Genomic DNA, 230,686 nt, shown 5'->3' on the forward strand with positions numbered 1-230,686 from the left:
TTTGCATCGGTATAACCATGGTCATATCCTAATTGGTAAATTTCTTCAAGAAGTGACGAATTCTGTGAAGAGCTGTTTCGTGAATTTCTGTTGTTCATAACTGAATTTTTTAAAATTAATATTGAGTGATTGTGAAAATTCGTGATTAGCATTCGGATTTCTATGTTTATTTTGCTAAAAGACATAAAGAATAACCTTGAGTCAATTCATGCTCATGGTTGAAAGTAGAATATAAAAAACCAGATAAAAACTTACTCTATTTAAATTTGAAAAAGCTTAATCGAATTTTAATTCATATAAAGAATATGGAAACTACCCTCCCGGTAAGTATATGGATGTTCTGAATTTTTTTTGAAAACCCGCTTTGTTCAGCAACGAACAAGCAGGCAGCAGAGATGCTGAAATGTTCAGTGATTTCATAATATATCTTGTCTGGTGTCTATCAAAGCTACAACTATAATTGATCGATATGTTATGACTTGAGTCATAATAACTGTTATTTCTTATACTTGGTAGCAAACATCATAGTGGACAAATCCAATATTTTGCAAAATCTTAGATCTACTGATTCTATATTTGTTTTGTGCTAGTAGGACAAACAGAGTCACTATATATCCTCCTTTTATTGATCTTTTAAAGTAACTGCATTATAAACGAGATTCTTCATCTGTTTTATTTCTGACCAACTTTAAAATACATCAGTCACATCCTCATTTGATATAGACTCGTCAGGAATTGTAAACCAAAAGGTGCTGCCTTGACCTTCGATACTTTCAACACCGATTTTTCCGCCATGACGTTTAATGATATCCGCACTAATATATAATCCTAATCCTAAACCTGAGACTTGCACTCCTTTTGGATCTACCCTATAATATCGATCAAAAAGGTATGGTAACTTGTCTTCAGGAATACCAGGACCCGTATCTCTAACTGAAACCTTGGCAGAATTGTTGAAATATTCAATATTCACGAATATTTTTCTGCTCAAAGGTGCATACTTAATAGCATTATTTATAAAATTAATCACGATTTGCTGTATCCGGTTTTCATCTGCAATAACATCCAGCTTTCTTTCACCTTCTATCACAAGCTCGTGATTTTCCAAATGTATGATATTGTTGCAACACTCTTCTACCATATGTGACAAATCAAACTTCTTTTTGTTCAATATAACTTTACCTTCATTGATCCTGGTGACATTAAGCAATTCCTCCACTAACTCAGAAATTTTTTCCATGCTTCTATTAGATTGGTCTATCAGCTTGGGAAGAAGCGTAGTAGGACTTGATTTCATTCTTTCCAAAAGTTGTAAAGAAACTTTCAAACTGGTAAGTGGCGTTTTAAGCTCATGGCTCGCAATTGAAATAAAGTCATCTTTTTGTTGCTGAATTTGTTTTAAAGCAGTAATATCCACAGCTGTCCCAAGCAATTTTTTCACATTTCCCTCAGCATCATAGTGGACATTGCCATGCAGACGAATCCACTTCACATTTCCATTGTCAGCTATAATTCGTGTTTCATAATAAAGCTTGCCTGTTTTTCGTGCTGTCCGATGTGCCTCTTCGCTTAGATGGGTATCTAATGGGTGATAAGCAGCAAGCAATTGTGCTCTCGAAACAGGTGAAGTTACTCCGAAGATCTCATCGAAACGATCGGAACCGATGACGGACTGATTTTCATAATTCAATTCATAAGTCCCAATATCTGCCGCTTCGATAGCAAGCCGGTTACGCTCCTCGATGTCTTCTATTCTTTTCCTAGCCAATACCTTGTCAGTTACATCGTTACCCACTACCATAATTGAAGTAACCTTGCCTCTTGAATCTATGACAGGCTCGTAAACAAAATCAATAAATACCGTTTCATCGATGCCTTTTCGGTTTAAAATCAGTTCGTGCTCCCTTCCATGGAAGGCAATTCCAGTTGTAATTACCTGCTGCATAATTGGTGAATATGCTTCTGTAGCTTCAGTCACCCCGTCCCAAATGACACGATTTTCCAACTGACTTCTGGACTTGCCTACCAATTCGAGATACCCGTCATTCACCTCAACAACAATGAGATCCTCAGCCCTAATTACACATATAGCAAAAGGTGCCTGTTTTATCAAATTTCTGAATCGTGCTTCACTTCTTAGCAACTCATCATTGGATTCTGCAAGTTCCTCATTAGTGGCTGCCAATTCTTCATTGAGAGCAGCAAATTCCTCATTGGAGGCAGCCAGTTCTTCATTTATATCCTGCAACTGCTGCTCACTCAGTTTAAGTTGCGTAATATCGACACAGGAGCTGATAAAGCCTGCAAAGCTACCGTCAGAAAAAAATCTTGGTGTTCCTTTTTTTAAAAGCCAATGGTAAGAGCCATCGGATCCTAGTAACCGTATCTCTGCACTATAGGAACTTTGAAGAGCAAATGCCTGCTGATGGATTTCTAAAAATCTTTTTTCGTCTAATTTGTGAATCAAATCATGCCACCCCAAGCTGATAAGCTGATCTGCGGTTCTTCCGGTTAGCTGTGACCATGCCTTATTAAAATAAATCAGACGACCTGTTTCATCACGTACACCTATGAGGACATCTGTATTATCAGCCATAGACCTAAAGCGCTCTTCACTTTCAATTAATGCCTTTACACGATCTTCAACAATACTTTCCAAATGTGCATTGGTTCGGGAAAGCTCTTCCCTGCTCGCATGGAGATCCTCATTAGTCGCTGCTAATTCTTCATTTGCTGCAGCAAGTTGTTCATTGAGTGACTGTTCACGGATCAGTAACTTTTTGTTCTGGCTAGCTTCTTCGAGTTTAAGCCTATTGAGATAACGCTCAGTTACATCAGTAGCCGTATGGAGTACAGCGATTACACGCCCGCTTGCATCCTTAATAGCACGGTATTCAAAATCGAAGTAATACGTATTCAATATTCCATCTACTAATAATTCTGCAGCTGTATCGTTTCCCGAAATAGTGATACCTTCGCGCCATACTTTAGCAAACATCTCAATAAAAGGCTGGCCATCCAGTTCAGGCATTGCTTCTCCAAGACCTTTTCCTACAACTTCCGATCCCCTCCCCCAAATATTTAACATTGCCTGATTTGCAAATTCAATTCTTGCATCTTCTCCGACATGTACGGCAGTGGCGATACTTGTAAAAGAAAGTACATTAATCAGCTGTTCGAAATTAAGTGTCTTCATTGTTCTTGTAAGTTTCGGTACACGAAAGTACGAAAATAGCAATGATGTTTTCTAACAGACTTTCTAAAAAGGATACCACAAGTTAAATTTGATGAATATGTACATAAAAACATCCATTTTTATATCAAATAGCAACTAGAATATTTTCTCTGCTGATAAACAATAGAAAGTAGTATAACCCGAACGACAATATAAAGACCTTTCATTTAATAAACGGGAGGTCTCAAGAATAATGTAAATATATACTTGAGTTGGTTCTTAAATACAAATTATTCCAAAAATAACAACAAAATTTTTGTACGCATAGTGAGATTTCAACATGGCTATAAATATTTTGATTTCATCGGTATTATATTGTAATTTCTACTTGAATAATGATCTTCATGATTTCGGATTGATGCTGATTGCAAATCCTCCGCTTCTTGCCATCTTAAACTTAACCTTAGACCTTCTTGTAACTACTTTTTGGTAAATTTTATAGCTTTGGGGATTATTTATATAATCTGCATCCGCACCATCTTCATAGATAACAGCATCATATTTTTTGTTATGATCCAAAAACGAAAAATCCAAGGTAAATTCTCGTTGGTTTTCATCTGTGATACCTCCTACAAACCAATTATCTGTCCCTTTCGCTTTTCGCGCTGTAATAATATAATCTCCAGGCTCTGCTGCTATAATCTTAGTATCATCCCAGTCCGCTGCTACATCTTTTATAAATTGAAAAGCATCCATATGTTTTCTGTAATTCTCCGGTAAATCAGCAGCCATCTGTAGCGGCATGTACATCACAACATACAATGCAAGCTGCTTGGTTAAAGTTGTTTTTACATACCGTTTATCTCCAGGAAAATAATAATCAAGCCTTGTTTGAAATATCCCTGGGGTGTAATCCATGGAGCCACCAATCCATCGGGTAAAAGGAAGAATGGTCTGCTGATCAGGATTGTTACCTTTGAAAGCTTCATGTTCAGTACCTCTAGCTGCTTCTGCAGTAATCCAGTTGGGATACGTCCTGCTTTCACCACCCGGCCTTATGGATTCATGAGAATTAACCATAATTTTATACTTATGGGCTTTTTCCGCAATTTTATAATAATGGTTGACGGTCCACTGCGAATAATGATGTTCCCCTCTCGGTATAATATCGCCAACATATCCTGTCTTAACGGTATCATACCCATAATTATTCATCAGTTGAAAAGCTTTATCCGACCATCTTTCATAATTAATTGCTGAGGCAGAAGTTTCGTGATGCATGATAAGCTTTAATCCTTTGGAATGTGCATAGTCACTTAGCATTTTGATATCGAAATCTGGATATGGTGTAATAAAATCAAAAACAAATTCTTTATCATGTCCCATCCAGTCTTCCCAACCAATATTCCATCCTTCTATCAACAATCCGTCAAATCCATTTTCTGAAGCGAAATCAATATAGTCTTTTACTTTTTTAGTGTTTGCGCCGTGATTTCCATTTGGGGTTAGTTTTGAAAAATCTGTACTTGTTAAATTGACACTTGTGTTTGTCGAATAGGCCCATTTTGATTTTCCTATAATCATTTCCCACCATACTCCCATATATTTGCTCGGATGAATATAGGACGTATCTTTATACTTGGTTGGCTCATTAAGATTAAATAACAGTTTCGAATCTAAAATCTCCTCAGCCCTATCTGACACAATTATTGTTCGCCAAGGAGTGACCGAGGGAGTCTGTACATAGGCCTTTACACCCATTTTATTAGGTGTTAAATGTGTTTTAAACTTAAACCCGTCAGCATCTACTTCAAGATTTGATGCAGGATAATTTAATACAGCGGCTTCTGCTATATTGACATACAATGGATTTTTTTCTTCTTTTTTAAGTAGCAAAGGAGATTGTACAGCATTCTTTACCAATGTTTGTGATGAATGCTTGTCATAAGCCTTCTCCCACTGTATGGGAATCTCGGAGATCAATGTCGTCTGAGGTTGATACTCCTGCGAATCGTAATCAGCTACGATCCACCAAGCTTTCATATCTGCAGGAAAATCAAATTCTGTATCTTCTTCTTTAATTCTAAAATGTTCCATTTTTTTTTGGTATGGAAATTCGTATCTGAATCCCAAACCGTCATCAAACAGCCGGAACCTGATGATAAGATTTCGATCAGATGAAGTTTGATTAAGAGTAACACTCAACTCATTATAGTAATTTGCATAGGTCTTTTTTTCACCAAGTACTGGTTGCCAAAACTCCTTTTTTGAGTCCCTTTGTTCAGATGATTTTGTAAATCCCCGGTCAAGATCAGAACTGTTGCCTAATATTCTTTCGTTTTCTGAGGCAAAATGTACATAGGTGTCATCAAAAAGACGAAGCCCAAGTTTTGAGTCTTCCACTACAACATTCCCTTTATACTTAAGATTGTAAAAAGGTATCCCTTCTTTAATGGAAAATAGCAATTCCAAATTTCCATTTGGAGAATGTAACTTTTGTGCTTTTAAAGATAGCGTAAGTAGAAATAAAATAACGCCGAAGGTGATTTTTTTCATAATAAGGTGGATTGGTGGAATAATAAGCTTTTGATATGAATACAAGTACGATACCAGGCATAGGCCTCTAAGCAAAACATTGCAACAACCTATCTAAAAAGAAACCTGAGAGCAAATAAGGAAAAGTGCCTTGAACAAAACTGTTTCTTAAGAAGAATTGCAAAGCAGTACATCATAAAAAACGGACAGCTCTCTGCAATTCACTTAAAAAAGTTCACTTCCACATCAGTATATAATTAAAAAATACGTTTATGAGATTACCGTAATTCAATTATCCTATATTCTAAAGTTTCCCCCTCAAAATAAAAAGTATTTCTTAATTCAACCCACAGAAAATATTCACAAATAACAATATCGACGACAATGTCTTCATCGAATACAAATTGAATTTCATAATTGAAAATATTGAATCCAAAATACCTGTAGGACCATACAAAATCATCTGATTTTTTCAACGGTTTCGATAATGAAGCCTCAATATAATGTTTCGTTTTATAAAGGTACTGATCAATTAACACACTGAGCTTTGCAATCGTTTTATTCATGGTTGGGAGTTTACTGTGCACAAGTAGATAAAGATACTTAGAATTTAATTAAATCAATACAAAGAATATTGTGGGAGACCTAAGATTATATCTCATTGTCATCAACTTGAGCAGACGCTTGTAATTTTTAATCGGATAGTGATGAAGGATTTAGGTTAGATTAATGCATTTTGTGATTGCACACTAAAAGAATTTGATATGCACCAGTAGCAGTTACTTCATCAGATAATGCAATAATAATTCTGTTTTTTACATATTGAGAAAGAATTATACTGGAAGATAATCTTTTCTTACCAGCGTAAACATATCCAATTGTCGGCAGTTCAGCTCTTAATCTCTGCATGTTGTCAAACGAGGAATTCACAATGCTTAAAATATTTGAGCAGCTTCCTTCTTTTTTTATAACAGTAATGACAAGAAGATTTTCTTTTTTGTCACTGTTATTTGAGTACACCCGCTGATTAAGATCCTCGATTTCCTTAACTCTGGTAAAACCAAATTTCTGAATCATGACATTATCTAGTTTTTCCATATTATGATTTGCAATTTCCTCAAGATGTACACCCTGAAGATTTTGAGATTGGCATAAAGCGAAAAACAATAAAAGATATAACATAAGAAACTTATCCATGCAATTCTGTTAAAATTATTCCCAACACAAAACTATCAATTGAAAAACTTACAATTTATAATCTTAATCATAATTTATAATATTTAAATTTTATTAAATAAATTTGTTATCAAAGAACCAAAATCATGAATCATGGAAAAATCAGATCTTCATGGAATATTCTACAATGAAGAATATTTACTCACCGTTACTAAAGGATATGTCCAACTTAACACAAACATTGAAACGGATCACAAGCCATTTTTTCCAAAAATTTTATGGCGTGAAAAATATGAATATGAGGAAAAAGATCATCTTATACAAATTTCAGAAAATCTTGCAGTTTTACCTACATCAGATTTTAATTTCGAAGTTATCTTGATTCTAGATCTTGATCAACACTTACCAATGAGAAGATTTAAGTAAAAAAGCTTAGCAATTTAAAATACATCTACGCTTCTAAATGACATATAGCAATAATCTTGGAAAGAATTAAATAAGATAGAAGATTTATAAAAATACAAATTCACTTTGGCGCTCGAGAAGAAGTTATACATGTTTAGGGCCACTACCTATATACAAAGAAAGAAACAGCGTTCTTAAGATACTAACTTTTTAATTTAGTACATTCAAATACTTTGAATGTTTAATTCAATTTCAATCTAATTTTAGGCTGTTGGTGCAAGTAAATATTGGCTAATTTTACACTGTCAGATGACGGTGTAATAAATTTTTCAGCTTCATCCCTATATTCTTTTCCAAAATGAGCATTTTCATTTTTGAGATAGAGTTTTATATCAGAAAATTTCTGATCGGTTATGTACAAACGAAGTGTATTGCTGATGCTTGTTACATAATGAAAATCCATACAATTATCTAATTCTACCACAACATGCGGCCAGTTTTTAATGATTTGTGATTGCAGCAAAATTCCGTAATAAGGCTTTGTGTAATCAAATATACTCGAAAGGCCTTTATTATTTAAGATGTATTCTTCAAAATCAATGATACTTAGTTTGGGTCCGGCACTAAAAATTCCATATAAGAAAGCTAAAATCCAGGAATTATCAATTTTAAAGTACTTTATACTTTCTTCAGTGCTTAAATCTGCATGGGGAAGTAAGTAATAAACGGGAAAATTTCGGAATTGAATCAACTCTGTAACAAAGTTTAACAATAAATCTGAAACCTGAGGAGCCTGCGTTGTCAGAATAGGCAGATGGCTATATCGGTTTTGTTCTTGTATCAAATTATGCAATTGCAATTCATTCTTCCATTTTTTCAATTCCTGAAGCATTTTATTATCATTCATGATCATTAATCTGCCTAACTGCCATGCAGCGGCATAAGTCATATCATACATCTTCGTATCGTCATTGAAGAGGTTTAAGTAATCCGGATGGTCAGGAATATCTACCCATTCTTTGTCTTTTAGTAAATCTCCCAAATTAAATGAGTAATGCCAATTCGTAAAAGGTCCCTGATACCATGAAACTATTTTGCCTCCCGCCTTTAATTGATGTTCAAGTGGGACTTTAGCGGCATCAACTAACTTGATGATCGCTTTATTCTGGACGTTAATTTCAGTTTTAAAAGGCTGAAGTTTTAGCTCACTTAAATAGCCTTTTAGGTTTTTACCATTGTATTTTAAGTATTCAAGAATGTAGTTATTTACCTCTTTAAAGCTCATTACTTCTGTACGTTCAAAATCATCAATAGATTTTGGTTCTGGTACTTTGGACCACCTTAATCGACGTCCTTCTAAATAAGTTTCATTGATAGAGATTAAGTTATCAAGTTCAGCATTTGCTTTTCTTTTTAATTCTTCTAAAGTTAAAACTTCTGAGTCAATCAAATCTTTTTGAAAGGTCTTAAATTCCGGATGGTTTTTTAGTTTATTGGTATTAATCTGATACAAGTGAGAATCAATACTTTCAAAAGACCATTCCGATAAGATTACACAAGATCTTGTTTTTTGATATTCATTTTTTTTGACGGAATTATTTAATTGATACTTGTTTCTTTCTTTAATGATTACCTCAGCAGAATAGTAGCATACAAAAGCCTTGTACTTTGTAGTAGGTTCAACCATACGGTGAGCAATTAAAATACTAGTTTCTTTTGGAAGGTTCAAATCTTTCAATTCTGCATGTTCCTGAACTCTAACATGCGCCAATTGCGATACGAAATCTATAGAAGGAAAAAGTTCTTCATTACCTTTTAATACCTTAAGAATTTTTACTACTTTCGGCTCTGCAGGATCTTCTAATGAATTCATTAAGTCATTTGTACTGGTTTCCAGTATTTCAAAATCTCCGGAAGCCAACTCATCTTCTTTGAGTAAAACCAAGAAAATATAGGGTATTTTTTTTCCATTTGATTCACAGTTAAACTCCCAAGGCAAAGTACTTCTTTTAAATTGTATATGCGGAAAAGTACCGGCAAAATCACCTGTATGTTCCATGGGAGGATACACTGCCAATACTTCATTTTGAGGAATGTTATAATGGTATCCGGCAACATAAAAGATAATCTTCTGCTCCTGAATATTACTGAGATTGTTGTTCAGATGGGCCTTAATTTCATATTTTCCTGATACAACTGGGGGTATATGTGACGCAGCGATTCCTATTTCTTCATTTTCCATTTTAAACTATTTGATATTTTCCTAAAGATTTTTTTTTGTATTTGTAGATATCAATGGAGTTTTCTAAATCGTGATAGTCTATTTCACCTTCATCTAAAATTTCGAATATCTTCATAATGCCGTTATTCGGTTTAGCCTGACCTTCTTTGTGTGCTATCTTGTTACTCATAAAGCTATCATGATAATTTTTAAGACAGATGTCATACATAGACACTGATGTCGAATTAATCTCACATTCTATTGTAGAAAACTCCAAACGAAGTCCTTTACTTACATCTTTTAATAATTTGGAGTTAGAGAATATCTCATCATTGCTCGAAATTTCATTGGTGTTATTCCATATCGATGTAGGAACAGATTTTAGAATGGGAGAACCTTTAAAAGAAGAAAAATGATTTCCAGTGCCTTTCACTGATAAAATAAGTTTATTATCTAATTGGATAGATTCTGTACATACAGGATAAATATTGTGAGTGTTTTTATTTTCGGTAATTAACTTTTCTCCATTTATTTCAGTTATTGGGATCTCTGAATATATTTCTAAAGCAAACGTTTTTGGATTAACCACTACAGATTCAACTCCATATGTGTCTTTTACTCTTTTTATTATTCCTGATGAAATGTTGTAGGTAAGTATTTTAGATTGATCCGCTAAAAAATCAGATACGAATTCTTCTTTACTTAACGATTTATTGATACGCTTATCATGATTACCAAATTTTACTTCTAATTCGTAACCAACCACCTTAAAAGTTGCTATTCCCCTAAAATCAGGTCCTTCCAATTGTAATTTAGCAGTTAAGTTAAAAGATTGATTGATGCTAAAAAGCCATACATCTAATATAACTTTTGCATAAATCTGAACATTAACCTCTGCCTGGTAATAAAATGGCTTCCATGATATAATGAAATCTGCATTGAAGAGAATTCCAATTTCAGCATACAATTTTCTTCCATCCAGTACAAGTTTTAATCCACCCGCCATACCTGCCATTATACAGCTCGGCGTTAGAGCAAAATAAGCTTTACCGTAGAACTGGACTGAACCTAAATTAAAACTATACTCTAATCGGGGTGTATTATTCGGATAATGGGCAGGTGCTTTAAAATTAGGATGATAACCGCCTAAAGTAAATACGAAATCACCCGTCATCTCTCCTTTCAGCCACATTCCCAATGCAAACCCGCCTGTTAATTTTAACTGAGGCAGCAATACATAGGTATTATCCGTCAATTGTCCACGAGCCAAGAAGGTTCCTTCCTCCAAATCTGCACGCATTGAGAATGCAAATTCAAAATTATAAACCCCTTCCAGCTTCATCGTTGATAAGCCTAAAAGATTTAAAGATGTTTTATTTCCAAAAGCAAGAGCCAATATCCCAGTAGTAAAAATCATCTTATAGGAATCAAACTTAATTCCTGCTATTATCACATAACTATTTTCACTGGCAGGTAAATAACGATTTAAATCTTGAAAGATTTTCTTAATGTTATCTCCTGGTTTTAATCCCCCCTGATGAACGATTTTGATGAGAGGGAAATCCGGAACTTCGGTGATATTTGGCATTACAAAATCTCTGTTTAATCCAAATCCTAAAGCAAATCCATGGATATAAAAAGAAGGATCTATGGGTAATGGAATACCTAGATAGCCAAATGCAAATAGTGAAGAATAGCGTGGTGTTTTTAGGTAAGATCCAATGGCTACGACCTCAATTTTAGCAAACCTGAACGTTAATAAACCGTTGTATTCCTCTATTCCGTTATTTGTTTCTCTCAAAAATGAACCTGCTATTGAAAGCGTGGGTGTATCATAAATAATCGCTAAACCATTTAAGTAAAACTGAATTTCTTTCCATAATTTTTCAAGACTAAAGTTTTGAAAAACACTAAAAGGTACCTGAATTCCAAGACCTACAAGCTGTAATCCGAAAGGTCCAATATTAAAATCTGCTGATATAGCAATATTTATTTGATGGTTTTCAATCGATGGTTTTACCTCGTTAATTTTTACCAGTGATTGTTTTTTAGCTTCTTCTTTTTGAATGATGCCTGAAGTACTTTTGTTATTTTTTTTTGTTGAATCCGAATGAACAGATAATCCAGGAAATTTTATACCATTTAAATCAAAGCCAGGAAAGGTAATCTTTTGCTCTTCCTTTCCATTTTCCAAAATCATACCTGCGTTGAAGCCTTTCGAAATAGAAAGCTTTTCTTTGTTTAACCAAATTGTACTGTCAATAAAATTTTTCTTAGCACCATTAATTAATTTCATCCGTTCATTAGTGAAAATCTTTTCTTTTTGAGAAAGATATACCAATTCTATTGTAGAAATAGAATAATCTTTGAGATACTCTCCTACCAATGGCATTTTTGCAAAACTAATTCCTTCGGCAATTGCTACCGAAAACAGTTTGAATTCTTCAGAAAAAAAACCTTTTAACTTTAGTTTTGAGTATTTGGCGTGAAGCTGTAAAGCTGACAGATTTTCTTTCTCATTTGAGATTTTATAAATACCAAAGCCTACTTCACTAGGTACAAAAGGGATAATAATTTCTTTTATATGACCTTCATCTTCCAGAAGTTTAGAGATATTCTGTGAAACATCAGGCAGATTACCAATAAGCGATGTTGCGGAAATATCATCATCTAATTTGATCATATTACCTATAATTTTAAGGTCAACTTTTTTTATAGTTACGTCGAGCTCTATTTGTATCTGGATATTTCGCATTAGTGATATATTAATACTCCTTAAAATTTTAAGGAGATGAAGAAAACTTCAAATTAATTATTGAAAATGACAATCAATGAATTTCTTAACAAAGGATAAAAATTGACAATGTTTTTTTGATCATTACGGTAGTATTTGAATCATTATTGAACCTTGATTATATAAACCATTTTTATACTTGGAGGGAGAATGTCAATCGGGGTCGGTTTAGCATGACCTATTCTTGTATATGAATCGCGTATCATCCCTTTAAAATCCTCATAATACGAAGAACCTGTGTTTCCCGAAACTGATGAAGTTAAATACGTAATACTTTCATCAGAACCTCCTCTGCCTGCTTTCCACTTATATAAGTTGTAATAGACTTGTAATTGATCTTCATGAATATTTACATTTTTAATGGTGATATTATCTGTACCAAATGCGGTAAAGTCATTTTTTTCGCTACCCATTACATACTTTTTGATTAAATTAGGTGTACTGGTCCCAATAATAGTATGCGCTTCGGTATATTTTTCTGAAATAGCCTGCCCGTTGCATAACAACCATCCATCTGGAATTTTTTTTCCGGCAAAACTTATAACAGCGCCAATGGGTAAAGAAACCAATTCATTATTAATATATAAACTGTTATTAATATCTGTTCTACCAGCGGTAATCTTAAGTAATTCTTTAGAACCCTTCAAAATTCTAAATTCTTCATTTAAAAGCTCTATTTGATTTTTAAGTTTTATAATATCTGATGATAATGTACTCATTGTAGCGCTCTCCGAAGTTAGCTTATCAATTTTCCCTTGATTAGCTTCAAATTCATTTACGTTTAGGATTTCTGACATAATTTTAAAACTTATAGTGAATAAAAAATCTTACCTGTTTTTATGTAGAATTTAGCTTTACCATTTCTATATCCTGAAATATTCTTGTACTCCAGATAAAAAGGATAAGTTCCCGATGGATTTGCAGAGGTTGGTTGTTTCGCTTTTAATTCTGATATTTCTAAAAAAAGAGATTCGCCTTTTTTTAATACATATTCTTTCTGAAAATATAAAAAATCATTTTCCGATGATTTTGGTCTGGTTGGAATATCAGTAGCGGAAATATATTGTTTAAGTTTAAGATTATTGGTTTGCTGTACATCACTTTGGAGAATCATAAGAAAATTACCTGTAATTCTGAAACCGCTCTTATCTGATAATATCAAATCTTCATCAGAAGTATTATTTACCAGTAGATTTATGGTCTGCGTATTATTTCCGACTCCGTTATTTAAGGTATCATTTCCCAAAATAAATACCTCAAACGGACACACATTACCGCCTCTTAAATCAATTACTTCAAATACTTTATCAATGATAAGAGGTTTAGACTTGGTAAACGTTGTAGAAAATTCATCTTTAGTGAGTGTAAGATTGTAAATTTCCAGCTGAACTAAAACCCTTTCCTGTTCTAAGCGATTAACGATAGATACCCCTTCTACAATTGTCTTTAAATTTGAATTATTATTTTGTAGATTCTTAAGATTAAGCGGAATCGATAGATCATCGGACTCTTCTATGTTTTTATAATATTCGAAAAAACCTTTTTTTACCTTAAGCGTTGCCACACAATTCTCATGTTTATCAAGCGCCATATCCTTATGAAAAAACTCAAAAAATAAAGGCTGCTGCTCATTTTCGATTACTACTTTATCATATTCAGTACTGTTGGTAATTTTAAAGGTTATCGTATCAAGCAGCGTAGATTTTGATAAAAGTGTCAGATGTTTTTCAATAGATTTATTGATTATATTTTCTGCTTCATCTTTAGTCACATCACTATAAACAGATAAATCTGCAATTCTGAGTTTATCACCTTCTTTATTATTCCCGATCATAATATTTTGATGATCTATAGGATTATTGACCGATATAAGGACTTTATTGTTTAATAAAAAATTTTTATCCGTCATAAAAATTTCCAGATTGTCAAACTCATCAAAGTATATAGAACAATTAAACCATGTATTTTCCTTGATTTTAAAATCTGCATCATTTACTTTAAAACTATTCTTAAAAGCTATAGCATTTCTGTTGTTCGATTTTATGACACTTAGTATTTCATTCCCAATCGCAATAATACTGATGCTGTCATTATTATTTTTTTTATCGTAATTAAAAAAGAAATTAATTAAATTTCCCGCTCTACTAATGGTTTTCTTAAATGTTAATTCTAAGGTACTTTTATCCTTGAAGTTTAGAAAAGATCCTTTATGCTGATCAAAATCAACTTCTATAATATTATTTTCTACACTCATTTGAACCTGAGTTTTGTAGTTGTTAATGATATCTTTATTTAATAAATTATCTAAAGGAAAGTAATATAATAGTTTTGCCATAATGTTTTAAAATTTGGTAGATTTTATAGATAGCCAACCTTCTTTTAAGACCAGATTAGGAATAGTGCCGGAATTGATATTAAAATCGGCGATCTTAAGAATTGCTTTAGATTTATTGTCAACCATCTTTAATAAAAGCTTCTCATCTTCATCTAAATAATCTTTCACTTTAAGCTTTTCTAATTCGCCAATATCCACAAAATAAATTTGCTCATCCGGATAAAAAGAATCTTTATTTATTATTTTTCTTCCGATAAGGTTTTGCTTAAAATTATTTTTGATTATTTCAGAAGAATTCTCTGAACTGAAAACATATATTTTTTTAAACATCTCTTTGAGATAGATGATCTTATTCGAGGTTTTCAATGATAGCAAGTGAATTAATTCTCTCTCGAATTCATTTATATCAGATTCGTTTTTTGATTGTAGTGCTTCTATTTTGTTAAAATTAATAAAATAAGCTTTGCCATTCAGAATATTTGTTTCAGGGGCTACAGCATAATTATTTCTAATAAGAAATTCTTTAAGCTCTAAATATTTTTTTGTTTTAAAATGATTAAAATCAAATGCGACTTTTTTAAATCTAATATTATCGTTTTTAAATATGAGATGGGTAAACGGATCATTTATCAATACTAGCTGTGATTGGTATCTGTAAACTTCTTTATCAAATTCTTCTTTGTTGATAAAATAAATCTTCTGATCAGGAAAAAATGCATTCAGCTCGCTTACCAAAAGACCATCCTTTTTCAGACTAGACAATAAAAACTGCAGATCGCTTTCCGTCTCAAAATTTTCAGCAAAATCTACTGCTAAATTTTGAGTTAGCCGTTTTTTGACAGGCAGGTTCGTAGGAGATAAAGGTTGTTTATTATTTTTCTTTTCTAACTCAACCCATGACCATTCATAACGGTTGTCTTTAGGTAACGACAGTTGAAGGTTTTCTTTAGGGGTTAAAACAGGACTTGTTAATAAGGTAAGTTCAATTCTTTTTAAAGAGTTTTTGATATTATTATAAACTAATTTTATAGATTTTTCAGGTAAAATTCCTGTTTTAATCTTCAGATTACCTTTAGGGTGCATTAATACATACCTCTGGCATGAATTTAAAGTATCATTCAACGCCAAATAATTTTCTCTATCCTGAACTTTGTAGTTTATAGCAGTGCTTATCACAGGACTGCTTTCAATATCGTTCCATTTTTCTTTCCCATCAATGGGGTTTTCTTTCAGAAAGTCTTTCAGGGAATAAGACTGGTTGTTTATTTTCTTAATGACATCATTATTGAAATAAATTTTACTTTCTAAAGATTTTACACCTAATTTTTCGTCATCCTTCAGATTGTAATGCCAATATCCCAGTACCCCATCATTGTATTGATTTAGATCGCCAATAGACATTGGGATCTTAACCCTGTCGTATTTTCTTTGATTATCGTAAGTATTGATACTAATATTGTCAGAATAATTGATATCGTAAAGTGACTCACCTTTAGTAAATAAATTGATACTAACCAAAGTAATGGCTATTGGTACAGAAGATATTGTTTCCAGTAAAGAGGGATTGTCATAATCTTCTGGTGATGTATGCTCCAATGCTTTTTGTAATTCATTTATAAACTGGTCTTTTTTATTTGTTTTACAAATCTTTTCAATGACCCAATGTATAATCCTCTTAAGGTGAGGATTTTTTGCTACAGACTTATACTCTGTATTCTCTTGCGCAATATGTAAATCAAAAGGGGAAGACTCCCACTGACCTTCTGTATCTACAGCTCCCAGGTGTTTTCCAAATGCATCAAAAAACTCTATCCTTTGATTAAGATAAACAGGAACCATCCACCCAAGAACAGGAGATTTTTTTTTATCAGTTATTGTGCTGATAAATCGTGTACTTATAGCTGCAGCCTGCAGATATCGTGGTGGTAATGTTACCCAGTTATCTTTATTTTCAATCTTTTGTACATGAGTTGTGATAATTTTTTGGGGCTCTATTATTTTGTTTCTTCCAAAAGAATCTACAATTCTAAGTCTGCTAATTTTAAAGGCTCCGTTTCTGAACGGATTAAAAATAGATAATCTGTTAGGCGTTAAAAGATTTAGGTCGTTCAAATATCCTTTACATAAACCCTCTATTTTTTTTGCCAATTCTTTATGATCTTCAAAACCATTGGGAATTAATGGTAAAACAGACAAACCATTACTTCTTTGCAGCATAAGATTATTGAAATCTGAAAGTGTTAATTCAAACAATGCTGTACCATCAAGTGTTTTCAAAAAATCTTGTATTTGCTTTACTAATTGGGGATTTTCTGCTTTATCGATATGATTGAGATTTTTTTCTAATCTTTCTTTTACATATTCCTGTACAGTATTGCTTACAAAAGAACTACCGTAATAGGTATTCGGATTTGGCATGTAGGCGATATCATTTAATGCATATTGTTTGATTAAATCTGCATTAAGCTCATCCAAAGTATAAGAGTCATTTAAGAAACTGTCATTAAAAACGTTGTCTGCAGACAAATAATGCCCCTCTTTTTTAGGTAAGAATAAACTTTCCCATTCTACTTTATACGTATGCCAATGATTAACATTAGTTTCATTAAAACCAGAGATTTTATCTGACACTTTTTTATAGCTATCTCTTTGCTTACAATCAAATAGCTCAATAAGATTTGCATCTTCTGGCGTTGCAGGATTGGTAAACAGATTAAATATATTATTATTTTTTGGGGATGAAATAATTATGGTGGGAGGTAATGCATTGTAATAATCTGTTCTGCTTTTTTTAGATAAGACGATCTTTGTTTTATATCTTAGATTTAGCAGAATATTAAGTTCATTCCGGGAAATATCATCTCCCGATTGCTGTGCTTTAACCAAAAATTTAATAATTGCATAATCACGATATTGACTATAATAATTAGATATTTTTTCGGAAAAGGATCGTTGTAGATCAGCTACTTTAGCCTCTGCATTCTTAAGTTTCGTTTTTATTATATTAATCTGAGAAATCAGTAGTGCTAAATCATTCTTAAATTTATTGATGTTCTTATTTTTGTTTATGAACAACGCATTTAAATAAGTAGACCAATGGAGATATAGGCTTTCAATTTTGGTTTGTAATCGGAAAGTATCTAATTCAGAATTGTTCAAAACCTTATTTAAAGATTCCAGTTCATTGTCTAAAGAGTTATTAAAGGAAATATTGTTGAGCTCCGTTAAATTTATTCCTCCCCAAACAGGAACTAGGATTTCATCTGATGAAGCAGATTCATTAAGAACGTCTAATTTTTCCCGCATGTTTTCGTATTGAGCGGAAATACTTTTGCTAAACTCAAAATTTAGTAGATTAATATCAAAGTCATATTCCTGAATCGCATCTTCATTGTCAATACTAACAATATTCAGTACAAATTTCGTCGTACCGGATGTTTTATTAAACTGTTGCTCGTGCTGTTTACTCCTTAATCTGGAAATCCAGTCTAAGTTTAAACCTTTCAATTCATCAAAATTGATCATTAATGCAATTTGCTCTTCTTGCTTTTGCAAGTCCTGTTTCGATATGGAAGGATTGTTCGTGTTAATAATCAATGCAGAAAGTGTCTCCGGTAAAGTATTTGCAATTGTTATATCAAACGGCTTATGATCTTCATTTTTTATATTTGGATTTAGCTGAAATTTACCCGCTACGATATATTCATTAGCAGAGGCTTCTACCCAGGCTATGATTGTATAAGCATCGTTTTTAGTTCCTTCTTCATCATAAAAGCCAAATACACTTCTACAGTTAGGATAATGTATATCAAATGAAAAGCTTCCCCATCCGAAAGCACTGAGATCCTTTAAATAATTCTCTTTAGAATGATCTTTATTAATCCATTCTTCCAGCTTGTATTTTCTTCCTATATATTTAAATTGAAAATTACTTCCCATTTCTTCTACATAAGTACAAGTATCGGACTTATTTAAAATGGGATCATTAATATTCCATACATAATCACTTTCAACAATCCATTCTTTACCATCTTTTTCTCTTTTTATATACCAACGATTTGGAGCTTTGGGCAGCGTACCGCTATCATCAAATTTTTTAAAGTAGGATGGCAAAAGAAAGTGAATATGTACTCCCTTATCCAAATAAATGGCATTATCATATGAAAAAGGTCTTGGGATAATAGAATTAGTTTCTAAAGGTACATTAGGATTTTCGAATACATCTGTGTGTGTATTCATCCAGGGAACATTTTCAAAACGAATATCCTGACCAATTACCTGTTCAGGCGACTCAAGATACAAAGCGTTTATTTGGAGAGGAAGTATAGTTGGCATATTTTATTTGCTGGGTTCGTCTAACTGCTTAAAGATATCTTCGGTTGATCCCAAAGTCATCATTTTCTTAACTATCTCACGGTTTGTATTCCAAATAGAAAAGCTTATCGAGTTAATAGACATTGTATTAAATTCTGAGAAAAATTTTGTGCTATCAATTGTAATTGAGAATGCGTATTCCCATTTTGCATAATTGTCAGTATCTGCGATTACTTCGCCTGCACCATTACACTCTTTTTCGTTCCCCTCTACTTTTACGCTGAAAGTTTTTTTATACAAAAAAGCATTGTTTAAGCGAAAATTGATATTATCAATATGAAAATTATCAGCGTTAGCATTTTCTTTCAACTGCTCATCTATTTTAGCTGATGCTTCCTTAGAATCTTTAGAATCAACACCAAATATTTTATCAAAATCTTTTTTTAGATCAGAGAATGTCATATAATCTTCTGATGATGGAAGCTTAGTCGGAATAAGCAGATATTCTTTAACAGCAATATCCTTGCTGTTTACAATGAGCTTATTACTTTGAATAACTAAAGCAAGATCTCTATTTAAAAATTTTAGAGACACTCCTAATTGAAATTCGGCCATATATATTTTTTTAAAAAATTTCCTACTCATATGGCTTTTCGGTAAACGCCCCGTTTGAGATGGTTTCTGGTCTCCATAATAACTTTTTTTTACAATTTTAAACAGTAGTATAAAACTATATTATATAGAATTACTTGTTCATCGTTACAATTCATTTACTCTCCGTATTCAAATTTATAAGAAGAAAATATTATTTTTCTCAGTATAAATACTTGTTTTTTCCTTAACCGCTTAGAATCTTTTGAACTTTATAAAGACAATAGCTTTTGCCGATTACACATAAAATGAACTAGATTAAAATCATCCTTGATTTTATATAGTCAGGAATAGTAAATTGATTATATGTAGGATTACTGCAGGATTTTAATTTAACAATTAACCAGCAGCAATAATTGCTGCTGGTTAATAAGTTAATTATAAAATTGATTTTGACTTAAATATTATTTTTTTATAAACTTAAATGTTTTAACATCATCTTTAGTAAATACCTGAATCAAGTAAACCCCTTCAACTAATGAATGAACATTAATGCTTCTTTCATTTTTAGATAATGTTTTCTCGGTAACTTTTCTACCGTCAGCTGCATAAATCGCTAATTTTATGATTTTCTCCTCACCACTTATGTTAAGGATATCTATTACAGGATTAGGATAAATTTGCATATCTGAGTTTGGTTTTATAGCGTTACCTACACTTAAACTCGCATTGTAAGCAAGTACTGCCAATGAAGCTGTAGACTCACAAACTCCCACTGTCTGGGTTGCATAATACGTTGTGTTATTTACAATCACCGTACTGATTGGTAAGCTTCCCGTGTGGTTTGCCGCATCCGTAGCAGAAGCATACCATTTGATATTCTGCCCGGTAACTACTAAAGCACTTAAAGTATTTCCTAAATTAAAGCTTTGTACTGCTGCTCCAGTAGGAGCTGCTACTGCACTTGATTGAGTTACTGTGGCACTTACCGTTCCTGTACATCCGTTTGCATCAGTAATCGTTACGGTGTAAGTTCCTGCAGATAAACCTGTACGGTCTTCTGTCGTGATTCCTCCTCCCCAGTTGAAAGTATATGGTGCTGTTCCTCCTGTCGGTGTTAAATTAATAGCTCCTGTTGATCCTCCGTTACATGCAATATTCGTAACCACTGTTGTTCCTGAAACTGCTGATGCAGGTTGAGTGATTGTTACTGTTCTTGTGATGGTACATGCATTAGCATCTGTTACCGTCACCGTGTAAGTTCCCGCTGCTAAACCTGAAGCTGTTGCTGCAGTTCCGCCAGAAGGTGACCATGAGTAAGTGTAAGGGGCAGTTCCTCCCGTTACAACAATTCCTGCTGTTCCGTTTGATCCTCCGTTACAAGAAATATTCGTCTGAGAAACCGTTGCACTCATTGCAGTCGGTTGGGTTACCGTTGCATTCACTGTTCCGGTACATCCGTTTGCATCAGTAATCGTTACGGTGTAAGTTCCTGCAGATAAACCTGTACGGTCTTCTGTCGTGATTCCTCCTCCCCAGTTGAAAGTATATGGTGCTGTTCCTCCTGTCGGTGTTAAATTAATAGCTCCTGTTGATCCTCCGTTACATGCAATATTCGTAACCACTGTTGTTCCTGAAACTGCTGATGCAGGTTGAGTGATTGTTACTGTTCTTGTGATTGTACATAGATTAGCATCTGTTACTGTCACGATGTAAGTTCCTGCTGACAATCCTGTGGCTGTTGCTGCAGTTCCGCCAGAAGGTGACCATGAGTAAGTGTAAGGGGCAGTTCCTCCCGTTACAACAATTCCTGCTGTTCCGTTTGATCCTCCGTTACAAGAAATATTCGTCTGAGAAACCGTTGCACTCATTGCAGTCGGTTGGGTTACCGTTGCATTCACTGTTCCGGTACATCCGTTTGCATCAGTAATCGTTACGGTGTAAGTTCCTGCAGATAAACCTGTACGGTCTTCTGTCGTGATTCCTCCTCCCCAGTTGAAAGTATATGGTGCTGTTCCTCCTGTCGGTGTTAAATTAATAGCTCCTGTTGATCCTCCGTTACATGCAATATTGGTTACTACCGTGGTTCCTGAAACCGCTGATGCAGGTTGAGTTACCGTTGCATTTACTGTTCCGGTACATCCGTTTGCATCAGTAATCGTTACGGTGTAAGTTCCTGCAGATAAACCTGTACGGTCTTCTGTCGTGATTCCTCCGCCCCAGTTGAAAGTATAAGGTGCGGTTCCGCCTGTCGGTGTTAAATTAATAGCTCCTGTTGATCCTCCGTTACATGCAATATTGGTAACCACTGTTGTTCCTGAAACTGCTGCCGCAGGTTGAGTAATTGTTGCAGTTGCAGTAGTAAAACATCCAAGGTTATCAGTAACTGTTACAGTGTAAGTTCCAACTGCTAAACCAGTGGCTGTTGCTGCAGTTCCGCCCGAAGGTGACCATGAATATGTATAAGGAGCAACCCCTCCAGATGCAATAACTGTAGCAGTTCCGTTTGCGCCTCCGTAACATGAAACGTTCGTCTTACTAGTACTTGCAGAGATAGATACAACAGTTAATGTTGCACCATTTGAGGTTGCCGATCCTGAAGAATTAGTTGCGACACAACGGTATTGATATCCGTTCATGGCCGCTGTTGCTCCTGTTATTGTTAACGTACTTGTGGTAACTCCAGAAAACGGTGCCACATTAGTTAAAGCAACAAAACCACTCCCACTATTCTGCTGCCATTGATAAGAAGTAGCTCCTGTTGCAGTAATAGAAAACGTAGTATTCCGTCCAGAACAAATTGTTCTGTTTGGTGGATTTCCTGTAATCACCGGATTATTACCTATAAATTGACATCCTGAATATGGATATCCTGTAGAACCTGCAGTAGCTAAAAGTGACCAATTGGCCATATTCATTACTGCTGTACGCACTGAAGCAGCTGTATTAGTGGGTGTTCCTGTACAATTGAATTTTCCTGTTTCTGCAGTAACCGCTCCTATAGGTCCTGTATAAAATGCATTTGTTCCTCCAGTAAGTCCAGGTGGCATTAACGATGCATTGGGGTTCGGAAAAGTAGATCCCACGTTCCATCCGGCTGTTGTAGATGTTCCACTATAAAAATAATTGATTCCCGCAATACAAGTAACTGATGCTCCTGTAATTTTTCCGCTACCTCCTTGAAATGCAATAATCTGATCTCCTACAGTGGCTAATGAAAGACCAGTTGTAGTTGAGCCATCAGTAAGGACAACAGTACCATTTGGAGTTAATATATTAGTCGCAGGGTTATAAGTAGCTGCTGAAAGACCTACTATCTGAATTTCTGTTCCACTAGGAATTGCACTACCGCTTGTCCAGGTTACAGCAGATTCTGTTGCTCCAGCAGCCTGCCATCCTGAACCATTATATCCTTGATCAGTAAAACTAATGGTTGTTCCTGCTGAAATATTTACAAGCAGTACAAAAGAAAACTTATCCGAACCCGGAGTAAGGGAAGAATCATAGCTTGTAAAGGCAATATCTCCTGGTACAAGGGTCGTTTGCGCGTCGGCAGTAAAGCCCAACAAAGAAGCTCCTGCAATAAGGACAGTTTTTGTCAGCGTTATCATTTTTGAATAAAAATTTTTCATATTTAATTCATTTTAGGTTAAAGATTGACAAACCGGCTGCCTTTTTTCATACCAAAAGCAAATAGTTTGTGACCACTCATAAATCCTTCATCAGTATAGATGATATCTAATCGAAGCTGAGTTTCATTATTACATTTCACAATGAGCCCATTATCTTTGTCCAACGACAGAATAGTTCCGGGAATCTCAGACTGATGTGAATTTTCACTAATCACTGTAGCTTCCACCACTCTTATATTCCAGCCATTCCATTGTGTATACGCTCCTTTATTCCATGGATTACAAGCTCTTGATAATGCCTCTATGGTTTTAGCATCATACTTTTGCCAGGAAATACAAACATCTTCTGCTGAAGGTTTTGCGTAATAATTAGCATAGTCTTCGTCTTGTTTTATGCCTCTAGAATCATTATTTAATAAGACTAAAAGTTCACTTAATAAATTCGCTCCTAACCATGACAAGTTGGTACAGAGTATACCATGTGTCATATTGATTGTAAGTGGTAAAATCCTTTTTAAAATAATTGCCCCCTTATCAATTTTTTTTTCTATGACGTGAACCGTAATCCCTGTTTCTTTTGCACCACTTCTAATCGATTCAAAAACAGGATCTGCACCCCTCATTTCAGGCAATAAACCGTAGTGGAAATTGTAGAATTTGCTATGGTGTTTATTTAAAACTTCTGCTGGTATCTTCCAAGGAAATGTCATGGTGAAAATAAATTGAGCATTTCTTTTAATTATCAATTCTTCTAATTGCGTAGAAAGATTTTCTTTTTTTATTATTAATAATGGTATTCCTGATTGTTTTGAAAGCATTATACAATAATCGATGACATCTGTATTTCCTTCCGGCACTCCTAAAGCACATAGTTGACCCTCGGAAGCTAAAGTCTGTATAGCCGGAATCGCCATACGATTGTTGCATAAAACTGCTATTTTGGATGTTATTATCATGATTCAAGACATGCATAAGCATTAAGCCAAGAATTAGCATCAACACTTTGAATGTATTTAATATTATTATTTAAACTTTCACGCTCCGATTCTGTAATCGGTGCAACCTCAATATCTTTTAAGAGGCACTTTCCTGTTGTTTCATCTTCTGAAACCGTTGCATAATAAACTGGTGCTTGAGTAAATCTGTTTTCAGGATTCATATAAACTTTTCCTCGTGGCGAATTGATTGTAATACCATCAAAATTTTCGTTTTCAAATGCAATAAAAAGAGCAGCTTCCCATCCTAATAAAGAGAAGAGATTCGCTTTACCATCTTTAATATTGTTCATTATATTTACAAAAGTTTCATTTTCAGGTAATTTTAAAGTTTTAGACCAAGCCACTGCAGAACTCCAGTCACTTCCCGGATAAGACATTTTCGAAAGCCAGGCTTCGTCAGAGGTAAAACACGTACCGTATACCGAATGATTGCTCACAAGATCGTTCGCTGCTCTGAAAAAATCATCTGCCATATCGCCACAAAACGTTGCTAAAACTGCAGTTTCTTTTTGATACTTAAGATATTCTGTGAGTGGGGCTAAAGTAAAATCTTCACGTCGTAAAGAGGTCACATGATTGAAACCTATTGCACCTCCTTTCTCTTCAACCGCAGTGGGATAGATATAAGAGGGACGATAGCCTGCATCATAAAACGAACACGTAAAGGCAAAGTTCTTATACCCTTCTTCAATTGCTTTATGAGTGATAACTCTCGTACACAAACCACCCTGCAGAGATATAAAATACGCATTGGAAAGACTTCCCTGAAAAGCAGGAAAATGATATCCGCTGTCTAAAACAATTAAAGTTTTGCCTGAAGATTCGAAAAGCGAGTGAACAAACTCTGCTGAAATAGGATTGATATATCCAATAATAATATCTGCACCCTCTAAAAGAAATTGCTCGCAACGGTCATAAATTTCTTCATGTTTTGCTGCAACGCCTATTCCCGCCGATACAATTTCGTGATGATTTTCTAAACCGATATTTTTTAAAGATTGCTTAAAGCCATCCACCATATCAAAAGACATTGAGGGATAAATAACAGATCGTGGTAAAAGTAAAGCTATTTTCATATTTTTAGATAAAGCCTCTAATCGAACAAACTATTAGAGGCTTTTTGTATTATTAATTATGATCTTGAAGGGAAAATTCCGTATAAACAAATAATGTAATTCATTCCTAAAAATGGCTGCTGAATACTAATTGGCTGACTTCCTCCTGTAACGCTTAAACTGAATGCCGTTGTAATTGGTCTCAATGTACTATCTGCAGCTTGGTTTGAATACAATCCAGCTAAAGAAGCAAGTGTAGCATTTGTTGGAGAGCCTGTATTTCCACCATCTGAAAATGCTTTAATTGAGACTGTTTCTGTACCTGAAGCATGATTGTGAATTGGCAGGTTGGAAGTAAGTAATGTCACCGTTGGTGTACCATCCATTTCTCCAAGTACCCAGTTATCAATTCCTGCTCCGCTTCCTGTCCCCATAGCAATTCTGCCTGCAAAATTGGGTAATGCAAATGTGGTAACTCCGTTTCCACCGTACATTGTTCCTAAAAGTGCAAAAAGTGCTTGATTTGTATTGATTGCCAATAATTGCCCCTGACAAAAAGCCCAAGATTTTGGAGCAAAATTTCCTGCAAACATTCTTATTTCTGACATTGTTCCATCCATGATGATTAGTTTTTTAGAATTAAAGATTTTCTTGATTATGGTCTGCTTGGATAAATCCCCTCACAGCATATTATGTAATTGGCTGCTAAAACAGGTTGTAAAATTTCAAAAGGAATACCGTTACCTACAGCTGATAAAGCACCTGAAGCTGTAGCGGGTGCAATATTGGTATCTCCCGCTTGAGTAGAATAAGCGCCCTGCAAACCTCCTAAAATAGCCCCGGAAGGTGAGCCCGTATTTCCACTATCAGAAAATGCAGGAAATGCAATCGTGGCCATTGCGTTGTGAGTATGCATTGGCATTTGTGCAGTAGTCATTGTCACCGTTTCGGTACCTCCTTCCTGTCCTAAGGTAATATTTTGTAAACCAGCTCCCTGTCCCGTTCCTACAGGAACACGTCCACGTAAATCTGGTACACCAAATGTAGTTTGCCCATCACCTCCATAAGTAGTCCCTAAGATTGAAAAAAGTGTAGAGTAATTTGCTATGCTATACTCTGTTCCATCACAGAAAAACCATCCTCTTGGAGCAAAATTTCCTGCAAATAATCGAATTTCTCCTATGTAACCTTCCATAGTATTTTAGTTTTAATTATTATTTAGTTTTAAAAAAATTAAAAAATGATTCTACTAGCTTCTTGAGGGGAACACTCCGTACATACAAATAATATAATTCATTCCTAAAGAAGGCTGAGTAATATTAATTGGTATACTTCCTCCTGTAGCTCCCACCTGAATATTCAGGGGAATAGCTTTTGTTGTAGAGTCGCTTTCTTGAGATGTATACATGGATGCTTTTGAAGCTAAAATATTATTTGCCGGACTTCCTGAATCACCTTCGTCAGAAAATGCCGGGATAACAATATTTCCTCCCGCAGTATGAGTATGTGGCGGAATATTTGAAATTGTTAATGTTTTAGTGTTTGTACCCGTAGTTTCACCCAATGCGTAATAAGATAGTCCAGGTCCCTGTCCTGCTCCAATCGCAGATCTTCCTGAAAGATTTGGTAAACCGAAAGTGACTTGTCCATCTCCTCCATAAGTAGTTCCTAAAATAGAGAATAAAGCGGTGTTTGCTCTTATTGCTATTAACGTACCATTGCAATACGACCAATCTTTTGGTGCAAAATTTGCGGCAAAAAGTCGGATTTCTCCTATTGTTCCTTCCATAGTTATTTGTTTTTTAAATGTGAAAATGATAGAATTTTTATGTTTAGTAAATATTTGACTTTTAATATTCAAAAGCTCACGGAGAGATGATACCGCTCGAACTTAATCGAGGGAAATATTATACACAAAGGTTTAATCTCACATTTTTCTTATATGAAACTAAATTATCTTTTAGATAATGCTGATATTAATTTTATCAATTAATAATCGAAGAAAAAAAAGGGGCTTTTTTTTAAGAATGGATTCATATTAATTTGGTTTTAGTTTGGTTTTTTGATAACAAATAAATATTACTATTTAATTATTATTACAAATATAACATTATCATTATTATAACAAAACATAAATCAACATTTTTTGAAAATTTAATAGATGATTCAAATAAATTTTCCTATAAAGACTTAATTCATTATGATTATATATAAATAACTTTTGTCAAAAATAAAAATAATAAAATACTCACAACTCCGTATTTATACTGAATTTAAGTATTTACGGATTTTTTACCGATATATGATCAACTAATTTGTGTTCCGTGAAAATATTAAAGTGGCTAGTCGGTTAATATCATTGCATATCGTAAAGATAAACTCAGTTTCTGACCTTTTAATTTCGTATATAAATTACATTACCAAAGAATAGTTCAAATAGATAGTTTGTAAATATACTTGTGGAATAATGACCCACTTAGTATCGTTTTTTGAGACTTTTTACGATAATATAAAATAAAGCAGTTATCCAAATTGTTATCAATATCATTTTCGTGATTATAGCTCAGGGTCATAAAGTTTTGATAGAATTGAATCATTGATAATTTGTAGCTCAAATCCGGAATTATTATTGGAATAATCAGATGCTGAAATTTGGCCGCAGATTTTTTCAATATCTTTAATATCAATGATTACATTCATTATATCTACATCATAAAACCATTCCATAGTAACCGGCTTGGAATTATGAAGAAAAGATTCAAAAAGGAAAATTGCTACATATTTTCTTTTTGAAAAAATATCTACATTTTTTTTGGGAACACGTCTTTTTCAGATTTACAAGGAATTAGAAAATATCTTTATGCTAATGGTGATAAAAAGAGAATGGTGTTTCAAAAATTTCATTTCGAGGAATGGAAATTGGGATTTCAAGTAGAATTAGACAGGCTGAAAGACCAGGATCAACAAACGATGCATACTGAATTTCTGCAGACTCTCACCATCAGTCATTCCATCATAAAAGGTATTGATGGTATTGCAGAAACTTATTACACCTACGATTTTAAAGCTCATCAATTTTCAAATTTTATTAATACAGCCATACAGATTGAAATTGTAAAAGATTTCAAATTAGATGCAGGCCTAAATTACGGTTTACAACATACTGCAGATAAACATTATTTTTTAGGAGCTTCTTATCGTTTGTAATTAATAATTGTAGGTTAAAGATTGGTTCTTTTCATCCTTTTTTCTTTCTAAAGCTAAAAATCTAAAAACCTACCCATAATCAATATTTTAAATAATTATTTCAGAGCTCTAAAAAATCAAAGCTTTTGTACAGCAAGATGTGTCTTTGTATATACAAGCTTTTCAAGTTTTACATCCAAAGATTCTCTTGCCTTTTTTGAAAAAAGGAAAAAAAACTGCGGAACTTGTTTTTTTGTTTCCCTTGAAATCAGGTTTAAGATTCCAGATTAATCCAATTTATTCTTTTTTAATCTCCAAAGATTCCAGACTCATCCAGATTCTTCTTATTTAGCCCAGCTACGATTAAGACTATTGTTTTCAATATTTTGATGCTCCAACTTTGCAGAAGAAATTTTAATCAAAAAACAAAAATGAAATAACAATGTTAGTAAATCTCATCACAAAAGAAGACCTTAAAGAATTTAAAACTGAGTTGCTGGAAGACATTAAGAATTTATTCAATATCAAAGTTTCTGAACAGAAATTATGGCTACGTTCATCAGAGGTTAAAGAACTTTTAAAAATCTTTTCTGGAACATTGCAAAACCTTCGTATCAATGGAACTCTATCTTATACTCGTGTGGGTGGAACCTTATACTACAATTATAAAGACATCGAAAAAATGCTAAATGGAAAAGGTTAATTTATTAGTTCAGAAACAACCGAAAATGAATTATATAAAACATCTAACTGGTTTCTATGAAAAGGTGGCTCAGGACAATACACTTAATCCAACACACATAAGTCTCTACTTAGCATTATTCCAATTCTGGAATTTCAACCGTTTCCAAAATCCGGTCAGTATTTCACGGGATGAAGTGATGCGAATCAGTAAAATCCTATCAAAAGCCACCTACCATAAATGCCTGAAGAATCTACATTCTTCGGGCTATATTGATTACCAGCCATCTTATAATCCATTTGTAGGAAGTCAGGTTTTTATGTTTGATTTTGCTGGGGAGTTGAGGCCTGTTGGACAAAAGTCAAAAACGAGAAAGTGAACTTATTTATAAGTTAATTTAGTGATTTACATAAGTGATACAGCTAAATATTATGAAATTACGACATTATCATCGGACAAATAAACATTTTTTTTTCTAATGATTGCACAAAAAATCTTATAATGCAGCAGAATTGTTATTCTTTTATCTGTATATCTATTGCCGAACTTTCGCATCTAACTTCATATTTTTTTTCAGGTTTAGAATATACGTTAACTTGTTGATGAGTTGTAGCAAATGAATTTTCTTCTAAATAATGTTTATTGTTAAAAATCATTTTTTCAATATCATTTGAATGATGTATGATAACAGAGTCATTAGAATCTGAATTAGAAATCTTTTCAATTTTCTTTAGTTTCCACAAATCATTTATTTTAATCAAAATAATTTTAACGCAAAAAATAAAAACAGAAACCAAAGATAATGAGCTTCTAAATCCACCAAAATTCTGTCAAGGTCAAGCCCTGCGGTTTTCAGAAAAAGTTTGACAGAATGCCATGCTCATTTTCAAAAGGCTTTTTTTTTTCTTTTTTTAATTTTTTTCTTCGTTTTGTTTTAGAAATATTTCAATTAAGAAATTTTAGGGCAAAGAGAAGGGGCAAATTCTTGATTTGAACTCTAAAAACCTGTTCAAATTTTGGACTTTTTATTTCCAGATTTGAGCAGAAATTTTTAGTTTTACTAAGTAAAATTTAAATTAGGATTTTACCGCTTTTTTGCAGGTGACCTATTTAGGGCCTTTCAGAAGATGCTACAGCGAAACGCTTATCAATAATGGGATGAAGGGAGGTTACAAAATCCCTCACTCTCCGCTGGTGGAGAAACTAAAATAAGCTAAAACGCTGTAAACATCAATGTTTACAGCGTTTTTTTTGATATATATCAGGTATTGTAGCACTTAATTATTTTAAAATTCATCTAAATATTCCTTTATTTTTTCTTGTGGTATTAAATTCAGAATCTGATTTGCATCAATAATTTTATGTTCATTAATAATGCTGTGAACAGCCCTTTCTGCATCAGGAGAATTGATAAGCCGTTCAAGCAGACCATAGATATTGACCATTTTTTTATGCTTATTTTCTTCATCTCCACCGAACCATGAACCGTTGAAGTGATGACTTACATAGTTTTTAGGTAAATCCTGTGAAAAATATACAGAAGGATAAAGTGTTACATCATGTTTAAGCTTCTGAATGGTATCACTGTATCGATCAGCACCATACTCTTTTTCGAGCATTTCAGAAAAAATATCGGTATTAATGCGCTCTTCAAAACCGTCTTGTTTATTGTAGTACGCAACAAAATCTTTTGAAAGCTGATGATCAGGTTCTGCCATCCAGAATGCAGAATAAGGAACACCTTTTACTTCAAAACCACAAACTGCTTTTTCATCAAGAAATTCATCCAGCGGAAGCTTAAGCTCCATGTCTGTATCCATATAAATTCCGCCATGATCGAGCATTACTTTTGAACGTACATAATCCGAAACAAATGCCCATTTTTTCTGTTCGAATGCTTCTTTTACATAACTGTTGTCTTGTAAAGGTGCATTACCTTCATTCCATTCTACAATTTCATAATCAGGATGAATTTTTTTCCAGGATGCAATGCAATGTTCTGCCAATTCATGTTTCGGATGTCCTCCAAACCAGCAGTAATGTATTTTTTTAGGAATCATATATTTGTTTTTTGGTGATAGTGAATGTAATATTGTCTCATCATTCATTACAAATATTAAACCTTAATGATATTGAATCGAAAATTTTCACCATTAAACAATACTTTTCAAATTTAATTTTAACCAAAATAATGTTCCTTAAATATAATTTTTAATGTATTTAATTTTGTTTCAAGCATTTATTATTTAAATGGTATGGTTATTTCTTACAGAAAAGGGGATTGAAATTCCTGACGCATTATTTTAGACTAAACCTATGGAACAGCAAAATACCAACCCTTACCTGCCAAAGAAATACGTAGAAATTCTGACCCCGGACTGGGTAAAAAATGCTACGCTGTATGAACTTAATGTACGACAGTTTTCTGAGGAAGGAAATTTTAAAGCGATTGAAAAGCAACTGCCAAGATTAAAAAAGTTGGGAATCGATATTATTTGGCTGATGCCAATTCATCCCATCGGTGAACTACACCGTAAAGGAACATTGGGAAGTTATTATTCTGTAAAAGATTATTATGGTATTAATCCAGAGTTTGGTGATGAAGCAGACTTTAGAAATCTTGTCAATGCCATTCATGATAAAGGAATGTATGTCATTCTCGATTGGGTCGCCAATCATACAAGTTGGGACAATGATTTGGTTGAAAAGCATCCGGACTGGTATATGAAGTCAAGGAAAGGTACATTTCAATCTACAAGATGGAGGGATTATGACGATATTATTGAATTTGATTATAGAAATCCGGATCTTAGGAAATATATGACAGATGCACTAAAATTTTGGGTTACAGAATATAATATCGATGGTTACCGATGTGATATTGCAAGCTTCGTTCCGCTTGATTTTTGGGAAAATACAAGGAAGGAACTTGATGCCATAAAGCCGATATTTATGCTCGCAGAAGCCGAAGACAAAGAGCTCCATCGAAATGCTTTCGATGCCACCTACAACTGGAATCTCTGGAATATTATGCATAAAATTGCCACGACTGAAACAAGTGTGAAATTGCTTACTGAAGCTTATATTGCGGAACATGTCTCAATATTTCCTAAAGACGGAATGAGGATGAACTTTATAGACAACCATGATAAAAATTCCTGGGAAGGTAATCAGTACAGTAATTTTGGTGATGCATTGGAAGCGGCCATTGTTTTTACAGTGCTGATGGACGGAATTCCGTTGATCTATAATGGTCAGGAAGCAGGACTTAACCGCTCTCTCGAATTTTTTGAGAAAGATCCGATCGAATGGAAAAGTCATAAAATTGCCACACTTTACTCTACTCTTTTTCATTTAAAATATCAGAACCAGGCACTTTGGAACGGAAATCACGGCGGAGAAATGGTAAGAATTATAAACGACCGTATGGATCAGGTCATCTCATTTGTTCGTGAGAAAAACGGCGATAAGGTTCTTGGTTTTATCAATTTAAGCAGAGATGTATTAGTGGTACAGTTTGATACATCATTTGATACCGGTTTTTATACGAATCTTTTTACAGGAGAAAAACAGAAAGTTTCTGAAACATTTATCCTAACCATGAATCCTTGGGATTATGTGGTGCTTTACAGCTCTTCAATTAATTAGAAAACAATTATATCTAAAAAAATACAGTCACTAAGTTCCAGAAACTTTATATTATCTTACAATCACATTGAATACTTTCATCCAGCAAAGTTCTTCACGGTTTTAGCGTTAAAACTCAGGGCAGATAAAGTTGTTCTGCAACTAAATTTTTAAAAGAATATCTTTCGTCATTCTATTCATCTGATTTTCTTGCATAAAGAAATTCACCAATGATAAGAAATTGAATTCCTATAATAAATCCGCCCAATATATCTGTAAACCAATGGGCACCAAGATAAATTCTCGATGCAGCCGACAGAAATAGTATCATAATTAAAAATACAATAAACGTTCGTTTTATTGGTATTGAAATTCTTTGTGCATGAAAACAAATAATCGATAAAAATCCAAAAAATACGGTATAGAATAAAACATGCCCACTTGGAAAACTCTGATAATTCGTTTTTTCAAAAATCTTTACTAAATCTGCCGTAGGTCTTGGGCGATCGATCATCATTTTTAAAATCCATGAAATAATTCCTGTAAGCATGGTCGAAAGCATCAGAAATGCTTCATGTTTCTTTTTGAACAAATAAAATATAAGTGAAGTGATAACAATTGCCGAAAAAGCGAAAGGTACGTTTCCAAAATAGCTCAATCCTCGCATTAAACCGTTAAATGATAAATATCTTTCAGACTGTAATTTGTCAGAAATGTAGCGATCCCAATATAAATCGGAATCGCTGATCACATAATAAGTAAGTATTGTAAATAGTAATGTTAAAATGAAAAGAATCACTGTTCTGAATACTCCAAAACTATTGTATTTGACTTCTCTTTCTGCCATATATTTTTCACTCATGAAGACATTCTTTCGTTCTCAATTTCAGTCATTTTATCAAGCTCTAGTTTAAAGCAACCAAGAATAAACTCGCTGTAATACATTTGGGCTTTCAAAGGCATTGTTCTCGAATGCAGATCCAGTCGTTCTGTTAAGAGTATTTTACCTGCATAGGAAATAGAAAAATAGGCAAATAATTTTTGATCGGATTCTTTTACAGGACTTGAATAACCGGTAACTGCAATAGACCAGTCTGTTTGATACAATTCAGCAACGTTCAGAGCCATTTGTTTTGCAATATTATGTGATATGCCATTTTCTCGAATGACTTCTTCCCTATCAATATTCAATAAATTAATTTTTTCATCGTAAGAATAAACAGTAAGCCCACCTTTGAAAAACTCTGAAGCATCTTTCATCTGCGAAAAAGAAAACTGTAAAAAACCTGCTGTAACACTTTCTGCGATAGAAACGGTCTGATGGAGAGCCTGCAGATGCTTCCCTATATAATTAAGAAGATTCTGAAGCTCAGCGATGAAATGTATAAAAGATTTCGCATGAAGCTGCTCTATGGTAAGGTCTATTTTTGAATGTTTTAATATCATACTGCGATGTTTGCACATTATTTTACGCTACACGAAGGGAATCTAATTGAAATCTTCTGCATCGTCAATATTCAGCCAATCTAAAATCACGCCATGAATCGATCAAATGTGGTATCTAAAAGTAATTCTCTATGTAAGCTTGGAATATTTATTGTTATGATCGTAAATACACCTAATCGCTTTAATTATGAAAATAAATTTCACAACCATTAATAAGAAAGACTGTACCACAGACCTTCAAAAAAAATTATGGAATGGTGCAGAAGAATTTGCAAAAACCAATGTGATGAAAAAGCTGGAATCTGCCGCAAAATATCTGGGTGATCTGCAGATCAGTATCATTATCGATATGGGAAAAGGAATTCCGTCTGTCATACAAAATGATCTTACCGAGGAGCAGTTTATCACGGCACAAAGAGCATTACGCAAAACTTTAGATTAAAATCTAATTATAGAAGATAAAGAGACTGGCTTTTGCTGAGTCTCTTTTTTTCTGCATTTAACCTTTGAATTTTTCGGTATTCCCATGGTGAAACTGCTCTTTTATCCTGCCATAAACCTCTCTTTTTCGACCTTGCTTCCATTTCCAGAGTTGCAAGATATTTGTTTTTTGAATAAGAAAAATACCACCATCCTAATCCGTTTTTAATCAGTTCTTCTGAAAGATATTTGCCGTTATTGTAATAAATTTTAGCAATATCACGTCCGTAACGATCTTTATCGGTTTTAAAAAAGATAATTTGCTTCCCGAAAATCTGATCTGAAGTAAATTGTCTGGCATTTTTGGCAAAAGCCTGACCTTTTTCAGGACAATCAACTTCAGCTAATCTTAATTTTAGCTTGCTTTTGTCGGATAATAAAACGGTAATGGTGTCACCATCAGATACGCCAATTACTTTTGCTTTAGTTTGTGAAAATGAGATTATTGATATCAGGAAAAGTAATAATGAAAAAATAAGTTTGTTCACCGGAAGTATTTGCTGCAAAAATATTAATTATTGCTAAGAATTTAAGCGGAAAATGAACTTTATTGTTTGAATTTTAAATTCTATTATTTTGAGATTTTCATTAATCGTATTATGATAATATCCTGAAAGAGAGATTACAATATCATAAAAAGTTTAAAAAAATGCAAAATTATAATTTAAAAATTCTTAACATTGCATTATAAAACAAAATGATGAAAAAAAACAGCAACACCTCACCGGAGCTAATCGCTTTAACGGGAAAAACAAAAAAAGAAATCATATCCATATTGGGAAACAAATATTCTGAAAATCCTGAAGGATCCATGATCTACGCGACAAGAATTTTTTTTACAACAAAAAAAATGTTCATAATTTTTAATGACCACGACATCGTTGAGATTGTATATACAGAATAAGCTTCTGAATCATAGCCAAGTTTTTATACTTTGAAAAATATCACAGTTAAAGATATATTTTGAATATAAAAAAAGACAACCAAATGACCGGTTGTCTTTTTTGTAATTAAAACATCTCTCGAACATTTAAATTACCTGTTGCTCCCTGAGGCAGAAAAACCACTTTTCGTTTGATGCTTTTGGCCTTTTCCAATGCTTTTAGAGCTTTTTGTCTTTCTATTTCTCTTGTCTGATGAGAAGTAATGTTTTCAGATTCAGTAGATAGTTTCATAATATGTTTGGTATTTGGTTTACGCTTAAGTGTTAAACTAATTTTGTACCAAATTATATGTGAAGGGCGTTGTGTGGTATTAAAATATTTTCAATAAGAAAAAGAGACCAATTTTAGACTCTTTAGTGCTATTATTATTTTAATAAAAACTTATAATATAATGTTTACCTCGGTGTATGTTCTTGTAATGGTTGAATTACCGTTTTTGAAGCGCCTGAACAGAATTTAAATTCAGCCACGCGCTACCATTATATTCGGGAATTCATTATCGATTTTCAGAAATTACCAGATAAAATTTATTTAATCAGTTTGTTATAATTCTTGCGATAAACTTTAGCATCAAACTTATAAAACCTTGCCGCACGGTGCGAAACATTTTTCTCCATTTCATCCAAAGGAATGATGTAAGAAAACGATGCTATTTTTTTATGGAAATTTTTGATATCAATCTTTTTCTCACTCAGTGCATTGTATAGCTGATACAATTGTCTGATGGTAAACTTTTTAGGAAGAAGCTCAAAAATAATCGAAAAATCGGTTTCAATCCATTTTCTGATCTCTTCTAAAGATTCAGTAATAATTTTATTATGATCAAAAGGCAGTGTAGGAACTTTATCGATCGTACACCAATCCACGGTATCATATTTTGCACTGTTGATCTTATGATCGATTTTACAAATTGAAAGGTAAGCCACCGTAATAATTCTTTCGATCTGCTGTTTATACTCCATTCCCATCCATTTTATATCATCTTCATTGCTTGCTCTTTTGGGATCTGCATAACATTTAAACTGCTTCAGCACCATTTTTTTGATTCCGGTAAGCTCGGTTAAAACTCTTTGAGCCGCATCATCAACATCTTCATTACTCAAAATCAAACTTCCGGGTAATCTTTTTGATCTTTCTACAGGCATTTCATCAAGATATTTCTGAACCAGTAAGATATTCAGTCGATTTTCATGATCAAAACCAAAAACCACACAGTCTACGGAAACATAAGTCTGAATAAAATTAGAATTCATGGAGTTTGTTATTAAGTACAAAGATAGTAACCAAAAAATAGGACTGAGAAAAAATGGTTGAATTTTTAGAGAATTTAAATTTTATCAGAACCTGTTTTTTCAAAGAAATCCATAAATTTATTGACATGAAAAACTATCTATTTTTAGCTTTGGCAATATTCTGTGAATCTGTGGCAACATCATTTCTAAAAGCTTCTGAAGGTTTCACAAAACCATTGCAGACCATAGTTTTTGTAGTTGCAATGTCTGCATCATTTTATCTTCTCACTCATGCTATAAAAGTTATTCCCATCGGAATCGCTTATGCCATCTGGTCTGCGGTAGGTATTGTTTTGATTTCTCTGGTGGGATATTTTGTTTACAAACAGACTTTGGATCTTCCTGCAATACTAGGAATTGCCCTGATTATTGTTGGAGTTATTATCATTAATGTTTTTTCGAAATCTGCGTCACATTAAAATATTTAAATAAAATAAGATTTAAAAAGGCATGAAAATAAAATTCATGCCTTTTCTTTATTGATATCTTGTGAAATGGTTTATTCTTCGATGACTTTTACAGTCCATAAAGAACCGTTTTTCGTCGTGAGTTTTTTCAGTTTTCCTTTTACGAAAAGGTCATCCAGTTTTTTTTCGCTTTCAATTTTATTTAAACCTGATAATTCAGCAAATTCTTTGGCTGTAAGCGACGGATATTTTTCAAACAGAGATTCCCAATTTTTCGAATACTCTTTCTTCTTGGCATTAGGAAACATTTTCAGCACTGCGGTTTCGTAAAAGGGATAAGGTTTTGTACCGTAAATCATTTCTTTATTTCCCGAATCATTCATAAAAAATATTGACGGAAATCCTCTTACTCCGTTTTCCTTTGCCAATTTTAAATCTTCATCAAAAAATATCTTTCCACTTCCTTCAAAATCAGTTTTTAACTGGGTTACATCAAGTCCTACCCTTTCTGCTGCTGTTGCAATATGTTCCCATTTTGCAATATTTTTTTTATTCAGAAACAGCATTTCACGCATTTCTCTCATCAAAAGAACTGCTTTCTCTTTGCTTTGAATCTGTGCTGCTTTAAAAGCTATTGAAGGAGGATAAGAAGAATCCAATGGATCTTCCAGCCATACATCGCCGTCAATTGGCATTTCGTAATGTAGACTTACTTCGTCCCAGTGATGCGCCACATCAGAAGGTTTACTTATTCCTCCACTGTTATAACTCCAGTCCGGAAGTAATCCTCCCATTCTGTAATCTATTTCAATATCGTTGCCGTATTCCAGTTTCAATTTTCTCAGTTGAGGCTCAATTCCCCAGCAAGACGAGCAGATAGGATCGGTAAAATAAACAATCTTCACGGGTTTATCAGATTTCTCAGATTTTATGTTTACTGTATCATTATTTTCCGGAACTCCACAAACACCTTCTGTCGGGTCACAAATAAGCGGATTATTATTAACAGAATCTGTGGTCATTTTTTTTACATCTTTTGTTTGTCCTGAGCAATACAATGTATTTATCAATAAATAAACAATTATTGAGATTTTAATTTTCATCAGCTCAAATCGAAAAATCTTTTTTCATCATTTGTGTTTTTAAGAACGATGCCTAGTCGTTAATATTTACATATCGCTGCAAATTTAATTGGCAATTCGTAAAAAAACATCCTAAGTTTCCTTTTGGAAACTACTTTCCTCTATGAAACTGATATTAAATTTTTTACATTTGCAAATATCAATTTATCATAAGACAATGAAGAAAGAACCTGAATTTAACAATAATAGAATTTGTGAAAAAAGAATTTTGGCCATCAAAGATACCATGGAAATCCTTTCTGGGAAATGGAAATTTCATATTTTGGGTACTTTAATGTTGGGAGAGAAACTACGTTTTATGGATTTGGTAAGAGAAGTTGACGGGATCGGTTCAAAAATGCTTTCTAAAGAATTGCAGGATATGGAAATGAATCATTTAATCATTCGTACTGTTCTCAATACCAAACCTGTTACTGTTGAATATCAAATCACAGAACACGGCAAAACGCTGAGCTCTGTCATTGATGAAATCGCAAAATGGGGGATTGATTACAGGGCAAAATTCCATAAAAAAACCGAGCAGATTGATTGAATCTCTTCTGCAAGCAATTCAAAAATTTACTGTTTTAAAAATAAGATTTGAATCAGATTAATATTTATTATTTTTCCAGATAAATTTATTAATCTGGCTTATTTCACATTATTTTTGCAAACATAGTTAATGAATCATATGATCAATTTATATCGCAAAACAGCTATTATCGAAGGAATTTCCTATCTAATTTTACTTTTTATAGCCATGCCTATAAAATACATTTTCGATATTCCGGAACCTGTAAAATATTTTGGCTGGATTCACGGAGTTTTATTTTTGTTTTATATGGCTGTATTGATCATCGCTGCTGTGAATTACAAATGGAGTATCAAAAGAATTGTGATCTACGTTATGGGGTCTATATTACCTTTTGTACCATTCATCTTAGATAAGAATTTAAAGAAGGAATATGCTCAAGCTAAATAAAAATGAGAGTATTTCTACTCCCATTTTTATATTTTTTTAAAAATTTTAGATTTACAATAAATTTCATTTTTTTAAAAGCATGTTAAAGAAAATTTCGCTTTAAGCTACCAAACTTTCAAATCATACGCCGCCTGCCAAAATTGAAATTCAAGACGTGAAGCGGTTACAAATGCTTCATTCATTCGGTTTCTTATTTCCAGGGTTGTATTTTCAGCAGCTTTATTACAAATTTCGATGGCGGTTTTAACAGCAATGGCAAAATCTTCTCCTCCATACGTTTCAATCCAGCTTTGGAAAGGATTTTCTGATGTTTGTTCAAGATTTAAAATATAATCTCCTACTTCCTTATAAATCCAGAAACAAGGTAACGTTGCTGCCATCGCTACTTCAACAGGTTCAAAAGCAGCCGTACTTTTCAAAAAATGAATATAGTGATGACAAACAGGCTCTAAAATTCCTTTACCTGAAATTTCAAATTCTTTAAAATAAGATTCGTGCAAAGCATTTTCAACAACAATCGCATTTTCGGCAAATCTCATATAAGTCAAGGCATCTTCAACCTGCTGAGCCTTGCTGCCGATCATTGCCAAAGCTCTTCCGAAATGCTCAAGATACAATGAATCCTGTGCAATGTAAAACTGAAACTTTTCTTTTTCTAAGCTCCCATCTGATAATTCTTTAATAAAAGGCATTTCGATGATATCGTTGTAAATATTGTCAATAGATTTCCAGGCATTTTCAGACCAATTCATTTTTGATAAGTTTTTGAGGATTAAAAAAGTGATTTAAAGGGCCGTTTCCTTTTCCGGTTTGCACATCGCTTCCTTTAAGAACTGCTTCAGAAACATAATACTGAGCAAAAGCTACCGCTTCATCCATCGATTTTCCACGGGCTATAAAAGAAGCAATCGCAGATGATAATGTACAACCCGATCCGTGAGTATTTTTGGTGTCAACTTTTTCAGATTTAAAACTCTGATAATCGTTTTGATCATTATAAAAAAAAGAAGTAATCATTTCTGTTTCCAGATGACCGCCTTTTAATAAGATATTTTTACAGCCTAATTCTTTTATTCGCTCTCCCGCAATTTTCATATCATCCAAATTTTTCACCTCCATCTTTGCTAAAATCGCTGCTTCATCCATATTCGGAGTAATGATGTCTGAAATTGGGAATAATTTTTCAATAATGGTTTCAATCGTCTTTTCCTCGATCAACCGATGTCCACTTGTTGCCACCATTACAGGATCGAATACAATCGGTACTTTTTTATATTTGGCTAAAGTTTTTACAATCGTTTCAACCAGTTCCGGAGTATGAACCATCCCGATTTTAATGGCATCAGGAAAAATATCGTCTAAAATTGCTTCAATTTGTTCCGAAACCGCTTCTACAGGTATCGGGAAAATATTTCTTACGCCTTGCGTATTTTGTACAGGCAAAGCAGTCAAAACCGAAGTTGCATAACAACCCAAAGCCGAAATAGTTTTTATATCAGCCTGAATTCCTGCTCCGCCGCTTCCGTCGAAACCCGCAATGGTAAGAACGGATGGATATTTGTATTTTTTCATTTTAAGATTTCATTTTTTAGATTAAAAGCTGCTTTTTGAGGATTTTCGGCACTGCAGATTTCTGATACAACTGCTATACAATCTGCTCCCGCCTCCATGACTGATTTTGCATTTTTAAAATGAATATTTCCGATAGCAACTAAAGGTTTTTCGGTCAATTGCCTGATTTTCATTAAACCTTCCAATCCCCATTCCGTAACGGTATCTGTCTTAGTATCTGTTCTGAAAACAGGACTGATTCCTAAATAATCTGAAATAACTGTCTCCCGATTTTCTAATTGTTCCAAATACTCAATTGAATAGCCAATCATCCTATTTTGAAAAGAATTTTCTCTTAAAACTGTTGGTTGGGTGTCATTATTTCCGACATGAATTCCGAAAGCATCAATTTCTTTGGCAACAAACACATTATCATTGATGATTAAAGGAATTTCGTGCTTGTCGGTAATTTCTTTCAGACGAATTGCTTTTTCAAGAAAATCTAGATCAGAAGCTTTTTTCTCACGTAACTGAATGAGGTCTACTCCACCTAAAATTGCCTGTTCGGCAACATCCAAAAAATTTCTTCCTTTACAGTCTGTTTCTGAAATCACAAGGTATAATTGATAAGGAAAAGATTGAATCAGACTCATTTTTTAGAAACTTTTACATTTTCGAAAAATTCCTGTTCGGAAATATTATAAAGCTTATCTAAAATATTCATCTGAAGACTTCCCGGTCCTGCCGAATTTTTTTCAGCCAATTCTCCTGCAATTCCTAAAAGTACCATCGCAGCAACTGTTGATTCTGTTTTATTCTCAGCAATTGAAGCAAAAGCTCCGACAATAGCCGAAGCCGAACAACCCAATCCTGTTACTTTCGTCATAAGCGGATGTCCGTTTTCAACGAAGTACATTTCTTTATCATCGATGATAATATCTGTAGCTCCCGAAATACAGACTACAGACTGAAAGTTTTCAACAAGATATTTTGCAGCGGTAATCGCTTCATTACTTTCCGCTGTACTGTCGACTCCTTTTGTAATGGTTTTATTGGCTTTGGCTAAAGCGATAATTTCTGAAGCATTTCCTCTGATCACAGTTGGTTTAAACTCTAAAAGCTTTGATAAAATTTCATCTCTAAAAGCTGTTGCTCCCGCTCCGACAGGATCTAAAACCCACGTTTTTTTGGTGTGATGAGCTTCTTCTGCAGCAATCAGCATAGAGTCAGACCAATATTCATCAAGTGTTCCGATATTAATGACTACAGCATTTGAAATAGAGACCATATCTTTTATTTCAGATTTTGCATGAGACATAATAGGCGATGCTCCGACTGCTAAAAGTGCATTGGCGGTGTTATTCATGACCACAAAATTGGTGATATTATGAACAAGCGGTGATTGATTTTTTACAGATTGAATGTAATTCCAAAGATTATTTTCCATTAAATTTATTTTATAAAAATGCTTTAGGAAAACAAAACAGAATAAAGAAAGAAAAACATCAAAGACCAATGTTTTCTTGCTTTTCCCTACGTCGGTGTAAGCCGTATCAGGTTCAAAGGGACTCTCTCAATTCTTTTCAGAATACCCCTAAAGCTTACAACAAAGATACAAATGTTTTAGAATTAAATCTTAAAATTATCCCTACTACATCTCAAATTTTATAATGGTTGAGCTTTTTCTCACACCCTTTTTAATATATGATTAACATCAGGAAATACCTTTTCTATTCATAGTTTTTGTATGTTAGCATTGGAAAATACAATCTATAAGTCTCAATTCAGAGATATTCACCATTATCAAATCCAATAAAATGACTGAAAAACAAAAAATTAAAGTAAGAGAACTCAATAACCAGATTATACAAAATAAAAATTACAGATTCAATTCCTGGCTTCCCGTTCTGGAAGATCCCAATACAAGAAGTTTAGAAGAAATAAAAGGCAGAATGTCTGTAATAAATGCCCTGATTAATATTTCTTTTGAAGCACCAATAAGCTACATCAGAAAATGGATTGAAAAACACAATCTCACCTCTCATCTTTCTAATTGGGAAAATGAAATTTTACTAAAAGATAATGAAGAATTAACAGATTACGAGCTCAATTCTCTACGTTGGTATCTTGAAGGACTCTGGGCTTTGATGTGGGCAACAAAAATGATTGCTGATCTTGACGAAAACCAATGGTGTGGCGAAAATATGGCTATAATGCTACCCAATCTTGAGCAGGAAGAAGACAATGAAAAAATCGATCAGTTGTCTGAACTGAGAACTGATGATGAAATTTATAATATGCTTGATCTTTACTATCGTTTTCATTGGTATTGCGTAGATGAGAGAATAAAAGGCGTAGAAGCCAAAATCAATGAAGGGCTGGTTTACGAAAGAAGAAAAGCTCTGGAATGGCTCATGAATAAAGAATCTGATTGGGATGATATTGAAATGGGAACGTAAAGAATATTTAATATTCATTAAACAATAAATCTACCACAAGCTCGTTGTTTAGGCAATTGTAAGCTTTTATTTCTCAGATTTATGATTAAAAATCAATATTCAGAATTTATTTTGTCATTTATTTAAAATAAAAGCTTTCATCACTATTAAAAAATAAACTAAAAATTGATACACAAAACATCCTTAAAAGCCGCAACCACTATCGCTGCGGTATGTTTCAGCGCAGTCGTTTTTGCACAGCAGAAATATTCGGTCAGCGGAACGGTAAAAGATCAAAAAAATGGTGAATTACTGATCGGTGTCGCCGTAAAGGTTGCGGAAGATCCTACCATTTCTGTTATTGCCAACGAATACGGATTTTACTCGCTTTCGCTTCCCAAAGGTTCATATACTTTGGTTGTTTCAAATCCCGGATTCAAAGATTTTCAGCAAATCGTGAATGTTGAAGATGATGTTAAGCTGAATCTTCAGCTCAGTCAGGAAAACGGAGAAAGGGTAAAAGAAATTGATGAAGTGGTAATTTCTGCCGTGAAAAAAGACAAAAATCTCACATCTGCACAAATGGGAACCGAGACTCTGAGCATTAAGCAGATTGATAAACTTCCCGTTCTGTTTGGTGAAAAAGATGTGATGAAAACCATTCAGCTTTTACCCGGAATTAAAAGTAACGGTGAGGGAAGCAGCGGTTTTTCTGTAAGAGGTGGTGCGACCGATCAGAATTTGATTTTACTGGATGAAGCAGCAGTTTATAATGCATCGCATTTACTTGGATTCTTCAGTACCTTCAACAGCGATGCTTTGAAAGATGTGAGTATCATCAAAGGAAACAGTCCGGCTCAGTATGGCGGTCGACTTTCATCAGTTTTAGATGTGAAAATGAAAGACGGAAACAATAAAGATTACAACGTCAACGGCGGAATCGGATTAATCAGCAGCAGATTAAGCGTTGAAGGACCGATTCAGAAAGAAAAATCGTCATTCATCGTTTCTGGAAGACGAACGTATGCGGATGTATTTTTAAAAGCAACCGATGATTTTAAGGACAGTAAATTATATTTTTATGATCTTAATTTAAAAGCCAATTATCAGATCAATGACAACAACCGTTTGTATTTATCCGGATATTTTGGAAGAGATGTTTTAGGTTTGGGCGATACATTTTCAACCGATTGGGGAAATACTACGGCAACTTTGCGTTGGAACAGCATTATCAACAGCAAATTATTCTCCAACACTTCATTCATTTACAGCAACTACAATTATAATGTTGCGTTAAGCAGCAACAACAATACTTTCGGGCTAGATTCTGAAATTGAAGACTGGAATTTGAAACAGGATTTCTCCTGGTTTGCGGGAAATAAACATTCAGTTAAATTCGGTTTACAGTCAATTTATCATACGATCACGCCAAGTAGCGCATCGGGAACAAGTGTGAGCAGTTTTCCTAGAAATCCGAGATATTCGTGGGAGAACGCCGTTTACATTAACGATGATTACAAAGCAACAGAAAAGTTAACCATTAACTACGGAGCAAGACTTTCAATGTTCTCGGTTTTGGGTGGTGATACTTTTAATACCTACCAAAATGGAGTTTTAACCGACTCTGAATTTTTAGAAAAAGGAAAATTTGGGAAAACATACGTGAATCTTGAACCGAGAATTACAGCGAATTACAGAATTAATGAAGTAAGCAGCGTGAAAGGAGGCTATTCCAGAAATACACAGAATTTACACTTGTTAAGCAACAGCGGAAGCGGAAACCCGACCGACCAATGGATTGGAAGCAGCTATACCGTAAAACCAGAAATTGCTGACCAAATCAGTGCAGGCTACAGCAGAAATTTCAACAACAATAATTATGAATTGAATGCTGAGATTTATTACAAATCAATGCAGAATCAGATCGATTACAAAAACGGGGCACAAATCTCTTTTGACACCGCTGCAGATGTTGAAAGCGAACTGTTATTCGGAAAAGGAAGAGCCTATGGCTTGGAATTAATCGCCAAAAAGAAAAGCGGAAAACTGACGGGTTGGGTTTCTTATACTTTGTCTAAAACCGAAAGAAAAATTGAAGGAATTAATGATAATCAATGGTATAATGCAAGACAGGACAAAACGCACGACCTTTCTGTTGTCGCAACTTATCAGCTGAATCCGAAATGGTCTTTTTCAGGATTATTCCTTTACAGCACCGGAAATGCGGTGACTTTCCCGACCGGAAAATATGAACTGAACGGACAAACAGTTTTCCAGTACAGCAACAGAAATGCGGACAGAATGCCGGCTTATCACAGAATGGATTTGAGCGCAACCTATGAACCAATTTCTAACAAACGCTGGAAAGGTTCCTGGTCATTCGGGATTTATAATGTTTATGGGAGAGAAAATGCATACACCATTAATTTTGAAGACAATCCTGATAAACCGGGAACGACAAGAGCAATGCAGACTTCCCTATTCCGTTGGGTTCCGAATATAACGTATAACTTCAAATTTTAATCATGAAAAACATATTTTTAATCATATTGTCATTATTCTTAGTCACGTCTTGCGAAAAAGAAATCGATCTTGACCTGGAAGATCAAAGCGGAAATATTGTGATTGAAGGAAATGTAACCGATCAGGCCGGTCCGTATTATGTGAAGATCACAAAATCTGTTGCTTTTACAAAAGCCAATCAATATCCGGCAATAGAAAACGCACAGGTTATTCTGAGCGACAATACGGGACAAACAGAAACGCTTCAATATGTAGGAAACGGAACGTATCAGACTTCAACTTTTGTAGGGCAATCCGGCAGAACTTATACTTTAAAAATTCAGGCGGAAGGCAAGGAATATCTATCACAAAGTACAATGCCTGAAGCAGTTGCTTTTGATGATTTAGAACAGGATTCTTTTGTAGTTGGCGGAGAAACGAGCTACACACTTTTACCTGTTTTTACAGATCCTCAAGCTTTAGGAAATCGCTATCTATTTGTTTATACGGTAAATAATAATCCTAAAAAGTTTTTCTCTGAATTTTCTGATAACGTGAATAACGGAACGGCTAATCAAAGACCTTTGTTGTTACCCAATGATGATGGTGACAATCCGGATGATATTAAAGTAGTAGTCGGGGATGCTATTCATGTTGAAATGCAGTGCATCGATCAGAATGTTTACACATTTTATTCCGCATTGCTTCAGCTTTCGGGAGGCGGTCCCGGAGGCGGAATTACCCCGGCCAATCCTCCAAGTAATATCAGTAACGGTGCATTGGGATATTTTTCTGCACATACAGTAAGAAAAAAGAGCATTGTTATTCAACAACAATAAAAAAATCACTTCAAGCTATTTTGTTTATACAGAATAGCTTTTTTTATGATCTGATTTAAAACAGTTTAAACCTAATAAAATAAGTATTAACACAATTTAACACAAAACCCATGTAACAAATATTCCCCCTATCGTGTCTTATGTGTACAAGGATAAACTATAAATGAAAAAACTATTAACACCAATCGCTTTAGTCATAGGAACTGCTGCGTTTTCGCAATTAAGCAAGGACACTGTAGAATCTAAGGAAAAAGAAATTGAAGCGGTAACAATTGTTGCTAAAAAACCCACAGTAGAATCTAAAGTAGACAGAACGGTTTTTAATGTAGCCAACAGTTCGATTGTAGCCGGAAATACGACCTGGGATGTTTTGCGAATGACCCCTTTGGTAAGTATAGATAATAATGATGCACTGAAAGCTGAAGGAGAATCTGTAACCGTCTATATCAACGACAGAAAATCTGTTTTTACCGGTAAAGAACTGAAAGAATATCTTCAGACCATTCCTGCAGATAATCTCATGAAAATAGAAGTTATTACAAGCCCTTCTGCAAGATACGAAGCATCCGGATCTGTCATCAATATTGTTTTGAAAAAACGTGACGATGAAGGTATGAAAGGCAGTATCACACTAAATAACAGACAAAATACTCAAAACTCACAGTACACGAATCTAAACCTAAATTATCATAAGAAAAAATTCACCCAGACCTTCGTCGGCAGTTACAGCGATAATACCTGGATACAGAGTAATTCTTTTTTATACACCATTTATAAAGACAATATTATAACTGAAGGTTCTACAAACAATGTCTGGAAAGCCAAAAATCCTTCGATCTCATCTACTTCAGAATACGAACTTAACGATAAAAATACAGTTGGGGTAATTCTTGAGCTTTATCGCGGGACATCAAATAATTCTTCAGATTCTGAATCTTCACAGACTAAAAATGGTGAATTTGATTTTTTCCGAAATCAGGCTCAAAAATCATCTGCTGTAAACAGTACTTTGGGAACAAACTTTTTCTACAAATATTACGATAAGGAAAAGAACAGAATTTTAGATATAAATCTAGGTACAAACTATAACGGAGAATCGGAGGATAGCTTTTTTCTTAGAAATACGACTTCGGCTACAAAAACAGACGTTCAGGAATTGGGCGTAATTTCTGATACTGAAATGCGTAATTATTATCTTAAAGTAGATTATACACAACCCTTAGGGAAATCCGGCGGAAATTTTGAAGTAGGTGGAAAAATAGATTTCAACAACAATATTATTCCCAATGAAATTTACGGTTCGCTTTCTAATGGACTGAGTAGTAAAGATGCTTTCCATTACGAAGATATGATTGGTTCTGTCTACGCTAATTATTCTAAAACATTTTTCGAAAAACTGGAAACCAGAGTTGGTCTTCGTTACGAATATATCGACTATAAAATGCGTCAGGATATTGCCGGAAACTCAAGAAGTGATTCTTACGGAAGGCTTTTGCCAAGTATTTTGGTTAAATATTCTTTCTCCGACAAATATGATTTAAGCCTTACCTACAACAAAAATATCTGGAGACCTTGGTATGCTGAGTTTAATCCTTTTCTGCTACCGACCAATGATGGTTTCTACACCAGAGGAAACATGGATCTCCTTCCAAACCCGAGCGACAGATTATACATGAAATTCGGATTTAAAAAGAAGTATTTTCTTTCTGCAAGATATGTATATACCAATCAGGATTACTGGTCAACCGATTTAATCGAAGGTGACAAAATCATCACCCAGGAAGCAAACTTTATCGGGAAAGTTCACAAATATTACCTATTTGCCAATACCAACCAGACGTTTCTAAAAAACAAACTGACCGTAAATTTAAGTTTCGGATGGAATTATATCGACAACAGTGACTTCAATAAAAAGAATAAAATTGAACCTGATTCAGACTACATCAGCTTTTGGTCTGGTTCTACCAATTTATCTTACACCAATCTTTTCAATAAAAACATCAATCTGAGTGCATGGGTAGAAGTTTCTAATCAGAATAACGGAAATTCTGTGGCCAACAGAACCAACATCTTCCATAATATTTCTGCAACCAAGATTTTCCCAAAAATACAGATGGAATTCAGTTTACAGCTGATGAATATTTTCGGAAGACCAAATTTCGACTCTACAAGATTCAGCGAAACCAACAGCAGAAGAACGTCAACAAGATCTGACTGGCATGGGTTTGCACTTACTTTTGTGAAACGTTTCGGAAATCAGAAAGTAAAAGAAAATACCAAAACCGATGTTGAAAAAAACAGCGGTGGTGCAAAATAAACAGTAGTTTTTTTTATAATTGGGACGGATGGTGAGCAATTCATCATCCGTTTTTTATTTATAATCATAAAAAACAAATAAATCTTTTCAAAATTCTATTTATGGCATAAAATTAATAGTATATGTAATAACTGAAAAACACCATAAGATGGAAAGTATCAAACAGACTAAAGAAGTAGTAGAATACTATTTGACTTTAAGTATAAAACAACAGTTTAATCTTGATCTGGATTTGAAAGATGAATTTATTTTAACAGAAAACCTGGTTTCTAAAAAACTAATCATTGCTCCCACATTTTCTGAAAAGATTTTGAACAATCCTGAAATAAAAGATTTTTTGCATGCACTGATAAGCGATATTAACAATGAAGATCAACCAAATATCGTTGTAAAATTAGAAAGTGAACCAATCAGAAATGTAGTTTAAAAATCACGAATCCCTTTCAAAACAGAAAGGGATTACTTATAACGATAAAATATCTTTGATTAGCCAAGATACTGAGCAACCTTATCTTCAAGATCACCCAAATTGAAAGGTTTTGCGACGTAATCATCTGCCTGAGCTTCTTTTGCGAGTGCAACAATATCATTATTTGCTGTCACGTAGATTACAGGTATATTTTTAAATTCTTCATGATTCTTTAAAAGCTGCGTAGCCTCTACCCCGCCAATTTTCGGAATCCAGTTATCCATAAGAATGACGTCCGGTTTAAAACTCGAAACTTTTTCGATGATATCGTGAGATGTTTCTGAAATTTCGACCAGATACCCGTTTTCTTCAAAAATAATGGTAATTACTTCGAGGATTGCTCTATCATCATCGAAAATCAAAATTTTCTTTTTACTCATATCAGTTTATTTAACTTTATTTTAGTTTTATTTTTATAATTGATTGATATAATTTGCCAGATCTTCAGGCTTGATGATCCGGTCATAATCGATCTCTTCAACGGCCTGTTTCGGCATAAAATTCACTTCCGCAGTTTCGGGATCCTGAATCCAGACTCTGCCCTTATTTTTTTTTATATAATACAATCCTTCCACACCGTCTGCATTGGCCCCTGAAAGCAAAATCCCTACCAGGTTTTCACCAAAAACTTCCGCAGCAGAACGGAATGTGACATCAATCGACGGTCTGGAATAATTCATCTTTTCTGAACTGTCGAGAGACATCGTTTTTTTATTTTCAAAAAGAAGATGATAATCAGCAGGAACAATGTACAGTTTACCATTTTCTATTTCACTTTTATCATCAATTTCTACTACTTCTGCTGAAATAAACTGCTGAAGCAGGGTTTGCAAAATATTCGTTGAATGTGCTTTTCTGTGCAATACCAATACAATCGGGAATTGTAAGTTTTCTTTTAAATTTTTAATCATCTCCAGAATGACCTGCAGACTTCCCGCAGATCCTCCGATCACTACCATTTCTGTATCTGTGTTCTCAGCTTGCATCATATAATTTTAGTTATGATCTAATTTCTTCCAGATTCTCTGATCATCGATCTGGTGAAAATTTTTATCTAATTTAGAAAATCTCAGTGTTTCTTTCGCACCTAAAGCCAAAAAACCTAAATTTTCTAAACTGTTATCGAATAAACGGAAAACTCTTTCCTGCAAACCACGATCAAAATAAATGAGAACATTCCGGCAAATAATCAACTGAAAACTGTTGAATGAACTGTCGGATACCAGATTATGGGTAGACAAAATAAGTTTTTCCTGAAGACTTTTGTCAAATTTGGCACTGTCATAATTGGCGGTATAATATTCCGAAAAATCTTTTTTACCACCTGACTCCATATAATTTTCGGAATAAAGTTTCATTTGCTGCAATGGGAAAACTCCGGCTCTGGCTGTTTCTAAAACGGATGGATTGAGATCTGTTCCGTAGATCAGAGATTTGTGATAAAGATTGGCTTCCTTCAGCAAAATCGCCATAGAATAAGCCTCTTCTCCGGTAGAACAGCCCGCAACCCAGATTCTGATCAACGGATAAGTTCCCAGCTGCGGCAATATTTTTTCTCTCAAAGTTTTGAAAAACTGCGGATCACGAAACATTTCTGTTACGTTCACGGTAATTTCTTCTATAAAACGCTTCAGATATTCAGGATCGTTCATTAAAGTATAACGAAGCTCGGCAAAACTTGTAAACCGGTCAATAAGACAAATACGGTTTACTCTTCGCTTAAACGAAGCACGGCTGTACTCCGAAAAATCGTAACCATACATTTCGTAAACATCTTTGATAAGATATTCTACTTCTTCGTCTTTTACAATACTTGGTTCCAGCATTTAGAGAAGTTTTTCAATAGCGTTAATCAACTGATCCACATCAATTGGTTTCGATACATAATCATGAGCTCCTGCATCAATGCATTTCTGCCGGTCTTCCGGCATTGCCTGTGCCGTTACAGCAATAACGGGGATTTTATCTATACCCGGAGTTTGTTTGATAATTTTAATGGCTTCATATCCGTCCATTTCAGGCATCATCATATCCATTAAAACCACATCGAAATGATGATCGTTTTTCAGAATTTCAATAGCTTCCTGAGCCATTGTACAGCTTTCAATCTGATAACCGCGTGATTTCAGGGTAAGTTTCAGTGCAAATATATTACGTGGATCATCGTCCACAATTAAGACTTTCTTGTTCATCAGAATTTTACTGTTAACTTTCATACAACCAAACACGAAGCAAAGACAACAGCTGATCGATGTCTACAGGCTTTGAGATATAATCTGAAGCTCCTGCATCAATACATTTCTGTCGGTCGCCAATCATCGCTTTTGCTGTAATAGCAATAATCGGAAGTCTTGCAAATTTCGGCATTTTTCTGATCTCTCTGATGGTTTCGTAGCCATCCATTTCAGGCATCATCATATCCATTAAAATAACGTCTACATCCGGATTTTCTTTTATTTGCTGTAAGGCATGTTTCCCATCCATCGCAACTACCGCTTCAACCTTATATTTTTCCAACGCTTTGGTTAAAGAGAAAATATTACGTGCATCATCATCGGTAATCAGAATTTTTTTACCGCTAAGAACTTCCGTTAATGAGCCTAAAGTTTTACTTCGTACATTTTCCAATGAACTGTTTTTTTCTTCCACCAAATGAAGGAACAAACCGACTTCATCCAAAATTCTCTGATAAGAATGAGCCGTTTTCACTACGATTGAATCTGCATACTGCTTAATTTTAAGTTCTTCAGACGTAGATAGATTTCTTTCTGTAAAAATAATAATCGGCAGATTTTCCAGGCCTTCATAGCTTTTTATAGATTCTACAATCTGATATTCGTTGCCTTTTGAAGCTCCAATGTCAAGAATAACGCAGTCAACGTGATCTGTTGTTAGTGCTTTAACACTGTCTAAAACATTATTTTCAACCGATAGAGAAATATTGAAGTTGCTCAGGAAATAAGACAATGCGCTTGCATGTTTTGCATTTTCTTCTACAATCAACACTTTTTGCGGACCTTTCTGTAAAGCTTCTTCAATCTTTCGGAAAACATCCGTCATCTGATCCAGAGCCACCGGTTTATTAATAAAATCAATCGCACCTTTCATAAGACTTTCTTTTTTCACATGCAGTACAGACATCATGTGAACCGGAATATGCTTGGTTTCTGGAGTAGATTTTAGTTCATCCATCACTTGCCAACCGTCTTTTACGGGAAGCTGAACATCGAGTAAAATTGCCTGTGGCTTGTATTGAAGCGCAGCAGAAAGACCATGATCTCCCCTTACAACTACAATTCCTTTATAATTCTGCATTCTTGCATATTTCAGCAAGGCTTTTGCAAAATTGGTATCATCTTCTATAATTAAAATAATTTTGTCACCGTCGTTGATCTGATCTCTATCGTCATCAACGTTTTCAGGGATTTCCAATGTGTTGATGGTGTTATAATATTCGGTTTCACCATCATCAAGAATATTTTTGATTTCAGAAACATCTTCACGGATGATTTCTACGAGATTTTGATCGGTTTCAATCGGCTCTATGTTCGGAATTTCTTTTACAGGAATGATGAGACTGAATTCACTGCCTTCATTCACTTTACTTGTTAAGATTAATTCTCCGCCCAAAAGTCTTGCAATTTCACGGCTTATCGACAATCCTAAACCAGTTCCGCCAAATTTTCTCCGGGTAGAACCATCGGCTTGCTGAAAAGCTTCAAAAATAATTTTCTGCTTATCTTCTGCAATACCAATTCCGGTATCTTTTACCGAAAATATGATGAAATCTTTCTTTTTCAGATCTTCTTTAATATTTAAAGTGATATTTCCTTCCGTTGTAAATTTCAGTGCGTTTGACAATAAGTTTCTCAGAACCTGATCAACTCTTAAGCGGTCTGTTTTAATTGTTTTCTGAATCTCTTCTGCAATGTCTATGTTAAACTGAAGCTTCTTTTCCTGAAATACAGGGTTGAATAAATTTTTAAGATCCTTCACAATTTCATCGATTTCAACATCGTGATATTCCAAAGTCATCTTGCCGGATTCTATTTTGGCAAGATCTAAAATTTCATCAATTAAAGTCAATAAACTGCTTCCGGAGCTTTGAATTACTTTTGCAGATTCCACCTGATCTTCGTTAAGGTTTTCCTCAGGATTTTCTGCCATCAATCTTGATAGAAGAAGAATAGAATTCAAAGGTGTTCTCAGCTCATGAGACATATTGGCAAGGAATTCAGATTTGTATTTTGTGCTTAATGCAAGTTCCTCAACTTTTTTCTGAATTTCGTTATTACGCTCAGCTATAAGGTGGTTTTTATCTTCAAGCAGTCTTGAGCGTTCTTCCAATTCAGCATTTGCCTGCATCAGTTCTTCCTGCTGAACTTTTAATTCTTCTTCAGAAGCCTGTAATTTCTGTGTCTGAGCTTCAAGTTCAGTATTTAGGTTTTCAAGTTCGGCGTGCTGTACCTGTAGTTCTTCAGACTGAGCCTGGGTTTCTTCCAATAAATGCTGCTCTTTTTCACGACCTTTTGCTGCGTTCAGTGCCATACCAATATTTCTGGTGCATTCCATGAAATAATCAACTTTATCCTGATCGAAATTCGTTGTCGAGGCCAATTCTAAAACACCAATGGTGTGACCGCCGTAAAATATAGGAATTAAAAGTAATCCGTTAATTTTAAGCTTACTGCTTGCAAAACTGACAACAAAATCCCCCTCTTTCAAGTCGTTATGAACCTGTTCTTTTTTATTCACAAACGTCTGACCGATCATTCCTTCTCCGATCTCGAACGTTTTTTTCATATTGTTTTCTAACCCGAAAGCTGCTGCCAGTTTAAGCCAGCCTTCATCAATTAGATATAATGAGCCATTGATGCAACCTCCATACTCTATTAATTGTTTTAAAGATGCTTCCGAAACTTCTTTTACGCTTTTATTTCCAACTAAAGATTCGTTTAATATTGCAAGACCTTTTTGTCTCCAGTCACTTTTATTGATCTGATCGAAAGATTTCTTAAGAGAATTTTTCATGTGATTCAGAGAATCTACAAGATCTCCAAGATCATCCTGCGCATCATCTGCCAAAGTCTGTGTATAATCGCCATTTGCGACACGGTTTGCAATTTTTTTGATCGCACTTACACGTCTGGATATTTCAATATCTTTTGTTCGTAGTGCTTTTTCTAGTTTTTCTCTGCGAACAAGATCATTTCTGAGTTTTAAATAGAAAAAAGCAGTTACTACAATTGCAGAAAGTGCAGAAAATACAATAAATACAACGGTTGTGTTTGATGATTTGTTCAGGTCTTTGCTTTTAATCTCCAGCTGACTTTCTTCGTTTTTCACAAAACTATTTACTACTTCACGACATTTATCCATGTAAGCTTTACTTTCCAGGATCTGCTGTTGAGACATTACAATGCCTTTTCGGCGGTTATCTACGTAGAATCTGAGATTGCCAATGCTTTTTTCTACATTTTGTTCTAGAATATTTAATAATTGCTGTTGTTTGGGATCTGAAACATCAAGACTTTTTGCCTGCTCTATCGCTTTTGAATATTCATTTAGACTTCGGTTATAGGGCTCAAGAAAACTTTCTCTTCCGGTAAGCTGGTATCCGCGGTTTCCGGTTTCTGCATCAAGAAGAGCAACCAAAACATCTTTTACAGCGGTTACTGCACGTCTGCTTTTGCCAACGCTTTCACGATGATTCATCTGATTCTGAATACTCAGATAGGAAGCAATTGAACTTGCAATAAGTATAACTAATGACAGACCTACGCCAAACTGCAGATTTCTTAGTATTTTTTTCGGCATAAAATTAATTTAAAGGTAAAGTGAAATAAAATGTAGAACCTTCATCTACAATACTGGAAACACCGATGCTTCCGTGATGCTGCTTAATGATTTCTGAACAGATGTACAAGCCGATCCCCATTCCCTGAAACTGCAGTGAAGATTCTTCTACACGATAAAATTTATGAAAAACCGACTCCTGTTTGTAATCCGGAATGCCAATTCCGAAATCGGTAACATTTACTTTTACTTCCTGCTCTTCTTCATCTACAAAAGTTGTGACAATCACCTGATTGTTCTGTGGTGAATATTTAATGGCATTCGTTAAAAAATTAATCAAAACCTGCTCGATACGGATTTCATCAAAAGGAATCAAAATTTCCGGAATAAATCCATGACGATCTATTTTCACGGTATTTTCGCCATGAGTCTGAAGAATGGTATCAATTGCGTTTTTAATTGTATTCTCAAGATTTGCAGGTTTTTTGTTGATCTTAAGCTTTCCGTTTTCGATTTTTGAAACATCAAGCAAATCAGTGATCAATGTATTCAGCTTTTCGATCTGATCATGTACTTTCACCATGAATCCTGCTTCAGCACTCTCCTTTTCAAGCTTCAGTTTACGGTCTAAAAGCTGAACATAAGCTTTAATACTCGTTAAGGGAGTTTTCAGCTCATGACTGGCAATACTTAGAAATTCGTCTTTTTCTTTTTCTACTTTTTTCTGATCATCAATGTCGGTAAATGTTCCCACCCAGTTTTTTATCCCAATTTCATCACGAACCGGTGTTACACGAAGAAGATGGTATCTGAAGTCACCGGATTTCCTGTTCTTTATTCTGACTTCCATTTCCAAAGCTTTACCTTTCTTTTTACAGCGGGCAAATTCTTCAGCAATATCAAAATCATCGGAATGGGTTTCCGGAAAAAGTGTATCTGAAACAGAATATTCATACCATTTCCCGTTTACAAAGTCTACAATTCCGTCCTGGTTTAGGGTAAATGCAATTTGAGGTAAAGACTCGAGCATCAGATGAAAATGATCAATCTGAGATTTCATCGTTACCTGAGATTCTCTTCTGCCTTTTACTTCAAGCTCAAGACTTTGCTGGGTTTTCTTCATAGCTATGCTCTGCTCCTGAAGATTGTAAAATGTTTTTACTTTCAGCAAAAGAATTTCGGGATCTACGGGTTTAGTCACATAATCCTTTCCTCCGGAAGCGTAGCCTTTGGTAATGAATTTTTTTTCTGTATTTACTGCAGACAAAAATATAATCGGGATTTCTTTTGTTTTGCTGTATCCTGCAAGAGTTTCTGCCACTTCGAACCCGTCCATCTCCGGCATTTGTACGTCTAAAATAATCAGTGCATAATCATTTTTTAAAGCTTTTCCTAATGCTTCCCTTCCTGACTCTGCGGTATCTACCTGAAAATCTTTAGATTCTAAAAGTTTTTTAAGTGAAAAGAGATTATTTTGGTTATCATCAACGATTAAAATCATGTCAATATAAAATCAATAATTTATAATAATTTAGGTTGTTTCAAAAATACTCACAATAATTCGATAAACAGTTATTTTTAAACCATTTTTATCATAATTGTAATTATTAATAACATATTTAAAAATTCACCTGAAAATATTTAAATAATCACAATCAGTAGAACAGTTTATTGAAGCAACAAGAATCTGAAGCCAGTTTCCTAAGCAACATCGAGATCACTTCATTGAGGAATATAGGATTACATTACCATTAAAGTAAATATTGCAACCACCCTAAAACAGTAAAAAAAACGATTATCGTTCATTTTTGTTTAAATTATTCTTCTTAACACAGAAAGCGATTTTTTGTTCTGCGATGGCAATAATAATGCCATTTGAATTTTATTGAATATGATTTATTTTGGATATTAAGTAAATTCACAAATTTTACACAAATTACAACCATATTTCTTTATTAATATTTTTTTAATATTTATTAAAATTTAATTAAATCGATTATTTACCTGTTTTACAATAATTTAAATGCTATTTAGAGTTAAAATTTATGAATTCTTACCTATAATTTGTAAAAATTTCTACTTGTGCATTGCAAGACTGATTAAACAATATTAAATTTGTAAAACAAAAATTGCCTTAAACGGTAAAAAATACTAATAAAGCTTTTATTAATATTAATACTTTACACAAAACACAATTAAATAGAGAAGAAATTTCTAAGAACTAATTATAACCAAATCAATTGTTTAAGAAATAGATTATATGAAGATTTCTAATTACAGGCTAACAAAAGGAATTGCTTACATTTTATTGGCATCCATTATAGCATCTGTCTGTATCATTGTGATATCGAAAGAAATGATTGTTGACATCACCTTTTCAGTATTATGTCTTTTTTTTGTTATTATGCTCTTTCGTCTTCAATGCGTTGTTTTTGAGAATTCCGGTAACTGTATAACTTTTAGAAAGCACCATCCTTTTACTATGAAAAAATTCATTCCGCCATTTATAGAATTGCCGGAATCAAGCATTAAAGATTATAGTTTCCGTAACGGCTTGGGAGTTTCACATTTGACACTTAAGGTTAATTCTAAAAGGAAAAAAAATATGGTTGTAAAGCTATTTTTATTAGGTTTTACCAGTTCGCAAAACAAGAAGATCGTTTCGTCACTTCAATTTATAAGACTTAATAACAGCAATTAAATAAATTTATTTTTTGCTTAAAAATATTGTCTTCGGTTATATGCCGAAGACTTTTTTGTTTTGGCCTAAACCGAAATAAAAAAATCCCCGAATAACGGGGATAAAACTAATAACCATGAAAACTCAAATTACCATGAGTAAAAATAGTTATTGAAATTTCGTACCATTTTTGCGCCCTGATGCTATTTTTAACCATTTTTAATATTTTGTAGTATCTGGAATAAAATTCTTGTGAAAAATTTAACTAAAAATACATTCTTGCAGATTATATTGCGCATAACACAAAATCATTTGCAAAATATACCACACCAATTAAATCAAAACCCTGATTATCAAATTATCTAAAATAAATTCATTTTAATATTGAATCAAAAAAATCAATAAAGGCACAGAAAATGTATATACATAGATACCAATCAAAAAATTTAATATTATGAGAAGTATACTTTGGCTTGTTGCAGTAATCTGCATCGTCGTTTGGCTGTTAGGAATGTTAGGAGTAATTCCGGGAATGGATACCGGAAGCTTAATTCACGTTCTACTCGTGATTGCAATAATTGTTGTGCTGATCAACGTTATTTCGGGACGAAAACCACTTAATTAAGATTTATAAAAAACAGCTGAGCGAATTTGTTTCAGCTGTTTTTTTTATGAAGAATTTCTGAAATCATTACTGAATATTTCAGCTAAAATTAAATACAAAAAAGAGAGTTCAAACAAACTCTCTTTTTATATAGTAACAGCTTAGTGTAATAGATCTAAGTTGCATAAACTGCTTTTTGAAAAACGTTTAATCCTTCCATCTTTCCGTTGTCTGTATTGTATATTACTTCAACACTGAAACATGACACTTCATAGAGAACATATTTTAAAGAATTGAGAACTCTTTCGTTCATTACCCTGCCTTCATTGATGGCGATGTCTTTTTGTGTCTGATCCGGCAGATTTTTAAAATCGTAGAAAGATATATTCATAGCTGTTAATTTTAGTTTGTTTATATCTTTCTATACAATTCTTTTACCATTTTTTAATTAATATACAAGATGTGGTATATTTTTTCAAAGAAGACTATTGAGAACTAGACAGGATATCGCTTCGGTAATATTTTTCACATTCAGCTTTTCAAAAAGTTTTCTTCTGTGCCATTTCACCGTAGCTCCTGTTATGAATAATTTTGCAGCAATTTCTTCTATCGTATATCCTTGAAGATAGAATCTTACAATATCTGTTTCTCTGGTTGTAAGTTTGATCTTGTCTTGAGCCTGCCATTTATTATTTTCTTTACAAAACTTCCACACAATATCAGAAAGTTTTGATGATATGATGATATTTCCAGGAGATTTAGATAATGATACCGAAGCATTACATAAAGACATTTCTATTTTACCATCCGGATTTAATGATAATGGAGTTATTTTATGATGATAAAGTATCGTCTTCCCTGATTGGTCAACAACATTAAAATCGTAGCTGACAGAATATTCCAACCGTCTGTTTACAGGTATTTGTGATAAAAAGTCGGAAAATAAGTGACAGATATTTCGCAGAATTTTATCATTTACAGCTGAGTCTTTCTGAGTTTCATTCTCTAAAAGGCAATCCTTACAAAGATCATGAGAATTAGAAGTGTTTAATATTTCATTATTGATGATAAAAATATTGCCGCTGGTTAATTGCGTGACAGCCTGAACAGTTCTTGTGATGGTATCTGAATCGAGACATTTGAATTCAACAGCTGACGACACGGGTACATCGGCAACAAACGGATAATTGTTTTTCATGTTAATTTTTATTTCAATGGTGATGGATGTAAAACTAAACAAAAGTGTAGTAAAATTCAAATTATATTGATTTATTTTTAAAAAAAAATTAATATCAAGCCGAAATACCTTTTAATAAAAGGAAAAACAAACAAAAAACTGATTTAAAATCCCTTGATTTAGAATAATAATCAATAAAAATGTTAACCTAAATATTCTGATTATGACAAAATTTCGTAATTGTATTATTTATAATTCTGTTCTCAGATTATAAAGTTTGATGAAGTATTAAAAATCATTACTAATCAAAAAAAATTTATATGACAAAAACTAATCAATCATTCTTTGTGCTACGGAAATTCCTGTATGTATGGCTCTTACTTTTGCCATTATTCATGTTTTCGCAAAGTTCTGGCACGATTATTAAATGGGATTTTCAGGTTGGATGCGCTCAAAATCAATCGGAATATGATCCTAAAGAAGATAACGGACAAATGTTTCAGAATATTGAACGTTCTGAATGCATTCGTGTCTGTGAAGACAAAACAATCACTTATACCATTGAAGGAGCAAATATTAGCAATGTTCAGTGGAATGTTGGTGGCGGCTCGATTCAATCGGTGAGCGGAGTCGGAAATACTCAGGCTCTGATTCATTGGGGTGCTGCTGGTAACGGATCGATTCAGGTTACGATTACCTATTCAAACGGTACTACAGAAAACCGTACGATATGTATTGAGAAAATTAATAAACCTATAGCCAATTTTCAGGCTGCAGGAGGTACAAAGCCAAAAGTATGCAGAAATACCCCTATTTATTTTGATAATATATCTGAGCAAAATGGGGGTAGTGATATTGTATATTATCATTGGGATTTTGGTGACGGCACTTTTTCCAGTGCTTTTGAGCCATCACATACCTTTACAGCAGCTGGAACATATCCGGTAACGCTTACCGTTACCAATCAATGTAATTGTACTGATACGTACACATTGGAAGTTACAGTACTTAAAGCTGAACCTGTAACCATATCTTGTCCTTCTGTAGTTTGTGAAGGAAGTGTTGCAACATATACATCCAGTGATGACTGCGGAGGAAAATGGAATGTAATCGGCGGAACGATTATAACAAATAACGGTAATTCGATCGATGTAAAATGGGATCAAGTAGATCCTTCAGAAGGATTCGGGTATGTAATGTATTTATCTAACTGTACATGTCCTGAATGGGTTACCGTAAAAGTTCCTGTTATTTTATCTAAAGCTAAAATCCAAGGAAAAGAAGCGATTTGTGTAGGTAAACAGGAAAAATATTATTTACCGCAATGGCCTGCAACAAGCTTCCAATGGAGCGTTACAGGACCAAGTGCACAACTTACTTATAATGAACATAGAAATGAGGTATTTTTAACGGCTAACCAAACCGGAACCTATACTTTAATGTGTAACTATACAAATACTCTATTGGGTTGTAAAGGATATGCCGAAATCACCATTAATGTAGACGCTCCGGTGACAATTACCGGTGGTTCAGATACAATCTGCTCCAATACAACACAGACATTTAATGCAAACCCTGGTGTGAATGTAATTTGGGAGGTTACAAAGGATAATACGGTTATTTATACCTCTCCTACACCTTCTCCTACTCTTTCAAATTATTTATTTGCGACTCCGGGAACCTATTTCATCACTGCTACAAAACCTGGCGGATGTACCGGAGAGCCGAGAATCATAAGAGTTGTTCCGACACCACCTGTTCCTAAAGGAGTTATCAACGGTGAAAGAAGAGTTTGTACAGGAGTACCTTATACTTATAGTCTGTCTATCGTTACTCCGGGCGTAATACCTGTTTGGGAAGTTGTAAACGGAACGATTCAGGGAAGTAATTCGGGACAATCTGTAACGGTTATCTTTAATCCTGGTGCAACCAATTTTGCAATATCGGTAAGAAATAAATCTCTCGATCCTGTTGGTTGTTTATCTGATCCTTTAACGCTTTTGATTAAAAAAATCAATCTTACAGCTAATATCGTTGCTGCTGCTCCGGGACCATATTGCCCGAGTTCCTCGATGATATTTAAAGCAGATTTCAACGGCGTTGTTCCTGATCAGATTGAATGGTCATTTGCAAGCCCTAACTTCGGAAGCTTTGTTTCCGGGCAGGGAACGGATCAGATAACAGTGAATTTCAATGAAATTTCAAGCGGAATTAATACGACAGACCTTAGATTAAAGGTTGTAAAATGTGGCGTAGAATATATCTTTAATTATCCTGTTGAGCTTTATAAGCTTCCGGTAATTAATTTCACAAATATTCAGAACATCTGTTTAGGTGAATCAGGCTTAAGCTTTACCATCGATCAGGGAGGAATTACCAATGCTACGAATGTAGTATTTACTTTCGCAAACGGATCATCTCATACAGCTACATTTGATGCTTCAGGAAACTATAGCTTTATTAACCAAGGCTATATCCAGAACAATACAGGAGCAAACATCAGTCAAACAGTGACCGTTACAATCAACGGAGCTCATAGCTGTAGCTATAAACCTACTGCAAGTGCCAGTTTTATTGTTTATCCTGAAACAGTAATTACCATCACTCCAGCGGCAAATGTTGAAATTTGTGATCCTACGAATTATACTCCTTATACACTTTACGCGAATATGTCGACAGGCATTACCCCGTCAACAGTATTTGAGTGGAGAAAAAATAATGTAGTAGTACAAACAGGAAGCTTAAATTCTTTCCTCATTCAGGGTACAAATCCTTACGGAACATATTTTGTGAGAGTAAAAGATGCTAATGGATGTTGGGTAAGATCTCAAACGATAAATGTAACACAGGAGTGTAACGATAATTCTTGTACAATTCCGGAACCTACCATTAATGTTACAGCTAATTGGACAGGATGCAACACTTTATCAGCACAAGCTTCTTACAGTGTAGTTCCTGATCAGGTGCAATGGTTATCGAACTCTGTTCTTACATTAACTGGCGGACAAGGTACTAATAATGCGCAATTTACCACAAATATTGCAGGAGTACATTTAGTAACGGTTCGTATCAGAATAGGTAACTGCTGGTTCAGCAAGACAATCGAAATGATAAAACGTTATCAGCCTAAATTTAATATCACTCAGACCTGTGGCAGTAATGGTACTTTTAATGTAACATTACACAACAGCTCGACAATTTTTGATATTAATCAGAATGATATTTCATTTACATGGGATAACGGAGGACCTTTCTCACAAATAGGCCAGACTGCAAGTTTCAGCAATTTATCTCCGGGAGTACATACCTTCAATTTAACTTTAGCAGGCGGGAACAATTTGCCGTGTACAATTACGGAAACCTATACAATTGCACCGGCTCCTAACCTGAACTTTACAGGATTACCTGCTTCGGTATGTAAAGGTGAAGTTGTGCTATTAACCATTCCGAATTATAATTCAAATAATACCTACAAATGGTTCTTTGATAACACATCTTTTGTAGCTTCCGGGCCTACCACTGAAATAACATTTAATACAGGAGGGACAAGTTCAATTTATCTTCAGGCGACAACACCTCAAAACTGTGTCTACACTAGTTTATCACATAATGTACAAGTCGTGCAAGATAATTTTGATGGCACCCTTCAGGCATTCAATACCAATGTTTGTGAAGGAAGCTCTGCTAATCCGAGCATTAATTATATGCCAAATTTCGGTTCGGTTACACCGACAAGTTATATTTGGATGAATGGTAATCAGCCGGTTGTAGGAGCACCAAATACCAATACATTTACACCAACTGTTTCTGGTAATTACTGGCCAATTCTGAAAGGTGCAACAGGATGTCAAAGTTATATCATGGCTACACAAGCCGTATCGGTAACAGTAAGACCAAAACCTTATGTAAATATCTCAGGTACAGCAAATATCTGTGCTACTCAGTCTACAACATTATTTGGTATAGTAACAGATAATACACTACAATATCAATGGCTGAAAAATGGCAATGTAGAAGTAAGCTGGACAAATACTCCATATCCGATTACACTAAATACAGGTAATCTTCCTGTCGGAACGCATACGTTCAGACTGATGGTAAGACCTGTAGGAGATCCGGGATGTGAGAATTATAAAGACTTTACAATTACCGTAAGCAATCCTCCTTCACAAATCGGAGTAAGCTATAATATTGTTGAGTGCCAACCTTACAAAGTTGAACTTACCGCAACAGGACCGTCAACCGGACAATACAACTGGAGCAACGGAATGACAGGACAGACAATTACTGTATATCATGGTGGAGTTTACAGTGTAACTTACACTGCTCCATCAGGATGTAGTGTTGAAAACAATATTATAGTTCCTCAAAGTATTGAAAGTCTGATGTGGATCTTCCCTACCGGTTGTTATGATGTATGTCCTGACGGAACTTCATACCTGATCGGACCAAGAGGAATTTATGAAGGTCACAACTGGCAACTAAATGGTGCAAATATCCAGAGCGGAAGCTATGACTTTATTAATCCTTTATACATCAATCAGGCAGGAACATATAACCTAGAAATTACTCAAGGTATATGTACCGTGAAGAGCGGCGATATGTATGTAAATCCTGATCCGAAGAAATGTAACCTTGAACCGTGTAAAATCGAAGTAAAAGTAGAAGTTGTACGTGGTAACGGCAATCCGAACTTTGCTTTGTACGGAGAAATTTACAATTATGCTTCAACACCTGTTGTATTAACAATAACAAGTGCAAACGGATACGGAACTTACAGTCCTTCCACCATTACAATCCCTGCAGGCGGAACATATAATATGTGGGCTAACCCAATTTTATTCTATCCAAATGCAAGCTTCCCTGGCGGAGTTGATGACATGATTGTTAAAGGATACGGATGTGAGGTAAAACAACCGATAGATTACTCTATATCATCAAGAGTGGCACCTTCATCTGAAGAAAAAACAGTTTCAGGAATTCAGGTAACACCAAACCCTGCAAAGGATGAGGTACAGGTAATTTTTGATACTGGTAGTTCTGAAAATAAAGCTAAAATGGTGACAATCCATGATGCTTCAGGAACACTGAAATTCCAACAGGAGCTTAAAACAAGCTCAGGAAAAGTAAGTTTAAATGTATCTCAATGGCTTCAAGGGGTTTACATCGTAAGCGTTGTGACTTCAGACAAACCATTACAGGCAAAACTGCTTAAAAAATAATTTAATTATTCTAAAGGCTGTACGGTGTACAGCCTTTAGTTTTTATCAAAAATGTGTGATAAACACTGTAAACTTCATAATATTTTTATAAATTCACAGCCAAATATTTAATATGAAACACCAAATCTATTTTAAATTATTATTCTTATCAATTCCTATTTCAATTTTTTCTCAGAATTATCAGTGGCAATGGGCAAAACAAGGTGGAGGAAACAGCGGCTCAACCGGAGTTGGATTTAATGAAACAACAGACGAGATGATCCGGAGTATTGCAGTAGATAGTCAAAACAATTATTACTATCTTTCATCTGTATTTCAGGGGTCTCCACAATTAGACGGGCAGTCTGTTACTCATTATAATTCAAGAGATTTATTATTATTTTCCACTGACTGTCAAGGCAATATAAGATGGAGTCAGACTATCGGTGGTTACGGAGATGGGGAAAGTGCGTGGAAATTAGAAACCGATAATAACGGCGGTCTTTACATCATGGCAAATGTCGTTAATCAGGCAAATATTAATGCTCCTTCCACTTATACCCCTACACACTTCGACGCCAATGTTTCACTTCCTGTAGTAAATGTAGCTTACAATAGCCCAGATCCTAATCCTGGAATCAATACCGCATTTCTTTTAAAATATAATACATCCAATGGTACTTTAGCCTGGCAAAAACCCCTTCAGGGAAATGTAAATTATGCACTCAGATCTGCAGATAACGGTTTATGGTGTATGGATTCTTCAAAAAATATTCATGCAATATTAGGTTTTTCGGCAGGAACTCATCTGGATGGATTGATAACGGTACCATCAAGCTTTACCAGCACATTTCAATATTATCTTGTGAAATTTAATTATAATAATGGAAGCATGACTCCTGTGGCAAATCCTGTTTTACTTCCCGTGACGGGAACTTTTGCATCAGCAGTAGGCGGCGGAAAAGTTCAGATGCTTTATGATGAGACACTGAACAGATATTATATTGCAGGCTCCAGAAGTTCTGGATTTGGAAGCCCGTTTCCGCTTGGGTATAACTCAAATCCTATTAATAATGATGGTTTCATGTTGGCAATTAACGGAAGCAACGGAAACGAAATATGGAGAAAAGAATTTAATACTCCTAATACAGTAGCTCAGGATGACAAGATATTCGGGCTGATAAAAGATAATGACTCCAACATTTATCTTTCCGGGTATTATTACAGAGGAGTAGATGCAGCAGCAGTAGCATCTTTTGGTGATTACAGTTTCCCTGTACCTTTCAATAGCGGAATAAATCCTTTTGTTTTAAAAATGAATTCATCGGGCGCCGTGCAATGGGCAAAAATTCATAACGAATTAACGGCAACCGCACCGATGGGATACCGGTTTATGAGAGGCCCTGTAGTTCTGAATGGCAATGAATTAGCCTTTGTAAAAGGTTCTATTGGGGACAAATGGGGAACTTTTCAAATGACAAGACCCCAAAATGATCTTTCTGATCCGCTTTTGGTACGTTTAAATAAAGATACGGGAGCAATTATAGGAACAAATGAAATTCAGAGTAATTACGGTTTCCAGGACGAGCTTTCTGCCATCGCAGTAGACAATGACGGCAATTATGTGGTGGGCGGACTTTTCCATAATCAGCTCTTTACAGACACTTCCGATGGAGTAAATACAATGACAGCGGCAGGAAACAGCGGAAAATCTCAGTTTTTCATTTCCAAACTTGCTAAATCTGCGTGCAGCCAGCTTTCTGTAGAAGAATCTTCAGCTGAAGCGGGCATTCAGTTTTATCCGAATCCTGTAAAAGATATTTTAACTATTAACAGTAAAGAATCTCTTTTATCTTATGAAATTTATTCTGCTACAGGACAAACTGTGCAACGAGGTAATTTGGAATCAAATAAATCTTCAGTTAATATCTCTTCTTTGATTACAGGAGTTTATTATGTAAAAGTAAAAACTGATAAGGCCGTCGTTACCGAGAAGATCATAAAGAAATAATTTTAAAAAAACGATTCCCTTTTTTACAGAGGGAATTTTTATTTTATTTAAAGTTTTACTTTAGCATCTGTATTTTTCTTTTTAATCGATTCCAATGTTTTTATGATTTTGATAATCTGATAATCACTGAAGAATTGTAAGGATATTTTAGTCATTCTCTTTTTAGATGAAAAACCATCTTCAATCGTAATTTTTAAAAAATAGATCATCAGAACTCTGCTTATTTCATAATCGGTAATATATAAAACCGGTATTTCTATAAATGGACGAATATAATTTGTCTTAAACAAGCCGTATTTTGCAAAAGAAATGCATTCTCCGGAATATTCAAATTCATAATAAGGAAGAAATACAGCCGCAAAGAAGGCGGTAAAAGCAAAAATTGTCATCATTATTTTCAGACTTGGCTGCGAAAATGTGAGAGCACATATAATCAGAAAGATAAAAAATACAATCAGGCTGAAACGAATAATTTTAATATTATTCTTGTTTTTGATTTTCATATTTAAAAATATTTTTGATTTAAAAAAGGTCAGCAGTTTAATAGATAATAAACTAATGACCTTCGATATAGAGAGTTTGTGTTGTAAAAATTGACGCTGCAAAAGTAAGTCTATCTATTTCGTTTCCCAAGAGGTACATCAGTCGTTTTCAGGAAAATAGAAACTTTAATGTATATTTTGCAATCAATTCTATAACGAAGCCATAGATCAAAGATCAAAATTCTGTTTAATAAATATCATCAAGCTTTATTAATTAATCTGAAAACAAAATTCAAAATCATTTATTAAACACTATCACACAATAGGTTATAACAAAATAAAGTTGTGCATTTTCAGGAATTTGATAAATGCTTTTCTTGTACAGGAAAATTCTGTCACCTATTTTTGCTCATCTTAATAAAACAAAAATTTTTATCAGAAAAGGCATATAGCTTAGAGCTATTTTTTTCATCATTTGTGTTTTTTAGCCTTCTCCTCAGAGAGGGCTTTTGTTTTAAATTACACACTGTATGTAGAAATCATTATATCATAAGCATATCTGGCTTTTTAATTGTATTTTTGCTTAAGAGTTAACATGCTCGTATTCCGATTATTAAAACTAATACCGCATTATATTTGATGCTAAGTGAAAAGTAAATTATAGCAAATGGTAAGAAAAAATCTACTGAAACTGTCATTTTTCACCCTTCTTATATTCATAGGCTGTAAACTAAAAGGACAAAATCCTGAAAGCTACAATCGGATCTACAACAAAACATATCTTGAAACCTCTCAGAAAGATTTTAGCAAAGCCCTATTCGTGGCAGATTCATTATTTCAGATTTCAAAAACCCCAAAATTTCAGGCGAAAAGTCTGATGCTTTCCGCAACTCTGCACCAACAAACCGGTGACATGAAAAAAGCCGTGGATTATGCTCTGAAAGCAGAACAAATCGCTGTCGGATCGGATGATTTCCTCTGGCAGTCAAGAATTTATGGTTTTCTATCTTCTCAGTACAGAAACTTAGGTTTGTACAGTGAATCGAAAAATTATATCGAAAAATCTGAAAGCATTGTTAAAAAAATTGACAATCCGGCGTACGTCGAGAATATGTTGGGATTCATCATGCAGGAAAAAGCGTATTATGAAATTCAGTTTAAAAATTACAAAAAAGCTCTTTTACTGATTGAAAATTCCCAAAATCACTTCAATACAGCCGGAAATAAAGAGATGTTCCTTACAGCCAACAATAAACAGCTTGAAGGATTATGCTTTCTGAAACTCAACAATTTACAAAAATCGCTTGAAAGCTATACCATTGCAGAAAATGCGCTCAAAGATATGCCCGACAACTTTCTGAAAGGGTTAATTTTTAATGGAATTGCACAAGTATGTATAGGAACTAAAGATTTCGAAAAAGCTAAAAAATATCTAGAGAAAGCAGAAAAAATTTCAAACCAGTCTAATTATCTGAACCTGAAAAACGAGATCAACAATACTTCACAGCTATATTACTTGGCTACGCAAAATATTGAAAAACTGGCTGAAGCTACAAAAAAACATGATTCAACTGCTGAAAAAATATCCAACAATAATGCTTCTTTTATTAATAAAGAATATATAGATCTTAAACACAAAAACAAGATTGAAGAAAAAAAATCTCTCGGGAAAAACTCAATTATTTTCTTTTTTGCAGGTTTATTTATCGTGATTACATTTATAACAAGTCTTTTTTACAAGAGACATCAATCTGAAGTGAAAAATTTAACAGAACACCTTAAAGAGACTAAAAAAAGTTACAGCGAGTTACAAAACAGTACATCATCGGAAGTTGTCTTAACTAAAGTTGAAAAACAAGAAGGTGAATTTGAGCAACAATCGATCATGACCGAAGCGACTGAACAGAAACTTCTCGCAAAGCTCGAAAAATTCGAAAGCTCTACCCTATTTACAAAAAATGCAATTTCTCTTCCGTATTTAGCGGCATATTGCGATACCAATACCAAGTATTTATCGTACGTAATCAATAATTTTAAACAGAAAGATTTCAACAATTACATCAATGAACTGAGAATCAACTACATTATTGAAAAGATCAAAACTGATTCAAAATACCAAAAATATAAAATCGCAAGTCTTGCCGAGGAGTCCGGATTTTCTTCACAAAGTAAGTTTGCCATTGCTTTTAAGAAAGTTACCGATATGTCTCCTTCACAATTCCTGCAGACACTTAAAAATGAAGAAATATAAAATTCAACTGCTGTTTTGTGTAGCCTTTATTGGGAATTTCTGTTACAATTTCAATTTAAGGAAAATAACTATAATTATTTAATAATCAAACATTTAAATCATATCATTAAGCAGCCTTTTTCAGGAATTCGCATTCCTATCTGTTTGTAACGACCATTTTACCATTGTAATATTGTCGATAGCTAATCAGCTACAAATCAACAGAAATGGTTAAAAATTTTTTCAGTTTTTCTTCTTTTTCATTTAAATGTAATTCTTTATTTGTTGTAATTCTCATCTTGTGCACTTCATTCGTGAAAGCGCAACAGCCTTTGTCCGATTCTATACCTCTGAAAGGCAGCAAAAAAACAACCTCATCAGATAGTATTCTTTCTGTTCCAAAGCGAAAACAGATAGTATTTGTAGCAAAAGGAACAACGATTAGCGGGTTTTCGGAGTATTCTAACATTGAAGTTAAATACATCGAAAAAACAACCTCAACGAAGACAAAAACAAATTCAAAAAAAACTAAGGATAAGAATCCCACAAAGCAGAAAATATTTATTACCACTAAAGAATTCTCTTTCAATAACTTCATCATCCAGAAGAGTGAACTCGATAAAACAGCAAGCATAAATTTAATGAAGGAATGCGCAGTTCAACTCACTCTTTCGGCAATTAAAAAAAAACCTAATCAATCTGCATTAATTTTAAAAAAAGCAGATGGTTTCTTCTGTTACACATCAGTTCTTTTAGCTTATTCTTCATACGCTACTTCACTTTATTTCAAAACCTACAGTATTGATTCTCACAGAATGCGTCCTCCCCCATTTTGCTAAAATTTTTAAATAAACAACATCAAAAATTATAAAATACTAAATCCGTACAACGGAACAATCAACTTAATCAATAGATGAAAAATTTCAACAAACTTTTAATGATCCTTCTTTTTTTAACGGGATTATTTACCAACATGAATGCACAGGATCTGGATTCTGATAATGACGGAATACCCGATTGTGCTGAAAAACGTCTTTTAGAAGCTACCATGTCGACTTTATTCCAGCTTAATGGCTCTGCAGTGAGTGGCAGTTCAGGAATTCCCACCAATACAGTACGTCTTACACAGGCTACCTCAAACCAAAGTGGTTCGGTATGGTCTTTAAATAAGATTAATTTTGCTAAATCATTTACCATAAGATATCAGGCTTTTCTTGGAGCAGCCAACGGAGCAGACGGAATTGCAACCGTTTTTCATAATGATCCTGCAGGAACTTCAGCAATTGGTCAAAATGGTTTCGGTATTGGTGCTGCAGGTATTGTAAACGGTATTGCTCTGGAGATGGATACCTATCAGAATAACAGTTCTTCAGCCGATATAAGCAATGATCACGGTATGATCTGGGACACTGATGGTTCAGCAACCAATGGAACAGATTCTTTTACTCCGGGAGTCGTTTCTCTTTCTTCCGCAACAACTCTTAATGAACTCGAAGATAATGCATGGCATAATGTAGTAGTGAACTGGAATGCTACGACAAGAACTTTATCTTATACCGTTGACGGAATCAATGCAGGAACTTACACGCATAGCGGTACGCTTGATAATTTCTGTCTGACTTATTTTAATATTCCTGCCTCGCAAACCAATAAATTGGTCTATTATGGTTACACTGCTTCAACCGGGGGTGAAAGTAATGAGCAAAGTATAAGAATACTTGATTTCTGTGCCGATTATCCGCAATTTATTGATACCGACGGTGACGGAATTGAAGATTATCTCGATCTTGATTCTGATGGCGACGGATGTCCTGATGCAATTGAAGGTGATAAAAATATAACTCAGGGAATGCTTAATGCAGACTGGAGCATTTCAGGGACGGTAGATGCAAACGGAATTCCTACAGCAGCAACAGGAGGACAAGGTATTGGTAATGCTTACAATTCTGCTATAAATGATTGTTTAAACAGCGGTCTGTGTGTTACAGGATGTAACGGGAATACTTATGTAAACAGCAATATTCCGAATACCATTGAATATGATAATATGGTCAGCGTATTTCATTCTTCAATGGTAAAAGAGGCAGACGGAAAGATCAAAGTCTGGGGTCAAGCAATTGCCTACAACGGTACAGGCCAAACAAACAATATTCTTGTTCCTCAGGAACTGAACAGCACCAATTATCCTGGTCTTACAGGAGATATTTTAAAATTTACCGGAGGAAGTGCTACAAATGACCAACAATTTGCTGTATTGACTACAACAGGTCTATTTATTTGGGGAGGTGCAACCGGTACATTGGTAAGCACGACTATCAAACCAAGCAATACATTTGGTGCAGTGGCTGTAGGAACATTTGGTGAAACCGGCACAAAAGCAGACGGTTTGCCTTTTGGAGTAACACCACAAGAGGTGAAAATGATGTTCGGTACCCAAAATACTTTAGCGATAGTTACTTGTACCGGAGCAGCATATATTTTATCAACCACAGGAAATAAGAACGGTGACGGTTCGGCACAAAATGCAGCAAACGGAGCGGTATGGCACAGGATTAAAATCAATGCAACTACGAATCTTCAAAATGTTGTTGCAGTTAGAGGATCTATCAATGCAATGATGGCACTTACATCAGATGGCGAATTGTATACATGGGGAACAGGAACCCGTTTAGGTGTTTCATCTACAGGCGCTACAGACAGACAGTATGCAACATTGATGACAATTCCAGACAATATTACCCCGAAAATGATTGGGATGACAAGATCAACTAACGGACAAACTTATTATGTCTTGGGAACAAATGGTGATCTTTACAGCTTGGGAGACAATACATCAAATCAGCTCGGAAATTTCACTTCAACGAGCAGTAATAGTTGGGTAAGAGTAAAAAAATCAGCAGCAGCAAATGATTTTCTTACCAATATAGTGTGGATCAGTCCACAGGAACACGAAGGTGGCAACTATGCTGCAATCAATATCTTGACAACAGACGGCAAATTATGGGCTTGGGGAAACAGCAACAACAGTATGCTTGGTGTAAATGCTGCAACCATTAACCCTACATATATGCCGGGAAGCATAACAGGAGCTTATGATCCGGGAAAATTAAACCTCAACGATACTTTAATTGCTGTAGAGACAGGTGGTCATACAACACTTACCATCAAACAGTGCAGTACGAAGTTTGGATATGTTGGGCACAGAATCAGAGGAAGTATGGCAGACGGAACAAGCACCAGCGGAACAGAAACCACTTATAACTTCTCCGATACTGCTGCGCTTTCTATTTGTGGAGCTTTAGCAGGTCCTGCAGTGCAGAATCTTAAAATTTGCGAAGGAACTTTGGCTAATCTTCAAAATGCACAGCCAGCTTCTTTACCACCTGGCGTTACTAATATTCAGTGGTGGACGACGATTACCAGAGATCCGGGAACACAGGTTACGAATATAACTGCCGTTGCACCAGGAACATATTACGCTTTCTATGATCCTCTTATCGTAAATTGTCCAAGTCAGGCAATAGTTTCGTATTATCAGCCGACTGATCCGGGATATAGCAGCTGTGCGTGCTACAATCCGGCATTCACTCCGGGAACCGGACCAGAAACCAAAATGGGAATTACCTTATTAAAAAGAGCTTCAGTGACCGACAATTGGCCAATGGGGAGAAAATCTGGTCATATCGCTTTAGAATCAAATAGTAAAGGCTTTGTGATAACGAGAGTTTCAACTGCCGGTTTAGCAGCCATTACAAATCCGCAGGAAGGTATGATGGTATATGATACTGATGCAAAATGTTTAAAAATATATAGTGACGCAACCTGGAGTTGTTTTAATAATCCGTCGTGTCCTTAATATTGGCTACGCAGTCAATTTAATTTAATAACAAATTAAACTCATGAAAAAAATAATATCAACAATCTGTATGATCAGCTCAGTTTATTACTCTTCACAGGTAATTATCGGAGATGCGGTTGGTACAGCTCCCACTGCTCAGAAAACCTCTGTTCTGCTGGAATTTGCAGCAGGTCAAAACAAAGGGCTCATCTTACCTTATGTAAGAACAATTCCGACAGGAGCGGCACTTGTAGAAGGTACTATCTTGCTCGACGCAACCGATTCTACAAAAGCGAAAGTAAAATATTACAATGGTGTGACAAGTGGCGGAGCATCGGGCTGGATCGATCTGAGTCAGGGACATGAAGCCAATATAACCACTCAAATGACTTTACAACCTACTTCAGCAACCGTTACCGAAGATACAGGAGCTAAAGTTATCATTGGAGCTGATACATCTTCTGCGGATGGCGTATTGGTATTGGAATCAAATACTAAAGCATTGTTGCTTCCCATTGTAAATGACACCAATAATATTCCCGATCCTGCTCCCGGAATGATGGTTTTTATTAATAAAACAGGTGCTAAAAGACTTGCCGTTTACAACGGTGCAGGATGGACGTACTGGAAAAACTAATATTTCTAAAATAAATTTCATAGAATTAAACAGCACAGGAATATACTATTCTTGTGCTGTTTTTTAAGTTTATACTGAATATGAAACCACATATTTGAATGAATCTATCGTTCTGACCTATTTAGAATAAAGACTTCTCAAATGTTTCCTCATGTCATCTCCCAATTATATAAAGCAGATCATTTTTTATTCTTCAGATCATTTGTTATGTTACTTTCCGCAGCTTTAGCTTTTTGTTCCTGAGCATTTTTTTCTTTTCGCTGCTGTCTTCTTGTTTTTTTCTCGGCGCGTCTTTCTTCACGAATCACTTTATTCGATTTCTTGTTGTACAAAGCATCAACAATTCCCTGTCCTGTTTTACTGAAAATTTTCACTTTCGGTTTTTCGTGCGTCCCTGTAACGACAATCGGGAAACCAATCAAACCTCCCGGAAGAATCCCGACTCTGATTCTCAGATCCAGTAATCCATTGAAACTTGTGGTTCCGCTAATGGTAGGTCTTAAAATAGAGACTTTAAAAGTAAATTTATCAACGTGGATCAGATTATTTTTAATGTGCGTTTCGATATTGACGCCCTTCATATCGGGATCATTAAAGGCTTTAGCTCCAATATTATCTCCGACCGCTGAAAGCATTTTCAGATTTTTCACCTCCACATCTCGAAGGTTTACCACTCCTCCACCTTCCAAAGACGGATAAATCGGGTTCATGTTCTTATCAAAATCGCCTTTCAGTTTGTAATCCAAAGAAACAATTCCCCTCACATTTTTTGCGGCAGTTGCCATCTCACGAACCATATCTATTTCGTTATAAGCTCTCTGAACATCAAAATCAAGAACTTTCAACGCAATATCATAATTTGCAGTTAAAGGAGATTCATCCTGATAACGCGCATCAATTTTCATTCTGCTTCCTACAACATCGAACGAAGTGTTTTTTAGGAAAACTTCCCCTTTATTGACTGAAGCCAAGCCAAAAAGATTATTAAGATTCAAACCTTTAAACTCCACATTTTTAGCATCTGCTTCTAAAGATACATCCAGGTTTTTCGGGATGATTACCACACCACTGCTCTTCGGGTTCTCAACTTTTGCATAATCGACTTCAATTGATTTTCTTGAGTTGTCTCCATCTTTCAGAGCCATAAATTCATCAATCAGAATGTATCTTGATTTTAATTTAAACTTACCATGTAGTGTACCTTTTCTTTCAATAAAATAATTGATGGTATTTAAAAGATAACCGTTCAAAGCGAAATCCGATTTTCCATAGTTGGCAAAAAACTTCCTGAACCACATTTTTTCATTTTCAAACTCAAAATTTCCCTCTTTGATGTAAAATGATTTCGGAAGATATTCTGTGGTAGCTTTGATATTTTTTAAAATTAAATTTCCTTTGTTATCTAATTTGCTGTATTGTCCCGTCGTTGCATAACTCTGTCGTCCGTTCAAAGATAAATCAGCCATAATCAAACCACTGATGTCTAAACCTTTTTTAGCAAAGACTTTGTAGATTCTTCCGACATTCAGCACTCCTTTTGCACGGACTTTATACAAAACATCTTCAAAATTCTGCAAATCGGCGTTTACAAAAACAGGGTTTCCTTCAAAATCAAATTTGAAAGGATCGAGCTTCACACCCAGGCTTTTAAATGTTCCGTCTGTATTTACAATATTTGCAACAATATTGATGTCTTTTATGGGATTAGGATAATATTTCGTTTTAAGCCAACCGTTCTTCAGATTGAAATAACCGTTCGTTTTCGGGAATAATTTTTTGTCTAAACTGAAAATCCCGTTTGCTTTGATATTCGTATCCATCAATCCACGGACGTCTATATCTTTTAAGCCTAAAGCCTGACTTAAAGTCTGTAAGTTGACGGCTCCTTTTACATCTGCATTAATCTGCATTTCATTTAAGCCTTTGGTTTTCACAACCGCTTTGAAATTGTTATTCGGTCCGAGATCGAAGCTAAGATTTCTTAAGTCAAGACCTAATTGTTCGGTATTCAGATCCGGCAGATCAACATTCAGATCCATATTAAAGTTGTTCATCGGAACAGGCGCTTTTCCATTCGAAACAAAACCATCTTTTACAAACAGTCTTGCTTTTAACCTTGGCTTCAAATTTTTCGGTTCGCTGAATCTGCCTTTTAAACTAAAAAACAAATCACTGCCACCTTCAATTTTGGTATCTTTTGCCCAATCAAGATATTGTGGCGGAAGAACGGAAATCATATCCCGGATCGTCGTTTTTTCTGATGCAGCATTGATGTCGAGATTATACCCGTCTTTCAATATGCTGACAAAACCTGTAAATTTTAAAGGTAAATCATTGATTTTTAATTCATTTTTCCTCAAAACGAAAGTAAGGGCATTGGTATTAATCCTGGTAATCAGATCAGCATGCAATTTTTTTTGCTTGGCGTAATAAATTCTGTTTAAGCTAAAATCAATTTTATCAATATCTAAATCTGTGGTAAGATCGAAAATGTCTTCACTCAATCCTCCTTTTCCGGTATAATTTAAACCTTTTGCATCAACCAGAACTTTTGCAGAATGATCTCTGTAGATGATATTCCAGTTTTTTAGTTTAATTAAGTCCAATTTAATGGATGCGCCGGTTCCTGTTGTATCTTTGGGTGTTTTCGATGGTTTTGAAACGTAAACATTATAATTCGCCTCTCCTTTGGTATTGACAAAAACGTTGGCATAGGCATCTGTAGCGTAAATTTCATCGATTTTTACTTCTCCGTCGAAGATCAGGTTTTTAAGATTGATTCCTACAGCAATTTCTTTTGCCGCCAGTAAAGTATCATTTTGAAATGGTTTTGAACCTTTCAGCAGAAAATCATCAACAGAAACGGTGAGAGAAGGAAAATGTCTAAAAAATGTAAGACGTGTTTTCTTATAATTGAGCTCACCTGCAAGATGTTTGTTGGCAAAAACTTTCACCTGTTCCGAAATGGTTCCCGGAAACAAAAGCGGAATGATGAACATGAGAAAAAGAACGGAGACAATAAAAATCCCTGTCCATTTCAATATTTTTAAAATTATTTTTTGAAATCCCATAGAACATTTTTACTAAAACAATAATCATAAAGTAAGCCAATTGCAAACTAAACAATAAGAAGTTGGCATTTTTATAAAGGAAAATAGATAAGGGCACAATAACTGTATAAATAAAAATAACTGATCTGAGGATCGTTACACAAATTATTCAGAAAGATGACTATGAAAATTGCAACCTATAATGTTAATGGCATCAACGGAAGATTGCCTGTGCTTCTTAAATGGCTCGATCAGTCAAAACCTGATATCGTATGTCTTCAGGAATTAAAAGCTCCACAGGAAAAATTTCCTATTGAAGAAATTAATGCAGCCGGATATCAGGCGATCTGGAAAGGACAAAAAAGCTGGAATGGTGTAGCTATTTTATCTCGAGGATATGAAATTACAGAAGTTCAGAATTCTCTCCCCGGAAATCCGGACGATGTACAGAGCAGATATATTGAAGCCATAATCAACAAGGTGGTTATTTGCTGTCTTTATCTTCCCAACGGTAATCCTTATCCAAGCGAAAAATTCGAGTATAAACTTGAATGGATCAAACGATTAAAAAAACGAGCCAAACAACTGATAAAAATGGATTTACCAGCTATTATCATAGGTGATTTCAACATTATTCCGAAGGAAATTGATGTTTACAAACCCGAAAAATGGACGAATGATGCTTTATTCAGAAAAGAAGTCAGAAAAGCTTTTTCCGATTTGCAGAAGCAAGGATGGATTGATACGATAAGATTGCTTAATCCTGATAAACAAATTTTTACTTTTTGGGATTACATGTACAAATCTTACGACAGAAATGCAGGAATAAGGCTGGATCATATTCTTCTTAGCCCTTATCTTTCTTCTTCTATTGACCACTGCGGTATTGACTCAGAAGTAAGAGGCTGGGAAAAAACCAGTGATCATGCTCCTGTATGGATCAGTTTAAAAAAATAAATAGGTTTAAACACCTGTTTTTGTTGTTAAAAATAATAAAGGATTATGAATTTAAATTGGAATGAGATTTTTGTAGGAGAACTGAACATCAGTTATATCACTGAAATTTTTATCCGGACTATCATTATGTTTATTCTGGTTTTAGTGATATTAAGGCTTTCAGGCAAAAAAGGAGTACGACAGTTATCTTTGTTTGAGGTAGCCATTATCATCGCACTGGGTTCTGCAGCAGGCGATCCGATGTTTAATCAGGAAAATCCTATTCTACCGTCTGTTATTGTTTTTGCAATAATCATTATCATCTACCGAATCATTACTTACTTTGCCAGCAAAAGCGAAAAATTCGAAGATTTGGTAGAAGGTGAACCATTATATGTTATCGAAGAAGGGCAATTTGTATTAGGAATTAAAAATGATCATACTTTTGCAAAGGATGAATTTTTTGCAGAAATGCGACAGGAATCTATCGAACATCTAGGACAGGTAAAAACCGCCATTCTTGAAACTACAGGGAATATAAGTTTTTATTATTTTTCAGACGAAGAAGTTGTCTATGGTTTGCCTGTATTACCAAAAGCCTACAATAAAAAACTTACAACGATCGTATATGAAGATATGTATTCCTGTACTTATTGCGGTAATTCAACATTATTACAAAAAGGCCCAAATGATTGTAAAAGATGTAACCATAATGAGTGGGTAAAAGCAATCAAGACTGTGAGAACAATATAATAGACAAAGTCTTACGTGAAAATCAAAATAACAAATTATGTTTGCTAAAATTATTTCGCCAACCTGATACCGGTAAACTGCCATTGCAAATTGGTCGGAAAGAAATTGCGATATGTATTTCTGCTGTGTCCTTCAGGCGTAGCTTCGGATGCTCCTCTCAAAACCATCTGATTAATCATGAACTTGCCGTTGTATTCTCCCACCGCTCCTGCAGCTCTTTTATAATCCGGATAAGGTAAATATGCAGAATTTGTCCATTCCCATCTTTTTCCCCAGTTTAATTGATCGAAAGCAACTTCCCATTCTTCTTCCGTCGGCAATCGCATCCCTTTCCAGGCCGCAAATGCAGCGGCTTCATAAAAATTAATATGACAGAGAAGGTCATCCAAATCAATATTTTTTAATCCTTCCAAAGTATAAATCATCCAGTTACCATCGATATTATGCCAATACAGTGGAGATTGAGCTTTTGTATTTTTCACCCAATCCCACCCTTCGGCATGCCAGTATTTAAAATCATCATAACCTCCAGAATTCATAAATTCCAGATATTCACCGTTAGTGACAGGACGATCTGCTATTTCAAATTCATTCAGATAAACTTTATGTCTTCCAAGCTCGTTATCAAAACAAAAACCATTTCCTTCAAAACCTATTTCATAAACGCCTTCAGGAAATTTAAGCATTTTAATATCGCTCGTAATGGCTGTCTTTTTTAATGAATTATCTCTATATACCGGAAAAAGTGGATTATGACCTAAAATATATTTAATATCTGTAACCAGCAATTCCTGATGTTGTTGTTCATGATTTAGACCCAATTCCAACAATTCAATATGTTCAGGTTTAAAATAATCACTCTGTAAAAATTCACTCATTTTTTCGTCTACATATTGTCGGTAATTGTATATTTCAGCTACAGAAGGTCGGCTTAGATTCCCTCTGTCAGTGCGAATTACACGAGCTCCTATCGTTTCATAATAACTATTGAAGACAAAATTGTATTGCGGATCAAAAACTTGATAATTCGGTTGATTAGGCATTAATATAAATGTTTCAAAAAACCAAGTTGTATGTCCCAGATGCCATTTTGGAGGACTTACATCCACTACGGGCTGTACAACGTAATCTTCGGTCTGCAAAGGCTCACAGATTTTTTCTGACTGTTTTCTTACATCATGATAACGACTTATCCAATATTGAGACTTTTCTTCTTTTTTGTATTTTGAACTCTCTATCATTTTTGCGATTTTAAATTATGAAACATACCAGATTGAATCAACAAACCATTTTTTAGAATCATAAATATTTTCTGCAACATGAAATCCTGCAGCTTCTCCCATTTGACCAATTTCTTCAACCGAATATTTTTGAGAAACTTCCATATCAATAAATTCATTTTCATCAAATAAAATTCGCTCGTCACAAACCGTTACAACCTGATTTTTTAAACTAACGAGAAAACTTCTGCACGCCCCTGAATCAGGTTCATAATTCTGATAATGTCTGAAATTTTCAATGGTGAAATCTGCATCAAGTTCACGATTAATTCTTGCAAGTAAGTTAAGATTGAATGCAGCAGTAATTCCTGCAGGATCGTTGTATGCATCAAGTATTGTCTGAGGATTTTTTTTAAGATCAAATCCTACTAAAAACACATCTCCTGCATTGAGTTTGGCTCTAATATCTTTGCAAAACTGAAAAGCTTCCTGTTTGTTCATATTGCCTATATTAGCTCCCAGAAAAAGTACGATCTTTTTTCTTGCAGAAATTCCGGACGCTTTTTCAAGCATTTCAAAGTACTCTCCTTCTAAAGGAATAACGGTAAGATCAGGCATCTCAATCTCCAGATTTCTCTGTAATTCATGGAGTATATTCCCGGATATATCAATCGGCATATAATTGAAATCGAAATTATTTTCACTTAAGAATTTCAGCAAATACTTTGATTTTGTTGCATCTCCCGAACCTAACTCAATAATATCAAATGCTTGACCTTGTAATTGTAAACTTTCAGTAATAATATTGCTTTTGTTTTGGAAAATATCAAGTTCACAGTTGGTTAAGTAATATTCAGGCATTTCCATGATCTTCTGAAATAATTTATCGCCTTGTTTATCATAGAAATATTTTGAGGATAGTTTTTTCGGATTCTGTTTCAATCCTTCCAGAACGTCTTTGCAAAAATCAGACTTCGAATGGTTATCAATCGGAAGATCTTCAGCTAATTGAATTTTCATAGTTTGTAATTTGATCTGTAATCAATTACAACTATCTTGCCACCCTTTAGAATAATATTCCGAATATATTTTTATTTAGTCAGCAATTTTTTGCAACATCATTTCTTCTCGTACCTTTTTCAGAAACTCAGCCGGGCGAATACCATTTTGCTCATAGAAAAAATTTGAAAAACTTTGGCGATTGCTAAATCCGCAGGCATTGGCAATATCTTCGACAGAATATTTCCTCCAGTCTTTGTGTCTGTATATCTGATCAGCAGCATATTTTATTCGTAATTTGTTGATGTACGTATTAAAATTGCTTTCTTTGAATTCATTCATAAACTGAGACAAATAAGTTGCATTGGTCTCAAATTCTGTTGCAAGACGACCTGCAGTGATGCCCTTTTCAAGAAAACCTTTATTTTTTTCAAATTCGGCAAACTTTCTTCTAAGATTAGTCACAACAGCAGAGTCAAGTTTAGAATTTCTTTCTTTTGAATCTGTCGCCGATGCATTTTCTTCTATTTTTGCTGAATTGATCTCATGGATCAGATAATCATATTTTCTTTGAATTTCTTTTTTTCTTCTGAACCAATAGAAAACCATGAATACAAGAATACCTAATAATACCAATGAAACCAACAATAGCATTTTGCTGGTGTTATTCGTTTCTTCAAGTTCGGCTTTAGCGGCAAGCAATGTTTTTGTTTCATAATCTTTATGAATTTTATTGCTTAGATATTTAAAATCATAGGAAAGAACGCTATCTACCTTCAAAAGCTGTTTTGTATAATAAAGCTCCTGTTTAGGATTTTTGGAGTTTCTGTAGTATTTTATTAATTCTTCATAATTATTTCTCACATCAGGAATAATGTATGTGTATTGATTGAAGATAGAATCAACTTTTTTGTAATTTTCAAGAGATTTAGCGGTTTCTCCTTTTTTTGAGTAGCTTAGGCCCAAGTAGAAATAAACAACGGATGACCATGAAAAATCATTGATTTTCTTTAAACCGGAAAGCGATTTGTTGAGGTTGATTAATGAATTATCATATCTTTTTAAATAGAATTCGTTTACTCCTAAACTTTTATAAAAATAACTTCTTTCCTGAGAAAACTCCTCTCCATCCGGAAGGCTTTTTAAAGCTTTTTTTATCAACAACTCTGAATTATTGAATTGTTTCAATCCCTGATAAGATACAATTAACTGATGTAGCGAATTGTAGTATCCTCTCCTGTTATTAAAAATAATATTAGGATGAAGATCCTTCTGCAGATTAGATTCAAAAAAACGGACACAATCATTAAAAATCTTCGAAGCTTCCTCATAATGCCCTAAATAACTCTTGATAACTCCGATATGATACAAGTTTTGATATTTCAGAAAAAAATCCTCCGAATTTTCCAGATATTTATTTGCAGTGAGGTATTCATTGAGCGCAGGCTGGAATTTTCGATACGTAAAATAATAGACTGTTCCTTTACCAAGATAGGCATTTCCGATAAGATCATTATTACCCGACATCTTTGCGGCTGCAATTGCGCTATCGGCATATTTCAGTTTATGTTTGGAAGAAAACTTAATAGCATCGTCATACGCCTGAAATAATTCTGAATAGTTTTTCTGCTTTTTTGCCGTTACAATATAGAGATTGATATAGTTGAATGCTTTGTCATCATTTTCTTCGAATTCCCAATACTTCTTTCTTAATTCAGAATAATAATCCTGTCCATAAAAAGATGATATACAAAATATGAAAATTGAGACTGCGATTAATCTTCCCATCATTAAAAAACTCTTATCAGCCGGCTAAATTAGTTATTTTTATTTTTATTGAACACAATTGAGACAAAATTTAACAAAAATGAAATACGCATAAATAACTGATAACCAATTTATTTAAAATCACATTTGTCGATATTTTAAAAATTTTTACGTAAGTGTTTTTAAAATCAGACCCACATCCCTTTGTAGGGGGATTTTATCCATTATACCTTAGCATCAACAAATTCAAACAATTCCCGGCCGGGTTTTTAGACATTCAAATCAAAATTTATGAAACTAAAAATTATCAGTTCTTTAGGTATTTTATTATGCCTGAATACGATTTCGTGCAGGGAAGTTGAAGACAACAATTTCGAAGATATCAAACTCGAAAGCATTACAGCCGAAGCAAATGCTACCCAAAGGTCAGGTCAGGACAGTATTCGTGACACCACTATAGAAGATAATGACCCACCTAAAACCGGACATCAATGGCGAACTAAGAATTAATTATATTAATTGACAATACTAGATATACTTTTTGGAAAGTTTCTAAAGCAATACCAAATAATCATGATAAAACACAACCTATACATAAACGTGCTTTCCTTTCCAAAAAGTATATCTAAAACAAACCGTCATATTTGCTTATCAAAATCAATTTAATTTATAATTAAGTTTTACCAATCACTTTATCTATAAAATCCTAAATCTAAAAAATAGATTTTACACAATTAACCTATGAACGATACTGATTTAATCGGAGTGTTTTACAATGACGAATATTTGTTGAAGATTACAAGAAGATACATCCAGCTTAATACGAATATCGGAACAGCGCACAAACCTTTTTATTCTGAAGTACTTTGGCGCGAAAAATATGATTTCAAACGGTTAGAGGAAGAATTTCAGTTATCAGAAAATTTAGTTTTAATGAATGCAGATAATGAACTACAAAATATCAGCATCAATATACTGGAAGATAATATAATGATTTCGTTAACGAGGTTTACCAACTAATTTCTCAAGGTTTTTAAATTAATTGTAATTTGATACTATAGCTAAAACAAAAAAATGCTGTAAACATTGATTTTTACAGCGTTTTACTTATTTTGGCGTGAGGGTTTTTATAAATTCTTCTCATCCTTTTGCAAGTAAAGATTGCTAAATTTTTAACATGTTTTTAGAATCAGAATCTATAATTTTTCCTCATAATAATTTTTCAATATTATCCCGTACGATTTATTATCATCGTTGACCATCAATAAATATAAATTGTGAAAATTTTTAGACAATAATTTTTCTCAGGATTTTTTAGTGGGGGACTTGTTAAATGATGAAGACTTTTGTACATTTGACTTATCACTATAAAATTAGTTTTAAAAATGATTAGAAGTTTGCTTATAATATTTAGTCTCACCACAGCAATAATGCCAATGTTTGGACAGAAACCAAATGTGGTTATTCTAGGAGTCGGACATTCTACACAGCTTATTAACTATAACCATCAGCCGGCTGCAATCAGAGCATTTATCAATAAGGTTAAACCATCTGCTATTTGTATAGAGCGATCTCCTGAAGAGTTTTCACGAAATGATTTTTATGAATTTACCTATGAACAGCAATTTGCAGTTGTTCCTTATGCCAGGGAAAACAACATCCCTCTTTATCCTGTTGACTGGGTTCCTTCTGAAACTGATTCCGAGTTGGGCTTTGGTATTAAAGATCTCAATGTGCCCAGATTTGTGAGACAAAAAGAAGGATTTCTAGGATTTACTGCCTTTACTGAAGAAAGCGATTTCGAAGATGATCTGTATTTTGCTGAAAAAGAGGACTACATAAAACGTATTGCCTCCTGGTACTCTTCACAACCAGAAAAGACAGCATTTGATCTACCCCGGCGTATGTTTCTTTACCGTACATTTCTACAGTCAAAAAGAATTCAAAAGGTTCTTGATAATTATTCTTCTCGTGACACGGTATTGGTGGTTATAGGGGCATTTCACAAAAACGATATTGAGAACAACTTAATAGGACAGGGTTATCAAATCATTCAACCTTCTACATTCGGCAATACAAATCAGCAGGAAATTAATGAACAATTCCGGAAACAGGACGGCTACTCTATCCTGTCATTCAACCTTCTTGGGATGCAGAGCCAAATTCGAAAAGTCAACGAGAAACTGGTAGATTATGCTTTAGCAAAGTTAGGAAACGATGAATCAATTGAGCTGGAATTTTTCAAAATAAGAAGAGCTTTAGTTTTTGAGAAAATTTCTTCAAAGCAGGCTTTAAATCAATATCAGGTTTTGCTCGGTAAAATTGATAATGAGAATTGGTCTTGGACCGGCGTAAAAGATGTATCCCGCATAGATTCTTATTTTGACCCATTCGGAAATCTCACTCTTAAAGAAAGGATACGCCTTGAATTGGCAAGAGAATATCGGAAACTTTTAAAACACAAGGAGTTTCACGATCAGATTGAAATAATTAATTCGGGCTTGAATTCCTATAAAAAATCAATGCTGAACTTTTACATTGAAAAATATTTAAACTAGTTTAAAGAAGATATCTTTATTCAAAAATTTAGTCGGGACAAGTTTGTTTTAAAACAGTACCTAATTAACCCCACTCGTCTGATTTTTGGGAATTATATACTTGAATGTACAGAATCTAGAAACCAAGATTTTACTTGTTTTATTTTGTAGTATTTGATTATCATTAGTCAATTGATATTTTATGTAAAAAATACAATCACGTGCATACAAGCGTTGTTACAGCTGTTATAAAAGTATTTAGTAAAAAGACCAAACGAATCAGCTGTTTAATATGATTGGCTTTTATAATGTGTAAGCGATAGTTTTTTAAGAATCTCTGCACTTTGCTCCGGGGTAATATCACGTTGCGGTTCTGCCAGCATTTCGTAGCCCACCATAAATTTTTTCACTTCGGCATTTCTCAACAACGGCGGATAAAAATGCATATGAAAATGCCATTCTGGATGTAGTTTTCCATCTGTTGGTGATTGATGAATTCCCGCTGAATACGGAAAAGAAATTTCAAAAAGATTGTCGTATTTTGTTGTTAAATCTTTTATTATTGAAGCTAAAGAAAGTTTTTCCGAATCAGAAAACTGCAGGATGTTTTCCGCTTTTCTCTTGCTGATAATCATTGTTTCGTAAGGCCAGATTGCCCAAAATGGAACTAATGCAACAAAATCCTCATTTTCAAGAATAATTCTTTCTCCGGCTTCTAATTCTTTTTTGACATAATCTTCCAGAAGTGAACTTCCGTTTTTTTCGAAATATTTTTTCAGATTTTCCTGTGTTCTCAAAACCGTTGATGGAATCGACGACTGTGCCCAGATTTGTCCGTGAGGATGCGGATTGCTGCATCCCATTACGCTTCCTTTGTTCTCAAAAATCTGAACGTGATTGATGTAATCTTCAGCTCCCAAATCTTCGTACTGCTGCTGCCAGACATCTACCACTTTTTTGATGTCATCAACTTCCATTTCTGGTAAAGTAAGGCTGTGATTTTCCGAAAAACAAATAACTCTGTTGATACCTCGCTCTGGTTTTAATGTAAAAAAATCTGACTGTTCATCAGAAAATTCAACATCATCTTTCATCAAAGAACCAAAATCGTTTTCAAAAACAAAAACACCTTGGTAATCAGGATTTTTATCACCATTCACACGTACATTTCCTGAACATAAGTAACAATTCTGGTCGTGAGCTGGAAGTTTTTCTTCGGTTACTTTTTCGGTTTGTCCTTGCCAAGGCCTATTGGCACGTTGCGGAGACACCAGAATCCACTCATCCAAAAGAGGATTATATCTTCTGTGAGGATGATTTTTTTGATTAAATGACGAATTCACTTCTTTTGTATTCTCTAATTCCATCTGATATTTTTACACGGTACACTTTCATTTCGATGTCAAAATCTGCTTTGTACTTTGTGGTGATGTTTTCTATGACTTCATCCACATTTTCATCTTTTATAAGATTGATGCTGCATCCGCCGAAACCGCCGCCCATTATTCTTGAGCCTAGAACGCCGTTTTCCTTTAAAGTTTCCTCAACCAAAAAATCGAGTTCGTCACAGCTCACTTCAAATTCAGTAGACAGTCCGGAATGCGTTTCGATAAGAAGTTCTCCTAAATATTTCACATCTCCTTCTGATAATGCTTTGGCTGCTTTTTCAACCCTTTTTATTTCTTTCAGAAGATAAAGACATCTTTTGTACGACGTCTCTCCTATTTCTGCTCTCACTTCATCCAGCATTGAAATGCTGAAATCTCGGAATTTTTCTACTTCAGGAAATTTTTCCCACAAAACTTTCTTTCCGTTATCAACATCATTTCTCCTGTCGTTGTAGCCTGAAGTAAGATGCGTATGCTTTACACAACTGTCGAAAAGTACCAGACTGTAACCTTGGATATTAGCTTCAAAATACTGATGCTCAAGAGAATTACAGTCGAGCATTATTACTTTATGCTCTTTACCAAAAACGGATGCGAACTGATCCATAATTCCGCACTTTACGCCAACAAAAGTGTGTTCGGATTTCTGACCAATGAGCGCCAATTCTTTTTTAGATAAATTTAAATCAAAAATTTGATTGAGAATATAGGCAAATCCGCATTCCAAAGCCGCAGAAGAAGATAAACCGGAACCCATCGGAATTGTACTGCTGAAGGCAATCTGCAAACCACCAATCTCTTTCCCGCTTTCCTGAATGACATTGAAAACGCCTAGTAAATAATTGACCCAGGTCTGCTCAACCGGAGTTTGCTTTTGATGAATATTAAAACTAAAAGATTCATTAAAATCTTTCGCAAAAAAAGTACAGTTTTCTGAGTCATCCACCTTTTTTACGGCAAAACAAATATGCTTGTCGATGGCGGCGGGAAGTACGAAGCCATCGCTGTAATCAACGTGTTCGCCGATAATATTAATTCTTCCGGGAGCCAGAAAAAAACTTTCGGGCTCAGATTGAAAGGCTGATTGAAACGCCTCTTTGGTATGATTGATTAATTTCTCCTGCATAGATGACTGCAATTTATGATTTTAAATCTTTTTTGCCACGAATGCACGAATGTTTTTTAGAGAAAATATAAATTTTTATTCGTACACTCGTGGCAGATTTTAAATCAAGCAATTATTTCCTTTTCATTACTTTTTTAACAGCTTCAACGATGTCATTGGCAGTCAATCCGTATTTTTCCATCAGTTGGTCTGGAGTTCCGCTTTCTCCGAAGCTGTCGTTTACTGCAACGTATTCCTGAGGTGCAAGATATTTTGTAATCAAAAGCTGAGCAACGCTGTCGCCCAAACCGCCTAATCTGTTGTGTTCTTCAGCTGTTACAACGCAACCTGTTTTCTTTACTGATTTTAAAATTGCTTCAGCATCCAAAGGTTTAATCGTGTGAATATTGATAATTTCTGCATCAACTCCTTGCTCTTCTAATATTTCTCCAGCTTTGATGGCTTCCCAGACCAAATGTCCGGTTGCAATAATTGTTACATCTTTTCCTTCGTTCACCATCCAGGCTTTTCCAATTTCAAAGGTTTGATTTTCATCGGTAAAAACAGGCATTACCGGTCTTCCGAAACGTAGGTAAACCGGACCTTCATAATCTGCAATGGCAATAGTTGCTGCTTTGGTTTGGTTGTAATCGCAGGTGTTGATAACCGTCATTCCGGGAAGCATTTTCATTAATCCGATGTCTTCCAGAATCTGGTGTGTTGCGCCGTCTTCGCCTAAAGTCAGTCCGGCGTGGGAAGCACAGATTTTCACGTTTTTATCGGAATAAGCTACCGACTGACGAATCTGGTCGTACACTCTTCCGGTAGAAAAGTTGGCGAAAGTTCCCGTAAACGGAATTTTGCCTTCTATCGCTAAACCAGCTGCGATACCAATCATATTGGCTTCTGCAATTCCGATTTGGAAAAAACGTTCCGGTGCTTTTTCGATGAATTTCTCCATTTTTAGGGAACCGATAAGGTCGGCGCAAAGTGCTACAACATCAGGGTTTTTGTCCGCCAATTCAGCGAGACCGGCTCCGAAACCGCTTCTGGTGTCTTTTTTTTCTGTGTATGTATATTTTTTCATTTTACGATTTGTTGTTGAAATGATTTTAATAGGATTTTATCCTATCCTTTGTTAAGTCGTCCCTTTGGGACTTTTGGGTTTGCGGTGAATCGCTCGCAGCCCGACTTGAGTGGAGCTCTTTTTCTGTTATTGCGATGGTCTAAAAGTTCTACAGATTGCTTCACTTCGTTCGCAATGACAGAAAAAAGCGGGAACGGAAGGCGGATTAAGCTGCCCAAACCTAACGTAGTGGTTCGACGTAGTCAAATAATTTAAAGTCTAATAATCTCCTAAAGTTTCTTCGAGTTGTGCTAATGCTTTTGCCAATTGCTCATCGTTAGGCGCTTTACCGTGCCAAGCGTGGCTCCCCATCATATAATCGACACCGTGTCCCATTCCAGTTTTAAGGAGAATACAAATTGGCTGACCTTGTCCCGTTAATGATTTTGCTTCGTCCAGAACGTTAAGAATTTCTTCCATATCGTTGCCTTTTTCTACTTCCAGAACTTTCCAGTCGAAGGCTTCGAATTTTGTTTTTAGATTTCCTAAAGAAAGCACTTTGGAAGTCGGTCCGTCAATCTGCTGACCATTAAAATCTACCGTTGCAATCAGATTATCTACCTTGTTGTGAGAGGCGTACATTATGGCTTCCCAGTTTTGTCCTTCCTGCAATTCGCCATCGCCGTGAAGAGTGAACACAAGATTTTCGTCTTTATTCAGTTTTTTTCCGATTGCGTGACCGATTGCGACCGACAAGCCTTGCCCAAGAGAACCGGAAGCAATGCGAACGCCCGGAAGATGCTCGTGTGTCGTGGGATGTCCCTGTAATCTTGAATTCAGATTTCTGAAAGTTGCCAATTCTGACTTATCAAAATAACCTGCGTGTGCCAAAACGCTGTAAAAAACAGGCGAAATATGACCATTGGAAAGATAAAATACGTCTTCGCCTTTAGCTTTCATATCGAATCCTTCTTTTCTTTTCATCGCATCAAAATAAAGAGCGACCAAAAAGTCTGTACAACCCAGCGAACCGCCGGGATGACCTGACTGACAGGCGTGAACCATTCTTACAATATCCCTTCTTACCTGCGAAGCGATATTATTGAGTTTTGAAATATCGTGTTGCATAAATTATTTCATTTTTTGTGAATCTTTGATAAACTGCTCCAGTCCTGAATCTGTCAAAGGATGTTTTAATAACGAAAGAATCGGCTGAATCGGGCAAGTCACGACATCGGCACCTATTTTTGCACAATTGATGATGTGCATACTATGTCTTACTGATGCTGCTAAAATCTCTGTTTCGTAGCCATAATTATCGAAAATAAGACGGATTTCTTCAATAAGATTCAAACTGTCTGTCGAAATATCATCCAATCTTCCCAAAAACGGAGAAACGTAACTCGCACCCGCTTTTGCGGCCAAAAGAGCTTGTCCGGCAGAGAAAATCAAGGTGCAATTGGTTTTGATTCCTTTGTTGGAAAAATATTTGAGCGCTTTTACACCATCTTTTATCATTGGGATTTTCACAACGATATTTGGATGAATCGCGGCAAGAATTTCGCCTTCCGCAATCATTTCTTCGTAAGTTGTAGAAAGGACTTCTGCTGAGATAGCACCATCTACAATGTCACATATGTCTTTATAATGTTGCAATATAGCTTCTGTTCCGCTGATTCCTTCTTTTGCCATCAAGGACGGATTGGTTGTAACTCCATCCAGAATTCCGAGGTCGTTGGCTTCTTTTATCTGCTCTAAGTTGGCAGTGTCAATAAAAAATTTCATAAAGTATTTGGTTAAATTTATTTAAGTGTTAAAATTACACTTATATATTTACTCATACAATTTTTCTCTGAAATTTTAGATGTAATTAATTTACAATCTTTATTTTAGAGAAAAAGTAGAAACAATATATAAAGTGATTTCTAAGTTGGAAAAATCTTAATTATGATGTCCCATATTGAGTTTAATTTTCTTCAAATCTTCCAGTTCGTGAACCGGTTTTTCAATATCAGACGGAATTGGTCTTCTGGAATAGGTCTGGAAATACAGCAAACAGGCATCTTTCCACCAAACTGCATCTTTTGCCTGAATTTTCAATTTAGACTGAACCTCTGCAAATCTCTCCTCATCAACGTAAGGCTGTATTTTATCCCAAACCTTTTGATAGTCACGGACATTTTTTACACCTGTGTCATATTTGTAAGAGAGTTCTTCCCACAACGTCTTCCCGTCTTTCATTTTATAATCCCAAGGAACGTGATGAAACCAGAGAATGAGGTTTTCGGGAGTCGTTTTGATATTTCCGTAGATGTCGTTGAGTGGAGGAAAATATTGTGAAACAGCATTGCTTCCCGTTTTGGTTCTGTCAAAACCAAGTCCTTTTTCATCAGCCTGATGGTAATAAACCGGCGACCAATCAGGTCTTCCGCCTTTGTAATCGCCCCAAGGTTCCGGACCATAATGATGTCCACCTGCGAAAATATGATGAAGACCAAGCGGCATCATGTAATCTACGGCAGTCTCTCTTGAAGTGAGCATCATTTCTTTTACTGGATTGAGGAATTTTTCATCATCATTAAACGTCATTTTAATCCATTCATCAGCAATCTGTTCCGAAGTCAAATCATGATTCCAGGCCAAACGTCCGAAAGCATACCAATTGGCTTGTGCAAAATGATGCCCTGTCCAGTTTTTATCCTCACCAATGTTTGCAACCGCAGAAATTGCGGTCAATTTTGCTGGCCTTAAAGTTCCGTCCGTAATTTTGGCAATCGTGGAACCTTTTCCATTAGAATACGTATCGCTGTCTAAAGTTTCTTTAAATAATGGTGCGAGAAAAACCAAATGATTTGAGAACCCCAAATACTCCTGAGTAATTTGAAATTCAACCATTTCGGGCGTTTTTTTCAATGCTCCAAATAGTGGATTAAACGCTTCACGAGGCTGAAAATCAACAGGTCCGTTTTTAATCTGAACAATAACGTTATCCCTGAATTTTCCATCAAGCGGAACAAATTCCAGATAAGCCTGTTTTGCCCTGTCTTCTTTGCTAGGACTGTAAACAAATGCTCTCCACATCACAATTCCGCCGTAAGGTTTCAGGACATCTGCCATCATATTGGCACCATCTGCATGCGTTCTTCCGTAATCCTGCGGACCAGGCTGTCCTTCAGAATTAGCTTTAACCAAAAATCCGCCGAAGTCCGGAATCAACTTATAGATTTCTGCAGCTTTATCTCTCCACCATTTCTGAACATCTTTGTTCAGCGGGTCAGAATTCTGAAGACCTCCCAAAACTTTTGGGGATGAAAAATTAACAGAAAGATATACCTTGATTCCGTAAGGTCTGAAAATATCTGCTAGAGCTTTTACTTTTTCCAAATAATCTTTTCTGAGCATATTTGGCGAAGCATTGACGTTGTTAAGAACGGTTGCGTTAATTCCGATGGATGCATTTGCTCTTGCATATTCTTCATATCTCGGCGAAATGGTATTCGGTAAATCTTCCCATTTCCAAAGTGAATGTCCGGCATAACCCCGTTCAATGGTTCCGTCCAGATTGTCCCAATGGTTGAGAATTCTGACATCATACGAAGGTTTTTCTTCTAATTTCAGATTAGAAAAATCGGCTTTCTGCTGTTGCAGATTCAACAAATGATAGCTTCCGTACAATAATCCTAAATCTGTTTTCGCCAAAACGCTGATTTTTTTCGGAGTAGAAACGATTTTATACCCGTCTTTAAAATTTTCCGGAAATCTGTCAATCTTTAAATCAACGACTTGCCCGACCCAATGTTGGTTCAGTTCCTTTTTCGCGATTTCAATGGTAGGACTTTTACTATTTGAGTTAACTATATTTCTTGGCTTTGGGTTTACAGGATATCTAAGCCATAACTGACTTCCGTCTTCAGCAAAAGCCATTAACGGAATGATTAAAAACAGCAAAATGTAATGTCGGAAATGTTGCATTCTTAAATTTTTAAAATTATTTAAGTTTTGGCTGAAGCCAAATTGTATATTATCTTTTCAAACGGGCTTCCTTCGACTCAGTTCAGGATGACACTGCCCGTTCCTATTGATGGTCTTCCAAACCTTCAATGGTTTTAATTTTACCATCGCTGTCATATTCCAGTTCGATTACCTTCATACTTCTGAGCCAGGTTTTTCCTTCACTTGGAACAGAATCGTGGAAGAACAGATACCATTTTCCTTTAAATTCAGCAATACTGTGATGGGTTGTCCAGCCAACGACAGGTGTCAGAATTTCTCCCTGAAAAGTAAATGGACCATAAGGATTATCTCCCGTCGCATAGCATATCAAATGTGTATCGCCGGTAGAATATGAGAAATAATATTTGTCGTTGTATTTATGCATCCAAGACGCTTCGAAAAAGCGGTGTTTGTCGCCGTGAAGCAAAGGATTTCCGCTTTCATCCAGAATCAGAACGTCTTTTGGTTCTTCACCGAATTCCAGCATATCATCACCCAACAAAGCAACTTTTGAAGGAATTGCAGGTTCATCATCATTTGGAATTATTGCTGATTCTAAAGCCTTGTTATTTCTGTAACGCTGTAATTGTCCGCCCCAGATTCCGCCAAAATACATATAATGTTTTCCATTTTCTTCAAAAATACAAGGGTCGATGCTATAACTTCCCAACATCGGATGTTTCTCCGGAATAAATGGTCCGTAAGGTTTGTCACTTACGGCAACACCGATTCTAAAAATGTCGTTTTTATCTTTTAACGGAAAATACATATAATATTTTCCATTTTTGAATGCCACATCACAATCCCACAATTGCCTTCCCGACCAAGGAATATCTTTTACCGAAAGGACAACACCGTGGTCTGTAATTTCACCGTTTTCCATATCATCCAGCGAGAAAACGTGATAATCGTTCATATCAAAATGGTCTCCGTTGTCATTTTCTTCGATGCCGCTTTCACGGTCGTGTGATGGATAAATATATATTTTGCCTTCAAAAACGTGAACAGATGGATCTGCCATATAATCGCTTGGGAAGAGGTATTTTGCTTTGTTCATTTTATAGTTTATATTTTTAGATGATGACTGATAGATGATAGATTTTTTAACCACAAAAGACACAAAAGAAATTATTGAATATTTTAGCTAATCAAAAGCTCAAAAAAGGATACTGCTGAAAATGCTTTGCTTTTTTGGTCTTTTGAAATTCTTAGAAGCATAAAAATCTTTTGTGACTTTTGTGGTTAAATATTATTTTTCTTTTGTTAATTGAATGATTTTTTCTACCACAGGTTTTGCCTGATAATTCCGGTCGAAAAGTAATGGGTAATCAGTTCTGCCTTTTACCGGGAAATCGTTTTTCCAGGATTGGGTATCGGTAACACCCCACATTGTCACTCTTCGGATTTTATCCTGATGTTTCAGAAATAATCTGAAGAAATCCAAATAACGGTTTTCCCATTCTGTTTTTACATTTTCGGGAAGTCCAGCTGTGTAAGGATTCATTTTTGCTTCATATTCTACTTTATCCGAAACGTTGGCAGAAGTTCCCCATGGCGACGGTAATGCACTGATTTCCATTTCAGTAACATTCACCTTTACACCAGCTGCAGCATACTCTACTATTGCTTTTTCATATTCTGCTAATTTGGGAGTATCTAATCCAACGTGGGTCTGCATTCCTACTCCATCAATACGGATTCCTCTGGATTTTAAATTTTTAACGATTTTGACAACCGTTTTTACTTTTTCCGGAAACCACTCATTATAATCATTATAATACAATTCTGCATTTGGGTCGGATTCCTGTGCATACTGAAAAGCCAACGGAATAAATTCTTCGCCCAAAATCTCATAGAATTTACTTTTACGGTAAGAACCGTCTTCCATTATGGCTTCGTTAACAACATCATACCCTTTCACACGACCTTTATATCTGCTGACAACCGCTGTGATATGATTTTTCATCCTTTGTTTTAAAACTTCCGCAGAGACGTCTTTACCTTCTTTGTCTACAAAGAACCATTTTGGTAATTGCGAATGCCAAATTAAAGTATGACCGATGATGAACATTTTATTTTTTTCTCCGAAAGCCACAAATTTATCAGCATCATCAAAAAAGAATTTGCCTTCTTCTGGCTGCAGAAACATCGATTTCATACAGTTTTCTGCAACGATGGAACTGAACTGATTTCTAATAATTTCTACAGACTTTACCTCTGTCCCGTCAATTTGAGGTAAGCTCATTGCGGTACCGATGTAGAATTTATTTTTGAATGCATTTTTCAGAGAATTGTCTGACGATGCTGAACTTGCAGTTTTGCAAGAAACGTTCAAGGCTAGAATTCCTAATAATGCGACTATTTTTTTCATTGTTAATTTTTTTTTATAATTTATCGAATCCTTAACAGATCGCCTCTACGAGGCTTAATGTTGATGGTTATTATTTGCTATTAACAGATCGCTCCTACGGAGTTCATTTTATACTGAATCTCGCAGCCCGGCTTGAACGGAAATCCTTTTTTTTGCGGCTGGAAAAGCTTTGGCAAAAAAGATTGGGAGTGGAAGACGGAAATAGCTGCCCAAATTTTTATTTTATTTTTAATTTTTCGCTTTTCTTCTTTCTTTTAGGTCGTGCTCGATTTCGATTTCCTTTTTCTTGTTGATTTCGTAGAACATCAGCAATCCACAAGCTAAAAAGAACGGAATGGATGGAAATACGCTGACCAGCATTTTGGCTCCAGCTGAAACACTTTCCGGCTGAACAACGCTCATTGCACCTTCTGATGAAATGTATCCATATTTTCCGATAATTAATGCAACCAGCGAACTTCCGATGCTTAAACCAACCTTTAATCCAACCATCATTGCCGAGAAAATAATTGCGGTTGCGCGTCTGTTGTTTTTCCATTCCGAATAATCGGCAACGTCGGCAATCATTGCCCAAAGCAAGGGCGTTCCGATTCCGTAGAAGAAACCGTGTAGAATCTGGGATAAGAACATTAATCCAACAGATTTTGGCGGGTAAAATATAAATGCTAAGACAAATAATGTTGAAATAAAAAGTGAAGCGATAAATGCATCTCTTTTGCCATATTTGTCCGCAAACTTTTTCGAGAAAGTAATCCCGACAATCATCATAATGATTCCACCTGCATTGAAGAGGCCGAAACCTGCTGAACGGGGGTCTTCTCCAAAGAAATTCATCCCGATGGAATTGAAGAAATTGGTAATCGGTGATATAAATTGCTGCAGTGAAGCTTCATCGACATAATTGTTGAAATAATATACATACGAACCGCCTTTCATTGCCAATGTAATGAAAATCAATGCGGTAACCGTTAACATTATAATCCACGGCTTATTTTTCTTTAAATCTTTTAAATCAGCCCTTAAAGTAGATTCCTGCTCCGGCTTTGGAATGACTCTTTCTTTGGTTGTGAGAAAAGTGATGAGTAACATTATCGTTCCGATAATTGCCAGCCAAGTCATTACCACCTCGATTCCGGCTGCCTTGTCACCGTGTCCAGCCGACAAAATAATCGGAAGCATAAATACCTGCACGAAGAACTGCGCAAACATCACAGCTACAAAACGATAAGAAGAAATACTGTTTCTTTCACTCATATCGCCTGTGATAACGCCACTTAATGCTGCGTAAGGTAAATTATTGGCTGCATAAAGTAATAGTAAAACAGAATAAGTAATTGCTGCATAAATCATTTTTCCTTTATAAGAAAAATCAGGTGTGCTGAACGCAAAAAGTGCCGCGGCACCCAACGGAATTGCCGTTAATAAAATCCAAGGACGGAATTTCCCCCATTTTGTACGGGTTCTGTCTGCTAAAGCTCCAATCAACGGGTTGAAGACAAAACCAGCCAATAAACCAACCGTAAGCGTAATGATGGATGCATCTTCCGGTTTTAATCCGTAAATATCTGTGTAAAAATAAGCTAAATACGTCACTAAAGTCTGGAAAACCAGATTGGCGGCTAAATCTCCTAAACTGTAGCCGATTTTCTCAACGACAGATATTTTTTGAGATGAGTTGTTCATTTTAATAATTTATAATTGATAAATGATAATTGATTATTCTGTAGTGAAGGGCGATGCAGGAAGTCCGGATTTATTTTTAAGGTTTCCATCGGGGTTGTCTGCCCAATCGTACCTTACCGAAACGGGATTTGAAACGGTATCATTCCAGACAATTATTTTATTGCCTTCGATTTTTGCTTTTGCCCATTCATATTTTCCATCTTTTCCTTTGATAGTGAATCCTTTCAGTTCTGAAACCAGTGCAAAATCATCAGTTCCGGTTTTAAAGGATAGAATGATTTTATTTCCATCGGTTTTCATTGACTGATAAACAGGTCCGTCTGCAATGATATTTTTCTTGTCAGCAACTTTTAATGCCTGTAAAGCCAATCTGTCTCCGACAGCTTTTTTGTTCAGAGGATGAATATCGTTCCACTCTCCTATATCGATAATTACGGCAAGTCCTGTGTTCGGAACTTTGAGAGAAACCTGACGCTGCTGTTCTCTCAGCTCTGCCCAATTGCTTTCCACAGGCTGCGCTTTTGGTTCCATAAAATTAGCCAATTGCACGGTAAAAAAAGGCAAATCTTTCTGGTTCCATTTGCTTCGCCAATCGTTAATCATTGTGGTCAGCAAATCGCCGTATTCTTTTGGTTTTCCGGTGTTGCTTTCGCCTTGATACCAAATGGCACCTTTGATATTATAATTGATGAGCGGATTAATCATTGCATTGTACAATCCTGTTGGTTTCCATCGGATGAAGGTTTGTCCGGGCGCCATTTTTTCCATTTTAGCACCAATTTTATATTTCCATTCGGTTTTTAAATCGATTTTATTTCCGTCGATTTCGAGGTAATAAGGCTTGTCAGCGATGAACTGTCCTTTTCCGCTTCCATTGGAGATTCTCACAGCAATCACATTTTTTCCTTCCTTTAAAATGCCTGCCGGAATATCATACCAACGCGGCGGATATTCGTAGGTTACATTTCCTACTTTTGTTCCGTTGATGTAGGTAACATCTGCATCTTTTATTCTTCCTAAATTTAAAAAAGCGACTTTTCCTGCCTGATTTTTAGTCAAATTAATTTCTTTTCTGAACCAAACTGAACCTTCGAAAGAACCTTCCTTATCCTCCCAGGAACCGGGAATATTCATTGTTTTCCAGTCAGAATCGTTTAGGTCAAAATTTTCCCAATGTTGGTTTAATCCAATATCGCTTTGGTCGAGTTCTGCATACCAAGCTTTGCTCAACGCCTGTTCGCCAGATTCTGTAGATTTTATCAAATCATCGTTCTGCCATTTTTTGGCTTCGTCCAGATATTCGGGATATTTTTTCAAAGAATTTTCATCCATCCACGCCTGAATCGGAGAACCGCCTAAACTTGCATGGATAATTCCGACAGCAACTTTATTTTTCTGACTTAATTCTTTTGCGAAAAAGTAAGCAACTCCCGAGAAATTAAGAATCGTCTGTGGGTTTGTCGCTTCCCATTTTCCGCCATCAAGCTCGGTTTGAGGTAGCTTAAAATTATATTTTTGAGGAACCGTAAAAAATCTGATATTCTGATTATTTGCATTTTTGATTTCGTCGGCGTAAAACGGTGTCAGTCTGCGCATCGGAAGTTCCATATTCGATTGTCCTGAAGCCAACCAAACATCGCCGATGAGAATATCCTTCAATGTAATTTCATTGATGGTCATCGTGTACGGACCTCCAGCTTTCTGCTCGGGAAGTGTGATTTTCCAATTTCCGGTTGCGTCGGCGGTTGTAGTGTATTTTTTGTTGAGAAAATTAACTTCTACTTTTTCTCCGACATCGGCTTTTCCCCAGAGATTCAGCTTTTGATTACGTTGCAAAACCATTCCGTCTGAAACCAGCGCCGGAAGCTTGATTTTTGCATCAATAAGTGAAATGCATAATGAGCCTACGAATAAAATTAATATTTTAAAAAAGATTCTGTTTTTCATAGCAAATTTCGAGTTCTGCAGTTTAATTTTAGTTTTTATCTGGCATTTGGGTCAACAATCTTACTTCGATGATTTTCGGGGTAAGCGATTTTTCCTTGGTATTAAATTTTACATTAAGGATTTCTTTGCGACTTTCAGATTCAGGAATAGCAATTAATAACGATAGCGGAGAGCTGCCCGATTTACCATCGAAATTTTTAGAAATCATTTTGATTCCGTTAATTTCCGCATTCAATGTACGGTTGTTATTGGCATCGAAATACAAAATATAAAGGTATTTTGCATTTTTATCTTTGTTTCTCATTTGATAGCTGAACCAACCTTTTGCCTCACGGAAATGGCGGTCTTCCATATAACCGGTGTTGGAATCTTTGCTGTCAATGAAATGGTCTGATTCCGGCTGCTGCTCGCCCAACTGAATTTTATCTGAAGTGATGTTGTCCAGTTTTCTGATTTCCTCTTCTTCTTTGGCTTTCTGTTTCTGAATCATTTCGATTTTATCCTGATTCGCCTGCGGAAAATAAATAATGTAGCGTTCTTCCTGAATCTTATAAAACGGAACCAATTCCAATCCGTTGCTGAATTTATTCTGAGGATACAAACCTTTTAGTCTGAATGTTAAGTCCTTTCCATTAACAGCTTCTAAATGGCTTAAAACTGACGTTGAACTGCCCAAAATAGTCGGAATTTCATTCAAAGGAATTTGTGGTCCATGCGCAATATGTCCGCCTCTGCTGTCATCGGCGAAAAGCCCGTCCTGATTTTCTTTTCCGTATTTAGCAGCCAAAACAATCGGACCATATTTGAAGGCAAAATAATCAGAATGGTCAGGAAGTTGTTCTGCGGAGAGATGCATCGGCATTTTCATTTCGATAACATCGCCTTTTTTCCATTTTCTTTTGATGGTAAAATAACCTTCAACATCAACAGGAATATTCACGTTTTTACTATTCACTGAAATGGTAATTTCAGAAAAAGTTGCCCATTCCGGTGCTCTTAATTTTAAATTTAAATTTGATTTTGGAGCAACGTCAAAAATTAATTTTGTCGACGGATTTTCAGGGAAATTATTTTCCTGTCTCAGAACTATTTTCTTTTCTGACCATTTTAGAACGGAAGGAATAAATAGATTCACGTATAAATCTTCATCAGAATAAGCATAAATCATTTCGCCGTATTTGGCGTGGTTTTCCATTCCGGAACCTACGCAGCACCAAAAGCTTGTTTCCGGCTGAGAATAAACCCTGTAATGACCGGGACGCATGGGCGTGAAATAGACAAAACCACCTTTATCAGGATTTTGCGTGGAAAGAATATGATTGTACAAAGCTTTCTCGTAATAATCTACATAAGATGATTTTGGATTCGTTGCATACAATTCTTTGGAAAGTTTCAGCATATTATACGTATTGCAGGTTTCCGGACCTTCGATACTTTTAATCATTCCGCTGAAATCATTGATGGGATTAAAATGCTCGCTTACACTGTTTCCTCCGATAATTGCTGACCTTTTTTGCGTGACATTATTCCAGAAAAAATCGGCAGCATTACTCCACTCTTTGTTATTTTCTAAATCTGCAATTCTTTTAAAACCAATTACTTTCGGAATCTGTGTATTGGCGTGTATTCCTGTGAGTTTATCTTCCTGAATCAACAACGGATTCAAAATCGCAAGATGAGAAAAACGATGGGCAAGCTTTAGATATTTCGGATTTTTTGTGATGTCGTAAACATCGGCAAAAACTTCATTCAGACCGCCGTGTTCACTGCGAAGCATTTCCTGAATCTGTTCATCGGAAAGTCCGGAAACTTCATCAGCCATCCAATCCGTGAGCTTTATCAGCATTTTCTTCGCTTTTTCGCTGTCGGCATACCAATAAGCATCGCGCAAACCTGAATATATTTTGTGAATATTATACAAAGGAACCCAGCGGTCATTCAGACCGAAAGTTGCGGCACGAATGTTTCCATCGGCAATTTCTTTCCAGATTTTTTTACCGTTCGGAACACCTGAAAGATAGCCGTTCTCTGAAATGTTATGGCAACGTTCCAATTCATCAATCATATAATCCAGACGCTGTTTAACTTTTGGGTCGCCTGTGGAAGCATACATCAACGCCAAAGCGGAAACGTAATGACCACCAATATGACCATCCAGTCCTGTATTTTCCCAATTGAGATAGTTTTCTTTTTTGGGTTTCAATCCTGCCTCTTTTAAATAAGGTGCAAGAAGCCGGTCTGCATCCATCGACAGGATATATTTCTCATCCGTCTGCATCGCTTTGCTGAAAACACTTTCGGACAAATGAACCTTGTTGAGCGGAAAGTAGCTAACATTTTTCTTTGCCTGCCCAAAAGCAAGCGAAGTAAAGCCTAAAAATAATATCAGTGATTTTTTATTCATTAATAAATGTTATTTCTACATTTCTAAAATAGCGGAAAGTATTCAGATATAAAAGAATTTTAAAATTGCTCGGGATTAAATCTGATTTAGAGTTTCAAAAAAAATGAGATAAAAGACATACCTTATCATAAAAAAAAAGATAATCCAAATTATAGGTTATCAACCTTCTATATTCAAAACACTGTGACCAAAATAATTACGATTCGTTTGAAAAAGAGTTTTGTTTTTCGATTCACTGCCTTATCGTAATTGGTGATTATTTGACATTAGCCAAAAATTTAATTGAATTGATAAATTTTAACATTAATTTAACATTTTATTGATATTAGATTCATATCATTTGCAGAAGAATTAGCAAAAAATGCATTGATTTCTTTCCCGAAAAAGCTCGGTGTGACACGATATTTTAGATAATTGAATTTTAAATGAGAATATAAAGTGTTATAATTACATTTAATGAACGGAAATCATTTAATCTTGCAACAAAAATATTAACTTTGCACAAAATCATTTTTGATGGAAGAGAATTATCCTAAACATTTTGTCGCAGTAGACTGTATTATTTTCGGTTTTGATGGAGAAAATCTTAAAATTCTCCTGATCAAAAGAAATTTTGAACCCAATAAAGGAGATTGGTCACTGATGGGTGGATTTATTAATGAACAGGAAAGTTCAGACCAAGCGGCCGATCGTATTCTGAATGCGCTGACTGGTCTGGAAAACATCTATCTCGAACAATTGAATACCTACACCGCCGTTGACCGCGATCCGAGTGCAAGAATTATGTCGATTTCGCATTACGCATTGATTAACATTCAGGATTCAATTCAAATTAATGAGAAATACAGCGCCAAATGGTTTGATTTAAAAGGTCATCCCGATTTGATTTTTGATCACAATGCAATGGTAAAAGATGCTGTCCTGAGACTGAGAAGAAGAGCAACCACACGACCGATAGGCTTTGAACTGCTTCCTGAAAAATTCACAATGAAAGATCTTCAGAATCTTTACGAAGCAATTTTTGATGAAAAATATGACAAGCGTAATTTTACCAGTAAAATCAATGCACTGGATGTCTTGGTAAATACGAACGAGAAAGATATGAGCTCTTCTAAAAAAGGTTCTTTTTTGTATCGTTTCGATGAAGCAAAATATCAGAAGAAGTTGGCAGAAGGATTTATGTTTAAAATATAAAAAAATAGGATGTCAATAATGACATCCTATTTTTTTTAAGTATTTTCAGATTACCAGAATCTCACATAAAGTGCGGTCAATAGAAGCAATGTCACTACGATCAACACCAAAGTTCTGTTATCAACTTTAAACATTGTTGTGTCAATCGCAAAAACTTTCGGATTCACTTTCGGACCCGCCAAACTTATCATTACCATTACAGCAACCGTGATAAAGAATGACCATCCCATATTAATCAGGAACGGAATTTCCGTAATGGTGTGAACCACGCCGTTCTCTAATTTTTCATACGTGAAAGCGGTGTATAACAAGGTTTCTTTCCCGAAAATATCTACTGCAAAACTGTTGAAGAAAATCGCAAGTAAAAACCCAAGAAGAACACCGACTAAAGCTGCAGTTCCCGTAGTTCTCTTCCAGAACATTCCCAAAAGGAACATCGCAAAAACTCCCGGACTGATAAATCCTGTATATTTCTGGATGAATGTAAATCCGCCTTCTCCTCCGATTCCTAAAACATCCGTCCACGTAAACGCCAAAGCTACAAACATCGCCACGATAATTGCCCAACGTCCTGTTCTTACCATTTGGATTTCTGTCGCATCCGCTTTCAAATATTTTTTATAAATATCTAAAGTGAAAATTGTGGAAATACTGTTTACTTTACCTGCTAATGACGCTACAATTGCGGCTGTTAGTGCTGCAACCGCAAGACCTTTTAATCCTGACGGTAAAAACCCTAAAATAGCTGAATACGCGCCATCTTTTACCCCGTTGAAACCAGGCAAATGGCCTTTTGTATATAAAACATACGCTGCAATTCCCGGAAGCATTACGATAATTGGCATAAATAATTTCAGAAATCCTGCGAATAAAATTCCGGTTCTTGCTGTTTTCAAATCAGCTCCCAAAGCACGTTGCGTGATGTACTGGTTGCATCCCCAATAGTTTAAGTTTACAATCCACTGACCTGCAAAATACATTGCCAATCCTGGTAAAACTACATATTTCTGAACACTCAGATTTTCCGGCATTGCCAAAGTTGTGGTAGTTGTCGTTGGCTTATCAAGCATTAATTTGAAATGTTGTGGTGCTTCGTTCATCAAAGTTTGAAAACCTGCAAAAGCATTTCCTACAGCAGCTCCGTTGATTCTCTGGTCAACAATTTGAAGTGCCATATAAACCGTGGCAAAACCTCCGATAATCAAAACAGCTACCTGAATAACGTCGGTATATCCGATTACTTTCATTCCGCCTAAACCTATCAGTAAAGCCATAAGAAGCAATCCAATCATTATAATATGAAGATTATCTCCGCCCAACAATGTATCAATTGCCAAAGCTCCTAAATAAAGAATCGAAGTAAGGTTTACAATTACATACAGAAACAGCCAGAAAACAGCCATTATCAGTGAAACCGATTTGTTGTAACGGGTTTCAAGAAATTGGGGCATCGTATAAATCTTATTCTTGAGGTAAATTGGAATGAACCAAACCGCAATGATTATCAATGCAATCGCAGCAATCCATTCGTAGGCTGCAACAGCAATTCCTACGAAAAAGCCTTCCCCACTCATCCCGATAAACTGTTCGGCCGAAATATTGGACGCAATTAAACTTGCTCCGATCGCCCACCAAGTGAGTGAACCTTCGGCAAGAAAATAATCCTTACTGCCTGTAGATGTGGATTTTTTTCTGTTATAAATCCAGATTCCGTAACCGGTTACCACTACAAAATAGACCAGAAATATGACGATATCAATAGTTGCTAAGTTTCCCATATTTTATTTTTTAACTGAGAATTTATAAATTGTTTTTGACTGGTATTTCTGACCCGGCTTCAATTCAGTTGAAGGGAAAGAAGCCTGATTCGGAGAATCCGGGAAATGCTGGGTTTCAAGACAAAAACCTGTTCTGAATTCATTTTTCCCACCAGTTTTGGTATCGAATTTACCGTCCAAGAAATTTCCGGAATAGAACTGAACACCCGGTTCGTCTGTCAGAACTTCCATCACTCTACCCGATTCAGGATGATACACTTTCGCGATGCTTTTCATTCCGCTTCCATTCAGAATCCAGTTGTGGTCGTAGCCTTTTCCTTTTTTAAGTTGGTCGTCATCTGCGTTGATATCTTTTCCGATTGGTTTTGAAAGGGTGAAGTCAAACGGACTTCCTTTTACAGCTTTCTGTTCACCAGTTGGAATCAAGGTTTCATTTACAGGTAAGAATTTATCTGCATTGATTTGCAATTCGTGGTCGGTAATCGTTTTTGAGAAATTCCCTGAAAGATTGAAATACGAATGTTGGGTAAGATTGATAACCGTTGCTTTGTCTGTCGTTGCTTCGTAAGAGATTTCTAAGGCATCTTCATTTGTCAAAGTATACAAAACAGTTGTGGTTAATTTTCCTGGATAACCTTCTTCGCCATCTTCACTTGTGTAAGTCAGTTTCAACGTCGGGAATTTAGCATCTTTTACAGTTTCAATATTCCAGAATTTGGTATGAAAACCTTCTTTTCCACCGTGAAGACTGTTGGGTCCGTCGTTTTTATCGATCTCATAAGTTTTACCTTCCAAAGTGAATTTGGCATTGGCAATCCTGTTCCCGTAACGACCAATCAACGCTCCGAAATAATATGGATTTCCGTTGAAATAATCTTCAGGTTTTGTAAAGCCTAAAACAATATCTTCATATTTTCCGTTTTTATCAGGAGCCGTTAATGAAGTTATGATTCCACCAAAATTGATGACTTCCACCTTCATTCCGTTTTTATTCGTTAAGGTATATTTTTTGATGGAATCGCCTTTCGCTGTCACTCCGTAATCTGAAACCTGTATGTTTTCCATATTCTCTTTTTGAGTCTGATTATTATTTTCTTTTTTATTGCACCCGAAAATACATAAAAGCGCAATAATAATCAGGTTATAAGTTATTTTTTTCATAGTCTGAATGATTTTGCAAGATTAACGATAATAAATTTCATTCCAGCGAAGGGTATTCTTAAAATCACGGATTTTTGTGTCTTCATCGATAACAAGAGATTCAATTCCTGCAATTTCTGCAAAATCTTCCAGCTGCTCTGCACTGATGTTTTCACTGTAACACGTGTGATGCGCTCCACCAGCCAAAATCCAGGCTTCAGCAGCCGTGTACAAATCAGGAAGCGGCTTCCAAAGAACTCTTGCCACAGGAAGTTTTGGTAATTCTTCCGTAATTTCCAATGCTTTTGTTTTGTTGATTAAAAGCCTGAAATGATTTCCAAAATCCATTAAAGCGGCATTTAATGAATCAATATTTCCTCTCGAATTGAAAACCAAACGAACCGGGTCAGCTTTTCCACCTATTCCCAACGGATGGATCTCACAAGATGGTTTATCAACCGCCAAAACAGGGTCAACTTCCAGCATATGAGAGCCTAGAACCGAAGGATTTGAAGGATTTAAATGATAGGTATAATCTTCCATAAAGGCATTTCCGCCTTCCAGACCTTGTCCCATCGTTTTCATTGCACGAACTAATGCTGCTGTTTTCCAGTCGCCTTCTCCTGCAAAACCGTAACCTTTTTCCATTAATCTTTGAACGGCAATTCCCGGAAGTTGCTCCAATCCGTGAAGGTCTTCAAAAGTATCTGAGAAGCCTTTGAAATTTCCGCCTTTCAGGAATTTTTCTAAACCTAATTCTATTCTTGCTGCCGCTTCAAGAGATTTTCTGTTGCTTCCGCCTGAAAGAAGAGATTCAGCCATTTTGTAAGACGCTTCATACTCTTCAATCAAAGTTTTGATTTCGCCATCGCCAATGGAATTGACAACACTTACCAAATCCCCTATTCCCCAAGTATTTACTGAAAATCCAAATTTGGTTTCTGCTTCTACTTTGTCACCATCGGTTACGGCAACATATCTCATATTGTCCCCAAAACGAGCGAATTTTGCGCCTTGCCAATCATCCCAGCCTGCTGCAACACGACTCCATTCTCCGATTTGTTTCTGAACTCTTTCGTCAGCCCAATGTCCGACAACTACTTTTCTGTTTTTGCGAAGTCGGCTCACCATAAAACCGAATTCCCGGTCGCCGTGAGCCGCCTGATTCAGGTTCATAAAATCCATATCCATCGTAGACCACGGAATATCCTGATTGAACTGCGTATGAAGATGCAACATTGGTTTTTGCAAAGCGGTTAGTCCGCGAATCCACATTTTTGCAGGTGAAAACGTATGCATCCAGGTTACAATTCCGATACAATCTTTGGCAAAATTGGCTGCTGTAAGGGTTTCAAAAATTTCTTCCGTAGTTTTTACGGTTGGTTTTAAAACGACTTTTACCGGAATGGATGATGAAGCATTGAGTGCTTCCACGATTCTTGCTGAATGTTCCGCAACCTGAGCTAAAGTTTCAGGCCCATATAAATGCTGGCTTCCGGTGATGAACCAGATTTCTTTTGTATTGAGAGGTGTTAACATATTTTTTAGTTGATGGTTGATGGTTTTTACTTTTGCGTTGTCATTCCGAGGGACGAGGAATCTCTATTGATTATATTTAATTAAGATTCTTCACTACACTACGTTTCGTTCAGAATGACAAATCTTATTTTAATTATTGTCCGTAATAGGCATTTTTGCCGTGTTTTCGTTCGTAATGTTTTTTGATGAGCGAATCTTTCAGGCGTGGTGCATTTGGGTTGATTTGTCTTGTGCGATACGCCATTTCTGCAATAGTTTCGAGAACTTTGCTATTGTAAACAGCTTTGTCTGCATTTTTACCCCAGGTGAACGGTCCGTGATTTCCGATGAGTACCATTTCCACTTCTTCGTAAGACAGTTCTTTTTCTCTAAAACAGTCCAAAATCTGGATTCCGGTGTTATACTCGTAATTTCCTTCTATTAAATCATCACGCATCGGCGGTGCGCAGGGAATATCTGTCGTCAGGTGGTCTGCGTGCGTAGTTCCGAAAATCGGAATATCCATTTGAGCCTGCGCCCAAGCGACCGAATAAATGGCGTGCGTATGTGAGATTCCGCCAATATTTTCCCAGTTTTTGTAAAGGTAAGCGTGGGTTTTGGTGTCGGATGACGGTTTTAGATTTCCTTCGACTACGTTAGCATCGTAATCTAAAATCACAATGTCTTCTGGTTTTAAAAGTTCGTAGGGAACGCCGCTCGGTTTGATGGCAAAGATTCCTTTTTCACGGTCAACCGCACTTACGTTCCCGAATGTGTAAACGACAAGCTTCAAGGCATCCAACTGCATATTGGCTTCGTAACATTCTCTCTGGAGTTCTTTATAGATGCTCATTTTTTTATTTTTTAAAGTTGCCTTTGTCATTCCATAGGAATCTCTACAAAATTTGCTTAGATTCCTACGGAATGACAAAATTGTGTTTTTATATTAATCGTTGTTTTATGTTGAATCTGCAGCCCGGCTTGAGCGGAAATCCTTTTTTGTATTGGCAAAAGCGTTGGCAAAAAAGATTGGGAGCGGAAGACGGATAAAGCTGCCATAAAAATTTTAATCGTTAATTTTTGTACTATAATCTATTTAACAGGTCGCCTCTACGAGGCTTGGTGTGTATGGACAATTATATTTGGCTATTAACACTGCGCTACTACGGAGCTATCAAATCCTGGTTAAAATTTCTATCAACTATAAACTGTCAACTTTCGACTTCTTTTTCGATTTGATATTGTTTTCCGTGAAGTCGGCTAGAATTTGATATTGACTCATTAATTCTGCATATTTTTCTACGTGTTCTGCCTGCGGGAAGTATTCGGCTTCGAAATCGGAACCCATTTTCTGACTTGCTTCCTGAACATTCGGATAAATTCCGGCTGAAACTGCGGCATAAACCGCTGCTCCTAAAGCCGGAGCCTGGTCTGACGCTGCCACCACAATCGGCATATTCAGGACATTTGCCAAAGTCTGCATAATGAAAGGTGATTTTCTGGCAACGCCGCCGATTCCAATGACCTTTTCGATTTTCACGCCTTCTTCTTCGAAACGGTCAACAATTTTCTTGGAGCCGAAACAAATAGCATTCACCAATGCTTTGAAAATGTGTGGTGCTTTCGTTCCGAGTGACAGGTTGCTGATAGCAGCTTTCAGCTCTTGATTCGCATCGGGCGTTCTTCGTCCGTTAATCCAATCCAACGCAATAGGAACGGCTTCGGAAAGAGGAATTTTTTCTGCTTCCAAAGTGAGATTTCGGATGAGATTGTTTTCTATTTCTTCTTTTAAAAGTTGTTTTTGATGTTCATCGATGACATTTGAATTCATTAAAATGTTTTGGGTTGGCCACATCAAAATATCTTTGTACCAAGCCAACAAATCACCAAACGCCGACTGACCTGCCTCCAGACCAATCAATCCCGGAATAACCGAACCATCTACCTGTCCGCAGATTCCTTTCACGCTTTTATCTCCGATAATATCGTTGGGTGCAACCATAATATCGCAGGTAGAAGTTCCCATAATTCGGATGAGCGTGTTCTCCTCCACTTTTGCACCAACTGCTCCGGAATGTGCGTCGAAAGTTCCAACTGCAATCACCGTATTTGTCGTTAATCCTAATTTTGCCGCCCATTCTTGATTCAAATTTCCTGCAATTTCGTCTGAAGTATATGTTTTGTCGTACAGCCTGTCACGAAGTTCAGCTAACGACGGGTCTAACTGACTGAGAAAGTGTTTAGAAGGAAGTCCACCCCACGATTCGTGCCACATTGCTTTGTGACCTGCGGCGCAACGGCTTCTTTTAAATGTCGCTAAATCCTGATTGTCGGAAAGTAGAAACGTGATATAATCGCAATGCTCCATCCAGCTGTACGCCGCATTTTTTACATTTTCATCAACTCTGTTGATGTGAAGAATTTTTGCCCAAAACCATTCGGAAGAATAGATTCCGCCTTCAAATTTGGTGTAATCTTCGCCGCCCCAGTTTCTCGCTAAATTGTTGATTTCTTCGGCTTCATCAATTGAAGTATGGTCTTTCCACAACACCATCATTGCATTTGGATTTTGTTCGAAGCCAGGCGTTAAAGCCAATGCAATTCCTTCTTTATTTACAGGAAGCGGTGACGAACCTGTGGTATCAATACAAATGCTGACAATACTTTCAGGGGCTACTCCACTTTCTTTTACGACATCGGAAATGGTTTTTTCCAAGCCTTCGATATGATCTAAAGGATGCTGACGAAATTGATTTTGTTCAGGCTGACAAAATTTTCCTTCTTTCCATCTTTGGTAATAGCTTACGGATGTTGCAAGCTCGGCTCCGTTTTCTGTATCAATCAGGACTGCACGAACGGAATCTGTTCCATAATCTAATCCGATAACATATTTCTTCATTGTTGCGATGAATTAAATTTTATTAATTTTTATTTTGGTAGACCCTTTACTTCGGCAGGCTCAGCACAAGCTTGGCTCAGGGTGACATCTCTAATACTAAATCTTAAGCTTTAGTTTAATGTAATAGACTCAAAAGAATCATATTTAATTAAGCTTTAACAAATCGTTGCATTTATATTTAAGAGAATAAAACAAATATAAATTTTTATTTTAAATAAATGTAAATATTACACTTAATTTTAATTTTTCTTTTATTGATGGTATTTAACAGTTATTTTATCTTTAAAACAACGAAAGAATTGACTGGGATTTGAACAGAAAATTTCCCTTTTTTAATCACAGAATTCTCTTCAAGAGGTTTTATGTTTTCTGTTTGAAAATTATTTTCACTCGAAAGTTGAGAAGCTGTCAAGGTTGTTTTGGTTAATTTGCTTCCTAATTTTATGTTTTTTGGATTGATTTCAATTGACTTTTCCTGAGAATCTGTATTAACTATTTTGATGATTACTTCATTATTTTTACCATCTTTCACTGCGGATGCAAAGAGTTGATTTTGACCTTTTACAGCATTTCCGTTTTCATAAATTTTAATTAAATCGGTTCCTTTATTATTTGAAAATAATTTCTGAACGTAATAATTGGGTGTTGCATACGACTGAAGATTATTAAACCAAATTAAATCCGGTGTCCATTGCCAACCGTCTGCGTGGGCAAAAAGCGGAGCATAAGAAGTCATCGTGACAACATCGGCATTTCTTTCAAGCCCTGTCATAAAAGCGGCTTCTGAAAGTGCGGTCTGCCAATTGTTTTTATTATCTGGTTTCACTACACCCACTGATTGAGCTGCATATTCTCCGGCAAACACTTTTGGTCCGGAACGGTCATAAGCATCATATCTTCCGGCATTTTTCGTAAACCACTCTGGTGAATTGTAATAATGCTCATCCACAATCTGTGCATTGAGTTTTTTGAGTTCTTTCCAGCCATATTCAAAGAATTCTCCGTCGGGCGACGGTCCGCTTCCTGAAATGATTTGAATGTCCGGATATTTGCCGTGAATGGCTTTTTCAAAAATTTTATAACGCTCTATATAATCTTCTCCCCACTGCTCGTTTCCAACGCCGATATACTTCATATTGAATGGTTTTGGATGTCCCATTTCAGCACGGATTTTCCCCCATTTCGTACTTTCGTTTCCATTGGCAAATTCGATTAAATCCAATGCATCCTGAATATAAGGATTTAATTCCTCCAAATGAACCAATTCGGCTGTGTTGAACTGGCACGCCATTCCGCAACTTAGAATCGGTAACGGTTCTGCTCCCAAATCTTCAGAAAGCTGGAAATATTCGTAAAAACCTAATCCGAATGACTGATAATAATCGGGAGTGAGACGATGCGCAAATCCGGAACTCCATTTATTAATGAGATATTCTCTGTTGGCGACATTTCCTAAAGTTTTTTTCCATTGATACCTTTCGGCAAGTGTTCTGCCTTCGACAATACAACCTCCGGGGAAACGCAAAAATCCGGGTTGCAAATCGTATAATTTTTGAACCAAATCTTTTCGCAAACCGCCTTTTCGTCCCTTCCACGTGTCTTGCGGAAAGAGGGAAATCATATCCATATTGACGACACCGTTTCCTGTGAAGGTGATTTGAAGTTTCGCTTTTTCAACCGTTTTTGAAGTTGAAAAAACAGCAGTATATTTTTGCCAGCCTTTTCCTTTGATAAGTACAGGAACTGTGGAAATTACCGCTCCATTTTCATCAATCAGACTTGCGTTGACCGCAGAAATATTTCCTGATACTTTTTCTAAATCGAAGCTAAAATCATATCTGGAATTCTGATGAAGTCCGATTCCTCTGAAACCTTCATTCTCCAAAATATAATTTTTATCATTGTAAACAGTTATTCTTGCGTAGTTTTTATTAGTTTTGGAATCATCAGAATAAATCGTCAGAAAACCGGAATCCAAATTCGGAGAAAGGGTTTTCGTGTTTTGTTGTTTCCAGCCCGTTAACGGTTCGTCAAATTCAAAACTCCGGTTTTTGATAAGTTCGGCATAAATTCCGCCATCGGCCGCAAAATTGATGTCTTCAAAGAAGATTCCGTACATCGTTGGCTGGATTTTGATGTTGGTAGGACTTCCATCCAAATCTAAACTAAACTTTGAGTTTTGTGCTGATGAAAATGCAACGCAGGTTGAGAGAAGAAGGGTGAAAATTTTATTTTTTGTTTTCATTGATACTATTTTTTGATTGTTCAAACAGACACTTCGACTACGCTCAGTGTGACATCTCTAATACTAAAGGTTTAATAGAGCGTGTCAGTCTATAATTATTTGACTTTCAACTGAACACTTTTCAATCCTGAATTTTCGGAAGTTCCGCCGTAGAAAATGGTATAATCTCCGGGTTTTGAAACCAAATCATCGGCTTTTTCATTATAAAATTTGAATGATTCATTGGAAATTGTGAGTTGGATATTTTTTGTTTCTTTAGAATTAATCAAAACTCTTTCAAAAGCCCTTAAAGTCTTTACAGGAGCCAAAGCATCATTATTTCTTTTCACATAAACCTGAACAACTTCTTCACCGTCTCTTTCTGAAATGTTGGTAACCGGAATCGTTATCATAATATTTTCATTAGAACTGGTGGTGTTTTTATTCAATTTTGCATCTCCATAATTAAATTTTGAATAACTCAAACCGTGCCCAAAGGGGTACAAAGGTTTTTCCGTCATATAACGGTAGGTTCTTCCCTGCATATCGTAGTTTTCAAAACCTTGATTCTTACTGGTTTTGGAAAGTGCATTGTCTAATTGCTCCAGATTTTTATAGAAAGTGATTGGCAATCTTCCGGAAGGATTATAGTCTCCCGCCAAAACATCTGCAACCGCAGTTCCGCTGGATTGTCCGCCGTACCAAGCATTCAGCAAAGCATCATAATTTTTTTCGTCCTGCTCCAAACCGAGAGAACTTCCTGTACACAGCACAAAAACCACAGGTTTTCCGGTTTTTCTTAATTCCGCTAATAATTCACGCTGAACTTTCGGAAGTTCTATTGAAGTTTTATCACCACCTTTGAAACCTTCGGCATTCACCAACATTTCTTCGCCTTCCAAACTTGGGGAAAGTCCGCCTGCAAAGATAATGACGTCGGCATCTTTTACTTTTTCTTTTACTGAAGCGAAATTTACAGGGTCTTTTCTATACACTTCAAAAGCAATGCTAACATATTTCCCTTTTTGGGAATGGCGAAGTTCAACTTGATACTCTTTCCCTTTCTCCATTTTTACAGGAAATTCCGAAGGATGTCTTGCATCAGGACCTTTTCTGGTGGCAATTTCTTTTCCGTCAACAAAAAGTGTGTAAATATCTGATGTTGCGACAGAAAATATAACTTCGCCGGAATAACTGCTTTTAAAAATACCTGATATTCTTGCCGAAGTATTTTCTCTGGCAACTCCCGGTGCAAGCTGTGTTCCGCCAAAACTGTTGTAGGTAATTCCTGTTTTGTTAACAGAAATATTGATAGGATTTCCTTTGAATTCATTATTATTAAAAAACTCTACCTTCATTCCTTTTTCGCCGTTTTTCTGGCTCATGAAATTCTGATAAAGTGAAGCTCTGGACGACGGATCTGCCACTTCACTTCCTTTTTCGTAAATGATTTCAGCATTTGGAAATTTGGTTTTAATTCCATCCAAAATCGTTACGGTTGAAGAAGGTGTTCCATTATAATTTCCCAACTGCATAATTCCGTCATCGGCATTGGGACCAACAACAGCAATTTTTTTAATATTTTTATGTAAAGGCAGAACATTTTTTTCATTTTTCATCAGCACAATAGACTTCTGAGCCATTTTCAATGCCTGTTCTTTGTGTTCTTTAGAATCTACAGTAGAATAAGGAATATTGTTCCAGTGAACGGAAGATTTAGGATCAAGCATTCCGAGCTCAAACCAGCCTTTCAGGATTCTGCGCATCGAAATATCGAGGTCTTTTTCTGTTATTAATCCGCTTGCCAGAGATTTATTAAGATTGTTATATGTATCTCCGCATTCCAAATCAGTTGAATGCTTTAATGCGTCTGATGCTGCTGTCTTTTCATCGGGATGTGTTCCGTGGTATTTTTCCTGATAGAAATCTGCCAAAGCCCAACAGTCTGAAACGACCATTCCGTCATACTTCCATTTTCCGCGAAGAATTTCAGTCAATAAAGTATTGTTAGCGCAGCAAGGCTGTCCATCAAAAGCGTTATAGGCGCACATCACTTCTCTTACATTTCCTTCTAAAACCAATGATTTGAAAGCCGGAAGATAAGTTTCATACAAATCTCTTTTGGAAACTTCTGCGTTGTAAGAATGGCGATTCCATTCCGGACCGCTGTGAACGGCAAAATGCTTGGCACAGGCGTGTGTTTTGAAATATTTCGGATCATTTCCCTGTAAACCTTTTACCGCAGCAACGCCTAAAACGGAAGTCAGGTAAGGATCTTCTCCATAAGTTTCTTGACCTCTTCCCCATCTCGGATCTCTGAAAATATTGATATTCGGCGTCCAGAATGTCAGACCTTCGTAACGTCCGGTTTTACTGGCTTCATCGAAAGATTTGTTGTATTTTGCTCTGGCTTCGTCGGAAATCATTTCAAAGGTTTTGAGATGTTCCGGAACGTCCCAGGTTGCTGCTAAACCAATAGCTTGCGGAAAAACAGTCGCTGTTCCAGCTCTTGCAACACCGTGAAGCGCTTCGTTCCACCAACCGTAAGCTGGAATTTCCAAACGTGGAACTGCTTTGGAATTGTCCATCATCATCCCTATTTTTTCTTCTACGGTTAGTAATCCGAGAAGGTTTTCGATTCTTTGTTCAGTGGGAAGTTTTGGATTTTGAAAGGGATATTTGTAGTTCTGTGCATAAGTTGAACAACTGATTACAAATAATAAGGTGAACAGAATTTTATTCATATTGTTGATTTTAAATCCATTATTTTATTCATTTGGTTAAATAAAATCACTGGATGTGGCTTTATAATGTGATAAAGGCAAATATAAGATTCTATTTTTAATAAATGTATAAAATACACTTGTTTTTCATTTTAATATTTCTTTTACTTAATTCACGAAATAATTATTATTAATCTTCCGCACAATCGCATAAGAAAAGCCACCAGAAAAACTGATGGCTTTGAAATTAAATTTTTAATAAATTATTTTTTAATCAACTTACGGGTTACCGTTTGACCGGAATCAGATATTTCAACGAAATAAACTCCAGACGGAAGGTTCGCAATATTAATTTTATTTTTACCTGAAGAAAGTTTCTGCTTTCCAACAATCAAGCTTCCTTTTGCGTCAAATATTGAATAGTTTGCCGTATTTGATTTAAGCTCAACAAAAAATTCATTTTGCGCAGGATTAGGATAAACACTCACCTCATCTTTTATCATTTCATTCTGAGAAACGGCAAGCGTAGCAAAATTCAATGGAAGAAAAGTGCTTGTGTAAGTATTTTCTTCAGTAATATATCCCTGGAAAGGATTAATAAAAGGTTCGTTCCCGGAAGTTACTTTATAGAATCCCGTAACTCCGTTTTCTGTCTTAAGCACGTAAGCTCCGGCAGGAACTTTTATCGTATAGTATACTCCGTTTACCTGATTTACAGTTATTGCTTTTGGAGTTGATACATTACCTGAACCGACAAAACTAATGTTTCCCGTTGCATTAACGAGTACAGGTGTATTTGCAGGAATGATACCATTGGTAATTTGTGTGGATGCTACCCCCGTTGCAGACGGAATCATGGTATATGCGGTAACTCCCGACGGAATACTTGCCTCAAAAGGCAGTAATACAACACCATAATCACTGAAATTTCGTGTGTAGGATGCTGCCGTTGCGGTAAAATTAAATGGCACCTGAAAGTCTTTACCCTGATCTGAAAGAGTAAGTGTACTGCAGACATTTCCTGATACCACGTTTGTGTTGTGATTGTTCACAGAACTGTTGACGTAAAATAAACTGTTTAGATTTTGAGAGGTATTGCTCCAGGTTGATGTTGCATTAATTCCGGTTGTATTTCTGAAATCTAATGACGTGTAATAATCATTTTCCAGTGCATCCATAAGATTACTGTCAGTCGATGCGTATGCAGCTTCAAACTTAGATGCTCTTTCGTTTCCTATATTGAAATATACATCGCCAAGCGTTAATGTAAGAATAGAACTGAAATTTCCGCTTCTTAAACCAATAATACCTTTGCATCCAAAAGGCAGAACGGATCTTGATATATCAAATACCAGATTAAAACTACCTGATCCCGGCGTTGGAAACGCTACACTTCCGTAATTGTGATTTCTCAGTGTTCCACTGGCATCAATGTAATACAATGTTGTATTAGAAGAAGTTGGCAAATTGCTTGTTGTATAACTCAAAACGTTAAATACCAGTTTATTATATCGATCATTTAATGCTACGTATCCGTTTGCTGCGGTAGTATTTGAACTGATGAGCGGCGTAGAATTATAAAAAGTAACGGTTTGACCAGATAACTGATGCCCTGTACCAAAAGTCGGATTTGTAGTCGTCTGAGTTTCAATTTTATTGTAGTGCATTTCAGTTCCTGTCATTAAAGAAACAGGCCTGTCTCCACTTTTATTAAAAACAAAAGTCATTACGCTTGACGGGCTTACCGTAATCTGCGGTCTGAAAGTATCGGCAGAAAATGTGAATGGAGCAGAAACCATGTTCGAAGTTTGTGACGTTGTTGTACTGGTTCCTGAATTGGTAAAGAACGGCAAATCTGCCTTCAGGTTATACGAGTTTGAAGATGAGTTAATGACCACCAATGTAATCTGGTTTCCATCCTGTGAAATGTATGATGAACCTTCCAACGCTCCATTGGCTACTTCCCATTTAGCATCAATTCTCCTTTTACCCGTTGTCGTCTTTGCGAACTGCGATAAAATATATCCTCTTTTTGTCATCTCACCTGCTACAGTACCATTTGTACCATCACCCATCATTCCGTAGTATCTTTTTGATGCGTAATGAACCCATGCGTTGATATTACCAAGAATAGCATTATTTACGCTTCTTGCAAAAGTAAAACCGTCAATCGACCAATTAAAGTCTCTTGCAGGCACACTGGTATTGGAATTCCAGTTGATGAGATATTCTGTCTGCCAGATTTGTTTATTATAATTTTGAAATTGCTTGTACACAGACTGCATAGATCCATATTGATGACCTCCATACACTTCAAAATTTGCCATCACTGCAGGACTTAAAAAAGCATTTGCGAAATTATCCGTAAAACCTACACTTTCCGGAGCAATGACATTACAGTTGATCAAATGTCCATAGTCTTTAACGAAAGTAGCAATTTGTGTCGGTGTCCAGATACAACCTTGGTATTGCGCCATCTCATCGGGCTCGTTCTGTATAGAAATATAATCAAGTGTCACTCCGTTGGTTGCCAGATAAGTCACGAAACTATTGAGATGAAGAGCATAATCCTGATAATTTGCAGGTTTCAAATAACCAATCTGCTGTACTCCGTTCGTATCCGTGTACACTGCGTTAACGTGATTATTGGTTTTCCATGCTGCAGGCATTGTCCAAGGGCTTGCAAATACAATCAATCCCATTGATTGTGCCAATTGTGCTGTAGCCAAAACCTGAGGCCAGTTGGAACTATCTTCCGGAATATACAGCCTCAGCATATTGTATCCCGCATCAGTTGCACCAGTTCCCCAAAGTTTCTGAATTTCTGTTGGCGTCATATGATTGTAGGCAAACTGCGGACTGCAGACGAAACCTCCGAATCCTGTAATATTCTGATAAGTAATGTTCTTATCAATCTTTACCTTTGCAGTCTGTGTACTCTGTGCATTAAGATGCCCTGTGAATATGATGCTTGCTATGGCAGCAAGTACTAAATTGACGATTTTTCTCATAATAATAATTTGATTTTAAGTGTGACATAAATTTTAATTTAACTCAATATGTTATTATTGTTTTTTTGAAATAAAATGTGTGGAAAATTGATTATTTTCCTGAATAATCGCTTTCCGGTGCTCCCAAATAACTTGGCTTAAGTCCTCCTGTATTGATTAAAATCTTTTCTAAAACAATTCCCGGTTCTAAAACTCTGAAACGTAAAGTATGTTTTCCCGGTTGAGAAATTTGATGCTTGGTAATTGATTTAATGATATGTTCCGACTGCCATCTTCCCAATTCGCCTTTGTAATGGCCATTGAAATTAACAGTTTGCGGAGTTCCGTCGTCAAAAGAAATTTCGCAGCGCAATCCTTTGTTGTGATTATAATTTAAAGTGGGAGCTAAAAGAAGCTGAACTTCAAATTCTCCTTTGGATTCGAAATTAATATCGTATTCCAGATAAATATTTTCATCAGTTTTTGGATAAGCATTCTGTGGAAATGTGCTAATTCCAGATTTTGTCTTTCCGAAATCAGGAATCATTTCCCAATGAATTCGGTCAGAATTATTCATTCTTGCAAAATTTTCCGCTTCAATTGAAACATACCCATTTTTCTCCTGAAATACTTTCTCTTTCGGCACATTTGTTTCCGAAACATACGTGACTTCAGGCATTACATTTACTTTTCCGTCAAACCAGGCTTTGTATCCTATCTTCATCTGGTCCATCATATGCGTCCATTTTCCGTTGGCAATTACATTGTTATATTTATTGTCGAGATACGTATTTCTTTCAAAACACTCCTTCACTTTCTCTGCATAATAATTAGCCTGAATGTCATTTTTGGCTGCCAGTTCTTTGTTTTTAGCAACTGCATAATACATTTCATACAAATTACTGCACGCATCAATCGGATAAAGAACCAACTGATAGTATGCATCCTGATATTCAGTAGGAATCTTTTCTTTCAAACGTAATGCATCTACTGCCAAAGCTCTATAATCATTCAAAACCGTTTCAAATTCATTATAATTTTCCAGACTGAATGTTTTGCTATCCAACGTTTCCGGTGTTACTCTGCGGTTGTATTTGGCATAAAGGTTAATCATTCTGGCAATTTCTTTTGAATGTTTTTCGCCAAATTGCTGCGCAGACCATTTTTCCGTGTATTCAAAAAGGTTTTTAGAATTAAACTGTTTCGGATTCCAAGCCATCTCCAGAAAGAAACTGATTGGAAATTCCATTGGTTTCAAATCACCAACATTCACGACCCAGACTTTGTCTACTTTATGTTCATAAGAAAGATTCATCTGCTCCCAAACTCTCTGAATCGGACTGATGTTAATCCACTTAGAATTTCTCGGCCCACCTACATAATCGAAGTGATAGTACATTCCGTAACCTCCCTTATGTAAAGGTTTTGAAAGGTCGGGAAGCTTTCTTACATTACCCCAATTGTCATCACAAAACAGCAAAATCACATCATCCGGAACTCTCATTCCTTTGTCATAATAATCCTGAACTTCTTTGTACAAAGCCCAAACCTGAGGTGTTTTCTCTGCTCTTTTTCCTGTCACATTTTGTATAATTTTGCGCTGGTCTTTTACAATATTCTCCAATAAGGAAATATTGGTTCCCTCTCCCATTGCTTCATCGCCATCACCACGCATTCCGACAGTGACCAATTTTTCCCAATTTTTACTTCTTACGATTCCGGCTTTCCAGAAATCCTGCAAGACTTTGGCGTTTTTAGAATAATCCCAAACGTTCGGAAGGTTGTTTTTTTTGATGTATCGGTGCCAGTCTGCCTGTGCCTGAGCCATTGGTTCGTGGTGCGAAGTTCCCATTATAATTCCCATTTCGTTGGCTAATGGTCCGCTCAACGCATCGTCGTCATAGAATGCTTTTCCCCACATTGCAGGCCAGAGGTAATTGGCTTTTGAACGAAGAAGCAATTCAAAAACCTTTTCGTAAAATTTAGAATTGATCCCGCCAAAAGTAGCTCTTGCCCAACCACCAAGCGAAGGTTCTTCATCATTCAGAAAAATTCCACGGTATTCTACAGCAGGTTCTCCATCGGTATAAATTCCTTTTTTGAAGTATAAATTTTCCTTTGCTTCAACCGGAACATCCGCCCAATAATGCCAGGGCGAAACACCAATCTGCTGAGAAACTTCATAAATCCCATAAATCGTCCCTCTTTTGTCACTGCCTGCAATCACAATGGCTTCCGAAACTCCGGGAAACGGATTGCTAATATTTTGGATAATGTATTTTTCGCGTTTTCCGGTTAATGCTTTTACGTCAATCTTTTTTTGTCTGATTAAATCATCAATCACCGATTTTGTTCCTACCGTTCCAATGATGATTAAAGGAGCATTGATTCCGGAAATCTGATTCAAAATCGTTGGTTCCTCACCTGTTACTTTCTGGAAATCGGATTGCAGGTTTTTGACAGCTCTCAATATTCCTGTATCAATATTATTGTTAGTAAATAATGAGATACTGACTGATTTATCTTTCAGGAGAATAGCATCATCGCTTTTTTTTGTTGTGATAAATGGTTCTGTCGCCTGTCCATTTAAACAAGCACCAAACAGCAGTACAAAGAGAAATAGTATCGGTAATCTGTTCATAATCTTTATTTTGATTTAATTGAAACTTTATAGATTCTGAAAACCTATAAGGTTTAGTTTAACATTTATTGGTTGCGAATTGCACGCAGCCCGGCTTGAACGGAGCTCTTTTTGTGAGGAGGTACGACGAGCAAAAAAGCGGGAGTGGAAGACGGATTAAGCTGCCCAAATTATTCCTGTATCAATTCTTCAACACAAATCCCCCATTCGGCTGAATTTCAATTTCAAATTCTCCTTTTTTATTGATAGAAACCGATTTTGTAAAAGTGTTTCCGTTTTTATCATCATTAATAAGCTCCAGATTTTTACCAGCCAACATCGGAAGATAAAGTTTAAGTTTTTTAGAAGTTTTTTCAGCATTTACACCCACAACATACCATTTGTCATTATGTCTTCTCGCAATAACAGAATATTTCCCGGGATAACCGTCGATGAAAACCGTTTCATCCCAAAGCGTGGGAACTTCTTTTATAAAATCCAACTGGAATTTTGGAGCATCGGTAAGGTTATTCGGCATTATTCCAAACATCTGAATCGGATTCTGAAACAAAACTGCTGTCGCCAACTGAAAACCATCTGTGGTATGTCTTTTATTTTTTTCCTTATTGGATTTAGTTAAAAATTTATTGAGAAAAGTTCCGCCAAATTCCATACTTCCCACCGTATTTCTGATGAAAGGATGTAAGGTTGCAAAAAATGCTTCCTGCTTGCGGACATCTTCCGAAAAATAAAGCATTTCCGAGGCTAAAACGGCTTCGCTTCCAGCATAATTCGGATACATTACTTCCCAACCTCTCGGCAAAGTAGCTCCGTGGAAAATAATCATCAGACCAAAATCATTGGCATCCGACAAAATATCTTCGTACAGACGCATTGTTTCCTGTTTGTCTCCTCCAAAAAAATCGACTTTCAGACCTTTTACGCCGGCTTCTTTCAGCCATTTCATTTCTTTTTTTCGCTCTACGGAACTGCTCATTTTGTTTCTTGGTCCCATTGGCGCATCATTGGCGGCTCCGTTGGAATTATACCAAAGCATTACGCCCACATTTTTAGATTTGGCGTATTGAACGAGTTCTTTCATCCTGTCTTTTCCAATGTTTTTATCCCAAAGCGCATCTATCAAAATGAATTCATAACCAAGTTTTGATGCCAAATCAATAAATTTGGTCTGGTCGTCATAATTCATACTGTTGTCCTGCCATAGAATCCAGCTCCAGGTAGATTTTCCGAATTGATATCTCTGCGAAGGTTCATAAAGAGGTTCTACAACATCAAATGGAATGGTCGTTTCAACTGTCGGTTTCAAAGAATCTCCAATCGTAATCGTTCTCCACGGAGTTTTTCCGGGCAAAGAAAGTGCTGCTCCTGAACTTCCGAAACCGTTGTTTTCCGCCATATTCGGATAGGCAACCTGATAAAGATTTTTATCTGAAGTGGTGTTGAGATGAGAAGCACAATACAAACTACTAACTCCAGTTTCTGAAAGCAAAACCCAGCCCTCGTTTCCGATATGAAAAAGTCCAGGGAAAACGTAACCATAATCAGCTTTCGTTCCTAAATCTGCATCGGCTTTGTACCCGCTTTCGTAGCTTGGCGCTGTGCGTGCAAAACCGGTCATCGGTTTCATCATTGGCGAAAGAAATGTTGTCGTCTGTGGCGGAAATCGATATCCCGTAACTTCTGATTGCACAACAACACTGAAACGGTCTTTCATTGGCGGAATTTCATATCTAAAAGCAATATTGTTGTCACTTACCTGAAACTCAATTCCAATATTGAATTGGTCTTGATTGGTAAAACTGACAGTCAATGTATTGGCTTTGTACTCAACTTCGGATTTTTTGATTTTTTCGTTGCTGTATTTTTTGGAAACGAAATCCTTTTTACTGTTGATGAATTTTAAATTTTTAGAAAAATCTGATTCATTGGTTATCAATCCCAAAGGAGATTTTTCGAGCATCATTTTTCCCTGAAAATTCAAAGAATATAATGCTTTTCCGTCTTCTGAAAATACATTCAGTTTCAGTTTTCCGTCCGGACTTGAAACTTCGGCAACCTGTGCTTTAACCTTTGATAAAAAACAAAAGCTGATGAATATTATAAATAAAAGTGTAAATTTTTTCATTTTAAATTATTTTGAAAACATCCAATAATCGAAAAACATAATGTCTTTTTCTGCTTTGCCATTAAATACGAAATACAGATTATGAACGCCTGTAATTTTATTGGACAAATTGATTTTAACCGTTTCAAAACGGTCATCTCCACCAGTCATCGGAACTTTTATAGTTCCGACAATCGGTCCATCCAAACTGTCTAAATGAACATCCATCGTAACACCGCTATTATGCGTAGTTCCTACTCTTGCAGAAAAAGTTGTTGCGCTATCTTTTCCAAAATCAACATTTTTTACACTTGTGTAAGCACCGTTTTTCTTTGCTTTAATGAAAACTCCGGCGACTTTGTTCTGATAAGACTTGATATTTTCCGACCACGAAATCATTTCCGCCTGATTGAATGCGTAAGGGTTGACAGCTGCAATAGCTTTGGAAATTCCATTGGTCATTTTGAAAGGCGAAATAGAACCATCTTTATTAAATTCTAATTCCTGCACACTTACCGACCTTGTAAATCCGCTTCCGCCTGGTAATGCACCGTTGTGATAGAAGAAATAAGTTTTCCCTCTGAAATCAATCACGCCGGGATGATTGGTAAAAGATTTTCCTTCCGCAGGCATTATGATTCCGCCATATTTCCACGGACCTTGCGGACTTTTGCTGGTGGAATAGCCTATAAACTCGGGCAACGGACCGCCCGGCCAAAAAAGATAATATAAATTTTTACGTTTGTAAAGCCACGGACCTTCTTCATATTTTGTGGGTCTTTCCGGATTGCCCTCTCTTTTTCCGAAAGATTCTTCGGTCATCGGAACTTCAACAATTTCACCGGAATAGGAAATCATATCTTCATTTAGTTTTACGGATTTAAGTTTAGGATTTCCCCAATAGAGATACGCTTGACCATCATCATCAATAAAAACCGTCGGGTCGATATCTCCCCATTCGCTCTGAACAAGCGGTTTTCCCAGCGGGTCGTGAAACGGACCAAACGGACTGTCGGCAACCGCAACTCCAATTGCACCTTTGTTATTGGTTTTCGAAATCATTGGGACATACATAAAGAATTTACCGTTCCTTTCGATGCACTGTGCTGCCCACGCATCACGTTTTGCCCAATCGAAATCATTGTAGGAAAGAATCACGCCGTGGTCTGTCCAGTTGACCATATCATTGGTGGAAAACAGCTTCCAATTGTTCATTGTAAACCACGTAGAATCGTCTTCGTCGTGACTGGTGTAAACATACAAACGATCGTTGAAAACCATCGGCGCCGGGTCTGCTGTGTAAGCGGTTTGAATGATGGGATTCTGTGCAGACAAAACTCCCGCATATCCTATTAACAGAGTACTTAACGCTGACTTTATTATATTTTTCTTCATTTTTAAATAATTAACATTCAAACATTATTTTTTCTGAAAACTCCAGTAATCGAAATTAAAAAGCTCACGACCTGCCGTGATATTTTTTCCCTGAAAGACAAAATACACATCATGAACGCCTGAAACGGATTCTGAAATTTTGGCTGTCAAAGTTTTCCAGACGTCCCAGTCTCCTGTTCTCGGTACATCAATTTGGGCTAATTTTATTCCTTTAACACTGTCTAAACGGACTTCCAGAATTCCTCCGTCAAGCCCGGAAGCTATTGAAGCTGAAAAAGCAGAAACTCCCTGATTTCCGAAATCTACAGAACGGACTTTTATGAATCCGCCTGTTCTTGTTTCAGTTACATAGACTCCGTTTTTTTTATTTTCAGCGGTTTTGCATTTCTCAGACCAAGCTATCATTTCTGCTTCGTTTCTTTTGTAAGGATTTACCATTGCTATTGGATTTACACCTTCTTTGGTCATTACAATTTTTGGAATACTTCCATCAGAATTATATTTGAATTCTTCAATCGCAGTCGACCTGCCATAGCTTCCGGCACCCGGCAATAATCCTGTATGATAAAACAAGTAGGATTTCCCTTTGAAATCAATGATTCCGCCGTGATTGGTGAAGCTGTTGGTAGGCTGGTCGGTCATTATTTTTCCCTGATATTTCCAGGGACCTGTTGGTGATGAGCTTGTGGAGTAAGACAGACATTCTGTACGTCCTGTCATTCCTGCGTACATCAGATAATATTGTTTATTACGCTTGTAAAACCAAGGTCCTTCCACAAAAACATCTTCAAATTTCTCTTGCTTTTGCAAAACCTCATCACTTTTTCCGGGACGTCTGAGTCCGCCAAATGATTCCACCGACTGCGGAATTTCAGTAATTTTCCCTTCAAATGAAATCATATCTTTATTAAGCTTTACATAAAAAAGATGGCTGTTTCCCCAATAGAGATAGGCTTGTCCGTCTTCATCTATGAAAACCGTCGGGTCGATATTGTCCCAGCTTCCCGTTGTAATCAATGGTTTTCCGAGCGCATCTTTAAATGATCCTGTCGGAGTATCTGAAACGGCAACACCAATTGCCATATCATTATTAACGGTTTGGGCACAGATGTACCAGTAAAATTTGCCGTTTCGCTGTATACATTGTGATGCCCAGGCGCGGTCACGAGCCCAGCTGAAGGATTCTAAGGAAATTGGAACACCGTGGTCTGTCCAGTTGACCATATCTTCGGATGAATGAACCCTCCATTTCGTCATATAATAAAAATCGTATCCCGGAATGTCGTCTCCTGTGTAAACGTACATTTTATCTTTGTACACCATCGGTGCAGGGTCCGGCGAAAAATGGGTCTGGATTATTGGATTCTGAGCAAAAAGACAAATTGCATTCGTTAATATCAATGAGCTTAGTAAAGATTTCAATTTTAAATTATTCATATTCAAATATTTATAATTAATTCTGAATAAATTTATAATAAGCCACACCGTGCGCCGGAATATCCAGTGACAGGCTTTCGTTAGTTGTATTTAATTTTGAAATATCTTTTTGCCTCCATAAATCACGAACGGTTTGTTTTCCAGCTATTCCCAACTTCGAAAAATCTTTATAATTCATCTTCACTTTTTCCCTTCCGAAATTGGTAAAAGCAACTGCTTTTCCTGCGTCTTCCAGCTCTTTGACATAAACTCTGAGCTCTCCGATAGTTTGTAGACACATTCCCTGTTTCCCTAAAACATCCTGATTGACGGCAATTACCTCATCATTCGTTAAAAGATTTAATGTAAAATCATCTAATTTTTCTAAATCACAACCAATAAGCAAAGGCGCTGAAAATATACTCCAAAGGCTGATGTGGAGATATTGCTCGTCCGGTTTCAGACGGCTTTTGTGCGGATTTCCCCAACCTACTTCGCCAACAACTAGCATATCTGCATCGTTCCAATTGCCTGGTTTCGCAAACGGAGCGGTTTTATCCTGAGCCAATGCAATGCCTTTGACGCTTGCCCAAGTATCGGTAATATCATTGGTGGTTCTCCACGACTGCGCATCAACTTTATCGCCCCATTTCCAGACGTCTCCCATCCCGTACTGACAAAGATTATACACAATATCTCTCGGTTGTTGACGAAGCAAATCGCCCATCACCTTAAAAGGTTTCACTCCTTTTTCCGAGTCGCCACCGCCCTGAAAAGCGAGGGAAGGAACTTTGAAAGCGTCGTTTTCCGGCAAGCCATCTATCACGCCGCCATAGCTGCACCAGTCGTATTTTAAATAATCGATGCCCCATTTATTGTAGCTTTCGGCATCCTGTTTTTCGTAGCCGTAACTTCCGACACATCCGCCGCAGGTCCACGGACCGGGAGAAGAATAAATTCCCATCTTTAATCCGTTATGGTGTACATAATCGGCAAGACCTTTCATATCGGGGAATTTTGAGTTGGGAATGATAAATCCTTTTTCATCACGCATTTGGGGATGGTCTTTGGAATCCCGGTTGTATTGCCAGGAATCATCAATGTTGATGTAACTCCAGCCGTGGTCTGCGAGACCGCTTTTAAACAAAGCATCGGCGGCACGTTTTACTTTATCGGCAGACACTTCGAGTCCGAAGCAATTCCAGCTGTTCCAGCCCATCGTAGGTGTGAGGGCAATCTTGTCTCCGCAATTTATTTTTAATTTTTTTGAAGTTTTTCCTTTTGCATTCTGAGCCATTAAGTTGACTTCAAATGTTCCTTTTTTATCAAGTTTCCCTGTGATGATTCCTGTTTGTGAGTCTATTTTTAATCCTTTCGGAAGACCTTTTACCGAGAAAGTCATTGGTCGTTCTCCTGTTGTCGGAATTCTGAACAGAAATGGAGATTCTGGACGAACGCCAAAAACTTTTGCAGAATTGATTTTTGGCGTTGCAGAAGCTTTTGGTGTTAAAATATATTCTTCCGATGAGATTGGATTGAATGTTTTTAAGGTATTCACTCCTGTGGTTTCAAATTTTGCATCAACCCAATTGGCGTGATCGTAATAAGGACCATTGCCACCATCGGTCACCAGCAATTCCAATTGATTAATACCTTTTAATGAAACAGATACAGGTTTTGCCTTATCACCAAGATGCATTAATTCACTGGACCATATTTTTTTATTATCTCCATAAATTTCAAAAGCTACTGCCGGATCCTGCCCTTTAACCTCATCATCGAGTCCTACCAATGCCGTAAACGTCTTTGCTTTCCCATCTAATTTAATCAATAGAGAACTTTCGGCGTGTGTTCCGAAACCTCTTTTGAAAACTTCTCCAGCAATAGTCAATGGTTTTCCGGCTACGGAAGTATTGATGCCGGGAGTTCCGTGACCTTGTGTGGAAACACTGAGATCGAGCTCATCAAGCCAAACTATATTCTGGGCATTCAGGCAATATCCGGTTATGAAAAAACTTAGAATAAAGAGTTTAAATCTGTACATTTTTGAAATTAATTAAGATGATTCATTGCGTTTAAAAAATATAGAGTTGTCCATAACTTCACCTAGGTCTTCGACTCCGCTCAGACTGACATTGTTAAAACATTCCGATAAGCTCAATATGACAACAGCTAATATTAGAAATGTCACACTGAGCGGAGTCGAAGTGTTTGTTTAATTATTTAACTTGCACTAAATTTCCACCAATCAAAGTAGAAAAGCTCTTTGCTTCCTTTGAATACGAAATACAAATCGTGAACGCCTTTAATATTTTTTACAGGAGATTTAATGGTTTTAAAAACGTCCCCTTCCGCCTTTCCGGTTACCTGAATGGTTCCTAATATTGGTCCGTCCACAGCATCGGTATGAATTTCTATACTTCCGCCATTCATAGAAGCAACTGATACTTCCAGGAATTTTGTTCCTTTGGAAAAATCAACGCCCTGAACTTTGAGGTAATCGCCGTTGTTGATAGACGAAACCACCAAACGGTCAGTAATTTTTTTGCCTGTGTCGTAAGGATTATTTCTTTCCCATTCAGTCATTTTTTCTGTTTTCAATCCTTCACTATAAGCAATGGTTTCTGCTTCTACTTTTTCATATGGATTCAGTGTTGCAATTCTTTTCACCCCTTCCGGATTCCAGAATGGCAGTTTTTGAATGGTACCATCGGCATTGTAAGTCAGTTCGCTCACACAGATGGAACGGCGCTCGTAATGCTTGCTTATGGTTTGTTTTCCCAGATTGTAATTGAAACCGAAAACATAAGATTTTCCTTTGTAATCAATGATTCCGGGATGATTTCCGTTGGAGCGTTTGTCGCTGTCCATGATCATTCCCTTATATTCCCACGGACCGGTTGTCGACTTGCCCATCGCATAACCTATTCCTTCGGGACAGCACGTTGAGGCATAAGCCATATAATAATTCCCGTTTCGCTTCCACGCCCACGGACCTTCCTGATAATGGAATGGGTCAGGAGAACCTTTCACTTTGGCAATCGAAGGGTCTTTTACAACTGGGCCATCCACAGAAATCATATCTTTATTGAGTTTTACGTACCATAAATTAGGATTTCCCCAGTACAGATAAGCTTGTCCATCGTTATCAATGAGAACAGTTGGGTCAATATCATCACTTGAATTTTTAACCAAGGGTTTTCCGATTGGGTCTTTGAAAGGACCATACGGACTGTCCGCCACCAAAACACCGATTCCTCTTTGTCCCGGCATCGGGCAATACATATAAAACTTGCCGTTTCTTTCTATGACTTGTGGAGCCCAAGCTCCGTTTTCTGGGTCTGTCCATTTGAAATCTTTTAGAGAAGCCACCACACCGTGGTCTGTCCAATTGACCATATCAGTCGAAGTGTATAGCAGCCAGTCTTTCATTTTAAATCCGAACGCATCATCTTCGTCGTGACTGGTGTACAGAAAAACCGTGTCTTTGTAAACCATTGGTGCAGGATCAGCCGTGAATTTGGTCTGAATGATGGGATTTTGTGCAGACAGAGATAATCCTGTCAGTAGCAATCCTATATTTAAAGTATATTTTAAAACTGTTTTCTTAATCATAATTCATTTTTTGAATTTAATATTTAATGATTTGCTCTGTCCAAGTTGGACCTGTGATGTAAAACATTCCGTCTTTGTAATGTACGGGCTCGATTCCCATTTGCGGACCTGATTCCCAAGGTTCAAAAGTCTGACTGTACGGATACGGTCTTTTTTCGTACATAAAATAATGGCAGGAATTCCAGAGATTTCCGTCCGGACCAATGAATAATGCGTTGTGTCCAGTCTCCTGATAAGGGTCTTCGGTATCAGTGAATTGCAAATTATCATAGCCGTTACTTTTTGCCATTTCAGTTCGATAACCTTTTTTGCGGGTTCCGAAAATCGGTTCAGGGGAAGCGAGTTTCCAAGGCCCCAAAGGTGATTTTGATTTCAACAATCCTACTTCATAACCCCTTGTCCAGGTAGAGAAAAACATAAAATAAGTACCTTCTTTTTTAATCACGAAAGGCCCTTCGATTCCGCCAACCATCCATTCTGGCCAGCCTGGTTGTTTTTTATCTAGAAATTTCTGAATAGGAGTCGTTAACTTTCCGGTCTTCAAATCAATTTTAGCCTGAAAAAGTCCGTTACCACTGCAATAGAGATAAACCTGTCCATCCTCATCTTCGAATAATGTGGCATCGTTGTTATATTGTGGGGTAAGCGGACCATTCAACAGTTTGTATGGACCTGTAACTTTATCAGCTGAAAACAGCCAAATGCTGTGTGTCGCCATTCCTTTCGGGTCTTCTTTGGTTACTTTTCCGCTATTTACAATCAAATAATATTTTCCTTTGATGAAATGAATTTCAGGAGCCCAGAAACGACCGTCATAAGGGCAATCTTTGGGAAGTTTTTTAGCATCAATTAAAAAAGAATGTTGTTTCCAATTCACCATATCTTTTGAAACCAACATCCGGACTCCCGGATTTTTGCCTTCCCAAACAGGATTGGAAGTTCCCACGCAATACCACAAATTATCGACTTTAATGATGAAATGGTCGCGCATAGAAATAGCGGAATCTCTGGTTATTGGATTCGTGTAGTGAAATTCTTTCTGTAAAGAAGTTTTGCTTTTTTCAACCTGAGCAAAAGCATTATTCAAAGCAAAAATGAATAATGAAAACACCAGAATATTTTTAAAAACCTTCATAATTTTAATTTTATCTTTTTTTAGGACTTTCATCCATTTTCAAATACGTTTCTTCATAACCGCCGTTGTCAACGACTATTTTGTACAAAACAATTCCTGGATCTAAAGGTTCAATTGTCAGAGTATAATTTCCGTTTTGATTGGCCGGAAGCGTGAATGTTTCTACTTTTTCGACCAATCTCGCTGCAGCTGCAGGGTACATTTTGGTATAATTATTTGCCCACGTCAAATCCTGATTGATGCCAATCGTTTTTGAATCATTTTTATCGAAATAAGCTTTAACGCTGTGTCCTCCTTTTTTGAAAGGAAGTGTAGAATCAAAGAAAAAATGAACTTTTACAGTGGAGGGATTATTTTTTAATTTGAATTGATATGTAATGGAAGAGCCGTCTGTTTTCTCGGTGTAAGGCATCAAGGCAATTCCGGAAAACGTTCTTCCTAAATCTGGAATAACCGTCCATTTCGTTTTGGTCGGAGATTTATTTTCAAAAAAATGTTCGGCTTCCATCACCACTACACCATTCTTTTCTTCGAAAATATAACCTTCTTTTTTTGCTTCTTCAGGCGTGATTCTGTAAACCGTTGGTTTGATGTTTCCTTCTTTCGGCTCGTCCCACGATTTGTAACCAATGTGGGTTTGGTCCATCATATGATTCCATTTTCCGCCGGAGATATTTAGGTTGTAATCTTTGGTGTATTCAGCATCTCTGGCGAAACATTCATCAGTGTAATCTGCCCAATAATTGGCTTTCAGGTCTTTTTCATCTGCCAATTTGTGGTTCATTGCCACTGCGTAATACATATCGTAGAGATTGGCCATTGCACGAACGGGATGTAAAACGATTTGTTTATAAGTGTCTTTATAAGCTTCATCCAAAATCAAGAACTGCCTTAAAGCTCTTGTTTCCAAAGCTAAATACGAATCTCTCACTTGCAAAAATTCTCCACTTTGAAGATTATAAGTTTTATGATTCATCATTTCTGCGGAAATCCTTGAATTATATTTACAGTACAGATTGATGATTTCTACAATTTCTTTCGCATTGTTCTTTCCAAAATGTTCTTCTGCAAATTTCACCGAGTAATTATTTAAATTATCTTGGGTAAATGAAGTTGGATTCCACGCCATATTCAGGAAGAAATCCATTGGATATTCGTTAGGTTTTAAATCTCCTACATTCAGAATCCAGATTTTATCAACGCCGTAACTGTACGTCAACTGCAATTGTTCCCACATATGCGGAATATGCGTCATATTCAGCCATTGATAAGCTCTCGGTGCACCGTGTAAATCGACGTGGTAATACATTCCGTAACCGCCGGGATGTCTTTTAGCATCGAGGTAAGGCAGTCTGCGGACATTTCCCCAGTTATCGTCACAAAGCAGAATCGTCATATCATCCGGAACTTTCATCCCCTGGTCGTAATAATCCAGAACTTCGCTGTATAAAGCCCAAAGCTGAGGCGTTTCCTTTGCCGGTTTTTTGGTAACTTTTTCGATAATTTTACGCTGGTCCTGCATAATTTTTTCCAACAATTTAAAATTGGCTTCGGCACTTCCCAAATCAATCATCGGTTCGTCGCCGTCGCCACGCATTCCCATCGTTACGAGATTGTCGTAGTTTTTATTTCGGTTAAATCCATCTTCCCAAAATTTCAGAAGCGCATCTTTATTGGTATGGTAATTCCATTCGCCGTTTCCATATTCTTTGCGGTGATTCCCCCATTCTTTCTGGGCACGCATCATCGGTTCGTGGTGCGAAGTTCCCATCACGATTCCGTATTCATCGGCAACTTTCGGGTTAAGCGGATCGTCTTCATTAAAGGCTTTTCCCCACATTGCAGGCCAAAGATAATTGGCTCTGAGGCGAAGCAAAAGCTCAAACATATTCGCATACATCTTGCTGTTGATACCTCCGAATTTGGTTCTTGCCCAGGTTCCGAAAGCCGGTTCTTCATCATTAATGAAAATTCCACGGTATTTTACTTTGGGTTCGCCTGAAGCAAAATATCCCGGAATTACATACGCAGAAGAACGTTTTTTTACGGGAACATCATTCCAGTAATACCACGGAGAAACGCCTAATTGTTTTGATAATTCATAGATTCCGTAAATGGTTCCACGTCTGTCGCTTCCGGCGATGATGAGTTGTTTTTTTGATTTGGATGTTGGATTTTCTACGGTTGTAATCACGAAACTTTCCCATTTTCCTTTCAAATCTTTGGCATTGATTTTTTTGGATGAAATAAGTTTGTCAATGATTTTATTGGTACCTAAAGTTCCGATGATGATTTCAAATTCGCTGGAAGTTTCTGAGGTTGAAAGATTGGGTAATTTCCCCGTCACTTTTTGAATATCCGTCTGTAAATCTTTCGCAGCACGAATGACCGCGATGTTTTCTGAAGAGTCGTAAAATATGTTTGTAGCATTTCCATCTGATGAAACAATCGGGAAACCTTTATCATTTGAAATGATATTCTCAGTAATTCCTGAAGTTTGTTGGGCAGAAAAAATTCCGCTTCCAAAGAAACAAAGCAGTAGAATTATTTTGATATTTTGATGGGTTACCATATTGATTTAATTTTATTAAAGGCTTTAAAGCTTTTATCATTATTTAAAAATCACTTTAACATTTTTCCCTGAATAAGCAACCGCTTTCTGATGACCATTCGGAAGAATTATGGTAAAATTTCTCTTCTCAATCATTCCACTGTATTTTCCTTTTCGGGTGTCAATAGTTAACGTTTGGAATTTGTCATTCCAATGCATTGGTATTTCGGTAAAGTCGCCTTTTTCGTAGTTGTAATTGTCAAATTCATCTTCGTATAAAACAAAATCTGCATCTGAACCCGGATAGACTTTAATAGTAAGATTGTCCCATTTTTTCTCCGTTGCATACTGAACATCGGGACCGAAAGGAATGATGCTTCCGCCTTTTACATACAATGGAATGCTTTGAATATTGACTGTTTTTTCAATTTCCTGTCCGCCGTTGTGTTTTAAATTAGTCCAGTAGTCATACCATACAGAACCTGCGGGAAGATAGACTTTGACGGTTTTATTTTGGGTAAAATCGACAGCGGAAACTGAACTCTCTTTTTTGCTGGCATCGGTTTTATTCCAGCCTTCATTTTCATCGATTTTTACGATTTTTTCCGGTGTATATTGAGGATTAAGAATCGGTGCCACTAAGAATGACTTTCCGAAAAGATATTCATTATTAATATCCCAAGTTTTTTTGTCTGATGAAAAATCCATCGGAAGTGCTCTCAAAAAACTCGAATTATTCTTGGAAACATCCCAAGAAACGGAATAAATGTACGGCAATAGACTATAACGAAGGTTGATGAATTTCTCTATCGCATCGTAAACCACATCGCCTTTTTTTCCAAACTGGTAAATTTCCCTTGGAACATCGGTTCCGTGCGAACGCATCATTGGTGTGAAAGTTCCGTATTGCAACCAGCGAACATGTAATTCCTGAAACATCTGATTTTTAGCACCTCCGTTTCTTTTATAAACACCGGCAAAGAAACCGCCAATATCAGAGTTGAAATTCGGGTTTCCAGTCAGGCTGAAATTTAAACCTGCCGGAACCTGATTGCGCAAAGATTCCCACGAAGAGTTGACATCGCCCGACCAAGTATTGGCTGCATATCTCTGCTGTCCCGCAAAAGCCGACCTTGTTAAAATAAAGACTCTTTTATCATTCGTGGTTTCACGTTGATGGTCATAAACTCCGCCAACTGTCATCAGAGGATACGCATTTCTCACTTTTCGGAATGAACCAAGGTAAGTTTTGGTATCTAAATCTTCCGGTTTTTGGCTGAGATGGTCGGGTTCCGTAGAATCCATCCACCAAGTATCAACGCCTAGACTGAAAACGCCTTTGTTCAAATATTTCCAGTAAATATTTCTGGCTTCGGGATTGTAGGCATCGTAAACACGGACTCCGGAAGGATAATTTATATCGGGAGGCCAAACTTCCCTGCCCGATTCCGGCCACGTTCCAAAATTGAAAAGCATTCCTTTAGAATCCATTTCACGATATTGATTGGTCATCGGTCCGAATGACGACCAGATGGAAACAGACAAATGCGCATTCATCCCGTGGATGTCATTAATCATTTTTTTGGCATCAGGAAAATCGGGACTGATAAAATCCATTGCATTCCATTGGTAATTGTTTCCCCAATATTGCCAATCCTGAATGATTCCGTCCAGAGGAACTTTCAAATCACGATATTTTTTAACCACATCTACGATTTCATTCTGACTTTTGTATCGCTCTTTACTTTGCCAGAAACCGTACGTCCATAACGGAAACATCGGAACATTTCCGGTAAGTTCACGCATCTCGGCAACTACGCCGTCAGCATTTCCACCATACATAAAATAATAATCCACGCCTTCTCCAACTTCGGAAGCGAAAGATGTTTTCTGAGCAGTATCGGTAAACTGAGTCGGGGAATAGTTGTCCCAAAAAATGCCGTAACCTTTTACAGACTGAAAGAAAGGCACAAAATCCCAGGTATTATTCTGCACCATTCTGATGTCCTGATTCCGTTGGGATAATTTTCCGTTTTGAAGGATTCCCAAACCGTAAATCGGTTCTTCTTTTTCCAATTGAAAAGATTGGGTTACAGAATAAGTTGGACTTCCGGCATCATTGAAAGGTTTAAAATCACTTCCGCTTTCCTTCAGAAGTTCTTTTCCGAATGGTGTTTTGTAGGCTATTTCTCCATTTTTCGTATTAACGGATATTTGCAAATCATTCGTTTTTATTGATAAAATATCTTTATTTTCTGTAACCGAAAATTTTATTTTTTGTTCTTGTTTGATAACAGACAGGCTGTTTTTTACAAATGATTTTCCCGAAGGATATTTGATGATCCGCACCGTGTGTGGTCCGTAAAACTTTACTTCCACATTCATTTTATCCGCAGAAAAACTCAAGCCCGAATCTGTTTTTTTATAAGATTGCGCGCTCACATTCTGATCTAATCCAGATATAATGATCATCGAGATAATGAAAGCTTTTATGTTTATTTTTCTGAAATTCATTTTTCTGGGATTTTAAATCGTATCAATAGTTATCGTTACTCTGACTTTAAGAGATTGTTGATTTTCTCCTGGTCAACAGGTTTAAAGAGCAATTGAGAAAATAAAAACAAATCATTTTTCCAGACTTTGAAATCGTGGCCTCCCGGTTCTACATAAAAAATATGTGGAATTTTATTTTCCATCAGATAATCGCTCGTTCTTTTGCTGAAAGGCATCAATCCGTCCTGGTCGCCGCAGGAAATCCAGAGCAGTTTTAATTCTTTTGCTTTGTCAGGATTCGGGAGTAACTGTTGAGGTTCTTTGGTATTTGGAGCAGATGAAAAACCGCCTACCCAAGCGAATTTGTCGATATTTCCCAATCCGAAATTCAGGGTTTGTCCGCCTCCCATTGACAGTCCGGCAATCGCACGGTTTTCCCGGTCTTTTTTTACAGGATATTTTTTTTCAATAAAAGGAATAAGGTCATTCAGCAAATCTTTTTCGAAGGTTGCGAAAGCTTCCACTTTATCTTTCTCCCAAATATTTCCCGTCGCTCTGTCGTCTTTCATCGCTCTGCCATTGGGTAAAACGACAATCATTGGTGTAAGTTTTCCCTTCGCATAGAGGTTGTCAAGAATAATCTGGGGCGTTCCATTTTTAAACCATTCTTTTTCATCTCCGCCTATGCCGTGAAGCAGGTACAAAACTGGATATTTTTCGCCCTTTTTAAAGCCTGGAGGTGTATAGACCAATGCTTTTCTTTGAGTTCCTATTGATTTCGATTCGTACTTAATCGTATCAATTTTTCCGTGTGGAACTTCTTTATTTTCTACATCAAAACCTTGTGGGGCCTGTTTTTCAAATGTTTGCGCAGAAGTAAACATTCCCGAAAACAAAAAAGCTACAATGAGAAGTATTGAATTTTTCATATATTATTATTTGTAATTTTTACACTTATTAATTTAGACAAAAAAATAATACCCAATAGAATTATTTTTTCCTTTTTAATGTCAATTTTGGCTGCAATTAACAGGTCGCCTCTACGAGGCTTTGTTTTAATGACTCATCTTTTTTGCTATTAACAGATTGCTTCTACAGAGCAGTATTTATGATTCTTTTTAAAGGCCGAATCTCTCGTAGCCCGACTTGAGCGGAAATCCTTTTTTGCTTGTACACTAGTTCTATTTCTTCTAAAATTTCCAGCAAAAAAGATTGGGAGCCCTTCTACAAGCTCAGGATGAACTACAGGCGGATAAGCTACCAAAAAAATAATTCTTCCCTTTAATATTCTGAATTTTTGTTTACTCTGAAAAAATCAACATCCACAAAACCTCCAATACTTTTCGTAGCGTAATTGAAAATCGCAAATTTGGAACCCATAAATAACCTTCTGTAATCGAAAATCATTTTGTAATCTTTCGCCATTTCTGTCCAGTTTTTCTGGTCGGTGCTGTAAGAGAAATCTGCCAAATCTTTTCCAAGATTGAAATCTGCTTCAATACGGAGGAAAATATTATCTGATTTAATTTCGATACGTTTTTTTTCTTCCTTTTTCACTCCGGTAATCACTTTCGTTTTATTATCAAGACTGACTTCATTGGTAGAAAAAGTCAAAAATTTCTGGTTCCCTTCTTTTATAATTGATAATAATCCTGAATCTCCGTTGAAAGCGCTGAATCCTGTAACGTCGCCATCTTTCATTCCTTTCAAATCTAAGGCAACTATCGCACTGGATTTTGGGCCTTCCATTCTTTGTGTCAATGTATTCGGTGCGGCGTAAAGATTATCTACCACTCTACTCGTTTTCAGCCTTATAAATCCTTTTCTGTCGGATAAAGACCAGGCTTCGTTCACAGGATTATGGTTCCATTGCCATTGGATTTTTAATTTTTTATCTGAAAATTCATCACTTTCTACGATCCTGTTTTTCGGTTTAAATGGAGGAAGCGGAACTTCTCCGTTTAATGGAACTTTTCCGTTATCTCCTAAAACAGGCCAGTCGTTTTCCCATTTCACGGGAATCAAAATAGGAACGCGCCCTACTCCATTTCTATCCTGAAAAATCAGTGAATACCAATTGGCGTTCTTATCATCAATTAAAGCACCTTGCCCGGCGTAAGAAAATCCTAAAAAGTTATCTTCCAGAATGACTTTTTTCTCGTAAGGTCCGGTCACTTTATCCGCTCTGTAAACTTCCTGACGGCGTTTTCCACCTTTTGGCCAGGAAATCATCATCATATAATATTTTCCGTCTTTTTTAATAATTTGATTGCCCTCCAGAAGTCCGGTTTCCGAAGAATCTTTCTCAAAAACTACCGTTCCGTCAGGATTTCCAATGACCTCTTTAAAATCTGGACTTAATTCAAAAACTTTGTTGGAAGTGAAGACATAAACCCTGCCGTCATCGTCAAAAAGCAGCGAAGCATCGTGAAAATGTCTGGTTCTGGTAATCAGTTTCCAGTTTCCTTTTTCGGGATTATCCGTTACGTAGAAATAGGATTTGAAAGGCTCATCATTCGGAGAAAATAAAACATAATATTTTCCTTTGTGATAGCGGATGGAAGAAGCCCATTGTCCACGACCGTAAACTGTTCCGTCAAGCAAATCATATTTGGAATTATCATTCAGAGTATTGAAAACGTAGCTTGCCATTTCCCAATGAACCAAATCTTTGGAGTGCATTACCGGAGCTCCCGGCATCAGGTGCATTGTCGTGCTTATCAAATAAAAATCATCGCCGTTTCGAGTTATTGATAAGTCCGGCGCATCTGCCCAAATGATAGGATTTGTAAATGCTGTCGCCTGCTGTTTCTTAGCAGGATTTATCTGGGCCGAAAGGAGATTCAGCCCGATAAATCCAAAAAGAGAAATTATATAAAATGATTTATTAATTTTCAAAATTTTAATATTTTGATTGGTTTATTTAATTCTTTAATCCAATTTTAAAAGAAACACTTCGACAAGTTCAGTGTGACAATGCTGATAATAAAATTGGTTTCAAACGTTTCAAGCTCACCTTTCAAAACCTGCATTTGTATATTAGGTTTTGGCTAAAGCCAATTTGGTTTTTACTTTGAATAAATGGGCTGAAGCCCATTTCTATTGATAATCTAATTAGGAACAATATCGTTAGACAACGTGCTGTACAAACCAATCAAACTTCCCGTGAAACCTCCTGCAACATCGGTAGAAAGGATATCTCCGGAAACCGCACCGCCAAGGTTTTTGAAGTTTTTACCATCCAAAGAGTAATTGAAATTAAGGTCATCTTTTTCACCGACCACCTGCAATTTGATGGATTTTGAAAGTGAAATCTTTTCGCTCCCAATTAGTTTTGATGCTCCTTTTTCTGTTCTTTCTAAAACAATATAAAAGTCTTTGTCTTTTTTCGTAATTCCGAATACGTAGTTGAATTTTTCGCTTTGATAACAAGTGATTCCTGCCAATTCTTTTTCAGTTTTTGGTTTAAAATCAAGCATTACGGAAGTTTCAAAATCTTCGTGCTGGAGTCTGTGAAATAATGCCGAAACCGGAGCCAACGCTTTTATATTGGTTTCAAAAGGAGTTACTTTCACACCATTTTTTGTAGTACTTATAAAATTCTCACGAGGTCCACGCATCGCAATCCATCGGTAATCCAGGTTTTTGTCAGTCAGTTTATCATTATACGTGAAGTTTCCGTTCGGGAAAAATCCATTTTGTCCGGTCTGATTTTTCACACCTTCCGGCAGTTTTAATTTTGGTTTCATTGGAACTAAACCGTTTTCAAAAACAGGATACTTTCCGCTCCAGTCAACAGGAAGAATGAAAGTTTCTCTTCCGTGATTCACCCGTCCTTTTTCGTTGGGACGAATGGCCAGAAACACTCCGAAATATTTTCCGTCAGGCGTTTCCACTAAATCGGCGTGACCAGCCCAATCTACTTTATCTTTTCTGTCTTTTGGAAAATATCTCTGAGTTAAGATAGGATTGTTTTTTGCAGGAATGAAAGGACCTTTCGGAGAATCTGACATAAAAATAACTTCGCTGTGGTTACCGCCAGTTCCGCCTTCTGCGCACATCAGGAAATATTTTCCGTTCTTTTTATAAATATGTGGACCTTCTATCCAAATTGGTTTTTGGGAAAGGTCAACACCACCGTTTACAATAATTTTATCTGAACCCGCAATAACCTGGTCTTTTTCCAAATCGTAATCCCACATTTTGATGACACGGTGACCGTTGTACAATTCTGTCCCTTGTGGCGGTGCATCATTGTGAACGATGTATGCTTTACCATCATCATCAAAGAAAATTGCAGGATCAATTCCGTCAAAATTCAGTTTCTGAACTTCGCTCCATCCTTTTGCAGGGTCTTTGGTTTTCACGACCATATTTCCTACTCCACCAGCAATCTGGGTAGTAATCATATAAAAAGTGTCGTTGAATTTGTTGTATTTGATATCCGGTGCATAGATTCCCTGAGAAACGCCGCCTTTTTCTACTTTAAGCTGTGAAGGTCTGTCGAGAACGTGACCTACCTGCTTCCAATTAACCAAATCTTTTGAAGTGAAAATCGGAACACCGGGAAACATTGAAAATGAAGAATTAACCAAGTAATAATCGTCTCCTTTTCTAGTAATACTCGGGTCGGGATAACAGCCCTGAAGAATCGGCGAATAAAATTCGTTCTCTTTCAGTGGATTGTTTGCGTATATTTTATCATTTCCACGGTAGCTGAAATCTGTGAATGTTTGTGCGGCAATACTGTTGATTGAAAGTAATGCTGTTGCAAAAATTAGCTTTGAATTCCTTTTATTTAGAAGCGTATTGATTATATTTTGTTTCATTTTTATTTTTATAGATTAAATAAGATTTCTCCATTTCATAATTCAATAATAAAATTGAAAATGAGAAAACTGATGATATTTTTTATTACTAAAGAAATTTTTAAAAACAAGACCTTACCTAAGAATAATAAGGCCTTGTCAACTATATGAAGAAAAATAATACTTATTTTTAAACACCACTAAATGCACTGAAACCACCATCAATAGGCAATAAAGCACCTGTAATGAAACTTGCGGCATCTGAACATAGGAACTGTACCGCTCCATTCAGTTCATTGGCATTTCCGAAACGTCCCATTGGCGTTTTAGCAATAACTTTTTTGCTTCGGTCGGTTAAAGAACCATCCGGATTTAATAAAATTGTACGGTTCTGATCTCCAATGAAAAATCCTGGAGCAATGGCATTGACTCGAATTTTATCACCAAATTTTAAAGCTACATCCGAAGCGAGCCACTGTGTAAAATTGGTTATTGCGGATTTTGCTGCGGAATACCCTGCTACTCTTGTGATTGCGGAATATGCTGCCATTGAGGAAATATTCACAATACTTCCGCTTCCCTCTTCTGCCATTACTTTCCCGAAAACATAGCTTGGATAGACCGTTCCGTTGATATTTAAATCGGTTACTTCGTTCCAGGCTTCCATTTTCAGATCGAAAAAGGATTGGTCGGGAGATAATGTTGCGGAAGGAATATTTCCACCGGCAATATTAAGCAGAATATCGATCTTGCCGTATTTTTCAAGAATTTTCTTTGACGCTGTTTCGAGACTTTCAACATTCATTACATTGGCTTCCACGGCTAATGCGTCACCCCCCGATTCTGTTAATTCTTTAACACGAGCATCCAGAGTTTCCTGATTTCTTCCAAGGGCGACAACTTTTGCTCCGGCTTCAATGAAACTTTTCGCTAAGCTTCCTCCTAAAACACCTGAAGCTCCTGTAATGACTGCTACTTTATCTTTTATGCTGAATATTTCGTTCATTGTAATATAAATGATGATTGATAGTTGATAAATGATAATATTGAATCCTTTGGATTCTGTTTTGATTTTATTTTGGATAAGAATTAACAGCTGCCATTACCCCTTCGATCTGTCCTAAAGCAAGCATTCTTCCGAGGAATGAATATCCGGGATTGTAGCCCTTATCAATATCGTCTGTCAACAGTCTTCCGTGGTCTACACGCATTGGCAGAGTTGGGTTTTCTTTTTCAAAGATTTTGATTACTTCGATTAATTTCCCTCTCCCTTCCAAGTGATTGGCTTCGATAAAATCTCCGTTGTCAAAGACATTGGTGCTTCTTAAATGAACAAATTTTGTACGGTGAGCATATTTTTGGGCAAGCTTCGGTACATCATTCTGAAGTCCGGCGCTCAAAGATCCTGTACAAAATGTCAATCCGTTGTGTGGATTATCTACAGCATTCAGAAACCAATCAATATCTTCTTCGTTTGTTACTATTCTTGGTAAACCCAACAAGGAAAACGGTGGATCATCAGGATGAACACACATTTGAATTTCATATTCTTCACAAACGGGCATTATTTTTTCAAGAAAGTATTTCATATTCTGGCGAAGCTGATCTTTATCAATTCCGTCATACAAAGACAACAGATTTTTGAATAATTGAACAGGATTTTTGTCGCCCTCTTTGATATTTCCATTTACAAAACCCTGGGTTTTCACAATGATAGAATCAATCAGATCATTATTATCTTCATCAGTTAAGGTGTTTTTTAATTGTTCTACTTTTTGAAGAATATCTGAATTATAATCGTTTTCGGCACCTTTTCTTTGCAGAATATGAATTTCAAAATAAGCAAATTTAGCTTTGTCAAAGTACAGTGACGACGAACCGTCTTCCCATTGATAAAACAAATCTGTACGAGCCCAGTCCAGAACCGGCATAAAGTTGTAGCAGACAGTTTTCACTCCTGCTTTTCCTAAATTCTCTAAACTATTGATATAATTTTTTATAAGATGATCTCTATCTTCTCCTCCGTATTTGATAGACTCGCTAACAGCAAGGCTTTCAACTACAGACCAACGAAGTCCGAAACTTTCTATGTAATTTTTATAATCATTAATCGCCTCTAATGACCAAACGTCTCCATTCGGAATATCGTGTAGTGCTGAAACAATACCTTCCACCCCGATCTGACGGAGAATATCTAATTGTATTTTGTCTTTTTTACCAAACCAACGCCAGGTTTTCTCCATAAATTTCATTTTTCATTAAAACAAAGCAGGTGCAATATAACACCTACTTTGCTGCTGTTAATAAGAATGTGTCTAAATATTAATTGTAACCAGGATTCTGGTATTTTGCCTTGATATCAGAAGAGACCTCCATCGCATCAATTTGTCCCTGCGGGATTGGTCTAAGGTAATGATATGGCTGAATTGATCTTGTTACGGTTTGTGGTGCGTGATTTCCATAATTTGCTCCTCCAATTGAATAGGAAGCAGATTTTTGAGCCCAAGTCTGAGTTCTGACCAAATCATACCATCTGTACCCTTCACCGAAATACTCTCTTGACCTTTCTGCAAGAATGTAATCTATTGTTATGGTAGATGGTGTTGCTGCGATCATAGCAGCGCTGTTATCAACAACATAAGATGCATTTTGCGCATTACTAAATTTCCATTTCCCAGCGCGGGCACGGATTACATTAATGAGATCTCTTGCAGACAGAGATCCTGATGCTCCTTTTACGGCAGCTTCTGCAGCTATGAAATACAATTCTGAGAATTTAGCCGCATAAAAAGGACGTGTATGGCTAGGATTAGGATAACCTAAACCATTTCCATTATCAGTTCTGTAAGGTCCTGTTTTCCAAATTCCTGGATAAACAATTCTACTGATACCACTTGGAGCAATCACCCAATCTGCTCTTCCAGGAAGCGTACCGGCTCCTACACCACTCTGTCCGGCATTGGTAGGATAATTAGGAAGCTGAGAATCATCATTCAGAAAAGTAAGCACTGGGTCATTTGCTTGTATAGGAAGGTTATTTGCATTATATAATGTCGTAACATTCGTTAATCCTGTTCCGTCTTTATGCCAGTTTCCTCTGTATACAGTAGTAAAGGTTCCATCATATCTTGAATCATTAGTCTTATCTGCAAATGTATTTTTAATTAATTCAATGGTAGGAGCCATTCTGACCCAAGGTCTACCAAGAGATTGAAATGCCGCACGCTGTACCGAACTTGCTGCGGTCCATGTAGTTGGAGATGTACTGCTTTTCAGGTTTGTGTAATTCCAAGTCAACATCCATGAAGCAAAATTATTTGGAGACCATCCGTCACCGTAACTGGCCTGAATTACTCCCTCATTAAAATAAGCGCTTGTTTCTGTATGATCTGCATACAACATACATTCACTGTTGCGGTCGTTATCTCCTCTATTTACATCATAATATGTAGGTTGCAATGAGTATTGTCCAGGATTGTTTATAGCTTCTAAGGCAATATCATACGCTTTTTGAAAGTACCACTGCGGGTTATGTCCATCAGGGTCTGTTCTTGAAGTTTCCGGATACGTGGGAATTCCATTGGGATTCTGTAGCCACCATCCATAAGTTAAATAAGCCTTCGCCAAATATAACCGGGCAAGGTTTTTGGTAACACCACCTGTAACTCTGGGGTTTGATGGAAGGTTGTCTATAGCCTTTACCAGATCTGGAAAAATAGCTTTTGTATATACTTCTGTTACAGTATTTCTTACCGATGTTGTTTTTGGATCGATGTTGAATGCAAGCTCTCCGGATCCCAAATCCAAAGGCACACCTCCATAAGTCTGAACTAATAAGAAATAATAAAATGAACGGAAAAATCTCGCTTCAGAAATTAATGATTCTGCAATTCCGGCTTTCGATCCGTTTTGGATAATTCCGTTTGACGTATTGATTGATGGAAATACAGATCCCCAGACCATACTGGTCGGAAATGTATTCGAGTTTATACTTCCCGTGCCACCAGTCATATCCAGATCCTTGAAATTTCCGTCAGCACTTTGCCCCCATGTTGCTTCATCAGTACCTGTCATATTAGCATTAAGCCAATACCCATTTCCATAGAGTAATCTTAATTGTCTGTATAATGATGTAACCCCCTGTGTTATTCCTCTTTCAGTTGTGAAATCTTCAGGTGTATAGATTCCTCTTGGCTGCTCATCCAAAATTTCATTACATCCTGTTGTTGTAAATGCCACTGATGCTAAAAATAAGGCAGCGATGAATTTTTTATTTAGATTGATCATGATTTATATTTTTAGAAAGTTAGATTAAGTCCCAACAAATAATTTCTCGTAGCTGGGTTATTGGTTCCTATCACTAGCTGATTCGCTTTGTATGAATTAACAGCCTGATTTTCATTTCCTCTTGAATTAGGTTCTGGATCCATTCCAGAATGTCTGTAATATGGTGAACCGAAAACAAATGGATTTTGTACCGTTACATATAATCTTAGGTTACTTACGCCTAAATTTTCCAGAGTGCTTTTATCAAAATTATACCCTAAAGTAATTGTTCTGATTTTCACGAAAGATGCGTCAAAAAGAGCAAGAGTTGATGCGTATTTAGGGTTATCTCCACTTAGCAATCCTCCTGGTTTAGGATATCTTACATCTGTATTTTCCGGAGACCAATAATCCACATCCACATTATTTCCTCGACCCGTTAACCTGTTCAGATACCCAGCCGAGCCATAAATTGTACTAATAAGAACTCCTCCTTTTTGAAAAGCTCCCACAACACTCAGATCAATGTTTTTATAAGCCAGTCTCGTATTAAATCCACCAATAAAATCAGGATTTGTATTTATTATTTGTCTGTCTGCTTCATTGATTGCTCTTACAGGTGTACCATCTGCATTGTATCCTCCAGTATACAAAACCTTAATCATCCCTGGTGCTGCACCAGTTTGTGGTTCCAATATATTAAGATATGGATCGCCCTGTTGCCAGAGACCCACGTATTGGTAATCGTATATTGCATTGATGTTGTACCCCACAAACCATAGATTATTAACATTTCTGTCCTGGCCGGAAGCCAAAGCTGTAATTTTGTTTCTGTTAGCTGCTAAATTACCGCCCACTTCCCAACTGAATCCTTGGGGGTTGTCAAAAATCAAGGCATTTAAAGATACTTCCAGACCTTTATTCTGCGAAGCTCCCACATTCTGCAACACAAGATTTAAACCACTTGACGGTGGAAGTTGTTTATCTAGTAACAGTTTTTCAGTGTTAGTAACGTAATACTCAACTGTACCACTTATTCTTTTGTTAAAAATTGAGAAGTCAACTCCATAATTCCAAGTCTTTGAAAATTCCCAGCCTAGTGATGCGTTTGGTGCTCTGTTTACATAATTTCCTATTGCATTTGCAGTACCAAAATTATAAGGTGTTGTGCTTAGGCTACCAAAAGTAGTGTATGGAGCAACAGCTTGGTTTGAGGTTTCTCCAAAACCTGCTCTTAGCTTAAGCACATTAATATATTTTGAGCCTTGTAAAAAACTTTCATTAGCAACGTTCCATCCTACTGAGACTGCCGGATAGGTATGCCACTGATGGCCTTTAGCCAGTACCGAAGCTCCGTCTGATCTCACTGTTGCTGTTAACATATAACGATTGTCATACTGATACATGGCTCTCCCCATAAATGACATCAGACCTCTTCTCCAATATCCCTGATTATTGGGATCTATAGTTATTTCTCCCTGTGCGTGCCCTAAATTAAAATATTGAAATGCATCAAGAGGAACATCGCGGGCAGCAATAGATGAGCTGTTGAATCTTGTTTGCTCGGCTGAGTAAAGCGCCGTAGCATTAATTTTATGCTTGCCAAAATTTTTGTCGTAGGTAATTAAATTTTCGATTACCCATTGATTTGTTAAAGAATTTCCAATACTCGCTGATGATGCAGTTGTCGGTTGATAATTTAATGCTCCTGTTCCAAGATAATAACCACTGTTTGAATTTCTGTAGGTTAATCCCACATTCAGTCTATATTTTAGCCCCTCAACAGATGGGATTTTTATTTCTGCATATAGATTATTGTATGAACTGAATGCGTTGGTACGGTCGGCATATGCATCTCCTAAACTTTCTAATATTGATCGAGTCTGTAACGCTGTCTGATCCTGGTTGGCAAATGTTGTTCTCAGCCTTGGCGAACCGTCAGGCAAATAAGGACTCGTCAATGGAGAATAACCTAGTACGGGAGCACCGCTTATTCCATTAAAATCGTTGATTGAGAAATTGGAATTTGTAGAAAAACCAACCTTTAACCAAGAATTTATTTCCTGATCCAGCGCACCTCTGATGGATAATCTTTTATAGCTTTGTAAAGGTACAACACCATTTTGCTGAAAATAAGCTACTCCAAAATTATACCCTCCTTTCTCGGTACCTCCTGTTACTGCTACATCATGGTTCATCATCAACCCCACACCATAATATTGATCCTGCCAATCGGTATTTATGCCATTAATTTCATCGGGGCCATTGGTAAATAAATTAGCATCAGCTCTCAGTTTAGCAAACTTATCTCCGCTCATGACCGGATATTTTGAAAATATGGTCTGAAACCCGGTATAACCATTGTATGAAAATTTTGCTCGTTGTCCCTTTCCGCCCCTGTTTGTAGTAATAATAATTACTCCATTTGCACCACGGGAGCCATAAATCGCCGTTGCTGATGCATCTTTAAGAACATCAAGAGTTTTAATATCTGATGGACTGATGTCTCCAAGTGACCCTACGAATGGAATACCATCCAATACGATCAATGGATCATTGGACCCGGTTAAAGAACGCTCACCTCGGATCCTGATCTGTTGTACAGCTCCCGGTTTGGTTGACGTTCTTCCGATGTCGACTCCCGGAAGACGGCCTTGTATCGCATCTGTAATATTTGCAGACGGCACTTCTTTTATTGCATTACCACTAAGCGACGATACAGATCCCGTGACAGCTTCTTTTTTCTGAGTACCATATCCTATCATAACAACTTCTTCGATCTTCTTCTCTTTTGGAACAGTATCTTTTTTTGTTTGGGAAAATGCTAGGCCGGAAGGTAGTAAAGCCATTGCAAAAAACATCGCTGCCTTATTGCCTTTATTTAAATAAAATTGGTTCATAATTATTATATTGTTTTTAATATTAGGGTAACAAAAATTAAATAAGCAATTTTAATTTTGTTTTTAAATGTACATATTCACTAAAGCTTCAAACAATTCCTGCTTTCCGCTTTTTGGCTGTGGTTCCCCAATTTCATGAGCTATTCTCTGAAGATCTTCCAAAGTAAGCGTCCCGTCTTCAAAAGCCTTTCCGTTTCCGTTGTCAAACGAAGCATAACGGTCTGTTCTCAATTTTTTATAATCAGAATTTTCTAGAATATCAGAAGCAGCAAGAAGTCCTTTTGCAAAAACATCCATTCCTGAAATGTGAGAGATGAATAAATCTTCAGCATCAATAGAATTTCTTCTGATTTTTGCATCGAAATTGACTCCTCCCTTTCCTAAACCTCCTGCCGGAAGTAGTACCAGCCAAGCCTGAACCATATCATAATAATCTATCGGGAACTGATCTGTATCCCAACCATTCTGGTAGTCTCCCCTGTTGGCATCAATGCTTCCTAAAAGCCCTGCATCTACAGCAACCTGAAGCTCATGTTCGAAAGTGTGACCCGCTAAAGTAGCGTGATTCACTTCAATATTTAATTTAAAATCTTTATCTAGACCGTAATGCCTCAAGAAACCAATTACTGTTTCAGAATCATAGTCATATTGGTGTTTTGTAGGCTCCATTGGTTTAGGCTCAATTAAGAAAGTTCCTTTGAAACCTTGTTGACGGGCATAATCTCTTGACATAGAAAGAAAACGCGCCAGATGATCTTTTTCACGTTTCATATCAGTATTTAAAAGGCTCATATATCCTTCTCTACCTCCCCAGAAAACGTAATTCTCACCACCAAGGGCAATTGTTGCGTCAATAGAATTTTTAACCTGAGTTCCTGCACAAGCTAATACATCAAAATTTGGATTTGTAGAAGCTCCGTTCATGTATCTTTCATGAGTAAAAACGTTGGCCGTACCCCACAAAAGCTTAATTCCTGTTTCCTGTTGTTTTTGTTTTGCATATTCTACAATCGCCTGAAGATTTTTTTCATAATCTTTCCAGTTATCTGCAGGATCTACCAAATCGATATCGTGGAAACAATAGTAATTGAAGCCCATTTTAGACATAAATTCAAAACCTGCATCCATTTTGTGCATCGCTTTCGTTACAGCATCATTTCCGATATCCCAAGGATGATGAATTGTAGGGCCACCAAATGGATCGCTACCATTTGCACACAATGTATGCCACCATGCCATTGCAAAACGTGTCCAGTCTTTCATAGGTTTTCCCATTACCATTCTTTCAGCATCATAATATCTGAAAGCTAAGGGATTCCTGCTTTCCTTTCCCTCAAATTTAATTTTTTCGATACCTGTAAAAAACTCTTTTGTACCTGTTAAAGTGCTCATATATAATTGTTTAAATTTTAGTTTAGTTTGAAAATTGGTCTAAGACTCCCTGCTCACTAATCTCGGAGATCAATAAGTACGATAGAAAATTCCTTTTATTTGGGGTTATATTATTTCGTTAAGATGCTTTTTCCACCTTGAATATGCTTCCAGATATTGTTCTCGTTTTTCTAATTGTGGTTCTATGACAGCAATTCTTTCAAGAGAAGCAAAAGCTTCTTTAGAGTCTGCATAAAAACCGATTCCCATTCCGGCCGCTCTAGCAGCACCTACCGCTCCGTCTGTATCATAAAGCTCAATAACAGCATTACTCACCCCGGCAAGTGATTTTCTGAAAATCGAGCTTAAAAACATATTGGCATTTCCTGCACGGATCACCTGAATATCCATTCCCATTTTTCTCATAATATCCATTCCGTATTCGTAAGAGAAAACAATACCCTCCTGCGCAGCGCGTAAAATGTCTCCTTTGGTATGTATATTAAAATTAATTCCGTGGATGGTACAGTTGGTTTCTTTATTTTCCAGTACTCTTTCAGCTCCGTTTCCGAAAGGTATGATACTTAAACCCTTCGCTCCAACTGGTGAAAGAGATGCTAAGTCATTCATATCGCCATAAGAAGATAGAGATGTGGCAAAATTGTGTTTTAGCCATGAATTTAAAATTCCCGTGCCGTTGATGCATAGTAAGACGCCCAGTCTTGTCAGTTCTTCCGTATGGTTTACATGTGCAAAAGTATTTACTCTTGATAAATGATCATATTCTAATTGATCTAAAACTCCATAAACCACTCCTGAAGTTCCTGCCGTAGAAGCAATTTCTCCGGGATTGAAAACATTTAATGATAAAGCATTATTCGGCTGGTCTCCTGCTCTGTAGGAAATTGGGGTTCCTTCTTTTAATCCTAATTCCTGAGCTGCAGTTGCGGAAACTGTCGATTGAATCCCAAAAGTCGGGACAATTTCAGGGAAGAAGCTCCTTGGAATCCCATAATAATTGATAACATCCTCCGAAATACAATTATTTTTAAAATCCCAAAAAATACCTTCAGACAATCCTTCAATTGTCATTCCTATTTCTCCTGAAAGCCTCATCGCTATGTAATCCCCCGGAAGCATTATTTTATCAATCTTCTCGAAAATCTCAGGTTCATTTTCTTTTACCCAGGCTAATTTTGAAGCTGTAAAATTCCCTGGTGAATTTAATAAATGAGATAAACATTTCTCTTCTCCAATTTCTTTGAATGCTTTTTCACCATAAGAAACAGCACGGCTGTCACACCAAATGATGGAAGGTCTCAGTAAATTCTGGTCTTTATCCACCAAAATCAAACCGTGCATTTGCCAGGTAATCCCGATTCCTTTTATATCTTCCGGATGAAGTCCTGATTCGTGCATTACTGCTTCATGAGCAAGTTTCAGATTAGTCCACCAGTCAATGGGATTCTGTTCTGCCCAACCGGGATGAACAGCAGTGATTTTCATCTCTTTTTTAGGAGAAAATTCAGAAGCAATCACTTTTCCGCTGGATGCCTCAATAAGACAAACTTTCACAGATGAGCTGCCGATATCATAGCCTAGTAAATACATAATTTCAAGAAGTGAATTATTTTATAAGTTTAGTATTGTTTTTTTTGTAAACCTTAGCATCGAACTTATAATATCTTGCTGCACGATGCGATACATTGGTTTCAATTTCATTCAACGGAACGATATAATTGAAAGAAGAGATTTTTTTATGGAAATTCTTAATATCTATATATTTTTCACTCAGGGCACTGTATAATTGATACAATTGTCTGATCGTAAATTTTTTTGGCAGGAGTTCGAAGATTATAGAAAAGTCTATTTCTATCCACCTTCTGATTTCCACCAAAGACTCCTTGATGATTTTATTATGATCGAATGGTAGGTTTGGAACTTCATGAATAGGGAACCAGTTTACTGTATTGTACTTTGTGCTGTTGATTTTGTGGTCAATTTTACATAATGAGAGATATGCTACTGTAATAATCCTATCAATATGATGCTTATATTCTTCATCCATCCATTTTATATCATCTTTATTAATAGCTCTCGAAGGATCCGCAAAACATTTAAATTGTTTAAGAACCATTTTTTTTATTCCTGTCAGTTCATACAAAACTCTTTCTGCGGAATCATCCACATCTTCGTCACTATAAATTAGGCTGCCCGGAAGTTTTATCTGTTTAGCTTCATCAAGATGTCTTTCTACTAGCAAAATATTTAGTCTGTTCTCGTGGTCAAAACCGAAAACAACGCAATCTACAGAAACATATGTATGTATAAAATTAGGGCTCATTTAATTGTTAACATTTATGTAACATGACAAATATAAAAATTCAATTGAATAAAAAAAATAAAATTTGTAGTACACCCTATATATCAACAATTTACATATCGATTTTTAATGAAAAGATATGAATACTTTATATGATAAGCTTATCATATTTGCAACACCTCTTATTTATGTAACGATTCATTTAATAAGTATTTACATACACAATCACTACGATAATAAAGCATTATTTTTCTCATCAATAATATGATAAGAATTTGATAACACAGTCTCAAAAAAAAATATAAAACAAGTGTAAAAACAACACTTTTAAACTCACAAAAGCCCAAAACGGGTCTTTTTTTTTTACCATTTTTGTATTTAAGAGGTGTAAGATTTGGAAATAAATCAATTAAGACATACTTTCCGTGTAAATTATTTGACTAAAATGCAAAAAGGAAAACAGATTGATATTATACTAAATATTAATTCTGAGCACTCGTAACTGCTGAGGTATATTCTGTTGACAAAAGTTGTCACAGATACTTTAATATTCTTTCAATAGAACAGATATCAAGGTCTTCTTTTGTAAACTTTACATTCTTATTATCTGGGCATTGTAGATATAATAATTCTGAGAACCGTCATTTATAATTTTGCAGGAATACTGTTTGTTATTGATAAGTTTTAGTATGCCTGCTTTTTACGATTCTCCAAGAATAACAGACCGGGCAGATATACTTTTTAATTACTTCAATAGCGTTTTAAATAGTGGAAGATTTGTCGAAGATTTAGTTTTTGGTCGTTTCGACATAATCCACTTACAGCCATCAATATCCATTTTATACCTCTATAAGAAAATTGCTTTGCGTCAGTATATCCCAAGCCTATATAGTATTGGAATACAAAAATATCCTTAATAAACGTTAGCCGTTCAGTTGAAAATATGTTATTTTTTTAAACATTTGATTTATAATACTCAATGGTTTTTTAATATTAGCGCTAAAACAAAAAACGCTGTAAACATTGATGTTTACAGCGTTTTAGCTTATTTTGGTTTCCCAATTGGCGGAGAGTGAGGGATTCGAACCCCCGGACCTGTTACAGTCAACAGTTTTCAAGACTGCCGCAATCGACCACTCTGCCAACTCTCCTTACTTACTACGATTTCTCGTTTTCAGTGGTGCAAATATAGAGTGTTTTTCGGTGATTGCAAAAAAAATTAGGTGTTAATTTTAACAAAACTTAATAATTATCTATAAATCAGGGGAATTATTTTTTTAAAATAATCTTTAAGAAGACAAAACAACCATCAATAAAAGAAAAAAGCACCTCTCTCGAAGTGCTTAACTATCTAAAATTAGAATTTATTAATGTAATTCTGCCAAATATTTCTCGGCATCCATTGCAGCCATACACCCGCTTCCAGCAGCAGTAATCGCTTGTCTGTAGATATGATCCTGAACATCTCCCGCTGCGAAAACTCCCGGAAGATTTGTTCTTGACGAACCTTTTTCGGTAACGATATAACCGTTTTCATCCAAATCGATTTGTCCTGCGAAAATATCTGTATTCGGTTTGTGACCGATAGCAATGAAAATTCCGTGTACATCAACCGTAGATTTCTCCTGAGTTTGGTTGTTGATGACAACAGCTCTTTCTACCAAGTTGTTTTCACCTTCAATTCCGATCAACTCGTGATGAAATTTCACTTCAATATTCGGGGTATTTTCCACTCTGTGAATCATTGCTTTTGAAGCTCTGAATTCATCTTTTCTCACCAACATGGTTACTTTATTCACCAATTTTGCAAGATAAGTCGCTTCTTCAGCTGCTGTATCTCCTGCTCCGACAACAACAACATCTTTTCCTCTGTAAAAAAATCCATCGCATGTTGCACAAGCTGAAACTCCCCCTCCATTGTATTTTTTCTCGTCATCAAGACCCAAATATTTTGCAGTAGCTCCTGTAGAAATAATTACAGATTTAGCTAAAATCTCTTTGCTACCTGCATATAATTTATGAACACCACCAACTTCTTTTGAAAATTCGGCTCTGGTAATCAATTCATAATGCACTTTTGTGTCGAATCTTTCAGCTTGTTTCTGTAAATCCATCATCATTTCAGGACCGGTAATTCCTGCAGGATACCCTGGAAAATTATCAACTTCTGTTGTGGTTGTTAATTGTCCGCCCGGTTCAAGACCTGTGTATAATTCGGGTTTCAAGTCTGCTCTTGCTGCATAAATTGCTGCTGTAAAACCAGACGGTCCTGATCCAACGATCACACAATCTAAAATATTTTGCTCCATAATCTATTAATCAATTTCAAGGCTGCTAATTTCGGAATTTTTAATGTTTTATTAAAAGAAAATTAATGATACTTGTCAATATTTAATATGTTAAAAGTCGATGAATGATAAACCGCTTTAAACTTTTAAAAACTTCCTCAATTCAAAATTTATATTATTTTTATTCAAATTAAATGTTTTGATACACTCCTCCACTGAATTTCCATTTTTGAAAACTGAAAATAATTTTTCTTTGCCGAATTTAGAAATGATCATTTCACATAAAACAGCTGAAACTAGATAAGGAATTGGTGTCTCCTTTTCAAAATAAAGTCTTTCGTAGACATCTAAGTGTTCAAAAGCATCAAAATCAGGATTTTCTGTGAGAAACTTCTTCAATTTTCCTTTTTGCCATTGATAATCAAACTTTCCGCTTCCTCCAAAATAAGTGGCAATTCCTTCATCGAAGAATGGGTTTATCTTAGGGAAAAGTTTTGATGTATATAAATGAACAATTTCGTGTGTGTAATATTCTGAATTATTTCCCGAGATGACAATGTTGTAATCTTCAGCAAATCCACCAGATTTATCAGCGAACATCATCGGATGATAGTCAAATCCTTTCAATTTAAAAACTTCTTCGGGAGAAACTGTTGAATAGTAAAAGATAGGAAATCGTTTAGTGTCAAAAAATTTTGAAAGCATGTTGATGTCTTTCTTTTGCGCTTCAGCCTCTTTAAGATTATAATTCTTATTTATTGAAATATAATAGGTTATATTATCTTCATTCTTGATTTTCCAATTTCTTGTTGCGTAATCAATGTATTTACTAAAGAAAATTTTGTCCCCATTTTTTACAGCAATTACATTATAGATTGCTTTTACAAGATTGGATTTGGTATCCGGACTATATCCGATGAAAGCTAGTTTTACAATTCTTTTATCTTCTTCGTCTGTTGGAATTATCTCCATTAATGACGGTTGATAAAATTTGTCTCCTAATTTTCCGATTTCTATGCCAATAATTTCATAATAAGGAGATTTGAATCTTTTAAAATCAGACTCAAGCCAGAATTTTGGATTCTGAGTCTCTAAAAATTCTCCGAGAGTTTTAATGATTTGAATATTAAAAGAATCTTGTTGGTCGACAGTTGGTGAAATTGATTTTATCTTGAATTGAGCATACGACAACTGAAAAAACAGAATCAAAACAAAACACAGAAAATTTACTTTTAACATTGAGTTTAAAATTATTTAATAAATTATCTTAAGTTTAAAAAGTTAAATTAAAAGTCACTTGCAACGCAAAATTGACCATTCACTTCTACACTTTCATTTTAATTTTATCCACATTGATAATCTTGTAAACCAACTCTTTAATCAGCTCAGAATCATCCATATTCACTGCTCCCAAACCTTTTCCTTTCATATCGAACTCCCTTAAAATAGAAATGACACGGGTTGCATGTTTTAAAGGATACAATCTTGCAGCTTCCGCGTAATCTTTGATAAAATAAGGATTGACTCCCATTTGAGAAGCAATTGTTTGCGGCGGTTGACCGGCCATCGTATTGTAAATGATAATATTCGAGAAATAGCTGTACAAGCTCGCCATCATCATTACAAAAGGATTGTTTTTCGGATTTTTACCCATAAAATGGGCAATTCTGAATGCAGCGTTTACATTTTTTGTTCCTAAAGCTTTCTGTAGCTCAAAAACATTGTATTCTTTACTGATCCCGATATTGTTTTCTACAACGGTTCCGTCTAAAATTTGTCCTTCTTTAAGAATAATTTTCAGTTTTCCGAGCTCGTTGGCAATTCTGGAAAGGTCGTTTCCAAGATATTCGGCGAGGAGATGAGAAATATTCGGAGCGGTTTTGATATTCAATTTAATGCATTCATCGGCAATCCATTTCGGGAGATTATTATCTCGTATTGATTCGCTCAGAAAAAGTGCATTGGCTTTATCTAAAGACTTTGTCACTTTTTTACGGCTGTCTAATTTCTTGTGTTTATGTGCAAAAACCAAAACGGTGGACGGAACAGGGTTTTCAACATACGCTTCCAAAGCTTTGCTTTCATCATCATTTAGCTTCAGATCTTGTGCTTCCTTTACAATAATGACTTGTTTGTCGCCCATCATCGGAAACTGTCGCGCCAAAGAAAGAATTTCCTGATACGTTGTATCTTTTCCGTAAGTTACCGTTTGGTTGAAAGCTTTTTCGTCTTCTTCAAGAAAATCATGTTCAAGAGCTTTTACAGCAACATCAATAAAGTAAGGTTCTTCTCCGTGGAAAAAATAAATAGGTAAAACTTCTTTATTTTTAATATTTTTGAGGATTAAATCTAATTCTTTCATCGTATAAATGGAACTTCCAAAACTGAACTTTCAGGAAACTTTTGATTTTAAATTCAAGAAAGACAAAGATAAGTTTTTTATTTATGATTTGATTCGTAAAACTTACCTTTTGCTTACCCCAGAAGAATGGGTAAGACAGCATTGGGTTCATTACTACCTCACCGTAAAATCCTACTCTACATCGGCTTTAATCACTGAAAAAAAGATTGTTCTGAATGGTTTAACTAAACGCATTGACCTTTTAATTACCGAAAAAACACAACCAAAAATTCTGATTGAATGTAAAGCGCCACAAATAAAATTAACGGAAAAAACATTCGAGCAGACAGCGAGATACAACTCCATTATCGGGGCGTCTGAGATTGTTTTGACGAATGGTTTACAGCATATTAATGCGAAATTTGAAGAAGGAAATTACACTTTTTATAAACCGTAAATCTTAATCAACTGATGCCCCGAAATGTATTTCTTTTTTCATTTTTACTGTTTTCTATTTTTACTTTTTCACAATCGAAAGTTTTAATTAATAACAATCTGGATGTTGTAGAAGATGCTTTAAAAAGAAAAAAAATGATTGATGTAGTAAGTCATTTTATTTTAGAAAAAAGCCTCAAAAATGAAGACTTAACGATTGTAAATCCTGATAATAAATTGGAAACATGGTTGTTTCTGGATGAGCTTAGAAAACTGCAGAACAGCAAAGTATTCAGCACCAATTACATGCTGATGTATGAGGTTACATCGGCTGAAGCGAGTAACAAAAATAATTTTACAATACATCTGAATTGCTATTACGAGGACAAGGAAATAAAAAATTCTGTAGCAAAAATTGAAATCATACTACAGGAAATTAACAATAAATATCTTGTATCGACAGCAATCAAAAACAATTTGCCTCGCTGGAAATCAAAAACCATTGAAAATTACAATTTCTATTTTGAAAAGGAGATTGACGAAAAAAAACTGAGAGATTTTATTGCGAAAAATAATCAACTGAGTTTAAATTTAAAAGAACAAAAAATTCCCACTAAAATATATTGTGTAGATGATATATATAAAGCTTACGAGCTGTTTGGAATTGCTTACAAAAGAGATTATTCCCCCAATAATTTTTTTCTGGGAATAGAATCGGCAACAGATAACAATCAGAGTACGATGATTGTTGCTACAAAAAAAGGAATGCTGGATGATTTTTCTTTTGGCAGCCTTTGGAAAGCGAGGATTACAGAGAAATATCCACAAAAGAATCTGTATGTGCCAGTTTTGGAAGGCTATTCATATATCAACGATGGACATCCTTTTTATAAATGGGAACAGATATGGATTCACTTTAAAAATGCCTATTCAGTTTCTCAAAAAACAGATTGGCTGTCGCTGTACGGTACAAAACAAAATTTCAGCCTCTCTTCGACTCCACTTTACATTGAAAACCTTATTAATGCAATGATCATTAAAACAATTGAAAAAGAAAAAGGATTCAGCGGTGTGTTGGAACTCTTAAACTGTGGAAAATTCGACGGTGAAAATCAAGACAATTACTTTAAAACACTGGAAAATGTTTCGGGAATTACAAAAGCAAATTTCAATGAAAAGATTGACAAATTGATTACCAGTGAAGATTTAAGTAAATAGGCTATTTTTTAGCGTAACATTTGCATACGTAATGTATATTTATTCACAAAAAAAAAATTATATATGAAACATTTACTAATTTCGTCAATACTTCTACTCACTTCAACAACAGTTTTCAGCCAAAAACTAAAAACTGTTTCTTACCAGGATGGTTCACAGAAACTCAACGGATTGGTTACATCAAATGCCGGAAAAAAACTTCCCGGAGTTCTCATTCTTCCTGCTTGGAAAGGAATTGATGATGAAGCAAAAACGGCTGCCGCCGATTTGGAAAAACAAGGATATATTGCCTTTATTGCAGATATTTATGGCGAAGGGAATATTCCGACAGACAATGCTTCGGCGGCGAAGACTGCTGGATTCTACAAAAAAGATTATGCAGCTTATCAGAAAAGAATTTCATTAGCTTTAGAACAATTAAAGAAAAACGGAGCGGTTTCAGATAAAATTGCAGTTATCGGATATTGTTTTGGCGGAACCGGTGCGTTGGAATCAGCGAGAGGGAAACTTCCTGTTGCAGGCGTAGTTTCTATTCACGGAAGTATCGGGAAAGACCAGTCAAGACCAAATGAAGCTATATCAACTAAAATTTTGGTAGAAAATCCTGCAGAAGATAAAAGTGTGACGCCCGAAGATTATAATAATCTGGTCAAAGAAATGAATGACGGTAAAGCAGACTGGCAAATCATTACTTATGCCAATTCAAAACACACTTTTACCGACCCAAAATCTCCTGATTACAATGAAATCATGGCAAAAAGAGCATGGAATCATACCCTTCTGTTTTTAAAAGAGATTTTGAAATAATAAATTTATATTAAAAAGCAACCTCATTTATTTAAGGTTGCTTTTTTATATCACTGGTTGTATTACAATTGAAACACCACCAATACTCTTTTTCTTTATCTTTTAACTTTATTTTTGAAATTTCTCCACAGTTTTCGCAGGCAGAATTATTACTCTCAACTTCTTTTGCTTCGTAATCACAATCGAAACAGCTCCAGGTTGTGAGACCAGCTTTTCCACCAACAAACCATGTGAACGACTGTTCTTTACATTTAGGACAGATTAATAATGCCATATTTTAATTATTTTCTGATTCTCTGTTAACCAATTCCATCGAAAAAGCAGGAAGACAAATCGCAAGATATTCGCAAGGTTCTGAAAACGGATTACTGTAACGAATTCTTGCTCCTTTTTCAATTAAAATACTTTGTCCTTTTTCTAAAACAACATTTTCGCCGTCAATTTCAAATTGCTTTTTACCGGAAATAATGATGGTGAATTCATCAAATTCCGGAGTCTGATGTGGCTCGCTCCAATTTGGAGGTGCAACCATGTGAGCAATGGAAATATTTGAATTCTGGGTAGAATTTCCCCAATGCTCTTCGATTAATTTTCCGTCTGTTGTCGGAACAACAAATGGGGATTTTTGAATTTTATATTTTTTCATAATATGATAATTTAAACGCGGAGGTCGCAAGGATTTTCAACATTCATTTCTCTTTTTGGTTCGCAAAGGCACTTCGTTCAGCAAATGATAGCAAAAGCCTTAGCTGAGTGAAATCGAAAATTCCACGAAGTCAAACGCCTTCGCGAACAAAAAAATAAAAAGTTTAATAAAAATTCTTTGCGACCATTGCGCTAATATTTAAATTTGATTTGCTTAAAAATGATTTTCCTTTTTAATTTCGTATACAAAATTAGTTCTTGTCGGTTCACCAAAATAAGCAACTTCCTCTTCAGCAATTTTCTTTCCGCCCAATCTTTCCAAGGCAGTTTGCGAACGGAAATTTTCTTTACCAATGTGAAAATAAACCGTATCAACATATTGAAAAATATAATCAAGCATCAGCTTTTTAATTTGAGGATTGATCCCCCTTCCCCAGGATTTTGTTCCGTAAAAAGTGTAGCCGATGAAAATACTGTTTTTATTTTCATCAAAATCATAAAAACGAGTGCTACCAATAATATCACCGCTTGATTTTTCAACAATTTTAAAAGCACCTTTACTTTCTATTGCACCATTGAAGAAATTTTTAAAAACGTCTTTTTCAAAACGGTTTTTATTGGGATGCTGTTCCCAGACTTTCGGGTCTGAAGCCACTTCGTATAAAGCCTCAAAATCCCCTTGAGATAAGGGGATTAATTGATATTGTTCGTTTTCTAATTCAGGTTGAATTGAAAAGTTCATTTTATCCTTTTTTGTTGGATTCTGATTCGATTTTTTTGATTTCTTTTAATTTTTCAGAAATCTTATTTACCGCGTCCAGTTTTGCCGGTTTCAAAGCAACTTCAGCTTGAGCCATATCCCATTTGATAACCAAATTACCGGAATTTTCGTCTGTAGGATTCAAAGTAATTTCAAACCACTCCTGCTTGTCAGCTAATTTATTTACAGGAACCGTTACATCGACCACGTCTTGTTTTGGATCGTACGTATAAGCTCCCCACTGCTGGAAATCTTTATTTAATATTACTTTCCATTCTTTTTCTGTTGGTACAATGAACAAACCATAAGTCCCTGCAGGAACTGTTTTTCCGCCAAAATTTACAGACTGACCAAAAGTAATCTTTGTTGATGAATTTGCTCCCGCTCTCCAAACCTGTCCGTAAGGAACCAATTCTCCGAAGATTTTACGACCTTTTACTCCTGGTCTTCCATAGTCTACAGAAATTTTAGACATAGAAAACTGCTGTTCTACCTTCTGACGCGGACTTGCCGCAGGCACAGAATAATCCTGAGCAAAACTTAAAGCCGAAGCCGATATGCAAACTGCAAATAATAGTTTTTTCACTTTTAAAATTTTTGCTAAAATTACGAAATGGAGTTCAGAAATCACTTTTCGATTTTGATAAATTTTGTTAAATTAAAATTGATGAAAAAAACCTTAATTGTTATGATTATATTTTTTAAAACACAAAGAACGCAAAGATTTTTTTAACTAATAAATGTCTTCAAATTCGCAAAGGTGTTTGACTTCGTCGAATCTTCGATTTCACTCAGAAAAGCTCACTAAGATTAATGCTTAATTTAAAGATTTCTTTTTGCCTGTTCAATGTGTCTTAAATTATGATAGATTACAAATCTGAAAGTATCACCAAGTTTTAGTTTAATAAATTTTGAAATACTGATGCTTGTCTTCACCTTATTTAAATTGACATTTTCAGCATCATTCAAAAGTTGAATCATTTGTTTTTGCTGAGCAATAAATTCAGTCAAAACTCTTTTGTCCAGATCACTATGAATAGGATTCATCGATTTGAAGGTTTTCATTTTGTTTAAATTTTCCTTTGGAAGCATACTTTTCGCAAAATAATTTCCTAAAATTCCGGAACTGAAAATATCTATTGGTTTTGTATCCGAATTCTTTAGTCGGTTGGTGATTTCAGGGATATAAAATTTACCATAAAGATTTAGATGTTCGAGACATTCCAAAATGCTCCAGCTTTTTTCTGAATTTCTGAAATTGAGTTTTTCATCGGATATATTTAAAAGACTTTCTACAAATTCCAGATTTTCATTTGTAAAATTTTTCAATTCATTAAGTAACTGTTTTGCAGGAATTTTCATATCAATTTTATTGCAAATTTCCGGTTTCATAAAACGATAAATATTGACTGAAATCAAGATTTTTTAAGCCTTGATAAAGTTTCCGGACTCATCCTTAAATAGTTGGCAATATGTTTATTGGGAATTTCCTGAAAAAGCTGCGGACTTCTCTTTAAAACTCTTTCGTAACGTTCTCTTGGAGAATTGATTAATAAGTCTTTCTCTCTTTCAATCTGTTGCAAAACCAAATCTTCCAAAATAACTGACCATAATTTTAAATTTTCATCTGATGATTTGATGAATCTGTAGAAATCTTTTTTGGTAGCAATTTTTATTTCAGTTTTTTTAATTGCCTGAATATAAAAATCGGTTGGTTTTTCAGATAAAAACGAATCAAGGCAGACAATAATATTTTCTTTATAACCGAATCGGATCACTCTTTCCTGATCTTCATCTCGGATAAAAATTCTCACACTTCCTTTTTCAATAAAATAAATATTGCTATCGATATCACCTTCCAACGTCAGAAAATAATGCCTATTGATTATTTTTTTCTTTTGAAACAAATCTGCATCCAATAAAGTCTGAATAATATTCACAATCTGAATTTTAAATTAAATAAAAACCTCATAAAAATATATGAGGTTTAAAATTATAAAAAAGGAAATCTATTCGGGCATCGCTTTCCATTTTTGAAGAATCGCTGTATAGAAATACATAAAAATAAATCCTAAGATCAAAATGATATAGCTCAGCATAAAACCAAGTGATTCTATGATTGTAATGCAGTTTTCATAAACCGCTCCCGTTTCAGAATTGTATACCGTACCGCCGCAAGCATCCCTCTGATACATAGAAATGATCACAAATATGAGAAGTACAAACAATACGAAACAATTCATAGAAATATTCACGAAGATCGAAGAAACCAGTTTCCTTACTTTATTCATCATGAATAAAGGAATCAACAAAATAACAATTGAAACCAAAAGCGTTACATGAGATGCAAAAAATTCTTCTTTCCCGTTTAAAGAAAAAGAATAAAAAACAGTCAGCAATACAACGGATAAAACTAAAATTCCCGCACTGATAACACTGAAAAGTAACGATTTAAGACCTGTAATTCTAAAGCTGAAGATAAAAGTCGATAAGAAAAATGCGATCCACAAATAAATATGAACATTTTCTGAAAAGAAATCTTCTTTTTTCACCGAATCAACATTCTTCAGCAAATCTTTCATGTTCTCGGTTTTGTAATAATAATCTGTAAGATTATTTTTAAAATACTTATCCGGAGCAATCTGTTTATTGATTTCAGGATTGAAGGCTCTTATTTTGATGCTGTCATCTACAATTCTACCTTCTTCATCTACAGTTGCAGCGGTAGAATCTGCATAAACTTCAGCTGTCTGAGCTTCATCAGAAGCAGAATAATCATAGTCATTAGTTCTTCCCGGTTCATAATCTTTCATGAAATATCTTACTTCAAAATCAGGATTATTTGGAGAAAAAATCATTTTGGTCCAGATCTTTGCATCCAGATTGTTTTTGACTCTGAATTGCTTAGAAATGGCAATAAAATCAGTTAAAAGCTTTTCCAACTCGGCAGGATTTTTCTTATTTAGCAACAGAGCTGTTTTTTCATTAATAACAGCCTTTCTTTTTTTGAGTATCGGATCAGGATAATCTTTGTTGTACTCAATATCTGTATAACTATATGCATATGAATCTGATAAATCGGAATCATAAAATATATTCGAAAAGTTATAATAGCTTGGCTTTGTTGTTTTGATATAGGATGAAAGGTCTACAACATCTTTCTTAAAATAATAAATCTTTGAGTTTTCTTTTTGTTCACTATAAGCTTCTACCGTTTTTGCCGATCTTTCAGGTTCAGGCATAATAAAATTTTTCTTATTATACTTTTTGTAAGAAGTTTTAGAATAAATAGTATAGAACTGATAAACACGGTTATAGTAAACGAAATATTTTTTGTTGCGGTCTGCATCATCAACATTGGTTTCACAATAAAGATCATAAAAAGGTTTCGGATACAGCCTATTTTCTAACGTGTAATCTTCAATATTTTGAGAAAGAAAAGGCGTCGCCCGGTTGATAACATCAATGTTTTTTGCCATTTCCTGATCAGAATATTTATTATTGATAAACATTCTGAAGCCAGTCATATAAGAAAAATAAAATGTCGTACACGAAAAAATAATGATGAAATATTGTACAAACTGACCAAATAATTTTCCTTTTGAAGAAGGATAGAAATTTTTGAACGAGTTGTTTTTAAACATCATCAGAAGCCAGCCTACAAGCAGCAAAATTGATATTATAAGATGAATAAAAATGACTCCATCCTGATAATAATCGTTTTTCACACTGTATTTCTGTAAAGAAACAGGATCGATATGAGAGAGGTAGCCAATCACAAAAAAGATGATATGCGCTGCTAAAGCCGCGAAAAGCATCCATACGATTTTCGTATTCCAGATGGTAGGATATTTTTCGAGCAGATATTTGTTGAATGTATTGAGTTTTTGCATTTTAATTGGAATTAATGAAGATTAATTAACGAAAAACCTTCTTGTAGAAGATGAAATATTTCTGATGTATACCAATTCGGTTCTGGCATTTCCCAAAGCAGAAATCACATCATAAAACTCGGTTTCTGAAGAGAAATAAGCCACATACACTCCCCCATTGAAATTCAGCTTTTCGAGATTAAAATCTTTGAAAACTTCCAATAATTTTTCGCGTGATTCCGGAGTATCAATTTCTATGATTAAATGGCTGTTTTCTGCGTTCTGAAGTTCAGAATTGTCTTTGTACTGACCATTTTTCAGAAAAATTACCTTATCCGAAACTTTTTCAACTTCATACAATTGCTGTGAACTCAAAATCAAGGCAATCGGATTGTTCACAGAATTGGCAATCGATTTTAAATCTTCCAGAATTACTTGTTGCGCCAAAACATCGAGATTTGCCAACGGTTCGTCGAGTAAAAGAATTTCAGGCTGTCTGAGAAGTGTTCTCGCCAGTTCGAAACGCATTTTGTAACCGGAAGAAAGCTCGCTCCACTTCAGATGCTTGTAATTCCACAATCCGAGACGGGCGATCATCATCAAAGTTCGTGTTTCATTTTCTTCAGGTTTTACGCCGTAATTTGAGAGAACAAATTTCAAATTATCCTTAAGACTTCCATACCATTTTTCGGTTCGCTGCGGAATATAAACCAGCTTTGTACGAAGATCATACTCATCTTTCGGCTCAACATTGAATGAGTAATTGAGTTCACCTTCATTAAAAGAAATTTCTTTAGCCAAAATTCTTAAAAGTGTCGTTTTCCCGTTTCCGTTCTCACCTACCAAACCATAAACCTGTCCTTTATTAATTTCCACAGAAACCGGACCCAACGAAAAGCGATTGCTTCCGTAAGATTTCAGAATATTTCTTGCCCGAAGCACAGATTTTTCCAGAGAATGTTCATGAACAGGAATTTTTTCGATTTTCTGAAGAAGGTTTTTTGATTTTTCAATGAGCTCTTCGGTGTAAGTCGGATACTTTTCTTTCCAGTCCGTCAATTCAATGGCTTCTTTATAAATTTGCATGTTTTGTGTATCCATAGCACAATCGAGAAGCTTTCTGAAACCCAGAACAGTATCTTTGTTGTCGAAGAAATGATAAACTTCGTTCACACGATGTTGATGTTTCGTCATTTGTTTTATTTAATAAATCTAATATAGATAAAATTCAAGAATAAATTATATCAATTCATAGAGAAAAATTTATTGATTATATTTGTTTAAATTTTAGTTTTAAAATGATTAAAAAATCGATCTTCGTTTTATCGTTTATTGTAAGTTCAATGATTGTTAATGCTCAGGAAACGATTCCTTTTCGATTAACCAAGCACAACAACATTATTGTAAAAACATTGGTGAATGACAAAGATTCTCTTCATCTGATGTTTCAGATTGCGATGGAAGATTGCTCTGTTTCACCTGAAAGAAACCGGAATGCAGATCATATAAAATTCACCGATGAATTGAGTGACGGAAATACTGTGCAAATCGGGAACAAAAAATATGAAAACATACGGTTTTTTGACAATGAATTTTCCGGTCACGAATCCGATGGGAAAATCGGAACAGGAATTTTTAAAGATAAATATTTTAAAATCGATTATGATAATAATCAGTTTGTAAGTTATGAAAAAGAGCCAGATCTGAAAGATTATCGGGCAATGAATCTTTTTATGAAAAACGGACAATACTTTATTGAAGCTGATGTCGTCATCGAAGATAAACAGCAGGAAGCTTATTTTCTTTTACAGTCGGGTTATTCGGGTGGACTGATTTTTAGCAACCAGTTTTCTGATGAGAATACATTAGATAAAAAACTGAAAATTACAGGTGAAAAATCATTAAAAAATTCCGCTGGTAAAACAATCACAACAAAACATGGAATCTTACCATTTTTTAAATTCGGAAATATTGTTCTGAAAAATGTTACAGCCGGATTTTTTACAGGAGAAATTAAAAATCAGAAGACCAATTATCTTGCTGCAGATGTGATGCGTAGATTCAACTGGATTTTTGATAAAGACAGAAAAACGGTTTATATAAAGAAGAGTAAATATTTTGATGAGCCATATTATAAAATTTTATAGATAAATTTTCAACTATCTTGTACTATCCTGCCCCATTAATTTTTACTATCTAATTTTTTTATACTTTTAAAAAGTTAGAAAATGATTAAAAATTAGAATACAATTTATTAAGATTGATTCTAAAAATGCAATGCGCAATCGATTAACCATTTTCTGAATTATAAAAATTTAGAAATTAACCCAATGAATAGTACCCATTCCGGAAACACTGTTTCTTCTGCTTCAAAAAAGAAAAACTATGGTCTTCCTCTGATTCTTATCACAAGCTTATTTTTCTTTTGGGGATTTATCCATAATCTTGATCCGATCTTGATTAAACATTTGAGAAGTGCCTTTCAACTGAATCATTTTCAGGCATCATTAGTCGATTCGTCTGTTTTTGCAGCGTACTTCTTATTAGCAATTCCAGCAGGAATGATTATTCAGAAATATGGTTATAAAACCGGGATTTTGGTTGGGCTATTCTTTTTTGCGGCAGGTTGTTTTTTGTTTATTCCCGCAGCCAACACGATTAGTTATCCATTTTTTCTCGGAGCGCTTTTTGTTTTGTCTTGCGGATTGGCTATTCTGGAAACAGCTGCCAATCCATACATTACCATTTTAGGTCCACCGGAAAAAGCGACTCAAAGATTAAACTTTGCGCAATCTTTCAATGGTTTAGCAGCTTCCATTGCTCCAATTATTGGCGGAGTTTTTATCTTGGCTGAAGAACCAAAATCACAGGAAGAGCTTTCAACATTGAGCGAAGCAGCAAAATTGGCTTACATTCAGACAGAAACATCATTGGTAAAAGGACCTTACCTAATTTTAGGATTGATTCTTCTATTGGTTATGATTTTATTTCTATTCATCAAACTACCTGAAGTAAAAGAAAGTGAAGAGAAATCAACTAAAAGTTTCCTACAGGTTTTAGGCGTGAAAAATGTCGGTTGGGGCGTTTTGGCTCAATTCTTTTATATCGGCGCACAGATTTATGTTTTCAGCTTTCTTTTGGTTTTTGCAGAAGATGCGATCAATATGGCTGGACAGGAAGCAAAATATTATGCAGGAGTTGCAGGATTATTATTTATGACCGGACGTTTTGCCGGAACATTTTTCATGAAATATATTTCTCCTCAAAAACTTTTAAGAATTTACAGCGTTATGAGTATTATTCTCAGTATTTGGGTTATCGCAGGAACAGGAATTTCAACACTGTATGCATTGGTTGGAATGACATTTTTCATGTCTATTATGTTCCCAACCATATTCGCATTGGGAATTGAGGGCGCAGGTTCAGATACAAAACCTGCTTCAAGTTTATTAATTATGTCAATTGTCGGAGGCGCAATTATTCCGCCTATTGCAAGTAAAATCACAGATATTTCAGGGAATATTCATCTATCCTATATTGTCCCTCTATTCTGTTTTATCATCGTGTTTTTATTTTCATTACGATTTAGAAATAAAACATCTGTACAATAAATAAAGAATAAAAGTATTTGGTCTTTGCTAAGCAGAGCGCCTTCGAACGAAAAATATGCAGAACAATAGTAAAAAAACTTTGCGCACTTAGCGTTTAAATGATATTAAAAAATGAGCAATTTAATTTTAAAAATAAATTCAAAAGACAATGTTTTAGTCGCTTTGCAGGATATTCCGGCAAATACTGAAATTATTTTTGAAGGAATCAAATACAAAACTTTAGAGGAAATTCCTGCCAAGCATAAATTCTTTATGAATAATATGAAAAACGGCGATGAGATTTTCATGTACGGTGTTTTGGTGGGTAAAGTTCAGTACGATTTGTCAGCCGGAACAAGGATGACAACCGACAATACAAAACACGCTGCCGAACCTTTTTATTACCGTGATGTCGATTATCATTGGACAAAACCTGATGTTTCAAAATTCATCAATAAAACTTTTAAAGGCTATCACCGTTCAAACGGCGATGTGGGAACAGCTAATTACTGGCTTTTTATTCCGACAGTTTTTTGTGAAAACCGAAATCTTGACATTATTAAAGAATCTCTTTACAATGAATTGGGTTATGCAGTTGATGAAAAGTATAAGAATTACACGCATCAATTGGTTGAAGCTATTTCGAAAGGAGAAAATATGGACGAGCTCGATTTTTCCCCATCCAATATTCCTAAAAAAGAACGAGTTTTTAAGAATGTAGACGGAATCAAGTTTCTCAACCATACAGGAGGTTGTGGTGGAACGAGGCAGGATGCGGATACTTTAAGCAAACTTTTAGCTTCGTATGCAGACCATCCTAATGTTGCAGGAGTAACATTGTTAAGTTTGGGTTGTCAACATCTTCAGATTGAAAATTTTAAGAAAGATTTATATAGTCGAAATCCAAATTTTGATAAACCTTTACTCGTTTTCGAACAGCAGAAAGCTGAAAGTGAAGAAATGATGATCAAAAAGGCCATTTTTGAAACCTTAAAAGGTCTTCTTGAAATTAATAAAATTGAACGGGAAGACGCACCGCTCAGCAAACTTTGTGTAGGCGTAAAATGTGGTGGAAGCGATGGTTTCAGCGGTATTTCAGCAAATCCAGCGGTAGGGCATTTGGCGGATATTCTCTCTGTTTTGGGAGCGAAAGTTTTGCTGGCGGAATTCCCAGAATTGTGTGGTGCTGAACAGGAATTAATCGACAGAGCGGTTGATCAGCCAACTGCCGAGAAATTCATTAAACTCATGACAGAATACGATGAATTGGCGCATGCCGTCGGTTCAGGATTTTACATGAATCCATCACCGGGAAATATCAAAGATGGTTTAATTACCGATGCTATCAAATCAGCAGGAGCCGCCAAAAAAGGAGGTTCATCCCCTGTTGTAGATGTTTTAGATTATACAGAACCTGCAACAAAACCGGGGTTAAGTCTCGTCTGTACGCCAGGAAATGATGTGGAAGCAACGACAGGAAAAGCAGCTTCAGGAGCAACTTTAATTTTATTTACAACTGGTTTGGGAACTCCGACAGGAAATCCCGTTTGTCCGGTGATTAAAGTGGCGACGAATACGGCTTTAGCGACGAGAATGTCGGATATTATCGATATTGATACGGGTGCAATTGTGCGGGGTGAAAAAACGATTCAGGAAATGGGGGAAGATATTTTAGACTTCTGTATTGAAGTGGCGAGTGGAAATATTATTCCTAAAGCTGTAGCGTTGAATCAGGATGATTTTATTCCCTGGAAAAGAGGGGTAAGTCTTTAGTTTTAAAGTAAAAGGTAAAAAGTAAAAAGAGCCAAGGTTGTTACACATCTCTTAAACATGAAAACAAACAAAAGTCTTTGTGGTCTTAGTTAAGTGAAACGCCTTTGCGAACTTAAAAACAATTAGTAGTCAAAAAATCTTAGCGTACTTTGCGTTAAAAAAAATAAATAAAAATGTTTTCATTAAAAAATAAAAAAGCAATTGTAACAGGCGGCGGAAGCGGAATCGGACAAGCCATTGCTGTCCAACTCGCAGCCAATGGTGCGGAAGTTCATATTATTGAAATCACAGAACAAAACGGACAGGAAACTCTGGGAAAAATACAATCTTCCGGGGGAAATGCAAAAGTTTATGCGTGTGATGTTTCAAAACAGAAAGATGTTTTGGCGGTTTTTGAAGAGATTGGAGCAATTAATATTCTTATCAATAACGCTGGAATTGCCCACATCGGAAAAGCAGATACAACTTCTGAAGAGGATTTTGACAGGATTTATAATGTCAATATTAAAGGAGTTTACAATTGTTTGTTCGCTGCGATTCCGCAGATTAGAAAATCTGGTGGTGGTGTGATTATTAATATGGCATCGATTGCGGCTTTGGTAGGAATTCCTGACCGTTTTGCATACAGCACGGCGAAAGGCGCGGTAAAGGCAATGACGATGAGTGTTGCGAAAGATTATATCAGTGAAAATATCAGATGTAATTCGATTTCCCCGGCAAGAGTTCATACGCCTTTTGTTGATGGATTTTTAAAGAATAATTATCCTGATAAAATTGAAGAAATGTTTGAAAAATTGTCGAAAACCCAACCGATCGGAAGAATGGCGCAACCAGAGGAAGTTGCTTCTTTAGCACTGTATTTGTGCAGTGATGAAGCTTCATTTATTACGGGTGTGGATTATCCTATTGATGGTGGTTTTACGACTTTAAATAATTAAAAAATAACTTACAGATTATTTTCTTTAACGCAATGTTCGAAGATTATAAATAAAACTGGCATAAAATCCGTTCGCAAGAGCACTTCGTTCAGCAAATGATAGCAAAGTGCCTTGGCTGAGTGAAATCGAAGGTTCGACGTAGTCAAACGCCTTTGCGAACGAAAAATATGCAAAACATTATTAAAAAAAATCTTAGCGCTCTTTGCGTTTAAATTAAATATTCAAAGACAATAAAATTTAAAAATGAAATTAATAAAATTCGGAAAACCGGGACAGGAAAAACCGGGAGTCATTATTGGTGATAAAAGATATGATGTTTCGCATTTGGTGAAGGATTATGATGAAAAGTTTTTTTCCGGCGATGCTATTGAAAATCTAAAAGCAGAAATTCATACCCAAAATCTGCCTGAAGTTTCGCAGGAAGAAAGATTGGGAGCGCCTTTGGCAAGACCTTCAAAGATTATCTGTGTTGGTTTGAATTACAAAGATCACGCAGAAGAAACCAATGCGCCGATTCCGCAGGAACCGATTTTGTTTTTTAAGGCGACTTCAGCGATTGTGGGTCCGAATGATGATTTAATTATCCCTAAAAACAGCGTAAAAACCGACTGGGAGGTGGAATTGGCTGTTGTTATCGGGAAAAAAGCGAGTTATGTTTCGGAAGAAAATGCTCTTGAACATGTGGCAGGATATGTTTTGCACAACGATTACAGTGAAAGAGAATTTCAGCTGGAAAGAAACGGGCAATGGGTAAAAGGAAAAAGCTGCGATACTTTTGCGCCGATCGGCCCTTTCATTGCGACGCCTGACGAAATTGAAGATATTCACAATCTACGTTTATGGCTGAAAGTGAATGGAGAAACTCTACAGGACGGAAATACATCCAATTTAATTTTCAATATCCCTTTTGTGGTGAGCTACATCAGTCAGTTTATGACGTTGCTTCCGGGCGACGTGATCACGACGGGAACGCCTGCAGGAGTCGGTTTGGGGCAAAAACCTGAGCCTTGGTATCTGAAATCGGGAGACGTTGTTGAATTGGGAATTGATGGTTTAGGAAGCAGTACACAGAAAGTAAAAGCATAAGACGAATGAAAAAATTCTGTCTTGCTTTAGATCTCGTTGATGATCCTGAATTGATCGCTGAGTACGAAAAATACCATCAAAATGTCTGGCCGGAAGTGAAGCAAAGTATTTTGGATTCGGGAATTAACAATATGGAAATTTATCGGGTACAAAACCGTTTGTTGATGCTGATTGAGGCGGATGACAGTTTTTCTTTTGAAGCTAAAAATGAAGCCGATAAAAACAATCCGAGAGTTCAGGAATGGGAAGAGCTGATGTGGAAATTTCAGCAGCAATTGCCCAATTCGAAGTATGGAGAAAAGTGGCAGTTGATGGATAAAATGTTTTCATTGTAATTCATTTTTTTAAACCACAAAAGTTTCAAAAGATAAAGTTTCAGAAAATAGAAGTTCAAAAGTTTACAAATGTAACCACCTTATCATAAATGGTTTTGCTAACTTTTAATTTTATAAACATCAGAATATCTTTTTAGTGCTTTTGTGGTAAATATTTAACAAAATTTAATCAAATGATTATAGATTCTCACGTACATTTTTGGGAATTTGATCCGGTTCGAGATGCCTGGATTACGGAAGAAATGTCTGCGATTAGAAGAGATTTTTCACCCGATGACTTTTCATTGTTTTTAAATGAAAATCAGATTAAAGGATGTATTGCGGTTCAGGCTGATCAAAGTGATGAAGAGACAAAGTTTCTGGTCAGTTTGGCTAAAGAAAACTCGTTCATCAAAGGAGTTGTGGGATGGATTGATTTAACTTCTGAGAAATTGGAAGAATCACTTCAAAACTATCAATCTGAAAAATTAATTAAAGGTTTTAGACATATTGCTGAAGGTGAAGAAACCTGTTTTTTATTACAAGAAAATGTTTTAGAAGGAATCTCAAAACTTCATCAATTTGATTATACTTTTGATATTTTATTAAGACAGGATCAGCTTTCTGACGCAGTAAAACTTTCGGAAATATTGCCCGATCAACCATTTATTCTGGATCATTGCGGAAAACCGGATTTGAAAACTAATGATCTAAAAGATTGGAAATCTAACATTTCCGAACTTGCCCAAAACCCCAATATATATTGCAAAGTTTCAGGACTTTTGACTCAGGGAAATTGGAATAGCATTGATGAAAAATCGATTTTTGAAACTTTGGATTTCATTTTCTTGCAATTTGGAATTAAACGTTTGGTTTTCGGAAGTGACTGGCCTGTGATGCTGTTGGGAGGAAATTATGCACTGTGGCTGAAAATAGTTTCAAAATATGTAAGTCAGTTTTCAAAGATAGAACAGGAACTTTTTTATTCTGGAAATGCAGTTAAATTTTACAAATTATAATTTTTTATTACCGCAAAAGTGACAAAAGATTAACACATAAGTTATTTTAAGTTTATCATTAGAGCGCTAATAAGAGTACATAAGTTTTAAAAACATTTCGTGTTCTTTGCTGAGTGAAATCGAAGATTCGACGTAGTCAAACGCCTTTGCGAACGAAAAATATGCAGAACAATATTAAAAAAATCTTTGCGCTCTTTGCGTTAAAAAAACATAATCCAAAATTATGAACTTAAATCTTAACCATAAAATAATCATCGTAAGCGGCGGTGCAAAAGGCATCGGAAATGGTATTGCTAAAGTTTTAGCGGAAGAAAAAGCTTTCCCAATTATTATTGGAAGAAATGAAGAAGACAACAAAAAAGCCATTCAGGAAATCCAGGATCTTGGAGGAAAAGCTGATTTTATTACCGCCGAACTTTCCCAATCCGAAGAATGCAAAAAAGCTATTGAAGAAGTCGTAAAAAAATACGGAAAAATTGAAGGTATCGTTAATAATGCCGGTGTAAATGATGGTGTTGGTTTGGAGAATGGTTCGTATGAGAAATTCATTGACTCTTATCATAAAAATGTGGTGCATTATTATCTTTTGGTGCATCATGCACTTCCCTATCTTAAGAAAAGCAAAGGTTCCATTTTAAATATCGGCAGCAAGACCGCAGAAACCGGACAGGGCGGAACTTCTGGTTATGCAGCTGCAAATGGGGCAAGAAATGCCTTAACAAGAGAATGGGCGGTTGAGCTTTTGCCTTACAGTATTCGTGTGAATGCCATTATTGTTGCTGAAGCATGGACTCCACTCTACCAATCGTGGATTTCGACTTTTGAAAATCCTGAAGAAAAACTAAAAAGTATTACATCAAAAATTCCTCTGGAAAATAGAATGACAACTTCAGAAGAAATTGCGAATATGGCTGCGTTTTTATTGTCTGAAAAATCTTCGCACACGACGGGACAGTTGATTCATGTGGATGGTGGATATGTGCATTTGGACAGAAGTTTGGGGTAATAAATCATTTTTAATTTTATTTAAGTTAAAAGAAATTTATAAATTTGTTTAAAACGAAAAGATGGAATCTGCTACATTAAAAAACATCAACAAAATTCTTAAAGACGCTCCAGAAAATATTTTGGAGAGAATTTTAGGTTATATTGAAGGAATTTTAGAAGAAGAAAATACTGATTTTAAACTTTCTGATGAGCAAAAAGAAAGTCTTCGTCAAATAAAAAAAAGATCCTACGAACAACATACTGAAATTGATACTTTTCTTAATGAAATGAGTTCAAAATATGGCATTTAAGATTATCATTTCTGATGAAGCAAAAGCAGATCTTGAACATTCCTATCTTTACTATAAAACAAAAGTCAATAAAAAAATCGCCGATAATTTTTTCAAAGATTTTAAATCTAGTTTAAATACTATTTCGAAGAATCCTTATTTTAAAATTTGGTTTGAAGATTTTCATGGAAAATTAATGAAGAAGTATCCTTTTCTGATATTTTACACTATTGATAAAAATGCTGGAATTATTGTCGTTTCAAGAGTTTTTCACACATCAAAAAATCCTGAAAAATATCCATAAAAAAAGCGGAAGAAAAATCTTCCGCTTCTACTTTATCTTAATCAAAAATTACATTGTTTCCATTTTGAAACTCATGCTTTCGATTACTTTTAGGATGGCTTCAACCGTATCCATTGATGTTAAACAAGGAACACCGTTTTCAACGCTCATTCTTCTGATCTGGAAACCGTCTCTTTCAGACTGCTTTCCTTTGGTCATTGTGTTGACAACATACTGAACTTTTCCTTTTTGAATTAAATCGATCAGATTGACATCTTCTTCGCCGATTTTGTATCCGATTTTGCATGGAATACCTTTTTCTTCGAAGAATTTTGCAGTACCTTCCGTTGCCCAGATTCTGAAACCAACTTCATGGAATCTTGATGCCAGATCAGCTGCCTCTTGCTTATGTTTATCAGCGACCGTGAACAAGATTGAACCGTGCATCGGAACTTTTCTTCCTGCCGCAACCAATCCTTTGTAAAGGGCTTTTTCCAAAGTTGTATCTTTACCCATAACCTCTCCTGTAGACTTCATTTCTGGACCTAAAGAGATGTCAACTTTCGTTAGTTTTGAGAAAGAGAACACAGGAACTTTTACGAAAACGCCTTCTTTATTTGGAACCAATCCGTTTTTGTATCCTAAATCTGTTAATTTCTGACCTAAAATTGCTTTTGTAGCCAAATTTGCCATCGGAACATCCGTGATTTTAGACAAGAAAGGTACTGTTCTGGATGAACGCGGATTTACTTCGATTACATATACATTTCCTTCGAAAAGAACGTACTGAATGTTCATTAAACCAATTACATTCAATCCTTTCGCTAATCTTTGAGTATAATCTACCAAAGTATCTACTTCACTTTGTGAAATATTTTGTGGAGGATACACTGCAATCGAGTCTCCGGAGTGCACTCCCGCTCTTTCGATGTGCTCCATAATTCCCGGAATGATTACCGTTTCACCGTCGCAGATCGCATCAACTTCAATTTCTTTTCCAACCATATATCTGTCGACCAAAACTGGGTGTTCCGGACTTGCATCTACCGCAAATTCCATATAATGAGCCAATTCGGCTTCCGTATAAACAATTTCCATGGCTCTACCTCCCAAAACGTAGCTTGGACGAACCAATACCGGATAACCGATTTCGTTGGCAATTTTTATCGCTTCTTCTTTTGAAGTCGAAGTTTTTCCTAAAGGCTGAGGAATCCCCATTTCCTGAAGGGCTTTTTCGAACTTATCTCTGTTTTCAGCTCTGTCAAGATCTTCCAGAGAAGTTCCCAAAATTTGGACTCCATAGGAAGCTAATTTATCTGCTAAGTTGATGGCTGTTTGTCCACCAAACTGAACTACAACACCTTTTGGTTTCTCAAGATCGATGATGCTCATCACATCTTCTTCCGTCAACGGTTCGAAGTATAATTTATCTGAAATTGAGAAGTCTGTGGAAACTGTCTCAGGATTGTTATTGATGATAATTGCTTCATAACCCATTTCTTTGATTGCCCAAACCGAGTGAACGGTTGCGTAATCAAACTCAACGCCCTGCCCGATTCTGATTGGTCCGGAACCTAAAACAACAATTTTTTCTTTTTCTGTAACCACAGATTCATTTTCTTCCTCGTAAGTTCCGTAAAAATAGGGCGTTTCGCTGGCAAATTCAGCAGCACAGGTATCAACCATTTTGTAAACAGGTACTACTCCGTTTTGTTTTCTGAAGTTATACACCTCACGCTGCGTGACTTCCCAAAGGTGAGCGATATTTAAATCTGCAAAACCTAATTTTTTAGCTTTAATTAAAGTTTCAAGATCAAATTTGTTATCGGCAATTATTTTTTCGAAATCAATTAATTTCTTGATTTTCCAGATGAAAAACTTGTCGATTTTACTCCATTCTACGATTTCTTCCCAATCGTAACCTCTTCTTAAAGCATCTCCGATGATAAACAATCTTTCGTCATCACAAACTCTGATTCTTCTTTCGATTTCTTCTGCCGTTAAAGCTTCTGCCTGCTTAGTTTTTAAACCAATATGTCTGATTCCAGTTTCCAGAGAACGGATGGCTTTCTGTAAAGACTCTTCGAAATTTCTTCCGATGGCCATTACTTCACCTGTTGCTTTCATCTGAGTTGATAATCTTCTGTCTGCCGTTTCGAATTTATCGAATGGGAATCTTGGGAATTTAGTAACCACATAATCCAAAGCCGGTTCAAAACAAGCGTAAGAAGTTCCTGTAACCGGATTCATGATTTCATCAAGCGTTAAACCAACCGCGATTTTTGCAGCAATCTTTGCAATCGGATAACCTGTTGCTTTCGATGCCAAAGCCGATGAACGTGAAACTCTCGGATTAACTTCGATGATGTAATAATCAAACGAATGCGGGTCTAAAGCCAACTGTACATTACAGCCACCTTCAATTCCTAATGCTCTGATGATTTTCAGTGAAGCGTTTCTCAGCATCTGATATTCTCTGTCAGAAAGCGTCTGAGAAGGCGCCACAACGATTGAGTCACCTGTGTGAACCCCCACCGGATCTATATTTTCCATGTTACAAACCACAATTGCATTGTCGTTTGCATCACGCATTACTTCGTATTCAATTTCTTTGAAACCCGCGATTGATCTTTCGATCAAACATTGTGTAACCGGACTGTATTTTAGACCTAATTCAGCGATTTCTTTTAATTCAGCTTCATTGGCGGCAATTCCACCACCTGTTCCCCCCATTGTAAAAGCAGGACGAACGATTACAGGATATCCGATTTCTTCAGCGAAATTTAATGCCCCTTCAACCGTATTTACGATGTCAGATTCAGGAACCGGTTCATTTAATTCTCTCATCAGTTCACGGAATAAATCTCTGTCTTCCGCTCTGTTGATTGCTGAAAGTTTTGTTCCTAAAACTTCTACCTTACATTCTTCAAGAATTCCTGATTTTTCCAATTCTACTGCCATATTCAGACCAGTCTGCCCTCCCAAAGTTGGTAAAAGTGCATCCGGACGCTCTTTTCTGATGATATGACTTACAAACTGAAGTGAAATCGGCTCGATATATACTTTATCTGCGATTTCAACATCCGTCATAATCGTTGCAGGATTTGAGTTGATCAAAATCACCTTGTAACCTTCTTCTCTCAAAGACAGACAAGCCTGAGTTCCTGCGTAATCAAATTCCGCCGCCTGACCGATAATAATTGGTCCTGAACCGATTACTAAAATTGTTTTTATATCTGTACGTTTTGCCATTTTTCTTTTTAATTAAATGCTTAAAGTTCGACTTTTAGCACTGTTTTTATTTTAGATTTAAATTTTACACATTGTCATTCCGAGGAATCGAGGAATCTGTTTTTATATTAGATTCTTCACTTCGCTTTCTGAACTACGTTCGTAAACTTTCAGTTTATGTTCTGAATGACAAACTAAGTGTCTTACTTTTTGAAGTTTTCCATTAATTCAATGAACTCATCAAATAAGTAGTTCGCATCTTCTGGACCTGGGCTTGCTTCCGGGTGATACTGAACTGAGAAACAAGGGTGAATTTTGTGCTTCAGACCTTCGTTTGTTCTGTCGTTCAATGCGATATGTGTTTCAATTAAATCTGTTCCTTTCAAACTTTCCTGATCAACTGCATAACCGTGGTTTTGAGAAGTGATTGCCACTTTATTTTTTTCTAAATCTAAAACCGGATGATTTCCTCCTCTGTGTCCGAATTTTAATTTGAACGTTTTTGCTCCACAAGCCAAACCGATCAATTGGTGTCCTAAACAGATTCCGAAAATTGGAACTTTTCCTAAGATCCCGTTAATCGTTTCAAGAGCATGTTGGTTATCTTCAGGATCTCCAGGACCGTTTGATAACATTACTCCGTCAGGATTCATCAGTAAAATCTCTTCTGCCGTTACATCCTGAGAAACCACCGTGATATCGCAATTTCTTTGAGATAATTCTCTGATAATTCCTAATTTAGAACCAAAATCAACCAAAACCACTTTCAAACCTCTTCCCGGATTTGCGTAAGGAGTTTTTGTAGAAACCTGCTCCACCTGATTGGTTGGGAAAGTAGTTGTTTTTAATTCTGAAACGACTGCGTTTTCATCAGCATCAGCGTTTACGATTTTCCCTTTCACTACTCCATGGTTACGAAGAATTCTTGTCAGTCTTCTTGTGTCGATTCCTGAAATTCCTGAAAGGTTTTTCTTTTTAAATAATTCATCTAAAGTAATCTGAGTACGGAAATTCGATGGCAAATCACAAAGTTCTTTTACGATAAGCCCTTTAATAGCCGGTTCAATACTCTCATAATCATCTCTATTAATCCCATAGTTTCCGATTAATGGATAGGTCATACACACAATCTGACCGCAATAAGACGGATCAGAAATCAGTTCCTGGTACCCTGTCATTCCGGTATTGAAAACCACTTCTCCTGCTGTTTCCAATTCTGCTCCGAAACCTTCTCCATGAAACACTTCACCGGACTCCAGTATTAACTTTTTCTTCATTTTAAACTTTTATCTCTTATTATTTTGTTATTAACAGGTCGCCCCTACAGGGCTTTTTGGATTATTTTATCCATTTTATTCCATTGGCTTTACCCATGGCTATTGACAGGTCGCCTTTACAAGGCTTTCTTCTTTGTTTCCATGGTTTTCACCCACGGCTATTGTTGTTTGACCCTTTCGGGTCGGCTGAATACTTGATTCTTTTTACTTTTAACTTGGCTCTCTTTTTGGTTCTTATTTAAAAGTATACCCTTCTTTTTCCAAGGCCTCTTTTAAAATTGCCATTCTTGCGAAAACGCCGTTCTGCATTTGTTTGAAAACTCTTGAACGTTCGCATTCTACTAAATCCGTATCAATTTCTACTCCTCTGTTTATTGGAGCCGGATGCATGATGATGGCTTCTTTTTTCATGGCTTTTTCTCTTTCTTTCGTCAAACCATATTTTTTGTGGTATTCCGAAGCGGAGAAACTCATTTTTGCATCGTGTCTTTCGTGTTGTATTCTTAGTAACATAAGAACATCGACTTCTTTAATTAATTCATCAACATTTAAGTATGTTCCGTTGATCAGAGCGCCTTCATCAAACCACTGTTCCGGCCCTGAGAAATATACTTTTGCGCCCAATCTTCTCAACGCTTCCGCATTTGAATTGGCTACACGGCTGTGTTTTACATCTCCTACAATTCCCACTTTTAAGCCTTCAAACTTTCCGAATTCCTGATAAATTGTCATTAAATCCAGCATACATTGAGATGGATGGTTTCCTGTTCCGTCTCCTCCGTTGATTACAGGGATTTTAATATTTTTTAATTCATCAAAATATCTGTCTTTTTTATCTCTGATTACGACAAGATTTACTCCAAGGCTTTCGATGGTTTTTACCGTATCATATAAACTTTCACCTTTGTTTACCGAACTGTGAGATGCATCAAAAGGAACAACCTGCAACCCCAATTTTCTTTCGGCAATATCAAAACTTGTTTTCGTTCTTGTACTGTCTTCGAAGAAAAGATTTGAACAAAAAACTTCTCCTTCAATTTTAGCCGTTTTTCCGTTGGCAAAAGCCAGTGCTTCTGTTACTATACTATTGATTCTCTCGGTGCTAAGTTCTGTAATCGTAAACATAATATCTTAATTTTTGAACATAAAAAAAGCGAAGAAAATATCTTCGCTTAAAATAAATAAATATCGTAAAGGGCGTCTACGCCCGGTAATTCTAATGATATAAATACTGTGTTATTCATTAGGTGCAAAGATACAACAATTTTACAAACTGACAAAACCAAAATTTTAAATAAATTAAAAATCTCAATCAATACCCAATTTTCATTTTTAAATATTATTTTTGTTAAAACTCAACTTCTCTATATGGATTTAAAAGATAAAATGATTCTCAGCATTATTCAGGAAGATTCTACTTATTCTGTAAAAGAAATTTCAGAAAAGATTGGTCTTACCTTTACTCCTACTTATGAACGTATCAAACAGCTGGAGAAACAGGGAATCATTGAAAAATACGTAGGTCTTCTGAATCGTGAAAAACTGGGTTTAAATATTGTTGTTTACTGCAACGTACGTCTGAAAGAGCAATCCAAAAAAGTTCTGGAAACTTTCGAGAAAAACATCATGCAACACGATGAAGTTCAGGAAATAATAAGTCTTTCCGGCGAATACGATTATATGCTTAAAATTATCGCTAAAGACATTAATTCTTATAATGATTTTACGGTAAATGTTATTTCAAATATTCCTAATATCGGGCAATATCACAGTTCTATTGTGCTTCATGAGGTGAAAAAATCTACTAAGTTTAAGATTGATTTAGCTTAATTTTTTATTTAAATCAAAACATTTAGCTTAATAATTTAAAGATGCTTCGACGGAGCTCGGCATGACACCGCTACAAATAAATCGCTAATAAAAACAGATAGTATTAGAGATGTCATGCTGAGATTGTCGAAGCATCTAAGAAAGTTTTAAGTTTAAAATATCAACCCAATAATTTATTCTTCAATTTATTAAACTGATATTCAATTTTATCTAAACACAAATTCCCAATACTTCCCTGATGGGTATGATTTAAGTTTTCAATTTCAAAATCAAACTCATTTTTTTCAATCTCCTGTCCTACCTTTATATATGCATCGCGGAATGAGTTTCCGTTTTTCACCTCTTCATTAATTTTTTCTACACTGAAAAGATATTTATACTTTTCATCTTCCAAAATTCCATCTTTCACTTGAATATTCGGTAAAGTATAGCTTAAAATTTCAAGACATTCTTTCAAAGAATCGATAGCAGGAAACAGAATTTCCTTCGTCAGCTGCATATCCCGATGATATCCTGACGGAAGATTATTCGTCAACAAAATAAATTCATTCGGTAACGACTGAATTCTGTTGCAACGTGCACGAACCAATTCAAAAATATCCGGATTTTTCTTGTGAGGCATAATGCTGCTTCCTGTTGTAAACTCTTTAGGAAAGCTGATGAAATCAAAATTCTGACTTAAATATAAACAAACATCATAGGCAAATTTCCCTAATGTTCCCGCCAAAGTCGCCATTGCCATTGATAACATTTTTTCCGACTTTCCACGCGTCATTTGAGCATACACTGAATTATAATTCATCGACTGAAAACCTAAATTATACGTCGTACTCTCACGGTCGATCGGAAAAGATGAGCCATAACCTGCCGCCGATCCTAATGGATTTTTATTAATGATATTTTTAACCGAAAATAGCATTTCAACATCATCCAACAACGCTTCTGCATAGGCTCCAAACCATAATCCAAATGATGAAGGCATTGCAATCTGTAAATGCGTATATCCAGGAAGCAAAACATTTTTATGCTGTTCCGCTAATTTGATTAATATCTGAAAGAATTCATCAGTCAAAGCTGTAATTTCACGGATTTCATCAACTAAATACAGTTTTATATCCAATAAAACCTGATCATTTCTTGAACGAGCAGTATGAATTTTCTTTCCTGTATCGCCTAATTTTTCAATTAAAATCGATTCAATTTGAGAATGAATATCTTCTGCATTTTTATCGATCTCAAAAGTCCCATTTTTGATATCTTCTAAAATCTCCGCTAAAACAGATAACATCTGCTTTGATTCTTCGTTGGAAATAATTCCAACTTCTGCCAACATTTTACAGTGCGCCATTGAACCTTTGACATCGTATTTTGCCAAACGCTCATCAAAATCAAGATCTTTTCCGACTGTAAATGTATTGACTAATATATTGGTGGCATTATCGTTTTTTTGCCATATTTTTTTCATAAAATTTCTTTTTTTGTTGGAAGATGGAAGCTGGGTGTTGGAAGTTTACTACCAGCTGCTTTATCTTCTCTTATTATTTGATTTTGCCATTCCGACGAAGGAGGAATCTATTTTTATCTTTAAAAAGATTCTTCATTCCACTGCGTTCCGTTCTGAATGACATAAATGAATATTTTTTATTATATATTTTTCTTTTGTCTTGAAACAAAAGAAACAAAAATTCAAGACTGGAAACTTCCGCTAAAAAATATTTTTATTCTCTAAAAATCCCAAAATTCGTGCGAATTGAATATTGGTTCTTCGATTCAATATTTGTCTCGCACTCAAACAGTGGGATTTTCTTAACGTTCATAAAACTATTTTTCTTAACGCTCCATTTTCCTAAGTCGATATTTTTACGCTTCATAGACTTCCATCATCCATCTCCCCGCTTCCAGCCTATAAAACCTTCTCTAAGATCTTAATATAAACATCAATTCCCTCTTCTATTTCCTTTATGTATATGTATTCATCTGCCGTGTGAGAGCGTGTGCTGTCGCCGGGACCGATCTTCACCGATGTACAAGGAATAATTGCCTGATCAGATGAAGTTGGCGAACCGTAAGTTGTCCTGCCGATTTCCAGACCTGCTTTTATAAACGGATGATCCATTTCGATTTTTGAAGAATTTAACCTAAAAGATCTTGCCGTTAAAGTTGATTTCATCTGTGATTGAATGATTTCAAACGCCTCTTCATTAGAATATTCATCCGTAACCCTAACATCTAAAGTGAAAGCACATGATTCAGGAACTACGTTATGCTGAACTCCGGCATGAATTCCCGACAACGTAACTTTAACTTCACCTAAATAATCCGAAACTTTTGGAAATTTAAAGCTTAAAATTTGCTGCAAATCTTCCATACATTTTACAATTGAGTTATCGTTATTCGGATGAGCGGCGTGAGAAGGAGTACCTTTCATTTCTCCATCAATAACCAAAAGTCCTTTTTCCGCGACTGCCAGATTCATCTGCGTTGGTTCTCCTACAATGGCAAGTTCGATATTGGGTAGTTGGGGAAATAAAGCTTCAATTCCGTCAAAACCTGAAATCTCCTCCTCTGCCGTCAAAGCAACAACTAAATTATATTTTAAATCTTCTTTATCATAAAAATGCAAAAAAACCTGCGTCATAGAAACCAGAGAAGCCCCAGCATCATTACTTCCCAATCCGAACAGCTTTCCATCCTTTTCAATTGCTAAAAAAGGATCTAAAGTATACGCTTTATTAGGTTTTACGGTGTCGTGATGCGTATTCAGCAAAATTGATGGTTTGAAAACGTCGAAATTTTTATTCACCGCCCAGATGTTATTTTTAAAACGTTTAGTAGGAATATTGTTCTTTTTAAAAAAGTTTTCAATTTCCACAGACGTATTAAATTCATCTTTGCTGAATGACGGAATTTCAATCAGTTTTTTCAACAAATCCACTGCGTTATTCAGTAATTCTTCTTTACTATAAACAGATTTCAGTTCCTGCATGATGGTTTTCTATATGGTTTTTCAATTCGGTTTCTTTGATTAAGAATACCTTATTTACATTATTTTTTACGGCTCCAAGAGCGTTTTCCAGCTTGGGTAAAATTCCTTTGTGAAGTTTTCCTTCATTTTTTAAAACAGAAAATTCTCCTTCAGAAATATTTTTTATAACAGATTCAGGATTTTCGACATCCTCCAAAACTCCTGATTTATCAAAACAATACAACAATTCAACATCATATTTGGAAGATAAAGCCTGAGCAATCATGGAAGCAATCGTGTCCGCATTGGTATTGAAAAGATTACCTTTTTTATCGTGTGTGATTGCTGAAAAAACCGGAACGAGTTTAAGCTTAATCAATTTTGAGATCAATTTCTTGTTGACACTTTTCTTCTCAATATCTCCCACAAATCCGAAATCTATTTCTGCATGTTCTCTCTTTGTAGCTTTAATTAAATTCGCATCAGCTCCCGAAAAACCTATTGCCTTACATTTTTTTTGCTGAAGTTTAGCCACAATATTTTTGTTGATCCCTCCCGCATATACCATCGCCACAATATCCAACGTATCTTTATCTGTGATTCTTCTTCCGTTGACCATTTTTTGTTCAACGCCCAGTTTATCAGCCAATGTGGTTGCTAATTTTCCGCCTCCGTGAACTAAAATTTTCTTTTCTTTAATTTCAGAAAACTGCTCCAGAAATTCATTCAATAATTCTTCATCATCGATTAATGCTCCACCGATTTTTATGATGTATAATTTATTTTTCATTGCAAACCTTTTTTGAAAACCTTATAGGTTTTTGAAACCTATGAGGTTTAGTTATTAAGAATTCAATTCATCTAAAATTTCAGAGAAGACAGCCTGAGCCGAGAAAATTCGGTTTTTTGCCTGCTGATAAATGATGGAATTCTCACCATCCATTACTTCGTCGCTCAATTCTACATTTCGACGAACCGGAAGACAGTGCATCACTTTTCCCTGATTGGTATTGGTCAATTTTTCATTCGTCAGCATCCAGTTTTCTTTCACTTCGGGCATTGCTGCGTAATCATCAAAAGACGACCAGTTTTTTACATAAATAAAATCTGCATCTTTCAACGCTTCATCCTGATTGTGAATTACTTTTACATCTTTCGTAAAGTTTTTATCTAAATCATAACCTTCAGGATTGGCGATTACGAATTCAACATCCATTTCCTGCATCCATTCTGCGAAAGAATTTCCTACCGCATGAGCGATCGGTTTTATGTGAGGTGCCCAGGTTAAAACTACTTTTGGTTTACGGTTTACACTGAGCTTGTCGAAGTGTCCCAAGTTTTCGGTAATCGTGATACAATCAGCCAAGCTTTGCAGAGGGTGACGTGTTGCAGATTCCAGAGAAATAACCGGAACTTTCGCATGTTGTTCAAACTGGCTTAATATACTTTCGTTAACATCATCTTCCTTGCTTTTCATTCCTGCAAAACAACGAACTGCGATGATATCACAATATTGATTTAATACTTCAATAGCATCTTTGATATGCTCAACCGTATCACCGTTCATGACGGCTCCGTCTGCGAATTCCAAGTTCCAGGCTTCCTGTGCTGCATTTAACGTTAAAATATTTAATCCTAAATTTTGTGCAGCAATCTGACTGCTTAAACGTGTTCTTAAACTTGAATTTAAAAATACAAGTCCGATTGTTTTTCCTTTTCCTTTATCGGTTTCCAAAAGAGGATTTTCTTTAATTTCTAAAGCTTTTTTTATAATTTGCTGTAAGTTTGAAACATCGCTTACAGAGGTGAATTTTTTCATTTGATAATTTTTATTTTTTCAATGGACAAATGGAATATCCATTTCATTTTGAATTGATTTTAAAGATTTTTTATCTTACATATTATCTGAGTTTTTAACGCTAGGGTCGCCAAGTTTTTTTTTAATTAAACTTGAAAATATTTTTCGTTCGCAATGGCGTTTCACTCAGCAATCGAAAGCCTCGTTTGTCATTCTGACGAAGGAAGAATCTATTAATATTATGAAAAGAGATTCTTCACCCCACTTTGTTTCGTTCTGAATGACAGACCGTGTAACTTTCACAGATTAAATCTGCTCCAATACTTCTTTTAAAGCACCAATGAATAGATCGGTTTCTTCTTTTTTAATGTTAAGCGCCGGAAGAATCCTCAACACAGCCTTATCATTGGAGTTTCCTGTGAAAATATGATGATTGTACAACAGGCTGTTCCTCACTTCTGAACAATCCCTGTCGAGTTCAATTCCAATCATCAGGCCTTTCCTTCGAATCGTTTTAATATGTGGAAAATCTTTAATTTTATTTTCAATATACTCGCCCATTTCCCGAGCATTTTCGATGAGATTTTCATCTTTCATCACATCTAGAACTGCAATTGCCGCTACACAAGCTAAGTGATTTCCTCCGAAAGTTGTTCCCAGCAAACCGTTGCTTGCCTGAAATTTTGGCTGAATCAATACACCACCAATTGGGAAGCCATTCCCCATTCCTTTTGCTGTAGTTACAATATCTGCTTCAATTCCGAATTCCTGATAGGCAAAGAAATATCCGCTTCTTCCGTAGCCTGACTGAACTTCATCCAAAATCAATACAACATTATGCTTTTCACATAATTCTTTGATTTTAGTTAAAAATTCAACCGTTGGAATCATAATTCCGCCAACTCCCTGAATTCCTTCAATAATGACAGATGAAATTTCGCTTCCCTGTTTTTCAAAAATTGCTTCAAGTTGCTCGATGTTATTCCATTCAGATTTAATGAATCTTTCATCATAGTTTACCGGAGCTACAATTTTCGGATTGTCTGTCACAGAAACTGCTGCCGAAGTTCTTCCATGAAATGAACCTGAGAAATACAGCACTTTCTTTTTTCCATTGTGAAAAGAAGCCAGTTTTAAAGCATTTTCGTTTGCTTCAGCTCCTGAATTACATAAAAACAAATTGTAATCTTCCAATCCTGAAAGTTTTCCTAGTTTTTCAGCCAATTCAGTCTGCAATTCATTCTGAACCGAGTTTGAATAGAAAGATATTTTATCTAACTGTTCTTTTAATTGAGTTTGATAATGCGGATGGTTGTGCCCGATAGAAATAACGGCATGACCTCCATAAAAATCAAGATATTTTTCTCCTTTATCGTCCCAAAGAAATGATCCCTGAGCTTTTACCGGATTTATGTTAAATAATGGATATACGTTGAATAAATTCATTTTTTTTCTAATTGATAGTTTTTGGTTGATAGTTGCTGGTTTTGAATAGCTATATCTTTATTTTTTTATTAATTTCTTTTGTCTTAAAACAAAAGAAACAAAAGTTCAAGACTGGAAACTTCCGCTAAAAAATATTTTTGTTCTCTAAAAATTCTAAAACTTGCGCGAATTTGACATTTGTTCTTCGGTTCGAACAGTAGAATTTTCTTAACGTTCACAAAACTATTTTTCTTAACGCTCCATTTTCCTAGGTCGGATTATTGTCCGTTTTAAAATGCAATCGGTTTTAAATTCAATCCTAAATTCTCTTCCCAACCCATTGCAATATTCATATTTTGAACGGCTTGTCCGGAAGCTCCTTTCAACAAATTGTCAATCGCTGAGTGAATAACTGCGACATTTCCACTCTTTTCTATATGAATCACACAGCGATTGGTGTTGACAACCTGTTTTAAATCAATTGCTTTCTCGCTTACATTTACAAAAGGCTCATCTGCATAAAAATCCCTAAACAATTGATTGATAGCTGAAAGTTCTAAATCTGTTTTCACCGTGGAACTCGTAAAAATTCCTCTAGCAAAATCACCTCTCCATGGAACAAAATTCAGACTTATTTCATTCGTATTAAAAGAAATTAACTGCTGTAAGATCTCATCTACATGTTGATGTGTCAAAGTTTTATATGCTGAAATATTATCGTTTCTCCAAGTAAAATGCGTCGTTGGCTGCAAAGACTGACCTGCACCTGTTGAACCTGTAATTCCCGTTGTGTAAACTTCATTCAACAAACCTTTTTGAGCTAATGGAAGCAAAGCCAGTTGAATCGCTGTCGCAAAACATCCCGGATTTGCAATACTTTTTGCTCCTAAAAGTTGTTTTTTGTTGATTTCAGGCAAACCGTAGATAAAATTTCTGTTTCCAAAATTTCCTTCTAAACGAAAATCATTTCCTAAATCGATGACCAACGTTTCATCTTTTACAGCATTTTGAGTCAGCCAATTCTGGCTTTCTTTGTGAGGAAGACATAAAAACAAAATGTCCACTTCTTCAGACTGATCTGTTAAAACCATTTCACAAACCGTCGATAAATCCGGATACAAATCTGAAATTTTTGTCCCCGAATTTGAACGACTATATAAAAAACTCAATGACACATTGGGATGAAAAGCCAGCAAACGAACCAATTCGCTTCCTGTATAACCGTTGGCACCGATGATTCCTGCTGTTCTTATTTCTTTTTGATTAATCTCAATCATTTTTATATTTGTTTTGATAGGATTTTCATCCTATCCTGATTTAAGTCGTTCCTTCGGAACTCCCATTAATTTATATTTTGATTAATCTGATGATATATATTTAAAGAATTGCTTAGAATTTTCGTGTAACCTTTCACATCTTCTCCCGTCCACGCTCTGTTTGCTTCGCCATAGCTTCCGAATTTATCGGACATTAGATCATGCCTAGATTCAATTCCGTTTAAGATAAATCTGTACGGATGAAGGCTTACAAAAACTTTTCCGCTCACTGTTTTTTGAGAATCGACTAAAAAAGACTCGATATTTCTCATCACAGGATCTAAGAAAAGCGCTTCGTGAAGCCAGTTTCCGTACCAATCTGATAATTGGGATTTCATCATTTGCTGATATTTTGAAAGCGTATGTTTTTCCAATAAATGGTGCGCTTTGATGATCACAGATGCCGCCGCCGCTTCGAAACCTACTCTTCCTTTAATTCCAACAATCGTATCTCCAACGTGGATATCACGACCAATACCATACGCAGAAGCTAATTCTTCAATTTTCTGAATTGCATATACCGAATGTTCAAAATTTTCTCCGTTTACTGCTACAACTTCACCATTTTTGAACTCAATTTCCAGTTCTGAAGGCTGAGTTTCTTTAATTTGAGATGGAAAAGCTTCTTCTGGTAAATAATTTCTTGAAGTCAAAGTTTCTTTTCCGCCAACTGAAGTTCCCCAAAGTCCTTTATTCACAGAATATTGCGCTTTTTGGAATTCCATTTCATAACCGTGCCCTTTCAAAAATTCAATTTCTTCTTCACGGGATAAAGATAGATCACGAATTGGCGTAATGATTTCCACATTCGGACACATGACCTGAAAAATCAAATCGAAACGGACTTGGTCATTTCCAGCACCCGTACTTCCGTGAGCAATCGCATCAGCACCGATTTCGATGGCGTATTTTGCAATTTCCTGCGCCTGAATCGTACGTTCAGCACTTACAGACAAAGGATATGTATTGTTTTTCAAGACATTACCAAAGATCAAATACTTTACGCAAGAATTGTAGTAGTCTTCCTGAGCATCAACGCACCTGTATTCTTTTACCCCAAGATTAAAAGCTTTTTTCTTCAATTCTTTTTCCTCTTCTTGAGAAAAACCTCCGGTATTTACAGTTACTGCATACACCTCGTATCCAAGTGTTTCACTCAAATATTTGGCACAGTAAGAGGTATCTAACCCCCCACTAAACGCTAAGATTACTTTCTTGCTCATTTTGATATTGATTTTTGGGTTGATTATTTACAACCTCATTTACTTTATTATTATCAGGAACGAAAAGCATTGCTGTACAAAGACAGTTTTTTCGTTCTTTTTTCATTAGAATTTCATAGTTCACACAACTTTTGCAGCCATTCCAAAACTCATTATCCTGAGTTAATTCAGAATAAATTACTGGTTTATAACCTAAGTCACTGTTAATTTTCATTACAGCAAGTCCCGTCGTCAAACCGAATATTTTTGCATTTGGGAATTTCTCTCTTGACAATGCAAACACTCTATCTTTGATCAAAGTTGCAATACCTCCATGCCTGAATTTTGGAGAAACAATTAGCCCAGAGTTAGCTACAAACTGACCGTGTGACCAGGTTTCTATATAGCAGAAACCTACCCATTCGCCATTTTCAGTAGCGACTACAGCGTTACCTTCCGAAATTTTTTTACTTAAATATTCGATGGAACGTTTTGCGATCCCCGTTCCTCTTCGCTGTGCAGAATCATACATTTCCTGCTGTATTTCACTCACATACATTAAATGTTCGCATGAGGAAATTTGTATTTCCATTTATTTATCTGAATTTTTTGGCAAATTTAAAGTATAATAACTTTAAAAACCAAATTAAAAAGATATTTTTATTGAATTAAATTAATATACAGGTAATTTTATCTTTAAGTTAAATTAATATTTTGCTAAATTATTATACATTTGCTAAAAATATATAGTTATGGAAAATAACTGTCCAAAATGCAACAGCAATAAAATCGTAAAAAGTGGAATCGTTAACGAAAAACAACGTTTTCACTGCAAAGACTGCAACTATTATTTTACCGTAAAAAAACTTGGAAAACAGATTGATGATTACTACGTGACAAAAGCTTTACAATTATATCTTGAAGGCTTAAGTTACCGTGAAATAGAGAGAATTATAGGAGTTTCTCATGTTACAATAAGTTCATGGATTAAGAAATACAATATTATACGACCTCCTCATTCGGAATTCCATCCGGTTTATAAAATTTTAAAACAAAATGAACTGATTGAATATATTGCTAAAGAAGAAAATATTAAAAATTCAGGATTAATTATTACTCAGTTTGCAGATAAATATATGCTGATTAAATGGGAACGATTTAAAAAATAAGTTTGAAAATTATGAGTTATTAATTATAAATTATGAGTTTTTGAAGCTTTTTTATTTAAATAAATAATTATTAATCAAATATTTAAATTTAAAATATCAATTAAGATTCAATTATTTCATAACTCATAATTCTTCATTTTAAATTCATAACTATATTATTACCATTAATATATATTAAATTTTTATAACTAAATTATTAATTACAATTTGGCTTTCACAAAAAACAAAGCCAAAAATTGATAATTTATGAAGAAAATACTCACATTTATTGGATTAGCTTTAATCAGTAATTCTTTATATTCACAAGGCTCTCCCGATTATGGAAGCGGGCTGAAAGTTAACCTTAATCAACAAGGAGACAAATACGTCAGATTTATTTTATGGGATCAGTTCTGGTTAAGAAACACAGATATGAATCCCGGAAGTATGGTCGGCGGAGAACCAACCGACAATTCCTGGAGCTTAGGAAACCGTAGATTGCGTGTTTTGGCATATGCTCAGATTTCCAAAAGGTATATGATCCTTGCTCATTTTGGAATTAATAATCAAACCTTTATCAATGGTGGCGGTTCAGGTACTTCGGGAACGGGAGGTTATGGAAACGGCAAAAAGCCACAAATGTTTTTTCATGATGCATGGAATGAATATGCAGTTATTTTACCTGGAGAAGCGGGAAAATTCAGTTTATCTTTGGGAGCCGGGCTGCATTATTATATGGGACTTTCTCGTATGACAATGGCTTCAACATTGAATTTCCTTACTGTAGACTCTCCTATTTTCACTTGGCCTTTGATAGATAATTCTGACCAGTTTGCAAGGCAATTGGGAATGTTTGCGAAAGGAAAATACGGAAAACTGGAATATCGCTTTAGTTTAAATAAACCTTTTGCAACAGATTTAGTTCCGGTAAATGTAACAGATCCGGCAAAAGCAGTAGCAGTTGACAATAACGGAAATCCAAACTTTTCAAAAGCAGGCTATGTAGAATATCAGTTTTTGGATGAAGAATCGAATACGCTTCCTTATAAAGTTGGTTCTTATCTGGGGACTAAAAAAGTTTTCAATTTGGGAGCAGGTTTTTATCACCAAAAAGACGGAACGAGAACTTCTGTGAATTCAATTATCGAAAAACATGATATTACGCTCGTTGCAGTTGATGCTTTTGCAGATATTCCGCTAGGAAATGCTAAAAATAAAATGGCAGTTTCGGCTTACGCAGGGTATTACAACTATCAATTCGGCCCCAATTACATCAGAAATTTAGGAATCATGAATATTGCTTCATCCGATCCAAATTTCATTGGCAACAAAGCCATCGCAGGTGCAGGAAATCTACAGCCAACGATAGGGACAGGGAATATTATCTACGCACAGGCTGGTCTATTGCTACCGAGCCAGGCAGAAAAACCGAAAATAAGAATTCAGCCATTTGCAGCGTATACCCACAAAAGTTTTGAAGCGTTTGAGAAATCTTCTTCTCAATTTGATGTCGGAGCCAACTGGTTCATAGACGGTCATCACGCAAAAATTACAACACAATATTCAACAAGACCGGTTTATACAAGTCCTACGGAAAGTCCATCATCAAAAGGAGAATTCATTGTGCAATTTCAAATTTATTTATAAAAACTCAGAAAACTCAATATCAATTTTAACTAACATCAAAATTAAAGCAATATGAGCGATAACAATCAAATAAGCTACGAGAATATGACCGAAAAGCAGAAAAACCGCACCATCTGGAGCGTTATCACTGCATCGTCACTCGGTACATTAATAGAATGGTACGACTTCTATATTTTCGGAAGTTTAGCCATCGTTTTAGCAACGAAATTTTTCCCTTCAGACAATCCTACTGCAGCGTTTTTATCTACGTTAGCAACTTTCGCAGCCGGATTTGTAGTGAGACCTTTCGGAGCGTTATTTTTCGGAAGATTAGGAGATATTATCGGAAGAAAATATACGTTTTTGGTGACTTTATTAATTATGGGATTCTCAACATTCCTCATCGGATGTATTCCAAGTTATGAAACTATCGGATTTATGGCACCGGTTTTAGTTTTAATTTTAAGATTATTACAAGGTTTGGCTCTTGGAGGTGAATATGGCGGCGCAGCGACTTACGTTGCGGAATATGCACAGCCACACCGAAGAGGTTATTGGACTTCCTGGATTCAAACAACAGCTACAGCGGGACTTTTCATTTCATTAATCGTAATTTTAATTACAAAAAGTACACTTTCTGCAGAAGAATTCGACAATTGGGGATGGAGAATCCCTTTCTGGATATCGATTTTAATGGTTGGAGTTTCTTACATCATCAGAAAAAACATGAAAGAATCTCCTCTTTTTGCAAAGGCTAAAAGTGAAGGAAAAACTTCAAAAAACCCTTTAAAAGAAAGTTTCGGGAATAAATTCAATTTCAAATTTGTCTTACTGGCGTTGTTCGGAGCTGCGATGGGACAAGGTGTAATCTGGTATACAGGACAATTTTACGCGATGAGTTTTCTTCAAAAAGTGATGAACGTTGAGTCTGCGCAAGTTGATAAATTAATGGCAATTGCTCTTTTGATGGGGACACCCTTCTTTGTTTTTTTCGGATGGCTTTCTGATAAAATCGGACGAAAAGCAATTATGATGACCGGAATGTTGGTGGCAATTTTAGCATACAGACCCATTTATGACAAAATGTTTAACAGTATCGATTTGAAATCAAAGACAGTTGCAGAAAGCGGCATTATTGAAAAAAGAACAGCAAAAATTCATGATAAGATTGCAACGGACAGCCTAATTACTTTTCATAAAGAAACACTTTTCACAGACGGAACCTTAGCTAAAAAAGACAGTATTGTTCATTGGTCTCCAACCGGACCTGTTATAAAAGACGGAAAAGCAGAAGAACCTAAAGTTTCCCAAACAGTCAAAATCAACAGTGAAACCAATCTGTTATTAATCTTCTTAGTGTTTATTCAGGTAATTTTTGTAACGATGGTATATGGTCCGATTGCAGCGTTCTTAGTCGAAATGTTCCCAGTGAGAATCCGCTACACATCGATGTCTCTGCCTTATCATATTGGAAATGGCGTATTTGGAGGATTGCTTCCCGCAGTGGCAACGTACTTAGTAACAACAGGAAAAGAAGCTGGACACTCAACCTGGTATCTGGAAGGACTTTGGTATCCGATTGGAGTTGCTACAGTCTGTTTACTGATCGGATTATTTTATCTTAAAAATAAGAACAATAATATTCACGACTAAACACTCAATCACTTAAATTTTTATTAATTTTAAAACTACTAAAATGAACGGAATAAAAAAAATATTAGGCATTCTTTGGATTGCAGTTGCTTTAGTTGTAGGATATTTCGGGATAACCGTTTTGGGAATTCCAAAAATTACCTCAGGAAAGCAGGAAGATCTTGTATTCGGAATCATCATTCTATTTGTGTTGATGCCGATAATCTCAGGCGGAATGGCAATTTTCGGCTACTATTCTTTAACGGGAGAGTATTCTGACGATAAAGTTTAAATAAAATATGTTAGTGATAATTGGCGGATGAATCTGTCCGTCAATTATCTTTTATATCATTATGAAAAAAAGACACGAACAAAAGCTAATTATCCTAAGCATGGGACTTCTGATTGCATTCAGCATTCCTGTTTCATTGTTGTTCAACAGTGAAAAAGAAGTGTTCGGCTATCCGATGGTTCTGATCTATATTTTCGCTGTCTGGATGGTTTCCATCATTATCTCTTTTGTAATCGTAAAAAAATATGATGAGTAGTTTCGCATTATTTTTTGTGGTTTTGTTTTATCTGGCACTTTTATTCTTAGTCGCTCATCTGGCGGAGAAGAAAAAGAGCAAGCTTTGGATCAACAATCCTTACATTTATACCTTGTCTCTGTCGGTGTATTGCACAGCGTGGACTTACTACGGAAGCATCGGAGTTGCGGCAACAAGTGGACTCAATTATCTCCCGATCTACATCGGCCCCATCATGGTAATTCCTGCATGGATTTACATTAATACTCGAATTGTGCGAATTGCAAGAGTAAATAAAATAAGCAGCGTCGCAGATTTTATTTCGTTAAGATATGGTAACAGCCGAAGTTTTAGCGCTATTATTACGATCGTCTGTCTTTTGGCGATTGTTCCTTATATCGGTTTACAGATCAAGGCTATTTCTGAGACTTTTCACCTAGTGACAGAAACATCAATTTCACAAAATATCCTGACCGATAACGCAACTTTTGTGGTTGTTTTAATTGCCTTATTTGCATCTTATTACGGTACAAAATATGTCGATGCATCAGAAAAACGTCTGGGAATTATCTCAGCAATTGCTTTGGAAAGTTTTTTAAAACTTTTTTTCATCATCATTTTAGGAATTTTCGTTATTTATTTCGTTTTCGACGGCTTTTCTGATATTTATGAAAAGGCAAGCAAATTTGAAGATTTTAAACAAAAAAATACATTCAATGGAACTGACGGAGCTATGAACTGGATGGTTCTTTGCCTAATTTCAGGAACAGCAATTTGCATTCTTCCAAGACAATTTCACACGGCAATTGTTGAAAACAGACAAGAAAAGCATATCAAAACAGCCATTTGGTTTTTTCCACTTTACTTATTGATTTTCACTATATTTATCTTCCCGATTGCGTGGGGCGGAAGACTAGTTTTTAATGGACAAAATGTAAATCCCGAGTTCTATTCTATTTTAATTCCACAGTATTTTAATAATACCTGGATAACAGTTTTCGTTTTTCTTGGGGGACTAAGTTCATCTATTTCAATGATTATCATTTCGGCAATTACTTTATCCATCATGCTTTCCAATAATTTAATTATTCCTTATGGCTTGTTGGGCAAATTTAAATCTGAAAATGAAGTACAGAACACTCGAAACATCACCAACATCAGAAAATTCAGCATTTTCGCATTGGTGATTATGGCATTTGTCTTTTATAAATATTTCATTCTTAAAACTTCATTGGATTCTGTTGGTTTGATATCATTTGTTGTTATCGGACAATTGGCACCCGCATTTTTCGGCGCAATATTCTGGAGAAGAGGAACTTATAAAGGTGCAGTAATCGGATTATTGGCAGGATTGGCGATCTGTTATTTCGGATTAATTATCCCTCAATATTATTTTTCTTACAATCAGGAACTTAAAGGAATCCTGAGAGAAATGTATGACTCTTTTGATTTCTTTAAAATTTCTTTTCTAGGAAGAATTCCACAGATTTTCTTTTGGTCGATGTTGGTGAATACGGGATTATTTGCAATCATTTCTGTTAGTGTTAAAGGAAATTATCGTGAAAGAAATTTCGCAGAATTATATGTTGATATTGACAAATACATTCAAAACCATGAAAATGCTTTCATCTGGCGCGGAACAGCTTATGTTTCAGACATTAAAAATATTCTGGAAAGGTTTTTAGGCAAAACTAAAACCGAACAGGCACTCAGAATTTTTAATTTAAAATATAATATTGATTCTCAGACAGAAACAGCCGATTCAAGATTTATCAAATTTTCAGAAAATTTGTTAGCAGGAAGAATTGGGACGGCTTCGGCAAAAATTTTAATTGAAGGGGTAACGAAAGAAGATAAAATATCTTTAAAGGAAGTTTTAAATATTTTAGAAGAATCCAAAGAAAATATTATCCTTAATAAAAAGCTGACAGAACAATCGCAGGAACTTCAAAAACTATCAAATGATCTGAGAACTGCCAATCAAAGTTTAATCATTAAAGACCGACAAAAAGACGATTTTCTGGATTCCGTTGCGCATGAATTAAGAACACCAATCACTGCGATTCGTTCGGCTGGGGAAATTCTGGCAGATGACGATGATATTCCTTTGGATATCAAAAAAGAATTTTTGAACAATATCATTACAGAATCGGATAGATTAAGCGAGATTATCAATGATATTTTGTATCTGGATAAGCTTCAGCATGGCGAAATTGCTTTACATATTCAACAAAATAATATTATTGAAACCTATAAAAAAGCATTAAACCCAATTCTGCATCTGATTCAGCAGAAAAATATTCATTTAAGTGAAGTCAATCTTCTAAATCAATATTTATTTGAATATGACGGAGCGAGGATGATTCAGTTATTTCAGAATATTTTAGGAAATGCTTTAAAATTCACTGACGAACAGGGAACAATTCAGACCAAACTTTACGAAAAAGAAAATAAACTAGTTATTACAATTTTTAATACCGGAAAACACATTCCCGCAGAAGATCTGGAAATGATTTTCGATAAATTTTACCAGTCAAAAAATCAAAATATTTTAAAACCAACAGGAAGCGGGCTTGGATTGGCGATTTCAAAGAAAATAATAGAAGCTCAGGGCGGAACCATAAAAGCAGAAAACAGCGGATTAGGCGTAACTTTCACCATAACCCTTCCCGAAAAAATAAAAGAGAATAAAAATGAAGTTGAACAAATTTAAGACACACTATGAAAAAGATAATTATTGCGGATGATGAACACAAAATATTAATGTCGCTAGAATACAGTTTCAAGAAAAACGGCTATGACGTATTCATCGCAAGAGATGGAACCGAAGTTTTGGAATTTCTAAAAACCATGATTCCCGACGTCATTTTACTTGATATTATGATGCCGAATCTTGACGGTTACAGCACATTAGACATCATTAAACAGGACGAAAAATTAAAAAATACAAAAGTCATTTTTCTAAGTGCCAAAAACAATCCGAGAGATATTGAAAAAGGCTTGGAAATGGGAGCTGATGCGTATGTAACAAAACCCTATTCGATTAAAAAACTAATGCAGCAGATTGAAGAAATGTTTGAATAATTATTTAAACACAAACCTCACTAATAAACTACACTAATATCACAATTAATATTCGTGTTATTAGTGAAAAAAATTTGTGCAATTAGTGTTTAAAAAGAAAGAAAATTACTATGAAAACAGAGAATTTGTTTGAACAAAGCATAGAAGACAAAGAGAATTTCTGGAAGGAGCAGGCTCAGGAAATCAAATGGTTTGAATTTCCTTCACAGATTCTTTCAAAAGATGACAATGATTACACCCAATGGTTTTCCGACGGAAAGCTGAACATGTGCTATTTATGCATTGACAAACATATTGAAGACGGCTTTGGAGAACAGGTTGCGATTGTTTACGACTCTCCTGTTACCCATCAAAAGAAAACTTATACTTTCAATCAGGCGAAAGAAGAAATTTCGAAGTTGGCGGGAGGTTTGGTTTCTTTAGGCTTGAAAAAAGGTGACACAGCCGTTATTTATATGCCGATGATTCCGCAGACGCTTTTTGCGATGTTGGCTTGCGCGAGAATTGGCGTGATTCACAATGTGGTTTTCGGAGGTTTTGCTCCCAATGAATTGGTCGTAAGAATTGACGATTGTAAACCAAAAGCATTAATTACAGCAACAGCCGGAGTGGAGATTTCAAAAAGAATCCCATATTTACCATTGGTTGAAAAAGCGATTGAACTCGCTCAGGATAAAGTCGAAAACATTATCGTTTTCAATAGAAAATTAGTAGATAATCAACATGAAATGTTCGACGGATTGATTGATTATGAAGAATTGGTTCAAAAATCAGAACCTGTTGACTGTGTTTCGGTTGAATCGACTCACCCACTCTATTTGCTTTACACATCAGGAACTACGGGAAAACCAAAAGGAATTACACGAGATACAGGAGGTTATGCCACTGCTTTGAAATTTTCCATGAAATATATTTATGGAATTAAGCAGGGAGAAACGTATTGGGCAGCGTCTGATTTTGGCTGGGCGGTCGGTCATAGTTTTTCGGTTTACGGACCATTAATTAACAGAAATACAACGATTATTTTTGAAGGAAAACCTATTATGACTCCCGACGCGGGAACTTTTTGGAGAATTATTTCAGAATATAAAGTTTCTACCATGTTTACGGCTCCAACAGCGATTCGGGCTATTAAAAAAGAAGATCCTAACGGAGAATTGGTAAAAAAATATGATTTAAGCCATTTCAAAAAACAATTTTTAGCAGGCGAAAGATGTGATGTTGCAACACTGGATTGGTTTGCAGAACACATCGGAGTTCCCGCGATCGATCATTGGTGGCAGACAGAATCCGGCTGGCCGATGTTGGGTTTAATGACTTTTGACGAAAATTATAAGATTAAAAGAGCTTCTGCGGGGAAACCGATTCCTGGTTACGATATTAAAATTTTTGATGAAAACGGTTATGAACTGGATGCGCATCAGGAAGGTTATTTAATCATCAAACTTCCGCTTCCGCCGGGAGCTTTACTCGGAATCTGGAATGATAATGAACGTTTTCAAAACAGTTATTTATCACAATACAAAGGCTATTATTTCTCCGGAGACGGCGCGATAAAAGATGAAGACGGCTATATTTTCATTACCGGAAGAGTGGATGACGTGATTAACGTTGCAGGACACCGGCTTTCGACTTCGGAAATGGAAGAAATCGTCTCATCACATCCCGATGTTGCAGAATGTGCAGTTGTTGGGATAGATGATGATTTAAAAGGACAAATTCCTTTCGCATCGGTAGTTTTAAAGAATGGTTCTACAATTTCAGAAGAAGATTTAGAAAAGGATATTGTGAAAATGGTTCGTGAAAAAATCGGTGCAGTTGCCTGTCTTAAAAATGTAATGACCGTAAAACGTTTACCCAAAACACGTTCCGGAAAAATTTTAAGAAAACTGATCAGAACCTTATTGGACGGAAAAGAATTTCAGATTCCGTCAACAATTGACGACGAAAAAATCATTGAAGAAATTCAACAAAAAATTGAGGATTATAGGGCTTAAACGAGAAATTAAACATAAATTTAAATAACAAAAATTCAAATTTCAAAAACGAACGGGATATGAGAAATTACTTAATAGAAGATCTACCGCATTATTTTGAAGAGTATAAAAAATCTATCAAAAATCCTAAGAAATTCTGGGATAAGATTGCCGATCAAAATTTCGTGTGGTATCAAAGATGGAGCAAGGTCGTAAAATATGATATGAATGAAGCTAAAATCGCTTGGTTTAAAAATGCAAAATTAAATATAACTAAAAACTGCCTAGACAGACACTTAGCTGTAAGAGGTGACAAAACCGCCATCATCTGGGAACCGAACGATCCGAAAGAAGAGGCACAGCATATTTCTTACAACGAATTATATACAAGAGTCAACAAAACTGCCAATGTTTTAAAAGACATGGGAATTGAAAAAGGCGACAGAGTCTGTATCTATCTTCCGATGATTCCTGAACTGGCGATTACTATGTTGGCTTGTGCTAAATTGGGTGCTGTTCATTCCGTTATTTTTGCAGGATTTTCAGCTTCTGCCGTTGCCTCAAGAGTGAATGACTGTGAGGCTAAAATGGTCATCACTTCAGACGGAAGCTATCGAGGAAGCAAAGTTTTAGATCTAAAAAGCATCGTCGATGATGCGTTGGAAAAAACTCCGACCGTTGATAATGTTTTGGTAGTAAAAAGAACGCACAACGAGATCAAAATGAAGGAAGGAAGAGATCATTGGTTAGCCGATTTATATGAAAAAGCTTCTCCTGATTTTGTTACGATCATTATGGATGCAGAAGATCCTTTGTTCATTTTATACACTTCAGGTTCAACTGGAAAACCGAAAGGGATGCTTCATACTTCTGCCGGTTATATGGTTTATACGGCTTACACTTTTAAAAATGTATTCAATTATAAAGAAAACGATATTAATTGGTGTACTGCCGATATCGGATGGATCACAGGTCACTCCTACATTCTTTACGGACCACTTTTGAACGGCGCAACAACCGTAATTTTCGAAGGAGTTCCAACTTATCCCGAACCGGACAGATTTTGGGAAGTTATTGAAAAACATAAAGTTACTCAATTCTACACAGCTCCGACTGCCATTCGTTCATTAGCGAAAGAAAGTGCGGAATGGGTTGATAAGCATGATTTAAGCACATTAAAAGTCATTGGTTCCGTTGGTGAACCTATCAATGATGAAGCTTGGCATTGGTTCAACGATCATGTAGGAAAGAAAAAATGCCCTATCGTTGATACTTGGTGGCAAACTGAGACAGGAGGAATTATGATTTCACCGCTTCCTTTTGTAACGCCTACAAAACCAACTTACGCTACCCTGCCTTTACCGGGAATCCAGCCTGTCTTAATGGATGACAAACGTAATGAAATTACCGGAAATCAGGTGACGGGAAACCTTTGTATCCGTTTTCCTTGGCCGGGAATTGCAAGAACAATCTGGGGTGATCACCAGAGGTATAAAGAGACTTATTTCTCAGCTTTTCCGGGAAAATATTTTACGGGAGATGGTGCTTTGAGAGATGAAGTCGGATATTACAGAATTACAGGTCGTGTAGATGATGTGATTATCGTTTCCGGACATAATTTGGGAACAGCTCCGATCGAAGACAGCATCAACGAACACCCTGCTGTAGCCGAATCAGCGATTGTCGGTTATCCTCATGACATCAAAGGAAATGCTCTGTATGGATTTGTCATTTTAAAAGATTCCGGCGCCGACAGAAAGCAGGAAAACCTGGTAAAAGAGATCAATCAATTAATTGCAGATCAGATTGGTCCGATTGCAAAACTAGATAAAATTCAGTTTGTTTCCGGGCTTCCGAAGACACGTTCCGGGAAAATCATGCGTAGAATTCTGAGAAAAATTGCGGAAGGCGATTTCAGTAATTTTGGAGATATTTCTACTCTATTGAATCCCGAAATTGTTGAGGAAATTAAAAATGAGAGACTAAGCTAAACATACCTTACATTTATTTAAACTCTGTGTATTGCACAGAGTTTTTTATTTTAAACAAAATAGACAATTTCTTAATTTTTATTAATTATTTATAGATAAAATAAAATATTATAAATTTTATTAAATTTTTATTAATTATATTAAAAATAATTATAACTTTAGATAACCAAAATAGCATTACTATGTCAAGCATTTTAGCAGGAATATTTGCCCAACACAGTGATTATAAAAAGCTTGAGCAAGAGCTTGAAGCTTCAGGATTATCTAATTCTGATTACATTGTGTACCTAAGTGACGATCATCATAACTCCCAATATACGGTGAGTGTAGAAATAAAAAACAGAGAGACAAATGAAAAAGCGAGGCACGTCTTTGATAAAAATGATGTTTTAAAAACTTATTTTTTCGAAAACATGAGCATTAATCAGGCTTCTTACAGCAACCTAAAAAGATTGATTGATGCACGATGCAAAGCTGAAATCCATAGCAGTCCGGATGTCCGAATAAAAGTACAGCACGACGGAATGAATTCTGAAGTAAAAGCTTAAAACTAAATAAAAACTGAATAACCGTAATCCGCAGATTCTTTCTGCGGATTTTTGATTTTAGCAATTGACAAATAGCATTTTTTTTCGTATTTTCGTTTAAATAAAGCCTTTTACACAGATGAGTTACGACTTAGAACAAGAAAACAAAGAAATCTTAGCGCGGTATAAAGACCTGATTTCTAATACATACAGAACTTTGGATGAAGAAAATAACAAACTCATCCGAAAGGCTTTTGATATTGCTCTCGATGCTCATAAAGATCAAAGAAGGAAATCAGGAGAACCTTACATTTATCATCCCATTGCCGTAGCAAAAATTGTTGCTACGGAAATCGGTCTTGGTGCAACATCAATTGCCTGTGCGCTTTTGCATGATGTGATTGAAGATTCAGATTATACCTATGAAGATCTTAAAAAGATTTTCGGAGAAAGAATTGCAGAAATTGTAAACGGACTGACGAAGATCTCGATCATGAATCATCAGAATATTTCTGTACAGTCTGAAAACTACAGAAAATTATTACTGACTCTTTCTGAAGATTTCCGTGTGATTCTGATCAAAATTGCAGACCGTCTCCACAACATGAGAACTTTGGAAAGTATGGCACCGGATAAGCAGAAAAAAATTGCTTCTGAAACGGTCTATATTTATGCACCGATGGCACACAGACTTGGATTGTACAATATTAAGTCTGAGCTTGAAGACCTTTCTTTAAAATATAACAATCCTGAAGTTTATAACGAAATCACTGAGAAACTTGAACTTGCAAAAGATAACAGAATCCGTTATATTGATGAGTTCACTAAAGAAGTTTCTGAAAGGTTAAAGGAAGAAGGTCTAAATGTAAGCATAAAAGGACGTGCGAAAGCAATTTCTTCCATTTATAGAAAAATGCTGAAGCAGGGTGTTCCTTTCGAAGAAGTTTTCGATAATTACGCGATTAGGATAATTTATAAATCAGATGCAAAAAATGAAAAGTTTCTTGCCTGGAAAATATATTCTATTGTAACTGATGTTTACCACAGTAACCCTTCGAGAATGCGTGACTGGATTACTCAACCACGTTCAACAGGTTATGAAAGTTTACATTTAACGGTTCTTGGTCCTGACAGAAAATGGATTGAAGTTCAGATCCGTTCTGAAAGAATGGATGATATTGCCGAAAAAGGTGTTGCAGCCCATTATAAATACAAAGAAGGCTACAAACAGAGCAATGACGACCGAAATTTTGAAAAATGGGTAACTGAAATCCGCGATGTACTTGAGCAGCAACAGAATCTTTCTACTTCTGAACTTTTAGATAATATTAAGCTCAATCTTTATTCGAAAGAAGTTTTTGTATTTACTCCAAAAGGTGAAATTAAAATTCTTCCGACCAATGCAACTGCTTTAGATTTTGCATTTTCCGTCCACACCGATTTAGGAATGAAATGTCTAGGCGCTAAAATCAACGGAAAACTGGTTCCTATTTCGTATGTTCTTCAAAACGGAGATCAGGTTGATATTCTTTCTTCTCAAAATCAAAGACCAAAATTCGACTGGCTGGAATTTGTCGTTACATCCAAGGCAAAATCAAAAATCAAAAGCTTCCTGAATTCCGAGAAAAACTCTTATGTACAGGAAGGTAAAGAAATTTTACAGAGAAAACTTCGTCATGCGAAAATCAATTTCAATGATGAAGAAATCAATAAACTTCAGAAATTTTTTAATCTTAAAACTTCACAGGAATTATTTTTAAAATTCCAGACCAATGAGCTTGATGCAAGCAGTCTGAGAAAATATATTGAAAGTAAAAACGTATTCAACAATTTGCTTTCAAGATTTAAACGTAATCCAAATAAGAATCAGCATTACGAAGAACCAAAAGAACAGAATCTGGACATGATTGTGTTCGGAAAAGATGAAGAAAAACTGAATTACAGTTATGCAAAATGCTGTACAGTAATTCCGGGAGACAAAATTTTCGGGTTCATCACTATTTCGGAAGGAATTAAAGTTCATAGCGACACCTGTCCTAATGCGATAAATCTTCGTGCGCAATATGATTACAGGGTCATTCCGGCAAAATGGGTGAATGAAGAAAGTTTCAAAAACCGTATTAAAATCGAAATTGAAGGTCTCGACAGAATGGGAATGATCAACGATATTACGACCGTAATCAGCGGCGCAATGGGAATGGATATGAAAAGTATGTCGATCGAATCCAACAACGGTATTTTTACAGGAAATATTAATTTAGAAGTTAAGCATAAAGGTCAACTTGAAGAGACGTTTAAAAAACTAAAAGCAATCAACGGTATATCCAAAATCAGACGTATTTAAAAAAATAATGAAGTTATCACTGTATTTCAAGAGATTTTTTAAAAGCAGTCAATCATCCGGAATTTTATTAATTTTTTGTGTTGCTTTGGCTTTAATAATTGCTAATTCATCTTTAGGAAGTGGCTTTCAAAGTCTGTTAGATTCAAAAATCGGTTTTGAAAACTTACATCTTGAATATCCGGTAAGTATTTGGATCAATGATGGATTGATGGCAATTTTCTTTCTTTTAGTCGGATTGGAAATTAAAAGAGAACTTCTTGAAGGCGAATTATCATCCTTTAAAAATGCTTCATTGCCTATTTTTGCTGCAATCGGCGGAATGCTTGTTCCTGCAGTAATTTACGCTGCTTTCAATTCCGGAACGGATTACAGTAACGGTTGGGGAATTCCGATGGCGACTGATATTGCTTTTTCTCTGGCAATTATCTCAATGCTCGGAAAAAAAGTTCCTGCTTCGCTTAAAATTTTCCTGGCAGCTTTGGCAATTGTTGATGATCTGGGAGCGATTTTGGTGATTGCCATATTTTATACTGACCAGATTCACTGGATGTATCTTTTATCATCGTTTGGAATTGTTGCTGTTTTGTTTATTCTAAATTTTTTAAAGGTAAAAAAACTCATATTTTATATAATTCCCGGTTTATTTTTATGGTATCTTCTTCATCATTCGGGAATTCATGCGACAATTGCCGGAGTTTTGCTGGCATTTAGCATTCCGACAAATGAATCGACAACCATCATTTCTCCTTTAGAAAAGCTCGAGCATTCACTACACTACCCTGTCAGTTTTATTATTATGCCTGTTTTTGCTTTAACCAATACCAATATTGCGTTTAATAACAGTATGATTGATGGGCTGTTCAGCAGCTTAGGTTTAGGAATAATTGGCGGATTGGTATTAGGAAAACTAGTTGGAATCAATCTTTTCTCGTGGATTGCGATTAAATTAAAAATAAGCTCACTCCCACAAAACAGCTCGTGGAAACAAATGATCGGTGTCGGTCTTTTGGCAGGAATCGGTTTTACGATGTCTATTTTTATAGCCTTATTATCTTTTAAAAATGAAGTTGTCTTTCAGGATGAAGCAAAGTTTGCTATTTTAATTGCATCAGTTCTTGCGGCAGTTTCAGGTTATTTAATTTTAAATATGGGCTCAAAAAATATTGAAAATACCGAAGAAGATTAATTTTAGTGATACTAATACCCATTTCCCAGGTTCCTGTTCGTGCTTCGAGATTTCCCAGCAAAATAAAAACGGAAGGTGCTTTAAATGATGAATTGATTAATCCCGTCATATTTCCGTTGAAGTCACCTGTATAAATTCCTGTGTAATTTCCACGATAAGGCAATATATATTTTGTTCTACCTTGTTTTCGTGGATATGATCGATTATCTGATCACAGGATTGCAGTGAGCAAACAGAAATTGTAGCGAACACTACAGCAAAAAGCTTACTTTATTTTTTATTGTTATCTTTAAAGGGGTCTTTTATGTTCGTCGTCACTTTCCAAATTAGGTTCAGATTTTTCTGCATGGTATTTTTTGGCTTCTTTTTTTATTTCGTCAGATAGCAATTTTTCAATTCTTAATTTTCTGAGAGCCATATTGAGTTCGTTTCCGAAAAGAAGAAGATAAACATTTACATTGATCCAAACCATTAATAAGATCATACTTCCGATCGAACCGTACAATACGTTGTAACGGGCAATATTTTTAACGTATAATGCAAAGAAATAAGTGGTGACCAAAAACAAAACTGTCGTTAAAATCGCTCCCGGAATTGCCTGTCTGAATCTGATAATTTTCACGGTTCCCAGCCAATAAAAAAGCGTTAACAGAATAAAATAAAAAAACGGAAAAGAAAAATAACCGATAATCTTCGAAAGGTTTCTTACAAGCCACGACAGATTGTAACCCGGTGAAAAATTCTTGAGAACCACTTCCGTATAATAAACTCCGAATAAGGTCAGAAATATGATCGTCACAAAGCCAATAGTGATAAAGAATGACAGAATAAATTCTTTCACATCCGTCAGTTTTTCTTTAGAATTTTCATTAAACCCGTTGATGAGAGAAAATGTTCCGTTGGTCGCAAAAATAAGGGCAATTAAGATGGTTAAATTACTGATTCCTTTCATATTCGGGATAATATTATCCTGAATGTAACCACGCACATCGCCTTCGATATTCGAAGGGAAAATATTGTGCATCAAAACCTCAAAAATATAAAACTGAAGCTTATCATAATGCGGCATATAAGGAATGACGGAAAGCAGGAACAGTAAAAACGGAAACAAACTCAAGGTAAAGCTCCATGAAATTGCGGCTGCTTTTCTCCCGATCTTATCTTTAAAAATCCCCGAAATATAGATCTGAAACATCTGCCAAAGCGATATTCCCAATACGGGAAGATGAATATCGTCCAGAAATTCTTGAATTTTTAAGATAAACTTAGGAATTTTTATAGCCATAAAGTATATTTGCGCACAGCAAATATAAGAAATGCGAATCAGTTTAGTTTGTATCGGAAAGACAGATGATAAAGAAATTACATCATTGATTAATTATTACCTTCCACGCCTTCCCAAACACTGGAATTTTGAAATTACCGAAATCCCGGATGTAAAAAATGCCAAAAACCTTTCTTCTGATCTTTTAAAAAAAGAAGAGGCCAAATTGTTTTTGAACCAGATTGATAAAAATGATCTGGTTATTATTTTAGATGAAAAAGGAAAACAGTTTACAAGTCGTGAATTTTCTCAAAAAATAGATTCGTGGATGAGCTCCTCTGTGAAAAAGGTTCATATTCTGATTGGCGGAGCGTATGGTTTTTCAGATGAAATTTATAGCCGAGCCAACGAAAAAATGTCATTATCCAAAATGACATTTACGCATCAGATGATCCGACTTTTTATTGTAGAACAGCTTTACAGAGCCGACCAGATTTTACAGGGCAAACCGTATCATAACGATTAATTTAAACTAAATTTTTAAACCAATCTGCCTTTTTGCTTCACCTACAACGAACGCAACCGAATTGGCAATATTAAAACTTCTGATCAGCTTAGACATCGGAATCGTCAAATGATTTTCGAAACGGCCCAAAACATCTTTGCTTAAACCTACACTCTCCTTTCCGAAAACCAGCCAGTCGCCATCCTGAAAATCGGTTTCAAGATAAGATTTTTCAGCATGTGAACTCATTAAAAAAACACGAGATAAGTCCGGAATAACACTCATCCATTCATCAACATTTTCGTATTCCGTAACATCAAGATGAACCCAATAATCTAAACCGGAACGTTTCAGATTTTTATCGTTGATAATAAATCCGAAAGGATGAATGAGGTGTAATCTGCTTTCGGTTCCTACACATAATCTGCCGATATTTCCGGTATTATTGGGAATTTCCGGTTCTACAAGAACAATATTTAACATGAATTTTGTTTATTTCTAAATATAAATGCCATCTTTCACAATGACATTTATTAATTCTAAATTTTATTTAATAAAGTTTATTTTTTCACGCACTTGGTCTCAAGTTCTGGTAACAGAGCTTTTTCGTGACCTAATGCAACTGCTTTTTCCAGATTGGTACAAGCTTCTTTATCTTTTGCAGTTTCAAACAAAATTGTAGCTTTTGTAACATATGATTGTGAAAACTTAGGATCGATGGAAATCGCTTTATTAATATCTGCCAAAGCTTCCTTAGATTTTTTCATTTTCATATAAACTTCGGCTCTTCCGTTATACAGTAGAGACTCAGGTTTTTCGGTAAGCATTTGATTATAATCTTTTAAAGCACCTTCCAGATCTCCATTGTTTTTTTTAAGAGTCGCCAAACCTGTTCTCGCAAAAATATTATCGGGAGCAAAAGTCAGAATCTGATTTAAATCTGCCATCGCAAGATCTTTTTTTCCTAAATTATTGTAAATTTTTGAACGGATAAGGTAAATTTCTGCATTCTCAGGCTCAAGTTTTACGCCGGTGTTGGCATATTCCAATGCCTTGGTGCGATTTCCTTTCTGGTTGTGTAATAATGCTAAATTTTCGTAAACCGAGATCGATTTAGGATTTGATTTTAAAGCAGATTCAAAAGACTTAAAAGCCATCGCGGTTTTTCCCAATCTTTTTTGTGCAATTCCTAGATTCACATAATAATCCGATTGGTATCTCTGAATATGTTCTGTAAGCACCAGTTTCGAATATTGCTCTTCGGCGCATTTGTAATCTGCTTTTTTAAAGCACTCTTCAGCCGTTTTTTTATCCTGTGCAGAAATAAAATGTAAAGATGTAAAAGCTAAAGTAAGAACGAGTAAATGTTTCTTCATGTATTTATAGTTTGTTTGTTGATCACTTTTTTTGCGAGCACAGCAAAAAGCCCTCCCAATAAAGTTCCAACAAACGCCCCCACCAAAATATCCATTGGGAAATGCACTCCTAAATAAACACGGCTATAGGCTACAACAGCCGCCCATACAAATATAGCATAAGGAAACCATTTAAGCTTATCTTTCAATAAAAAAGTGAGATAACTTGCCAAAAAGAAAGTGTTAGAGGCATGTGCAGAATAAAAACCAAACTGACCGCCACATTTCACAATTCGCATAAAAGGCTGAACTGCAGGATCATGACAAGGTCTTAATCTGGCAACACCGTATTTAAAAATCCCTGAAATCTGATCTGAAACCGTAATTCCGATTGCTGTAAACAAAAGAATATACAGTAAAGATCTGAGTTTATAATTTTTATAAAGAAAATAAAGGAAAATAACGTAAAGCGGAATCCAGATCCATTTTTCCGAAATCATGATCCAAAACTGATCAAAAGGAGTATCGCCTAAGTTATTAAGATAAAGAAAAAGACTTTTATCTTCCTGAATGATTTCTTCCATATCTTGTTTATCGGCTTACAGGACCTTCGTAAGTTTCGTCATCCGCAGGTTTAATCTTTGGACTTTCCGGTGTTGAAGATGGTTCGTTGATGATATTTTCTTCAATATTTTTCATCGGATTGAAATCTTTGGCTGCATCTTTTACCTTCTCGATCTCTTTCTTAATTTCGGAGACAGGATTATCTGTTTCTTTTAAGATTTCGGTTTTAATATCTTCAACTGCACCACGCATTTTTCTCACTCCTGATCCAAGATCACGGGCAATTTGAGGCAGCTTATCCGGACCGAATAAAACCACGATTGCAATGGCAATGAGTGCCATTTCTCCAATGCTTAATTCCATGGCGCTAAATTACAAAAGATTATAGAATTAATTCAGATTTCGTTTAATTTTAAACTAATTTTAAGATTTCTTTTTCTGAAAAGCAAAGTAAGTAACTACGACGCTCACAGTCATCATCACAAAAGCCAGAAAGAACGGTGCTCCCGCAAATTCAAAAGGCGCTTCATCATGGGTGAAATAATAAAATAAATTCGTCATCATTGGTGGACCAATAATGGATGTTGCACTCATTAAACTCGTCAAAGCTCCCTGCAATTCTCCCTGTTCATTGCTTGGAACAGATTTCGTAATCACTGATTGTAAAGCAGGACCACAGATTCCGCCTAAACAGTACGGAATTAAAAAAACAAACATCATCCATCCTTCCGTTGCAAAGGCAAAAAGTAACATTCCTATTGCATACAAAGCCAAACCGTAGTAAATACTTTTCTGTTCGCCCAGTTTTGGAGTAGTCCACCGAATCAGAACACCCTGAACCAAACCAACCAAAAGACCGACAACGCCAAGGGAAATTCCGACCATTCTTTCGTCCCAATTGAATTCATACATGGTAAAGAAGTTCCAGTTGCTCTGAACGGCGTGACCTGCAATATAGATTAAAATTAGAGCAAAAATCAACCCTGAAATTTCAGGATGTTTCCCTAAAAACTTAAATGAACCTACAGGATTTGCACGTCTCCAGCTGAATTCTCTTCTTTTGTCTTTATCTAAACTTTCCGGAAGTATGAAATATCCATAAAGGAAATTTAAAAGACATAGAACAGCCGCTGCATAAAAAGGAACTCTTGAACCGTAATGTCCTAAAAGTCCACCCAAAACAGGCCCGATGATAAATCCTAAACCAAAAGCAGCACCAATTAAACCAAAGTTCTTTGCTCGGTCTTTATCGGTTGAAATATCCGCAATGTATGCACTTGCCGTCGTCACACTTGCTCCCGTAATTCCGGCGATTACCCTTCCGGCAAAAAGCCAGACGATGGTCGGAGCCAAAGCAAGGAAAATATAATCTATCGCAAAACCGAAAAGTGAAATCAGAATAATAGGTCTTCTTCCGAATTTATCACTGAGATTTCCAACAACAGGCGAAAAAACAAACTGCGTAAAAGCATAGGCAAAACCAAGCCAACCACCATATTTTGCGGCTTCGCTGATGTCTGCATGAATCAGTTCTTTAATCAGATCCGGAACAACAGGAATGATGATTCCCCATCCTGTAATGTCGATCAGAAGCGTAATAAATATGAAGCCAATGGCTGCCTGTTTTTTAGAATTCTCCATAACGGTGCAAAATTAATCAAATAAGAAAAAATAATGATTCTAAATTGGTTGTTTGGTGATAGTTGTTTGGTGATGGATGTCTGAGATATAAGTAATTATTCTTTTACTTGAAATATTGAATATTCAATATTGAATATTGAATTTAACATTTTGAATAAAAAAAGAGCCTTTCAAACCGAAAGACTCTTTTCTTATTTAATGTAGTTTAAATTATTTTGTTGCAAGAACTTCTTTGTTTGAAGAAGATTTACCATGCACTTCTTCTTCTTTACCGGTTCTTAAGAAATCGTAAGCGATTGCCGATGCAATAAAGATTGATGAATAAGCACCGAACCCGATACCGATCAACAACGCAAACATAAATCCTCTTAAGTTATCTCCACCAAAGATGAAAATCGCAAGAATTACAAGTAATGTTGTAAACGTTGTGTTGAATGTTCTACCCAATGTACTTGAGATTGCATCATCAAATAAACCTGACAATGTCAATGCTTTTTTCTCTCTTAAATATTCTCTGATTCTGTCGAAGATAATTACGGTATCATTGATCGAGTAACCCAATACGGTAAGAATCGCTGCAATGAAATCCTGATTGATCTCCATATTGAAAGGCATTACTTTATGAAGCAAAGAATATGCTCCCAAAATAATGATCGCATCGTGGAACAATGCCGCAACCGCTCCTAAAGAGAACTGCCATTTTCTAAATCTGAATAAGATGTAGATGAAGATTCCCGCCAAAGCTGCAACAACTGCAAGAATACCGTGTGTCTGAATATCATCCGCCACTGTAGGTCCTACTTTTTCTGAAGAAATAATTCCTGCGTGATCTTTATCTGCAGATTTGAAATCTTCTAAAGTAATGTTTGAAGGTAAGTTTGGTTTTAAACCTTCATATAATTTCTGCTCAATGGTCTGGTCAGCTTTCAAAGATTCGTCATCGATAAGATAATCTGTAGAAATTTTCAACTGCTTATCATTACCAAAAGTTTTAGCTTCAACAGAAGAGTTTTTACCGTCTTCAGTAGTGAACATTTTCACCAAATTATGCTCGATATCTTCTGCATTCACATCTTTATCGAATCTTACTACATAGTTTCTACCACCTGTAAAGTCGATACCATATTTAAATCCGTTTATAGCGATAGATCCAATAGAAATAACCGTTAAAACTGCAGAAATGATATAAGAATATTTTCTCTTTCCGATAAAATCGATCCAAGTATTTCTGAAAAGATTTTTCGTTGGAGAAGTCCATACAGAAAGACCTTTACCTTTATTCAGTCTGTGGAAGATCATTACTCTTGAAAGTAAGATAGACGTAAATAAAGTCATTACAGCACCAATTAACAACGTTAATGCGAAACCTTTGATAGGTCCTGTTCCGAAGAAGAACAATACGACTGCCGTTAAGATCATCGTTAAGTGACCATCAATAATTGCATTTAACGCATGTTTGAAACCATCTTTGTAAGCTTCTAAAATACCTTTCCCTGCAAACAATTCTTCTTTTGTTCTTTCGTAAATAATTACGTTTGTATCTACTGCCATCGCCATCGAAAGTACGATACCTGCAATACCAGGAAGTGTAAGGGTAAAGTCTCCGGAATCCATAATTCCGAAAATATAGAATAAGTTGATAATCATTGCAATTACAGCGTAAACTCCCGCCCCACCGTAATAGAAAATGATATATGCAATAATAATTAAGAATGCGATTGCAAATGAAATTACCCCTGCATCAATTGATTCCTGTCCTAAAGACGGACCAACTTGTGTAGCCTGAACCACTTTTGCACCTGCAGGTAACTTACCAGCTCCTAAAACGTCTACCAATTCTTTAGCTTCTTCCTGAGAGAAGTTACCCGAGATTTGCGTTCTACCGTTAGGAATTGCACCGACAACATTTGGTGCAGTATACACTCTGTTATCCAAAGTTACAGCAACCGGTTTACCAACGTTTTTCTCCGTTAGAGTTTTCCAGTCTTTTGCACCTTTAGAATCCATCTGCATATCTACTACTACTCTGCTCAATTCATCATAGCTGATGTTAGCAGTTTCTACAGCACCATCTACCGGAGCTTTTTGGTTGATATTACCTCTTACAGCATATAGTACTAAGCTGTTCGGATCTGTAGATTCAGGTTTGTAACCCCACATGAACTGGGTATATTTTATGTTTGCCGGACGTAAAGACTGACCAATTTTGCTGTTGATAATTTTATTTACAGCAGCAGTATCAGATAGTTTTACAGAAGCAACACCGTTTGTTCTCAATTTATCAAGCTGAAGAAGATTCATGAAGTTTACGTTTTTCTTCACGCCCATAGAATCACCTTTAGCAGAAACAGTAGATGTCAAAGTCTGGAAATAAGGCAATACTTCCGGAATCTGCTGTACTTCCCAAAACTGAAGTTTAGCAGAAGTCTGAAGCATTTTCTTCACCTTATCGATATCTTTCATACCCGGCATTTCTACAGAGATTCTAGCCGTTCCCGGAACTCTCTGTACGTTTGGCTGGATGGCTCCAAGTTTATCAATTCTGGTTCTGATTACCTCGAAAGCTGTTCCTACAGAAAGATCAATTCTTTTCTTTACGATGCTTTTTACCTGCTCATCAGTAGTATTGAATTTAATTTCAGAAAGGTTTGTGTTTCCGAAAATCTCAGGATCTGCAAGTTTAAGATTTGCACCTTTTGCTTTGTTTACAGCATCAAACTCTACAAAAAAATTATCGATGTAAGATTTTGTAGAATTTTTCTGAACTTCGTCTGTTCTGTTTAAAGCTTCAATAAGAATAGGATTGGTAGAATAATTCGTTAAATCATTCACCAAATCTCTCTGGTTGATCTCCAAAAGAACGTTGATCCCTCCTTTAAGGTCAAGACCAAGTTTCATTTCCTTGTCTTTCGCTTTAGAATAATAAAGTTCTGTGAAACCTAAGTTCAGTGTATCCTTAGAAAGTCTTTCGATTTCTTTCTGATACTTTTCCGGATTGTCTCCTGCAATAGCAGTTGCCTGCTTTTCAATTTTGCCGGCGTACCATGTTGGTAATAGCTCATTTAAGCAAATTAACCCTAGTACAATAGCAACAATTGTAATAAGTCCTTTTCCTTGCATTTTGTTATAACTACGTTAAATTAAGTCGGCAAATATAATGATTTTATTGATATTTTATGAATTTTTAAGAGCAGAAATGGTTTATTTTCAGAGATATCGGCAATTATTTTTTTGTTAAAATTTCACAGAAAGTTTTATTTCAAATCTATTAGATTTATTTAAAGGCTGTTGGTATGAAATTTTCATTAAATAAATTACAACACCTTAATCATCAAAATATTATGAAAAAACTACTATTTTCTCTCAGTATTTTTTCTTCCCTTATTTCTTATTCTCAAAGTTTTAATCTGGAAGAATTTGCGACCGGACTTTCGAATCCGGTAGAAATTACCAATGCCAACGACAGCAGGCTTTTCGTGGTACAACAGAACGGAATCATCAAAATTATTCAACCTAACGGGACAGTAAATGCTGCAGATTTTTTAAACATCAGCAGCAAAGTATTGTTTGGAGGCGAAAGAGGTCTTTTAGGCTTGGCTTTTCACCCACAATATGCAACAAACGGATATTTTTTTGTGTATTACAATAACAGTTCGAACGGAAACATAATTGTAGCAAGATATACAGTAAGTAGCTCAAATGCCAATGTTGCGGATCCTAATTCTGAAAAAATAATTTTGAATATTCCTAAACCATTTGACAATCATAATGGCGGAAGCATTCATTTCGCACCGGACGGAAATTTATGGATCGTAACAGGAGATGGTGGAAGTGGCGGTGACCCGAATAATAATGCACAAAATAAAAATTCTCTGCTCGGAAAATTACTAAGACTTGATATAAATTCTACAGGACCTTACAATATTCCGGCAGGAAATCCTTTTGCGGGATCGGGAGTTGACGGCGCTGATGAAATTTGGTCATACGGATTACGCAATGCATGGAAATTTTCTTTCGATCTTACCACTGGAAATGTAATGATTGCCGATGTAGGACAAGGAGTTATTGAAGAAATCAACAGAATGCCGATTACTCAAGCCGGAATCAATTACGGATGGAGATGTTATGAAGGAAACAACAATTACAATACAACAGGTTGTGCTGCTTCTACTACCATGACTTTTCCGGTTGCGGTATATGATCATTCAGGTGGAAAGTGTTCGATTACAGGAGGATATGTTTATAGAGGAACTCAATATCCAGGTTTGCAGGGTAAATATTTTTTCGCTGATTATTGCTCCACACAAATCGGTATGATGGAAACCAATAATGCCATTACCTGGAGCAATGCCTATTCAGGAAATAATTTCTCAACTTTCGGTGAAGACAGTCAGAAAAACCTTTATGTTGCTGCCGTAAACAATGGCAAAATCTATAAAATTACGACTTCGACTTTAGGCGTTCAGGATAATAATATGTTTAACGGAGTCAGAATCTATCCTAATCCTGCTCATGAAAGAATATTTGTAGACGGATTGAAAGACAGCCAAAGCACCGCAGAAATCATCAGTACGGATGGTAAAAGAGTTTTGGAGGAAACAAAATTTGATAGCGAAAACAGCATTAATATTACAGGAATTCCTGCAGGAGCTTATTACATTAATATTAAATCGGGAGATTTGAGATCTTATACAGAGAAAATTATTATAAAATAAACTTTAAACCATTAAGATAAATATCAAAGATATTTTTGAGTAGTGCTTAATTCAATCCTAATAATTCTTAAATCTTCATAAATCTTAATGCTAAAAAAAATATTATAAAAAAAGCGATTCAGGTTTTGAATCGCTTTTTGTTTTATATCGTCATTGAGAAAATTCTCGTTTCCGGCTTATTTCTCATCATTCTTAAATCAAAAACCATGGAAACATTTCTTGTAAACGCTCTTCCCTTTTCTGTAATTTTGATTTGATTATCATGAATTTCCACCAATTCGTCGCGCTCCATTTCCGAAAGCATATCGAAAGCATTTTCAAGTTCAGGAATGGCATTTTTATCTTCAAAAGTGGTTTCCAATTGACACATCAGATTTAAAATATGTCTTCTGATCAGAAGATCTTCTTCATTCAGAATATGACCTTTCACAACAGGAATTTCACCTCCTTCAACAATTTTCTGATATTCTTCAACCGTTTTTACATTCTGGGCAAAAGCATACCAAGAATCTGAGATAGAACTCATCCCTAAACCTATCATGAGCTGAGTTTTGCTTGAAGAATATCCCATGAAATTACGATGAATATTTCCTGAAATCATAGATTTGTATAACTCATCATCCTCAAGAGAAAAATGATCCATACCGACTTCTTTATATCCTAATTCTTCTAATAATTTTTTACCGTCTTCATACAATCTTCGCTTTTCTTCACCGCTTGGCAGATCACTTTCATCAAAACCTCTTTGTCCTACTCCTTTTATCCACGGAACATGAGCATAAGAATAATAAGCAAGACGATCCGGCTTCAGCTCCAAAGTTTTATGAATGGTAAGAGCCATACTTTCCCAATTGGAATGTGGTAAACCATAAACCAAATCATGGGAAATACTTGTATAACCAATTTCTCTGGCCCACTCTGTTACATTTTTTACGTTTTCGAAAGGCTGAATTCTATTGATGGCTTTCTGTACTTTCAAATCATAATCCTGCACACCAAAACTGGCTCTTCTGAAACCAAGGTCAAACAAAGTCTGTAAATGCTCTCTGGTTGTATTATTCGGATGTCCTTCAAAAGAAAACTCAGGATGTTCGGCAATTTCAACCGTATCAAAAATTCCCTGAAGTAAAGTTTTTAGATTTTCTGGAGAAAAAAAAGTTGGAGTTCCTCCGCCTAAGTGCAGTTCCTTTAATTTAGGCTTTTCATTAAATAATTTAAGATAAAGCATCCATTCTTTCAGAACACTTTCCAGATACGGGATTTCTACGCTGTGTTGTTTCGTAATACGTTTATGACATGCACAAAATGTACACAATGCTTCACAAAACGGAAGATGTATATAGATTGAAATTCCTTCCTGCGCGTTGCTTTCATTGAAAGATCTGATCACACTTGATTTCCATTTTTCCGGAGAAAAAGTAGATTCGTCCCAATAAGGAACGGTAGGATACGAAGTATAACGCGGGCCGGGAATATTATATTTATCGATTAACGAGTTCATAGTGCAAAATTAACCATAAGTTCTGAATTAAAGATTATGAAATATATTAGTCTTTCTTTTCGAAATTTATAATGAGTCTAAATACTTCATCTGCAAACTGCTTTCCTAAATCGATATAACCTGCACTGTCATAATGCCAAGGATCATTTCCGTAGTTATATTTTTTTGTGGAACGAACGATTGCAGCATTCTTATCATTTCGAACAAATTTTTCCTGAGCATACTGTACCAACTCTCCCATCGGCCAGACTTTCCCTTTCTCATTTTTTCCTGAATCTGAAATTTTTCCGATGACAACAGGTAAATCATCCATTAAAACCGAAGCTCGCATCTGATTCATCAATGTTTTTAAATGACTGTAATAATTATTTGCAATTTCTTCATCATAATTTGCATCACCTTCACCCTGCATCCAAAGAATTCCCGACATGACCAACTCATCGGTTTTTCCGTTTCTATCAATATCTTTTTCGCTTAAAGCATTTTTAACTGTTTTCAAGAAATTATCGTATTGATTGATTCCGTTTTCACCATTAAAATCTGCATCCCAGCAACCAAAATTCGCAGCGGCCAAACTGTCGATAGACGTTCCTTCTCTTGCATATTTTATCAAAGCTATTTTATCATTTGGAAATAATTCTTTCATTCTTTTGGCAAAAGTCATTTCCAAACCAAATCGGTCTGAAAGTGTATTTGCTTTTCCGTCCGTTTTAAACCCTGTTCCGTTTCCGGGTTTTAAAATATCCCATCTTCCAACTCCGCCATTTTTATCTCCATCGGGAACAGAATTTCCCTGAAAGATATAAACGTCTTTAAAAGTTTTAGCGTCATTCGGAAGATCTTTATTATAACCAAAACCGTTCATATTCGACTGTCCTGCCAAAATGAAAACTCTTATTTTTTGGGTATAAAATACAGTCGGAATTAATAGAAGGAATACTATTTTTAAATTTTTCATGAAGAAATTTTAATCAAAGATAGTTTTAGGAAAGTTGAATTCGATTGTATTTTTAACGTAATATTCTATCGCTGAAATCTAAAATTTTAATTTCATCACAGAAATTTTATCTTTTCCTGCAAGAACCACTGTATTTTTATCAACCCATTTACAAACGTAAAAGCCTTTTTCATCTGCAATTTTCTTCCATGTTTTTCCAAAATCTGAGGAATAACTGATGTGTTTATCGCCAATTGCAATGATTTCCTTTCCCTTCGATCCCGGTTTTATTTTCACACAGGTCATATATCCTGCATTTTTTCCGGAAGCCTGAATCTGCCAAGTTTCACCGCTATCGTTTGTTGTCGCAATATTGTTGATGTTTGCTTCCTGTTTTGTGTAATCTCCGCCGACTGCAATACCGAATTTATCGTCTGAAAAATCGATTGAATACATTCCTTGAGAAGATTCTCCTTGAATAAAAGGTGTTTTATATATATATGATTTTAAAGTAGTATAATCTATTTTAATAATTCTTGAATTCTTGCCTCCTGTTGCAATCCAAATATTAGTTCCGTAATGGGCAATATTAGTGTTACTTGCTGCAAAAGCCGCCTCACCTTCATTCAATTTTATGCTATTAAAACCTTCTCTTTTGGTGAGTGTATTGAAATCCAAAACAGAATTCAATTTTGGCATTATAAAAGATAATTTTAAATTCAAATCTTTTGCCGGATCACTGAATGTAACAGCATGTTCGTCATTTACAAAAATGAATGCATCGTAAAATGCCGTTTTCAAAGTATCTGTATAAATATTTACGACCGAAAGATCTTTTTTATCTATTCTAAAAAAATGAGCCGGACTTTCAATGTTAATAGCATAAAAAGCATCTTTATTCTGCGCCAACGTTCTAAATTGTAATTTTTTTTCAGACAGTTTTATCTGTTTTTGATTTTTAGGATTTTTTAAATCTACAAAACCGAATTTAGAATCTGTTCCGCTATACCATACTTTACCATCAAACAATTCGATGGCACGAATGCTTATCTTATCATTTAAAATGGTTTCAAAACTTTCGATTTGCTGAGAAAATACAATCAGATTTAAAACCGAAAATAAAAGTGTGAACATTTTTTTCATGTCAACAAAAATATAAAATCCACAGAATTCTGTGGATTTTATACGATTATATTTTATAAATCTAAATCAGGTTTTTCTAAAGGTTCCTGTTCTGCTTTGAACGTTTCGCCGAAACCTGTTTTATGAAGTTTAGAGTTTCTCAAGCTGTAAGTAAAGTAAATTATTACTCCTAATGCAAGCCATCCTAAAGAAAGATATTTTGCTTCATGACTTAAATTCCAAATCAGATATAGATTAATTCCGATTCCTAATGTTGCAATAACAGGTAGTGCAGGAACTTTGAAATTTCTCGGTAATTCAGGTTGTTTTTTTCTAAGAATCCAAACTGCAATACAAACCATTGTAAATGCGAATAGAGTTCCAAAACTTGTCATATCAGCTAATTTTGAAATAGGTGTAAATGCAGCAATCGTTGCAATTACAATTCCTAAAATCATTAAACTTTTCGCCGGTGTTTTCTTAGTAGGATGTAAATCTGAGAACATTTTGGGAATTAAACCATCTTTAGACATTCCCAGGAAAATTCTCGATTGCCCCATAATCATGACCATTAAAACGGAAACCAAACCTACCGTTGCAGCAATGGTAATAATGTAACCAGCCCAACCCTGTCCTGCAATTTCAAAAGCGTAAGCAACAGGAGCTTTAATTGCATCAGGAAATTTACCTTGAGGATTAAAATCTGAATAATGCATCATTCCTGTTAAAACTAAAGACACCAAGATATATAAACCCGTACAAACCAAAAGTGAAACAATAATTGCAAACGGAACATCTTTTTTAGGATTGATTGCTTCTCCAGCCTGAGTAGAAACTGCATCAAAACCTACATACGCAAAGAATATGGCCGCAGCTCCTGAAATAATCCCCTGAATACCATACGCTTCTTTTATCTTGTCGCCTTCCATTACTTTTGTAACTTCAGGAATGAAAGGATTCCAGTTATCAGTATTAATGAAGAAAACTCCTGCAATAATAACGAATAAAACAGCGGAAACTTTCATAATTACAATCATGTTGTTTGCTTTTGCCGCCTCTTTTGTTCCCTTAATCAGAATTGAAATTACAAAAAGAACAATTAAAAATGCAGGTAAATTAAGCATTATTTTAAATCCGAATAAATCAGGAGCTGCATTATAATTAGCAATAATTTCTTGTAACTGTCCAAGTTTTTCGGCACTTAAACCTCCTTTTTCAATTGCTTTAGTTGCTTCTGTAAATGCACCACTTGCTGTTCCCGGATCAGTTGTTAACCAATTTGGCAAATGAAGTCCAAACATTTTCAGCAATTTATTAAAATATCCAGACCAAGAAACAGCAACCGTCATAGATCCCATTGCATATTCGAGAATTAATCCCCATCCGATAATCCATGCAAAGATTTCTCCTACAGTTCCGTATGCATAAGCATAAGCAGAACCTTCCACAGGTAATATTGATGCAAACTCAGAGTAGCATAATGCTGCAAAAACACAGGCAATTCCGGCAATTACAAATGATAACGCCAAAGCAGGTCCCGCATGATAATACGCTCCTGTTCCTGTTAATACAAAAATTCCTCCTCCGATAATCGCTCCAATTCCGATGGCTGTAAGACTCCATTTACCGAGTACTCTTTTAAGCTGACTACTTTTTACATCGTCCTCAAAAGCACTCATCGGCTTTTTGGTCCAAATTTTAGACATATTTTTTTATTTAATTAAAGATTTACGAAAATATAAAAATTTTAGAGACCTTAACATTTATTGACACATTTTAATCTATTTATTTTAATTTTAAATTATAAAAAACTGATTTACACTTATTTTAATGCATTTTTAAGTAAAGCAATTTTTAGTTATTTTTGAACTCATGAATCTATATGATCTCTTCATAAAACCATATGAAGTTTACACAAATGTCCAAATTTTTTTAGAAGCCTTAGCGGCGGCTTTTGGTATGCTGAGTGTTTTTCTTACCATCAAAAAAAATATCTGGCTATATCCTACCGGAATTATTTCTACTCTGATCTATGTTTATATTCTCTTCAATTTCGGATTATTGGGAGATTGTATGATTAATGTTTATTATACGATCATGAGTGTTTATGGATGGATTTTATGGAATAAAAATTCTGAAGATCATATCCACGTTGATGTTACCTACGCAACCCGTGAAGAATGGGTTTATTCATTTTTATTATTTATTTTAAGTATTATTTTGGTTACCATTGTGTATTATTACAAACCTTATATCGACAATCAGTTTTCGATGGACGGTGCGAATCTTGGTTTAGATCATCTGGATTGGGCAAATTGGCTGGATGTTTTAACGACCTCTACATTTTTAGTCGGAATGTGGCTGATGGCGAAAAGACGCATTGAGAACTGGATTTTCTGGATAATCGGCGACCTCATTTGTATTCCGATGTTTATTTATAAGGGGCTCGGCATCACTTCGGTTCAATATTTGGTATTTACAATAATGGCTATCATGGGATATGTCAGTTGGAAAAAAAGTTTTAAAGAAAAAAATACAACAAAGTCATGAAAAATTTAATAAAAATAGGATTTGGAATTTTCATAGGTTTAAGCTTAGCATCTTGTGCTGCGTACGGCGGCAACTATTCGGCTTATGGAGATCCTTATTATGATAACGGATATTATTATGCTCCACAAGCATACTACGGAAATGGAGGATATTGGGGTAATGACGGATATTATTACAGAGACGATATGAGATATTACTATGATAACGGCATACCTTACTATTATGGTAACAACCGAACAAAAGTTTATGTAGAAAGACGTAGTGGAGCTACGGGAAACAGCGGTTTTAGAAACAATACATCTTCTACTCCAACAAACAGTAACAACAATAACAGCGGTTTTAGAAATAATAACAGACAGAACAATAATCAGAAGCCACCGAGAAACAACAGCAGCAATACTGGTTTCAGAAATAATCAACAAAATAACACACAGCAAGCTCCAAGAAGTAATAGCAATAGCGGTTTCAGAAATAATAATACAACCAGAACAAGGACTGAGGCACCTCAAAATAACAGCCAACCACGTCAGAATGACCAAAATCGTTCCGGTGGTTTCAGATAATAAATAAATATTCTAAATAATAAAACGAGCAGGGCGACCTGTTCGTTTTTTGTATAAAATACAGTAATTTTGCAGGTTGATTTAAGAAAAACAGAAAGTATGGAATTTTATAAATATCAGGGAACAGGAAACGACTTTGTAATGGTAGATAACCGAGATCTTCAGTTCCCGAAAGATAAAAAAATCATTGAGAAATTGTGTGACCGTCGTTTCGGGATCGGAGCAGATGGATTAATCCTGTTGGAAAACGACGACAATTACGATTTCAAAATGGTTTATTACAATTCAGATGGCGGTGAAAGTACGATGTGTGGGAACGGTGGAAGATGCTTGGTTGCCTTCGCATTCTTTCTGGATATTTTTGAGAACAAATGCACATTTATTGCTATTGACGGTGAACATGAAGCTGAAATTCACAACGGAATTGTAAAGCTAAAAATGATTGATGTTGATACAATTTCAAATGACGGAAACGATTCAGTTCTGAATACAGGCTCTCCACATTATGTAAAATATGTAGAAGACATCGCCAATTACAGAGTTTTTGCCGAAGGAAACAGTATCCGAAACTCTGAAAATTATAAGGAAAAGGGCATCAACGTGAACTTTGTTGAAAATATTTCTGATGATGAAATTTTCGTAAGAACCTATGAACGAGGCGTTGAGGACGAAACTTTCAGCTGTGGAACAGGAGTTACAGCTTCTGCTTTAACTTTTCTGCAAAAAAGCAATCTAACCTCTGTAAAAGTTAAAACGTTGGGCGGAAACCTGAAAGTTTATGCAGAGAAAAATGGAGAATCTTTCCATCAAATCTGGCTTGAAGGTCCGGCTAAACAAGTTTTCAGAGGTAAGGTAGATCTTATTTAAAAAAACAAAAACTTTTAATCTATTGTAAGTAATGAAAAAAGCTATTCTCATTATCGTACTCCTTATTCTTGCTGTGGCAGGATTTTTTGGTTTTAAATTCTACAATAAATATTACGGAAGCAACATCTCGAAAGACGGATATGTTTTAATTCCGCATGGTGCGAAATTCGATCAGATTTTAGATTCTATAGCGCCTTTTGTAAAAAACAAAGAATCTTTCACAGAAGTTGCAAAGGATAAAAACATGGATGAATTTTTCAAACCAGGTCGTTATCATTTTGCGAAAGGAGCAAGTAACACCAGCTTGGTCAATATGATTAAAGCAGGAAACCAGTCTGAAAACTCGTTCAGAATCGGAGATTTTGGAGATATGTATCAGATGGTCGGAAGAGTGAGTAAAAAAACAGAGCTGGATTCTTTAAAATTTGTGAATGATCTTGATAAAATTGCTTCTGAAAAAGGGTACAAAAACGCAGAAGATCTAAAAAAATATTTCTTCATCGATACTTACAATTTTTTCTGGACGGTAACTCCTAAAGAATTTTTCAAAAAATTTGAAGATCAATATAATGAATTCTGGACTTCTGAAAGAAAGGCTAAAGAACAACAATCTGGTTTAACAAGAGAACAAATTTATGCATTGGCATCAATCGTTTATAAAGAATCAGGCGGAAAACCTGACGAGATGAAAACCATTGCCGGATTGTATTTGAACCGTTTCAAAAAAGGAATGAAGCTACAGTCTGACCCAACGGTAATTTACGCCATAAACAAACAGACCAACTTCAAAGAACCTATTAAAAGAGTTTTATATAAACATCTTACTACTCCATCTCCTTACAATACGTATGCAAATGCAGGAATTCCTCCGGGACCGATTTGTGTGGTAGATAAAAACTCCGTAGATGCAGTATTGAATCCTGAACAGAATGGCTATATTTTTATGTGTGCAGACCCGGCAAGATTCGGATACCACAAATTTACAGCAAGTGCAGAGCAGCATGCCATCAATGCAAAAGCGTATCAGGATTGGCTGAATTCAAAAAATATCAAATAATAAAAATATTTAACTTTAATTTAACAAATTAATAATTAACAAATCGGTCTACAAAACGACTGATCTATTAAAAATAAAATAAACGAATCGTAAAACTGTGAATTTCTTCATTAATGAATTTTTAAAATTTATTGCTATTTATTGCAGTTTTACTTAAAGAATACCTTATGAATCAGACGGAAATAATCAGTATTTTCACAAAGAAAACCTTAGGACTTACCTTCGTATTATCTGCTGCTGCGCTTGCATTTGCACAAGATAAAGTCGGAATTTCGGGAACAGTGGTTGATAAAAGCAATCAGCCTGTACCTTATGCCTCTGTAACATTCAGCAACAAGCAAAGCAAACTTTTGAGTGATGCAACGCTTACCGATGAAAAAGGTAATTATAAGCTGGATCTAACTCCGGGTAATTATGATATTGTAATTGAAGCAATCGATTACAAGAAAAGCGTTATCAACAAACAGATTACTGCTGCAGGAAGTATCGGCGCTTTGTCTATTGAACCGGAAGAAGCAAGTACCAATATGAAAACCCAGGATATTCAGGGAGTTGTAATTACTGCGACAGCAAAACCTTATAAAGTAGAGCTTGATAAAAGAACGTACGATCCTTCTCAGGATATTGTAAGTAAAGGAGGAAGCCTTCAGGATGTTCTTTCTAATGTTCCTTCGGTTTCGGTAGATACAGACGGAACTGTTTCGATGAGAGGTAGCTCGAATGTAAGATTTTTGATCAACGGAAAACCTTCTGCTCTTTTAGGAATTGATGATGGAGCTAATGCTTTGCAAAGTATTCCTGCTGATCAGATTGAGAGAATTGAAGTTATTACCAACCCTTCTTCTAAATTTGAAGCAAGCGGAACTGCAGGTATTTTAAATATTATTCTTAAAAAATCTAAGAAAACAGGTTTCAACGGAAGTGTGATCGGAACTTTAGGGTATTTACCTCAAACTAATTTAAATACAAATTTAAGCTGGAGAAAGGGCAATCTTACCTGGTTTTTGAATGGTGGCGGCGGTTATCGTGAATCTAAAAACACGAACAGAAACAATGCAACATTCTTCAACGTAGAAAATGGCGGAAGAACACAGACCGATCAGGAATCTATCACTAAAAACAAGAATAATAACTATAATGTTTCTTCAGGATTGGTGTATGATATTTCAGATAAAACATCAGTAAATGCATCAGGAACAGTGAGAACATTTGAAAGTGATAACGTTGGAAACATCACTTATGATTATCGTTTCTTAAATGCTCCAAGTCTATTTACTGAAAGAATGAATACAGGTTCTAATAACAATCTTGCTTTCCAAGGAGATTTTGGTTTGGATCATAAGTTTGATGATAAGGGACAAAACATTTCATTATCTGTAAGTCTGCAAAGTAACAGATCATATAATGATACCAACGTGAATCAGGTTACCAATAATATTTTTGAACTGCAAAACTCTATCAACCAAAACACAAGAAATAAAACCTTGGTAGGTAAAGCTGATTATGAACTTCCTATAGGTGAAAACTCAAAGATTGAAGCTGGTTACAGAATCGATATCAATAACAATAATTATGATAATGATGTGTTGGAACGTTATTCATCTGATGTAGATTTCCACTATTTAAACAACTTTACATACAATGCAAACTACCGTGAAATGTTCAATGCAGGATATGTACAGTTTAAGAGTAAAATCGGAAAATTGGGTTATCAGGTTGGTCTAAGAAATGAATATTCTAATGTTGACATTCAATATTCAAACTTAAATCCAGATCCTGAAGATCGTAATATTGACAACAAAAAAAGCTATAACAATCTATTTCCAACTGTTTTCTTGAGTTATGAAATTGCAAAAGACAATCAGTTTTTAGTAAACTATTCAAGAAGAATAGACAGACCGAGATCATTTTTCCTGATTCCGAATCCAAGTTACAGCGATAATCAGAATATTTTTGAAGGGAATATTGATTTAAATCCTTCTTACGTAGATTCGTATGAATTTGGGTATAGCATTTCTAAAGGAAAATTCACCATCAATCCGACGATCTATTTCAGACATACAACAGATGATGTGAAAATGCTGGTGTACTCTGATCAGGGGGTTTTTAAAACGAAACCAATTAATTTAGGAACAGATGATCGTTATGGTTTGGATCTAAACTTTAACTGGGATGCTACAAAATGGCTTAAATTCTTAGGAAACGTTGATTTATTTGGATATAAAACAAACGGAACTTACAATGGGCTTTCAGAACCTTTCTCTTTTGAAGGAAGTGGTTTTGCAACAAGAGCGCGTCTAACTTCAACTTTTAAAGTTGATAAAACATTTAGCTTCCAAATTCAAGGGTTTTACAGAGGAGGTCAGAAAACACAAAGTATAGACAGAAAAGATATGTATGCTTTGAATTTTGGTGCTTCAAAAACAATCTGGAAAGGAGATGGTACGTTGAGTTTCAATATTCAGGATATTTTCAATACAAGAGCGATGGAATCAACCGCATACGGATCAAATTTCGTAAGAGATTCTTATATGCAATGGCAGCCTAGACAATTTGCTTTATCATTAACTTACAGATTCAAGCAAGGTGAGAAAATTGAGCAGCCTAAGCGTAAAAAAGATATCAATTCTAATGCTACGGGAGACGATCAACAAGGCGGACCGATGTAATCAACTAAAATAAATCAGTCATAAAAAATCCCGAAATTTGAATTTCGGGATTTTTGTTTTTATTTCGCTAAAGCTTTAGCAGCTTCCGCTTCATAAATTCTTTTTCTAAGATCGCTTGATGAAAACCGGTGATCTCTTTTATTATAAAAAATCTCAATTCCTTTTTCTTCGCAATATTTTTTACCTGTAAAGTCTCTATCCAGATAATCGTCACCGATAATTCTGACATCGATCACAAATGATTTCAAAATATCTTCAAGATCTTCTTCCGTATAGTAAGGAATAATCTCATCTACTGCATTTACGGCTTTCAACTGAATATATCTTTCTACTATAGTCTGAGTTGGTTTGTTCTTGTTCGGACGGTCGTGTGACGGATCAATCTGTAATCCAACAATTAGGTAATCACAAACTGTTTTTGCTTCTTCCAACATCTTTATGTGTCCTGCATGCAGAAGGTCAAATGACGAAAATGTAATTCCTATTCTCTCGTTTTTCATGTGTTTTATTTAAAAAATTTAATTATTTCTTGATTCTAAATATTTCTGCCATTCCCAGACAGTTTTCAATGCTTCTTCTAAAGAAGTTTCAGATTTCCAATTCAAATTCTGTTCCGCTTTATCGACATTGGCGTAAGCAATGGTAATATCACCTTCCCTTCTTTCACAAATCTGATAAGGTACTGCCACGTTATTTGCTATTTCGAAAGCCTTTACAACCTCTAAAACAGACGAGCCTTTTCCTGTTCCTAAATTGTAAACATCAATTACAGCTTCATCATTATTTTTACTGATTAAACTTTTAAGAGCTGCAACATGAGCTTTTGCCAAATCTACAACATAAATATAATCTCTTATAGCTGTTCCGTCTTCTGTAGGATAATCATTTCCCCAAACACTCAGTTTCTCGCGAATTCCTGCAGCAGTCTGCATTACGTAAGGAACCAAATTATTCGGAATACCTATCGGTAATTCTCCCAATAACGCAGAAGGATGTGCTCCAATCGGATTAAAATATCTCAAAAGACTTACTTTTCTTTTATATCCTTTAGCAAAATCCTTCAATATCTCCTCTCCCATTTGCTTTGTCTTTCCGTAAACACTCTCCGGCATTTTCAGCGGAGTATTTTCGTCAATCGGCATTTGATCTGCCTGTCCGTAAACGGTACACGAAGAGCTAAAGATAAAGTTAGAAATATTTCTCGATTTAAATTCCTGTAAAATATTAATTAAGGAAAATAAATTGTTTTCATAATAATCAACAGGCTTTTCCTGACTTTCACCCACTGCCTTAAATGCTGCAAAATTAATACAACCATCAATTTGGTGTGCCTCAAAAACCTGTGTAAGAAGCTCTTTTCTTTTTAAATCAAAAGGATAGAAAATAGGTCTTTTACCTGTAATTTCTTCGATATTATGTAAGATGAATTTCTCCGAATGCGATAAATCATCCACGATCACCACATCAAATCCACTATTAATGAGTTCTACAACGGTGTGAGAACCTATATATCCAAGTCCGCCTGTGACTAGTATTGCCATTTTTTATTTATTTATGTTTTAGTTCACTTTGTCAAAGTTGAAAATCTTTGACAAAGTTTATATTATAATTTCTTTTTGGTGGCATTCAATAAAATTTGTACGATCATCAAATAATTCTAAAATTTTATCACGCTGCACATTAGTTTCAGAACTTCCTATAATTGCTAAATAAGAAGAAAATTTATATTCCTGAAAATTAGCCGGATTTTGATGAATATAAATGATTAAATTTCTAAGATACTCTTCAGAATCAATAATGATTCTTTTAAAAGGAGATTCAAAAACAGGTCCTGATCTTTGATAAACTTTATTAAATGATTGAGTATAACTGCTTATGAATTTACTTATTGCTTTACTGTAAAAACAATCCTCAGAATGCAATCCATCATTTTTATAATTTTCATGACTTCTATCAATTTCAGATTTAGTTTTAAGAATAAAGTGAAAATGATTAGGCATCAGACAGTAAGCATATATTTCAAAATAAGGAATAATGTAAATCTTAGCTTTCCTAAGAAAAAAATTAAAGTTTTCATTATTTAAAAAAGCCAATTTAGAATTAACTCCACGATTGAAAATATGATAAAATCGATCGGGTTCTAAATGGCTTTCTCTTATTCTCGTATTGTATTTTTAAACTTTGTCAAAGATTTTCAACTTTGACAAAGTGTTACCCCATAAATTCCAACACAGCATCCGTAATATACTTCAACTGCTCTTCATCCAATTCCGTATGCATCGGAAGAGAAATTACCTGGTCTAAAAGTTTATCCGTATTTACAAAATCGGCATCATTGCTTTCCTGATAATATGCTTTTTGTTTTCTTAAAGCAACAGGATAATAGATCATTGCCGGAATTTCTTTTTCAGTAAGGAATTTCTGTAGTTCATTACGTTTTCCGTTCAGAATTCTCAAAGTGTACTGATGAAATACGTGTGTAGAATAATCTGCTCTTTTCGGAGTTAAAATATTTTCGTTTAGTGCAAAAGCTTCATCATAATAATCAGCTGCTTTTCTTCTGGCATCGTTATAAGAATCAAGATTCGGAAGTTTTTTTCTTAAAATCGCTGCCTGAATACTGTCTAATCTTGAGTTCACGCCCACTTCGTCATGATAATATCTTTCATACATTCCGTGGTTTACAATTCCTCTTAAACGATGAGCCAATTCATCATTATTGGTAAAAATTGCTCCTCCATCTCCATAACAACCTAAATTTTTAGATGGAAAGAAAGAAGTTGTTCCAACCGTAGACATCGTTCCGGCATGTCTTACTTCACCACTTGAAAAAGTATATTGAGAACCGATTGCCTGTGCATTATCTTCAACTACAAATAAATTATGTTCTTCAGCAATTTTCAGGATTTCCTCCATGTTTGCACATTGTCCGAAAATATGTACAGGAATAATTGCTTTTGTTTTTGGAGTAATTGCTTTTTTAATCGCTTCAGTCGAAATAGTAAATGTATCATAATCTACGTCTACCAATACAGATTTTAATTTTAATAAATGAATAACTTCTACTGTAGCTGCAAAGGTGAAATCAGCCGTGATAATTTCATCACCTTCCTGAAGATCCAAAGCCATCAAAGCAATTTGCAAAGCATCAGTTCCGTTTGCGCAAGGAATGACGTGTTTTACATCAAGATATGTTTCCATTTCGTTCTGGAAAGATTTTACTTCAGGTCCATTGATAAAAGCAGCAGAATCCATCACATTTAACACTGCATTGTCTACATCATTTTTTATTTTGTAATACTGACTTTGCAAGTCTACCATCTGTATCTTTTTCATACGTAAATTTTATTTTTTAAGTTTCAGCCAATCGCTTTTTATTTTAATTTTATTTTATCAAGCGATTTCTTAAACGAATATTTTCGTAAAAATAAGGAATTTAAAGTGCTATCAAAAATTTTATTGATTTTGTTTTATCTTTATACAAAATTATTCGATGAAAAAACTTTTACTCTTTTGTTTTTTAGCAGGTTACTCTACAGCTTTTGCACAGACAGAGCTTGTTTTCGTATATTTTACAGGAAAACCCAACAAAGCAGCTTTTTATGCCAATCCACTTTCTGAACTTACCCAAAAGTCGTTAAACAGGCGTACTGCATTAGGAATTGCATTAAATGACCAGGATGCTCCTATTGAGCAGTCTTATATTCAAAGTTTACAGAACTTAGGATTCACCATTACCGATTATTCAAAATGGCTGAACGGTGTTGCTGTAAATGCAAATCAAACACAGGTAAATCTTATTAAAGCGCAACCTTTTGTACAGTCTGTCGAAAGTTTTGCGAAAAACTCTTCTTTAGTTTTAAAAACCACTCAAACCAACAAGTGGGCAGATTTCGAACTGGCTCAAAAAAACATGACCGTTTTTAACTATGGATCAGGTTCAGAACAAATTGACCAAATTAATTTAAGACCGCTTCATCTTGCAGGCTATACCGGAACCGGAGTTTCGATTGCTGTTATTGACACCGGATTTCCTACGGTAAATACAGGAGCTGCCTTTTCCAGATTATGGACTAATAATAAGATAAAAGGTGGCTATGATTTCGTTTCAAAGAGTAATGATATTTACAATACATCATTGAATCATCATGGAACTGTAGTTTTAGGAGCAATCGGCGGTTATATTAATGATACTTTTGTAGGCTCTGCTCCTGATGCTGATTTTTATCTTTACAGAAGCGAAACAACAACCGCTGAAATTCCCGAAGAAGAGCTATATTGGATTGAAGCTGCCGAAGAGGCCGACAGAAAAGGTGTTGATATTATCACCACTTCATTAGGTTATAATAATTTTGATGATCCTAAATACAGCTATACTTATGCAGATATGAACGGCTCGAAATCTTTTATAGCAAGAGCAAGTGAAATTGCCGTAAATAAAGGGATTTTTGTTTTAATTGCTGCAGGAAATTCCGGAGAAGTTCCATGGCATTACATTACAACTCCGGCGGATAATGTGAAAGTTTTTACTATCGGTTCTGTTGATGCTGCAGGAAGTTCATCAGCATTTTCTTCTTACGGTCCGAATTCTTTGGGTGCAATAAAGCCCGATGCAAGTACGAGAGGAAGCTTTTCAACAACGGTTGATGATAATGCTACAGTTTCTGTTTCGGGAACATCGATTGCAACACCGATTGCGGCAGGTGGAGTTGCCTGTTTAATTCAGGCTTTTCCGGCGATGAGCAGAGATGTAATGAGAACAAATCTGAGAC

177 protein-coding genes, 1 tRNA gene and 1 riboswitch (1 of these 179 cut by a window edge) are annotated in these 230,686 nt (G+C 35.6%); of the genes, 62 read left to right on the forward strand and 116 right to left on the reverse strand.

What is annotated here, in order from left to right:
• Window positions 1-688 precede the first annotated feature (688 nt).
• The 3 genes from BM371_RS11740 to BM371_RS11755 all read right to left on the reverse strand — a co-directional run bounded on the left by BM371_RS11740 (window position 689) and on the right by BM371_RS11755 (window position 6,808).
• Window positions 689-3,196 carry a PAS domain S-box protein gene (locus BM371_RS11740; RefSeq protein WP_051882468.1) on the reverse strand — a complete coding sequence of 836 codons (2,508 nt, stop codon included), beginning with the start codon at window positions 3,194-3,196 and terminating at the stop codon, window positions 689-691.
• Window positions 3,197-3,577: 381 nt separating this feature from the next.
• The gene (locus tag BM371_RS11745; RefSeq protein WP_034676796.1) at window positions 3,578-5,731 is read right to left on the reverse strand and encodes a glycoside hydrolase family 97 protein; all 2,154 of its coding nucleotides are present in this window, start codon (window positions 5,729-5,731) and stop codon (window positions 3,578-3,580) included.
• A gap of 705 nt (window positions 5,732-6,436) precedes the next feature.
• Window positions 6,437-6,808, reverse strand: a complete 372-nt coding sequence (locus tag BM371_RS11755) for a hypothetical protein (RefSeq protein WP_131430839.1) — start codon at window positions 6,806-6,808, stop codon at window positions 6,437-6,439.
• A gap of 231 nt (window positions 6,809-7,039) precedes the next feature.
• Between BM371_RS11755 and BM371_RS11760 the strand changes: the two genes are divergently transcribed.
• The gene (locus tag BM371_RS11760; protein WP_034672331.1) at window positions 7,040-7,312 is read left to right on the forward strand and encodes a hypothetical protein; all 273 of its coding nucleotides are present in this window, start codon (window positions 7,040-7,042) and stop codon (window positions 7,310-7,312) included.
• Window positions 7,313-7,532: 220 nt separating this feature from the next.
• Here the strand turns inward: BM371_RS11760 and BM371_RS11765 are convergent, their stop codons facing one another.
• The 12 genes from BM371_RS11765 to BM371_RS11820 all read right to left on the reverse strand — a co-directional run bounded on the left by BM371_RS11765 (window position 7,533) and on the right by BM371_RS11820 (window position 27,020).
• Window positions 7,533-9,533: a hypothetical protein gene (locus BM371_RS11765; protein ID WP_034672330.1), complete on the reverse strand. Its 2,001-nt coding sequence runs from the start codon at window positions 9,531-9,533 to the stop codon at window positions 7,533-7,535.
• A 1-nt stretch (window position 9,534) separates the two neighbouring features.
• Window positions 9,535-12,195 (reverse strand): DUF6603 domain-containing protein, encoded by a 2,661-nt coding sequence (locus BM371_RS11770; RefSeq protein WP_131430837.1) that lies wholly within the window; start codon window positions 12,193-12,195, stop codon window positions 9,535-9,537.
• Window positions 12,196-12,410: 215 nt separating this feature from the next.
• The gene (locus tag BM371_RS11775) at window positions 12,411-13,103 is read right to left on the reverse strand and encodes a phage tail protein (RefSeq protein ID WP_034672327.1); all 693 of its coding nucleotides are present in this window, start codon (window positions 13,101-13,103) and stop codon (window positions 12,411-12,413) included.
• Window positions 13,104-13,114: 11 nt separating this feature from the next.
• On the reverse strand, window positions 13,115-14,641 hold the full coding sequence (locus BM371_RS11780; protein WP_034672326.1) for a hypothetical protein: 1,527 nt from the start codon (window positions 14,639-14,641) through the stop codon (window positions 13,115-13,117).
• Window positions 14,642-14,647: 6 nt separating this feature from the next.
• Window positions 14,648-18,976, reverse strand: coding sequence for a hypothetical protein (locus BM371_RS11785; protein WP_034672325.1), 4,329 nt, complete (start codon window positions 18,974-18,976; stop codon window positions 14,648-14,650).
• Window positions 18,977-18,979: 3 nt separating this feature from the next.
• Window positions 18,980-19,570: a hypothetical protein gene (locus BM371_RS11790; RefSeq protein ID WP_034672323.1), complete on the reverse strand. Its 591-nt coding sequence runs from the start codon at window positions 19,568-19,570 to the stop codon at window positions 18,980-18,982.
• Window positions 19,571-20,010: 440 nt separating this feature from the next.
• Window positions 20,011-23,157 carry a T9SS type A sorting domain-containing protein gene (locus tag BM371_RS11795; RefSeq protein WP_228423580.1) on the reverse strand — a complete coding sequence of 1,049 codons (3,147 nt, stop codon included), beginning with the start codon at window positions 23,155-23,157 and terminating at the stop codon, window positions 20,011-20,013.
• Between the two features lie 38 nt (window positions 23,158-23,195).
• Window positions 23,196-24,134 (reverse strand): formyltransferase family protein, encoded by a 939-nt coding sequence (locus BM371_RS11800; RefSeq protein WP_083415636.1) that lies wholly within the window; start codon window positions 24,132-24,134, stop codon window positions 23,196-23,198.
• Window positions 24,131-25,252 (reverse strand): type 1 periplasmic-binding domain-containing protein, encoded by a 1,122-nt coding sequence (locus BM371_RS11805; protein WP_143106489.1) that lies wholly within the window; start codon window positions 25,250-25,252, stop codon window positions 24,131-24,133. Before BM371_RS11805 ends, BM371_RS11800 begins: the two co-directional genes overlap by 4 nt.
• A gap of 56 nt (window positions 25,253-25,308) precedes the next feature.
• On the reverse strand, window positions 25,309-25,851 hold the full coding sequence (locus tag BM371_RS11810; RefSeq protein WP_074958724.1) for a phage tail protein: 543 nt from the start codon (window positions 25,849-25,851) through the stop codon (window positions 25,309-25,311).
• 35 nt (window positions 25,852-25,886) lie between these two features.
• Complete coding sequence (locus tag BM371_RS11815; protein ID WP_074958727.1) at window positions 25,887-26,426, reverse strand: phage tail protein; 540 nt, start codon at window positions 26,424-26,426, stop codon at window positions 25,887-25,889.
• Between the two features lie 54 nt (window positions 26,427-26,480).
• Entirely contained in the window at window positions 26,481-27,020 is a 540-nt protein-coding gene (locus BM371_RS11820) for a phage tail protein (RefSeq protein ID WP_074958729.1), read from the reverse strand.
• A gap of 1,094 nt (window positions 27,021-28,114) precedes the next feature.
• Between BM371_RS11820 and BM371_RS11825 the strand changes: the two genes are divergently transcribed.
• The 3 genes from BM371_RS11825 (at window position 28,115) to BM371_RS11840 (ending at window position 29,478) form a co-directional block, all read left to right on the forward strand.
• Entirely contained in the window at window positions 28,115-28,438 is a 324-nt protein-coding gene (locus tag BM371_RS11825; protein ID WP_074958732.1) for a hypothetical protein, read from the forward strand.
• 421 nt (window positions 28,439-28,859) lie between these two features.
• A complete protein-coding gene (locus tag BM371_RS11835) occupies window positions 28,860-29,120 on the forward strand; it encodes a helix-turn-helix domain-containing protein (RefSeq protein WP_074958736.1) in 261 nt (86 codons plus the stop codon).
• The gene (locus BM371_RS11840) at window positions 29,107-29,478 is read left to right on the forward strand and encodes a hypothetical protein (RefSeq protein WP_228423581.1); all 372 of its coding nucleotides are present in this window, start codon (window positions 29,107-29,109) and stop codon (window positions 29,476-29,478) included. The genes BM371_RS11835 and BM371_RS11840 overlap by 14 nt, the downstream gene beginning before the upstream one ends.
• 136 nt (window positions 29,479-29,614) lie before the next feature.
• Here BM371_RS11840 and BM371_RS11845 read toward each other — a convergent pair whose 3' ends face one another.
• Together BM371_RS11845 and BM371_RS11850 are read right to left on the reverse strand one after the other, a co-directional pair.
• Window positions 29,615-29,860 (reverse strand): hypothetical protein, encoded by a 246-nt coding sequence (locus BM371_RS11845; RefSeq protein WP_143106490.1) that lies wholly within the window; start codon window positions 29,858-29,860, stop codon window positions 29,615-29,617.
• A 525-nt stretch (window positions 29,861-30,385) separates the two neighbouring features.
• Window positions 30,386-31,207 (reverse strand): glycosyltransferase family 32 protein, encoded by an 822-nt coding sequence (locus BM371_RS11850; RefSeq protein ID WP_074958742.1) that lies wholly within the window; start codon window positions 31,205-31,207, stop codon window positions 30,386-30,388.
• A 208-nt stretch (window positions 31,208-31,415) separates the two neighbouring features.
• Between BM371_RS11850 and BM371_RS11855 the strand changes: the two genes are divergently transcribed.
• Window positions 31,416-32,747, forward strand: a complete 1,332-nt coding sequence (locus BM371_RS11855; protein ID WP_034673714.1) for an alpha-amylase family glycosyl hydrolase — start codon at window positions 31,416-31,418, stop codon at window positions 32,745-32,747.
• Window positions 32,748-32,919: 172 nt separating this feature from the next.
• On the opposite strand, the gene BM371_RS11860 is transcribed toward BM371_RS11855, so the two are convergent.
• Together BM371_RS11860 and BM371_RS11865 are read right to left on the reverse strand one after the other, a co-directional pair.
• Window positions 32,920-33,588, reverse strand: coding sequence for a phosphatase PAP2 family protein (locus tag BM371_RS11860; protein WP_034673711.1), 669 nt, complete (start codon window positions 33,586-33,588; stop codon window positions 32,920-32,922).
• Entirely contained in the window at window positions 33,585-34,172 is a 588-nt protein-coding gene (locus BM371_RS11865) for a CinA family protein (protein ID WP_034673710.1), read from the reverse strand. Before BM371_RS11865 ends, BM371_RS11860 begins: the two co-directional genes overlap by 4 nt.
• Window positions 34,173-34,359: 187 nt before the next feature.
• Here BM371_RS11865 and BM371_RS11870 point away from each other — a divergent pair, with 187 nt between their 5' ends.
• On the forward strand, window positions 34,360-34,614 hold the full coding sequence (locus tag BM371_RS11870) for a hypothetical protein (protein ID WP_034673709.1): 255 nt from the start codon (window positions 34,360-34,362) through the stop codon (window positions 34,612-34,614).
• 7 nt (window positions 34,615-34,621) lie between these two features.
• On the opposite strand, the gene BM371_RS11875 is transcribed toward BM371_RS11870, so the two are convergent.
• Window positions 34,622-35,140, reverse strand: a complete 519-nt coding sequence (locus tag BM371_RS11875) for a thermonuclease family protein (RefSeq protein WP_034677022.1) — start codon at window positions 35,138-35,140, stop codon at window positions 34,622-34,624.
• Window positions 35,141-35,352: 212 nt separating this feature from the next.
• On the opposite strand from BM371_RS11875, the gene BM371_RS11880 reads away from it, so the two are divergent.
• Entirely contained in the window at window positions 35,353-35,556 is a 204-nt protein-coding gene (locus tag BM371_RS11880; protein ID WP_034673707.1) for a hypothetical protein, read from the forward strand.
• 106 nt (window positions 35,557-35,662) lie between these two features.
• On the opposite strand, the gene BM371_RS20570 is transcribed toward BM371_RS11880, so the two are convergent.
• Window positions 35,663-35,827, reverse strand: coding sequence for a hypothetical protein (locus tag BM371_RS20570; protein WP_165571754.1), 165 nt, complete (start codon window positions 35,825-35,827; stop codon window positions 35,663-35,665).
• A gap of 296 nt (window positions 35,828-36,123) precedes the next feature.
• Window positions 36,124-36,849 carry an NUDIX hydrolase gene (locus BM371_RS11885; RefSeq protein ID WP_034673705.1) on the reverse strand — a complete coding sequence of 242 codons (726 nt, stop codon included), beginning with the start codon at window positions 36,847-36,849 and terminating at the stop codon, window positions 36,124-36,126.
• A gap of 125 nt (window positions 36,850-36,974) precedes the next feature.
• Between BM371_RS11885 and BM371_RS11890 the strand changes: the two genes are divergently transcribed.
• Entirely contained in the window at window positions 36,975-37,307 is a 333-nt protein-coding gene (locus tag BM371_RS11890) for a DMT family transporter (RefSeq protein ID WP_034673702.1), read from the forward strand.
• Window positions 37,308-37,387: 80 nt separating this feature from the next.
• On the opposite strand, the gene BM371_RS11895 is transcribed toward BM371_RS11890, so the two are convergent.
• Window positions 37,388-38,317, reverse strand: coding sequence for a ClpXP adapter SpxH family protein (locus BM371_RS11895; protein WP_034677019.1), 930 nt, complete (start codon window positions 38,315-38,317; stop codon window positions 37,388-37,390).
• A 277-nt stretch (window positions 38,318-38,594) separates the two neighbouring features.
• On the opposite strand from BM371_RS11895, the gene BM371_RS11900 reads away from it, so the two are divergent.
• Window positions 38,595-38,969: a winged helix-turn-helix transcriptional regulator gene (locus BM371_RS11900; RefSeq protein ID WP_034673699.1), complete on the forward strand. Its 375-nt coding sequence runs from the start codon at window positions 38,595-38,597 to the stop codon at window positions 38,967-38,969.
• A gap of 129 nt (window positions 38,970-39,098) precedes the next feature.
• Window positions 39,099-39,398, forward strand: a complete 300-nt coding sequence (locus tag BM371_RS11905; RefSeq protein WP_034673697.1) for a DUF3817 domain-containing protein — start codon at window positions 39,099-39,101, stop codon at window positions 39,396-39,398.
• A 104-nt stretch (window positions 39,399-39,502) separates the two neighbouring features.
• Here BM371_RS11905 and tenA read toward each other — a convergent pair whose 3' ends face one another.
• Genes tenA through thiM form a run of 4 tightly spaced genes read right to left on the reverse strand, consistent with a single transcriptional unit; the run spans window position 39,503 to window position 42,396 of the window.
• Window positions 39,503-40,150 carry a thiaminase II gene (gene tenA / locus BM371_RS11910; protein ID WP_034673696.1) on the reverse strand — a complete coding sequence of 216 codons (648 nt, stop codon included), beginning with the start codon at window positions 40,148-40,150 and terminating at the stop codon, window positions 39,503-39,505.
• Entirely contained in the window at window positions 40,137-40,970 is an 834-nt protein-coding gene (gene thiD, locus BM371_RS11915) for a bifunctional hydroxymethylpyrimidine kinase/phosphomethylpyrimidine kinase (protein WP_034673695.1), read from the reverse strand. Before thiD ends, tenA begins: the two co-directional genes overlap by 14 nt.
• Entirely contained in the window at window positions 40,967-41,602 is a 636-nt protein-coding gene (gene thiE / locus BM371_RS11920) for a thiamine phosphate synthase (protein WP_034673694.1), read from the reverse strand. The genes thiD and thiE overlap by 4 nt, the downstream gene beginning before the upstream one ends.
• Entirely contained in the window at window positions 41,599-42,396 is a 798-nt protein-coding gene (gene thiM / locus BM371_RS11925) for a hydroxyethylthiazole kinase (protein ID WP_034673692.1), read from the reverse strand. The genes thiE and thiM overlap by 4 nt, the downstream gene beginning before the upstream one ends.
• 66 nt (window positions 42,397-42,462) lie before the next feature.
• A riboswitch (TPP riboswitch) is annotated at window positions 42,463-42,555 on the reverse strand.
• Window positions 42,556-42,766: 211 nt separating this feature from the next.
• On the opposite strand from thiM, the gene BM371_RS11930 reads away from it, so the two are divergent.
• From BM371_RS11930 to BM371_RS11950, 5 genes are all read left to right on the forward strand, one after another.
• Window positions 42,767-43,408 carry a DUF4272 domain-containing protein gene (locus BM371_RS11930; protein ID WP_034673690.1) on the forward strand — a complete coding sequence of 214 codons (642 nt, stop codon included), beginning with the start codon at window positions 42,767-42,769 and terminating at the stop codon, window positions 43,406-43,408.
• A gap of 165 nt (window positions 43,409-43,573) precedes the next feature.
• Complete coding sequence (locus BM371_RS11935) at window positions 43,574-45,910, forward strand: TonB-dependent receptor (protein WP_228376701.1); 2,337 nt, start codon at window positions 43,574-43,576, stop codon at window positions 45,908-45,910.
• Window positions 45,911-45,912: 2 nt separating this feature from the next.
• The gene (locus tag BM371_RS11940) at window positions 45,913-46,728 is read left to right on the forward strand and encodes a DUF4249 domain-containing protein (RefSeq protein WP_034673688.1); all 816 of its coding nucleotides are present in this window, start codon (window positions 45,913-45,915) and stop codon (window positions 46,726-46,728) included.
• Window positions 46,729-46,891: 163 nt separating this feature from the next.
• Complete coding sequence (locus tag BM371_RS11945; protein ID WP_034673687.1) at window positions 46,892-49,045, forward strand: outer membrane beta-barrel protein; 2,154 nt, start codon at window positions 46,892-46,894, stop codon at window positions 49,043-49,045.
• Between the two features lie 148 nt (window positions 49,046-49,193).
• Window positions 49,194-49,472: a hypothetical protein gene (locus BM371_RS11950; protein WP_034673685.1), complete on the forward strand. Its 279-nt coding sequence runs from the start codon at window positions 49,194-49,196 to the stop codon at window positions 49,470-49,472.
• Between the two features lie 59 nt (window positions 49,473-49,531).
• Here BM371_RS11950 and BM371_RS11955 read toward each other — a convergent pair whose 3' ends face one another.
• Genes BM371_RS11955 through BM371_RS11980 form a run of 6 tightly spaced genes read right to left on the reverse strand, consistent with a single transcriptional unit; the run spans window position 49,532 to window position 56,811 of the window.
• On the reverse strand, window positions 49,532-49,894 hold the full coding sequence (locus BM371_RS11955; protein ID WP_034673683.1) for a response regulator: 363 nt from the start codon (window positions 49,892-49,894) through the stop codon (window positions 49,532-49,534).
• Window positions 49,895-49,927: 33 nt separating this feature from the next.
• Window positions 49,928-50,503 (reverse strand): chemotaxis protein CheB, encoded by a 576-nt coding sequence (locus tag BM371_RS11960; RefSeq protein WP_051882579.1) that lies wholly within the window; start codon window positions 50,501-50,503, stop codon window positions 49,928-49,930.
• Window positions 50,504-50,509: 6 nt separating this feature from the next.
• Window positions 50,510-51,340: a CheR family methyltransferase gene (locus BM371_RS11965; protein ID WP_034673680.1), complete on the reverse strand. Its 831-nt coding sequence runs from the start codon at window positions 51,338-51,340 to the stop codon at window positions 50,510-50,512.
• Entirely contained in the window at window positions 51,341-51,706 is a 366-nt protein-coding gene (locus BM371_RS11970; RefSeq protein WP_034677015.1) for a response regulator, read from the reverse strand.
• Window positions 51,707-51,719: 13 nt separating this feature from the next.
• Window positions 51,720-55,331 carry a response regulator gene (locus BM371_RS11975; protein WP_034673678.1) on the reverse strand — a complete coding sequence of 1,204 codons (3,612 nt, stop codon included), beginning with the start codon at window positions 55,329-55,331 and terminating at the stop codon, window positions 51,720-51,722.
• Between the two features lie 4 nt (window positions 55,332-55,335).
• A complete protein-coding gene (locus tag BM371_RS11980; protein WP_034673675.1) occupies window positions 55,336-56,811 on the reverse strand; it encodes a hybrid sensor histidine kinase/response regulator in 1,476 nt (491 codons plus the stop codon).
• 1,633 nt (window positions 56,812-58,444) lie between these two features.
• On the opposite strand from BM371_RS11980, the gene BM371_RS20415 reads away from it, so the two are divergent.
• Window positions 58,445-58,615, forward strand: coding sequence for a lmo0937 family membrane protein (locus tag BM371_RS20415; RefSeq protein WP_034673671.1), 171 nt, complete (start codon window positions 58,445-58,447; stop codon window positions 58,613-58,615).
• 154 nt (window positions 58,616-58,769) lie between these two features.
• Here the strand turns inward: BM371_RS20415 and BM371_RS11990 are convergent, their stop codons facing one another.
• Both BM371_RS11990 and BM371_RS11995 read right to left on the reverse strand, forming a co-directional pair.
• Complete coding sequence (locus tag BM371_RS11990; RefSeq protein WP_034673670.1) at window positions 58,770-58,985, reverse strand: hypothetical protein; 216 nt, start codon at window positions 58,983-58,985, stop codon at window positions 58,770-58,772.
• A gap of 84 nt (window positions 58,986-59,069) precedes the next feature.
• The gene (locus tag BM371_RS11995; protein ID WP_051882577.1) at window positions 59,070-59,792 is read right to left on the reverse strand and encodes a helix-turn-helix domain-containing protein; all 723 of its coding nucleotides are present in this window, start codon (window positions 59,790-59,792) and stop codon (window positions 59,070-59,072) included.
• Window positions 59,793-60,091: 299 nt separating this feature from the next.
• On the opposite strand from BM371_RS11995, the gene BM371_RS12000 reads away from it, so the two are divergent.
• Both BM371_RS12000 and BM371_RS12005 read left to right on the forward strand, forming a co-directional pair.
• Window positions 60,092-64,993 carry a PKD domain-containing protein gene (locus tag BM371_RS12000; RefSeq protein WP_081874523.1) on the forward strand — a complete coding sequence of 1,634 codons (4,902 nt, stop codon included), beginning with the start codon at window positions 60,092-60,094 and terminating at the stop codon, window positions 64,991-64,993.
• A gap of 112 nt (window positions 64,994-65,105) precedes the next feature.
• Window positions 65,106-66,983, forward strand: coding sequence for a T9SS type A sorting domain-containing protein (locus BM371_RS12005; RefSeq protein WP_034673666.1), 1,878 nt, complete (start codon window positions 65,106-65,108; stop codon window positions 66,981-66,983).
• Between the two features lie 47 nt (window positions 66,984-67,030).
• Here BM371_RS12005 and BM371_RS12010 read toward each other — a convergent pair whose 3' ends face one another.
• Window positions 67,031-67,375: a hypothetical protein gene (locus BM371_RS12010; protein ID WP_131430864.1), complete on the reverse strand. Its 345-nt coding sequence runs from the start codon at window positions 67,373-67,375 to the stop codon at window positions 67,031-67,033.
• A 757-nt stretch (window positions 67,376-68,132) separates the two neighbouring features.
• On the opposite strand from BM371_RS12010, the gene BM371_RS12015 reads away from it, so the two are divergent.
• The 4 genes from BM371_RS12015 to BM371_RS12030 all read left to right on the forward strand — a co-directional run bounded on the left by BM371_RS12015 (window position 68,133) and on the right by BM371_RS12030 (window position 74,170).
• Complete coding sequence (locus BM371_RS12015; RefSeq protein ID WP_034673661.1) at window positions 68,133-69,716, forward strand: helix-turn-helix domain-containing protein; 1,584 nt, start codon at window positions 68,133-68,135, stop codon at window positions 69,714-69,716.
• A 206-nt stretch (window positions 69,717-69,922) separates the two neighbouring features.
• Window positions 69,923-70,534, forward strand: a complete 612-nt coding sequence (locus BM371_RS12020; RefSeq protein ID WP_143106491.1) for a hypothetical protein — start codon at window positions 69,923-69,925, stop codon at window positions 70,532-70,534.
• A gap of 74 nt (window positions 70,535-70,608) precedes the next feature.
• Complete coding sequence (locus BM371_RS12025; RefSeq protein WP_051882576.1) at window positions 70,609-73,551, forward strand: lectin-like domain-containing protein; 2,943 nt, start codon at window positions 70,609-70,611, stop codon at window positions 73,549-73,551.
• A gap of 43 nt (window positions 73,552-73,594) precedes the next feature.
• Window positions 73,595-74,170, forward strand: coding sequence for a hypothetical protein (locus tag BM371_RS12030; protein WP_034673657.1), 576 nt, complete (start codon window positions 73,595-73,597; stop codon window positions 74,168-74,170).
• A 179-nt stretch (window positions 74,171-74,349) separates the two neighbouring features.
• Here the strand turns inward: BM371_RS12030 and BM371_RS12035 are convergent, their stop codons facing one another.
• A complete protein-coding gene (locus tag BM371_RS12035) occupies window positions 74,350-77,241 on the reverse strand; it encodes an AsmA-like C-terminal region-containing protein (RefSeq protein ID WP_051882573.1) in 2,892 nt (963 codons plus the stop codon).
• A gap of 156 nt (window positions 77,242-77,397) precedes the next feature.
• On the opposite strand from BM371_RS12035, the gene xth reads away from it, so the two are divergent.
• Together xth and BM371_RS12045 are read left to right on the forward strand one after the other, a co-directional pair.
• The gene (gene xth / locus BM371_RS12040; protein ID WP_228423582.1) at window positions 77,398-78,177 is read left to right on the forward strand and encodes an exodeoxyribonuclease III; all 780 of its coding nucleotides are present in this window, start codon (window positions 77,398-77,400) and stop codon (window positions 78,175-78,177) included.
• 45 nt (window positions 78,178-78,222) lie between these two features.
• On the forward strand, window positions 78,223-78,909 hold the full coding sequence (locus BM371_RS12045; protein ID WP_034673654.1) for a DUF421 domain-containing protein: 687 nt from the start codon (window positions 78,223-78,225) through the stop codon (window positions 78,907-78,909).
• A gap of 50 nt (window positions 78,910-78,959) precedes the next feature.
• On the opposite strand, the gene egtB is transcribed toward BM371_RS12045, so the two are convergent.
• The 3 genes from egtB to BM371_RS12060 all read right to left on the reverse strand — a co-directional run bounded on the left by egtB (window position 78,960) and on the right by BM371_RS12060 (window position 82,919).
• Window positions 78,960-80,150, reverse strand: coding sequence for an ergothioneine biosynthesis protein EgtB (gene egtB, locus BM371_RS12050; RefSeq protein ID WP_051882571.1), 1,191 nt, complete (start codon window positions 80,148-80,150; stop codon window positions 78,960-78,962).
• A 15-nt stretch (window positions 80,151-80,165) separates the two neighbouring features.
• Window positions 80,166-81,149, reverse strand: coding sequence for an L-histidine N(alpha)-methyltransferase (gene egtD, locus BM371_RS12055; protein ID WP_034673651.1), 984 nt, complete (start codon window positions 81,147-81,149; stop codon window positions 80,166-80,168).
• Window positions 81,150-81,224: 75 nt separating this feature from the next.
• Entirely contained in the window at window positions 81,225-82,919 is a 1,695-nt protein-coding gene (locus BM371_RS12060) for a helix-turn-helix domain-containing protein (protein ID WP_081874522.1), read from the reverse strand.
• Between the two features lie 267 nt (window positions 82,920-83,186).
• On the opposite strand from BM371_RS12060, the gene BM371_RS12065 reads away from it, so the two are divergent.
• The 3 genes from BM371_RS12065 to BM371_RS12075 all read left to right on the forward strand — a co-directional run bounded on the left by BM371_RS12065 (window position 83,187) and on the right by BM371_RS12075 (window position 85,453).
• Window positions 83,187-83,405, forward strand: coding sequence for a hypothetical protein (locus BM371_RS12065; protein ID WP_034673649.1), 219 nt, complete (start codon window positions 83,187-83,189; stop codon window positions 83,403-83,405).
• Between the two features lie 231 nt (window positions 83,406-83,636).
• Entirely contained in the window at window positions 83,637-83,915 is a 279-nt protein-coding gene (locus BM371_RS12070) for a hypothetical protein (protein WP_034673647.1), read from the forward strand.
• Window positions 83,916-84,280: 365 nt separating this feature from the next.
• Window positions 84,281-85,453 (forward strand): hypothetical protein, encoded by a 1,173-nt coding sequence (locus tag BM371_RS12075; protein ID WP_131430860.1) that lies wholly within the window; start codon window positions 84,281-84,283, stop codon window positions 85,451-85,453.
• A gap of 266 nt (window positions 85,454-85,719) precedes the next feature.
• Here BM371_RS12075 and BM371_RS12080 read toward each other — a convergent pair whose 3' ends face one another.
• The 11 genes from BM371_RS12080 to BM371_RS12130 form a co-directional block, all read right to left on the reverse strand.
• Entirely contained in the window at window positions 85,720-86,799 is a 1,080-nt protein-coding gene (locus tag BM371_RS12080) for a UDP-glucose--hexose-1-phosphate uridylyltransferase (RefSeq protein ID WP_034673644.1), read from the reverse strand.
• Window positions 86,759-87,946 (reverse strand): galactokinase, encoded by a 1,188-nt coding sequence (gene galK / locus BM371_RS12085; protein ID WP_034673642.1) that lies wholly within the window; start codon window positions 87,944-87,946, stop codon window positions 86,759-86,761. The genes BM371_RS12080 and galK overlap by 41 nt, the downstream gene beginning before the upstream one ends.
• A gap of 112 nt (window positions 87,947-88,058) precedes the next feature.
• Window positions 88,059-89,012 carry a transketolase family protein gene (locus tag BM371_RS12090; protein WP_034673640.1) on the reverse strand — a complete coding sequence of 318 codons (954 nt, stop codon included), beginning with the start codon at window positions 89,010-89,012 and terminating at the stop codon, window positions 88,059-88,061.
• A gap of 258 nt (window positions 89,013-89,270) precedes the next feature.
• Window positions 89,271-90,119, reverse strand: a complete 849-nt coding sequence (locus tag BM371_RS12095) for a transketolase (protein ID WP_034673638.1) — start codon at window positions 90,117-90,119, stop codon at window positions 89,271-89,273.
• Between the two features lie 3 nt (window positions 90,120-90,122).
• A complete protein-coding gene (gene fsa, locus BM371_RS12100; protein ID WP_034673636.1) occupies window positions 90,123-90,776 on the reverse strand; it encodes a fructose-6-phosphate aldolase in 654 nt (217 codons plus the stop codon).
• A gap of 156 nt (window positions 90,777-90,932) precedes the next feature.
• Entirely contained in the window at window positions 90,933-92,963 is a 2,031-nt protein-coding gene (locus BM371_RS12105) for an alpha-glucuronidase (RefSeq protein WP_034673634.1), read from the reverse strand.
• Between the two features lie 103 nt (window positions 92,964-93,066).
• Window positions 93,067-94,041, reverse strand: coding sequence for a glycoside hydrolase family 43 protein (locus tag BM371_RS12110; RefSeq protein ID WP_034677003.1), 975 nt, complete (start codon window positions 94,039-94,041; stop codon window positions 93,067-93,069).
• A gap of 192 nt (window positions 94,042-94,233) precedes the next feature.
• On the reverse strand, window positions 94,234-95,355 hold the full coding sequence (locus BM371_RS12115; RefSeq protein ID WP_034673632.1) for an endo-1,4-beta-xylanase: 1,122 nt from the start codon (window positions 95,353-95,355) through the stop codon (window positions 94,234-94,236).
• A gap of 228 nt (window positions 95,356-95,583) precedes the next feature.
• The gene (locus BM371_RS12120; protein WP_034673630.1) at window positions 95,584-97,038 is read right to left on the reverse strand and encodes an MFS transporter; all 1,455 of its coding nucleotides are present in this window, start codon (window positions 97,036-97,038) and stop codon (window positions 95,584-95,586) included.
• 33 nt (window positions 97,039-97,071) lie between these two features.
• Entirely contained in the window at window positions 97,072-98,985 is a 1,914-nt protein-coding gene (locus BM371_RS12125; protein ID WP_081874521.1) for a sialate O-acetylesterase, read from the reverse strand.
• Window positions 98,986-99,013: 28 nt separating this feature from the next.
• Window positions 99,014-101,389 (reverse strand): glycoside hydrolase family 127 protein, encoded by a 2,376-nt coding sequence (locus tag BM371_RS12130; RefSeq protein ID WP_034673629.1) that lies wholly within the window; start codon window positions 101,387-101,389, stop codon window positions 99,014-99,016.
• Window positions 101,390-101,905: 516 nt separating this feature from the next.
• On the opposite strand from BM371_RS12130, the gene BM371_RS12135 reads away from it, so the two are divergent.
• Window positions 101,906-102,583 carry an NUDIX hydrolase gene (locus BM371_RS12135; protein WP_034673627.1) on the forward strand — a complete coding sequence of 226 codons (678 nt, stop codon included), beginning with the start codon at window positions 101,906-101,908 and terminating at the stop codon, window positions 102,581-102,583.
• 50 nt (window positions 102,584-102,633) lie between these two features.
• Here BM371_RS12135 and BM371_RS12140 read toward each other — a convergent pair whose 3' ends face one another.
• The 31 genes from BM371_RS12140 to holA all read right to left on the reverse strand — a co-directional run bounded on the left by BM371_RS12140 (window position 102,634) and on the right by holA (window position 155,523).
• Window positions 102,634-104,361, reverse strand: coding sequence for a sodium:solute symporter family transporter (locus BM371_RS12140; protein WP_034673624.1), 1,728 nt, complete (start codon window positions 104,359-104,361; stop codon window positions 102,634-102,636).
• Between the two features lie 3 nt (window positions 104,362-104,364).
• The gene (locus BM371_RS12145) at window positions 104,365-105,522 is read right to left on the reverse strand and encodes an aldose epimerase family protein (protein ID WP_034673622.1); all 1,158 of its coding nucleotides are present in this window, start codon (window positions 105,520-105,522) and stop codon (window positions 104,365-104,367) included.
• A 21-nt stretch (window positions 105,523-105,543) separates the two neighbouring features.
• Window positions 105,544-107,040, reverse strand: coding sequence for an L-arabinose isomerase (araA, locus tag BM371_RS12150; RefSeq protein ID WP_034673620.1), 1,497 nt, complete (start codon window positions 107,038-107,040; stop codon window positions 105,544-105,546).
• A 133-nt stretch (window positions 107,041-107,173) separates the two neighbouring features.
• Window positions 107,174-107,872, reverse strand: coding sequence for an L-ribulose-5-phosphate 4-epimerase (locus BM371_RS12155; RefSeq protein ID WP_034676999.1), 699 nt, complete (start codon window positions 107,870-107,872; stop codon window positions 107,174-107,176).
• Window positions 107,873-108,220: 348 nt separating this feature from the next.
• Entirely contained in the window at window positions 108,221-109,918 is a 1,698-nt protein-coding gene (locus BM371_RS12160; protein WP_034673618.1) for a ribulokinase, read from the reverse strand.
• A gap of 271 nt (window positions 109,919-110,189) precedes the next feature.
• Window positions 110,190-112,163 carry an alpha-L-arabinofuranosidase C-terminal domain-containing protein gene (locus tag BM371_RS12165; RefSeq protein WP_034673616.1) on the reverse strand — a complete coding sequence of 658 codons (1,974 nt, stop codon included), beginning with the start codon at window positions 112,161-112,163 and terminating at the stop codon, window positions 110,190-110,192.
• A 95-nt stretch (window positions 112,164-112,258) separates the two neighbouring features.
• The gene (locus tag BM371_RS12170; protein ID WP_034673615.1) at window positions 112,259-114,886 is read right to left on the reverse strand and encodes a glycoside hydrolase family 3 C-terminal domain-containing protein; all 2,628 of its coding nucleotides are present in this window, start codon (window positions 114,884-114,886) and stop codon (window positions 112,259-112,261) included.
• A gap of 242 nt (window positions 114,887-115,128) precedes the next feature.
• On the reverse strand, window positions 115,129-117,876 hold the full coding sequence (locus BM371_RS12175) for a T9SS type A sorting domain-containing protein (protein WP_034673614.1): 2,748 nt from the start codon (window positions 117,874-117,876) through the stop codon (window positions 115,129-115,131).
• 91 nt (window positions 117,877-117,967) lie between these two features.
• A complete protein-coding gene (locus BM371_RS12180; protein WP_034673611.1) occupies window positions 117,968-120,496 on the reverse strand; it encodes a glycosyl hydrolase 115 family protein in 2,529 nt (842 codons plus the stop codon).
• A 181-nt stretch (window positions 120,497-120,677) separates the two neighbouring features.
• Complete coding sequence (locus BM371_RS12185; protein WP_034673609.1) at window positions 120,678-122,621, reverse strand: glycoside hydrolase family 97 protein; 1,944 nt, start codon at window positions 122,619-122,621, stop codon at window positions 120,678-120,680.
• A gap of 6 nt (window positions 122,622-122,627) precedes the next feature.
• Complete coding sequence (locus BM371_RS12190; RefSeq protein WP_034673607.1) at window positions 122,628-123,995, reverse strand: glycoside hydrolase family 43 protein; 1,368 nt, start codon at window positions 123,993-123,995, stop codon at window positions 122,628-122,630.
• Window positions 123,996-124,019: 24 nt separating this feature from the next.
• Window positions 124,020-125,432 carry a glycoside hydrolase family 43 protein gene (locus BM371_RS12195; RefSeq protein WP_034673605.1) on the reverse strand — a complete coding sequence of 471 codons (1,413 nt, stop codon included), beginning with the start codon at window positions 125,430-125,432 and terminating at the stop codon, window positions 124,020-124,022.
• A 16-nt stretch (window positions 125,433-125,448) separates the two neighbouring features.
• Complete coding sequence (locus BM371_RS12200; RefSeq protein ID WP_034673603.1) at window positions 125,449-127,455, reverse strand: NPCBM/NEW2 domain-containing protein; 2,007 nt, start codon at window positions 127,453-127,455, stop codon at window positions 125,449-125,451.
• 179 nt (window positions 127,456-127,634) lie between these two features.
• Window positions 127,635-129,026 carry a glycoside hydrolase family 43 protein gene (locus tag BM371_RS12205; protein ID WP_051882566.1) on the reverse strand — a complete coding sequence of 464 codons (1,392 nt, stop codon included), beginning with the start codon at window positions 129,024-129,026 and terminating at the stop codon, window positions 127,635-127,637.
• A gap of 16 nt (window positions 129,027-129,042) precedes the next feature.
• Window positions 129,043-130,161 carry a glycoside hydrolase family 43 protein gene (locus BM371_RS12210; RefSeq protein WP_165571763.1) on the reverse strand — a complete coding sequence of 373 codons (1,119 nt, stop codon included), beginning with the start codon at window positions 130,159-130,161 and terminating at the stop codon, window positions 129,043-129,045.
• Between the two features lie 10 nt (window positions 130,162-130,171).
• Window positions 130,172-132,733 carry a glycosyl hydrolase 115 family protein gene (locus tag BM371_RS12215; protein WP_034673599.1) on the reverse strand — a complete coding sequence of 854 codons (2,562 nt, stop codon included), beginning with the start codon at window positions 132,731-132,733 and terminating at the stop codon, window positions 130,172-130,174.
• A 39-nt stretch (window positions 132,734-132,772) separates the two neighbouring features.
• Entirely contained in the window at window positions 132,773-135,226 is a 2,454-nt protein-coding gene (locus BM371_RS12220; RefSeq protein ID WP_081874520.1) for a glycoside hydrolase family 31 protein, read from the reverse strand.
• Between the two features lie 35 nt (window positions 135,227-135,261).
• Complete coding sequence (locus tag BM371_RS12225) at window positions 135,262-136,134, reverse strand: alpha/beta hydrolase (protein WP_034673596.1); 873 nt, start codon at window positions 136,132-136,134, stop codon at window positions 135,262-135,264.
• Between the two features lie 352 nt (window positions 136,135-136,486).
• Entirely contained in the window at window positions 136,487-138,103 is a 1,617-nt protein-coding gene (locus tag BM371_RS12230) for a glycoside hydrolase family 43 protein (RefSeq protein ID WP_034673594.1), read from the reverse strand.
• Window positions 138,104-138,315: 212 nt separating this feature from the next.
• Window positions 138,316-140,034, reverse strand: coding sequence for a glycoside hydrolase family 43 protein (locus BM371_RS12235; RefSeq protein WP_034673592.1), 1,719 nt, complete (start codon window positions 140,032-140,034; stop codon window positions 138,316-138,318).
• Between the two features lie 169 nt (window positions 140,035-140,203).
• On the reverse strand, window positions 140,204-141,019 hold the full coding sequence (locus tag BM371_RS12240) for an SDR family oxidoreductase (protein ID WP_034673590.1): 816 nt from the start codon (window positions 141,017-141,019) through the stop codon (window positions 140,204-140,206).
• 67 nt (window positions 141,020-141,086) lie between these two features.
• Window positions 141,087-142,256 carry a mannonate dehydratase gene (uxuA, locus tag BM371_RS12245; protein WP_034676992.1) on the reverse strand — a complete coding sequence of 390 codons (1,170 nt, stop codon included), beginning with the start codon at window positions 142,254-142,256 and terminating at the stop codon, window positions 141,087-141,089.
• Window positions 142,257-142,335: 79 nt separating this feature from the next.
• On the reverse strand, window positions 142,336-144,300 hold the full coding sequence (locus BM371_RS12250; RefSeq protein ID WP_034673588.1) for a RagB/SusD family nutrient uptake outer membrane protein: 1,965 nt from the start codon (window positions 144,298-144,300) through the stop codon (window positions 142,336-142,338).
• A gap of 11 nt (window positions 144,301-144,311) precedes the next feature.
• Window positions 144,312-147,179 carry a SusC/RagA family TonB-linked outer membrane protein gene (locus BM371_RS12255; RefSeq protein ID WP_034673585.1) on the reverse strand — a complete coding sequence of 956 codons (2,868 nt, stop codon included), beginning with the start codon at window positions 147,177-147,179 and terminating at the stop codon, window positions 144,312-144,314.
• A gap of 63 nt (window positions 147,180-147,242) precedes the next feature.
• Window positions 147,243-148,571, reverse strand: a complete 1,329-nt coding sequence (gene xylA / locus BM371_RS12260) for a xylose isomerase (protein WP_034673582.1) — start codon at window positions 148,569-148,571, stop codon at window positions 147,243-147,245.
• A gap of 105 nt (window positions 148,572-148,676) precedes the next feature.
• Entirely contained in the window at window positions 148,677-150,161 is a 1,485-nt protein-coding gene (locus tag BM371_RS12265) for a xylulokinase (protein WP_034673580.1), read from the reverse strand.
• A gap of 16 nt (window positions 150,162-150,177) precedes the next feature.
• A complete protein-coding gene (locus tag BM371_RS12270; RefSeq protein ID WP_034673579.1) occupies window positions 150,178-150,894 on the reverse strand; it encodes an NUDIX hydrolase in 717 nt (238 codons plus the stop codon).
• 1,042 nt (window positions 150,895-151,936) lie between these two features.
• A tRNA-Ser gene (locus BM371_RS12275) sits at window positions 151,937-152,024 on the reverse strand.
• Between the two features lie 216 nt (window positions 152,025-152,240).
• Window positions 152,241-153,182: a thioredoxin-disulfide reductase gene (gene trxB / locus BM371_RS12280; RefSeq protein ID WP_034673576.1), complete on the reverse strand. Its 942-nt coding sequence runs from the start codon at window positions 153,180-153,182 to the stop codon at window positions 152,241-152,243.
• Between the two features lie 117 nt (window positions 153,183-153,299).
• Window positions 153,300-154,400 carry a hypothetical protein gene (locus BM371_RS12285; protein WP_034673574.1) on the reverse strand — a complete coding sequence of 367 codons (1,101 nt, stop codon included), beginning with the start codon at window positions 154,398-154,400 and terminating at the stop codon, window positions 153,300-153,302.
• A gap of 85 nt (window positions 154,401-154,485) precedes the next feature.
• Window positions 154,486-155,523 (reverse strand): DNA polymerase III subunit delta, encoded by a 1,038-nt coding sequence (gene holA, locus BM371_RS12290; protein WP_034673570.1) that lies wholly within the window; start codon window positions 155,521-155,523, stop codon window positions 154,486-154,488.
• A 7-nt stretch (window positions 155,524-155,530) separates the two neighbouring features.
• On the opposite strand from holA, the gene BM371_RS12295 reads away from it, so the two are divergent.
• The 3 genes from BM371_RS12295 to BM371_RS12305 all read left to right on the forward strand — a co-directional run bounded on the left by BM371_RS12295 (window position 155,531) and on the right by BM371_RS12305 (window position 157,962).
• Window positions 155,531-155,959 (forward strand): type I restriction enzyme HsdR N-terminal domain-containing protein, encoded by a 429-nt coding sequence (locus BM371_RS12295; protein ID WP_034673568.1) that lies wholly within the window; start codon window positions 155,531-155,533, stop codon window positions 155,957-155,959.
• A 14-nt stretch (window positions 155,960-155,973) separates the two neighbouring features.
• Window positions 155,974-157,155 carry a hypothetical protein gene (locus tag BM371_RS12300; protein WP_034673566.1) on the forward strand — a complete coding sequence of 394 codons (1,182 nt, stop codon included), beginning with the start codon at window positions 155,974-155,976 and terminating at the stop codon, window positions 157,153-157,155.
• Between the two features lie 63 nt (window positions 157,156-157,218).
• Window positions 157,219-157,962 (forward strand): dienelactone hydrolase family protein, encoded by a 744-nt coding sequence (locus BM371_RS12305; protein WP_034673565.1) that lies wholly within the window; start codon window positions 157,219-157,221, stop codon window positions 157,960-157,962.
• A 31-nt stretch (window positions 157,963-157,993) separates the two neighbouring features.
• On the opposite strand, the gene BM371_RS12310 is transcribed toward BM371_RS12305, so the two are convergent.
• From BM371_RS12310 to BM371_RS12345, 8 genes are all read right to left on the reverse strand, one after another.
• Entirely contained in the window at window positions 157,994-158,236 is a 243-nt protein-coding gene (locus tag BM371_RS12310) for a hypothetical protein (protein ID WP_034673564.1), read from the reverse strand.
• Between the two features lie 3 nt (window positions 158,237-158,239).
• The gene (locus BM371_RS12315) at window positions 158,240-158,608 is read right to left on the reverse strand and encodes a cupin domain-containing protein (protein ID WP_034673563.1); all 369 of its coding nucleotides are present in this window, start codon (window positions 158,606-158,608) and stop codon (window positions 158,240-158,242) included.
• 213 nt (window positions 158,609-158,821) lie between these two features.
• Window positions 158,822-159,349 (reverse strand): GNAT family N-acetyltransferase, encoded by a 528-nt coding sequence (locus tag BM371_RS12320; protein WP_034673561.1) that lies wholly within the window; start codon window positions 159,347-159,349, stop codon window positions 158,822-158,824.
• Window position 159,350: 1 nt separating this feature from the next.
• Complete coding sequence (locus BM371_RS12325) at window positions 159,351-159,953, reverse strand: DUF2911 domain-containing protein (RefSeq protein WP_034676990.1); 603 nt, start codon at window positions 159,951-159,953, stop codon at window positions 159,351-159,353.
• A 236-nt stretch (window positions 159,954-160,189) separates the two neighbouring features.
• Window positions 160,190-160,729, reverse strand: coding sequence for a DinB family protein (locus BM371_RS12330; RefSeq protein WP_034676988.1), 540 nt, complete (start codon window positions 160,727-160,729; stop codon window positions 160,190-160,192).
• Window positions 160,730-160,782: 53 nt separating this feature from the next.
• Window positions 160,783-161,307, reverse strand: coding sequence for a Crp/Fnr family transcriptional regulator (locus tag BM371_RS12335; protein ID WP_117601816.1), 525 nt, complete (start codon window positions 161,305-161,307; stop codon window positions 160,783-160,785).
• A 69-nt stretch (window positions 161,308-161,376) separates the two neighbouring features.
• Window positions 161,377-163,260, reverse strand: coding sequence for a hypothetical protein (locus BM371_RS12340; RefSeq protein ID WP_051882565.1), 1,884 nt, complete (start codon window positions 163,258-163,260; stop codon window positions 161,377-161,379).
• Between the two features lie 21 nt (window positions 163,261-163,281).
• On the reverse strand, window positions 163,282-164,433 hold the full coding sequence (locus BM371_RS12345) for an ABC transporter ATP-binding protein (protein WP_034673557.1): 1,152 nt from the start codon (window positions 164,431-164,433) through the stop codon (window positions 163,282-163,284).
• 104 nt (window positions 164,434-164,537) lie between these two features.
• On the opposite strand from BM371_RS12345, the gene BM371_RS12350 reads away from it, so the two are divergent.
• The 10 genes from BM371_RS12350 (at window position 164,538) to BM371_RS12395 (ending at window position 173,540) form a co-directional block, all read left to right on the forward strand.
• Entirely contained in the window at window positions 164,538-165,386 is an 849-nt protein-coding gene (locus tag BM371_RS12350) for a hypothetical protein (RefSeq protein ID WP_051882563.1), read from the forward strand.
• 183 nt (window positions 165,387-165,569) lie between these two features.
• Window positions 165,570-166,850: an L-fucose:H+ symporter permease gene (fucP, locus tag BM371_RS12355; RefSeq protein ID WP_051882561.1), complete on the forward strand. Its 1,281-nt coding sequence runs from the start codon at window positions 165,570-165,572 to the stop codon at window positions 166,848-166,850.
• A gap of 111 nt (window positions 166,851-166,961) precedes the next feature.
• Complete coding sequence (locus tag BM371_RS12360; RefSeq protein ID WP_034673555.1) at window positions 166,962-168,602, forward strand: UxaA family hydrolase; 1,641 nt, start codon at window positions 166,962-166,964, stop codon at window positions 168,600-168,602.
• 173 nt (window positions 168,603-168,775) lie between these two features.
• On the forward strand, window positions 168,776-169,540 hold the full coding sequence (locus BM371_RS12365; RefSeq protein ID WP_034673553.1) for an SDR family NAD(P)-dependent oxidoreductase: 765 nt from the start codon (window positions 168,776-168,778) through the stop codon (window positions 169,538-169,540).
• Between the two features lie 243 nt (window positions 169,541-169,783).
• On the forward strand, window positions 169,784-170,626 hold the full coding sequence (locus tag BM371_RS12370; protein ID WP_034673552.1) for a fumarylacetoacetate hydrolase family protein: 843 nt from the start codon (window positions 169,784-169,786) through the stop codon (window positions 170,624-170,626).
• A 5-nt stretch (window positions 170,627-170,631) separates the two neighbouring features.
• A complete protein-coding gene (locus BM371_RS12375) occupies window positions 170,632-170,961 on the forward strand; it encodes an L-rhamnose mutarotase (RefSeq protein WP_034673550.1) in 330 nt (109 codons plus the stop codon).
• Window positions 170,962-171,134: 173 nt separating this feature from the next.
• On the forward strand, window positions 171,135-171,959 hold the full coding sequence (locus BM371_RS12380) for an amidohydrolase family protein (protein WP_051882560.1): 825 nt from the start codon (window positions 171,135-171,137) through the stop codon (window positions 171,957-171,959).
• Window positions 171,960-172,182: 223 nt separating this feature from the next.
• Window positions 172,183-172,965, forward strand: a complete 783-nt coding sequence (locus BM371_RS12385) for an L-fucose dehydrogenase (RefSeq protein ID WP_034673549.1) — start codon at window positions 172,183-172,185, stop codon at window positions 172,963-172,965.
• Window positions 172,966-173,026: 61 nt separating this feature from the next.
• Window positions 173,027-173,257, forward strand: coding sequence for a hypothetical protein (locus BM371_RS12390; protein WP_034673547.1), 231 nt, complete (start codon window positions 173,027-173,029; stop codon window positions 173,255-173,257).
• On the forward strand, window positions 173,247-173,540 hold the full coding sequence (locus BM371_RS12395) for a type II toxin-antitoxin system RelE/ParE family toxin (RefSeq protein WP_034673545.1): 294 nt from the start codon (window positions 173,247-173,249) through the stop codon (window positions 173,538-173,540). Before BM371_RS12390 ends, BM371_RS12395 begins: the two co-directional genes overlap by 11 nt.
• Window positions 173,541-173,588: 48 nt before the next feature.
• Here BM371_RS12395 and carB read toward each other — a convergent pair whose 3' ends face one another.
• From carB to BM371_RS12410, 3 genes are all read right to left on the reverse strand, one after another.
• Window positions 173,589-176,771: a carbamoyl-phosphate synthase large subunit gene (gene carB / locus BM371_RS12400; RefSeq protein ID WP_034673544.1), complete on the reverse strand. Its 3,183-nt coding sequence runs from the start codon at window positions 176,769-176,771 to the stop codon at window positions 173,589-173,591.
• Window positions 176,772-176,953: 182 nt separating this feature from the next.
• Window positions 176,954-178,027 carry a carbamoyl phosphate synthase small subunit gene (locus tag BM371_RS12405; RefSeq protein ID WP_034673542.1) on the reverse strand — a complete coding sequence of 358 codons (1,074 nt, stop codon included), beginning with the start codon at window positions 178,025-178,027 and terminating at the stop codon, window positions 176,954-176,956.
• 234 nt (window positions 178,028-178,261) lie between these two features.
• On the reverse strand, window positions 178,262-179,152 hold the full coding sequence (locus BM371_RS12410; protein WP_034673541.1) for an aspartate carbamoyltransferase catalytic subunit: 891 nt from the start codon (window positions 179,150-179,152) through the stop codon (window positions 178,262-178,264).
• Window positions 179,153-179,395: 243 nt separating this feature from the next.
• Here BM371_RS12410 and BM371_RS12415 point away from each other — a divergent pair, with 243 nt between their 5' ends.
• A complete protein-coding gene (locus BM371_RS12415; protein WP_034673539.1) occupies window positions 179,396-179,857 on the forward strand; it encodes an Lrp/AsnC family transcriptional regulator in 462 nt (153 codons plus the stop codon).
• A gap of 160 nt (window positions 179,858-180,017) precedes the next feature.
• Here the strand turns inward: BM371_RS12415 and argH are convergent, their stop codons facing one another.
• From argH to BM371_RS12455, 8 genes are all read right to left on the reverse strand, one after another.
• Complete coding sequence (gene argH / locus BM371_RS12420) at window positions 180,018-181,322, reverse strand: argininosuccinate lyase (protein ID WP_051882558.1); 1,305 nt, start codon at window positions 181,320-181,322, stop codon at window positions 180,018-180,020.
• A 438-nt stretch (window positions 181,323-181,760) separates the two neighbouring features.
• Window positions 181,761-182,843 carry a M20 family metallo-hydrolase gene (locus BM371_RS12425; protein ID WP_034673538.1) on the reverse strand — a complete coding sequence of 361 codons (1,083 nt, stop codon included), beginning with the start codon at window positions 182,841-182,843 and terminating at the stop codon, window positions 181,761-181,763.
• On the reverse strand, window positions 182,818-183,612 hold the full coding sequence (gene argB / locus BM371_RS12430) for an acetylglutamate kinase (RefSeq protein WP_034673536.1): 795 nt from the start codon (window positions 183,610-183,612) through the stop codon (window positions 182,818-182,820). Before argB ends, BM371_RS12425 begins: the two co-directional genes overlap by 26 nt.
• A 54-nt stretch (window positions 183,613-183,666) precedes the next feature.
• Window positions 183,667-184,641 carry an N-acetylornithine carbamoyltransferase gene (locus BM371_RS12435; protein WP_034673534.1) on the reverse strand — a complete coding sequence of 325 codons (975 nt, stop codon included), beginning with the start codon at window positions 184,639-184,641 and terminating at the stop codon, window positions 183,667-183,669.
• Between the two features lie 285 nt (window positions 184,642-184,926).
• Window positions 184,927-186,066: an aspartate aminotransferase family protein gene (locus BM371_RS12440; protein WP_034673533.1), complete on the reverse strand. Its 1,140-nt coding sequence runs from the start codon at window positions 186,064-186,066 to the stop codon at window positions 184,927-184,929.
• Between the two features lie 269 nt (window positions 186,067-186,335).
• Window positions 186,336-187,322, reverse strand: coding sequence for an N-acetyl-gamma-glutamyl-phosphate reductase (gene argC / locus BM371_RS12445; RefSeq protein WP_034673531.1), 987 nt, complete (start codon window positions 187,320-187,322; stop codon window positions 186,336-186,338).
• Window positions 187,323-187,387: 65 nt separating this feature from the next.
• Complete coding sequence (gene argG, locus BM371_RS12450) at window positions 187,388-188,584, reverse strand: argininosuccinate synthase (RefSeq protein WP_034673530.1); 1,197 nt, start codon at window positions 188,582-188,584, stop codon at window positions 187,388-187,390.
• The gene (locus BM371_RS12455) at window positions 188,556-189,155 is read right to left on the reverse strand and encodes a GNAT family N-acetyltransferase (protein WP_034673528.1); all 600 of its coding nucleotides are present in this window, start codon (window positions 189,153-189,155) and stop codon (window positions 188,556-188,558) included. Before BM371_RS12455 ends, argG begins: the two co-directional genes overlap by 29 nt.
• 160 nt (window positions 189,156-189,315) lie before the next feature.
• Here BM371_RS12455 and BM371_RS12460 point away from each other — a divergent pair, with 160 nt between their 5' ends.
• The 12 genes from BM371_RS12460 to nhaA all read left to right on the forward strand — a co-directional run bounded on the left by BM371_RS12460 (window position 189,316) and on the right by nhaA (window position 204,604).
• Entirely contained in the window at window positions 189,316-189,732 is a 417-nt protein-coding gene (locus BM371_RS12460; protein ID WP_034673526.1) for an IS1/IS1595 family N-terminal zinc-binding domain-containing protein, read from the forward strand.
• Between the two features lie 246 nt (window positions 189,733-189,978).
• A complete protein-coding gene (locus tag BM371_RS12465) occupies window positions 189,979-191,358 on the forward strand; it encodes a hypothetical protein (protein WP_034673524.1) in 1,380 nt (459 codons plus the stop codon).
• Window positions 191,359-191,409: 51 nt separating this feature from the next.
• Window positions 191,410-192,990: an MFS transporter gene (locus BM371_RS12470; protein ID WP_051882557.1), complete on the forward strand. Its 1,581-nt coding sequence runs from the start codon at window positions 191,410-191,412 to the stop codon at window positions 192,988-192,990.
• Window positions 192,991-193,033: 43 nt separating this feature from the next.
• Window positions 193,034-193,261 carry a DUF6814 family protein gene (locus tag BM371_RS12475; RefSeq protein ID WP_034673521.1) on the forward strand — a complete coding sequence of 76 codons (228 nt, stop codon included), beginning with the start codon at window positions 193,034-193,036 and terminating at the stop codon, window positions 193,259-193,261.
• A 61-nt stretch (window positions 193,262-193,322) separates the two neighbouring features.
• Entirely contained in the window at window positions 193,323-193,517 is a 195-nt protein-coding gene (locus BM371_RS12480; RefSeq protein ID WP_034673520.1) for a hypothetical protein, read from the forward strand.
• Entirely contained in the window at window positions 193,510-196,209 is a 2,700-nt protein-coding gene (locus tag BM371_RS12485) for an ATP-binding protein (protein ID WP_034673519.1), read from the forward strand. Before BM371_RS12480 ends, BM371_RS12485 begins: the two co-directional genes overlap by 8 nt.
• 8 nt (window positions 196,210-196,217) lie before the next feature.
• Window positions 196,218-196,580 (forward strand): response regulator transcription factor, encoded by a 363-nt coding sequence (locus BM371_RS12490; protein WP_034673518.1) that lies wholly within the window; start codon window positions 196,218-196,220, stop codon window positions 196,578-196,580.
• 110 nt (window positions 196,581-196,690) lie between these two features.
• The gene (locus BM371_RS12495) at window positions 196,691-198,577 is read left to right on the forward strand and encodes an AMP-binding protein (RefSeq protein WP_034673516.1); all 1,887 of its coding nucleotides are present in this window, start codon (window positions 196,691-196,693) and stop codon (window positions 198,575-198,577) included.
• A 59-nt stretch (window positions 198,578-198,636) separates the two neighbouring features.
• Complete coding sequence (acs, locus tag BM371_RS12500) at window positions 198,637-200,547, forward strand: acetate--CoA ligase (protein ID WP_034673514.1); 1,911 nt, start codon at window positions 198,637-198,639, stop codon at window positions 200,545-200,547.
• Window positions 200,548-200,729: 182 nt separating this feature from the next.
• Window positions 200,730-201,095 carry a hypothetical protein gene (locus BM371_RS12505; RefSeq protein WP_034673513.1) on the forward strand — a complete coding sequence of 122 codons (366 nt, stop codon included), beginning with the start codon at window positions 200,730-200,732 and terminating at the stop codon, window positions 201,093-201,095.
• Between the two features lie 118 nt (window positions 201,096-201,213).
• Window positions 201,214-203,418 carry a RelA/SpoT family protein gene (locus tag BM371_RS12510; protein ID WP_034673510.1) on the forward strand — a complete coding sequence of 735 codons (2,205 nt, stop codon included), beginning with the start codon at window positions 201,214-201,216 and terminating at the stop codon, window positions 203,416-203,418.
• 7 nt (window positions 203,419-203,425) lie between these two features.
• Complete coding sequence (nhaA, locus tag BM371_RS12515) at window positions 203,426-204,604, forward strand: Na+/H+ antiporter NhaA (RefSeq protein WP_034673507.1); 1,179 nt, start codon at window positions 203,426-203,428, stop codon at window positions 204,602-204,604.
• 289 nt (window positions 204,605-204,893) lie between these two features.
• Here the strand turns inward: nhaA and BM371_RS12520 are convergent, their stop codons facing one another.
• The gene (locus BM371_RS12520; protein ID WP_034673505.1) at window positions 204,894-205,889 is read right to left on the reverse strand and encodes a YihY/virulence factor BrkB family protein; all 996 of its coding nucleotides are present in this window, start codon (window positions 205,887-205,889) and stop codon (window positions 204,894-204,896) included.
• 31 nt (window positions 205,890-205,920) lie between these two features.
• Between BM371_RS12520 and BM371_RS12525 the strand changes: the two genes are divergently transcribed.
• Window positions 205,921-206,394 (forward strand): 23S rRNA (pseudouridine(1915)-N(3))-methyltransferase RlmH, encoded by a 474-nt coding sequence (locus BM371_RS12525; RefSeq protein ID WP_034673502.1) that lies wholly within the window; start codon window positions 205,921-205,923, stop codon window positions 206,392-206,394.
• A 6-nt stretch (window positions 206,395-206,400) separates the two neighbouring features.
• Here the strand turns inward: BM371_RS12525 and BM371_RS12530 are convergent, their stop codons facing one another.
• The 6 genes from BM371_RS12530 to BM371_RS12555 form a co-directional block, all read right to left on the reverse strand.
• Entirely contained in the window at window positions 206,401-206,856 is a 456-nt protein-coding gene (locus BM371_RS12530; protein WP_034673500.1) for a tRNA (cytidine(34)-2'-O)-methyltransferase, read from the reverse strand.
• A gap of 77 nt (window positions 206,857-206,933) precedes the next feature.
• Complete coding sequence (locus BM371_RS12535) at window positions 206,934-207,749, reverse strand: tetratricopeptide repeat protein (RefSeq protein WP_034673497.1); 816 nt, start codon at window positions 207,747-207,749, stop codon at window positions 206,934-206,936.
• Entirely contained in the window at window positions 207,746-208,312 is a 567-nt protein-coding gene (locus tag BM371_RS12540) for a phosphatase PAP2 family protein (RefSeq protein WP_034673495.1), read from the reverse strand. Before BM371_RS12540 ends, BM371_RS12535 begins: the two co-directional genes overlap by 4 nt.
• Window positions 208,313-208,319: 7 nt before the next feature.
• Entirely contained in the window at window positions 208,320-208,655 is a 336-nt protein-coding gene (locus BM371_RS12545; RefSeq protein ID WP_034673493.1) for a Sec-independent protein translocase subunit TatA/TatB, read from the reverse strand.
• A 60-nt stretch (window positions 208,656-208,715) separates the two neighbouring features.
• Entirely contained in the window at window positions 208,716-209,933 is a 1,218-nt protein-coding gene (locus BM371_RS12550; RefSeq protein WP_034673491.1) for a TCR/Tet family MFS transporter, read from the reverse strand.
• Between the two features lie 210 nt (window positions 209,934-210,143).
• On the reverse strand, window positions 210,144-213,053 hold the full coding sequence (locus tag BM371_RS12555) for a protein translocase subunit SecDF (RefSeq protein WP_034673487.1): 2,910 nt from the start codon (window positions 213,051-213,053) through the stop codon (window positions 210,144-210,146).
• Window positions 213,054-213,274: 221 nt separating this feature from the next.
• On the opposite strand from BM371_RS12555, the gene BM371_RS12560 reads away from it, so the two are divergent.
• Window positions 213,275-214,648 (forward strand): PQQ-dependent sugar dehydrogenase, encoded by a 1,374-nt coding sequence (locus BM371_RS12560; protein WP_034676973.1) that lies wholly within the window; start codon window positions 213,275-213,277, stop codon window positions 214,646-214,648.
• A gap of 142 nt (window positions 214,649-214,790) precedes the next feature.
• Here the strand turns inward: BM371_RS12560 and hemN are convergent, their stop codons facing one another.
• The 4 genes from hemN to BM371_RS12580 all read right to left on the reverse strand — a co-directional run bounded on the left by hemN (window position 214,791) and on the right by BM371_RS12580 (window position 219,914).
• Window positions 214,791-216,149, reverse strand: a complete 1,359-nt coding sequence (gene hemN, locus BM371_RS12565; protein WP_034673484.1) for an oxygen-independent coproporphyrinogen III oxidase — start codon at window positions 216,147-216,149, stop codon at window positions 214,791-214,793.
• Window positions 216,150-216,195: 46 nt separating this feature from the next.
• Entirely contained in the window at window positions 216,196-217,107 is a 912-nt protein-coding gene (locus tag BM371_RS12570; RefSeq protein WP_034673483.1) for a sialate O-acetylesterase, read from the reverse strand.
• Window positions 217,108-217,185: 78 nt separating this feature from the next.
• Window positions 217,186-218,220 carry a WD40/YVTN/BNR-like repeat-containing protein gene (locus tag BM371_RS12575; RefSeq protein WP_228376699.1) on the reverse strand — a complete coding sequence of 345 codons (1,035 nt, stop codon included), beginning with the start codon at window positions 218,218-218,220 and terminating at the stop codon, window positions 217,186-217,188.
• A gap of 62 nt (window positions 218,221-218,282) precedes the next feature.
• Window positions 218,283-219,914, reverse strand: coding sequence for an APC family permease (locus BM371_RS12580; RefSeq protein ID WP_051882554.1), 1,632 nt, complete (start codon window positions 219,912-219,914; stop codon window positions 218,283-218,285).
• Window positions 219,915-220,080: 166 nt separating this feature from the next.
• Here BM371_RS12580 and pnuC point away from each other — a divergent pair, with 166 nt between their 5' ends.
• From pnuC to BM371_RS12605, 5 genes are all read left to right on the forward strand, one after another.
• Window positions 220,081-220,758, forward strand: coding sequence for a nicotinamide riboside transporter PnuC (gene pnuC, locus BM371_RS12585; RefSeq protein ID WP_034673479.1), 678 nt, complete (start codon window positions 220,081-220,083; stop codon window positions 220,756-220,758).
• Window positions 220,755-221,321 carry a hypothetical protein gene (locus BM371_RS12590; RefSeq protein WP_051882553.1) on the forward strand — a complete coding sequence of 189 codons (567 nt, stop codon included), beginning with the start codon at window positions 220,755-220,757 and terminating at the stop codon, window positions 221,319-221,321. Before pnuC ends, BM371_RS12590 begins: the two co-directional genes overlap by 4 nt.
• A 99-nt stretch (window positions 221,322-221,420) precedes the next feature.
• Window positions 221,421-222,188 (forward strand): diaminopimelate epimerase, encoded by a 768-nt coding sequence (gene dapF, locus BM371_RS12595; protein ID WP_034676968.1) that lies wholly within the window; start codon window positions 221,421-221,423, stop codon window positions 222,186-222,188.
• 31 nt (window positions 222,189-222,219) lie between these two features.
• Window positions 222,220-223,245, forward strand: coding sequence for an endolytic transglycosylase MltG (mltG, locus tag BM371_RS12600; protein WP_034673477.1), 1,026 nt, complete (start codon window positions 222,220-222,222; stop codon window positions 223,243-223,245).
• A 167-nt stretch (window positions 223,246-223,412) separates the two neighbouring features.
• On the forward strand, window positions 223,413-225,914 hold the full coding sequence (locus tag BM371_RS12605; RefSeq protein WP_034673475.1) for a TonB-dependent receptor domain-containing protein: 2,502 nt from the start codon (window positions 223,413-223,415) through the stop codon (window positions 225,912-225,914).
• A gap of 59 nt (window positions 225,915-225,973) precedes the next feature.
• On the opposite strand, the gene BM371_RS12610 is transcribed toward BM371_RS12605, so the two are convergent.
• The 4 genes from BM371_RS12610 to BM371_RS12625 form a co-directional block, all read right to left on the reverse strand.
• Window positions 225,974-226,414 carry an adenylyltransferase/cytidyltransferase family protein gene (locus BM371_RS12610; RefSeq protein ID WP_034673473.1) on the reverse strand — a complete coding sequence of 147 codons (441 nt, stop codon included), beginning with the start codon at window positions 226,412-226,414 and terminating at the stop codon, window positions 225,974-225,976.
• 18 nt (window positions 226,415-226,432) lie between these two features.
• Window positions 226,433-227,455: a UDP-glucose 4-epimerase GalE gene (gene galE, locus BM371_RS12615; protein ID WP_034673471.1), complete on the reverse strand. Its 1,023-nt coding sequence runs from the start codon at window positions 227,453-227,455 to the stop codon at window positions 226,433-226,435.
• 57 nt (window positions 227,456-227,512) lie between these two features.
• Window positions 227,513-228,007 (reverse strand): hypothetical protein, encoded by a 495-nt coding sequence (locus BM371_RS12620; RefSeq protein ID WP_228376698.1) that lies wholly within the window; start codon window positions 228,005-228,007, stop codon window positions 227,513-227,515.
• A gap of 118 nt (window positions 228,008-228,125) precedes the next feature.
• The gene (locus BM371_RS12625; protein WP_034673467.1) at window positions 228,126-229,250 is read right to left on the reverse strand and encodes a DegT/DnrJ/EryC1/StrS family aminotransferase; all 1,125 of its coding nucleotides are present in this window, start codon (window positions 229,248-229,250) and stop codon (window positions 228,126-228,128) included.
• Window positions 229,251-229,407: 157 nt separating this feature from the next.
• Between BM371_RS12625 and BM371_RS12630 the strand changes: the two genes are divergently transcribed.
• Window positions 229,408-230,686: the 5' portion of a S8/S53 family peptidase gene (locus tag BM371_RS12630; RefSeq protein ID WP_034673465.1), read on the forward strand. 323 nt of this gene lie beyond the right edge of the window; only the first 1,279 of its 1,602 coding nucleotides appear in the window; it begins with the start codon at window positions 229,408-229,410; its stop codon lies off the right edge, out of view.

Origin of the sequence: Chryseobacterium formosense (assembly GCF_900116415.1) — a bacterium.
In the GTDB taxonomy this organism is placed as follows: Bacteria; Bacteroidota; Bacteroidia; order Flavobacteriales; family Weeksellaceae; genus Chryseobacterium; species Chryseobacterium formosense.

What these genes read in the sequence shown, in the direction of transcription:
- BM371_RS12330 (WP_034676988.1), bottom strand. Translation starts at nt 160,729, where the DNA reads ATGAAAATTCCTGCAAAACAGTTACTTAATGAATTGAAAAATTTTACA.
- BM371_RS12560 (WP_034676973.1), top strand. Translation starts at nt 213,275, where the DNA reads ATGAAAAAACTACTATTTTCTCTCAGTATTTTTTCTTCCCTTATTTCT.
- BM371_RS12510 (WP_034673510.1), top strand. Translation starts at nt 201,214, where the DNA reads ATGAGTTACGACTTAGAACAAGAAAACAAAGAAATCTTAGCGCGGTAT.
- BM371_RS11975 (WP_034673678.1), bottom strand. Translation starts at nt 55,331, where the DNA reads ATGCCGAAAAAAATACTAAGAAATCTGCAGTTTGGCGTAGGTCTGTCA.
- argC (WP_034673531.1), bottom strand. Translation starts at nt 187,322, where the DNA reads ATGATTGAGATTAATCAAAAAGAAATAAGAACAGCAGGAATCATCGGT.
- BM371_RS11980 (WP_034673675.1), bottom strand. Translation starts at nt 56,811, where the DNA reads ATGATTTTAATCGTTGATGATAACCAAAATAATCTCTTTTCACTTAAA.
- BM371_RS11835 (WP_074958736.1), top strand. Translation starts at nt 28,860, where the DNA reads ATGTTAGTAAATCTCATCACAAAAGAAGACCTTAAAGAATTTAAAACT.
- thiE (WP_034673694.1), bottom strand. Translation starts at nt 41,602, where the DNA reads ATGAGTCTGATTCAATCTTTTCCTTATCAATTATACCTTGTGATTTCA.
- BM371_RS11960 (WP_051882579.1), bottom strand. Translation starts at nt 50,503, where the DNA reads ATGATGCAAGCTGAGAACACAGATACAGAAATGGTAGTGATCGGAGGA.
- BM371_RS12470 (WP_051882557.1), top strand. Translation starts at nt 191,410, where the DNA reads ATGAGCGATAACAATCAAATAAGCTACGAGAATATGACCGAAAAGCAG.
- BM371_RS12375 (WP_034673550.1), top strand. Translation starts at nt 170,632, where the DNA reads ATGAAAAAATTCTGTCTTGCTTTAGATCTCGTTGATGATCCTGAATTG.
- BM371_RS12455 (WP_034673528.1), bottom strand. Translation starts at nt 189,155, where the DNA reads ATGGAAATACAAATTTCCTCATGCGAACATTTAATGTATGTGAGTGAA.
- BM371_RS11760 (WP_034672331.1), top strand. Translation starts at nt 7,040, where the DNA reads ATGGAAAAATCAGATCTTCATGGAATATTCTACAATGAAGAATATTTA.
- BM371_RS11890 (WP_034673702.1), top strand. Translation starts at nt 36,975, where the DNA reads ATGAAAAACTATCTATTTTTAGCTTTGGCAATATTCTGTGAATCTGTG.
- carB (WP_034673544.1), bottom strand. Translation starts at nt 176,771, where the DNA reads ATGGCAAAACGTACAGATATAAAAACAATTTTAGTAATCGGTTCAGGA.
- BM371_RS12045 (WP_034673654.1), top strand. Translation starts at nt 78,223, where the DNA reads ATGAATTTAAATTGGAATGAGATTTTTGTAGGAGAACTGAACATCAGT.
- BM371_RS12495 (WP_034673516.1), top strand. Translation starts at nt 196,691, where the DNA reads ATGAAAACAGAGAATTTGTTTGAACAAAGCATAGAAGACAAAGAGAAT.
- BM371_RS11940 (WP_034673688.1), top strand. Translation starts at nt 45,913, where the DNA reads ATGAAAAACATATTTTTAATCATATTGTCATTATTCTTAGTCACGTCT.
- BM371_RS12535 (WP_034673497.1), bottom strand. Translation starts at nt 207,749, where the DNA reads ATGAAGAAACATTTACTCGTTCTTACTTTAGCTTTTACATCTTTACAT.
- BM371_RS12385 (WP_034673549.1), top strand. Translation starts at nt 172,183, where the DNA reads ATGAACTTAAATCTTAACCATAAAATAATCATCGTAAGCGGCGGTGCA.
- BM371_RS12410 (WP_034673541.1), bottom strand. Translation starts at nt 179,152, where the DNA reads ATGTTTACGATTACAGAACTTAGCACCGAGAGAATCAATAGTATAGTA.
- BM371_RS12210 (WP_165571763.1), bottom strand. Translation starts at nt 130,161, where the DNA reads ATGAAGGTTTTTAAAAATATTCTGGTGTTTTCATTATTCATTTTTGCT.
- BM371_RS12460 (WP_034673526.1), top strand. Translation starts at nt 189,316, where the DNA reads ATGGAAAATAACTGTCCAAAATGCAACAGCAATAAAATCGTAAAAAGT.
- BM371_RS11945 (WP_034673687.1), top strand. Translation starts at nt 46,892, where the DNA reads ATGAAAAAACTATTAACACCAATCGCTTTAGTCATAGGAACTGCTGCG.
- tenA (WP_034673696.1), bottom strand. Translation starts at nt 40,150, where the DNA reads ATGAATTGGTCTGAAAATGCCTGGAAATCTATTGACAATATTTACAAC.
- BM371_RS11790 (WP_034672323.1), bottom strand. Translation starts at nt 19,570, where the DNA reads ATGGCCGAATTTCAATTAGGAGTGTCTCTAAAATTTTTAAATAGAGAT.
- BM371_RS12005 (WP_034673666.1), top strand. Translation starts at nt 65,106, where the DNA reads ATGAAACACCAAATCTATTTTAAATTATTATTCTTATCAATTCCTATT.
- BM371_RS11815 (WP_074958727.1), bottom strand. Translation starts at nt 26,426, where the DNA reads ATGGAAGGTTACATAGGAGAAATTCGATTATTTGCAGGAAATTTTGCT.
- BM371_RS12225 (WP_034673596.1), bottom strand. Translation starts at nt 136,134, where the DNA reads ATGAAAAATTCAATACTTCTCATTGTAGCTTTTTTGTTTTCGGGAATG.
- BM371_RS12020 (WP_143106491.1), top strand. Translation starts at nt 69,923, where the DNA reads ATGGTTAAAAATTTTTTCAGTTTTTCTTCTTTTTCATTTAAATGTAAT.
- BM371_RS11905 (WP_034673697.1), top strand. Translation starts at nt 39,099, where the DNA reads ATGAATCATATGATCAATTTATATCGCAAAACAGCTATTATCGAAGGA.
- BM371_RS12490 (WP_034673518.1), top strand. Translation starts at nt 196,218, where the DNA reads ATGAAAAAGATAATTATTGCGGATGATGAACACAAAATATTAATGTCG.
- BM371_RS12175 (WP_034673614.1), bottom strand. Translation starts at nt 117,876, where the DNA reads ATGAGAAAAATCGTCAATTTAGTACTTGCTGCCATAGCAAGCATCATA.
- BM371_RS12580 (WP_051882554.1), bottom strand. Translation starts at nt 219,914, where the DNA reads ATGTCTAAAATTTGGACCAAAAAGCCGATGAGTGCTTTTGAGGACGAT.
- BM371_RS11805 (WP_143106489.1), bottom strand. Translation starts at nt 25,252, where the DNA reads ATGAAAATAGCTTTACTTTTACCACGATCTGTTATTTATCCCTCAATG.
- BM371_RS11770 (WP_131430837.1), bottom strand. Translation starts at nt 12,195, where the DNA reads ATGATCAAATTAGATGATGATATTTCCGCAACATCGCTTATTGGTAAT.
- BM371_RS12285 (WP_034673574.1), bottom strand. Translation starts at nt 154,400, where the DNA reads ATGTTAAAAGTAAATTTTCTGTGTTTTGTTTTGATTCTGTTTTTTCAG.
- BM371_RS12505 (WP_034673513.1), top strand. Translation starts at nt 200,730, where the DNA reads ATGTCAAGCATTTTAGCAGGAATATTTGCCCAACACAGTGATTATAAA.
- BM371_RS12165 (WP_034673616.1), bottom strand. Translation starts at nt 112,163, where the DNA reads ATGAAAACAAAAAATAAAATTTTCACCCTTCTTCTCTCAACCTGCGTT.
- BM371_RS11785 (WP_034672325.1), bottom strand. Translation starts at nt 18,976, where the DNA reads ATGCCAACTATACTTCCTCTCCAAATAAACGCTTTGTATCTTGAGTCG.
- BM371_RS11850 (WP_074958742.1), bottom strand. Translation starts at nt 31,207, where the DNA reads ATGAATGATGAGACAATATTACATTCACTATCACCAAAAAACAAATAT.
- BM371_RS12250 (WP_034673588.1), bottom strand. Translation starts at nt 144,300, where the DNA reads ATGATCAATCTAAATAAAAAATTCATCGCTGCCTTATTTTTAGCATCA.
- BM371_RS12370 (WP_034673552.1), top strand. Translation starts at nt 169,784, where the DNA reads ATGAAATTAATAAAATTCGGAAAACCGGGACAGGAAAAACCGGGAGTC.
- BM371_RS12115 (WP_034673632.1), bottom strand. Translation starts at nt 95,355, where the DNA reads ATGAAAAAAATAGTCGCATTATTAGGAATTCTAGCCTTGAACGTTTCT.
- thiM (WP_034673692.1), bottom strand. Translation starts at nt 42,396, where the DNA reads ATGGAAAATAATCTTTGGAATTACATTCAATCTGTAAAAAATCAATCA.
- BM371_RS11955 (WP_034673683.1), bottom strand. Translation starts at nt 49,894, where the DNA reads ATGAGTAAAAAGAAAATTTTGATTTTCGATGATGATAGAGCAATCCTC.
- uxuA (WP_034676992.1), bottom strand. Translation starts at nt 142,256, where the DNA reads ATGGAGAAAACCTGGCGTTGGTTTGGTAAAAAAGACAAAATACAATTA.
- fucP (WP_051882561.1), top strand. Translation starts at nt 165,570, where the DNA reads ATGAATAGTACCCATTCCGGAAACACTGTTTCTTCTGCTTCAAAAAAG.
- BM371_RS12605 (WP_034673475.1), top strand. Translation starts at nt 223,413, where the DNA reads ATGAATCAGACGGAAATAATCAGTATTTTCACAAAGAAAACCTTAGGA.
- BM371_RS12365 (WP_034673553.1), top strand. Translation starts at nt 168,776, where the DNA reads ATGTTTTCATTAAAAAATAAAAAAGCAATTGTAACAGGCGGCGGAAGC.
- BM371_RS12610 (WP_034673473.1), bottom strand. Translation starts at nt 226,414, where the DNA reads ATGAAAAACGAGAGAATAGGAATTACATTTTCGTCATTTGACCTTCTG.
- BM371_RS12345 (WP_034673557.1), bottom strand. Translation starts at nt 164,433, where the DNA reads ATGACGAAACATCAACATCGTGTGAACGAAGTTTATCATTTCTTCGAC.
- BM371_RS12170 (WP_034673615.1), bottom strand. Translation starts at nt 114,886, where the DNA reads ATGAATAAAATTCTGTTCACCTTATTATTTGTAATCAGTTGTTCAACT.
- BM371_RS12390 (WP_034673547.1), top strand. Translation starts at nt 173,027, where the DNA reads ATGGAATCTGCTACATTAAAAAACATCAACAAAATTCTTAAAGACGCT.
- BM371_RS12360 (WP_034673555.1), top strand. Translation starts at nt 166,962, where the DNA reads ATGAGCAATTTAATTTTAAAAATAAATTCAAAAGACAATGTTTTAGTC.
- BM371_RS12185 (WP_034673609.1), bottom strand. Translation starts at nt 122,621, where the DNA reads ATGAAAAAATTTACACTTTTATTTATAATATTCATCAGCTTTTGTTTT.
- BM371_RS12120 (WP_034673630.1), bottom strand. Translation starts at nt 97,038, where the DNA reads ATGAACAACTCATCTCAAAAAATATCTGTCGTTGAGAAAATCGGCTAC.
- BM371_RS11810 (WP_074958724.1), bottom strand. Translation starts at nt 25,851, where the DNA reads ATGGATGGAACAATGTCAGAAATAAGAATGTTTGCAGGAAATTTTGCT.
- egtB (WP_051882571.1), bottom strand. Translation starts at nt 80,150, where the DNA reads ATGATAGAGAGTTCAAAATACAAAAAAGAAGAAAAGTCTCAATATTGG.
- BM371_RS11995 (WP_051882577.1), bottom strand. Translation starts at nt 59,792, where the DNA reads ATGAAAAACAATTATCCGTTTGTTGCCGATGTACCCGTGTCGTCAGCT.
- araA (WP_034673620.1), bottom strand. Translation starts at nt 107,040, where the DNA reads ATGTTAACACCTCTCAATACAAAAGAAATCTGGTTCATCACCGGAAGC.
- BM371_RS12590 (WP_051882553.1), top strand. Translation starts at nt 220,755, where the DNA reads ATGAAAAATTTAATAAAAATAGGATTTGGAATTTTCATAGGTTTAAGC.
- BM371_RS12125 (WP_081874521.1), bottom strand. Translation starts at nt 98,985, where the DNA reads ATGAAAAACAGAATCTTTTTTAAAATATTAATTTTATTCGTAGGCTCA.
- BM371_RS11765 (WP_034672330.1), bottom strand. Translation starts at nt 9,533, where the DNA reads ATGGAAAATGAAGAAATAGGAATCGCTGCGTCACATATACCCCCAGTT.
- BM371_RS12320 (WP_034673561.1), bottom strand. Translation starts at nt 159,349, where the DNA reads ATGAACTTTTCAATTCAACCTGAATTAGAAAACGAACAATATCAATTA.
- BM371_RS12570 (WP_034673483.1), bottom strand. Translation starts at nt 217,107, where the DNA reads ATGAAAAATTTAAAAATAGTATTCCTTCTATTAATTCCGACTGTATTT.
- BM371_RS12465 (WP_034673524.1), top strand. Translation starts at nt 189,979, where the DNA reads ATGAAGAAAATACTCACATTTATTGGATTAGCTTTAATCAGTAATTCT.
- BM371_RS12255 (WP_034673585.1), bottom strand. Translation starts at nt 147,179, where the DNA reads ATGAACCAATTTTATTTAAATAAAGGCAATAAGGCAGCGATGTTTTTT.
- BM371_RS12530 (WP_034673500.1), bottom strand. Translation starts at nt 206,856, where the DNA reads ATGTTAAATATTGTTCTTGTAGAACCGGAAATTCCCAATAATACCGGA.
- BM371_RS12555 (WP_034673487.1), bottom strand. Translation starts at nt 213,053, where the DNA reads ATGCAAGGAAAAGGACTTATTACAATTGTTGCTATTGTACTAGGGTTA.
- BM371_RS12340 (WP_051882565.1), bottom strand. Translation starts at nt 163,260, where the DNA reads ATGCAAAAACTCAATACATTCAACAAATATCTGCTCGAAAAATATCCT.
- argH (WP_051882558.1), bottom strand. Translation starts at nt 181,322, where the DNA reads ATGAAAAAAATATGGCAAAAAAACGATAATGCCACCAATATATTAGTC.
- dapF (WP_034676968.1), top strand. Translation starts at nt 221,421, where the DNA reads ATGGAATTTTATAAATATCAGGGAACAGGAAACGACTTTGTAATGGTA.
- xth (WP_228423582.1), top strand. Translation starts at nt 77,398, where the DNA reads ATGACTATGAAAATTGCAACCTATAATGTTAATGGCATCAACGGAAGA.
- BM371_RS12110 (WP_034677003.1), bottom strand. Translation starts at nt 94,041, where the DNA reads ATGAACAAAGCAAAATACCTCTTCCCAAGCGATTATATGGCAGATCCA.
- BM371_RS12200 (WP_034673603.1), bottom strand. Translation starts at nt 127,455, where the DNA reads ATGTACAGATTTAAACTCTTTATTCTAAGTTTTTTCATAACCGGATAT.
- BM371_RS12520 (WP_034673505.1), bottom strand. Translation starts at nt 205,889, where the DNA reads ATGGCTATAAAAATTCCTAAGTTTATCTTAAAAATTCAAGAATTTCTG.
- BM371_RS11885 (WP_034673705.1), bottom strand. Translation starts at nt 36,849, where the DNA reads ATGAATTCTAATTTTATTCAGACTTATGTTTCCGTAGACTGTGTGGTT.
- BM371_RS12405 (WP_034673542.1), bottom strand. Translation starts at nt 178,027, where the DNA reads ATGAAGAAAAAGTTAATACTGGAGTCCGGTGAAGTGTTTCATGGAGAA.
- BM371_RS12145 (WP_034673622.1), bottom strand. Translation starts at nt 105,522, where the DNA reads ATGAAAAAAATAACTTATAACCTGATTATTATTGCGCTTTTATGTATT.
- BM371_RS11800 (WP_083415636.1), bottom strand. Translation starts at nt 24,134, where the DNA reads ATGATAATAACATCCAAAATAGCAGTTTTATGCAACAATCGTATGGCG.
- BM371_RS11880 (WP_034673707.1), top strand. Translation starts at nt 35,353, where the DNA reads ATGAAAAAAAACAGCAACACCTCACCGGAGCTAATCGCTTTAACGGGA.
- BM371_RS12395 (WP_034673545.1), top strand. Translation starts at nt 173,247, where the DNA reads ATGGCATTTAAGATTATCATTTCTGATGAAGCAAAAGCAGATCTTGAA.
- BM371_RS11950 (WP_034673685.1), top strand. Translation starts at nt 49,194, where the DNA reads ATGGAAAGTATCAAACAGACTAAAGAAGTAGTAGAATACTATTTGACT.
- fsa (WP_034673636.1), bottom strand. Translation starts at nt 90,776, where the DNA reads ATGAAATTTTTTATTGACACTGCCAACTTAGAGCAGATAAAAGAAGCC.
- BM371_RS12215 (WP_034673599.1), bottom strand. Translation starts at nt 132,733, where the DNA reads ATGGTAACCCATCAAAATATCAAAATAATTCTACTGCTTTGTTTCTTT.
- BM371_RS12195 (WP_034673605.1), bottom strand. Translation starts at nt 125,432, where the DNA reads ATGAATAATTTAAAATTGAAATCTTTACTAAGCTCATTGATATTAACG.
- BM371_RS12105 (WP_034673634.1), bottom strand. Translation starts at nt 92,963, where the DNA reads ATGCAACATTTCCGACATTACATTTTGCTGTTTTTAATCATTCCGTTA.
- acs (WP_034673514.1), top strand. Translation starts at nt 198,637, where the DNA reads ATGAGAAATTACTTAATAGAAGATCTACCGCATTATTTTGAAGAGTAT.
- BM371_RS12155 (WP_034676999.1), bottom strand. Translation starts at nt 107,872, where the DNA reads ATGAGCATCTATAAAGAACTCCAGAGAGAATGTTACGAAGCCAATATG.
- BM371_RS12035 (WP_051882573.1), bottom strand. Translation starts at nt 77,241, where the DNA reads ATGGGATTTCAAAAAATAATTTTAAAAATATTGAAATGGACAGGGATT.
- galE (WP_034673471.1), bottom strand. Translation starts at nt 227,455, where the DNA reads ATGGCAATACTAGTCACAGGCGGACTTGGATATATAGGTTCTCACACC.
- BM371_RS12060 (WP_081874522.1), bottom strand. Translation starts at nt 82,919, where the DNA reads ATGATGGGAAGATTAATCGCAGTCTCAATTTTCATATTTTGTATATCA.
- xylA (WP_034673582.1), bottom strand. Translation starts at nt 148,571, where the DNA reads ATGAGCACTTTAACAGGTACAAAAGAGTTTTTTACAGGTATCGAAAAA.
- BM371_RS12305 (WP_034673565.1), top strand. Translation starts at nt 157,219, where the DNA reads ATGAAACATTTACTAATTTCGTCAATACTTCTACTCACTTCAACAACA.
- BM371_RS12220 (WP_081874520.1), bottom strand. Translation starts at nt 135,226, where the DNA reads ATGAATTTCAGAAAAATAAACATAAAAGCTTTCATTATCTCGATGATC.
- pnuC (WP_034673479.1), top strand. Translation starts at nt 220,081, where the DNA reads ATGAATCTATATGATCTCTTCATAAAACCATATGAAGTTTACACAAAT.
- argB (WP_034673536.1), bottom strand. Translation starts at nt 183,612, where the DNA reads ATGAAAAATAAATTATACATCATAAAAATCGGTGGAGCATTAATCGAT.
- nhaA (WP_034673507.1), top strand. Translation starts at nt 203,426, where the DNA reads ATGAAGTTATCACTGTATTTCAAGAGATTTTTTAAAAGCAGTCAATCA.
- BM371_RS12540 (WP_034673495.1), bottom strand. Translation starts at nt 208,312, where the DNA reads ATGGAAGAAATCATTCAGGAAGATAAAAGTCTTTTTCTTTATCTTAAT.
- galK (WP_034673642.1), bottom strand. Translation starts at nt 87,946, where the DNA reads ATGCAGGAGAAATTAATCAATCATACCAAAGAGGCGTTTCAATCAGCC.
- BM371_RS12000 (WP_081874523.1), top strand. Translation starts at nt 60,092, where the DNA reads ATGACAAAAACTAATCAATCATTCTTTGTGCTACGGAAATTCCTGTAT.
- BM371_RS12525 (WP_034673502.1), top strand. Translation starts at nt 205,921, where the DNA reads ATGCGAATCAGTTTAGTTTGTATCGGAAAGACAGATGATAAAGAAATT.
- BM371_RS12180 (WP_034673611.1), bottom strand. Translation starts at nt 120,496, where the DNA reads ATGAACAGATTACCGATACTATTTCTCTTTGTACTGCTGTTTGGTGCT.
- BM371_RS11780 (WP_034672326.1), bottom strand. Translation starts at nt 14,641, where the DNA reads ATGGCAAAACTATTATATTACTTTCCTTTAGATAATTTATTAAATAAA.
- BM371_RS11965 (WP_034673680.1), bottom strand. Translation starts at nt 51,340, where the DNA reads ATGCTGGAACCAAGTATTGTAAAAGACGAAGAAGTAGAATATCTTATC.
- BM371_RS11970 (WP_034677015.1), bottom strand. Translation starts at nt 51,706, where the DNA reads ATGAACAAGAAAGTCTTAATTGTGGACGATGATCCACGTAATATATTT.
- BM371_RS11895 (WP_034677019.1), bottom strand. Translation starts at nt 38,317, where the DNA reads ATGACCACAGATTCTGTTAATAATAATCCGCTTATTTGTGACCCGACA.
- BM371_RS20415 (WP_034673671.1), top strand. Translation starts at nt 58,445, where the DNA reads ATGAGAAGTATACTTTGGCTTGTTGCAGTAATCTGCATCGTCGTTTGG.
- BM371_RS12480 (WP_034673520.1), top strand. Translation starts at nt 193,323, where the DNA reads ATGAAAAAAAGACACGAACAAAAGCTAATTATCCTAAGCATGGGACTT.
- BM371_RS11870 (WP_034673709.1), top strand. Translation starts at nt 34,360, where the DNA reads ATGAAAATAAATTTCACAACCATTAATAAGAAAGACTGTACCACAGAC.
- BM371_RS12270 (WP_034673579.1), bottom strand. Translation starts at nt 150,894, where the DNA reads ATGAGCCCTAATTTTATACATACATATGTTTCTGTAGATTGCGTTGTT.
- BM371_RS12550 (WP_034673491.1), bottom strand. Translation starts at nt 209,933, where the DNA reads ATGGAGAATTCTAAAAAACAGGCAGCCATTGGCTTCATATTTATTACG.
- BM371_RS11900 (WP_034673699.1), top strand. Translation starts at nt 38,595, where the DNA reads ATGAAGAAAGAACCTGAATTTAACAATAATAGAATTTGTGAAAAAAGA.
- BM371_RS11820 (WP_074958729.1), bottom strand. Translation starts at nt 27,020, where the DNA reads ATGGAAGGAACAATAGGAGAAATCCGACTTTTTGCCGCAAATTTTGCA.
- BM371_RS12135 (WP_034673627.1), top strand. Translation starts at nt 101,906, where the DNA reads ATGGAAGAGAATTATCCTAAACATTTTGTCGCAGTAGACTGTATTATT.
- BM371_RS12240 (WP_034673590.1), bottom strand. Translation starts at nt 141,019, where the DNA reads ATGAACGAAATATTCAGCATAAAAGATAAAGTAGCAGTCATTACAGGA.
- BM371_RS12025 (WP_051882576.1), top strand. Translation starts at nt 70,609, where the DNA reads ATGAAAAATTTCAACAAACTTTTAATGATCCTTCTTTTTTTAACGGGA.
- hemN (WP_034673484.1), bottom strand. Translation starts at nt 216,149, where the DNA reads ATGAACTCGTTAATCGATAAATATAATATTCCCGGCCCGCGTTATACT.
- BM371_RS11855 (WP_034673714.1), top strand. Translation starts at nt 31,416, where the DNA reads ATGGAACAGCAAAATACCAACCCTTACCTGCCAAAGAAATACGTAGAA.
- BM371_RS12030 (WP_034673657.1), top strand. Translation starts at nt 73,595, where the DNA reads ATGAAAAAAATAATATCAACAATCTGTATGATCAGCTCAGTTTATTAC.
- BM371_RS12300 (WP_034673566.1), top strand. Translation starts at nt 155,974, where the DNA reads ATGCCCCGAAATGTATTTCTTTTTTCATTTTTACTGTTTTCTATTTTT.
- BM371_RS12545 (WP_034673493.1), bottom strand. Translation starts at nt 208,655, where the DNA reads ATGGAATTAAGCATTGGAGAAATGGCACTCATTGCCATTGCAATCGTG.
- BM371_RS12265 (WP_034673580.1), bottom strand. Translation starts at nt 150,161, where the DNA reads ATGTATTTACTAGGCTATGATATCGGCAGCTCATCTGTGAAAGTTTGT.
- BM371_RS12095 (WP_034673638.1), bottom strand. Translation starts at nt 90,119, where the DNA reads ATGCAACACGATATTTCAAAACTCAATAATATCGCTTCGCAGGTAAGA.
- BM371_RS11795 (WP_228423580.1), bottom strand. Translation starts at nt 23,157, where the DNA reads ATGATAACGCTGACAAAAACTGTCCTTATTGCAGGAGCTTCTTTGTTG.
- argG (WP_034673530.1), bottom strand. Translation starts at nt 188,584, where the DNA reads ATGAGCAAGAAAGTAATCTTAGCGTTTAGTGGGGGGTTAGATACCTCT.
- BM371_RS12070 (WP_034673647.1), top strand. Translation starts at nt 83,637, where the DNA reads ATGAACGATACTGATTTAATCGGAGTGTTTTACAATGACGAATATTTG.
- trxB (WP_034673576.1), bottom strand. Translation starts at nt 153,182, where the DNA reads ATGGAGCAAAATATTTTAGATTGTGTGATCGTTGGATCAGGACCGTCT.
- BM371_RS12425 (WP_034673538.1), bottom strand. Translation starts at nt 182,843, where the DNA reads ATGCAGGAACTGAAATCTGTTTATAGTAAAGAAGAATTACTGAATAAC.
- BM371_RS12295 (WP_034673568.1), top strand. Translation starts at nt 155,531, where the DNA reads ATGGAACTTCCAAAACTGAACTTTCAGGAAACTTTTGATTTTAAATTC.
- BM371_RS11775 (WP_034672327.1), bottom strand. Translation starts at nt 13,103, where the DNA reads ATGTCAGAAATCCTAAACGTAAATGAATTTGAAGCTAATCAAGGGAAA.
- BM371_RS12440 (WP_034673533.1), bottom strand. Translation starts at nt 186,066, where the DNA reads ATGAATTTATTCAACGTATATCCATTATTTAACATAAATCCGGTAAAA.
- BM371_RS12350 (WP_051882563.1), top strand. Translation starts at nt 164,538, where the DNA reads ATGATTAAAAAATCGATCTTCGTTTTATCGTTTATTGTAAGTTCAATG.
- BM371_RS20570 (WP_165571754.1), bottom strand. Translation starts at nt 35,827, where the DNA reads ATGAAACTATCTACTGAATCTGAAAACATTACTTCTCATCAGACAAGA.
- mltG (WP_034673477.1), top strand. Translation starts at nt 222,220, where the DNA reads ATGAAAAAAGCTATTCTCATTATCGTACTCCTTATTCTTGCTGTGGCA.
- BM371_RS11930 (WP_034673690.1), top strand. Translation starts at nt 42,767, where the DNA reads ATGACTGAAAAACAAAAAATTAAAGTAAGAGAACTCAATAACCAGATT.
- BM371_RS12575 (WP_228376699.1), bottom strand. Translation starts at nt 218,220, where the DNA reads ATGTTCACACTTTTATTTTCGGTTTTAAATCTGATTGTATTTTCTCAG.
- BM371_RS12205 (WP_051882566.1), bottom strand. Translation starts at nt 129,026, where the DNA reads ATGATTAAGAAAACAGTTTTAAAATATACTTTAAATATAGGATTGCTA.
- BM371_RS12415 (WP_034673539.1), top strand. Translation starts at nt 179,396, where the DNA reads ATGGATTTAAAAGATAAAATGATTCTCAGCATTATTCAGGAAGATTCT.
- BM371_RS12090 (WP_034673640.1), bottom strand. Translation starts at nt 89,012, where the DNA reads ATGAAAAAATATACATACACAGAAAAAAAAGACACCAGAAGCGGTTTC.
- BM371_RS12435 (WP_034673534.1), bottom strand. Translation starts at nt 184,641, where the DNA reads ATGAAAAAATTCACCTCTGTAAGCGATGTTTCAAACTTACAGCAAATT.
- BM371_RS12140 (WP_034673624.1), bottom strand. Translation starts at nt 104,361, where the DNA reads ATGGGAAACTTAGCAACTATTGATATCGTCATATTTCTGGTCTATTTT.
- BM371_RS11825 (WP_074958732.1), top strand. Translation starts at nt 28,115, where the DNA reads ATGGTGTTTCAAAAATTTCATTTCGAGGAATGGAAATTGGGATTTCAA.
- thiD (WP_034673695.1), bottom strand. Translation starts at nt 40,970, where the DNA reads ATGAAAAAATACAAATATCCATCCGTTCTTACCATTGCGGGTTTCGAC.
- BM371_RS12130 (WP_034673629.1), bottom strand. Translation starts at nt 101,389, where the DNA reads ATGAATAAAAAATCACTGATATTATTTTTAGGCTTTACTTCGCTTGCT.
- BM371_RS12160 (WP_034673618.1), bottom strand. Translation starts at nt 109,918, where the DNA reads ATGAAGAAATATGTTATCGGATTAGATTATGGAACAGATTCCGTTCGT.
- BM371_RS12235 (WP_034673592.1), bottom strand. Translation starts at nt 140,034, where the DNA reads ATGAAACAAAATATAATCAATACGCTTCTAAATAAAAGGAATTCAAAG.
- egtD (WP_034673651.1), bottom strand. Translation starts at nt 81,149, where the DNA reads ATGAAAATTCAATTAGCTGAAGATCTTCCGATTGATAACCATTCGAAG.
- BM371_RS12485 (WP_034673519.1), top strand. Translation starts at nt 193,510, where the DNA reads ATGAGTAGTTTCGCATTATTTTTTGTGGTTTTGTTTTATCTGGCACTT.
- BM371_RS11860 (WP_034673711.1), bottom strand. Translation starts at nt 33,588, where the DNA reads ATGAGTGAAAAATATATGGCAGAAAGAGAAGTCAAATACAATAGTTTT.
- BM371_RS11755 (WP_131430839.1), bottom strand. Translation starts at nt 6,808, where the DNA reads ATGGAAAAACTAGATAATGTCATGATTCAGAAATTTGGTTTTACCAGA.
- BM371_RS11740 (WP_051882468.1), bottom strand. Translation starts at nt 3,196, where the DNA reads ATGAAGACACTTAATTTCGAACAGCTGATTAATGTACTTTCTTTTACA.
- BM371_RS12380 (WP_051882560.1), top strand. Translation starts at nt 171,135, where the DNA reads ATGATTATAGATTCTCACGTACATTTTTGGGAATTTGATCCGGTTCGA.
- BM371_RS11990 (WP_034673670.1), bottom strand. Translation starts at nt 58,985, where the DNA reads ATGAATATATCTTTCTACGATTTTAAAAATCTGCCGGATCAGACACAA.
- BM371_RS12315 (WP_034673563.1), bottom strand. Translation starts at nt 158,608, where the DNA reads ATGAAAAAATATAAAATTCAAAAATCCCCATTTGTTGTTCCGACAACA.
- BM371_RS12625 (WP_034673467.1), bottom strand. Translation starts at nt 229,250, where the DNA reads ATGAAAAAGATACAGATGGTAGACTTGCAAAGTCAGTATTACAAAATA.
- BM371_RS12065 (WP_034673649.1), top strand. Translation starts at nt 83,187, where the DNA reads ATGAAACTAAAAATTATCAGTTCTTTAGGTATTTTATTATGCCTGAAT.
- BM371_RS12190 (WP_034673607.1), bottom strand. Translation starts at nt 123,995, where the DNA reads ATGAAGAAAAATATAATAAAGTCAGCGTTAAGTACTCTGTTAATAGGA.
- BM371_RS11745 (WP_034676796.1), bottom strand. Translation starts at nt 5,731, where the DNA reads ATGAAAAAAATCACCTTCGGCGTTATTTTATTTCTACTTACGCTATCT.
- BM371_RS12015 (WP_034673661.1), top strand. Translation starts at nt 68,133, where the DNA reads ATGGTAAGAAAAAATCTACTGAAACTGTCATTTTTCACCCTTCTTATA.
- BM371_RS11840 (WP_228423581.1), top strand. Translation starts at nt 29,107, where the DNA reads ATGGAAAAGGTTAATTTATTAGTTCAGAAACAACCGAAAATGAATTAT.
- BM371_RS12075 (WP_131430860.1), top strand. Translation starts at nt 84,281, where the DNA reads ATGATTAGAAGTTTGCTTATAATATTTAGTCTCACCACAGCAATAATG.
- BM371_RS12475 (WP_034673521.1), top strand. Translation starts at nt 193,034, where the DNA reads ATGAACGGAATAAAAAAAATATTAGGCATTCTTTGGATTGCAGTTGCT.
- holA (WP_034673570.1), bottom strand. Translation starts at nt 155,523, where the DNA reads ATGAAAGAATTAGATTTAATCCTCAAAAATATTAAAAATAAAGAAGTT.
- BM371_RS12010 (WP_131430864.1), bottom strand. Translation starts at nt 67,375, where the DNA reads ATGATGACAATTTTTGCTTTTACCGCCTTCTTTGCGGCTGTATTTCTT.
- BM371_RS12080 (WP_034673644.1), bottom strand. Translation starts at nt 86,799, where the DNA reads ATGGAATTAGAGAATACAAAAGAAGTGAATTCGTCATTTAATCAAAAA.
- BM371_RS12310 (WP_034673564.1), bottom strand. Translation starts at nt 158,236, where the DNA reads ATGGCATTATTAATCTGTCCTAAATGTAAAGAACAGTCGTTCACATGG.
- BM371_RS11865 (WP_034673710.1), bottom strand. Translation starts at nt 34,172, where the DNA reads ATGATATTAAAACATTCAAAAATAGACCTTACCATAGAGCAGCTTCAT.